Annotated in this window: 179 protein-coding genes, 4 pseudogenes and 4 other annotated features; of the genes and pseudogenes, 109 read left to right on the forward strand and 74 right to left on the reverse strand. The window is 70.6% G+C overall.

Annotated elements, in window-relative coordinates:
* On the reverse strand, window positions 1–765 hold a 765-nt coding region (locus tag ATL51_RS00525; RefSeq protein WP_167409931.1), incomplete at its 3' end, for a P-type ATPase.
* Window positions 758–1,127, reverse strand: a pseudogene (locus tag ATL51_RS00530) (ArsR/SmtB family transcription factor). The pseudogene ATL51_RS00530 and the gene ATL51_RS00525, both read right to left, overlap by 8 nt.
* A 154-nt stretch (window positions 1,128–1,281) precedes the next feature.
* Here ATL51_RS00530 and ATL51_RS00535 point away from each other — a divergent pair.
* The 4 genes from ATL51_RS00535 to ATL51_RS00545 all read left to right on the forward strand — a co-directional run bounded on the left by ATL51_RS00535 (window position 1,282) and on the right by ATL51_RS00545 (window position 4,124).
* On the forward strand, window positions 1,282–1,911 hold the full coding sequence (locus tag ATL51_RS00535) for a class I SAM-dependent methyltransferase (protein ID WP_100877372.1): 630 nt from the start codon (window positions 1,282–1,284) through the stop codon (window positions 1,909–1,911).
* A gap of 269 nt (window positions 1,912–2,180) precedes the next feature.
* On the forward strand, window positions 2,181–2,552 hold the full coding sequence (locus ATL51_RS28785) for a hypothetical protein (protein ID WP_208622868.1): 372 nt from the start codon (window positions 2,181–2,183) through the stop codon (window positions 2,550–2,552).
* 586 nt (window positions 2,553–3,138) lie between these two features.
* Window positions 3,139–3,327: a hypothetical protein gene (locus ATL51_RS28790; RefSeq protein WP_208622869.1), complete on the forward strand. Its 189-nt coding sequence runs from the start codon at window positions 3,139–3,141 to the stop codon at window positions 3,325–3,327.
* Window positions 3,328–3,575: 248 nt separating this feature from the next.
* Entirely contained in the window at window positions 3,576–4,124 is a 549-nt protein-coding gene (locus tag ATL51_RS00545; RefSeq protein ID WP_100877232.1) for a recombinase family protein, read from the forward strand.
* A gap of 170 nt (window positions 4,125–4,294) precedes the next feature.
* Here ATL51_RS00545 and ATL51_RS00550 read toward each other — a convergent pair whose 3' ends face one another.
* A complete protein-coding gene (locus ATL51_RS00550) occupies window positions 4,295–5,551 on the reverse strand; it encodes an IS256 family transposase (protein ID WP_073574061.1) in 1,257 nt (418 codons plus the stop codon).
* A 171-nt stretch (window positions 5,552–5,722) separates the two neighbouring features.
* On the opposite strand from ATL51_RS00550, the gene ATL51_RS00555 reads away from it, so the two are divergent.
* A complete protein-coding gene (locus tag ATL51_RS00555) occupies window positions 5,723–6,541 on the forward strand; it encodes a phosphotransferase (RefSeq protein WP_392567350.1) in 819 nt (272 codons plus the stop codon).
* 10 nt (window positions 6,542–6,551) lie between these two features.
* Here the strand turns inward: ATL51_RS00555 and istB (ATL51_RS00560) are convergent, their stop codons facing one another.
* The 3 genes and pseudogenes from istB (ATL51_RS00560) to ATL51_RS00570 all read right to left on the reverse strand — a co-directional run bounded on the left by istB (ATL51_RS00560) (window position 6,552) and on the right by ATL51_RS00570 (window position 9,713).
* Complete coding sequence (gene istB / locus ATL51_RS00560) at window positions 6,552–7,394, reverse strand: IS21-like element helper ATPase IstB (protein WP_100877233.1); 843 nt, start codon at window positions 7,392–7,394, stop codon at window positions 6,552–6,554.
* A pseudogene (locus tag ATL51_RS00565) lies at window positions 7,391–8,416 on the reverse strand (Mu transposase domain-containing protein); the annotation flags it as partial. The gene istB (ATL51_RS00560) and the pseudogene ATL51_RS00565, both read right to left, overlap by 4 nt.
* A 32-nt stretch (window positions 8,417–8,448) precedes the next feature.
* Window positions 8,449–9,713 (reverse strand): IS3 family transposase gene (locus tag ATL51_RS00570; protein ID WP_100877234.1). Its coding sequence is split into 2 segments (ribosomal slippage): window positions 8,449–9,410 and window positions 9,410–9,713, totalling 1,266 coding nucleotides; the frame shifts between segments, so codons are not numbered across the junction.
* Window positions 9,280–9,414 (reverse strand) — a sequence feature (AL1L pseudoknot). It overlaps the preceding gene by 135 nt.
* 1,072 nt (window positions 9,714–10,785) lie before the next feature.
* On the opposite strand from ATL51_RS00570, the gene ATL51_RS00575 reads away from it, so the two are divergent.
* Window positions 10,786–11,835: a PLP-dependent cysteine synthase family protein gene (locus ATL51_RS00575; RefSeq protein ID WP_226369776.1), complete on the forward strand. Its 1,050-nt coding sequence runs from the start codon at window positions 10,786–10,788 to the stop codon at window positions 11,833–11,835.
* Window positions 11,835–13,241, forward strand: a complete 1,407-nt coding sequence (locus tag ATL51_RS00580; RefSeq protein WP_100877236.1) for an MFS transporter — start codon at window positions 11,835–11,837, stop codon at window positions 13,239–13,241. Before ATL51_RS00575 ends, ATL51_RS00580 begins: the two co-directional genes overlap by 1 nt.
* Window positions 13,242–13,291: 50 nt before the next feature.
* Here ATL51_RS00580 and ATL51_RS00585 read toward each other — a convergent pair whose 3' ends face one another.
* The gene (locus tag ATL51_RS00585; protein WP_100877375.1) at window positions 13,292–13,861 is read right to left on the reverse strand and encodes a L,D-transpeptidase; all 570 of its coding nucleotides are present in this window, start codon (window positions 13,859–13,861) and stop codon (window positions 13,292–13,294) included.
* A 615-nt stretch (window positions 13,862–14,476) separates the two neighbouring features.
* Between ATL51_RS00585 and ATL51_RS00590 the strand changes: the two genes are divergently transcribed.
* A complete protein-coding gene (locus tag ATL51_RS00590) occupies window positions 14,477–15,256 on the forward strand; it encodes a M23 family metallopeptidase (RefSeq protein WP_100877237.1) in 780 nt (259 codons plus the stop codon).
* Window positions 15,257–15,276: 20 nt separating this feature from the next.
* Here the strand turns inward: ATL51_RS00590 and ATL51_RS00595 are convergent, their stop codons facing one another.
* Window positions 15,277–15,987, reverse strand: coding sequence for a cytochrome c biogenesis CcdA family protein (locus tag ATL51_RS00595; RefSeq protein WP_100877238.1), 711 nt, complete (start codon window positions 15,985–15,987; stop codon window positions 15,277–15,279).
* A gap of 129 nt (window positions 15,988–16,116) precedes the next feature.
* Between ATL51_RS00595 and ATL51_RS00600 the strand changes: the two genes are divergently transcribed.
* The 14 genes from ATL51_RS00600 to ATL51_RS00665 all read left to right on the forward strand — a co-directional run bounded on the left by ATL51_RS00600 (window position 16,117) and on the right by ATL51_RS00665 (window position 31,543).
* Complete coding sequence (locus ATL51_RS00600) at window positions 16,117–16,734, forward strand: ATP-binding cassette domain-containing protein (protein ID WP_100877239.1); 618 nt, start codon at window positions 16,117–16,119, stop codon at window positions 16,732–16,734.
* Window positions 16,735–16,766: 32 nt separating this feature from the next.
* Window positions 16,767–17,408 carry a heme exporter protein CcmB gene (locus tag ATL51_RS00605; protein ID WP_301548832.1) on the forward strand — a complete coding sequence of 214 codons (642 nt, stop codon included), beginning with the start codon at window positions 16,767–16,769 and terminating at the stop codon, window positions 17,406–17,408.
* The gene (gene ccsA / locus ATL51_RS00610) at window positions 17,405–18,169 is read left to right on the forward strand and encodes a cytochrome c biogenesis protein CcsA (RefSeq protein WP_100877241.1); all 765 of its coding nucleotides are present in this window, start codon (window positions 17,405–17,407) and stop codon (window positions 18,167–18,169) included. The genes ATL51_RS00605 and ccsA overlap by 4 nt, the downstream gene beginning before the upstream one ends.
* Complete coding sequence (locus ATL51_RS29190; protein WP_264183724.1) at window positions 18,166–18,288, forward strand: hypothetical protein; 123 nt, start codon at window positions 18,166–18,168, stop codon at window positions 18,286–18,288. Before ccsA ends, ATL51_RS29190 begins: the two co-directional genes overlap by 4 nt.
* A complete protein-coding gene (locus tag ATL51_RS00615) occupies window positions 18,285–18,731 on the forward strand; it encodes a cytochrome c maturation protein CcmE (protein WP_178376921.1) in 447 nt (148 codons plus the stop codon). The genes ATL51_RS29190 and ATL51_RS00615 overlap by 4 nt, the downstream gene beginning before the upstream one ends.
* Entirely contained in the window at window positions 18,728–20,716 is a 1,989-nt protein-coding gene (locus ATL51_RS00620) for a heme lyase CcmF/NrfE family subunit (protein WP_100877243.1), read from the forward strand. Before ATL51_RS00615 ends, ATL51_RS00620 begins: the two co-directional genes overlap by 4 nt.
* The gene (locus ATL51_RS00625) at window positions 20,709–21,206 is read left to right on the forward strand and encodes a cytochrome c-type biogenesis protein (RefSeq protein ID WP_281010851.1); all 498 of its coding nucleotides are present in this window, start codon (window positions 20,709–20,711) and stop codon (window positions 21,204–21,206) included. Before ATL51_RS00620 ends, ATL51_RS00625 begins: the two co-directional genes overlap by 8 nt.
* Window positions 21,203–21,991 (forward strand): tetratricopeptide repeat protein, encoded by a 789-nt coding sequence (locus tag ATL51_RS00630; protein ID WP_100877245.1) that lies wholly within the window; start codon window positions 21,203–21,205, stop codon window positions 21,989–21,991. Before ATL51_RS00625 ends, ATL51_RS00630 begins: the two co-directional genes overlap by 4 nt.
* Entirely contained in the window at window positions 21,988–22,617 is a 630-nt protein-coding gene (locus tag ATL51_RS00635; RefSeq protein WP_100877246.1) for a TlpA family protein disulfide reductase, read from the forward strand. Before ATL51_RS00630 ends, ATL51_RS00635 begins: the two co-directional genes overlap by 4 nt.
* Window positions 22,618–23,156: 539 nt before the next feature.
* Window positions 23,157–23,852: a DsbA family protein gene (locus ATL51_RS00645; RefSeq protein WP_226369778.1), complete on the forward strand. Its 696-nt coding sequence runs from the start codon at window positions 23,157–23,159 to the stop codon at window positions 23,850–23,852.
* A 788-nt stretch (window positions 23,853–24,640) separates the two neighbouring features.
* Window positions 24,641–26,395, forward strand: coding sequence for an aa3-type cytochrome oxidase subunit I (ctaD, locus tag ATL51_RS00650; protein ID WP_100877248.1), 1,755 nt, complete (start codon window positions 24,641–24,643; stop codon window positions 26,393–26,395).
* Window positions 26,396–26,475: 80 nt separating this feature from the next.
* Window positions 26,476–28,704: a heavy metal translocating P-type ATPase gene (locus tag ATL51_RS00655; RefSeq protein WP_301548833.1), complete on the forward strand. Its 2,229-nt coding sequence runs from the start codon at window positions 26,476–26,478 to the stop codon at window positions 28,702–28,704.
* 98 nt (window positions 28,705–28,802) lie between these two features.
* Window positions 28,803–30,575 carry a cytochrome c oxidase assembly protein gene (locus tag ATL51_RS00660; protein ID WP_157818148.1) on the forward strand — a complete coding sequence of 591 codons (1,773 nt, stop codon included), beginning with the start codon at window positions 28,803–28,805 and terminating at the stop codon, window positions 30,573–30,575.
* A gap of 59 nt (window positions 30,576–30,634) precedes the next feature.
* Window positions 30,635–31,543, forward strand: coding sequence for a cytochrome c oxidase assembly protein (locus ATL51_RS00665; protein WP_157818149.1), 909 nt, complete (start codon window positions 30,635–30,637; stop codon window positions 31,541–31,543).
* A 5-nt stretch (window positions 31,544–31,548) separates the two neighbouring features.
* Here ATL51_RS00665 and ATL51_RS00670 read toward each other — a convergent pair whose 3' ends face one another.
* Entirely contained in the window at window positions 31,549–32,046 is a 498-nt protein-coding gene (locus ATL51_RS00670; RefSeq protein WP_157818150.1) for a hypothetical protein, read from the reverse strand.
* A gap of 588 nt (window positions 32,047–32,634) precedes the next feature.
* Here ATL51_RS00670 and ATL51_RS00675 point away from each other — a divergent pair.
* Both ATL51_RS00675 and lnt read left to right on the forward strand, forming a co-directional pair.
* The gene (locus ATL51_RS00675) at window positions 32,635–33,558 is read left to right on the forward strand and encodes a cation diffusion facilitator family transporter (RefSeq protein ID WP_100877252.1); all 924 of its coding nucleotides are present in this window, start codon (window positions 32,635–32,637) and stop codon (window positions 33,556–33,558) included.
* A complete protein-coding gene (gene lnt / locus ATL51_RS00680) occupies window positions 33,555–35,123 on the forward strand; it encodes an apolipoprotein N-acyltransferase (protein ID WP_100877253.1) in 1,569 nt (522 codons plus the stop codon). Before ATL51_RS00675 ends, lnt begins: the two co-directional genes overlap by 4 nt.
* A 6-nt stretch (window positions 35,124–35,129) precedes the next feature.
* On the opposite strand, the pseudogene ATL51_RS29780 reads toward lnt, so the two are convergent.
* A pseudogene (locus ATL51_RS29780) lies at window positions 35,130–35,489 on the reverse strand (integrase core domain-containing protein).
* 156 nt (window positions 35,490–35,645) lie between these two features.
* Between ATL51_RS29780 and ATL51_RS00690 the strand changes: the two are divergent.
* Window positions 35,646–36,910, forward strand: a protein-coding gene (locus tag ATL51_RS00690) for an IS3 family transposase (RefSeq protein ID WP_100877234.1) whose coding sequence is annotated in 2 segments (ribosomal slippage) — window positions 35,646–35,949 and window positions 35,949–36,910 — 1,266 coding nt in all. Because the reading frame shifts where the segments join, the coding sequence is not laid out codon by codon here.
* Window positions 35,945–36,079, forward strand: a sequence feature (AL1L pseudoknot). It overlaps the preceding gene by 135 nt.
* A gap of 124 nt (window positions 36,911–37,034) precedes the next feature.
* On the opposite strand, the gene ATL51_RS00695 is transcribed toward ATL51_RS00690, so the two are convergent.
* The 7 genes from ATL51_RS00695 to ATL51_RS00725 form a co-directional block, all read right to left on the reverse strand.
* A complete protein-coding gene (locus tag ATL51_RS00695; protein WP_157818153.1) occupies window positions 37,035–37,778 on the reverse strand; it encodes a hypothetical protein in 744 nt (247 codons plus the stop codon).
* Between the two features lie 441 nt (window positions 37,779–38,219).
* A complete protein-coding gene (mobF, locus tag ATL51_RS00700; protein WP_100877256.1) occupies window positions 38,220–42,683 on the reverse strand; it encodes a MobF family relaxase in 4,464 nt (1,487 codons plus the stop codon).
* Window positions 42,684–42,917: 234 nt separating this feature from the next.
* Complete coding sequence (locus ATL51_RS00705; protein WP_100877257.1) at window positions 42,918–44,195, reverse strand: hypothetical protein; 1,278 nt, start codon at window positions 44,193–44,195, stop codon at window positions 42,918–42,920.
* Window positions 44,192–44,965, reverse strand: coding sequence for an ATP-binding protein (locus tag ATL51_RS00710; RefSeq protein WP_100877258.1), 774 nt, complete (start codon window positions 44,963–44,965; stop codon window positions 44,192–44,194). Before ATL51_RS00710 ends, ATL51_RS00705 begins: the two co-directional genes overlap by 4 nt.
* 2 nt (window positions 44,966–44,967) lie before the next feature.
* On the reverse strand, window positions 44,968–46,608 hold the full coding sequence (locus tag ATL51_RS00715; RefSeq protein ID WP_100877259.1) for a Mu transposase C-terminal domain-containing protein: 1,641 nt from the start codon (window positions 46,606–46,608) through the stop codon (window positions 44,968–44,970).
* The gene (locus ATL51_RS00720; protein ID WP_100877260.1) at window positions 46,605–46,880 is read right to left on the reverse strand and encodes a hypothetical protein; all 276 of its coding nucleotides are present in this window, start codon (window positions 46,878–46,880) and stop codon (window positions 46,605–46,607) included. Before ATL51_RS00720 ends, ATL51_RS00715 begins: the two co-directional genes overlap by 4 nt.
* A gap of 96 nt (window positions 46,881–46,976) precedes the next feature.
* Entirely contained in the window at window positions 46,977–47,600 is a 624-nt protein-coding gene (locus ATL51_RS00725) for a recombinase family protein (RefSeq protein ID WP_100877261.1), read from the reverse strand.
* 206 nt (window positions 47,601–47,806) lie between these two features.
* Here ATL51_RS00725 and ATL51_RS00730 point away from each other — a divergent pair, with 206 nt between their 5' ends.
* Window positions 47,807–48,937, forward strand: coding sequence for a Nickel transporter NicT (locus ATL51_RS00730; RefSeq protein WP_208622871.1), 1,131 nt, complete (start codon window positions 47,807–47,809; stop codon window positions 48,935–48,937).
* Window positions 48,938–48,986: 49 nt separating this feature from the next.
* Here the strand turns inward: ATL51_RS00730 and ATL51_RS00735 are convergent, their stop codons facing one another.
* Window positions 48,987–49,565: a histidine phosphatase family protein gene (locus ATL51_RS00735; protein ID WP_100877378.1), complete on the reverse strand. Its 579-nt coding sequence runs from the start codon at window positions 49,563–49,565 to the stop codon at window positions 48,987–48,989.
* Between the two features lie 142 nt (window positions 49,566–49,707).
* Between ATL51_RS00735 and ATL51_RS00740 the strand changes: the two genes are divergently transcribed.
* From ATL51_RS00740 to ATL51_RS00750, 3 genes are all read left to right on the forward strand, one after another.
* Window positions 49,708–49,917: a CbtB domain-containing protein gene (locus ATL51_RS00740; protein ID WP_100877263.1), complete on the forward strand. Its 210-nt coding sequence runs from the start codon at window positions 49,708–49,710 to the stop codon at window positions 49,915–49,917.
* 17 nt (window positions 49,918–49,934) lie between these two features.
* Window positions 49,935–50,678 (forward strand): CbtA family protein, encoded by a 744-nt coding sequence (locus ATL51_RS00745; protein WP_100877264.1) that lies wholly within the window; start codon window positions 49,935–49,937, stop codon window positions 50,676–50,678.
* A gap of 97 nt (window positions 50,679–50,775) precedes the next feature.
* Window positions 50,776–51,087 carry an ArsR/SmtB family transcription factor gene (locus tag ATL51_RS00750; protein WP_208622872.1) on the forward strand — a complete coding sequence of 104 codons (312 nt, stop codon included), beginning with the start codon at window positions 50,776–50,778 and terminating at the stop codon, window positions 51,085–51,087.
* A 296-nt stretch (window positions 51,088–51,383) separates the two neighbouring features.
* Here ATL51_RS00750 and ATL51_RS00755 read toward each other — a convergent pair whose 3' ends face one another.
* From ATL51_RS00755 to ATL51_RS00780, 6 genes are read right to left on the reverse strand one after another with little or no spacing between them, the layout of a single operon-like run.
* Window positions 51,384–52,199 (reverse strand): helix-turn-helix domain-containing protein, encoded by an 816-nt coding sequence (locus ATL51_RS00755; RefSeq protein WP_157818154.1) that lies wholly within the window; start codon window positions 52,197–52,199, stop codon window positions 51,384–51,386.
* On the reverse strand, window positions 52,196–53,500 hold the full coding sequence (locus tag ATL51_RS00760) for a hypothetical protein (protein WP_157818155.1): 1,305 nt from the start codon (window positions 53,498–53,500) through the stop codon (window positions 52,196–52,198). The genes ATL51_RS00755 and ATL51_RS00760 overlap by 4 nt, the downstream gene beginning before the upstream one ends.
* Window positions 53,500–54,285 (reverse strand): ATP-binding protein, encoded by a 786-nt coding sequence (locus ATL51_RS00765; protein ID WP_100877268.1) that lies wholly within the window; start codon window positions 54,283–54,285, stop codon window positions 53,500–53,502. The genes ATL51_RS00760 and ATL51_RS00765 overlap by 1 nt, the downstream gene beginning before the upstream one ends.
* The gene (locus tag ATL51_RS00770; protein WP_157818156.1) at window positions 54,285–54,545 is read right to left on the reverse strand and encodes a hypothetical protein; all 261 of its coding nucleotides are present in this window, start codon (window positions 54,543–54,545) and stop codon (window positions 54,285–54,287) included. The genes ATL51_RS00765 and ATL51_RS00770 overlap by 1 nt, the downstream gene beginning before the upstream one ends.
* Before the next feature lie 48 nt (window positions 54,546–54,593).
* Window positions 54,594–54,908: a permease prefix domain 1-containing protein gene (locus ATL51_RS00775; protein WP_100877270.1), complete on the reverse strand. Its 315-nt coding sequence runs from the start codon at window positions 54,906–54,908 to the stop codon at window positions 54,594–54,596.
* A complete protein-coding gene (locus ATL51_RS00780; protein WP_100877271.1) occupies window positions 54,890–55,228 on the reverse strand; it encodes a PadR family transcriptional regulator in 339 nt (112 codons plus the stop codon). Before ATL51_RS00780 ends, ATL51_RS00775 begins: the two co-directional genes overlap by 19 nt.
* A gap of 111 nt (window positions 55,229–55,339) precedes the next feature.
* Here ATL51_RS00780 and ATL51_RS00785 point away from each other — a divergent pair, with 111 nt between their 5' ends.
* The 16 genes from ATL51_RS00785 (at window position 55,340) to ATL51_RS27875 (ending at window position 66,834) form a co-directional block, all read left to right on the forward strand.
* Entirely contained in the window at window positions 55,340–55,822 is a 483-nt protein-coding gene (locus ATL51_RS00785) for a DUF2306 domain-containing protein (protein WP_208622873.1), read from the forward strand.
* 90 nt (window positions 55,823–55,912) lie between these two features.
* A complete protein-coding gene (locus ATL51_RS00790; RefSeq protein WP_100877272.1) occupies window positions 55,913–56,341 on the forward strand; it encodes a MerR family DNA-binding protein in 429 nt (142 codons plus the stop codon).
* Complete coding sequence (locus ATL51_RS00795; protein WP_100877273.1) at window positions 56,338–57,447, forward strand: alkylmercury lyase family protein; 1,110 nt, start codon at window positions 56,338–56,340, stop codon at window positions 57,445–57,447. Before ATL51_RS00790 ends, ATL51_RS00795 begins: the two co-directional genes overlap by 4 nt.
* On the forward strand, window positions 57,444–57,644 hold the full coding sequence (locus ATL51_RS00800) for a rhodanese-like domain-containing protein (protein ID WP_100877274.1): 201 nt from the start codon (window positions 57,444–57,446) through the stop codon (window positions 57,642–57,644). The genes ATL51_RS00795 and ATL51_RS00800 overlap by 4 nt, the downstream gene beginning before the upstream one ends.
* A gap of 3 nt (window positions 57,645–57,647) precedes the next feature.
* Window positions 57,648–58,112, forward strand: a complete 465-nt coding sequence (locus ATL51_RS00805; protein WP_100877275.1) for a CBS domain-containing protein — start codon at window positions 57,648–57,650, stop codon at window positions 58,110–58,112.
* Between the two features lie 53 nt (window positions 58,113–58,165).
* Window positions 58,166–58,351, forward strand: coding sequence for a hypothetical protein (locus ATL51_RS27870; protein WP_157818157.1), 186 nt, complete (start codon window positions 58,166–58,168; stop codon window positions 58,349–58,351).
* Window positions 58,352–58,397: 46 nt separating this feature from the next.
* Window positions 58,398–59,648: an MFS transporter gene (locus ATL51_RS00810; protein ID WP_100877276.1), complete on the forward strand. Its 1,251-nt coding sequence runs from the start codon at window positions 58,398–58,400 to the stop codon at window positions 59,646–59,648.
* Between the two features lie 266 nt (window positions 59,649–59,914).
* On the forward strand, window positions 59,915–60,184 hold the full coding sequence (locus tag ATL51_RS00815; protein WP_098960089.1) for a metal-sensitive transcriptional regulator: 270 nt from the start codon (window positions 59,915–59,917) through the stop codon (window positions 60,182–60,184).
* Window positions 60,185–60,295: 111 nt separating this feature from the next.
* Window positions 60,296–60,604, forward strand: a complete 309-nt coding sequence (locus tag ATL51_RS00820; protein WP_253067048.1) for a rhodanese-like domain-containing protein — start codon at window positions 60,296–60,298, stop codon at window positions 60,602–60,604.
* Window positions 60,605–60,650: 46 nt separating this feature from the next.
* Window positions 60,651–62,033, forward strand: a complete 1,383-nt coding sequence (locus ATL51_RS00825; protein ID WP_100877278.1) for an MBL fold metallo-hydrolase — start codon at window positions 60,651–60,653, stop codon at window positions 62,031–62,033.
* A 34-nt stretch (window positions 62,034–62,067) separates the two neighbouring features.
* A complete protein-coding gene (locus tag ATL51_RS00830; RefSeq protein WP_100877279.1) occupies window positions 62,068–62,862 on the forward strand; it encodes a sulfite exporter TauE/SafE family protein in 795 nt (264 codons plus the stop codon).
* Between the two features lie 40 nt (window positions 62,863–62,902).
* Complete coding sequence (locus tag ATL51_RS00835) at window positions 62,903–63,298, forward strand: DUF302 domain-containing protein (RefSeq protein ID WP_100877280.1); 396 nt, start codon at window positions 62,903–62,905, stop codon at window positions 63,296–63,298.
* A 50-nt stretch (window positions 63,299–63,348) separates the two neighbouring features.
* Window positions 63,349–63,576, forward strand: a complete 228-nt coding sequence (locus ATL51_RS00840) for an SHOCT domain-containing protein (protein ID WP_322789638.1) — start codon at window positions 63,349–63,351, stop codon at window positions 63,574–63,576.
* Window positions 63,573–65,030: a multicopper oxidase family protein gene (locus ATL51_RS00845; RefSeq protein ID WP_100877282.1), complete on the forward strand. Its 1,458-nt coding sequence runs from the start codon at window positions 63,573–63,575 to the stop codon at window positions 65,028–65,030. Before ATL51_RS00840 ends, ATL51_RS00845 begins: the two co-directional genes overlap by 4 nt.
* Before the next feature lie 98 nt (window positions 65,031–65,128).
* Window positions 65,129–65,719 (forward strand): rhodanese-like domain-containing protein, encoded by a 591-nt coding sequence (locus ATL51_RS00850; RefSeq protein ID WP_100877283.1) that lies wholly within the window; start codon window positions 65,129–65,131, stop codon window positions 65,717–65,719.
* 545 nt (window positions 65,720–66,264) lie between these two features.
* Window positions 66,265–66,834, forward strand: coding sequence for a hypothetical protein (locus ATL51_RS27875; protein ID WP_157818158.1), 570 nt, complete (start codon window positions 66,265–66,267; stop codon window positions 66,832–66,834).
* 89 nt (window positions 66,835–66,923) lie between these two features.
* On the opposite strand, the gene ATL51_RS00860 is transcribed toward ATL51_RS27875, so the two are convergent.
* The 9 genes from ATL51_RS00860 to ATL51_RS00895 all read right to left on the reverse strand — a co-directional run bounded on the left by ATL51_RS00860 (window position 66,924) and on the right by ATL51_RS00895 (window position 75,028).
* Window positions 66,924–68,027, reverse strand: coding sequence for a hypothetical protein (locus tag ATL51_RS00860; RefSeq protein WP_157818159.1), 1,104 nt, complete (start codon window positions 68,025–68,027; stop codon window positions 66,924–66,926).
* Between the two features lie 183 nt (window positions 68,028–68,210).
* On the reverse strand, window positions 68,211–70,034 hold the full coding sequence (locus ATL51_RS00865; protein WP_100877286.1) for a DNA cytosine methyltransferase: 1,824 nt from the start codon (window positions 70,032–70,034) through the stop codon (window positions 68,211–68,213).
* A gap of 148 nt (window positions 70,035–70,182) precedes the next feature.
* Window positions 70,183–70,854 carry a hypothetical protein gene (locus ATL51_RS00870; RefSeq protein ID WP_100877287.1) on the reverse strand — a complete coding sequence of 224 codons (672 nt, stop codon included), beginning with the start codon at window positions 70,852–70,854 and terminating at the stop codon, window positions 70,183–70,185.
* A 249-nt stretch (window positions 70,855–71,103) separates the two neighbouring features.
* Complete coding sequence (locus ATL51_RS00875) at window positions 71,104–72,312, reverse strand: bifunctional DNA primase/polymerase (RefSeq protein WP_100877288.1); 1,209 nt, start codon at window positions 72,310–72,312, stop codon at window positions 71,104–71,106.
* A gap of 118 nt (window positions 72,313–72,430) precedes the next feature.
* Window positions 72,431–72,847 carry a hypothetical protein gene (locus tag ATL51_RS00880; protein ID WP_157818160.1) on the reverse strand — a complete coding sequence of 139 codons (417 nt, stop codon included), beginning with the start codon at window positions 72,845–72,847 and terminating at the stop codon, window positions 72,431–72,433.
* A gap of 80 nt (window positions 72,848–72,927) precedes the next feature.
* Complete coding sequence (locus ATL51_RS27880) at window positions 72,928–73,077, reverse strand: hypothetical protein (RefSeq protein WP_157818161.1); 150 nt, start codon at window positions 73,075–73,077, stop codon at window positions 72,928–72,930.
* A 212-nt stretch (window positions 73,078–73,289) separates the two neighbouring features.
* Window positions 73,290–73,538 (reverse strand): WhiB family transcriptional regulator, encoded by a 249-nt coding sequence (locus ATL51_RS00885; RefSeq protein WP_100877290.1) that lies wholly within the window; start codon window positions 73,536–73,538, stop codon window positions 73,290–73,292.
* A 130-nt stretch (window positions 73,539–73,668) separates the two neighbouring features.
* Window positions 73,669–74,388 carry a hypothetical protein gene (locus ATL51_RS00890; RefSeq protein WP_100877291.1) on the reverse strand — a complete coding sequence of 240 codons (720 nt, stop codon included), beginning with the start codon at window positions 74,386–74,388 and terminating at the stop codon, window positions 73,669–73,671.
* Window positions 74,389–74,455: 67 nt separating this feature from the next.
* Window positions 74,456–75,028, reverse strand: a complete 573-nt coding sequence (locus tag ATL51_RS00895; RefSeq protein ID WP_100877292.1) for an Rv3235 family protein — start codon at window positions 75,026–75,028, stop codon at window positions 74,456–74,458.
* Between the two features lie 504 nt (window positions 75,029–75,532).
* Here ATL51_RS00895 and ATL51_RS00900 point away from each other — a divergent pair.
* Window positions 75,533–76,261, forward strand: a complete 729-nt coding sequence (locus tag ATL51_RS00900; protein ID WP_100877293.1) for a hypothetical protein — start codon at window positions 75,533–75,535, stop codon at window positions 76,259–76,261.
* 36 nt (window positions 76,262–76,297) lie between these two features.
* Here the strand turns inward: ATL51_RS00900 and ATL51_RS00905 are convergent, their stop codons facing one another.
* Both ATL51_RS00905 and ATL51_RS00910 read right to left on the reverse strand, forming a co-directional pair.
* Window positions 76,298–81,211: an SNF2-related protein gene (locus tag ATL51_RS00905; protein ID WP_100877294.1), complete on the reverse strand. Its 4,914-nt coding sequence runs from the start codon at window positions 81,209–81,211 to the stop codon at window positions 76,298–76,300.
* Window positions 81,212–81,369: 158 nt separating this feature from the next.
* Window positions 81,370–81,786, reverse strand: a complete 417-nt coding sequence (locus ATL51_RS00910; RefSeq protein WP_100877295.1) for a hypothetical protein — start codon at window positions 81,784–81,786, stop codon at window positions 81,370–81,372.
* 1,275 nt (window positions 81,787–83,061) lie between these two features.
* On the opposite strand from ATL51_RS00910, the gene ATL51_RS00915 reads away from it, so the two are divergent.
* Complete coding sequence (locus ATL51_RS00915) at window positions 83,062–83,586, forward strand: hypothetical protein (RefSeq protein ID WP_100877296.1); 525 nt, start codon at window positions 83,062–83,064, stop codon at window positions 83,584–83,586.
* Between the two features lie 251 nt (window positions 83,587–83,837).
* On the opposite strand, the gene ATL51_RS00920 is transcribed toward ATL51_RS00915, so the two are convergent.
* From ATL51_RS00920 to ATL51_RS00940, 5 genes are all read right to left on the reverse strand, one after another.
* Complete coding sequence (locus ATL51_RS00920; RefSeq protein WP_301548834.1) at window positions 83,838–85,139, reverse strand: hypothetical protein; 1,302 nt, start codon at window positions 85,137–85,139, stop codon at window positions 83,838–83,840.
* A 241-nt stretch (window positions 85,140–85,380) separates the two neighbouring features.
* Window positions 85,381–85,740 carry a hypothetical protein gene (locus ATL51_RS00925; RefSeq protein WP_100877297.1) on the reverse strand — a complete coding sequence of 120 codons (360 nt, stop codon included), beginning with the start codon at window positions 85,738–85,740 and terminating at the stop codon, window positions 85,381–85,383.
* A gap of 185 nt (window positions 85,741–85,925) precedes the next feature.
* Window positions 85,926–86,966: a zeta toxin family protein gene (locus ATL51_RS00930; protein WP_100877298.1), complete on the reverse strand. Its 1,041-nt coding sequence runs from the start codon at window positions 86,964–86,966 to the stop codon at window positions 85,926–85,928.
* Window positions 86,963–87,280, reverse strand: a complete 318-nt coding sequence (locus tag ATL51_RS00935; protein ID WP_157818162.1) for a hypothetical protein — start codon at window positions 87,278–87,280, stop codon at window positions 86,963–86,965. Before ATL51_RS00935 ends, ATL51_RS00930 begins: the two co-directional genes overlap by 4 nt.
* Before the next feature lie 319 nt (window positions 87,281–87,599).
* On the reverse strand, window positions 87,600–88,286 hold the full coding sequence (locus ATL51_RS00940) for a DUF4352 domain-containing protein (protein WP_100877300.1): 687 nt from the start codon (window positions 88,284–88,286) through the stop codon (window positions 87,600–87,602).
* 217 nt (window positions 88,287–88,503) lie between these two features.
* Between ATL51_RS00940 and ATL51_RS00945 the strand changes: the two genes are divergently transcribed.
* The 5 genes from ATL51_RS00945 to ATL51_RS29785 all read left to right on the forward strand — a co-directional run bounded on the left by ATL51_RS00945 (window position 88,504) and on the right by ATL51_RS29785 (window position 92,494).
* Entirely contained in the window at window positions 88,504–89,304 is an 801-nt protein-coding gene (locus ATL51_RS00945; protein ID WP_100877301.1) for an inositol monophosphatase family protein, read from the forward strand.
* Window positions 89,305–89,564: 260 nt separating this feature from the next.
* Window positions 89,565–90,557 carry a hypothetical protein gene (locus tag ATL51_RS00950; RefSeq protein WP_208622874.1) on the forward strand — a complete coding sequence of 331 codons (993 nt, stop codon included), beginning with the start codon at window positions 89,565–89,567 and terminating at the stop codon, window positions 90,555–90,557.
* Window positions 90,558–90,687: 130 nt separating this feature from the next.
* A complete protein-coding gene (locus ATL51_RS28795) occupies window positions 90,688–91,005 on the forward strand; it encodes an antitoxin VbhA family protein (RefSeq protein ID WP_208622875.1) in 318 nt (105 codons plus the stop codon).
* Entirely contained in the window at window positions 91,002–91,619 is a 618-nt protein-coding gene (locus tag ATL51_RS00960) for a Fic/DOC family protein (protein ID WP_100877303.1), read from the forward strand. Before ATL51_RS28795 ends, ATL51_RS00960 begins: the two co-directional genes overlap by 4 nt.
* 173 nt (window positions 91,620–91,792) lie before the next feature.
* Entirely contained in the window at window positions 91,793–92,494 is a 702-nt protein-coding gene (locus ATL51_RS29785) for a histone-like nucleoid-structuring protein Lsr2 (RefSeq protein ID WP_392567351.1), read from the forward strand.
* Between the two features lie 440 nt (window positions 92,495–92,934).
* On the opposite strand, the gene ATL51_RS00970 is transcribed toward ATL51_RS29785, so the two are convergent.
* A complete protein-coding gene (locus tag ATL51_RS00970; protein WP_157818163.1) occupies window positions 92,935–95,523 on the reverse strand; it encodes an AAA family ATPase in 2,589 nt (862 codons plus the stop codon).
* A 304-nt stretch (window positions 95,524–95,827) separates the two neighbouring features.
* On the reverse strand, window positions 95,828–96,853 hold the full coding sequence (locus ATL51_RS00975; RefSeq protein WP_100877305.1) for a site-specific integrase: 1,026 nt from the start codon (window positions 96,851–96,853) through the stop codon (window positions 95,828–95,830).
* Window positions 96,854–96,990: 137 nt separating this feature from the next.
* Between ATL51_RS00975 and ATL51_RS27885 the strand changes: the two genes are divergently transcribed.
* The 3 genes from ATL51_RS27885 to ATL51_RS27890 all read left to right on the forward strand — a co-directional run bounded on the left by ATL51_RS27885 (window position 96,991) and on the right by ATL51_RS27890 (window position 99,123).
* The gene (locus tag ATL51_RS27885) at window positions 96,991–98,382 is read left to right on the forward strand and encodes a coiled-coil domain-containing protein (RefSeq protein WP_157818164.1); all 1,392 of its coding nucleotides are present in this window, start codon (window positions 96,991–96,993) and stop codon (window positions 98,380–98,382) included.
* A 105-nt stretch (window positions 98,383–98,487) separates the two neighbouring features.
* Window positions 98,488–98,841: a hypothetical protein gene (locus tag ATL51_RS00985; protein WP_157818165.1), complete on the forward strand. Its 354-nt coding sequence runs from the start codon at window positions 98,488–98,490 to the stop codon at window positions 98,839–98,841.
* A 72-nt stretch (window positions 98,842–98,913) separates the two neighbouring features.
* Entirely contained in the window at window positions 98,914–99,123 is a 210-nt protein-coding gene (locus tag ATL51_RS27890; protein WP_157818166.1) for a hypothetical protein, read from the forward strand.
* 1,205 nt (window positions 99,124–100,328) lie between these two features.
* On the opposite strand, the gene ATL51_RS01000 is transcribed toward ATL51_RS27890, so the two are convergent.
* Both ATL51_RS01000 and ATL51_RS01005 read right to left on the reverse strand, forming a co-directional pair.
* Complete coding sequence (locus ATL51_RS01000; protein WP_100877309.1) at window positions 100,329–101,120, reverse strand: Stk1 family PASTA domain-containing Ser/Thr kinase; 792 nt, start codon at window positions 101,118–101,120, stop codon at window positions 100,329–100,331.
* Between the two features lie 915 nt (window positions 101,121–102,035).
* Window positions 102,036–102,521 carry an HIT family protein gene (locus tag ATL51_RS01005; RefSeq protein ID WP_100877310.1) on the reverse strand — a complete coding sequence of 162 codons (486 nt, stop codon included), beginning with the start codon at window positions 102,519–102,521 and terminating at the stop codon, window positions 102,036–102,038.
* A 76-nt stretch (window positions 102,522–102,597) separates the two neighbouring features.
* Between ATL51_RS01005 and ATL51_RS01010 the strand changes: the two genes are divergently transcribed.
* Window positions 102,598–103,347 (forward strand): hypothetical protein, encoded by a 750-nt coding sequence (locus ATL51_RS01010; protein ID WP_157818167.1) that lies wholly within the window; start codon window positions 102,598–102,600, stop codon window positions 103,345–103,347.
* Between the two features lie 162 nt (window positions 103,348–103,509).
* A complete protein-coding gene (locus tag ATL51_RS01015; RefSeq protein WP_157818168.1) occupies window positions 103,510–104,646 on the forward strand; it encodes a hypothetical protein in 1,137 nt (378 codons plus the stop codon).
* A 204-nt stretch (window positions 104,647–104,850) separates the two neighbouring features.
* On the opposite strand, the gene ATL51_RS01020 is transcribed toward ATL51_RS01015, so the two are convergent.
* Window positions 104,851–106,115, reverse strand: a protein-coding gene (locus ATL51_RS01020; RefSeq protein WP_100877234.1) for an IS3 family transposase whose coding sequence is annotated in 2 segments (ribosomal slippage) — window positions 104,851–105,812 and window positions 105,812–106,115 — 1,266 coding nt in all. Because the reading frame shifts where the segments join, the coding sequence is not laid out codon by codon here.
* Window positions 105,682–105,816, reverse strand: a sequence feature (AL1L pseudoknot). It overlaps the preceding gene by 135 nt.
* Window positions 106,116–106,392: 277 nt before the next feature.
* Between ATL51_RS01020 and ATL51_RS01025 the strand changes: the two genes are divergently transcribed.
* The 8 genes from ATL51_RS01025 (at window position 106,393) to ATL51_RS01060 (ending at window position 110,181) form a co-directional block, all read left to right on the forward strand.
* Window positions 106,393–107,058, forward strand: coding sequence for a helix-turn-helix transcriptional regulator (locus tag ATL51_RS01025; protein ID WP_157818169.1), 666 nt, complete (start codon window positions 106,393–106,395; stop codon window positions 107,056–107,058).
* 214 nt (window positions 107,059–107,272) lie between these two features.
* Entirely contained in the window at window positions 107,273–107,587 is a 315-nt protein-coding gene (locus ATL51_RS01030; protein WP_226369786.1) for a hypothetical protein, read from the forward strand.
* 465 nt (window positions 107,588–108,052) lie between these two features.
* Entirely contained in the window at window positions 108,053–108,580 is a 528-nt protein-coding gene (locus tag ATL51_RS01035) for a hypothetical protein (RefSeq protein WP_100877314.1), read from the forward strand.
* A 129-nt stretch (window positions 108,581–108,709) separates the two neighbouring features.
* Entirely contained in the window at window positions 108,710–109,000 is a 291-nt protein-coding gene (locus ATL51_RS01040; protein WP_100877315.1) for a hypothetical protein, read from the forward strand.
* Window positions 108,990–109,343, forward strand: coding sequence for a hypothetical protein (locus tag ATL51_RS01045; RefSeq protein ID WP_100877316.1), 354 nt, complete (start codon window positions 108,990–108,992; stop codon window positions 109,341–109,343). The genes ATL51_RS01040 and ATL51_RS01045 overlap by 11 nt, the downstream gene beginning before the upstream one ends.
* A gap of 62 nt (window positions 109,344–109,405) precedes the next feature.
* Window positions 109,406–109,600, forward strand: coding sequence for a type II toxin-antitoxin system HicA family toxin (locus ATL51_RS01050; protein ID WP_100877384.1), 195 nt, complete (start codon window positions 109,406–109,408; stop codon window positions 109,598–109,600).
* Window positions 109,597–109,986, forward strand: a complete 390-nt coding sequence (locus tag ATL51_RS01055) for a hypothetical protein (RefSeq protein WP_100877317.1) — start codon at window positions 109,597–109,599, stop codon at window positions 109,984–109,986. Before ATL51_RS01050 ends, ATL51_RS01055 begins: the two co-directional genes overlap by 4 nt.
* A 21-nt stretch (window positions 109,987–110,007) precedes the next feature.
* A complete protein-coding gene (locus ATL51_RS01060) occupies window positions 110,008–110,181 on the forward strand; it encodes a hypothetical protein (RefSeq protein WP_157818170.1) in 174 nt (57 codons plus the stop codon).
* Between the two features lie 102 nt (window positions 110,182–110,283).
* Here the strand turns inward: ATL51_RS01060 and ATL51_RS01065 are convergent, their stop codons facing one another.
* Entirely contained in the window at window positions 110,284–110,565 is a 282-nt protein-coding gene (locus tag ATL51_RS01065; protein WP_100877319.1) for a hypothetical protein, read from the reverse strand.
* Between the two features lie 901 nt (window positions 110,566–111,466).
* Between ATL51_RS01065 and ATL51_RS01070 the strand changes: the two genes are divergently transcribed.
* Both ATL51_RS01070 and ATL51_RS01075 read left to right on the forward strand, forming a co-directional pair.
* A complete protein-coding gene (locus ATL51_RS01070) occupies window positions 111,467–112,711 on the forward strand; it encodes a hypothetical protein (RefSeq protein WP_157818171.1) in 1,245 nt (414 codons plus the stop codon).
* Window positions 112,712–112,794: 83 nt separating this feature from the next.
* Complete coding sequence (locus ATL51_RS01075) at window positions 112,795–113,532, forward strand: hypothetical protein (protein ID WP_100877321.1); 738 nt, start codon at window positions 112,795–112,797, stop codon at window positions 113,530–113,532.
* 31 nt (window positions 113,533–113,563) lie between these two features.
* On the opposite strand, the gene ATL51_RS01080 is transcribed toward ATL51_RS01075, so the two are convergent.
* Both ATL51_RS01080 and ATL51_RS27895 read right to left on the reverse strand, forming a co-directional pair.
* On the reverse strand, window positions 113,564–114,091 hold the full coding sequence (locus ATL51_RS01080) for a hypothetical protein (protein WP_157818172.1): 528 nt from the start codon (window positions 114,089–114,091) through the stop codon (window positions 113,564–113,566).
* A gap of 851 nt (window positions 114,092–114,942) precedes the next feature.
* The gene (locus tag ATL51_RS27895) at window positions 114,943–115,164 is read right to left on the reverse strand and encodes a PASTA domain-containing protein (RefSeq protein ID WP_157818173.1); all 222 of its coding nucleotides are present in this window, start codon (window positions 115,162–115,164) and stop codon (window positions 114,943–114,945) included.
* Between the two features lie 436 nt (window positions 115,165–115,600).
* On the opposite strand from ATL51_RS27895, the gene ATL51_RS01090 reads away from it, so the two are divergent.
* The 3 genes from ATL51_RS01090 (at window position 115,601) to ATL51_RS01100 (ending at window position 119,388) form a co-directional block, all read left to right on the forward strand.
* A complete protein-coding gene (locus ATL51_RS01090; RefSeq protein ID WP_157818174.1) occupies window positions 115,601–116,569 on the forward strand; it encodes a hypothetical protein in 969 nt (322 codons plus the stop codon).
* 310 nt (window positions 116,570–116,879) lie between these two features.
* The gene (locus ATL51_RS01095; protein WP_226369787.1) at window positions 116,880–118,103 is read left to right on the forward strand and encodes a dienelactone hydrolase family protein; all 1,224 of its coding nucleotides are present in this window, start codon (window positions 116,880–116,882) and stop codon (window positions 118,101–118,103) included.
* Window positions 118,104–118,257: 154 nt separating this feature from the next.
* Window positions 118,258–119,388: a hypothetical protein gene (locus tag ATL51_RS01100; RefSeq protein WP_100877325.1), complete on the forward strand. Its 1,131-nt coding sequence runs from the start codon at window positions 118,258–118,260 to the stop codon at window positions 119,386–119,388.
* Between the two features lie 9 nt (window positions 119,389–119,397).
* Here the strand turns inward: ATL51_RS01100 and ATL51_RS01105 are convergent, their stop codons facing one another.
* From ATL51_RS01105 to ATL51_RS01115, 3 genes are all read right to left on the reverse strand, one after another.
* Window positions 119,398–119,826, reverse strand: coding sequence for a helix-turn-helix domain-containing protein (locus tag ATL51_RS01105; protein ID WP_157818176.1), 429 nt, complete (start codon window positions 119,824–119,826; stop codon window positions 119,398–119,400).
* 320 nt (window positions 119,827–120,146) lie between these two features.
* Window positions 120,147–120,536 carry a hypothetical protein gene (locus tag ATL51_RS01110; RefSeq protein WP_100877327.1) on the reverse strand — a complete coding sequence of 130 codons (390 nt, stop codon included), beginning with the start codon at window positions 120,534–120,536 and terminating at the stop codon, window positions 120,147–120,149.
* A gap of 19 nt (window positions 120,537–120,555) precedes the next feature.
* Entirely contained in the window at window positions 120,556–121,215 is a 660-nt protein-coding gene (locus ATL51_RS01115) for an RNA polymerase sigma factor (protein ID WP_157818177.1), read from the reverse strand.
* A 231-nt stretch (window positions 121,216–121,446) separates the two neighbouring features.
* Between ATL51_RS01115 and ATL51_RS01120 the strand changes: the two genes are divergently transcribed.
* On the forward strand, window positions 121,447–125,460 hold the full coding sequence (locus ATL51_RS01120; protein ID WP_100877329.1) for an nSTAND1 domain-containing NTPase: 4,014 nt from the start codon (window positions 121,447–121,449) through the stop codon (window positions 125,458–125,460).
* On the opposite strand, the gene ATL51_RS01125 is transcribed toward ATL51_RS01120, so the two are convergent.
* The 3 genes from ATL51_RS01125 to ATL51_RS27900 all read right to left on the reverse strand — a co-directional run bounded on the left by ATL51_RS01125 (window position 125,394) and on the right by ATL51_RS27900 (window position 128,439).
* Complete coding sequence (locus ATL51_RS01125) at window positions 125,394–126,803, reverse strand: hypothetical protein (RefSeq protein ID WP_100877330.1); 1,410 nt, start codon at window positions 126,801–126,803, stop codon at window positions 125,394–125,396. The genes ATL51_RS01120 and ATL51_RS01125 overlap by 67 nt on opposite strands.
* 815 nt (window positions 126,804–127,618) lie before the next feature.
* Window positions 127,619–128,053 (reverse strand): hypothetical protein, encoded by a 435-nt coding sequence (locus ATL51_RS01135; RefSeq protein ID WP_100877332.1) that lies wholly within the window; start codon window positions 128,051–128,053, stop codon window positions 127,619–127,621.
* Window positions 128,054–128,280: 227 nt separating this feature from the next.
* Complete coding sequence (locus tag ATL51_RS27900; RefSeq protein ID WP_157818178.1) at window positions 128,281–128,439, reverse strand: hypothetical protein; 159 nt, start codon at window positions 128,437–128,439, stop codon at window positions 128,281–128,283.
* Window positions 128,440–128,773: 334 nt separating this feature from the next.
* Between ATL51_RS27900 and ATL51_RS01140 the strand changes: the two genes are divergently transcribed.
* The 16 genes from ATL51_RS01140 to ATL51_RS01215 all read left to right on the forward strand — a co-directional run bounded on the left by ATL51_RS01140 (window position 128,774) and on the right by ATL51_RS01215 (window position 149,566).
* Window positions 128,774–129,295, forward strand: coding sequence for a hypothetical protein (locus ATL51_RS01140; RefSeq protein WP_100877333.1), 522 nt, complete (start codon window positions 128,774–128,776; stop codon window positions 129,293–129,295).
* A 437-nt stretch (window positions 129,296–129,732) separates the two neighbouring features.
* Window positions 129,733–130,701: a MinD/ParA family ATP-binding protein gene (locus tag ATL51_RS01145; protein ID WP_301548835.1), complete on the forward strand. Its 969-nt coding sequence runs from the start codon at window positions 129,733–129,735 to the stop codon at window positions 130,699–130,701.
* Window positions 130,698–131,975, forward strand: coding sequence for a glycoside hydrolase family 16 protein (locus tag ATL51_RS28800; RefSeq protein WP_208622876.1), 1,278 nt, complete (start codon window positions 130,698–130,700; stop codon window positions 131,973–131,975). The genes ATL51_RS01145 and ATL51_RS28800 overlap by 4 nt, the downstream gene beginning before the upstream one ends.
* Before the next feature lie 55 nt (window positions 131,976–132,030).
* On the forward strand, window positions 132,031–134,529 hold the full coding sequence (locus ATL51_RS29195) for a transglycosylase family protein (protein ID WP_100877335.1): 2,499 nt from the start codon (window positions 132,031–132,033) through the stop codon (window positions 134,527–134,529).
* Between the two features lie 3 nt (window positions 134,530–134,532).
* Window positions 134,533–135,498, forward strand: coding sequence for a trypsin-like serine peptidase (locus ATL51_RS01160; protein ID WP_100877336.1), 966 nt, complete (start codon window positions 134,533–134,535; stop codon window positions 135,496–135,498).
* Complete coding sequence (locus ATL51_RS01165; RefSeq protein ID WP_100877337.1) at window positions 135,498–136,562, forward strand: hypothetical protein; 1,065 nt, start codon at window positions 135,498–135,500, stop codon at window positions 136,560–136,562. The genes ATL51_RS01160 and ATL51_RS01165 overlap by 1 nt, the downstream gene beginning before the upstream one ends.
* Window positions 136,563–136,685: 123 nt before the next feature.
* Window positions 136,686–137,006: a hypothetical protein gene (locus ATL51_RS01170; protein WP_100877338.1), complete on the forward strand. Its 321-nt coding sequence runs from the start codon at window positions 136,686–136,688 to the stop codon at window positions 137,004–137,006.
* The gene (locus tag ATL51_RS01175) at window positions 137,006–137,872 is read left to right on the forward strand and encodes a hypothetical protein (protein ID WP_100877339.1); all 867 of its coding nucleotides are present in this window, start codon (window positions 137,006–137,008) and stop codon (window positions 137,870–137,872) included. The genes ATL51_RS01170 and ATL51_RS01175 overlap by 1 nt, the downstream gene beginning before the upstream one ends.
* Window positions 137,869–139,572, forward strand: a complete 1,704-nt coding sequence (locus tag ATL51_RS28545) for a hypothetical protein (protein ID WP_167409933.1) — start codon at window positions 137,869–137,871, stop codon at window positions 139,570–139,572. The genes ATL51_RS01175 and ATL51_RS28545 overlap by 4 nt, the downstream gene beginning before the upstream one ends.
* The gene (locus tag ATL51_RS01185) at window positions 139,569–141,101 is read left to right on the forward strand and encodes an SCO6880 family protein (RefSeq protein ID WP_100877341.1); all 1,533 of its coding nucleotides are present in this window, start codon (window positions 139,569–139,571) and stop codon (window positions 141,099–141,101) included. The genes ATL51_RS28545 and ATL51_RS01185 overlap by 4 nt, the downstream gene beginning before the upstream one ends.
* Window positions 141,098–142,876: an ATP-binding protein gene (locus ATL51_RS01190; protein WP_226369789.1), complete on the forward strand. Its 1,779-nt coding sequence runs from the start codon at window positions 141,098–141,100 to the stop codon at window positions 142,874–142,876. The genes ATL51_RS01185 and ATL51_RS01190 overlap by 4 nt, the downstream gene beginning before the upstream one ends.
* A 7-nt stretch (window positions 142,877–142,883) precedes the next feature.
* Window positions 142,884–144,050: a C40 family peptidase gene (locus ATL51_RS01195; RefSeq protein WP_100877387.1), complete on the forward strand. Its 1,167-nt coding sequence runs from the start codon at window positions 142,884–142,886 to the stop codon at window positions 144,048–144,050.
* A gap of 109 nt (window positions 144,051–144,159) precedes the next feature.
* Window positions 144,160–145,536: an alkaline phosphatase PhoX gene (locus ATL51_RS01200; RefSeq protein WP_301548836.1), complete on the forward strand. Its 1,377-nt coding sequence runs from the start codon at window positions 144,160–144,162 to the stop codon at window positions 145,534–145,536.
* Window positions 145,533–147,416, forward strand: a complete 1,884-nt coding sequence (locus ATL51_RS01205) for a type IV secretory system conjugative DNA transfer family protein (protein ID WP_100877343.1) — start codon at window positions 145,533–145,535, stop codon at window positions 147,414–147,416. The genes ATL51_RS01200 and ATL51_RS01205 overlap by 4 nt, the downstream gene beginning before the upstream one ends.
* A 543-nt stretch (window positions 147,417–147,959) precedes the next feature.
* Window positions 147,960–148,910 (forward strand): ParA family protein, encoded by a 951-nt coding sequence (locus tag ATL51_RS01210; RefSeq protein ID WP_100877388.1) that lies wholly within the window; start codon window positions 147,960–147,962, stop codon window positions 148,908–148,910.
* Window positions 148,910–149,566: a hypothetical protein gene (locus ATL51_RS01215; protein WP_157818179.1), complete on the forward strand. Its 657-nt coding sequence runs from the start codon at window positions 148,910–148,912 to the stop codon at window positions 149,564–149,566. Before ATL51_RS01210 ends, ATL51_RS01215 begins: the two co-directional genes overlap by 1 nt.
* 29 nt (window positions 149,567–149,595) lie before the next feature.
* Here the strand turns inward: ATL51_RS01215 and ATL51_RS01220 are convergent, their stop codons facing one another.
* Genes ATL51_RS01220 through ATL51_RS01230 form a run of 3 tightly spaced genes read right to left on the reverse strand, consistent with a single transcriptional unit; the run spans window position 149,596 to window position 151,404 of the window.
* Window positions 149,596–150,462, reverse strand: a complete 867-nt coding sequence (locus ATL51_RS01220) for a Scr1 family TA system antitoxin-like transcriptional regulator (RefSeq protein ID WP_100877345.1) — start codon at window positions 150,460–150,462, stop codon at window positions 149,596–149,598.
* A 7-nt stretch (window positions 150,463–150,469) separates the two neighbouring features.
* On the reverse strand, window positions 150,470–151,027 hold the full coding sequence (locus tag ATL51_RS01225) for a DUF6879 family protein (protein ID WP_100877346.1): 558 nt from the start codon (window positions 151,025–151,027) through the stop codon (window positions 150,470–150,472).
* Window positions 151,024–151,404: a hypothetical protein gene (locus ATL51_RS01230; RefSeq protein WP_100877347.1), complete on the reverse strand. Its 381-nt coding sequence runs from the start codon at window positions 151,402–151,404 to the stop codon at window positions 151,024–151,026. Before ATL51_RS01230 ends, ATL51_RS01225 begins: the two co-directional genes overlap by 4 nt.
* Before the next feature lie 314 nt (window positions 151,405–151,718).
* Between ATL51_RS01230 and ATL51_RS01235 the strand changes: the two genes are divergently transcribed.
* The 6 genes from ATL51_RS01235 (at window position 151,719) to ATL51_RS01260 (ending at window position 156,849) form a co-directional block, all read left to right on the forward strand.
* The gene (locus tag ATL51_RS01235; protein WP_075329623.1) at window positions 151,719–151,949 is read left to right on the forward strand and encodes a hypothetical protein; all 231 of its coding nucleotides are present in this window, start codon (window positions 151,719–151,721) and stop codon (window positions 151,947–151,949) included.
* Between the two features lie 20 nt (window positions 151,950–151,969).
* The gene (locus ATL51_RS01240) at window positions 151,970–152,269 is read left to right on the forward strand and encodes a hypothetical protein (RefSeq protein WP_157818180.1); all 300 of its coding nucleotides are present in this window, start codon (window positions 151,970–151,972) and stop codon (window positions 152,267–152,269) included.
* A 46-nt stretch (window positions 152,270–152,315) separates the two neighbouring features.
* Window positions 152,316–153,455, forward strand: coding sequence for a hypothetical protein (locus ATL51_RS01245; RefSeq protein ID WP_100877349.1), 1,140 nt, complete (start codon window positions 152,316–152,318; stop codon window positions 153,453–153,455).
* The gene (locus tag ATL51_RS01250; protein WP_100877350.1) at window positions 153,452–155,245 is read left to right on the forward strand and encodes a type IV secretory system conjugative DNA transfer family protein; all 1,794 of its coding nucleotides are present in this window, start codon (window positions 153,452–153,454) and stop codon (window positions 155,243–155,245) included. The genes ATL51_RS01245 and ATL51_RS01250 overlap by 4 nt, the downstream gene beginning before the upstream one ends.
* Window positions 155,245–156,042, forward strand: coding sequence for a hypothetical protein (locus ATL51_RS01255; protein ID WP_100877351.1), 798 nt, complete (start codon window positions 155,245–155,247; stop codon window positions 156,040–156,042). The genes ATL51_RS01250 and ATL51_RS01255 overlap by 1 nt, the downstream gene beginning before the upstream one ends.
* 138 nt (window positions 156,043–156,180) lie before the next feature.
* Window positions 156,181–156,849, forward strand: a complete 669-nt coding sequence (locus ATL51_RS01260; RefSeq protein ID WP_100877352.1) for a hypothetical protein — start codon at window positions 156,181–156,183, stop codon at window positions 156,847–156,849.
* A gap of 232 nt (window positions 156,850–157,081) precedes the next feature.
* On the opposite strand, the gene ATL51_RS01265 is transcribed toward ATL51_RS01260, so the two are convergent.
* Window positions 157,082–157,588, reverse strand: a complete 507-nt coding sequence (locus ATL51_RS01265) for a TetR/AcrR family transcriptional regulator (protein WP_301548837.1) — start codon at window positions 157,586–157,588, stop codon at window positions 157,082–157,084.
* 253 nt (window positions 157,589–157,841) lie between these two features.
* On the opposite strand from ATL51_RS01265, the gene ATL51_RS01270 reads away from it, so the two are divergent.
* The 5 genes from ATL51_RS01270 (at window position 157,842) to ATL51_RS01285 (ending at window position 164,008) form a co-directional block, all read left to right on the forward strand.
* Window positions 157,842–159,149, forward strand: coding sequence for an MFS transporter (locus ATL51_RS01270; protein WP_226369791.1), 1,308 nt, complete (start codon window positions 157,842–157,844; stop codon window positions 159,147–159,149).
* Window positions 159,150–159,673: 524 nt separating this feature from the next.
* Window positions 159,674–160,165: a hypothetical protein gene (locus ATL51_RS27920; protein ID WP_157818181.1), complete on the forward strand. Its 492-nt coding sequence runs from the start codon at window positions 159,674–159,676 to the stop codon at window positions 160,163–160,165.
* Between the two features lie 99 nt (window positions 160,166–160,264).
* Window positions 160,265–161,368 (forward strand): PLP-dependent cysteine synthase family protein, encoded by a 1,104-nt coding sequence (locus ATL51_RS01275; protein ID WP_392567352.1) that lies wholly within the window; start codon window positions 160,265–160,267, stop codon window positions 161,366–161,368.
* A complete protein-coding gene (locus ATL51_RS01280) occupies window positions 161,368–162,831 on the forward strand; it encodes an MDR family MFS transporter (protein WP_100877356.1) in 1,464 nt (487 codons plus the stop codon). Before ATL51_RS01275 ends, ATL51_RS01280 begins: the two co-directional genes overlap by 1 nt.
* A gap of 67 nt (window positions 162,832–162,898) precedes the next feature.
* Window positions 162,899–164,008: a hypothetical protein gene (locus tag ATL51_RS01285; RefSeq protein WP_100877357.1), complete on the forward strand. Its 1,110-nt coding sequence runs from the start codon at window positions 162,899–162,901 to the stop codon at window positions 164,006–164,008.
* Window positions 164,009–166,451: 2,443 nt separating this feature from the next.
* Here the strand turns inward: ATL51_RS01285 and ATL51_RS01290 are convergent.
* The 4 genes from ATL51_RS01290 to ATL51_RS01305 form a co-directional block, all read right to left on the reverse strand.
* On the reverse strand, window positions 166,452–167,303 hold the full coding sequence (locus ATL51_RS01290) for a F510_1955 family glycosylhydrolase (protein ID WP_100877358.1): 852 nt from the start codon (window positions 167,301–167,303) through the stop codon (window positions 166,452–166,454).
* A 475-nt stretch (window positions 167,304–167,778) separates the two neighbouring features.
* Window positions 167,779–168,459 (reverse strand): DUF305 domain-containing protein, encoded by a 681-nt coding sequence (locus tag ATL51_RS01295; RefSeq protein ID WP_100877359.1) that lies wholly within the window; start codon window positions 168,457–168,459, stop codon window positions 167,779–167,781.
* Window positions 168,460–168,533: 74 nt separating this feature from the next.
* A complete protein-coding gene (locus ATL51_RS01300; RefSeq protein ID WP_157818182.1) occupies window positions 168,534–168,965 on the reverse strand; it encodes a DUF6153 family protein in 432 nt (143 codons plus the stop codon).
* A gap of 217 nt (window positions 168,966–169,182) precedes the next feature.
* Window positions 169,183–171,138: a heavy metal translocating P-type ATPase gene (locus ATL51_RS01305; protein WP_301548838.1), complete on the reverse strand. Its 1,956-nt coding sequence runs from the start codon at window positions 171,136–171,138 to the stop codon at window positions 169,183–169,185.
* 486 nt (window positions 171,139–171,624) lie between these two features.
* Here ATL51_RS01305 and ATL51_RS01310 point away from each other — a divergent pair, with 486 nt between their 5' ends.
* From ATL51_RS01310 to ATL51_RS01325, 4 genes are all read left to right on the forward strand, one after another.
* Entirely contained in the window at window positions 171,625–171,909 is a 285-nt protein-coding gene (locus ATL51_RS01310; RefSeq protein WP_100877362.1) for a metal-sensitive transcriptional regulator, read from the forward strand.
* A gap of 27 nt (window positions 171,910–171,936) precedes the next feature.
* Window positions 171,937–172,146 (forward strand): heavy-metal-associated domain-containing protein, encoded by a 210-nt coding sequence (locus ATL51_RS01315; protein ID WP_100877363.1) that lies wholly within the window; start codon window positions 171,937–171,939, stop codon window positions 172,144–172,146.
* Between the two features lie 102 nt (window positions 172,147–172,248).
* Window positions 172,249–173,205 carry a hypothetical protein gene (locus ATL51_RS01320; RefSeq protein ID WP_100877364.1) on the forward strand — a complete coding sequence of 319 codons (957 nt, stop codon included), beginning with the start codon at window positions 172,249–172,251 and terminating at the stop codon, window positions 173,203–173,205.
* The gene (locus ATL51_RS01325; protein WP_100877365.1) at window positions 173,205–175,484 is read left to right on the forward strand and encodes a heavy metal translocating P-type ATPase; all 2,280 of its coding nucleotides are present in this window, start codon (window positions 173,205–173,207) and stop codon (window positions 175,482–175,484) included. Before ATL51_RS01320 ends, ATL51_RS01325 begins: the two co-directional genes overlap by 1 nt.
* Before the next feature lie 184 nt (window positions 175,485–175,668).
* Here the strand turns inward: ATL51_RS01325 and ATL51_RS01330 are convergent, their stop codons facing one another.
* From ATL51_RS01330 to ATL51_RS29790, 3 genes are all read right to left on the reverse strand, one after another.
* A complete protein-coding gene (locus tag ATL51_RS01330) occupies window positions 175,669–178,098 on the reverse strand; it encodes a tyrosine-type recombinase/integrase (RefSeq protein ID WP_100877389.1) in 2,430 nt (809 codons plus the stop codon).
* Window positions 178,095–179,288, reverse strand: coding sequence for a tyrosine-type recombinase/integrase (locus ATL51_RS01335; RefSeq protein WP_208622878.1), 1,194 nt, complete (start codon window positions 179,286–179,288; stop codon window positions 178,095–178,097). Before ATL51_RS01335 ends, ATL51_RS01330 begins: the two co-directional genes overlap by 4 nt.
* Window positions 179,289–179,422: 134 nt before the next feature.
* Window positions 179,423–179,698 (reverse strand): ATP dependent DNA ligase, encoded by a 276-nt coding sequence (locus ATL51_RS29790; RefSeq protein ID WP_100877367.1) that lies wholly within the window; start codon window positions 179,696–179,698, stop codon window positions 179,423–179,425.
* 78 nt (window positions 179,699–179,776) lie between these two features.
* Between ATL51_RS29790 and ATL51_RS01345 the strand changes: the two genes are divergently transcribed.
* The 3 genes from ATL51_RS01345 to ATL51_RS01355 all read left to right on the forward strand — a co-directional run bounded on the left by ATL51_RS01345 (window position 179,777) and on the right by ATL51_RS01355 (window position 184,855).
* Window positions 179,777–182,857, forward strand: coding sequence for a Tn3 family transposase (locus tag ATL51_RS01345; RefSeq protein WP_208622879.1), 3,081 nt, complete (start codon window positions 179,777–179,779; stop codon window positions 182,855–182,857).
* Window positions 182,858–183,514: 657 nt separating this feature from the next.
* Window positions 183,515–184,126, forward strand: a complete 612-nt coding sequence (locus tag ATL51_RS01350) for a cadmium resistance transporter (protein WP_100877368.1) — start codon at window positions 183,515–183,517, stop codon at window positions 184,124–184,126.
* A gap of 189 nt (window positions 184,127–184,315) precedes the next feature.
* On the forward strand, window positions 184,316–184,855 hold the full coding sequence (locus tag ATL51_RS01355) for a signal peptidase II (protein ID WP_100877369.1): 540 nt from the start codon (window positions 184,316–184,318) through the stop codon (window positions 184,853–184,855).
* Window positions 184,856–184,937: 82 nt separating this feature from the next.
* On the opposite strand, the gene ATL51_RS01360 is transcribed toward ATL51_RS01355, so the two are convergent.
* Genes ATL51_RS01360 through ATL51_RS01370 form a run of 3 tightly spaced genes read right to left on the reverse strand, consistent with a single transcriptional unit; the run spans window position 184,938 to window position 188,576 of the window.
* Entirely contained in the window at window positions 184,938–186,167 is a 1,230-nt protein-coding gene (locus ATL51_RS01360) for a cytochrome P450 (protein ID WP_100877391.1), read from the reverse strand.
* Window positions 186,168–186,217: 50 nt separating this feature from the next.
* Window positions 186,218–188,212, reverse strand: a complete 1,995-nt coding sequence (locus ATL51_RS01365) for a heavy metal translocating P-type ATPase (protein ID WP_100877370.1) — start codon at window positions 188,210–188,212, stop codon at window positions 186,218–186,220.
* Window positions 188,205–188,576 (reverse strand): ArsR/SmtB family transcription factor, encoded by a 372-nt coding sequence (locus ATL51_RS01370; protein WP_208622880.1) that lies wholly within the window; start codon window positions 188,574–188,576, stop codon window positions 188,205–188,207. The genes ATL51_RS01365 and ATL51_RS01370 overlap by 8 nt, the downstream gene beginning before the upstream one ends.
* Before the next feature lie 154 nt (window positions 188,577–188,730).
* Between ATL51_RS01370 and ATL51_RS01375 the strand changes: the two genes are divergently transcribed.
* The 3 genes from ATL51_RS01375 to ATL51_RS01385 all read left to right on the forward strand — a co-directional run bounded on the left by ATL51_RS01375 (window position 188,731) and on the right by ATL51_RS01385 (window position 191,578).
* Window positions 188,731–189,360 (forward strand): class I SAM-dependent methyltransferase, encoded by a 630-nt coding sequence (locus ATL51_RS01375; RefSeq protein ID WP_100877393.1) that lies wholly within the window; start codon window positions 188,731–188,733, stop codon window positions 189,358–189,360.
* Window positions 189,357–190,781: a phenylacetate--CoA ligase family protein gene (locus ATL51_RS01380; protein WP_281010845.1), complete on the forward strand. Its 1,425-nt coding sequence runs from the start codon at window positions 189,357–189,359 to the stop codon at window positions 190,779–190,781. The genes ATL51_RS01375 and ATL51_RS01380 overlap by 4 nt, the downstream gene beginning before the upstream one ends.
* A 248-nt stretch (window positions 190,782–191,029) precedes the next feature.
* Window positions 191,030–191,578 (forward strand): recombinase family protein, encoded by a 549-nt coding sequence (locus ATL51_RS01385; protein ID WP_100877232.1) that lies wholly within the window; start codon window positions 191,030–191,032, stop codon window positions 191,576–191,578.
* 170 nt (window positions 191,579–191,748) lie between these two features.
* Here the strand turns inward: ATL51_RS01385 and ATL51_RS01390 are convergent, their stop codons facing one another.
* Window positions 191,749–193,005: an IS256 family transposase gene (locus ATL51_RS01390; RefSeq protein WP_073574061.1), complete on the reverse strand. Its 1,257-nt coding sequence runs from the start codon at window positions 193,003–193,005 to the stop codon at window positions 191,749–191,751.
* A 171-nt stretch (window positions 193,006–193,176) separates the two neighbouring features.
* Here ATL51_RS01390 and ATL51_RS01395 point away from each other — a divergent pair, with 171 nt between their 5' ends.
* Window positions 193,177–193,995: a phosphotransferase gene (locus ATL51_RS01395; protein ID WP_392567350.1), complete on the forward strand. Its 819-nt coding sequence runs from the start codon at window positions 193,177–193,179 to the stop codon at window positions 193,993–193,995.
* 10 nt (window positions 193,996–194,005) lie between these two features.
* Here the strand turns inward: ATL51_RS01395 and istB (ATL51_RS01400) are convergent, their stop codons facing one another.
* From istB (ATL51_RS01400) to ATL51_RS01420, 5 genes and pseudogenes are all read right to left on the reverse strand, one after another.
* On the reverse strand, window positions 194,006–194,848 hold the full coding sequence (istB, locus tag ATL51_RS01400; RefSeq protein WP_100877233.1) for an IS21-like element helper ATPase IstB: 843 nt from the start codon (window positions 194,846–194,848) through the stop codon (window positions 194,006–194,008).
* Window positions 194,845–195,870 (reverse strand): annotated as a pseudogene (locus ATL51_RS01405) (Mu transposase domain-containing protein); the annotation flags it as partial. The gene istB (ATL51_RS01400) and the pseudogene ATL51_RS01405, both read right to left, overlap by 4 nt.
* Before the next feature lie 32 nt (window positions 195,871–195,902).
* A protein-coding gene (locus ATL51_RS01410; RefSeq protein WP_100877234.1) for an IS3 family transposase occupies window positions 195,903–197,167 on the reverse strand; the annotation gives its coding sequence in 2 pieces (ribosomal slippage) (window positions 195,903–196,864 and window positions 196,864–197,167; 1,266 coding nt in all).
* Window positions 196,734–196,868 (reverse strand) — a sequence feature (AL1L pseudoknot). It overlaps the preceding gene by 135 nt.
* A gap of 147 nt (window positions 197,168–197,314) precedes the next feature.
* On the reverse strand, window positions 197,315–198,058 hold the full coding sequence (locus ATL51_RS01415; protein WP_157818153.1) for a hypothetical protein: 744 nt from the start codon (window positions 198,056–198,058) through the stop codon (window positions 197,315–197,317).
* A gap of 441 nt (window positions 198,059–198,499) precedes the next feature.
* A partial coding sequence (locus ATL51_RS01420) for a hypothetical protein (protein ID WP_208622881.1) occupies window positions 198,500–200,012 on the reverse strand: 1,513 nt, incomplete at its 5' end.

Here is a 200,012-nt window from a genome sequence, read left to right on the forward strand (position 1 = left end):
GAGGCGCTGCGCGGCGCCCTTGCGGGACTGCTCGGCCTCCACGATCGCCACGATCCGGGCCAGCGAGTTGTCCGCGGCGGTGCTGGTGACCTGCACCTCCAGCACGCCGGTGCCGTTGATCGACCCGGCGTACACCTCGTCGCCGGGGCCGGCCTCGACCGGCACCGACTCCCCGGTGATCGCCGAGACGTCCAGCGCGGTCCGCCCGGTCCCGACGGTCCCGTCGGTGGCCAGGCGCTCCCCGGGGCGCACCAGCATGGTGTCCCCGACCCGCAGCTCGCCCGGAGCGACCACGATCTCCAGGCCGCCGCGCAGCACGGTGGCCTGCTCGGGGACCAGCGAGAGCAGCGCGCGCAGGCCGCGGCGGGTCCGGGCGATCGAGTACTCCTCCAGGCCCTCGCTGATGGAGAACAGGAACGCCAGCATCGCGGCCTCGCCGACCTCGCCGAGCGCGACGGCGCCGACCGCGGCGATGGTCATCAGGGTGCCTACCCCGATCTTGCCCTTGGCCAGGCGGCGCAGTGTGGACGGCACGAACGTCCACGCCCCCACCGCTAGCGCGAGGACCTGCAGGGCGAGCTCCACCGGCGCCGGCCCACCGGACCAGCCCACGACCAGCGACGCGCCGAGCAGCACCCCGGCCACCGCGGCGGCGCGCAGCTCGGAGACCTCCCACAACCGCTCCGGCTCCCGCTCCGCCACGACCTCACCGGTCTCGGCGTCGACGCGGGGCTCATCGGGGCCGCACCCGCACGCGTCACTCACCGCGCACCCCCACGGTGCCGGTACCGAAGTTCGGGCACAGCGCCACGGCCGACCCGGTCGCCCCAACAACCTCTCCGCGGCGGCGAGCAGGTCCAGCAGCTCCGGCGGGTCAGCGAGTAGAACATCTGCCGGCCCTCCGGACGGCCCATCACCAGGCCGCAGTCGCGCAGGCACGCCAGGTGCGCCGACACCGTCGACTGCGCCGACCCGAGCCGCTCGGTCAGATCCACCACCCGCGCCTCGCCCCGGGCGAGGTGCTGCACGATCGCGAGCCGGGTCGGGTCGGACAGGCTGTGGAACAACGCCGCAGCCGGCATCAACTCCTGGCGCGGGGACACCGCCACCGCATCTGGCATCGTCATGCGGCGATGATAACGCATGTGGCCCATGTTCGGCGCCAGCTTTTCGACGCCCTCGATCGTCGCAGCCCTGGACACCGCCGCGACACCTCTGGTATCCATCGCTAGCCAACGATGTAACCGCATATCGTCGATAACTGGGAGGTCTGTCGTGTTGATGAACCGGGTGGAAACGGCCCTGGTGAACAGCCCGCCGCGGCGCGCGTTTGCAGCGGTTCTACGAGACCCCGACGCTGCTGCGGCTGGGCGGGCACTATCCCCGGACGCGCGGGTGCTCGAGGTGGGGTGCGGGGCGGGGTACGGCACCGAGCTGATCCTGCGCCGGTTCGCCGCGGCTCGTGTGGACGCGATCGACCTGGACCCGGCCATGGTCACTCGGGCGAAGCGCCGGCTGGCTGGTTACGGGGAGCGGGTGCGGCTGGCCACCGGCGACATGACCGACCTGCGCACCGCCCTGGACGCCGAGGACAACAGCTACGACGCGGTGTTCGACTTCGCGATCGTGCACCACGTCCCGGACTGGCGAGCGGCGCTGGCGGAGATCGTTCGGGTGCTCAAGCCGGGCGGGCGGTTCTACTTCGACGAGGTCACCGCCGCCGCGCTGGCCACCCGCGGCTACCGGTGGCTGTTCGACCACCCCACCGAGGACCGGTTCACCGCGAGCGAGTTCGTCGCCGAACTGGAGCGCCAGGGACTGCAGGTCGGGTCCCGGTGGCGCACCCGGGTTCGCGGGCACTACCTGCTCGGGGTGGCCCAGCGCCCGTACAGCGACGCCGCACCGCGGTGAGCCCCGCCGGCGAGGACGGGGCGTTGCGGCTGCTGCTCGACGCCCGCCCGGACCTACCGACACGGCCCGGAGGCGATCGACGCCCGCCAACGCGCCCGCCTGGCCGAGCTCGTGGACTTCGCCCGCGGCCACGGCAGCGTGTACCGCGAGCTCTACCAGGACCTGCCCGGCCGGGTGGAGGACCCGCGCCTGCTGCCGGTCACCAGCAAGGCGGCACTGATGGCACGGTTCGACGACTGGGTCACCGACCCCGCGCGAGCAGGGAGCGGGTGCAGGCGTTCGTGGCCGACCCCGCCCAGATCGGCCAGCCGTTCCTCGCCATCCCACCCGGCTACCGCGGCGGTTCCCGAGCCGGCTACACGGTGGCGACCACGTCGGGTACCACCGGCACGCGGGGGATGTTCCTGCTCGACGAGCGGGCACTCGCGGTGACCACCGCGCTGAGCTCGCGCATGCTCAGCACCTGGCTGAACGCGAGCGCGCTGCCCCGGCTGATCGCCGGGCGGGGACGACTGGCGATGGTCACCGCCACCGCGGGCACTTCGCCTCCACCGCCGCGGCCGCCCGCCTGCGCCGCACCAGACGCGGCCGCCGCCGGGTCCAGGCGCTGTCGGTACACACCCCGCTGCCGGAACTGGTGACCCAGCTCAACGCGTTCCCACCCGCCGTGCTCGCCCCCTACGCCACCACCGCGGCGCTGCTGGCCACCGAACAACAGGCCGGGCGGCTGCGGATCCGCCCCGCCCTGGTCGCGCTCGCCGCCGAAGGCCTGCCCGACCCAGAGATCGCGCGGATCGCCACCGCGTTCGGCTCCGCGGTGGGCAACTCCTACGCCGCGACCGAGTGCCCGTTCCTGTCCTACAGCTGCCACCACGGCTGGCTGCACGTCAACGCCGACTGGGCCATCCTCGAACCCGTCGACGGCCGACCACCGGCCCACCCCGCCCGGCCAGCAGTCCCACACCGTGCTGCTGACCAACCTGGCCAACCGGGCCCAGTCGATCCTGCGCTACGACCTCGCGACAGCGTCCTGGCCCGCCCGACCCCTGCGACTGCGGCAGCCCACTGCCCGCGATCGGGTGCAGGGCCGCACGCGGACCTACTCACCCTCCCCACCACCCACGGCACCACCGTGACACTCACCCCGCTGACCCTCTCGACCCGCCTGGACCGGCTGCCCTCCGTGGCGCTGTTCCAGATCCTGCAGATCTCCCGACCGAGCTCTCGGTGCGAATCCAGCCCGCACCCGGCGCCACCCCGCAGCAGGCCTGGGCCCACGTGCACCGCGAACTCACCGACCTGCTCGCCGCCCACGGCCTCGCCCAGATCACCGTTCGACGCGCCGAGCAGCTCCCCCAACCCGCCACCGGCGGCAAGTACCGACTGGTTCAACCGCTGGCCGACACACCGGGCTGACCACGCCACACGTGGCGTCGACCGACCATGCGCTGTCGGCTGCTCGGCCGTACCCTCTCACGATCTTCTCTCCGGTCGACGACGCAGGCGTCGCGGCGCACGGATCGCGACCTCGTCTCGTAGACCGAACCCCACCGGGACACCCCGGCCCCGCCCGCGAAACCGAAGATCGCTGCTGCTCGGCGATTCCCGTAAGACCCGCCCGATGAAATGCCCGATGAAGGGGCGCTTACTGGGACACTCGCACGGTGAGCGGACTACTGATCGGCTACGCCCGGGTCTCCACCGACGAACAAGACCTCACCGCCCAACGCGACGCCCTCACCACCCTCGGCGTTGCGCCCGAGCGGATCTACGTCGATCACGGCCTGACCGGAACCAACCGGGCCCGGCCCGGGCTGCGCGAGGCGATGGCCGCGTGCCGCGGCGGCGACGTGCTGGTCGTGACCAAACTCGACCGGCTCGCCCGGTCGCTGCCCGACGCCCGCGACATCGTCGCCGAGCTCACCGCCCGCGAGGTCAAGCTCAGCCTCGGCGGGTCGGTCCACGACCCGACCGACCCGGTCGGCAGATTGTTGTTCAACGTGCTGGCCATGGTCGCCGAGTTCGAGTCAGACCTGATCAAGATGAGGACCCGGGAGGGCATGAAGGTCGCCCGCGCCAAGGGCCGGCTGCGTGGCAAGAAGCCCAAGCTCAGCCCGCGCCAGGAGTCCCACCTCGTCGAGCTGCACCACGCCGGCGCGCATACCTGTCAACGGTTCGTCAAAGTTGACCCCCTCCGGGACTCCGAAAAATGACTCTGGGGTGGCCTGGCAGCTCAGTGAGACAGTGCATGGATGCTTGCCGACGAGGTGCCGGCCTGGATCGTGGCGTGGTGTCGAGATCACCTCGGCGGCGAACCTGTAGAGGGGTCACGTCCGGCGGAGTGGTGTATGAGATCGACTCCGCGTGATCTTGGTTCGGGATTCTAGGCGGTTATTGCCTCGGTTGTCATGAGTGCCTCGCTGCCGGTCGGTGCGGCTTCGGTGGTGACGATGCGGATGCGTGAGCGGGCCAGTAGATCGAGGCCCATGTAGCGGCGGTTCTCGGTCCACTCATCACTCTGTTCGGCCAGGACGGCGCCGACGAGGCGGATCAGGGAGTCGCGGCCGGGGAAGATCCCGACCACGTCGGTGCGACGGCGGATCTCCTTGTTCAGTCGCTCTTGAGGGTTGTTCGACCAGATCTGGCGCCAGACCTCGCGCGGATATGCGGTGAACGCCAGCAGCTCATCGCGGGCGTTGTCGAGGTGCTCGGCTGCGTCGGGCCAGCGCGCGGTGAGAGTGTCGACCACGCGTCCGTACTGGGCTGTGACGGCGTCGGCGTCGGGCTGGTCGAAGATCGTGCGCACCTGCGTAGCGACATGCGGCTGCGCCGACTTCGGAACACGGGAGAGCAGGTTACGCAGGTAGTGGGTGCGACACCGCTGCCACGCCGCACCCGGCAACGCCGAGGCGATCGCCGCCACCAAGCCGGGATGGGCGTCGGAGATGACGAGCTGGACCCCGGACAGGCCGCGGGCGACCAGACCGCGCAGGAACGCCAACCAGCCCGCTCCGTCCTCGCTGGAGGCCACATCCAGGCCGAGGATCTCGCGGTGCCCGTCGGCGTTCACCCCGGTCGCGAGCAGCGCGTGCACGTTGACCACCCGGCCGTCTTCGCGGACCTTCACCGTGAGCGCGTCGACCCACACGAACGTGTACGGGCCCTGGTCGAGCGGGCGCTCGCGGAACGCGGCGACCTGCCCGTCGAGGTGGGTGGCCATCTCGCTGACCTGCGAACGCGACAGCGACTTCACCCCGAGTTGTTCGGCCAGCTTCTCCACCCGCCGGGTGGAGACACCGAGTAGGTAGGCCGTGGCCACGACGGTGACCAGGGCCTGCTCGGCGCGGCGGCGGTGGGTCAGCAGCCAGTCCGGGAAATAGGAGCCCTGGCGCAGCTTCGGCACCGCCAACTCGATCGTGCCCGCTCGGGTGTCCCACTCCCGGGCCCGGTAGCCGTTGCGCTGGTTCGTCCGCTCGCTGCTGCGCTCGCCATAGCCGGCCCCGCACTGCTGATCGGCCTGCGACGACATCAACGCGTTCGCCATCGTCGCGATCATCGTCTGCAACAGATCCGGCGACACACCCGCCGAGGCGAACTCCTCGACAAGCTGGGCAGGGTCCACACTGTGTGGTGCGGCCATCGTGGTGGTCCTTCCTGGAGTTCCTTGGTCGGTACTCGAGAAAGATCACGCGGTGGCCGTCTCACGTCACGACGCCACGCCGCTCACCAGCGACGAACCCGTACACCACCTCCGCGGACGTAACCTGTAGAGGTTCTGTTCGACCTCGTGCAGATGTCGTCAGTGCTGGGGATGCGTCTGACGGACGGATCCGAGGCAGTCGTGAAGGTCCGTGAGGACGACGGCCGCGGGGCTGGCTGTGTGCGCGTGCAGGCGCAGCTCGCTGAGCGCGGGTTTCCGTGCCCGAGACCGTTGACGAGGGCAGTCACCTCGGACGGGATGGTCGTTCATGCCGAGGAGTTCCGGCCTGGCGGGGAGGTGTGGGGCGGCGATTCCCCCGAGGTCGCAGGGCGCTATGGACAGGTGTTCGGCTGGTTGCTTGAGGAGCTGCAGAACGTGCAGGCCGGCCCGCTGCTGCCGAATCCGCGCTGGGTCCGGTGGGACCACCCCGGGCCCGGCGTCTGGCCGAGCATCGCTTTCCTCGATGAGAAGGACCAGAGCCTCGTGCCGCAGTTCGTCAGCGAGGTCGCCCAGCGAGCGCGGTCGCGGCTGCGAGCGGCGGACGCGCCCTGTGTCCTGGGCCATGCCGACTTCGAGGCGCAGAACCTGCGCTGGAAGGGCCCGACGTTGTGGGCGATTCACGACTGGGACAGCGTGGCCTGGCAACCCGAGGCTGCGCTGGTCGGTGCTGCGAGCGGAGCGTTCCCCAGACTGCCTGGTGAACCGCCGTCGCTGGCGACGATCGCCAGCTCAGAGGCGTTCGTGGAGGCATATCAGCAGGTGCGCGGCCGATCGTTCACCGCCGAGGAGCAGGAGCTCGTCTGGGCAGCGAGCCTGTGGCCGGTCGCCCATAACGCCCGCTGGGACGCACTGCATCGAACAACGACGTCGCCCTCGACAGCGGCGCTGGTCGGGCAGGCGACCGATCGCCTCGCTTGGGCTGGTGCATGACGGGCCGAGGTCAGTCGCTGGTGGCTCGATCCTTCGCGAGGAGCTCGCGGCGCGCCCGGGTCCGGTAAGACTCCCCGGACAGGGTCAGGACTTCGGCGTGGTGGACGAGACGGTCGATCATGGCTGCGGCGACGACGTCGTCGGAGAACGTCTCGCCCCACCGCCCGAACGGCAGGTTCGAGGTGACCATGACGCTGCCTTGTTCGTAACGCGAGGCGATGAGCTGGAAGAACAGGTTCGCCGCGTCCTGGTCGAACGGGATGTAACCGACCTCGTCGACGATGATCAGCCGGTAACGACGGATCTTCTTCAGTTCCGCCTCCAGAGTGCCGGTGTGGTGGGCGGCGCCGAGCCGGGCGATCCAGTTGGAAGCGGTGTCGAACAGGACAGAGCGCCCAGCCTGCGCGGCTTTGACCCCGATCCCGATCGCCAGATGCGTCTTCCCGATCCCGGGCGGACCCAGCAGGATCACGTTCTCCGCCTTCGACACGAACGTCCCCGTCGCCAGGTGAGCGAGCAAGTCCCGGCGTAACGAGGGCAGATGGTCGAGGTTGAAGTCCTCCAACGTCTTGACCTGCGGGAAGTGCGCGGTCCGGATCCGCATCGTGGTCCCGGCGGCCTCGCGGTCGGCGACCTGGCGGGCCAGCAACGCGGCCAAGAACTCCTCGTGCGACCAGTTCTGGTCCCGCGCCTGCTCGGCCATCTTCTCCCAGCAGGCCGCGATCGTGGGGACCTTCAACGCCCGGGTCAGATAAGCCAGCTGCGCGCCCAGCCCGTCCGAGCCAGCCGTCTTCGTCGCGGTGGTGCGGGTCCCGTTCGTAGCCGGGCTGGTGCTGGTGCTGGTGGGACTCATAACGGTGTGGCCTCCGCAGACTGGGGAGTGGAATGGAGATCAGGGGTGGGGTCGAAGTCGACGCCGAACAAGGCGTCGTAGTCCGGCAGCGCCCGCAGGACCACGGTGTGGCCGTCGGCGTGCTGACGTGCCGTGCGGGCGCCGGCCTCACGTCGGGCGGCGAACTCGCGGCGCAAGACCTGCGCCGCCGCCAGGTGGGCCGGGTCGTTGACCACCGCCCGCTGTGCCCAGGACCGGCGGTGGCGGGCCACGACCTGCTCGTCGCAGACCACGATCACCGTCGAGAGCGAGGCATAGACCTCGACGAACCGGCCGATCACCCGCGGGTCCACCGAGTAGTCACAGGTGTCGACCCGGACGTAGTGATCACGGGCCAGCCGGGTCCGATGGCGCAGCCCGACCGCCGGGGCGACCGGTGACAGCCCGAGCATCGCAGCATGGTCGGCCTCGAACAGATCCACCGGGCGCCCGCCGACCGAGCGGACCGCCCGCTGGTTCGCCCGGGACAGCCAGCCCTCGAGCTGAGCGGTGAAGTCCGCCGGTGAGGTGAACGAGCGCCCCGGCAGGAACGAGGTCTCCAGATAGCCGTTGGCGCGTTCGACGATGCCCTTGAACTCCGGGTCCCGCGGCGGAGCGAGCTGGATGCGCGTGGCCAGCGTTCCGGCGAACGCGGCGACCGGGGCATTGACCCGGCCCTTGATCGCGATACCGGCCTCGCGGTCCCAGACCAGCGTCCTCGGCACCCGCCCCAGCGCGGTGATCAGCTGCCACATGCCTGAGAGCAGGTCACCGGTCTGACGCGACGGCAGCAACGTCGCTGACAGGAACCGCGAGTAGCCCTGGGCCATCACCAGCACCGGCAGAATCCGCGCCTGACCGGCGCCGACAGGGATCTTCGTCGGCGGGAACCACAGGTCGCACTGGGCGAGCTCCCCGGGCCGGTAGGACATCCGGGTGACCGGATCGACTCCGACGTACTCGGGGCGGATCTTGGCCAGGCGCTTCTTCAACGGCCCCTCGGAGTGAGTCGCTCTGGGGCTGATGGAGACTCGCGCTATGGGATTCCGACCGGGTGTTGGTCGTCCCGGTGGGCAGCGTAGAACGCCTGCTCGTACTCGTGCGGAGGCCGGTCTCCGAGGTAGCCGTGCAGGCGCTGGTGGTTGTGCCAGTGCACCCAGCCCAGCGTCGCGAGCTCGACGTCCTCCACTGTCTTCCATGGACCGTCTCGGGCGGGTCCGCGGATCAGCTCGGCCTTGTAGTAGCCGTTCACGGTCTCGGCCAGCGCATTGTCGAACGAGTCCCCGACGCTGCCGATCGACGGAACCGCGCCGATCTCAGCGAGCCGCTCGCCGTAGCGCACCGACGTGAATTGCGACCCGGCATCGCTGTGACAGCGCAGGTCCGGCAGCCGGGTGCCGCGCGACCAGCGCGCCATCTCTAGCGCATCGAGCACCATGCTGGTGCGCATGTGCCCGGCGACCCGCCAGCCCACGATCATCCGCGAGAAGGCGTCGACGATGAAACACACGTAGGCGACCCCGGCCCAGGTCGGCACGTAGGTCAGGTCGGTAACCCACAGCTGATTCGGCGCGTCGGCCCGGAACTGGCGCTGCACCAGGTCCGGATGGCGCGCCGCGACTGGATCCGCCCGAGTGGTGCGCAGGCGCTTGGTCCGTCGGGCGCCCTCGATACCCGCCGCGCGCATCAAGCGGGCGACCTGGTCACGGCCGACGTCCAAGCCGTCGCGGCGGGCGGCCTTCCACAACTTGCGTGCCCCGTAGACGCGGTAGTTGTTCTCCCACAACCCGACCAGCCGCGGGGTCAGCTCGGCGTCCCGCCTGGCCCGCGCCGAGGCCGGGCGGGTCTTGGCGGCGTAGTAGCTGCTCGGGGCCACCTGCAGCACACGGCAGATGAGCTCGACCCCGAGCCGGCGCCCCTCCACGACGTCGTCGCGGTGGGCGTCGACGAATGCCACTACCTGCGGTACTGGCGGTCGAGCTCCGCCCCGAAGAAACTCGCAGCCCGCTTGAGCACCTCATTGGCCCGGCGCAGTTCGCGGACCTCTTGCTCGAGCTCGCGTACCCGGGCTGCCTCGTCGGTGGTGACACCGGGCTGGTGGCCGTCGTCGACGTCGGCTTGGCGCACCCACAACCGCACCGACTCCGCGCCGTAACCGAGCTGATCGGCCACCCGCTTCACCACACCGTGATCGTGTCCCAGCTCGGTGCGCAGGGTGCGGACCATCCGCACCGCCGCGGCCTTCTCCTCCTGCGAGTACCGCCGCGTCGTCGGCTTGCCCGCAGTGCGTTCTGACGGCATGACTCCATCCTCGTTTCCAAGGTCAAGAGTCTCTACAGCACCCAGGGCGGCTCACTACTTATGGAGCACGGGGATCGGCGGTCTGCATGAGCCGCGGTGGAAAACCCGCATCAAACTGGCCGACAGATCTTCGAGTACCTCGAGATCTGCACAACCGGCGCCGCCGACACAGCGCTCTGGGCTGGCGCTCGCCGGAAGAGTTCGAGGCTCAGACCAAGATCGTCGTGGCTTAGAGACTCCAGCCACGCAACTCCGCGGGACCCGGTGCACCCCACAGCCTCCACCGCGCCCGAGGCGCTTCACCGCGACCGCACGAGTGCGAACAGGCGTTCCACATTGCCCACCAGGACAACCAACAGCTGGTCGGAATCCCGTCGCGGGGTCTCAATCCGACCCGGAGCGACTCAACCGGGCACTGCAACACGGCTGTGGGCCTCGATCGTGTAGCGCCCGCGATCGGCGCCGTCAGCGGCCGTTCTGGCCGCCGCCCGTCGAGTCCGTGGACCATCGCAGGCGCTCGTTCTCGATGTGTAACAGGCTGATACCGTTCGATCGCTGTGAGCGACCGTCTAGAGCATCCCGGCCTGGTGTGGCCCCGCCGTATTGCTGTGTGCTCCGGTCTGTTACTGGGTTTGATCATCGTCGTCCTTGCCGCCGCTGGTGCTTCGCATGTCGATGGCGGGCCTGTGGCCTCCTCGGTTGCGGTGGTGGCTCCGCCCCACAGTCACGGACCGTCGTGCCACGAAGCCGGCGACCACGACGCCGCGAGCACCGCGACGCGCCCGGACCGCTGGGGCGACTTGGGCGATGGCCTTCCAACTATTCTATTTACTTTCGAAGCCGCCGCTGTGCGGCAGGTACCGAAAGTTGTGCCAGTCGATACTCGACCAGCACGCCCCCGCAGTGGTCGATCGCATCTCGCTCTCGCACAGATATGTCGCACGTAGATGCTGGCGGGACACAGCTCCCGTTGTCGTTCACGCCCGTCTGTACGTTCCCGCACGGCATAGTGCCGCGCTGCCTGAACGAGGTCTGAATTCGTATGTCCACGCTTGCCTATGCTGGCCTGCCCATGTCTGAGGAGACCCGGCTCATCCACGTCGTCGGGAACACTCCTGTCGTCTGGATCGACTCACCATTCGCCGAGGGCGGGCGGGGTTTCTGGGCCAAGCTCGAAGGAGCCAACCCCGGTGGGATCAAAGACCGTCCAGCGGTACATATGGTTCGCCGCGCCCGCGAACGCGGCGACCTGCTCCCGGGCGGACGCATCGTCGAATCGACCAGCGGAACCCTCGGGCTCGGTCTCGCGCTGGCTGGGATCGCCTTCGGGCACCCAGTCACCCTGGTCTCAGATCCCGGTATGGAACCTTTGATGTATCGGTTGCTGCGCGCCTACGGCGCAGAAATCGAGACTGTCGACGCCCCCGCGTTGATTGGTGGGTGGCAGCAGGCCCGCCGGGACCGGGTCGCCCAGGTGCTCGCCGAGCACCCCGGCTCGTGGTGCCCTGATCAGTACAACAACCCGGACAATGTCGCCGCCTACGCGCCACTCGCCGCTGAGCTGTGGCATCAGCTCGGCCGCATCGACGTATTGGTCTGTTCCGTAGGCACCGGCGGCCACTCGGCCGGGATCTCGCGCGCGCTGCGACGTCACCAGCCCGACCTAGAGGTAGTCGGCGTCGACACGATCGGGTCGACCATCTTCGGACAGCCGGCTCGGCCTCGTCTGATGCGTGGGCTCGGCTCGAGTATCCACCCGCGCAACGTCGATCACAGCACCTTCTCCGAAGTGCACTGGGTAGCACCGGACGAAGCGGTATCTGCGTGCAGAGCGATGGCGAGCGCGAGCTACGCCAGTGGCGGCTGGAGTGTCGGTGCCGTCGGCGTCGTCGCTGGCTGGTTGGCCCGTACCCGCCCACCTGGTACGCGGATCACTGCGGTCTTCCCCGACGGCCCGCAGCGGTACTTCGACACGGTGTACAACGACGACTTCTGTCGGAACCACAACATCGAGGTCGGACCGCCGCCACTAGGCGATCCGGACCAGATCGACCGCACTGACCGCTCGGAGGTCCGGCGCTGGACGCGTTGTGTCGACGTCATCGCACCTGAGGCGAGCTGATGCGGGTATGGGCCCGATACCGTTCGTTCGAGCGTCCGACGCGGCTGCTACTTCTCAACCAACTCACCATCAACCTCGGCTTCTACATGCTCATCCCGTACCTGGCCGACCACCTGTCGGCCGGGCTCGGGCTGTCAGTACTGATGGTCGGCGTCGTCCTCGGAGTCCGGAACTTCTCTCAACAAGGGATGTTCCTGGTAGGAGGTAGCCTGGCCGACCGGTTCGGATACAAGCCGATGATCGTCGCCGGGTGCGCCTTGAGGACCGTCGGATTCGTACTGATCGGGCTCGTCGACGCCGTGCCCGCGTTGGTGATCGCCTCGGCGATGACCGGGTTCGCCGGTGCTCTGTTCAACCCGGCAGTCCGCGCCTACATCGCCCACGACGCCGGAGAGCGACGGGTCGAGGCGTTCGCCTTATTCAGCGTCTTTTACCAGGCGGGGATCCTTATCGGGCCGGTGGCTGGAATGCTGTTGACCGGGATCAACTTCACAGCGACCTGCCTGGTCGCCGCAGCTGTCTTCGCCGTGCTGACAGTGCTGCAGATTCGGGCATTGCCTGGTCGTCAGGGTAGCGGCGGGAACTCCCGTGAGGATGGGCGTTCGGTACTGGCCCAGTGGCGTGACGTGGCTACCACCAGGGGTTTCGTGCCGTTCGCCGTCGCGATGATCGGTACCTACGTGCTGTCGTACCAGATCTACCTCGCTCTCCCGCTCTATACGCGGTCGTTGCTTGGCGGCGGTGACTCCGCGACGATGCTGGTAACTGCCGTCTACGTCGTATCAGGCGGGGTCACGATCGCGGCACAGATGCGGGTCACCGCGTGGTGCCGGGACCGCTGGGGGGCAGCCGCGTCGCTGAGCAGAGGCCTGTTCGTGCTCGGAGCAGCGTTCGTGCCGATGCTCGTCGCCGACTGCCTACCAGCACTTGACGACGGTACGACAGTCGTCGTGGGGATCATCGCGCTGCTATCCACAGCTGCGATGCTCGCGGTCGGCACAGCCATCGTTCTGCCCTTTGAGATGGATACGATCGTCGGGCTGTCGGGCAACCGTCTCGTTGCCACTCACTACGGGTTCTACAACACCGTGTGCGGGATCGGGATCCTGCTGGGCAATGCCGGGACCGGGTGGGCTATGGACTTGGCCCGTTCGGCTGGAGCAGCTGCAGTCCCGTGGGCGGTGCTCGTCGCGACCGGAGTCGTCTGTGCGGTAGCACTTATGGCTCTTCACCGGCGCGGTCTTCTGACCGTGACACCAGAGAAGACGCCACGCCCGACGGAGACAGACGCGCCCACGGTGAGCTTTGAGGCGATCAATCGGTTCGCCGCAGCCGACACCGCTCCGACGCAACCGTTGCCCATGGCATCGGCATCGGCATCGGCATCGAGAAGCCGAACCCGCTGACCTCCGCTGGTGTGGCGCCCGCTGCAGCGCCACACCAGCGGACGCGGTCCTCAGCTCGCTGCTGCACCGCCTCCGCGCGCTGTCTGCTCGTCCGAAGCGCGTACGACCTGAACCTTGTCGCCCTCGACGAGATCGTTGAAGAACGCCTCGGCCTGCCCGGTGTCGAGCTTGACGCATCCCGCCGACGCACTCGCCCGGTCACCGCCGTGGAAGGCGACGCCGCCGTCGGCGAAGAAGACCGACCACGGCATCGGCGCAGGGTTGCCGTCAGGGCCGGTGAACTCACCGCTGACGTGGTCCTTATTCTTGCGGTAGACCCGAAACGAGTGTCCCAGAGGTGTCTCCTGGCCGGCTCCGCCGGACGCGATCGGAACCGGACCACGGGTCACCTTGCCGTCGCGCAGGAGCCAGGCGCGTTGCGTGTCGAGATCGACACACGCCCGTGCCGAGACCGAGCAAGGGGTGCCCGGGGCGACGGCCTCCGCGTGGGCCTGGGTTGCGATGTCGCCCTGCTCGACGTCGGCGAGCGCGGTTCCACCGAGGCCGATCCCGGTTGCGGCGACGATCGCGGCGACGACGATCCGCTTGCGGCGTGGTCGTCGGGTCGTCGGATTCCCCATCTGGTGCTCCTGTTCGTGGGTCGCCGTCACCGCGCTCGGGGTAACGAGACTCGGCATCATCCGTAACGAGAGACGTTCAAGAGTGACCGAGGTTGTCACGCTTCGGAGTCGGATCTGCCGGTGGGTGACCCCGGGGAGTCTCGGAGGCCCGTGGCTGGGTGGTGGAGAGTGGCCGACCCTGCACCGCTAGCCTCGTCGATGACGGAGGGAGTGCACGTGCGGCGGATTGCTCGATGGACAAGCGCCATCGCGGTCGCCGTACTCACCGTGCTCACGGTCGGTGTCCTATGTGCGGGAGGCGCGACGGCGGGGGAGCCCCCGGCCCCTGTCGGTCAGGAACGCTCGCACGGATGCCACGGTGCTCCGCTGCAGGACATCGAGCACGCCGCCGCGAGCCCGGTCCGCCTCGCCGACGACGGGACGAGTGCGTCGACCGTCGACCTCACTGTTCTCTGCGTCCGAACCGTTCCCGCAGCAGTGGTCCGCCCGGCGGTGCCGGACGACACCCCGCCGGCTCCCGCACGCGTCTCGACAGCTGATCTCCAGGTCTTCCGGATCTAGACACCGTTGCGCGCTCCCACGCCCGCAGCCCCTTGTCAGATTTGGGATACCCGTATGTCGACGTCCAGTACGTCCCTGTCCTCCTGCCTCCCTGCTCCGCCGCCCGCCGGTGCCGGGGCCGTCGCCGCACTCGCAGCCGGAGCCCTAGTCACCGGTGCTCAGGCCACCTACGACGAACTCGATCTCCAACTGGTCGACGACGAGGTCCGTCCGGTCGCGGCGCTGTCGCTCGAACCGGCCTCGATCCCAGCTCCCGACCGTCCCGCGGTCGTCGCGCCTGTCGCGGCGTCCGAGCTCCCGGACGCCGCCGACCCGGACGACCTCGCCGCCCTGGCGAAGGGCACCCGGATCGGAGAGGAGTCCGCCCGTCGAGCCGACCAGCTCTCGGCCGCCCGGGCCGAGGGCGCCCCGGCCGCCGTGACCGCGGCCAGCGGTGAGGTCACCGTGCAACCCGTCCGGGGCCGGATCACCTCGACGGCCGGTCCGCGCTGGGGCTCCACCCACTACGGCCTGGACATCGCCAACCGCATCGGGACCCCGATCTTCGCCGTCGCCGACGGTGTCGTGGAGAAGTCCGGTCCGGCGAACGGATTCGGACTGTGGGTGGTCGTCCGCCACCCCGACGGCAGCCGATCGGTGTATGGCCACATCAACCAGGCGTTCGTCGCGGCAGGGGAGCGCGTGGCGGCCGGGGACCGGATCGCCGAGGTGGGCAATCGCGGTCAGTCGACGGGGCCGCACCTGCACCTGGAAATCCGGCAGGGCTCGGTGTCGGGCGAGAAGGTCGACCCTGTCGGATGGCTGAGAGCTCGCGGTCTGGAGCTGACCGGATGACGACGCAAGCCGGGAATGCCTCAGATCGGAGGCCAGCCCCACCGCGCATAGCTGGAGACAGCATCGGCCATCACGGCCGACCACACCCCGCTGAGCATCAGCACGCCGGTGACCACCAGCATCACGCCGCCGGCGACCTCCAGACGGTGGGCGTTGCGGCGCAGCCAGGCGAATCGGTCGCGGCCGCGCAGGAGAGCCCGTGCCAGCAGCAGGAAGGGAAGCCCGAGTCCGAGCGCGTACGCGGCGAGAAGCACGACACCGGTCATGAGCCGGCCCGAGGTCGCGGCAACGGTGAGGATCGTCGCGAGCACCGGACCGACGCACGGGGTCCAGCCGAGCGCGAACGCCGCACCCAGACCGAACGAACCGATCGCGCCAGAGGTCGCCCGGCGCAGGCCGGGCCGGAACTCGCGGGCGATCAGCGGAATTCGGAGGACCCCGGTCATTCCGAGCCCGAGGACGACGACGACCACTCCGGCGCCCCGGGTGAGGATGTCGAGGTTCTGCCGCAGCAGGAGCCCGACCGCCGAGGCCGTGAGACCCATGGCGACGAAGACCGCGCCGAACCCGGCCACGAACAGCGCAGGTCCCCAGTGCGATCGTCCCCTGTCCTGACTGCCGGAGCGGCTGACGAAGGAGACGTAGCCGGGCAGCAGCGGCAGGACGCACGGGGAGCTGAACGACACGGCCCCGGCGACGAGCGCGAGCGCCGTCATGGCCAGGAGTTCCACGACACCTCCGAGATCGACCAGGGCCGTTGTGGACCCGTTACGCGAAGTATGTCATCTTCTACAGACAGTAGAAGTTTGGGAGTCGCCGTGAACGATGCGCCGCCGGTGGCCCGTCTCGCAGGAGTACGGGTGGACCTGCACCAGGCCCCGGTCCTGCGCGATCTGGACCTGTGTCTCGAGTCTGGCGAGGTCATCGGCCTGATGGGCGCCAACGGTTCGGGGAAGTCGACGCTGCTTTCCGTGCTCGCCACCCTCATCCGCCCTACCGCCGGGACGGTCGAGCTGTTCGGCCGGCAGATCGACGCCACCAGCGCTCGCACGGCGAGGTTGCGCGTCGCGCTCGTCGGACACTCGGCGGCGCTCTACGACCGGCTCACCCTCGAGGAGAACCTGCGGCTGGTCGCTCGCCTCACCGGCCGCCCGCGTCGCCGGGTGCCCGAGGTGCTCGCCGACGTTGGTCTCGCCCGGGCGGCCGGGCGGCCGGCGATCGCCTGCTCGCAGGGAATGCGCAGGCGCGCGGAGCTCGCCCGGGTGATGCTCACCGAGCCCGACCTGCTGCTCCTGGACGAGGTGCACACCGGGCTCGATTACGACGCCGCACCGTTGGTGGGCCGGGTTCTCGCAGAGGTGCGTTCCCGGTGGGGAGCTGGGGTCCTCGTCTCGCACGAGGCCGGAAGGGTCTCCGACCTCTGTGACCGGACGGTCGGTCTGCGCTCCGGCCGGGTCGAGACGGTGGTAGCCCGATGACTCCGTCGGTGTCTCCGCTGGCGCAGGCGGTCGTGCTCGCCCGCAAGGATCTGTCCGTCGACCGTCGTACCGGTGAGGTCTTCGGGGTCGTGGCACCGTTCGGTGCGGTCGCGCTCTTCCTGGTGCCGTTAGGTGTGGGTGCCGAGACCGCCCTGCTGACCGCTGTCGGACCGGCCCTGTTCTGGCTGATCGTGCTGCTCTTCGGAGTTCTCGTGACCATGCGGGGCGGCGCTGTCGACAGCCCCGCCCACAGAGCGCTCCTGCTTCTGTCCGGGGTGACCCCCCGGGTCCGTCTGGCCGGTCGCGCCCTCGGGAACACGGCGCTTCTGCTGGCGTTCCAGCTGGTCATCGCTCCGGTGGCGATAGTGCTCTACGCGCCGGATCTGGGCGGGTGGCCGTGGTTGCTGCCGATGGTCGTCCTCGTCGCTGCGGGCCTGGGCACGCTCGGTGCGTTCGCCGATCTCGTCTCCGAAGGGCTCGCAGGGCGCACCACGCTCGGTCCCCTGCTCGTCACTCCGATCACGGTTCCGTTGCTGCTCGGCGCCGTCGGAGTCATCGACGCCACCCGCTACGAGCGCCCGGCGTGGCCGTGGCTCGTCCTCGTGCTGGCCGTCGATCTCGCCATCGCGTTGTCGGCCGCGTGGTGCGTCCGGCACCTGGAGGATCAGACATGATCGAACCCGACCTGACCCGAACGACTGCGGTAACACCGTGGACCGTCTTCGGCCGTCGGTTACCGCTCGCGGTCGCGACCGCCGTCGTCATCGCGGCGGCCGCAGCGTTGTTCTCGCCGGCCGACCGGTTGCAGGGTGAGCTCGTACGGCTGATGTACGTGCATGTCCCTGCGGCGTGGACGGCGTTTCTCGCCTACGGCGTGACCCTCGTCGCCGGCCTGGTCTGGTTGCGGCGGCGCACCGCCGTCTGGGATCGGCTGGCGGCATCGAGCGCCGAGGCCGGGGTGTTCTTCACCGGTCTCGCCATCGCTCTGGGCTCGATCTGGGGTCGACCTACCTGGGGCGTGTGGTGGACGTGGGACGCCCGGCTCGTGACGACGGCGTTGCTGTTCTTCGTCTACCTCGGGTACCTCGCCCTGCGGCGCGCGATCGACGACCCGGTCGCTCGGGCCTGCCGGTCGGCGGTGTTCGGCGTCGTCGCCTTCGCCATGGTCCCGCTCGTGCACTTCTCGGTGCTGTGGTGGAGGACGCTGCACCAGCCGCCCTCGTTGCTGCGTCCCGCCGCACCGGCGATCGGCGGCGGCATGCTGGCAGCGCTGCTGTTATCCGTCCTGGCCTTTACCGCCCTCTACGTGCTGGTCGTCCGGACCCGGATGCGGATCATCGCCGCCGAGGACGCCGCAGACGCTGCTGAGAGCGCGGGGGACCGGCCGGTCGCCGGCGATGCCGTGACCGCACCCGGAGGGGAGACCGAGCGATGACGCAGTGGGCCTGGGTGGTGCTCGGCTACGGCGTGACCGTGACGGCGACCGTCACCTATCTCGGGGTGCTCCTACGGGCCGCTGCCCGGATCGGCGAGAGAACGGAGGAGAGGCGATGACGACCTCACACATCCGTGAGCGCCGTGTCGTGCGGCGCTATCGCCTGCTCGGCGCTTCTGCGACCGGTATCCTGGCCGTTCTCGTCGGCCTGCTGCTGTTCGGCAATCTCAACGGCAACCTCGTCTACTACCTCGAGCCCGCCGAGGCGGTGGCCCAGCGCGCGAGCCAGGCTGAGGGCACCCGGTTCCAGCTCGGCGGCCTCGTCGTGGATGGCACTGTCGTCGGCGAACCAGGCCGGGTGCAGTTCGAGGTGACGTCCTCGGCCGGGCCAGACGGTGTCCGGGTGCCCGTGGAGTTCAGTGGCGCCCCGGCCCAGCTGTTCGGCGCCGGCGTCGGGGTCGTGCTCGAAGGGCAGTGGCGGGGGGACACCTTCGTCTCGGACTCGATGAAGGTGAAGCACGACGAGAACTACCAGCCGCCCGACGACGAGGGTTCGGCATGACGACGGCGGTGCCCTCCGCCGGGTGGACCGGCCTCATGCTCGGCCTCGCAGGGTCGGTAGTGCTGGCGGTCCTCGGCTTCCTCGCCCAGCACCGGCCCGGTGCTGTGCGTCGCAGGCAGCTGCTGGTCGGGGCGGGTTTCATGCTCGGTGGCTCGGTGCTAGCGATGGCGGCGCTCCAGGTCGCCCTGCTGACCGACAACTTCGCCGTCGCCTACGTCGCCGAGAACCACTCCCGTGCCACCTCGACGTTCTTCAGCATCACCGGGGCCTGGGCAGCGCTCGAGGGCAGCCTCGTCCTGTGGGTGCTCGTCCTGTCCGGATTCACCGCAGCGGTGATGCACGGAGTACGCGACACCGATGACCGGCTCGGCACCGGGGCGCTCGGCGTGCTGGGTTCAGTCGGCGCCTTCTTCTTCGGCCTGGTCGTGCTGGCGGGCAATCCATTCGAGATTCTTGCCGAGGTACCCGCAGACGGGCCCGGGCCGAACCCGATCCTCGCCGACCACGTGCTCATGGCCGTCCACCCGCCCTTGCTGTACGTGGGCTACGTCGGCCTCACAGTGCCGTTCGCGTTCGCAATGTCGGCGCTGCTCGGCAGCGTTGCGGGAGTGGAGTGGCTGCGCCGCACCCGCCGCGCGAACCTGACGGCCTGGAGCTTCCTCACGGCGGGTCTCGTGGTGGGCGCCTGGTGGTCCTACGAGGTCCTGGGGTGGGGCGGCTACTGGGCCTGGGACCCCGTGGAGAACGCCGCACTGGTTCCGTGGCTGGTCGCCACCGCCTTCCTGCACTCGGCCGTGGTACAGGTCCGGCGGGGGATGTTGCAGTCCTGGAACTTCGTCCTGGTGCTGGCGGCATTCGCCCTCACCGTCCTGGGCACGTTCCTCACCCGCAGCGCGGTCGTCCAGTCGGTACACAGCTTCAGCCAGTCCGACGTGGGCCCACCGCTGCTGGTGTTCTTCGTCGTCGTGGTGGTGACCGGGTTCGTGCTCATCGCACTGCGTGCCGAGCGCATCGCATCCCGGGGCGGTCCCGAGTCGCTGGCCAGCCGGGAGGGCATGTTCCTGCTGAACAACTTGCTTCTGAGTCTGTTCGCGTTCGTCGTGCTGCTCGGAACCCTCTACCCGGTCGTCCTCGAGGCGATCACCGACGAGCAGGTGTCGGTCGGACGGCCGTTCTTCGACCGGATGGCGGTCCCGCTCGGTTTCGCCCTGCTCCTCGCGATGTGGGCCGGACCGGTCACCCCGTACCGCCATGCGTCGCCGGCGGTGATCTGGAGACGCCTGCGCGTGCCGTTGCTGCTCGCGGCCTGTGCCTCGACGACGACGGCCCTTGCCGGGGTGAGCTCACCGGGGGTCGTGGCCGTCGTGGCCCTGGCTACCGGGATCGCGTCGAGCACCGTGCGCCAAGCCCTGGTGACCGCCCCCGCACGGACTCCCGCCGGTCTGTGGCGCCTCATCTGCGGGCAGCGCGGGTACTGGGGCGGGCAGCTGGCCCACCTCGGTGTCGCTCTCTTCGTCGTGGTGGTCGCCACCTCGTCCGGTCTGGCCGAGCGGAGCACCGTCACCGTCGACCGCGGGGACTTCGTCGAGTTCGCCGGGTACACGCTGACCTTCGACTACGTCGACGAGCACGAGCTGCCCGACCGGCTGGTCACCGACGCACACCTCACCGTCACCGACGGGGAGCGCGTCAACCGGGAGATGACACCGTTGTTGAACTCCTTCCCCGGCAGGCCACAGGCGGTCGGTAACCCCGATGTATGGACGACCCCGGCTCAGGACGTCTACGTCGCCCTCGGGGACCTGGAGCCCGAGCGCGTCACGCTCAACCTGTTCCGCTACCCGCTGATGGTCTGGATGTGGGTCGGCGGGGGCATGGTCGCGGCCGGCGGGTTCTGGGCGTTGGGTCGGCCGCGCCGGACCGCGCGGGCCGCGGTCGATCCCGGCCAGTCGCGGTCTGGGGAACCGGTGAGCACCGATGCCTAGCCCGGGCCAGAGGGCGGTCTCCGTCGTGATCGGCGGGGCGACTCTTCTGCTGACCGTCGCCGTCGCACTGGTGCTCGCCATGGCCCCCGCGGCGGGGCAGGACCGGGTGCAGGAACTGGCCGAGCGGCTGCGCTGCCCGGTCTGCACGAGCGTGTCGGTCGCCGAGTCGCCGTCGGACACCGCTGTCGCGATGCGGCAGGTGATCGAGGACCAGGTGGCGGCGGGGCGGTCGGACGACGAGATCGAGGCCTACTTCCGTGCCCGGTACGGTGACTGGGCGGTGATCGACCCGCCGGCGTCGGGCAGCACGCTGCTCCTGTGGCTGCTGCCCGCCGCGGCGACGGTCGCAGGTGCGGCGCTGCTGCTGACCCGCCGGTCCCGGTGCGCCGGCCGCGACGAGCCGGAACCGTCCGAGGCGGAACAGGCACGGGTCGACCAGGCGCTCGACCGGAGCCGCGAGTCGCAGGCCCGGCGGGAGCTCGAGCCGTGAGCCGGGGTGACGAGATCGCCGACCAGGCGCTGGCGGACATCCTGGAACTCGAGGCGCAGGTCGCCCAAGGCGAGATCGACGAGGAACGAGCCCGGCGGATGCGCCGGCATTATGTCTCCGTCGCCGCCGAGGCGATGGCCTCGCCGGACGACACCGGATCGCCCGGCCCCCGGAGCCCGGCAGGTCGAGCACCCCGCCCGTGGACGCTCGCCTACGTGCTGGCAGCCACGGTGGCGCTGGTCGCCGGGATCATTGTGCTCCCGGCGTCGATCGTGGAGCGCCCCGAGGGTGGAGCGGTCACCGGGATCGAACCGATGGCCGAGGCACCCGGTGATGCCCCGGCGGTCGACCCTGCCGCCGTCGACGACGAACAGCTGGAGCAGGTGGTCGCCGAGAACCCCGGGGTGATCGGGATGCGGTTGGCCCTGGCGGACCGCTACGTAGCGGCAGGCGACCACGGTGCCGCGATGCGCCATTACGTCGAGGCGGTCCGCCTCCGGCCCGACGACCCGCAGGTCCGCACGCGGCTGGCCTGGCTGCTGCTGACGATCGGGCAGACCGGACCGGCCCTCGAGAACGCCGACCGGGCACTCGCACTAAGCCCCGGCTCCCCTGACGCGGCCTGGGTCCGGGCGAACGTGCTTATCGACGGTCTCGGCGACGTGGCCGGTGGCGTCGGCGTCCTCGAGGGTCTGCTGGCCCGGCCGGACCTCACCCCGGACATCCGGGGCCAGGTGGAGGACCTGCGCCGCCGCGCACTGACCGACGGAGGAGGTGGGCGATGACGACGCGCAGTCGTCGATGGAGTGGGGTCCGCGCAGCGGCGGTCGCCGTGGTCGTCGTGGCGATCGGGGTCGGTGCCGTGTTCGGTTGGCGCCTTGTCGGAGGATCGACGGTCGTCGACAGCCCGCTGATCGGCCGCCCGGCCCCGGCAGCGGCCCTGCCGCAACTGGACGCCGGCGGCACGGTCTCGCTGGCCGACCTCCGCGGTGACGTGGTCGTCGTCAACTTCTGGGCCTCGTGGTGCGTGGCGTGCCGTGGCGAGCATCCGGTCCTCGTGGAAGCGGCCCGTGACTACCGGGACCGTGGGGTGACCTTCCTCGGCGTCGACTACCAGGACTCGCCGGACTCGGCCCGGGCGTTCCTCGACGAACTCGGCCGCGGCGGCCCGAACTATCTCTACGTCAGCGACCCGGGATCGCGCGCCGCTTTGGACTTCGGGCTCTTCGGAGTCCCGGAGACCTTCGTCCTCGATCCCGACGGCGTGATCGCAGCGAAGATCACCGGACCGGTGACGACAGGGCAGCTGGACGGGGTTCTCGAGGCCGTGCTCGCCGGTCGACGCCCCGAACCCGGGACACCCGGGTCCGTCCAGCCCGCACCGGGCGCGCCGTACAGGTCCCCCGGATGACGGCGCCACCCATTACCGGACGAGTACCGGACGGTCCCGGTCGCAGGCGGTTGCCGTGGAGCGTCCTGCTGCTCGCCCTCCTCCTACCCCTGGCGATGGGATGTCTGCCGGGCTCCGAGGTCACCGCAGGTCCGGCGGCGTCAGCCATCGGAGCCTCGGCGACCGCGGTGGAGTCCACCGCCGCAGAGCAGGATCACGACGTCTGCCCGTTGCAGCCTCTCTGTCCGCACGATGCCGGGCAGGACCACGCCACCGACGACGCCCCACCCCGCCTGACCGGTCCGGCCCCGCACGATCCGCTGTGTCCGTCGGCCCAGGGCGTCGAGGGGATCCGCGGGGAGTCCGGGACGGCCGCAGCCCCACGCGGCGAGCCAATCGTCCTCCCCGCCGTCCGGACGCCGGTCTCGGTCCTCTGCGTCGACCGGAACTGATCGACCGCACGAGCCGGCGCCTGTTCGTCCCGCGACCGGCCCGCCCGTCACGTCAGTCCCGACACCCGCGGCCCCACAGCCGCAGAGCCGCAGAGCCCGAGGTCTCCCATGTCCCGCAAGACCCGCACGCGTTCGACACCCTCGCTCCCCGTCAAGGGCGGGATGTCCAACCTGAAGTTCTCCCTGATCATCGTCGTGGTGTTCGTCGTCGGAGTCGGCACCCTGTTCGGCATCAGCCGCTTCAACGCCGACGACACGTCGGACGCTGCGGCAGTCGTCGTCCGCGAGAACAGCCTGAGGCTGTCGACTGCACCGGGCGCCACGGTCGACTTCGTCGAGTTCCTCGACTTCGAATGCGAGGCGTGTGGCGCCGCCTACCCCGCGATCGAGCAGCTGCGCCAGGAGTACGGCGACCGTGTCAACTTCGTCATCCGGTACTTCCCGGTGCAGAGCCACGCCAACGCCGAGCGGGCCGCTCGTGCCGTCGAGGCCGCTGCACAGCAGGGCGCGCTCGAGCCGATGTACAAGCGGATGTTCGAGACACAGGCCCAGTGGGGGGAACAGCAGGTGCCGATGGACGATCGGTTCCGCGGCTATGCTCGTGACCTGGGCCTGGACCTGGTCCGCTTCGACGTGGCCTACAACGACCCGGCCACCATGGATCGTATCGACGCCGACCGGAACGACGGTCTGAGCCTCGGAGTGCAGGGCACACCGACGTTCTTCGTGAACGGCGAGCGAGTCACGGTCCAGACCTTCGACGACCTTCGCCGGGCCCTCGACGATGCACTCGCCGCGAGCTGAGGCCAGTCGTCGGGCGACCGCGTCGGTGCCTGCCGTGCTGACGGGACTGACCGTGCTCGGCTCTGCGGTACTCGCTGCCTGGGCCTGCCTGCGGTTCACCGCCACGGACGACCGGGGCACCTCGGTCCCCGGCCGACGCCGGTGATGCACGGGAGCGACAAGCTGATGTGCGTAGGGACCGCATGTTCTACGCTGTGTCGGAGTTCGAGGGAGCCGACGGTGGAGCTGGTCACGTGATGTCGAGTCGAGGTGCGGTCGTGCTGGCCGTCCTCGGCGCGCTCCTTGGCCTGCTGGCACTGCACCCGTTGTCGGCGGCGTATGCGGGAGTGGCCCCGCCCCCGGTTGCGGTGACCGCGGTGCCCGCCTCCGCCCCGGCTGCGTCGTCGACGCCCGACGCCGGCGCCGGACATGTCGTGGGATGTCCGGAGTCGCCGGCCGACGGGCATCCCGCGCCGCTGTCGCCGAGCCGTGACGACGATCGGCCGATGCCCACGCTCGTGGGCAGGGTGGCGGCGACTGCCCCTGCCGAGTGGGCATCGGCTCTACGGTCGCCGATCACGGCAGAACCGCCTGCGCTCGCGGGGTCACGTCTCCTGATCGGGATCTGCGTCTCCCGAACGTAGATGCGCCCGCAACCCTGGTCGCCAGCCACCGTCCCGCGCGGCCCTCCGCGCGGATGCCCCTCGGCGTCGATCGCCCCGACGACCGCCGCCCCTGCTCTGTTCCGCGCCCGGATCCGGCACGACGTCGACGACCCGGATCGCCGCACGGAGCCGAAAGGACACTCCATGACCCAGGTCGGTCCACAGCCGGTGACGGTTCGCCCGAACCCGACGCGCTCCACCGCGAAAGGGTCCACGTTCCTCAAGATGCTGAGAACGACGGATCCAAAGGACATCGCGATCCTGTACCTCTGCACGTCGTTCGCGTTCTTCGCGGTCGGCGGCGTCATGGCGCTGCTGATCCGCGCCGAGCTCGCGCGACCGGAGCTGCAGTTCCTGTCGACCGAGCAGTACAACCAGCTGTTCACCATGCACGGCACAATCATGCTGCTGCTGTTCGCGACGCCGATCGTGTTCGGTTTCGCCAACTACATCGTGCCGCTGCAGATCGGTGCGCCCGACGTCGCGTTCCCGCGACTCAACTCGTTCTCCTACTGGCTCTACCTGTTCGGCGGGATCATCGTCGTCTCCGGGTTCCTGACCCCGGGCGGCGCCGCGGACTTCGGCTGGTTCGCCTACACCCCGCTGTCCAACGCGATCCGCTCACCAGGTCCCGGTGCGGACTTGTGGATCATGGGCCTCGTCGTTTCCGGCCTCGGCACCATTCTCGGTGGCGTCAACTTCGTGACGACCATCGTCTGCATGCGCGCGCCCGGTATGACGATGTTCCGGATGCCCATCTTCACCTGGAACATCTTCATCACCGCGCTGCTGATCCTGATCGCGTTCCCGATCCTGACCGCCGCGCTGCTCGCGCTGGCCGCGGACCGCCACCTCGGCGCCCAGATCTTCAACCCGGCCAACGGTGGTGTGGTGCTCTGGCAGCACCTGTTCTGGTTCTTCGGCCATCCGGAGGTCTACATCGTCGCGTTGCCGTTCTTCGGCATCGTCTCGGAGATCTTCCCGGTGTTCGCCCGCAAGCCGATCTTCGGCTACAAGGGCCTGGTCTTCGCGACCATCGCCATCGCGGCGCTGTCGGTCGCGGTCTGGGCGCACCACATGTACGCCACCGGCGCGATCATGCTGTCGTTCTTCGCCTTCACCACGTTCCTCATCGCCATCCCGACGGGCGTCAAGTTCGTCAACTGGATCGGCACCCTGTGGAAGGGCAAGATCACCTACGAGACGCCGATGCTGTTCTCGGTCGGCTTCCTGGTCACGTTCCTCTTCGGTGGTCTGACCGGCATCCTGCTCGCGATGCCGCCGGTGGACTTCAACGTGTCGGACACCTACTTCGTCGTCGCGCACTTCCACTACGTGCTCTACGGCACGATCGTGTTCGCGACCTTCGGCGGGATCTACTTCTGGTTCCCGAAGATGACCGGCCGGTTCCTCGACGAGAAGCTCGGCAAGATCCACTTCTGGCTGACCTTCGTCGGGTTCCACCTGACGTTCCTGGTGCAGCACTGGCTGGGCAACGAGGGGATGCCCCGGCGCTATGCCGACTACCTGCCCTCCGACGGTTTCACCGTACTGAACACGATCTCGTCGATCGGCGCGTTCGTGCTCGGTGCCTCGACGCTGCCGTTCTTCTACAACGTGTTCAAAAGCTACCGATACGGCCGGATCTGCGAGGTTGACGACCCGTGGGGCTTCGGGAACTCGTTGGAGTGGGCGACGTCGTCGCCGCCGCCGCGGCACAACTTCACCGAGCTGCCCCGGATCCGGTCCGAGCGTCCAGCGTTCGACCTGCACTACCCCCACATCGTGCAGCGAGCACGGGCTGAGGCGCACGTCGGCGGGAGGGCGCACCCGACGGAAGTGCTCGCCCACGAGGTCGCCAAGGAGTCCATGCCGAGCGACGACCCTAGGGAGAACTGACTCGCGTGACAGATCGTCACTCCACTGGAACGGGGCGCGAGCTCGGAACGATCGACGGGGACGACGCCACGGTCCGGCCGGTGGAGATCCACGTGTTCGCGATCGGAGGGATGACGTGTGCGGCGTGTGCTGGACGTGTCGAACGGAAGCTGAACAAAGTCCACGGCGTGGTGGCGACGGTCAATCTCGCCACCGAGCGTGCCCGGGTCGCCGTTCCGTCCGGCACCGATCCCCGCTCGCTCGCCAAGATCGTCGAACGTGCCGGCTACACCGCACGGCCATTGCCTTCCGCCCAGGACCTCACTGGTGGCAGCGCAGCGACCCGAACGCATGATCTCCGCCGCCGGCTCGCCGTCGCGGCGGTGCTCGCCATGCCACTGGCCGACCTGTCGCTCGCGCTCTCCCTGTTCCCCGAGCTCCGCTTCGCCGGTTGGGAGTGGGTCTTCCTCGGACTGGCGTTGCCGATGGTGCTCTGGTGCGGGTGGCCGTTTCACCGGGCTGCGTGGATCGCGGCCCGCCGCGGCGGGGCAACGATGGACACGCTGGTATCGGTCGGCACGCTCGCGGCAACCTGCTGGTCGCTGTGGATCATGCTTCGAGAGGGCGAGGCGGAGCCGGGCTTCGGCACCGGGTGGGCGGCCTTCACCCGGACCGACGACGCGCTCTACCTCGACGTCGCGGCAGTTGTGATCACGTTCCTGCTCGCGGGACGCTACTTCGAAGCACGTGCGAAGCGTTCGGCAGGGTCGGCGTTGAGCGCACTGCTCAGCTGGGGGGCGAAGGACGTCGAGGTCGTGCGCGACGGTGAGCCCGTCCGGGTTCCGGTGGGCGAGCTGCGGGTCGGCGAGCTGTTCACCGCGCGGCCCGGCGAGAAGATCGCAACAGACGGCCTCGTCGAGGAGGGCCGGTCCGCTGTGGACACCGGTGTGGTGACCGGCGAGTCGGTCCCGCGCGAGGTCGGGCCGGGTGACCGTGTCGTCGGTGGCACGATCAACACGGTCGGGCACCTGCTGATCGTGGCGACCCGGGTCGGCGCCGCGACGCGGCTGGCACGGATGACCCGACTCGTCGAGGAGGCGCAGGAGGGCAAGTCCGCCACCCAGCGCCTCGCCGACCGGGTGTCAGCTGTGTTCGTGCCGTCGGTCCTAGTCCTCGCGATGGCGACGTTCGCAGGATGGTCGCTGCTCGGCCCGTCGACCGCGAGTGCGATGACGGCCACGCTCGCCGTGCTGGTCGTCGCCTGCCCCTGCGCGCTCGGACTGGCCACCCCGACCGCTCTACTCGTGGGCACCGGCCGGGGAGCGCAGCTCGGGGTGTTCCTGAAGGGGCCCGAGGCGCTGGAATCGACCAGGCGCATCGACACCGTCGTCATCGACAAGACCGGCACCCTCACCGAGGGAAAGGTCCACCTCGAGGCCGTACGACCGGCAGCCGGTGAGGATCCGAAGGACGTGCTGGCTCGAGCCGCAGCCGTCGAACGCGGTTCGGAACACCCGATCGCCGCTGCCGTGGTCGCGGCAGACACCTCGCTCGGCCGGCCGGCCCACGGCGTCGTCGCGATCGCCGGGCTTGGCGCCCGGGGGACTGTTGACGGAGTCGAGGTGCTGGTCGGCAGTCCGCGGATGCTGGCCGAGCACGGTCACGAGCTGACGGACGCACTGGCATCGGAGTGCCTCCGAGCGGAGGGGGCCGGTGGCACCGTAGTCGCCGTCGGGTGGGCCGGTCGGGTACGCGGGCTCTGCGTCGTCACCGACCGGATCCGGCCGAGCGCCGCGGGGGCCGTCGCCGCGCTACGCTCGCTCGGGATCGAACCGGTCATGGTGACCGGCGACAATCCGCGGACGGCCGCTGCCGTGGCAGAGAGCGTCGGGATCGACCAGGTGATCGCCGAGGCGATGCCGGAGGACAAGGTCCGCCACGTCCACCGTCTCCGAGCCGGCGACCGGTCGGTCGCGGTCGTCGGGGACGGAATCAACGACGCCGCGGCGCTTGCCGCGGCCGATCTGGGGATCGCGATCGGAAGCGGCACCGACGTCGCCATCGAGGCGGCCGACGTCGTCCTCGGCCGCGACGACCTGTCGGCAGTGGCGGATGCGATCGAACTCGCCCGCCGCACCCACCGCACCATCGTGCGCAACCTGCGATGGGCGTTCGGATACAACGTCGCCGCACTGCCCCTCGCCGTCGCCGGCCTGCTCAGCCCGCTGATCGCGGGACTGGCCATGGTCCTGTCCTCGGTCTTCGTCGTGTCGCAGAGCCTCAGCCTCCGCCGGTTCACGCCCAGGACATCACCTGGGACCAGGCCGTGACTCGGACCGGAACGATCGCCCTCGCGATGCGGCCCGGCTGGTCCTGGCTCGCCTGGTGGGTGCCCGTCGCCGTGCTCACAGGTCTTACGGTGGCCACAGTGGCACCCGACATCGCGGTCCTATTCGGCTATCGCTCGCTGGGCGTGACGGCCTCAGTTGGTCAACCGTTGGCCCGCACACTGGCGATCGGCGCGGCGTCGGTGGCGGTGGCCGGCCTGCTCGCCGCCGTCGTCCACGCACCGGGCACTGCCCGAGGTGCCTTGAGCCCGACGGGATACGCCGCGCTGCAGGTGGTCCGTCCCGCGGGTCTGATCTTCGCTGCCTCCGCGATCGCCGTCGCCCTGCTCACGATCGCGGAGTCCATCGGGATCGGGCCCGGACGACTGCTGCAGAACCCACCGGCGCTCGTCCAGGCGCTGCTCACCATCGATGCAGCGGCAGGGTGGGTGATCGCAGCACTGATGGTCGGAACGGCCGGCCTGGCCGCCGGGACGGTGCTCACCTGGCGTGGTGCGACGGGAGTGTTCGTAGTCCTTCTCGCCGGTTTGATCGTGCCCCCGGCCACCGCGACGTCGAACTCTGAGCGTTCGCACGACTGGTACGGAGACGCCGTCACCGTGCACACGGTCGCCGCCACACTCTGGATCGGGAGCACGCTGGCGATCTGGTGGCTCGGTCGTGGGGGCGAGGTCGGTGAGCACGCAATGCGACGTCACGATCGCCTTGCCATTGCCGGCGGAGTCGTCCTGGTGATGACGGGCGCCGTACCGTTCGCACTCGACGTCGGGGTCGACGGGCTGACCAGCGAATACGGCTTGCTTGTCGCGGCCAGTGCCGTGGCCCTGATCGCGGGGCTGGCCGTCGCCCGCGGCAGCAGGCGACGCGGCTCCGGGCGGCTTGGGCTCGTAATAGAGCTGATCACCCTCACCGCTGCGACAGCTGCGGGCGCAGCGATGACGCGACTGATCCCCCCAGGTGCAGAGATCCCCGAGCCACTGGACGCAGACCGGCTCGTCTTCCTGCTCGGCTACGAATTGCCCGACCGGATGGGGTGGGCCGAGATCGCCGGTCTCTGGCGGGTAGACCTTCTCTTCGCCCCGGCCGCGGTCATCGGGGCCGTCGTCTACATGGCCGCGGTCAGCCGTCTGCGACGCCGCGGCGGCAGCTGGCCACGTCACCGAAGTCTTGCCTGGTCCGCCGGCTGCTTGACGGTCCTCGTCGCGACGTCGTCGGGAATCGGCGCCTTCTCCACCGCGGTGTTCGGAGTCCATCTCGTCGGCCACGCGCTGCTCGCCACAGTCGCCCCGGTGCTCCTGGTCTGGGGGCATCCGCTGACGCTGCTCCGGTGCGGCTCGTACCCAGGAGCGAGCGACCGCATCGACGCGCTGCTCGAGAGCGGGCCGATGCGGGCGCTCCACAATCCTGCGGTCGCGTGGACGGCAGCAGCCGTGTCGCTATTCGGTGTGTACGCCACCGGACTGTTCGACGCGATAGTGCTAGAGCACTGGTCACATCCAGCCATGAATACCCTCGCTCTCGCGACCGGCACCCTGCTCTTTCGCGCAGTGCTCGGCGCCAGGGACCCCGAGCCGCCGGTGTTCGTCCGGCTGGGTCTTCTGTTCGCGGTGATGATGCTGCACTCGGCCTTCGCGATCTGGCTCCTCCTGCGCGCCGAGCCAGTGGCGGGTTCGTTCTATGCCGCGGTGGCGATGCCGTTCATCCCGGACCTGCTCGCAGGACAACGCCACGGCGCCGTCCTGGCATGGCTCGTATCCGACCTCGCGGTCGTAGCCGCGGCATTGGTCGTCGTCCGTTCGTGGGGCCGGGAACCGGGTCCCGGCATCGACCCGACGGGAGTGACCACCCCATGATCCACACCGTTCCCGCAGGATTACCACCTCAGGATCCGCCACCATTGACAGTCGAGACGATGCTGTTCAGCTGGACGTTCGACAGCGTCGTCCTCGTGCCTCTGGCACTGACCGGGGTACTCTACCTCTGGGGAGTGCGGCATCTTCTCCGCCGCGGTGATGCATGGGCGCCTCGACGTACCGCGTTCTTCCTGCTCGGCGTCGGGCTTACGGTGGTCGGCACGGCGTCGTTCCTCGGTGTCTACGACCGCGCGCTGTTCTCCGTACCCGCGATCCAGCACATGGTGCTGCAGATGATCGCACCGGTGGGGCTGGTGCTCGGCGCTCCGATCAGCCTAGCGCTGCGGGCGTTGCCTGCTACGGGGCGCCGAGTCGTCCTGGCAACCCTGCACAGCCACTGGAGCCGGCTGGTCTCCCACCCCGCAGCGGCTTTCGGGATCTTCGCCGTCACACAGTTTGCCTTCTACTACACGCCGCTCTACGAGCTCTCTTTGACGAACATGTGGGTGCACGACGTGATGCACCTGCACTTCGTAGCTGTCGGTTTCCTCTTCTACTGGGCCCTGCTCGGGATCGATCCGACACCGCATCGCGTCCGCTTCAGCCTGAAAATGATCCTGGTCGTCGGGATGGGGCCCCTGCACATCCTTCTCGGCGTCCCGATCATGATGACCAGCACGTTGTTCGCCGCGGACTACTACGAAGCACTGGGCCGAGACTGGGGACTGTCGTTGCTCGACGACCAGCACCTGGGCGGCGCGATCCTCTGGGGCTTCGGGGACATCGCGGCGATCGGGCTCATCGGAGCATTCGTCCGCCAGTGGTTCGCCTCGGACGAACGCGCAGCGCGTCGGACGGATCGTCAGCTCGACCGCCTTTACGGCGACGGTCCGACCATCCAGCCGTGGTGGCTGTCCAGGGAGGAGGACACCCCAGACGTTCTCGGCCCGCAGCGAGACGGCACGTGAGGCGGTCAGTCGAACGAGATGTGAACGTGGTCCATGTGGTTCGCGGTGACGCCGCCCCGGTCCTCCTGCATCTCCCAGCCGCTGCCTGTGTCGATGCGCTGGCGGTAGATCACGTAACTGATGCCAAGTTCGTCCATGTTCTGACGGGCGTACTCGGCGAGCTTCTCACCGGTCGCACGATCGGCCATGAAGTCGAGTGCCTTGCCCTTGGGGTGGTCGGAGGCATTAGCGCGGCCCGCGACCCCGTAGACGGTGTCGACGCCGAACATGCAGCGGAGCCTCTCGCCCGCCGTGGCCGTGCCAGTCGCCACGGCGCCGAACCCCTCGGTGCCCGCAGCACAGATGCCCGGTCCGCCACCCGCGTCGCCGGAGCCGCTATCCGGTGGGCTCTCCCGCTCCGCATCCCGGCGGATCTGCTCCGCCTCGTCGACCGCGGTGGTCGCCGCGCGAGTGATCGCGTCGATGTCCAGAGGGGTGGGCAGGTCGGCGAGCGCCCGCGTCACCCCGTCCGACGGAGCCGGTGCGACGGGCAGCGTCGGCACTGGTGGAGACGCCGTCTCGGTGACCGGGGCGGTGAAGGCCTGCAGGGCGAGGTCCTCGATGTGGACCGTGCCGTCCCCCAGCGATACGTGACCCGCCACGAGTCCACCGCCAGCCACCGCCGAGGTCAGGATCCCGACCGCGCTGCTGCCACGGTGTCGGACCGGGCCCAGTCCTTGCGATGCAGGAGCGTCTCGTGTTACACGCGAGCGGGCCGGAACGGGTCGGCTCGGGGAATGCCGACCGGGTCCCACGCTGGCGCGATGGTGCCTCGGCACAGTGGATCGCCCTTCGTCGAGCGGAATCGGCGGCATCCGAAAGCAGGGGAGCAGGACACCACGACCTCGGGTAGGTCGTTACCGTTCCGAGATCGACGGTACCGGTCGGACTGCACTCTTCCGACGTATCGGGCGCTCGGCCGCGACGATCGGTCGCGTCGAAGCTGTGAGCGGATCATGCTGGGGGAGCGGCGGCGGGCCGGTGTCGTGGCGTGCACTATGCGTGCGTGATCCGCTAGCATGCAAACATTCGCATACATTGATGGGAGATCGATGGGACACGGCCATGGGCACGGGGTTGGCGGATCGGCGACTGCTGGCAGTGCCTACACCAGGCGCCTGACCGCGGCGCTCCTGCTGACAGGCGGCTACATGGTCGTCCAGATCGTCGTCGGCCTGGGCTCGGGGTCACTTGCGCTCCTCTCCGATGCCGCGCACATGGGTACGGATGTGCTCGGTCTGGGTCTCGCGCTGGTAGCCGTCGTCCTGGCGAACCGCCCCGGTGCCACGCAGCGCACCTTCGGCAACTATCGACTGGAAGTGCTCGCAGCCGTCATCAACGGGTTGCTGCTCTTCGCGGCGGCCGCCTACGTGTTCGTGGAGGCAGTGCGCCGGCTCGCCAATCCTGCTGAGGTCGCGGGCCTACCGGTGCTCGTGACCGCGGTGTTCGGGCTCGTGGTCAACGTGATCAGCCTGCGCCTGCTCGCCGCGGGTGCACGGGAGAGCCTCAACGTGAAGGGGGCCTACCTCGAGGTCATGGCGGACATGATCGGGTCGATCGGGGTCATCGTGGCGGCGGCGATCGTCTGGTCGACAGGGTGGATGTACGCGGACACCATCGTTGCGGCGGCGATCGGACTGTTCATCCTGCCCCGCACCTACGTCCTGATGCGCCACGCCCTCAGGATCCTGATGGAGGTCGCACCTCCCGAGATCGACGTCGCCGAGGTCGAGCGGCGGCTACGTGCGATCTGCGGCGTAACCGAGGTGCACGACCTCCACATCTGGACGATCACCTCGGGCGTGGAGGCTGCAAGCGTGCACGTCCTCGTCCGCTCGGACGACCGGATCCATCCAGTGCTGGACCAGGCGCGCGAGGTACTGACCGAAGCGGGAGTCACCCGGTCCGCCGTGCAGGTGGAACCGGTCGATCACGTCGATCAGCAGAACATGACCGCAAAGGCCAGGGAGCCATGACGGCCGCCACGCCCGACCGGTCCGTGGCACGCCGTCGTCGGCAGGCGTCGGCGGGTTCGTTGGGCTCGGCCCTCGCTGCGGTCGGCGGTGGGCTGGTCCTGTACTCGACGTTCGCTCCCCGCGACTGGTGGTGGCTGGCGCCCGTCGCGTTCCTGGCGATCGGCTTCGCCTGGCGTGGCGGGGGAGCGCGATGCGGCGCTGTATCGGGGATGCTGGCCGGGCTCGCGTTCTTCGTGCCGCTATTGTCCTGGATCGGCGAGTTCGTCGGTCCGATGCCGTGGCTCGTTCTGGCTACATTCCAAGCGTTGTTCCTTGCAGCGACCGGCGGTGCGGTCGGAGCGTTGCCGGATCGCTGGTGGTGGCCGCTCGCCGGAGCTGCGGTCTGGACAGCAGGTGAGGCTGCTCGCAGCAGGATCCCGTTCGGCGGATTTCCGTGGGGTCGCGTCGGATTCGGTCAGGCCGAGGGGATCTTCACCCCGGTAGCCACGCTCGCCGGTGTACCGGGGCTGGGATTCGTCGTCGTCCTGTCCGGATTCGCGCTGCTCGAGCTGATTCGGTCGACGGTTCACTACGCCGGCCCGATGCCCGTCGCCCTCTGCGTGGTGTTCGTGCCGATCATCGTCGTGATCGCATCTCCACTCGCCACCGCGCACGCCCGTCCCGACAGCCAGATAGTGGTCGCTGCGGTGCAGGGCAACGTGCCCCGATCAGGGCTCGACTTCAACTCCCAGCGCCGAGCCGTGCTCGACAACTACGTCCGTCGCACAGAGCAGCTTGCTGCAGATGTCACCGTCGGCAGGGAGGAACGGCCGGAGGTCGTCCTGTGGCCAGAGAACTCGGCGGACATCGATCCGCTGCGCAATCCCGATGCCCGGGCCGCAGTCGATCGCGCAGCCCGGGCGATCCAGGCTCCGATACTCGTCGGTGCCGTCCTCACCCCGCCGGAGGCTGAGCCGACGAACACGATGATCGTGTGGGAACCGGACAGCGGTCCGGGGGCTGTGCACGACAAGCGAAGGCTGCAACCGTTCGGTGAGTACGTGCCTTTCAAGGAGTTCTTCCGCACCTTCAGCCCTCTGTTCGGCCGGTCGAGCGACTTCGCCGCGGGTGACGGCAGCGGCGTGGTCGCCACCGCGGGCACGGTGATCGGCGCGGCCACCTGTTATGGGGTGATCTTCGACGATCTCGTCCGGGACAGCGTTCTGGCCGGAGCCCAGATGCTGGCGGTTCCCAGCAACAACGCCACCTTCGGGCGGACGGAGATGACCTATCAGCAGCTCGCCGTCGACCGCGTACGTGCGGTCGAGTTCGGGCGAGCAACCGTCGTGCCGACGACGAGCGGGGTCGGTGCGGTCATCCTCCCGGACGGCACGGTCCTCGCCCAGTCGGGGCTGTTCGATCCGGCTGCTTTGGTGGAATCGATCCCGCTGCGCAGCGACATCACTCCGGCGGCCCGTGTTGGGCCGGCGGTCGAGGGAGCCATCACCGGGGCCGCCGCCCTCGTCGTCCTCGGGTGTGTCCGCGCCCGCGTCGCCCCTAGGTGTGGTGACCCACCACGTTGTTGACCGGGTTTAGCCGGCTAGTCGGGCGATGGGTGGATAACCGCCGATGGCGGAGTGGGCTCGTCGAGTGTTGTAGGCATGGACCCAGTCGTCGAGTGCGGCGAGCCGATCGGTGTCGGACAACCAGGGGCGGGCTTAGGCGAACTCATCGAGCAGGGTCCGGTTGAACCGTTCTACTTTCCCGTTCGTCCAGGGGTAGTGCGGGCGGGTGAACCGACGGCTGATCCCGAGCTCGGCGCAGGCCTGGGTCCAGCCGCGGCCGGCCCGGTAGACACGGGCGTTGTTGGTCAGGACCCCGCGCGCGGGGCACGCCGTGATCGGCGAACCAGGCGGTGGCGCGGCGCAGGAACCCGGCACTGGTCGGGTCACGCTCGTCGGGCAGGGCCTCGACGTAGGCCAGTCGGGAGTGGTCGTCGACGGCGACGTGGAGGAAATCGTAGCCCAGCGCCTGGCCGTGGACCATGCGGCCGCTGAGCCGCCCTGGGTGCTGTAGAGACTCTTGACCTTGGAAACGAGGATGGAGTCATGCCGTCAGAACGCACTGCGGGCAAGCCGACGACGCGGCGGTACTCGCAGGAGGAGAAGGCCGCGGCGGTGCGGATGGTCCGCACCCTGCGCACCGAGCTGGGACACGATCACGGTGTGGTGAAGCGGGTGGCCGATCAGCTCGGTTACGGCGCGGAGTCGGTGCGGTTGTGGGTGCGCCAAGCCGACGTCGACGACGGCCACCAGCCCGGTGTCACCACCGACGAGGCAGCCCGGGTACGCGAGCTCGAGCAAGAGGTCCGCGAACTGCGCCGGGCCAATGAGGTGCTCAAGCGGGCTGCGAGTTTCTTCGGGGCGGAGCTCGACCGCCAGTACCGCAGGTAGTGGCATTCGTCGACGCCCACCGCGACGACGTCGTGGAGGGGCGCCGGCTCGGGGTCGAGCTCATCTGCCGTGTGCTGCAGGTGGCCCCGAGCAGCTACTACGCCGCCAAGACCCGCCCGGCCTCGGCGCGGGCCAGGCGGGACGCCGAGCTGACCCCGCGGCTGGTCGGGTTGTGGGAGAACAACTACCGCGTCTACGGGGCACGCAAGTTGTGGAAGGCCGCCCGCCGCGACGGCTTGGACGTCGGCCGTGACCAGGTCGCCCGCTTGATGCGCGCGGCGGGTATCGAGGGCGCCCGACGGACCAAGCGCCTGCGCACCACTCGGGCGGATCCAGTCGCGGCGCGCCATCCGGACCTGGTGCAGCGCCAGTTCCGGGCCGACGCGCCGAATCAGCTGTGGGTTACCGACCTGACCTACGTGCCGACCTGGGCCGGGGTCGCCTACGTGTGTTTCATCGTCGACGCCTTCTCGCGGATGATCGTGGGCTGGCGGGTCGCCGGGCACATGCGCACCAGCATGGTGCTCGATGCGCTAGAGATGGCGCGCTGGTCGCGCGGCACCCGGCTGCCGGACCTGCGCTGTCACAGCGATGCCGGGTCGCAATTCACGTCGGTGCGCTACGGCGAGCGGCTCGCTGAGATCGGCGCGGTTCCGTCGATCGGCAGCGTCGGGGACTCGTTCGACAATGCGCTGGCCGAGACCGTGAACGGCTACTACAAGGCCGAGCTGATCCGCGGACCCGCCCGAGACGGTCCATGGAAGACAGTGGAGGACGTCGAGCTCGCGACGCTGGGCTGGGTGCACTGGCACAACCACCAGCGCCTGCACGGCTACCTCGGAGACCGGCCTCCGCACGAGTACGAGCAGGCGTTCTACGCTGCCCACCGGGACGACCAACACCCGGTCGGAATCCCATAGCGCGAGTCTCCATCAGCCCCAGAGCGACTCACAGAGCGTCGAGCGGCGCGTTCCTGGTGCCAATGCGGTTCGCCCGCCATGCCAGGTCGCCCTGGTGGTGCTGTCGCGGGCGGAGTGAACGTTGTCAGCCGGGAGGTTGCTGGGCGGAGCCTTGCTGAGTCGCTACCCGAAGGTTCACGTTCTCGAGTAGATCGAAAGCCCGATTGATGTAGGTCATCGCGGAGGCGGTCGAGACGACCACCTCATATTCCCCCGAGTTCACAACGCTCGAATTCAGGGTTTGAAGGATTTGAAACTCGTTCGCATCCTCTTTCTTGAACAGTCCGTGATCCACTAGGCGGCGGGACAGCAGCACCGGCGCAGACCGCTCATAGTATCCGTCCGTCGCGAGGGCTAGGCTGACCAGCGAGTCGTAAAGAAAGTTCCACGCCTCGGACACGGCGACATCGGGCCGCTTGAGCGCCAGACCAATGAGCTGGTCCCTACGCGTTTGCCGACTTACGAACTCCACCATGTTGGCGGCGAGTCGCTTCGCATGGTTCGGCGGGAGGTGCGCCAGGTCGTCGTCGTGGGTGCCCCCGGGCAGAGCCGGCGGTTGCGGCTCCGGCTTAGTCACTCCGGGAGCGGGGACCGACGGAACGGGCACATCGCTTGATGCAGCCCCGTCGTCGGCCGCTCGATCATTCGGCTTCGCCTCTGCCAATAGCTGCGCGAAGTTTGCTTTTATGCCCCCCGGCCCCTCCGCAGACAGTAGACGACCAAGCAGCTTCCCCAAGGGCTCTTTCAGGATCAGGACAGAGAAGACAACAGCGGCCGGCCAAGAGAAAAGGTGACCGGTCATCGTCGCCCAGAATTCGAACTGGTTCACCCGTCGCCCATCGCTTCGCCCGGTCAGAACGACGGAACCTTACCGGCACGGAACGTTCAACGGAACGGGCTCTCGCATTCGTCCTCGGGCAGCGTCGAGGGCCGAGCAGCCGGGCGGGTTCACGGGGTCGGGCGAGGCGCTGGGCGGCGCCGTCCTCGACGTTCGTCGTGTGCGGCAGTCGGCGACCTGGGCGTCGGTGAGGAACGGGTCGAGGTCGGTCGCGTCGGCAGGGTCGACGAGGGCCGACGGGATCGCGGCGTCGGCGCCAGCGACTCGGACGGCCCGCGGAGTGTCGAGCCTGCCGCGCCTCGACCCGACACGAAGGTGAAGGGCGCCATCGTGTGAACAGCGCGAACGAACCGCTTACCGTCGTGCGGTCACGGACCCGGCGAGTGCGACGACGTGGCTCCAGCGTGCCCTCAACCTGAGTCGAGTCCACATTCAGCGCGCGATGCCACTACTACGGCGCCGCTGCCGCTGATTCTCCGTACTCGCCGCCACTTCCGGGGGGCGGGGGACGGGGGCGCCGATACCGACATCTGTGTGCTCGTCGGCACGGCTCTTGTCCGCGTTGGCAGCGCGAATCTCCTCGCGAAGGGCCTTGCTGACGAGGGCAATGCGCAGCGCATTCCCTACGGTGAGCGGCGCTGCCCCATCCGCTTCCGCCGCCACATCGCGGGTCCGATCGCCCTCACGCACTGGCTGGGCGGCAGCCACATCTCGAACCTCCGGGACGGTGGTGAACAGCTCGGGCTGCCCTGCGCGTTCCCGAGCGACCTGCGCCTCGTCGCGCCGGACGTCGGCGTAGCCCTGCGCGACCGCGACCTCGTCCCGGTCCCTCCTCATCTCGTCCGCCTCGACCGCCTGTCCCTGCGGCCCACGCTGCGTCTCCTCGTCCCGCGCGGGGCTGTCGGGGCGCGCACTCGGCACTCCGGGGAGGTCCAGCTCTTCCTGAGCCGGGTCGACGACTCGGCGGCGCTCGCTGCTCCGCTCGTTGCTGGACTCGTCGATGGTGAACAGCTCGGTCTGCTCACCCCGGCTCGGAGCGACCTTCCGCTCCTGCCCACGCCGCTCCAGCTCATCGCCGGCGAGCGCAGCCTGCACCCGGGTCGCGGCGGTCTGCTCGAACCACTCCTCGCGCACCCGGGCCACAGTGATGAGGGCCTCGACGCGCTGCTCCTGCAGAGCGGTCAGGCGACGCGCGGCTGCCACGTCGCGCTCGGCGTCGCGCCGCTCGTCCGATCCCTCGGGGAGCTGGTCCAGCCCGGCGGCCCAGATGATGCTGTCGCGGCGGTACTCCTCGGCCAGTTCACGCGCGGCACGCAGCTCCTGCTCGACGTAGGGCGGAGCCCACGTCTGCTCGCGCTGCCACTCCACCCGCATCTCACGGAGCTGCTCCACGGTCGCCGCCGCGTAGTCGAGGCTGTCCGCCGGGTAGCCCAGCGCCGCATGGGCCTGCTTCCAGAGCAGGTGGTGGAACGCGCGGCGCTTGTCCGGCGCCGCACCGAGGGACAGCTGCTCGTCGGGGACGGAGTGCATGTCGCGGTAGGCCGCGACGATGCCGGCTCGACGGATCCACTCGGCCCGTTCCGGCCCGTCCGCGGGCGGGGTTCCCAGAGCAGGCGCCTCCCGGGCCCACTCCGGGATCTCGTCGGCGACCCTCTGGCCCAGCTCGTTCTGCCGCTCGGTGGCCGCGCGGCTCAGAGCCGCCTCGAACTCACCGACCGGACCGCCCAGGTCATCGATGTAGCTCGACCAGTCACCGGCGCTGACGCGGCGCTCGGGCGAGCGGGACGCTGCAGCCATGTTGACGCGGTAGCGCAGGACGTCGGCCACCGACTCCGCCCCACCGAGGCCGCGCGCCCGCACCGCCTCGCGCAGGACGGCCGCGGGATCGTGGCCGTCCAGCTCGGCCGAGCGAACTGCAGCCATCAGCTGGTCGTATCGCGGCTCGGCGACGAGCTCGTCCATCTCCTCGTGGCCCAACAAAGAGGCCAGCTGGTCGGTGTATCGGTCCCGGCCGAACTCGGTCGTCAGCAGGTCCCACTGCGCTCCGACCCAGGCGAGCGAACGTGCTTCCTCGAGGCCGATGCGGCGCTCCACTTCGGCCGCCGACGCGCCGTCGGGTGCCCGGTCCAGGATCTCGGCCAGGACATCCAGCGGACCCCGGTCGACGGCCTCGTGGTCGTGCTGGTCCGCCTCACGACGGCAGGGCACGTACGCGGTGTTGTTCTCCCGGCCGCGGCTGAGCATGACGTAGAGCGCGTTGCGGGACAGGCTCGGCGACACCAGGTCGTGCGTCGTGTCGACGGTTGCACCCTGCGCAGCGTGGACCGTCACCGCGTAGGCCAGGGTGGTGTGCGTGGCGACGTAGTCCGCCGGCAGGTGCGCGACCAGTCCGTCGCCCTTCTGCACGCGCAAGGCACCGCTCATCGGGTCCTTGTCGAGCACCGTCCACACGTCGCGGTTGTAGACGCCACCGCGGCCGTCCACTCGCAGGCTGTAGTCGTTCTGACGGGTCTGGATCCGGTCACCGGCGCTCACCAGGTTCCCGTCGCGGGTCTGTCCGAGGACCTCGTGTGCCACCCGACCAGCGGTGATGAGCTCGGCTCGGATGGCAGCCGACATGTCCCTCGCGGTGTCGTTGTCCTGGACGATCAGCAGCGACTCCTTGCCGGCCAGGACGTCGGCGAGGTAGCCGCGGCCGGCCGCCTCGGCCATCTCGTCGGCGGTCCCTCCGCGGACCCTGCCGTGCTGGTCGTAGGTCGCGAGCACGTCACCGTCGCCGACGCGCAGCCGCATCGAGGCCTCGCGCTCCCACCCGTTGTGGAACCGGCGCACCTCGGTCAGCTCGGCCGCGCCGTTGTCCCGCACGAGCAGGTCCAGCATGCCGCCCGCACCCACCGCGACCAGCTGTTCGTGGTCGCCGGTGTAGAGGAGCTTGGCGCCGGCCGCGGCCACGATCCTGGAGATCCGGTCCAGCTCCGTCGTCGACGACATCCCTGCCTCGTCGACGACGACGAGGTCCCCACGCCCGAGCTGCGCCCGCACCACACCGTTCTCGTCGGGCGCGTAGCGCTGCAGGAACACGGTCGTGTTCAGGGCATCGAGACCGTCCTCGGCGAGCACCTGGGTCGCCATCTGCGACGTCGCCAGACCCAGGACACGTCCGCCGACGTGCTGCGGCCAGATTCGGGCGAGCGCACCGATCGTGCGCGACTTCCCGGTTCCGGCCGGGCCGATCAGGACATCGCCGCGACGTCCCGACGACAGTGTCTCCATCACTGCGTCGACCTGGTCGACGCCGAGACCAGCAGCGATGAGCTCGACGCGCGCCAGCTCCAGCTCCGGCCCGGCGAGCGCCGGGGCCCCGGTCTCGCGGGCCCTCGCGACGATTCCGGACTCGACGGTCAGCTGCCGGGCGGTCGTCCAACGCTCGAAGTTGTGCTGCCGGTAGCGGCTGTGGCCGTCGTCGCGACGCAGCGCCTCCGGGACCGGGGCCGGGTCCGGCGGGGAGGTCAGCACGACGCCGTACTCCGAGGGGTTGTCGAGGACCTCGCGCGCGAGATCCTCGGCCCCCTCCTCGAGGTGCGGGGTCCGCAGAAGCTCGTCGTTCACCGCGCGCACGAGGTTCCCGACCTGCCAGGTGGAGTGGCGCAGCTCGACTGCGGCGACCGCGGCGTGGAGCACTTCCTGCTTGGTTCGGTTGGCGTATCCGTGCTGGTCGGGGTGCCCGTGCCGCTGCACGAGCGCGGCTTGCTGGCCGACCGCGCGCAGACTCTGACGCAGCTCGCCGCGCACTCCGTTGACCCAGTTGTCGATCTGCTGACGAGGGGCCACCTCGTAGTTCTTCGCGGCCCGGGTCTGCCGCCATGCCACCCGGTCCATCTCCTTGCGCTCGGCCGGGCTGGGCTCCCGCCCGTAGCGCTCGACGAAGGTCTCCGCCGCGCTCCGGACCGCCCCGGCGATCTGCTCTCGCCGGCTCGACGCCTTCGCGCAAAGCCGCTGGTCTACCCCCATGATCTCGGTCGCCTTGCCGTCGGGCCGCAGGGCGAACACCACACCGTTGCTCTCCGCCAACGCCGTCTGGCTGACCTGCTGGTAGATCGCGTCAGCCCCCTCCTTGATCGGGCGGAAGGCGCGCCCGTTGAGCGAGCGGATCTCGCCGTCGGAGGTCGTGACCAGCCGGTTCAGCACGGTGACGTGCGAGTGCATCTGCGGCTGCTGAGCCCTGCTCGTCGAGTGGTCCCAGCGCACCCAGCTGAGTCCTTCGCCGCGCTCGTGCACGCCCACGGAGAGACCTGACGAGGTGCGGCCGTGGTACCCGGACCGGACGTAGGCCGCCTCGCGCTCGACGTACTCCATCGCGGCGCGGATACCGGCGTGGTGGGCATCGACAACAGCCTGCGCCTCGGCGTGCTGACCGGCCTCCATGAGGGCCGCCCAGTACACGCTCACCGACTTCACGGGGGAGAAGGTGAGGTCGTAGTAGGCGACGGCCTTACGGGTCTCGGCACGGACCTCGTTGGCGATCTCGGCGCGGCGCTCCTCGGTCGCGTCGGGCTCCTTCGCGAGGGCCAGCGCGATGCGCTGCTCTCGCGTCTTGAACTTCCGAGGGCGGTTCCCGAGGGCCGCCGGGGACCCGTCAGCAGCGACCGCGGTCGGGTGCTCCAGGCGACCGAAGACGGCTCGAACCTGCTCCTCGGTGGCAGCGGTCCCAGCGGTCATGCCGATCATCCCAAGGCCCTGGCCGCCCCAGACTCCAGCCGGCTCCCGCTCGGCGCCCGCCAGCATGTAGCCGACCCCGTCAGCCTCCTTCGCGGGGGCGTGCTCGTGCTCGGCGCAGCCCGAGCCGCGCAGCAGGTAGTCCACCGACCCGGCGGACACCGCAACGATCCTGAGCACCCCGCCAGCGTACCATTATCATTTTAATGCATAGGTGCATAGCGGTTGAGGAGGGCACGCAGGTGAAGCATGACGAGCGGGAGACCGGCGGGCGCGACGGGAGGCTGTGGAGCGCGGCGAAAAGTGCAGTGGGATGCGCGGGCAAAGTTGCAGTAGGCGCGGCGAAAAGTTCAGTGACTCACGTCGGGAGCGGGGGCGCCGGTGAGCAGTCGGCGACGAGAGTCCCCGGGCAGCTCAGGGTCTCCAGCGGCGGCGACGAGGTAGCGAGTCGTGGTCGGGCTGGAGACGCGGTCGGGGCGGGGCTCCTTCGAGCCGGACCCGTCCGGTGTTGACCAGTTCGGCGACGAAGGGCCGTTCGGGACCGAAGTCGCTGCGCTCGAACGAGGGAGGCAGAGCCACCTCGGCGCGCCCGGCAACGCGAGTGATGAGGTTGGCCATGGCCTGCGCGCAGTACGACGTGTCGTCCGTACGCGTCAGGAACGTGTAGGGCGGGAGCCCGCGCATGCGGTGCTCGATCAGGGCGGCCCGCAGGATGACCTGGACCGATCCGGGGATGCGGTAGCGGCCCGGCAACAGGTCGACGTGCCCGCCGTCGGGGCTGACGCTGCGCTGCATGCACCCTGCGATGCGGCCGGGTCGGGCGTCGGTGGCCCACGTAAGCAGCAGCGCGACGGCGCTGGTCGGGCACACGATCCGGCGCAGCCGGGTCACGACCGGTGCCGGTAGGCGTGGACCGATCAGCTCCCGGAGATGTTGCGCGTCGGGCAGCACGAGGGTGAGCCCCTCGATGGCGAACCCGGCGCGCGCGGCGTCTAGGAGCAGGTCCAGCTCGGCCCAGGTGGCGGCGTCGATGCTCAGCCGCTGCAGCAGCGCCCCGAGCTCGCACCCGGGCTGGGTGTAGCGGCGCTGCCGGGGCGGGGCGACCCGCCACAGCCGGGCCTCGCGCCGGGCCTCGGTGACCGCCTCGCGGTGGATCGCGTCCACCGACCGCAGCCGGACCTGCTCCGATGACACCGGTCGGGCGCGGCCACGCCGGAGCGTGTCGACCGCCGCGGGCCAGGACCAGATTTCACCGATCCGGCCCGGCCCGGGTGGGTCGCTGTGGTGCCAGACCAGCCAGATCGTGGTGCCGGTCGCGGCGGCCAGCTCGGCGAACCGGTCGAGCAGCGGCGGCCGCAGCAGGTGCGCACGCAGCACCACCAGGTGCTCGACGCGCTCGGCGCACATCCAGACCTGCACCAGGCGCGCGCCATCGCGCAGGCGCCGTTCCCGGGCGAGCGCGTCGCGCGGCTTGCCCAGGGCCTCGAGCAGGTCCCGGATCAGCACCGGCCAGGTCGCGCCCGGCGTGGGATGATACACCGCCCGACCGCCGGCCAGATCGTGCATCGCGGTCAGCTGCCGCAGGCAGGCGTGGTCGTCATCGGGATCGTGCACCCACCGCAGCCCCGCCCCGGCCGACGACGCCGGCGCCGCGCCCACGCGGCCGCTGGGCGCCGGGGCGGAGCCGGTCACGCGCTCACGCCGCCGCCGTGCAGGGTGAACGCGTTGCGGGCCACGGTCTCATCGACCCGGTCGGCGCCGGTGGTCGCGCACAGCGCGGCCGCGGTCCGGGTGAACGCTGCCCAGTGCCGCAGGTTGCCGTGCGCGAAGTGGTCATCGACCAGCAGGAGCAGCTCGGCGTCGACACCGTCGTAGAGCGCGTGATAGGTCGGGATGAACCGAACCACCTCGGCCGGGGTGAGCGGTTCCACGCTGACCCGGCGGTAGATCCGCGAGCGCAGCATCGGTTCCCGCGACAGCACCTTCCAGGTGCCGTCCCCGCCGACCAGCAGCAACGCGAACCGCGTCGCGCGGTGGTCGTGCAGGTAGCGCAGGTACTCGATGCACTCGGTGTTCAGGCTCTGCGCCTCGTCGACCACCACCACGTGCCCGCCGCCGCCCGGCGGTGGGGCCAGTTCCTCGACCAGCTGCTCGGTGAGCACGAACCGGTTCCCGCGCCCGGTCGGCACCCTGGTGAGTTCGGCGAGCAGGTCGGCCGCGACCAGGCGCATCGTGGGGCGGCTGGGGAACTTCACCCAGCACGGCGCCCGCCCGGCCCGCCCGTCGACCACCGCGCGGGTCAGGGCCTGCTCGACCGCGTAGGTCTTGCCCAGCCCGGCCGGGCCGTGCACCGTGCCCATCGCCTGCACGGCGAGCAGGTCGGTCACCGCCCGCTCGACCATCAGCAACGAGTCGGTGGGCAGCGTGGCCGCGCCCTCGACATCCAGGAAATGCCGCACCATCCCTACCCCTTCCCGTCCTCCACCGTGCCCCCGAGGTCGGCCCCGGCCTTGTCCTCGCCGGGCTTGTCGGCTGCGCCGCGCGCCGGCCCGGCCTCCGGTGCTGCCGCCGGCCCTGCCTCGGGTGCTGCCGCCGGCGTCGGGTCACGCGGCGGGTTCCAGTACTCGAAGTCACGGTGCAGGCCCAGCAGGTCGGTACGGCCCAGCCGGCGCATCTCCCGCCCGTCGTCGTCGCGGCGATGGTGGCGCTCGCGCTGTTCCTGGCGGTCCTGCTCGGCGGTGACCACCGTGGTGTCCTCGCCCGGTCCGGGTGCGGTCAGCGGGGCCAGCCGGGCCCGAGCGCGCCGGCTCGCGCGGCGTTGCCGGCGGCCCAGCTCGGCGGCGTCGGCGTGGCGCCGGGCCAGCACCGCGGCCCGCTGCTCGGCGGTCAGCTCGTCCTGCGGGTAGGCGGTGCACAACCAGGTGTCGCCGCGGAAGATCTCGATCTGCCGCAGGTCGTGCGGGGTGTAGCGGACCCCGACCCGTTCGCCGACCAGCCCGTTGAGCTCCGGGGCGATGAACCGCACCCGCTCGAAGTGCACCCCGTCCTTGTTGATCGTCCGCTCGACGTCGGCCATCAACATCCACCGCAGCTGCTCGCCGGGCACCTCACGCAGCGGGGTCGCGTCCTCCTGCCAGCGCCCGAGCGGGGTCTGCCCGGCCAGCTCGCTGTGCACCCGCCGCAGGTTGTACTCGGTGATCCAGTCGGCGAAGTGATGGCTGAACAGCTCCAGGCTCATCGGGTCGGCGTCCGGCCCGAACAACCGCCCGTCCGCGCCCCGCGGGCCGTGGGTGTAGAACGGCAACCCGGACAGGAACTCCTGGTCCAGGGTCCGGTTGACCCGCTCGACCTTGCCCTTGCGGTGCGGCGTGTAGGGCGGAGTGGGCAACAGGTCGATCCCCAGCGCGGCGCACGAGCGCGCCATCGCGGTCGCCATGAACTCCAGCCCGCGGTCCGGGCGCAGCGCCTCCGGCAGCCCACCGAACGGGCCCCGCGCCGCGTCGAGGACCATGCCTTGCCGCAGCGCCGCGAGTACCACCGCCGAGGTCGGGTACAGCGACAACGCCCACCCCATGATCAGCCGTGAGAAGCCGTCGATGAACAGCGTCGCCCACGGCTTCCGCGGCCGCTGCGCCCGCGGGGCGAGCACCTGCACCGGCAGCTCGGTGTGGTCGCCCTCCCACAACGCGTTGCGCCGATTCGGCGCCCACCGCAGGTACACCTCATGCCGCCGCCGGCCCTCGACCCCGTCCACCACCGCAGCCCGCTCGGCCGGGGTCAGGTCCCGGGTGAAGGCCTCCTGCAGGCGACGCAGCGACGGCGCCCCCGCCCGGCCGGCATGCAGATCCCGATGCACCGCGGCCACGTTGCCGTGCCACTGGGCGTAGGCGTCCCGGTCGGCCTCGGTGACCACGTAACGAGCCCGCGGCCGCCGCTCCAGCCCGGCCGGATCTGTGGCCAGCCACCCCCACACGGTGCGCTCGGCCACCCCCACCCCGGCCGCGGCCCGCCGAACCTCGGCGCTGGTCAACGCACCCGCCGCGCGCTGTTCCCGCAGCCGCGCCACCAACAGCGCCTTCACCTGCGCGTCGACGTGCGTCGTCACGACGACCTCGCCCGACCGAACACCTGCCGGCACGGCGGGCACGTCATCACCGGGTCCAACGCCCAGCCCTGCGCGACCAACCACCCCCCTACCGCGGAGTCGGCCGTGGGGTCGGCGTCGGCGAGCGCCCCGGCCAGCAGCGGCCCGTCCCCGCAGTACGCACACACCACCTCGCTGACCGGTCCGGACGGGACGCAGCCGCGGCAGAACCCGCGGACCACCAGCTCGCCGGCCTCGCGTACCAGCCAGCGCACCGCCAGCTCGGCGCGCAACCGCGCCGCGGACTCGACGCTGCTCGACCGCGCTCCGCACCCGGGACACCCTCCACCCGTGGGAGAGCCTCGGCGCGCGACCGCGGACATAGGCGGCTACTCCTCCCGCTCCGGCGCGCCGGGAGTGCCCGCCGCGGTCAGCGACGTCGCCGGCCGCGGTGGCAGGTGCCGATACAGCGTGGTGCGCGCGATCCCGGTCTTGGCCACGATCTCCGCGATCGTGTCCCCGGCCTCGCGCAGGTGCACCGCGTAGTTCAGCTTGTGCGGGTCCACCACCGACGGCCGCCCGGTCCGGCGCCCCTTCGCCGTGGCGACCGCGCGGGCGTGCGCAGCCCGCTCCAGCATGTAGGTGCGTTCCATCTGCCCGAACAACGCCAACAACACCACCGCCAGCTGCGCCATCGGGTCCTCCGGGCGGGAGGAGTCCACCAAGATCGGGTCGGCCAGGTTGCGCACCCCGACCCCGCGCTCGGTCAGCTCGTGGATCATGTTCAGGGTGTCGCGGACGGTGCGGCCGAGCCGGTCGAGGGTGTGCACCACGATCACGTCGCCGTCGCGGGCGTACCCGAGCAGCGCGCGCAGCCCGGGCCGGTCGGTGGTCGAGCCGGACTTCTTGTCCACGAACGTCCGCTCGGGCGCGATCCCGACCTCGGCGAGCGCGTGCAGCTGCCGGTCGAGGTCCTGCTTCGCGGTCGAGACCCGCGCATAGCCCAGATCCACACCCGGACCGTACCGATGATCAGCCTCGTAGCTGCGCCGCGACACGCGGCGGCGGACCTGACATTCGGGACGGCGCGACCAGCGCCGTTGCTGGCGGGGGAGCGGGGCGGGCGGTGGTGTCCCACAACCAAGGTTGCGGAACACCGCGTCACGCGGCTTATCGCCGCATCTATGCAACGACCAGTTTGTGTCGGATAGTTACCCGCATGAGTGACGTGCTCTCGCCCCCCGTGGCCACTACACGCGCCGCCGCCCGGTGGGACCGGGCCGACAAATTGTCCATCCTTGGCATGGTCGGGTTCGTCCTGCTGCTCAACGTCGTGGGCTGGGGGGTGCTGGTCCTGGTGATCGCCCCGCAGAACCTGGCACTGGGCAGCACCGGGGTGTTCGGAGTCGGACTGGGGTTCACTGCGTTCCTGCTCGGGGTGCGCCACGCCTTCGACGCCGACCACATCGCCGCGATCGACAACACCACCCGCAAGCTGGTCGGCGAGGGCAAGCCCGGCCTTGGGGTGGGCTTCTGGTTCTCCCTGGGCCACTCCAGCGTGGTGTTCGGGCTCTCGCTGCTACTGGCGCTGGGGGTCAGCGTGCTCGTCGGCCCGGTCCAGGACGAGAACTCCCAGCTCCAGCAGACCCTCGGGCTGATCGGCACCATCGTGGCCGGGGTGTTCCTGATCCTGATCGGGCTGATGAACCTGTTCGCCGTGATCGGCATCGCCCGGGTGTTCCGCCAGATGCGCACCGGCGAGCTCGACGAGGCCGAGCTGGAGCGCCAGCTGCACAACCGCGGCTTCCTGGCCCGGCTGCTCGGCCGGGTGATGCGCCGGGTGAGCAAGCCCTGGCACATGTACCCGGTCGGACTGCTCATGGGACTGGGCTTCGACACCGCCACCCAGGTCGCCCTGCTCGTGCTCGCCGCCGGCTCCGCCGCGCTCACCCTGCCCTGGTACGCCATCCTCGTCCTGCCGGTGCTCTTCGCCGCCGGGATGAGCCTGTTCGACACCGCCGACGGCATCTTCATGGCCCGCGCCTACGGCTGGGCATTCCTCAAACCCGTCCGGAAGGTCTTCTACAACCTGACCGTCACCGTGCTCTCCGTCGTCGTCGCACTGGTCGTCGGGGTCATCGTGCTGATCGGGCTGCTCACGGAGAAGCTCGGCATCGACACCGGCCCACTGGCCGCCATCGGCACCCTCGACCTGAACTACGTCGGCTACACCGTCGTCGCCCTGTTCGTGATCACCTGGCTCGTCGCGTTGGCGATCTGGAAGTTCGGCCGGATCGAGGAGCGCTACAGCACCACCCCCAGCCCGGGCAGCCCGCGCCCGGGCCACTGACCACCACGAGCGGTTCGAGCAACAGGCCGGCCCGGCCCCGCAAATCGGTCTAGTCCTGTCGCGAGACGAGTGGCGCGGCGGTGGATCGCAGTGTCCACCGACCAGGCGATCCCCGAAGCTGGGTGGCGGTCAGGGGGGCGATGTCGATGCGCCAGAACGCCGAGAGCGGGGCGCCGATCGCGACGAGCACCGCAGACCGCACGACAGCCGAATGGGTGACCGCCACCGTGTGACCATCGTCGGGCACCGTGTCGAGCCAGTCGGCCACGCGGGCCAGCAGCTGCACGCGCGACTCGCCGCCGTGCGGCGCCGCGTCGGGCTCAGACAACCACGCCGTCACGGCGTGCGGCTCCGCAGCAGCGACCTCGTCAAGCGTCCGGCCCCGCCACCGTCCGAGGTCCCAGTCGGCCAGCGCCGGTTCGATCACGGCCGAGAACCCCAGCCCATCGGCGGTCTGGCAGCACGCCGGCGCCGGCGAGGTCAGGACCCGGACCGCCCGGGGCAGCCGCCCGCGGGCCTGCTCGACCCAGCCCGCCCCCCGGGCGTCGAGCGGCTCGTCCGAGGCGAACGCGGCGGAGTTGGTGGCCGAAGTCGACGAATGGGACACCAGTGTGATCCTGCTGCTCATCAACCCCTCCGAAGCGTCCTGACGGCCCTTGACACCGATCCGGCCCGCACCCACACTTCTCATCTGAATATCTGTTCAGATGAGAGAAGGCGCCGTCCCGGAAGTGCGTGGACGGCAGCCTCCCCGACAAGGAGATCCGATCATGGCTCAGGCGGCGGCACTGCCCGCGTCCACCCCGGTGACCATCCCCCTGAACCAGCTCCTCCCGTGGGCGGTGTTCGCCGGGGTCATCCTGCTCTCGCTGCTGTATCTGGTGGGCCTGGACCAGGGCGCCACGTCGCTGATCTCGGGCAGCATGCTGCACGAGTTCGTGCACGACGGGCGCCACCTCCTCGGCTTCCCCTGCCACTGACGGCCAGGACACCCATCATGGTGAGGACCCTGCTGATCCGGGGCATGATCGCCGGGCTGGTCGCCGGTCTGGCCTACTTCCTGTTCGCCTATCTGTTCGGGGAACCTCCCGTCGAGGCGGCCATCGGCTACGAGGACCAGGTCGCCACCGCGGCGGGCGAGGCCTCCACCGAGGAGCCGCTGGTCAGCCGCGGGATCCAAGCCACCCTCGGGCTGGCCACCGCCGCACTGATCTACGGCGTGGTGGTCGGTGGCATCCTGTCGCTGGTGTACGCCTCGGTGGTCGGGCGAGTCGGACGGCTCAGCGCGCGGGCGACCGCGGCGGTGATCGCGGGGATCGGGTTCGTCGCCGTGGCTCTCGTCCCGTTCATCAAGTACCCGGCCAACCCGCCCGCCTCGACGCTCGACACCACGGTCGGGCAGCGCGCCGGACCCTTCCTGGTGCTGATCATCGCGTCGGTGCTGCTCGCCGTCGGTGCGGTGATGCTGGGCCGCAGCCTCGCCGTGCGGATGGGTTCATGGAACGCCACCCTGGTCGCGGCCGCTGCCTATCTTGGCGCGGTGGGGATCGTCGGGTTCCTCCTGCCGACGGTCGCCGAGACCCCGACCGACTTCCCGGCCACCGTGTTCTACGACTTCCGGGTGGCGGCGATCGGCGGTCAGCTCGTGCTGTGGACCGTAGTCGGGCTCGTGTTCGGTGCGTTGATCGATGGCCGGTCGCGGCGGCGCTCCAGCAGCACAGTCGATGCCGCCGCTGGATAGTCCAGGGCTCGTTCCCCCGTCGTGTCGGCCTGGCCGCCGCGACGGGGAACGCCGCTTCCGCGAACGAGGAATGCGCCGCGAACGAGGAGTGCGCCGGGTGAGCCATCCCCGACAGGTCGTCGGCTGGGCGGCCTGGTTCGCCGTGCTCGGCGATCCCAGCCGTCTCATGCTGCTCGTCCTGATCGCCCGCGACGGTCCGATCTCGGTCTCGGATCTCGCCGCGGCGAGCGGGCTCAAGGCCACCACGGTGTCCCACTCGCTCCGCCTGCTGCGCGTGCACGACATGGTGCGCACCGCGCGTGACGGGCACACCGTCCTGTACCGGTCGGCCCCCCACCCGGTCACCGACCTGCTCGACCGCGTGCTAACCCCCGCCGGACCTGCCCACGAGGATGCCGCCCCCCGATAAGCTTGCTCCTGCTTTGCACCCTCGGCCCTGCTGCCCACCGCCGTGCTGTTGCCCCGACGTCCGGCGCCACCGCTCACGAGGGCGGGCTCGAAACATCTCCGATGGAGGTGCGCAACGTCCCCAGCACGGATCGCCCCCACCACCTTCTGCAGATCGAACGCACCCCGCGGTTCCCATGCAGGAGCGGGTAGCTGGCCGACCGAACACCTACAAGCAGTGTCATTTTGCGTGGCGCCGGCCGGACTGCCGTTCAGCCGTCGTTCCACAGATGCGTCAGCGGAATGAGAGTGCTGGCGTCACGTAGACGAGAGTGGGTGCTGGCGGTCCAGCAGGAGGGCGTATCGGGCGTCGTCGGTGAGTTCGAGGTCGCGGGCTCGGTGTCGACGGCGGACGAGTCCGAGCTGCTGGAGCCGGACGGCTGCGTCCGCGCTGATGGTGCGGTGGCGCTCGGAGCAGCGGATGTCGGGGTCGGCGGCTGCGTAGAGCACGCGGACAATGTCGACGTCGAGGGCCTCATCGGCATAGGTGAGCCGGTGCAGCGCCTCACGCTGGGCCGTGGTGAGCAGCCCGGGCCGCGGCGCCACGCCGTGCACCGCGCGGCCGTCGGCGACGACGTCCACGTCGAGGCGGACACCGCGGTCGGCCAACGTGTCGTCGAGGTCGGCGATGGCCGCGGCCAGCCGGGGCAGCGGCCACCCGAGCACGTCGGCCAGCCCGGCCCGGCTGACCGCCGCCGTCTGCTGTCCGGCCGCCGCTGGCCGTGGGAGGGTGGCCAGCGCGGCTTCCAGCACCTGAGCGTCGGCCGCCACCTCGGGCTCGGCCAGGGCGTTGCGTTGGGCGGCGCGCTGGGGGGCGCGGAACAGCTCCACCGGGTGCAGGTCCAGGACCTGGCACAGCCGCTCCAGCAGCCCCAGCGGCACGGCGTCGTGGCCGCCGTCCTGCCAGAGCCGGACCGGGCCGGTCACCGCGGCCACCCCGACCCGCTCGGCGAGCTGGGCATGGGTCAGCCCGGCCGCGATCCGCCGCTGCTCCACCACCTCCCAGTTGATGACCAGCCGCCGCACCGGGCGGCGGCCCGCCGTGGCTCGGGGTCGGCGCGGCGCCCGGGTCACGCCCACCTACCGCGCAGGTCGTGGACCTCGACGCCGCGGAACACCGGCCCCAGCGCCGGGACGCCGGTGTAGGCCGCGCCGCGGTCGAGGACGTTCTGCAACGCCTGTTCCCCGATCACCGTCCCCGGCTCGGTCCCGACGAACAGCCCGGCCCCACCTGCGCCGGTCTCCGACGAAGTGGCGGGGTCGTCGTGGGCGACGCGCTGGGCGTGGTGTTCGAGGATCGCCGCCCGGACCATCCCGGCGACGGGGGCGGGGATCCGGTAGAGCGTCCGCTCAGCGATCAGGAGCTGGTCGGGCCCGGTGTCGTGCACGTCGCGCACGCGCAGCGACCGCAGCGCGGCGGAGCGCAGCCCGGTCACCCTCGCGATGGCGAGCGCGGCGGCCGCGGTGGGGGAGCACAACCCGCGCAACCGCTCCACGGTGACCGGGTCCAGCCGGGGCGCGTAGCTGACCCCCGCGGCGGGCAACCCGGGTCGCCGGCGCGGGAGCTTCAGGAACACCCCTGCGGTGCAGAACCCGGCCTGCACCGCCCGGACCCGGGTGAGGACCTCGTCGAGGCTGGTGGCGTCGATGGTGTGGCGTTGCAGCGCCGCGGCTGCGTGGTGCGGGTCGATCGATGCCAGCCCGGTGCCGGGTCGGGTCCAGCGGCGCGCGAGGTCCCGCGCGGCCAGCAGGGTGGGCCGGTAGACCGCGTCGACGCGGGCGAACCCGGCCGGGTCGAGCAGCCGCCGCGCCGCGGTGCGGAACAGCGGGAACTCCACATCGGGCACCTCAGGGAACGGGCCGAGCACCGGCTCCGCTGGGGTCGGTAGCAGCGCCAGCGCCACCCGCCACGGACGGACCGGCGCCAGGCCCGCGCCGGTGCCGTCGAGAGCGGCGCGGTGCCCGGTGCCGAGCCCGCCCTGGTGCACGACCAGCCACAACTTGGTGCCCGCGGCCGCGGTGAGCGCGGCCAGCTCCCGCCACCGCGACGGCGGCAGCAGGTGCGCCCGCAGCACGACCAGATGCTCGATCCGTTCCGCGCGCAGCCACATCCCGGCCAGCGCCCACCCCCGCCGGCTCACCCCCTCCGCCACGAGGCCGCCGGGACGCTTCCCGAGCGCGACCAGCACGTCCTCACCCAGCACCGGCAACGGCGCCGCACCGGAGCGCGGATGACACACCACCACGCCGTGGTCCGGGTCGTGACGGGCGCCCAGCTCGGCCACGCACTCGCCGGTGTCGTCCGGATCGACCAGCACCCCCACGGCCGCCGACAGGCCGCTGCTGGTGGCCGCAGCGCTGGTCGGTGAGGTCATCAGCGGGTGGCGGCGCCGGCGCGGGTGCCGCCGTGCAGGGCGAACGCGTTGCGCGCGATCGCCTCGTCGATCCGGTCCCGCCCGCCGGCCCGGCACAGCTCGACCGCGGTGGCGGTGAACGCCGCCCAGTCACGCAGGTTGCCGTGCGCGAAGTGGTCATCGACGAACAGCAACGTCTCGGCCGCGACCTCGGCGTAGACCGGGTGGAACCGGGGCATCAGCGCGCACACCTGCTCACCGGTCAGCTCCCGGAACACCACGCGGCGGTAGATCCGCGAGCGCAGCATCGGCTCCCGGGCCAACACCTTCCACGCCCCGTCCCCACCGACCAGCAGCAACGCGAACCGGGTCAGCCGGTGATCGTGCAGATAGCGCAGGAACTCGATGCACTCCCGGTTGAGCTGCTGCGCCTCATCGACCACCAGCAACCGTTCCCGCGGGTCCCGGCCGCGGTGATCAGCCAACTCCTCGAGCAGCTCGGCGGTCAGCGCAAACCGGTCGCGCCGGCCCGTGACCGGCACCCGGGTCAGCTCCTCCAGCAGGGTGGCCGCGACCAGCCGCATCGTGGGCCGCGACGGGAACGACACCCAGCACGCCGCCACCTCACCGACCCGCCGCGCCAGCGCCCGCTCCACGGCGAAGGTCTTGCCCAGCCCAGCCGGGCCGTGCACCGCGCCCATCGCCTGGGTCCGCACCAGATCGGCCACCGACTGATCGACCAGGCTCAGTTCCTCGGTGGGCAGCGTGGCCGCCCCGTCGATGTCCAGGAAGTGCCGCACACTCATCACCGCCCACCCTCCGTTCGAGACGACTGCGCGGGATCGCCCGCTGGCTGGGCGGCGCGGGACGACTCCTCGTCGACGTCGACGTCGACGGACGGCGGCGGCGTGGTTGCCGGGTCGGGCGGGTTCCAGTACTCGAAGTCGCGGTGCAGGTTGAGCAGGTCGGTGCGGCCCAGCCGCTGCAGGTCCCGATCCCGCGCCTCCCAATCCCGCTCCCCACGGTCGCGTTCGCTGCGGCGCCGCTCGGCGCGGGCGGTGTTCATGCCGGGAGCTTCGCCGGCGGCGATCCGGGCCGCGCTGCTGTCCACCGATCAGGCCGGCCACAGCAGCCCGACCAGTGGCCCGGTGCCCAGGTAGGCGGCGACGGTGCGACGGGCCCGGGAGCCGGCGAGTTCCCCTGCGAACCCGCGCGCGATCACCTCGGGTGCACCGAACTCGGCCACCGCCGCGCCAACCGCCACCCCCCGGTGCGCGCCGCATCGGACCCGGGTCTCGATCGCGTCCTGCAGGCCGTCGCGCAACTCGTCGAGGATCGCGGCGCGCGTCGCCCGCGGCCCGACCAGGCGGCTCGCCACCGCGTCGAGGTAGTCCTCGACCGTGCGCTCGGCTACGTCGCCGCCGGCCATGACTGCCTCGCCAGCAGCGCTGACACCGCGGAGGAGAACTCCGCCCAGCCCGCGCGGGTCGTGTCCAGTGCCGCGATCCCGGCTGCGGTGAGCTCGTAGCTGCGCCGGCGACGCCCTGAGGTGTGTGACCACTGGCTGCGCACCAGCCCGGCCCGCTCCAACCGGTGCAGGGCCGGGTACACGGTGCCGGTCGGCAGATCGATCTGACCGTCGCTGCCGGTCCGCAGCTGCTCGATCACGCCGTATCCGTGCAGCGGCCCCGGCTCCAGGGCGGCGAGCAGCAGCCCGTCCAAGTGCCCTTTCAACGCCTCCGCCCGCATACCTAGCAACGCTACTCCTTTGCGGTATCCCGCCAGCAGATCGAAGCGTCGCCCTGCCCAACAGGGGTAGCGTCACTACCTATAGCAACACTACTGCGTGGGAGGTCGACCGTGGACCTTGCGGCCGCCCTGGCCGGGACGGTGGCCGTGCATGTCGGATGCGGCGTCGTCGCGGTGGCCTGCGGGGCAGGGGCGATGCTGACCCGCAAGGGCAGCCGTCGGCACCGGCGTTTCGGCCGGTTCTATCTCACCGCTCTGGCCGGGCTGGGTCTGACCGCGCCCGTCCTGGCTGCGGTGGATTGGGCCCATCGGTGGCATCTGGCCGTGCTCGGCGTGTTCGCCCTCGGCGCGGCCGCTACGGGTCTCGCCGCGGTGCGGCTTCTGCGCCCGGCCCGGCTCGCGGTTCACATCACCGGCATGAGCACCGCCTACATGATCATGCTCACCGCGTTCTACGTCGACAACGGGCCGCGGCTGCCGCTGTGGAACCAGCTCCCGGTCCTGGCGCTGTGGTTCCTCCCGGCCGCCGTCGGAGCCCCGGTGCTCATCCGGGCGCTGCGCCGCTACCGCCGGCCGCGACCTGCGCCGCGATGACCCGACCGGTCCAGCCGTTCGGCGGCGTCATTGGTCGGGTCCGCGACATGGCTTGACCTTGTACGTGGGTACAGGGTTCATCCTGGTGGCGTGAGGACGAGCGAGATGGCCGCGCGGGCGCGGGTGAACCCACAGACCCTGCGGTATTACGAGCGGCGCGGGTTGCTACCCGAGCCGGCGCGGTCACCGGCGGGATACCGGGCCTACGGCCCGCAGGCCGTGCAGATCGTGCAGTTCATCAAGCGGGCCCAAGACCTCGGGTTCGCCCTCGACGACGTCGAGTCCCTGCTCGAGCTCGCCGATGGCGGCCCCGAAGGGTGCGAGGCGACCCGGGCGCTGGCGACCGACAAGATCGCCGATCTGGACGCGCGGATCGCGGACCTGCAAGGGATGCGAGCGGCGCTGGCCCGTCTGGTGCAGACGTGCGCGCAGCCGCGGGACCGGCGGGAGTGCCCGATCCTCGCCGAGATCAGCGCCGACCCCGATCCGAAGGACGGCGATCCGGGGGCCCGGTCATGACACTTCCGAACCCGGGGCAACCGCTGCGCGTCGAGTCGCTGTGCGACACCGGGCAGGCAGGCCTCGGCGCCCGGCTCACCGGCTTGCCTACACCGGTGCGGCTGCTACACCGCGAGGTGCTGCGGGCGTTCCTGTCCACGGGGCAGCCGCCCTACCGCGACGACCTCGCGGTGAGCGGTGGGGTGGACCGGGACGACGCGTTCGGACAGCTCGCCGACCTCGACGTGGTGCACCTGGGCGCCGATGGACGCGTGCTGGTGGCCTATCCGTTCTCCGGGCGCCCGACCGGGCACACCGTGCAACTCGACAGCGCCGACAGCGCCGGCGGTGCGGGCGGGCCGGTGCTGCACGCGATGTGCGCGATCGACGCGTTGGGTATCCCGCTGATGACCGGCCGGAACGGGGTGATCACCTCGGCCGACCCCGGCGGCGGGCACCCGGTCCGGGTCGAGCGTCGCGGCCAGGACTGGCGGTGGGCACCCGAGGACACCGCGGTTCTGCTCGCGCAGCAGAGCAGTGGCTGCGGCGCGGCCGCCGACTGTCTGTGCCCGACGATCACCTTCCACACCAGCCGCCGGCGCGCCGAGGACCACCTACGGACCCGGCCCGGGCTGACCGGTGTCGTGCTCGACCAGGCCCAGGCCGTCGAGACCGCCCGGCGGTCCTTCGCCCACCTTCTCGACCCGACCCCCCAGGCGGTGCACCCGAGGGCGGAGACCGGGCACCCCAGGGCGGAGGCCCCGGCCGCGACAACGCAGCGCGTGTCGGTGGAGATGCTGCACACCGAGGGCTGCCCGAACGCCACCGACTACCTGCCCCGACTGCGCCAGCTGGCGGCCGCCGCCGGCGTGACCGAACCGGTCCTGGTGCGCCTGGTCGCCGATCCCGAGCAGGCCCAGCGCGAGCGGTTCCTCGGCTCACCGACCATCCGCATCGACGGCCACGACGTCGACCCCGGCGCCGCCGCCCGCCGCGACTACGGGCTCAGCTGCCGCCTCTACACCGGCCCCGACGGGCTGCGCGGCACCCCGCCGGACGAGTGGGTCCTGGCCCTGCTGCGTCCCGACACGACCGACGGCCCGACCACCGAGGGGCACAGCAGATGAGTTCGATCGACTTCCCGGAGCTGCGCCGGCTACTCGACGGCGGTGCGCAGCTGGTCGAGGTGCTACCCGCTCAGGAGTACGCCGAGATGCACCTGCCCGGCGCGCTCAACATCCCGCTCAAGACCCTCGACGCCGCCACCACCGCGGACCTCGACCCGCAGCGCCCCGTGATCGTCTACTGCTGGGACGGGCTTTGAGACATGAGCCCGCGAGCCGCGTGCCGGCTCTCCGCGCTCGGTTTCACCCAGGTCCACGACTACCTGCCCGGCAAGGTCGACTGGCTCGCCCGCAACCTGCCCGTCGAGGGGACCGGGGTCGACACCGCGACCATCGGCCGGCACCTGCGCCACGACGTCGCTACCGCGGGGCCCGAGGACACCGTGGGCGAGGTCCGCGCCCGGATCGCCCACACCGCGCCCGGCGTCGCGCTCGTGACCAGCACGGAGGGAATCCTGCTCGGCCGGCTCCACCGCACCACCCTCGCCTCCCTCGACCCCGCCACGGCGGCGGTCGAGGTGATGGAGCCCGGGCCGTCCACGCTGCGTCCGCACGAACCCGCGGCCGAGGTGCGCTCTCGGCTGGAGAACAAGGACCTGAGCTATGCGATCGTCACCGACCCCGACGGACGACTCCTCGGCACCGTCCACCCCGCTGACCTGCCGTGAGCACCCGGTGTTGAGCAGGTGGACAAGGTACGGCCCAGCGCTACCCTGCACCGATGAGGCGAGTCCTGCTAGGCGCGGCGGCGGTGTACCTGCTGTTCGCGGTGATCGGACGATTCGTCGAGGCCATGGGCGCGGTCACCTGCGACTGCGCCCCGGACTGCTGGTGCAACAAACCCGGCCTGAGCACCCTGCGCTGGGTCTTCCCGGCCGGCCACCGCACACGCGCCGGCTCCGCGTAGCCCCTGCCCGGGCATCGCCTCACGGCCCGCACGGCGCCCGCACCGCATGACCGGCCCTGCCCGAGTCGGGCTGGGCACGGTGTTCGCCGCGCCCGCCTACCGACGGCTGTGGTCGGCGCGCACCGCATCACAGTGCGGGGACGTGTTCGCCACCGTGGCGCTCGCGCTGCTGGTCTACGACCTGACCGGCTCGGCGCTCGGGGTCAGCGCGGTCGTGTTCGCCGAGATCCTGCCGGTGCTGCTGCTCGCCCCGCTGGCCGGGACGCTGATTGACCGGCTACCGCGGGTCGCGGTGATGATCGCCGCGGACCTGTGGCGTGCCGGGTTGGCCGCCGCGCTGATCCTGCTCGGGAACAACATCGCCGCCGTCTACGTGATCGCGTTCGGGCTCTCGCTCGGCGCGGTGCTGTTCAACCCCGCCGCCAACAGCGCGCTGCCCACGCTCGTCAAGGACGCGGAGCTGGTGGCCGCAAACAGCGGCATCTGGACCGCGGCGGTGCTGGCCCAGATCGCGCTCGCCCCACTCGCCGGAATCCTCTACACCGCGTTCGGTGCCGGTCCCGCGTTCGGCATCAACGCCGCCAGCTTCGCCCTAAGCGCCGCCCTGCTCACCGGTCTGCGGCTACCCACCCAGCCGCGCCCGACCCAGCGGCGCGGGTTCTTCGCCGACGTCCTCACCGGGTTTCGCCTGCTCGCCGGGGATCGGCTCCTGCGAGCACTCGGCGCCGGACAACTGCTCGCGGCATTGTCTGCCGGCGCGACCAGCGCCCTGCTGGTGGTGCTGGCCCGCGACCACCTACACCTCGCACCCAGCGGCTACGGGCTACTGCTCGGCGCGATCGGACTCGGCGCCGTGCTCGGGCCGTTCCTGCTGACCCGGCTGGTCGATGATCCACGGCGGCCGCTATTCGTATTCAGCCCCTACGTCCTGCGCGGCCTGGTCGACCTTGTGCTGGCGACGTTCACCGCGCTCCCTATCGCGCTGGTCGCGCTCGCCGTGTACGGAATGGGCACCTCCAGCGGCGCGGTCACCTTCAACTCCCTACTCCAAGCCCACACACCCGAACACACCCGCGGCCGGATCTTCGCCACCTTCGACGCGTTCTGGCAGCTCGGCCGGCTCATCTCCCTGCTCGTCGGCGGGCTACTCGCCGCCGCGATCGGCATCCAGGCCGTCTACTACCTCGGCGGCGCCCTGTTGCTGCTCGCCGCCGGCATCGGCTGGACCACGACCCGCTCGCAGAACGCCACAGCCCTGGCGAACGGCCCGGGAGCCGCGCCCGGCTCACACCCATGACGTCATGAAACGACCGCCTTCGGACGCTGTGCCGTCGCGAACCTCTCGCCAGAGCGCCGGCACCACGAACGCGGCTAAGTGCGCCAACTAGCTCCAACAGCACCCCGCCATCTACTACTGAAGATCACAACCTGCGGATCCTCGGAGCGGTTCATGATCGTCGACAGACGGTCATTTCCCGACACACACCCCCAACCGCGCACGCACGAGGTGCGACCCGGAACAGATACACCCGGGGGTATGTTGGTGAGAGTGGAGGTGGCGACATGGAGATGACTCCCGCCCTGGTGGGCGACGCTCTGGTCCGGTTGCGACGCGCGCAGGGCCAACTGGCCGGCGTGATCCGGGCGATCGAGGGGGGTGGGGACTGCGCGGAGGTGCTGACCCAGCTGGCCGCGGTCTCCCGTGCTCTGGACCGGGCGGGTTTCAAGATCGTCGCGAGTGGGATGCGGCACTGCCAGGCGGCCCGGGACCGGGGTGAGCAGCCGCCGATGACCGAGGACGAGCTGGAGAAGCTGTTCCTGTCGCTGGCCTGATCCGCGAGCCCCGACCTCCCGTGGCGTAGCCGTGGGTAGCAGCCAAGGCAGAAGTGTGTTTCCTGGATACCCCACCGGGTATCCGTGACCAGGAGGTGTTGCATCGTGTCGATGCGCGAGATGGACGTGGAGCAGTTCGCGGCGGGACGTCGTGAGGACATGGCCGTGGTGGATGTGCGCTCCCATGAGGAGTTCGTGTCGGGCCACGTACCTGGGGCGGTGAACATGCCGCTGGAGCGGGTGATCACCGATCCGGGCCGCTATGCCGGGCAGGAGTTGTACGTGATCTGTCAGTCCGGGGGTCGCAGCGCCCAGGCGGCGCAGGCGCTGGCCGCTGCCGGCGCGCAGCCGGTGTCGGTGGCCGGCGGGACCGCCGGCTGGATCAGCTCCGGGCGCCCGGTGGACACCGGGGCCCGATGAGCGCCCCGCCAGTCCGATCGAACCGACGAAACGAAGGAGATCTGTCGTGATCGACGTCAACGTGATCGAAACGTCCTCGCTGGGTGACCGCAGCTACCTGGCCACCGACGGGGAGGTGGCGGTGGTGGTCGACCCGCAGCGAGACGTGGACCGGGTCCTGGCCCTGGCCGGGCGGCTCGGGGTGCGGATCTCGCACGTCGTGGAGACCCACGTGCACAACGACTACGTCTCCGGCGGGCTGGAGCTCGCCCGCCTCACCGGCGCGGCCTATGTGATGTCGGCGCGCGACGATCTGGCGTTCGCCCGCACCGGCGTGGTCGACGGTGACGTGCTGGAGGCCTCGCCGCGGCTGCGGCTGCGGGTGCTGGCCACCCCGGGGCACACCTTCCATCACCTGTCCTACGTGCTGGAGGGCCCGGACGGGCCGCAGGGGGTGTTCACCGGCGGGTCGCTGCTCTACGGCACCACCGGGCGTACCGACCTGCTGGGTGACGAGCACGCGGAGGCGCTGGCTCGGGCCCAGCATGCTTCGGCCGCGTCGATGGCCGACGTGTTGCCCGACGGGGCGCAGGTGTGGCCGACCCACGGGTTCGGCAGCTTCTGCACCGCCAGCCCCGCCTCGGGCAACGACTCCACGGTCGGGCACGAGAAGGAGGTCAATCCCGTGTTGCGGTTGGCCCGCGACGAGTTCGTCCGCCACACGCTGGCCGGGTTGGGTGCCTACCCCGCCTACTACGCGCACATGGGCGCGCTCAACACCGCCGGACCGGCGCCGGTCGACCTGCGCCCGCCGACCATCGCCGACCCGGCCGAGCTGGCGCGCCGCCTGGCCGACGGGGAGTGGGTGGTCGACCTGCGCCACCGCAAGGCCTACCTCGACTCGCACCTCACCGGAACGGTGAGCCTCGGCCTGGACGGGCCGATGGCGACCTGGCTGGGCTGGATGGCCCCCCACGACGCACCGATCACCCTGCTCGGTGAGGACCGCGCGCAGGTCGCGCAGGCCCAGCGTGAGCTGGTCCGTATCGGCGTCGACCACGTCGTGGCCGCCGCCACCGGTGAGCCCGGGGACCTGGCCGACGCGGCCCAGCTGGCTGGGTTGCCGAGCGCGAGTTTCGCCGACCTGGCCGCGGAGCTGTCCGGTCGGCGGGTCGCGGACCTGCCGCCCGCTCAGGTGGTCCTCGACGTCCGGCTGGGCACCGAGTGGGCCGCCTCGCACGTCCGCGGCGCGGTGCACGTCCCGCTGCCCGAGCTGGACGCCCGGCTCGCCGAGGTGCCCGACGGCGCGGTGTGGGTGCACTGCGGCAGCGGCTACCGCGCCACCGCGGCCGCGTCGCTGCTGGCCCGCGCCGGGCGGACGGTGGTGGTCATCGACGACATGTTCGACGACGCCGCGGATGCCGGTGTCCCGCTGACACCCACCTCGTGAGCAGGTCCCGGACCCGTGGCCCAAGGCGGGCACGGTGATCCTCGCCGGCGTGTTCGGCCTGGTCATCGGCGCCGCGCTGGGGCTGCTCGGTGCGGGTGGCTCGATCCTGGCCGTCCCGGCCCTGGTCTACGGGGTCGGCCAACCGGTGGCGGCCGCGGTGTTCGGGTCGCTGCTGGTGGTGTCCGTGTCGGCGGCCGGCGGCGTGGCAGCGAGGTTGCGGTCCGGCATGATCCGGTGGCCGGTAGCGCTGGTGTTCGGCGCGGCGGGCATTCCCACCGCGTTCGCGGGGGCCGCGCTCGGCCGCCTGATCGCCGACCGGTGGCTGCTGGTGGCGTTCTCGGTGCTGATGGTCGTCGTCGCGGCCCGGATGCTGCGCGGCAACCCCGAGGAGGCGACCGGCGGCGCGTGTCGGATCCGCGACGGGCGGGTCGACTGGCGCAGCTGCCTGCCCAAGGCGCTCGCCGCCGGCGCCGGGGTCGGGGTGCTGACCGGGCTGTTCGGGGTGGGGGGCGGTTTCCTCATCGTTCCCGCCCTGACCCTGCTGCTCGGGCTGAGCGCCGCAGAGGCCATCGCCACCTCGCTGGTGATCGTCACGATCACCTCGCTGGCCGGGCTGTCCGCGCACGCCGCCGACGCCGCGAGCGTGGACTACGGCGTGATCGCCGTGTTCGCCGGCGCCGCCCTGCTCGCGTCGCTGGCCGCCGGGCGCGTGGCGAACCAGCTCCCGGCCGCGGCGCTGCGGCGCGGGTTCGCCTACCTGATCCTGGCCGTCGCGGTCGGCGTCGCCGCCGCCGCGCTGCTCGCCCCGGCCGCACTGAGCAGCGGCTGACACACACACGACCGACAACTTGACGAATGGAGCATTCGCAATGGACTACAGCATGACGATCACCCTGGATCTGCCCTACGACCAGGCGGTCCCCGCGGTCAAGGCGGCCCTGGCCGAGCAGGGGTTCGGGGTGCTCACCGAGATCGACGCCCGCGCCACCCTCAAGGAGAAGCTCGACCACGACATGGAGCCCTACGTCATCCTGGGCGCCTGCAACCCCCAGCTCGCCCACCGCGCCCTCGACGTCGACCGGCAGATCGGGCTGCTGCTGCCCTGCAACGTCGTGGTCCGCGCCGACGGCGACGACCGCAGCATCGTCTCCGCCCTGGACCCGCAGGTCATGGTCACCATCCCCGAACGCGAAGACCTGCGCCCCGTCGCGGACGAGGCCGGGGTACGCATCCGGGCCGCACTCGACGCACTCACCAGCGACTGACCCGCAGACCAAAACAGGCACGACGAGACGACGGGAGTGGAACGACCATGATGGACGGCTCGATGATGGGATGGTTCTGGATCTGGCCGGTACTGGTGCTGATCGGCCTGGTGCTGCTGGGCTACCTCGCCTACCGGCTCACCCAGAACCGCCGACCCGGCGCGGACACCGCCGCGGCGGCGGGGCCGACCTCGGCACGGCAGATCCTCGACGAGCGCTACGCCCGCGGCGAGATCGACGACGACGAGTACCGCAAGCGCCGCGACGAGCTGGCGTGACCCCGGCACCGATCAGCCGGCGCCGCGCGATCGTCCTGGGCGGGCTCGGCGCCGCCGCCGTCGCCACCGGTGCGACGGGCTGGATCGGCTCCGGTACGGGCAGCCGGCTGCGGCCCGCCGACACCGGCGCAGAGCTGCGCCAACCGCAGGTCCTGGACAGTGCGGGCGGGCGGCTGCAGGTCGAGCTCACCGCCGCGGCGGGGGTGCGGCTGGCCGGTCGGGACACCCAGGGCCTGGGTTTCAACGGCACCGCACCCGGGCCGACGCTGCGGGTGCACCCCGGTGACGAGCTCGCGGTGCGCCTGACCAACCGGCTCGACGAGCCCACCAACCTGCACACCCACGGGCTGCGGGTGTCCCCAGAGGGCAACAGCGACAACCCGTTCCTGCGGGTCGACCCCGGCACCTCGTTCGACTACCTCTACCGGATCCCGGAGGATCACCCGGCCGGCACCTTCTGGTACCACCCGCACCACCACGGCATGGTGGCCGATCAGATCTTCGGCGGGCTCGCCGGTGCGCTGCTGGTCGCCCCGGCGGGCGCCGACCCCGACCTGGCGGTGGTCGAGGACCGGGTGCTGCTGGTCACCGACACCACCCTCGACGGTGACGGCGGGCTGGTCGAGGTGAGCGCGATGGACCGGGCGATGGGCCGCCAAGGCGAGCTGGTCCTGGTCAACGGCCAGCACCAGCCCGTCATCCCCGCCGTTCCCGGCGGGACGCAGCGCTGGCGGGTCGTCAACGGCTGTGTGTCGCGGGTACTGAGCATCCGCCTCGACGGGCACCAGCTCGTCCGGGTCGCCCAGGACGGCACGTTCCTGCCCGCCCCGGTCGACGCGGACCGGGTGATGCTCGCCCCGGGCAACCGGGCCGACGTGATCGTCCGCCCCACCGGCACCGGCCGCTACCCGCTGATCGCCGACGCCGTCGACCGTGGTGGCATGGGCGCGATGATGGGCGGCGCCGCCGCGAGCAGCGGGCCCGTCACCCTCGCCACCATGGTCACCGCCGGGGCGCCGGTCACCGCACCGCCGCTGCCCACCGCACTGCTCGCCGAGGCGCCCGCCCCAGGGCCGGTGACCGGGCGGCGGCAGATCACCTTCCAGATGGGCATGGGCGCAGGCGGGATGGCCTTCACCATCGACGGCCGCGCCTTCGATCCCAAGCGCGACGACCAGACCATCGCCCTGGGCTCCACCGAGGAATGGACGATCACCAATCCCGGCCCGCTCGCGCACCCGTTCCACCTGCACGTCTGGCCGTTCACCGTGCTCGAGTCCAGCGACGCCACCCCACCGACCGGGGTGCCGCAGGACGTCGTGCTCGTCCCGGCCCGCGGCTGGGTCCGGCTCCGCATCCCGTTCACCACGTATTCCGGGCGCAGCGTCTACCACTGCCACATCCTCGACCACGAGGACGCCGGAATGATGGCCACCGTCAACGTCCGCCCGTGAGTGCGCCTCGACTCGGCCATCTCGCCGACCCGGGCCCGACCGCGGCGGCCGGCTCAGCGACCATCCATCCCACGACCCCTACCGACGAGGACGCCCCTGTGGCCCACGCCAGCCCCCGCCACGTCGACGCACGCACCGTTCGCGACTGGCTCGGCGATCCCGACACCGTGACCGTCATCGACGTGCGAAGCCCCACGGAGTTCGAGACCGTGCACATCCGCGGTTCCTACAACGTGCCGCTGGACATGGTCAATGAGCACACCGAGCAGCTCGCCGCTCACTTCGACCGGCAAGTCGTCCTCGTCTGCCAGTCCGGGACGCGGGCCGCGCAGGCTCACCAGCGTCTCGCCGGGGTCGGATCCGAGCGCGTGCATATCCTCACCGGCGGCATCTCCGCGTACTCCGGTGTCGGCGGGGACGTTGTGCGTGGCCGCGCCCGGTGGGCGCTGGAGCGCCAGGTCCGTCTCGTCGCCGGAACGCTCGTGCTCGCAGGGCTGACCGCGGGACTGCGTGCGCCGAGGGCACGTCTGCTCGCCGGCGGAATCGGGGCCGGACTCACCGTCTCCGCGCTCACAGACAGCTGCACAATGGCGTCGTTCCTGTCCGCGCTCCCATACAACCGCGGGCCTCGCGACCGCACGCCGGCCGAGGTACTCGCGGAGCTTCCCGCCACCCGGAAGGCAGCGTGAACCGCAGGCACCAACGCAGCACCGAGTTCCTGTAGCTGGCCCGCGATGATCGACGTGACGAACGGTTACCCGAGACGGAATTGATCTCGATCCGCGAACTGCGGTCAGCGTGCACCAGGGCGTCGCGGGACTGCCATCTCGTGGCGCCGACCCGCTGTCGTTCTACTGTCGTTCCACAGGAGGCGGCCATGTCTGCGATGGCCGCAGATGGGCCTGAGGTGGCGAGTGAGCGGTCGACGCACGCAGGGGCAGCAAGGATGGAGGACAGGGAACTGAAACGCCGGCTGCGGCGCACTGAGGGTGTCGTGGGTTGTGCAGCGAGTCGGACGGCGACGCTCGCCGTGGCGGACGTCGCCCGAGGATCCTGGGCGAGCCCTGAGCTCGCGCGCGTCCGCCAGGAGGGCGGCGGCGACGATGAGCCAGGCCATCGCCTGCGATCAGGCGCCGACCCCTGTTCGCCGACCTCGCGTCGGCTCGTCATCGTCGCCTGTCTCACTGAATGGAGATAGCCTCCTGGCCTGTCTCATCAACGAGAGGAGATCGGTATGGGAGCCCGAACCCGGCGACGCCCGGAGGGCCGAGCTGCGCGCCACGCCCTGGCCCAGCTGACCGAAGCCCGGGACGCAGTCGACGCCCGCCTGGAGGATCGCCGTCGTCGCGAGAACACCCTGCTGGAGCGCTACGCCGCGACCCTCGTCGAGCAGCAGCGGGTCGAGGAGGAGCTGACGTCCGGACTCGCGCGCCTCCAGGAGGAGGAGGCCCGGCTGCGCGCCCACACCGATCAGCAGCTCGCCGCGATCGAGGCAGAACGCGGCGACGTCCTCTGGGGCCTGAATGCCGAGGGACGAAGCGCTGAGGACCTCGCCCAGATCGCCGGCCTCCCACTGAAACGGGTCCGAACGATCCTGCGCAGCAGGAAGAACGGCGATGACAGCGCCGCGACCAGCGACAACGGCGAACACGTCGCGCCGACCGGTGGCGCGGCGGCAGGCGGGGGTGATGGCAACGGAGCCGCCGAGGGCGCCGGTTCCCCGGTCCAGACTGCCCCGGCTGAGCCGGGCGACGGTCTCTCCACGGCGCCCGCTCCGCAGCATGCGGGGGACACTCACGACTGACCCTCGTGCCGCACTCAGGGGCACCCGGGAGCAGCCCCATCTGCGCTGGTCGGGGCGATCGAGAGCATGCTCCCGGTGGCCCGGAGCAGCTACGAGGTGAGGTCGTCGTCGGGGAAGGGCGGCTTCCGCTCAGCGCGGGCCGCGGTGTGGCACAGGCGGCGGAACTGCTCGACTCCGGCCAGCGGATCGGCGGCGCCGAACGCGGCCGCGGTGAGGCTCTTCAGGTCCCAGCGGACGAGCAGGCCCTGCCGGGCCAGGACGAGTCCGACATGCCGGATGCCCCATCGGTCGGAGATGTCGAGCCAGGCGTAGCCGAGCACTTGCTGGAGCCAGGCTCGTACACGTCGTGGCTGGTCTGCGCGGGCGCTCACCTTGACGTCGAGCAATGTCGATCCGACCAGGAGGTCGGCGTCGGCGAAGTGGGGGATGAGGGCCGGCGAGGCGTACCCGATGCCTGGGCCCTGTGGCAGTCGCTCCGCTCCCCACGCCCTGAGCGTCGGGAGGTTCTCGCTGGTCGCGAGCGCGCGGACGAGGGCTGCCGCCTCGTGGACGCTGCCGTCCGGGACGGCCGCGCGAAGGACGTCGGTCGTGATGGGTGCGTGTTGCGCGACAGCGCTCAGAGCGCGGGGGCTGCGCCCGCTCCTGTACGCCGCTTCGGCCAGGGCCCACACGCCGTAGGTCCGCGCCAGGGCGCGTTCGGCTCCGGCGGTCGCTACGTGGCCGCAGGGCGCGTGCTCGCGGTGGAACAGGTGGCCTCGGGCGGCGAGGTCAGGGAAGACGCTGTCGCCCCAGGGGGGATCGGTGCTGGTCGCGCCCGGTGCGGGGACCTGGAGCCACTCGCGCGGCGACGGACGGAGCGTGTGAGCCATCGTGGCGACCTCGTCGGGCAGGCCGCGGTGGCTCGGAAAGGACAGGGCGATGCCGGCTGCGGCGTCGGGGGAGAGGAGTTGGCCGGCGAGCAGTCCCTGCAGCGCTGCGTAGGGCGGCGCGGGCTGGACGAGGGCCGCCAGCCGGGCGTCGACGATGCCGCCGACGAGCTGGCTGTCCGCACCTGGCGTCGGTCCCGAGTGGGTCGGCTGCGGCGCCCTCGCGGCTGTCCGTGCCACGTCTCGGGCGACCTGGTCGAGGCCCGTGAGTCGTTGCTGGCACCAGGCGGCGAGGGCCCCGGCGCGGAGTGCTGTGGTGAGCGGCACGGCGGACTCCCCCTCTCCCTGGTCGGCCTCTCTGCTCTGCACTCTCCACGGTCTGGCATCGAAGGATGCATCGGCCGTGGCGGCGCCCCAGACCGGAGCCCGGTGGCTCCTGGCAATCGTGCCGTCAGGAGCCACCGGGCTGCGGGGGCCTGGTGGCGGTCGGACGCCGCCAGGCGCCGCGGATCAGGCGGCGGTGGGCACGGGGGACTCGACCGGTGTGCCGCGGATCGCCTCGACGACGGCGGCCACCAGGTCGCGGGCGACGGGCGGGGTCACTGCGTTGCCTGCCATCCGCACCTGGTGCCGCTTCGTTCCGAGCAGGACGTAGTGGGGGGCGAACGCCATGCCCTCCTTGATCTCCCCCGGGCTCAGCATCCGGAACAGGCAGTCCTCGACGTCGAGCCCGGCCGCGCCGGCCATGAGCGCATCGCCCTCGACCGTCGTCTGGGTGGCGAGCGGGCTGGTCGCGGTTGCCCGGATGCGGCCGGTGTCGTACGCGTAGAGCATTCCCGGGCTCCAGACCAGGGACTGGTGGCCGGCGCTGGTGATGGTGCGCGCAGGCTCGCTGGTCGGGGTGCTCATCTCGGCTCCGCCGCTGTTGTTCCGCATCAGCAGTCCGTGGTGGGTTCCGCTGGCGGCGAAGGTGTCGAGGGGCTCGGTGACGCGCTTCGTGCGGTTCGTGCCCCGCAGCGGCACGACCACGACACCCTCGGTGTCGCGGGTGGTGCGGGCACGCAGCGGGCGTTCGGTCGGCTGGGCGACGTCGTTCCAGGTGCCTCCGGCAGGGACGAGCAGTCCGGTCTCGTTGCGGGCCGTCTGGACCCTGAGCGGGCGGTCGGCGGGCAGTGCCACCTTGCCGTCGCGGCCCTCTGCCGGGACCAGGAGCGCTGACGGCGGCGCGGTGGGACGGGGCGCGCCCAGGCTGTCGAGGGCCATCGGCGGGGCGGCGATGGCGCGGTGCTCGGTGGTGGTCAACGTGCGCAGGGGCTCCTCGACCGGCCAGGCCCGCACTCCGGGTCGGCGCTCGAAGGTGTTGCCCGCGGCCTCCAGCGCGATCGGGCCGTAGTAGCGGCGCAGCCCTGCGGCGATGCGGGCCATCGTCTTCGGCGCGAGGGGCCGCTTGCGATCACCGATCCGCTGTCCCGGCGAGGTCCAGTCGATGATGGCCGCGGCCGGGAGCACGTAGGGCTGGACGACGTCGTTGCGGCAGCTCACGTGCGGGCACCGGAACACGTACTGGGCGCCGTAGGAGCCGTGAGGCCGGTCGTGGTTCTTGGGTGCCCGCAGGGCGGTGACGACCTCGCCGCAGGTCGGGCACCAGGCCTGCGGCCGGGTCCAGCGGTCGAAGTCCGGTCGGTTGTAGCGCCGCTGCCAGAACACCACGTAGACGCGGTCCCGTAGCTGGGGGGCCGGGGCACCGAGCTGGTGTGCGAAGGCCGAGTTGAGGGTCAGGACCTGGTAGTCGTAGTCGAGGTTCCGCATGCGGGCGATCCACTTCGGGAAGTGGACCCATTTCAGCAGTGCGGGGACGTTCTCGACGATCACAGCTCGGTAGCGGTGGTGCTCGGCGAAGCGGGGCACGTCGTGCATCAGAGCGCGGGAGCGTTCGCCGGCGTCGAGCGGCAGGGGCGGTTCGTCGGTGGCGTCGTCGTCGACGAGCAGGTCGAACAGGCTGGGCTCGGTCTCGGGCTGGGCGAAGGTCTGCTTCTCGCCGCGGGCCGGGCTGAAGAAGGTGCAGCTGGGTGACGCCCACAGCAGGTCGGTGCCGGGGAACCGGCTCGGGTCGGCCTTCGCGATGTCGATGACGTCGTGCCCTGCGTCGGGCATGTTCTGGTTGTGGGTCTCGACGGCGAGGTCCCAGTGGTTGACCGCCATGACGCTTCGGACCCCGGGGACCTGTTCCGCGCCGAAGGAGGATCCGCCTCCGCCGCAGAAGAGGTCGGTCAGGCTGAACTCGCAGTCGTCGTAGGCACTTGGAACTGGTGTCCGGTGCAGCGTTCGCGGCATGAGGCGCTCCGTTCGGTTATGGGTGAACGGTTCGAGCTGTCAATCTCTCCCCGTAGTTATCACTATACCATATCTAGCCGATATCCGCTGGTGGTGGCGCCTTCGCGTGCGTCTCTACGTGCCTACTCCCGAGCGGCTCCGCCGCTTTTCATCGGGCTTCTTCTGAGCCCTTCCCTTTCCGCGACCAGGAACGGTTCTCTGCGTATTCCCAGATCCGTCGGCGCCGCCAGAATCGTCGCTTTCGGCCGGCGGGCGTCTCCTCGACCTGGTCCGGCTCGATGAACTGGCCGCGGCCGACGTAGCTGTTCACGGTCGCCGAGCCGGCCAGGCCGAGCACGTGAGCGACCTGTGCGCTGCTGAGCAGCTCATCGGGGTCGCCGGTTCGATCGACGGGAGTCAGCCCGCCCTTGAGCTGCTTCTTGTGCTCTCGATACCAGGCCTGCCACCGCTCGAGGTCGACGTAGCGGCGGCCGTCGCGCCGGATCCCGGGCGGGTGGCCGTTCACCTGGCGCCCGGCATACCAGCGGTTCAGGGTCGCCTCGGGCTCTCCGCTCAGGCGAGCGAGCTCGGTGACGGTCGCCAGGGTTCGCCCATCGACCTCCCGGCGGTCGGCCCCGTAGGCAGCGCGCCACCGGCGCCATTCGATCTCGTCGACGTGCCACTGGCCGTCGATCTCGAGCCCCTCGGGATGACCGTTGCGCTGACGGTCGCGCCACCACTTGTAGAGGGTGTGCTCGCGCTCGCCGGTGCGCGCGGCCAGCTCGGAGCGGGAGGTCAGGTGTCGCGGCGCGTCCGGAGTGCCGTGCTCGTCGCTCCTCACCGGGGTGAGCGTAGGTAGGGCTGCCCGCTGCGTCCGGCGGCGGGTCGTGGCGGGCGCCCGTCGACGTCCACGGGGGACGGGTTCGACTACTCTGCGCATCACTGCTCCCGTTTGATGGGTCCTTCGGTTCCCGGGTGGACGGGAGCACAGGCGACCGGGGGTCGCTGTCAACCCCGCTCCGGCGGGGACCCGCAAGGGTCGGTCCCCGGTCGCCGACCATCCATCTCGCTTCTGCGTGGATCGTCCCGGCTAGTGCGCGATTCCGTGGCGCTGCCGCTGCTCGTGGTGTCGCTCGCGTCCGGGAGGCTCGTCCGGACGGTGCCCGGACGCCGGCTCATGGCGGTCCGTCCGCGCGGTGCGCAGTCGTTCGAGGTCCCCGGCCAGCCCTCGCCCGGCGCGGTTCACCGCGGTCGCGGCGCGGTGGGCGAGTTGGTCGCCCTCCTGGTCGGCGGCCGCGGTACGCCCTGCTCGATCCCTGTTCGCGTAGCGCGGGCGCCTGGCTCCGTAGGTGAGTCCGTCGCTGATGGTCTGCTCCGCCTCGGACTCGCTGAAGTCGTCGACCCCGATGTGCATCTGGACGGCGGAGCGAAGGGTCGCGTGTGCCTCCTCGGCGGAGATGACGTTGCCGCCGACGTAGTTGCCCAGCTTGAGTGCGGCGGTCAGCACTGCGTGGTGGCGGCCACCCGGCTGCGCCTCCTCGATCCGCTGGGCCTCGCCTTCGAGGATGCTGCGGACGTAGCGCTCCTGGCGGTTGCCGCTGAGCTCGAGTCGCGGCCGCGGGACATGGGCGATCTCCGGCTCGGGCGGCGGGGCGAGCATGTCGCCGATCCATGCGGGCAGCTCGGCAGGCGGGCCGGAGCGCTCGAACTGGTAGCGCCCCTCGGGGCGGACCGAGCCGGGAGCGACGATGTACCCGCCCTCACCTCTCGTGTCGATCTTCCAGCCGAGTCCGGTCTGAGAGCTGTTGCGCAGCGCGCTGTCGTTGCGGAAGTACAGGTGCCCACCTCCGCTGGGGGTGGACACCGTCAGGGTCTGGTCGGGCAGGGGCTCACCGGCGCGACGCGCGAGCATCTGCAGGACGTCGCGGCCGTTGCGGGCCCCCTCGAACTCCTCGGGTGCGGTCGCCCCGTGGCCCTCGTCGAGGTCGATCACCAGGAGCTTCGACGGGCCGCAGGCGATACCGACGTTGTAGGGCTTGGTGCTCCACCAGCGCCGGATCTGGTCGGGGTCGATGGTGGCGCGCTGTTCCCAGCCCAGGTGCCCCTCCGGGCCGCTGCAGGGACCGCTGCGCTTGCAGGTGCGCTTGGCGTGGAAGATCGGCTTCTTCCCGTCGACCTGCAGCGGGAAGACGTGGTAGCCGGCCCGCGCGGCTCCCAGGGCGACCTCCAGCATCTGGTGTCGAGTGGCTGGCGAGGTGCGTCGTTCCGTGGGATCGCCGGTGGTGTGCTGATCGCTCATGACGCTCTCCGGTTCTGTGGTGCGGGAGCGCTGTCATCGCTCCCGCCGCTGTTCACTATACCACTATTCGATGCAGAAATGCGCTTTGACCTGGGATTATCCAGACAGAGGTGGGCAGTCAGGCGCGATCGACGGCGCTGAGCACGCGGGCCCGCAGGTCGGGTGCGTCGATGACCTCGGCCCAGGCGACCCAATCTGGGAAGGCCCTGGCCAGCATCGGCCGATGCACCGGGGGAATGGCGACGATCAGCTCACAGAGCGCGCGCTCCCAGGAGGTGGGGGCGACCCCACCGGGTATGCCGTGGACGCTCAGCGTCGCCTGCAGTGCGCGCTGGGCGTCTTCTTCGAGGTCGTGGCATTCCGCGTCGCGGACGAGCATCTCGACGACGCGCGCGAGCGGCGGCTCTCCGCCCGGCTCCGGGCAGTGCAGGACCGCCGCGAGGTGCCGGGCCTGCCCCCGGCGCGCCTGGCGTCGCCAGTGGTCGGTGTCGATCTCGACGAGTAGGGCGGCGAGATCGTCAACGGACACGTTCATGGTCTGCTCCTCGATGACCGGGTGCGCATGAGTGAGGGGCGGCGGCGGTGGGGCGCCTGGACCGCGCCCCACCGCTGTGATCACGTATCTGTGAGGACGCTGCGCAGGATTGCGGCGACGGTGGCTGCGTCGTGGTCGACCCCGCGGTCCTCGGCATCGCGGATCGCGCTCAGCGCGGCGAACTTCGTGTCCTCGCCCAGGTCGCCATTGACCGCGCAGGCGACGAACACGGCGTCCTGCTCGCCCCACCAGGCGCCACAGCTCCCTCGACGGCAGTGCACCGCACCAGGTGCGTCACCGGGCTCGTGCGGACCTGCCTCACCACAGCTCGGACACGGGTCGAGCAGGTCGGCCCGGATCTGATCGTCGACGAGCGCCGGACTGGGCCGCACTGCCTCAGTAGCGACGACCGGAGCGGGCACGTGACGCTCTCCGTCCCGGTTCATGCGGTGGTGGCCATTCGTCGGCCGGCGTGTCGCAGGGCGCGCCGCTCGGTCTCGTCCGTGCCGCCCCACACGCCGGCGCCCTCCCCCTCGGCGAGGGCGTGGGTCAGACAGTGCTCTCGGACCGGGCAGCGGTGACACACGGCCTTGGCGGCGGCTGTCTGTCGCTCGGCCGGTCCGTCGCTTCCGACGGGGAAGAAGAGCTCGGGGTTCTCGCGGCGGCATGCCGCATCGAATCGCCAGTCCATCGTGGGACTCCTTCGATCGGTCTGCGGGTGTCGGTCGGCGCTGTCATCGCCTCCCGATACGAATCACTATACCATATGTAGGGGTGGTCGCGGGCTATTCGCGCGACCGTTTCTGCTGGTCGGCGCCTGTTTACCCAGGGGCTCCCGGGCGAGGGCGGCCGGCCCGGCCGGGCCTGGTGCGACTGTCGGCGAATGCCCAGACGGTGCGGCGGAGGTAGTGCCGTCGGCCGTGGGGGTCGGTCCAGTCGGGGCGGGGGAAGTAGCCCGGGCTTCGGGCGAGGTAGCCGCGGATGACCGACGCGTCGGTGTAGCCGAGCACAGCGGCGGCCTGGTCGAGGGTCAGGAGGTCGTCGCCGTTCCCGCTGTGGTCGACCGACGTGAGGCTGTCGCGCTTGGTGGCCTCGCGGTGCTGCCACCAGCTGTCCATCTCGCCGAGGGACCAGTAGAGGTGGCGTCCGATTCGGCGGGCCGGACGGGGGTGGCCGGTGTCGTCGCGGGCGCTGTAGAGGTTGGCGAGGTGCTGGACGGAGACGTGGAACCGCCGCGCGAGGGCCGCACGGGTCAGCACGGTCTCCTCGTCGTCGTCGAGCCGATCCGGGGGAGATGCGGCGAGGTCGTTGACGAAGGTCCGCATCGCCTGTTCGCCCCACCACTGTCGGCGGCCCTGCTGCCAGGCCACGGCCGGGTGGCCGTTCGTCGCCCGGTGGCGCCACCAGCGCTCTGCGGTCGCGCGCCCGACACCGAAGGTCGTGCAGATGCCATGGCGGGACAGCAGGACGCGGCCCTCGACGGTGGCCCGCGTCGGGGGAGCGCTCGCGGTCGCGGTGACGTCTACCCCCGCCTCCTTCATCCGGCTTCTCCTTCTCGACAGGGACGCTCCCCGGCTGTGGCTGCCGGGGAGCGTCGTGGGCCTGGGGTCAGAGCACGGCGAGGTGGACCAGCCGCCATCCGCCGATGATCTCGGGGGCGTGCACCGCTCCGTCGAGCTGGATTCGGGCGGTGAGGGCCCGCGGGCGGCGGTCGTGCCCGATGAGGACGAGCGCGGTGAGTTCTCCGACGCCTTCGACGGGCTGGCTCACGTGGCTACTCAGGACGCGGCCGATGCCCCGGCGGGCGCCGCCGCGCAGTGCGAATCCCCGTCCCTGCAGGTACCTCAGGACCAGCGAGTCCGCGAGTGGGGCGAGCTGAGTGGCGGGGCGCCGCCCGGCCAGTACCTCGGTGGCGAGCCGCAGGATGTCGCCTGCGACGCGTGCAAGGTCGGGGTCGCGGGCGATGTCGGCGACCGGGATGCCCCAGTCGATGTCTCGGTCGACGTCCTCGATCTCCCCGTAGCCGAGCTGATCGAGCCAGGCGACGATGTCGCGCAGTACGGCGATGCGGGCCACCCGCCGCTCCTCGCGAATGATGGCCTCGCTGTCCGGCGGGATGCTCTGGTTCTCGCTGGCCAGTACGTAACTGAACTTCTCTGCCTGTCGAACCTTCTTGCTCACGGGCGCTCCTTCGGTTCCGGGGTGGTGTTGCGTGGGCTGTCACTCCCTCGCAACACTTACTAATTTACAGCGTTCAGCCTGCTGCGTCAAGATCAAAAAGCCTCTGACCTGCGGTTTTGCTTCGGGGACTCTCCGAGTGAGGCCGGGTCCAGGGCAGCGCCCTGGCCCCCCGGGAGGGGGCGGCCCGAAGGGTCGATCGGACTTGGGTGAGGACCAGACCTGGCCTGTGGAGGGTGGGGGTCTCTCCTCGCGTCGGCAGGACGGCGCTCTGCCCGGGGTTCTGTGGAGCTGCCAGGCTCGCCGCAGGCGACCGCGGAGCGGCCGGAGCGCAGCGGAGGGCCTGGCGGCGGAGCAGGTTCTCGGGCACCGTCCTGATGCCGACGCGAGGAGAGACCCCCACCCGGCTCGCCGGCGGGACTCGCCACCGACCACCGCAGCCGACCTGTCCCCACACGAACGGCCTAGTGCGTTGAGGGTCGTCTCTGCGTGGCACAGGCTGGGCGCATGACCGAGAACCTCTGGGCCGCGCCGGCACCCGGCGCCCCTCTCACCTCTCGTTCGCTGGCGCATCTGCAGCTGGCCGAGACCGCGCGGGAGCTGTCGGACTGGGCTCGTCACCTGGTTCCGGCCGGGCGCCGCCCGGATCAGGCCTACGACGGGACCCTGGTCGCCGATGCGGCCGCGCTCGTCGAGCTCGCCGGGCGTGTGCTCACCGCCGCGGTGCTGGTGGAGCGTGAGGACGGCTGTGCGTGGAGTGCGATCGCCGAGGTGCTCGATGTCGAGGAGGAGGACGTCCGGCAGCGCTGGGAGCCCATCACCAACGTCTGGCCCCAGGAGCAGCCGGGATGCTCACCCGACGCCGCCGCGCAGGAGGCGTCCACGGCAGAGCAGCTGCGCGACCTGGATGCCTGGATGGTGGGTCACCGCGACCCCGCGGACCCCGATCTCGGTCCCACACCGGTATCCAGCGTCATGGAACGTCAGCACCCCCTGTTGGAGCTCGTTCACCTGCGGGAGTTGGAGGGGCGCCGGGCCGAGGAGTTCGGCGCGGCTTCGGCCGAGCGGCGTGCCGTGGTGGAGCGCCAGATCCACGTGCACCAGACCCTCATCGGCCGAGCGAGTACCGGTGAGCAGGACAGGAGCGAGCACCGCGCACAGGTCACCCGGCTGCAGCGCCTTGTCGGTGAGCTCTGGGCTGCGCCGGGGGATGGGCGGAGGTGCTCCGGTGCGTGAGCGGTGGGCGCCGGCCGGGCCGCTCGGGCGCACCGATCACTGACGTAGCCCACGGGCGGTCCGGCTCTGACCTGCGGCTTGCTGCTGCTCTGGGGGCGAGGTACTGGTGGCTGCTTCTGGGGACGGTGCCGAACTGCGGTGCCTCCAGTCCTGGCGGGCCGCTTCCAGCTCCTCGGTCGTCGCGGTACGGGGAGCCGCGGAGCGGTCGTCGTCGTTCCGACCAGCGGCGGCCTGCTGCGCAGGCGCGCTCTCCTGGCCTGAGGGCTGCTGGCTGGCTTCTTCGAGCATCTGGGTGGCGATCATCTGCGCAGTCGCCCGGGCGCCGGCGAGCTGATCGGCGTGAGGAAAGGGTTGGTCGAGCCCGGCACGGGCCTGCTCCGCCTCGCGGGCGGCCAGGCGCCGCTGCTCGTGGAGGGTCTCGGCGAGCTTGTCGAGCCCGCCGAGCTTGTTCTCCAGCCGCTGCATCAGTCCGGTGGGGTCTCCGTCGAGGAACTGGGACCGTTCGATGGTGAAGGTCCCGCGGGGCACGTCGACGAGGGTCAGCTCGGCGACGATGTCGTCCCCGGCGGGGCGGACCGCGGCGGTGACGGTGTGCCCCCCGATCTCGACGACGGGCCGGGCGTCGGTGGGGGCGCTGTAGCGGTTGGCCCGGGTCAGCGCGGGACGGAGCAGGTCCTGCAGCGCGCGGCCGGCGTCACTGCGTGAGGTGTACGGGTGGCCCCAGACCTCGGCGCGGAAGGCCTCGCCGCGGGTGGTGGTGCGGCGCGCGACGGCGGCGTCGACCTGGCGGAGCTCGTCGGTGATCTCCTCTCCGGCGCGCTCGGCCGAACGGACGGTGCGTTGGAGGTGGTCGTTGTTGCGGTAGTGGGCCCGTTCGAGGCGTTCGAGTCGGTTGACGTCGGAGTCGGCCTTGGCCTTCTCCATCACGCGGGGGTCGCCGGTGGCGAGCGCCTTGACCTCGTCGTAGGACAGGGCGGCGTCCCCGATGTCCTCGATCTCGCGGACGTCGAGCCGGCCGCGCATCATCTGCGCGATGAACATCGCCTTCCTGGTGACGGTCTGCCAGGAGTAGGCGTCGAAGCTGCCCTCGGTGACGTAGCGGAGGATCTCGACCTCGGGGTTCTGGTTGCGCTGGCGGATGATGCGGCCCTCGCGCTGGGCGATGTCGGCGGGCCGCCAGGGGCAGTCGAGGTGGTGCAGCGCGCGGGCGCGGGTCTGGACGTTGGTCCCGACGCCCATCCGCTGGGTGGACCCGATGAGCACGGCGATCTGCCCGGAGCGGGCGGCGCGGAACATCGCTGCCTTGGCCGCGTCGTTGTTGGCCTCGTGCATGAAGCGCACGCTGCCCTCGGGCAGTCCGCGCTCGTGGAGCTTGGTGCGCAGGTCGTCGTAGACGCTGAACCGGCCCTCGTCGTTGGGGACCCCCAGGTCGCAGAACACCAGCTGGAGCGCACCGGGGGTCGGGTGGGCCTGTTGGGTGTCGGGGTTGAGGTAGGTGGTGTCGCGGTGGTCGCGCCAGATCCCGGCGATGCGGTCGGCGGCGACGTCGAGCTTGACGGTCTCGTCGGTGTCCGCGCCGACGAGCCGGAGGTCCAGCGCTGCGGCCCGTCCTTCCCCGGTGATCGTCAGCATGTTCTCCTTGCCCTTGCTGGCGCCGCCGCCGCGGAGCTGCTCGGCGCGGCGGACGAGGTCCGCGACCACGTTCTCGAGCGCCGCGGATCCCGGGACGACCACTGCTTCGGCCGCGCGGCGGCCGTCGTCGTCGGCCTTGAGCGCCGGCACGGGGAGGTCGAGGTCCTCGGCGGTCTTGACGTCGGCCGAGACGTGCCACATGCGGAGGAGCTCGGGGACGTTCTTGAACTTGGCGAAGCGGGACTTCATCCGGGGCTTGCCGCCGTCGGGGGCGAGCTCGATCCCGGTCACGACCTCGCCGAACGTGGCGGCCCAGGAGTCGAAGTCCTCGACGCCGGCCTCCTCGAGGAGGTCGGGACGCAGGTAGCGCTGCATGACGTGGGCTTCGCTGACGCTGTTCGCGATCGGTGTCGCGGTGGCGAGCACCCCGACCCGGCCCCCGTGGCGCTCGCGCAGGTACTCCAGCTTCATGTGCAGGTCGGTCGCCCGGTCGGCGCCGGGCACCGCGGCGTCGGGGATGTTCGACAGGGTCCGCAGGTTCTTGAAGTCGTGGGCCTCGTCGATGGCCAGCCAGTCGATGCCGGTCTGCTCGAATGTCAGGCCGGGGTCCTTGATCTTGTCGAGCTTCTCCTTCAGCCGCTCCTCGGCGCGGGCGAGGATGCCTTCCATCCGCTTGACGTTCAGCGACCGCTCGCCACTGGCCTTCAGGTCCTCCAGCCAGGCACGGACTCGGGCCGATTCGCGCTCCTCGTAGCGGGTCTGGGTCTCCACGCTCATGGGGAGCTTGGTGAACGCGGAACGGGTGAGGATGATCGCGTCCCAGTCTCCGGTGGCGGCACGGGCGACGAAGTCGCGGCGGCGCTGGGCGGAGAGGTCGTCCCTGCCGGCGGGCAGGATGTTGGCCCGGGGATAGAGCGCCAGGAACTCGGCCGCGAACTGGTCGAGCATGTGGTTCGGCACGACGATGGCGGGCTTGCGGACCATGCCGAGTCGCTTGAGCTCCATTGCTCCGGCGATCATCTCGACCGTCTTGCCGGCGCCGACCTCGTGGAACAGCCCGACGGCGGGCTCGGAGATCATTCGGGCGATCGCGGCCCGCTGGTGCGGGCGTAGCGGGGGGAAGGTCTCGGCGATGCCGGGCAGGGTGAGCTCGCTGCCGTCGTAGGAGCGCAGCACGATGGCGTTGAAGCGCTCGTTGTAGACGCGGGCCAGGTGCTCGGCGCGCTGCGGGTCCTCCCACACCCACTCCCCGAACCGGGCGTCGAGGGCGGCCATCTTCTCCTGGGCGGCCAGGGTCTCGGTGGTGTTGAGCCAGCGCCGGCCGTCCTCGTCCTCGTCGTAGACGCGCACGGAGCGCTGTTCCAGGGCTGCTTCGGCGAGGTCGGGTGCTGCGCGGCGGGTCGTGCCCCAGGTCGAGGTCGCCGCGACGCTGGTGCCGGCGCCCTGGACCTTCCAGATGTTCCCGCCGGCGTGCTCGACCCGCAGGCGTGGGTCCTCGAGGGTCTCGCGCAGGAACTGTTGGACGTGGTCGGCGGAGATCCAGGGGGCGCCGAGCCGGGCGTGGATCTCGGCCGGGCCGAGGTCGCTGGGGATGATCGGGCGGAGGGCGTCGACGTTGCGCTGGAAGCGGGGGTCGGCGTCGGCCGCGGCCTCGGCTGCGGCGAGATTCGACCGGACGTTGCCGGACAGGTACTCCGCGGCGACGACCAGCCGCCCGGGTTCGGCGACGGTCCCGGACTGGTCTGCCCGGGGCGGCTCCTCGAAGACCAGGTCGCCTAGCTGGTCTCGGACGTCTGCGGGATCGGTCTGCAGCAGCGCCGCGATGTGGTCGGTGTTCACCACGCCGTAGGTGTCCAGGCAGATGGCCAGGGCCTCGGCAGGGGTCTCTGCGCTGGTCCGCGGCCGCCGCGGCGCGACGACGCGCTCGGTGAAGATCGCCGCGCGGCTCGCTTGCCCGGTCGACTCGTCGTAGTCCTCCAGCGCGCGGACCACGGGGGAGTAGGGGTCGGTCCTGAAGCCGCCCTGGGGCGGGTACTGCTTGGCGAGGATGTCCTCGCCGGTCTCGGCGTTCTGTCGCCCGGTGCGGCGCCACGTGAACCGGCGGATGGGGCCGAACGTCTCGACGTAGGCGTCGTAGCGCTGGCCGAGTTCCTCGCGCAGCTCTGCGATCTCGGCGGTGTCGTCGGCGGTGGCCGCTTCGGCGTCGAGCAGCGCCCGGGTGGTGTCCCTCAGCCCGATGAGGGCGCGAAGCTCGGTCTGCTGCGTGCGGGGAACGGCGTACCCCACGATCGCGCCGCTCTGGATCCGGGTGAAGGTCCCGTCCGGTGCGGTCTGGAGGAGCCCTTCCTGCTGTTCCTCGGCGCCCGTGGCGAGGGTGACGACCGGGTCGAGGGTGTCGGAGTCGGTGGGGCTCGTGTAGTCGAGCCCTGCCGCGGTGGCGTGCTGGACGAGCTGCTCGAGTGCCCCGGACAGGACGGTGGAGTCGCCCAGGTCGCCGACGACCTGCAGTTCGTCCTGCCGGTAGGCGCCGTGCCCGAGCAGTGGGGTCCCGAGGACCATCTCGGGGTGCTGCTGGAAGTAGCGGTTGACCGGGATCTCGCGTTCGTCGTCCCCGATCCTCATCGGGCTGGTGCCGAGCCAGTCGAGGTCGGCCGGCGCCGCCTCGGGTTCGCGGCGCCGCAGGACGAGAAGGTCGGTGACCACCGCGGTTCCCGCGGCGCGCTGGTGCGCCTTGCTCGGTAGCCGGACGGCGCCAACGAGGTCGGCGTGTTCGCTGAGTTCGCGCCGGGCGCTGGGGTTCTCCGAGTCGAGTGTGTAGCGGCTGGTCAGTGCGACCACCAGGCCGCCCGGACGGGTCAGTCGGACGGACTTGAGCAGGAAATAGTTGTGAATGCTGTGTCCGCCGCCGTTGTGCACGGGATCCGCCGGGGCGACCTTCGCGAAAGGTACGTTCCCGATGACCAGGTCGAACGTGCCCTCGGGGGCACGGGTCTGCACGAAGGACTCGCTGCGCACTGCAGCGTGGGGGTGGAGGGCCTGCGCGATCGCCGCGGTGACGGGCTCCACCTCGACTCCGACCATCCGGGCGTGCTCCGGAGCGAGGGCGAGGAACGTCCCGGCGCCACAGCCGGGCTCGAGCACCGTCCCGCCCTCGAAGCCGAGGCGCCGCACGGCCTGCCACATCGCCTCGGCGATGGCGACGTCGGTGTAGTGCGCGTTCAGGGTGCTTCGGCGCGCAGCGCTGAACTCGGTCTCGCTCAGCAGACCGCGCAGCTCGCGGCGCGCCTGCGCGAACTCCTCGCGTTGCGGGTCGAACACCCGGGGGACTGCACCCCACCCGGACCAGCGCGCCAGGGTCGCCTGTTCCTCGGCGGTGGCCGGCCGCTGCTCGTGCTGCAGGCGTCGCAGAGCACGGAGCGCGGCGAGGTTGGCCTCGACGCGAGCTCGTTCACCCGAGGGCGCCAGATCGTCCTGCGTCAGTGGTCGGAACCGCGGCGCAACGTCTCCTGCGCCCGCTGTTCCTCCTCCAGGATCTGTTGGTACTCGGGGTCCTCGGGACCCACCACCAGCGGTAGCGCCAGCCCCGGCTCGGTCGCCGGCGGCGCGGTCGGCTCCTCGTCCGGATCCGCTCCGGGCTCCGGGTCCAGCCTCACCCGTTCCTGCAGCACGATCTGCTCGGCTCGCTGCCGAGCCCCCCTCATGCGGCCGACCCTGTCCAGGTAACTCTCCTGGTGCGGATCGGCGCCCTCCAGCTCCAGGGCCAGCGAGTCGATCTCCTTCTCGACCTCCTCGCCCAGCTCCCGGAAGAACAGCTCGGGGTTCGGGATGCTGCTGTACCTGGTCGGTAACCAGCGAGCCCAGTGCTCCTGGGCCATCGCTCCGTAATCTGCCATCTGGCGCCTCCCGGCTCTGGGTGGTCGACGCTGCACCGGACTCGCTCGGCAACGGTACGGCGTCCTGGGACTCCGACGGCACGGCCGCGTCGACGGCTCCGGCCTCGTTTTCACCGGGGGCAGCAGCGAAGAACAGGTCGTCGAAGGAAAGCTGACCTTCGGGGGATGGGCGGTGATTCCGACGCGCCATCAGATCTGCCCTCGGTAACAGCAGGAGCCTGTCGCGCACCCTTGCCCGAACTGCAGGCGGCAGAAATAACGCCCGTAGAACACGCTCAACGCCCCTTTCCGATGCACGATCCGAAACCGCTCTTCGTCACGGCGAGACCCGCCCCAGAATTTGCGTCCCACACCCGAAGAATAGTCGTCCACCGGAGTAGACTCAACGGTTATGGCGTCTATTCTGGTAGATATAGGACAGCCCTCCCGACCCTCACTCCGCCGTACGCCGGTAATGACTCTCACTCCCCCGGCTGGAAGCCGAACGGCGCCCTTTGGCAGTAGTCGCTTCTGTCGGAACTGTCGATCCGAAGCCACTCACCGAGCATCGCGACAAGAGCTGCACGCCGACCGACAGCACCCGCCAGAGCAGACACAGAGAGGCGTCCGCGAGCTCGCCCGCGGAGGGCTGCGGGTCCGAACGCGACCTCAGGACCGGGCACGACACGAGAGAGTCGAGGGTCCCGCCGACCAGGTCCAGCCGGCGGCGCACCGGCACCAAGCTCTGCACCCGAGGACTGACTCCTGCCACGCCGCAGGGCGCGCTCTGCCCCCGGAAACTCGGAACCTCATGGAGAGTATAAAGAAAGAAGCCAATAATCCTTACTTCAGAAATACTCCGATAGCCTCTGACGGTAGCGTTTATGACGCCACTTTCGAAGAGTGCAAGATTATCACCCAGATACCCGTACTGAATAATTCGTGACGGCGATGTGGATCATGATGGAAGGGTTTGCGGGCGCGCCATTAACGCTGCTACGGTCGCCTGACCATCACCCCTGAGGGGCGCTGCCCGAACCGTGGGCACGCTCGCCCTGGTCGCTGCCCCGAAAGTGCAGCGACTAAGCGTAGAGAACGGATCGTGAAATGACTACTGTCTCGTCAAAGATGTGGAAGAAAACGGCGAAGGCTGTGTGTCCGGAGTGCTCGGCAATCGTAAGGCTGTCGGTGAGCGGGTTGACCTATAGGCACGGCCGCGGCGGAGCGGGTCCTGCTCGGTGTGCGGGTGGCGGGCGGCCGGTGCACGGTCCGGGGATCGACGGTCGGGCGACCGCGGTGTTCTCGCTGCAGCGGTGTCGCGTCTCGGGGGTGGTGCTCACCGCGCAGATGGGTCCGCGGGTCGAGCGGCCGGAGCTGATGGTCGCGACCATCGATCCGGATCAGGACGGCGGTCAGGTGACGGCGCTGCGGCCAGAGGAGGTGCGCCGGTTGGCTGAGTGGATCGACGCTGCCACGCAGTGGATGCGGGGTCCGCTCGTGCCGGTGCTCGCAGAGGCGCTCACCGGCGGGTTCCGATCGGCGGAGCTCAGCATCGTGTGGTCTCAGGTGGTGTCGGCCCCGCAGGTGGAGATCGGCTCGCTGGAGCGAGGCCAGGTCGTCGGCCGGGTCACCGACTGGGACGAGCCGGGGATCGCGTTCGTGACGGCGGTGACACGAGCTGGTCAGCCTCTCGGCACTCCGGCATTCCTAGGCCTGGACCAGGCTCGTGATCTGCGTGATGACCTGCGGCGTTGGCTGGACTGGGTCGAGCTCGTCGAGGGCACCGGCGCGGGATTCACCGAGACGGGAGAGCTCCGATGAGCAACTACCGGTCGCTGCTGACCTGCAAGGCTCCACTGTGCAGCTCGGGCAAGCGAGGGTTCGCCGACGGGGCGGCGGCGGACCGGGAGTTGATGCGGGTGCGCCGGCTGCGCCGTGCCGATCCGACCGCCGGACGCAAGCCCGGACGGGTCGAGCGCGCGATCTACCGGTGTGCAGCGTGCGGCTGGTGGCATCTCACCGCGAGCGGCCCCAGGAGCCGGGGCCCGCGCGGGCGGACGGACCGGGCGCGGTCACCTCGCGGCCGGCGGCGCTGAGGAGCGCGGGTCATCACATCCGGCGCGGGCTTCACGCAGTTCGCGCAGGTGCTCGCTGAGCGCCTCGCGTGCCGCCATCCGCGCTCCACGTCCCGCGGGCTGGTCGCGCAGTCCGGCTACTGCTCCTGAACCGGGCGGGGAGAGCTCGACGCCGCTGGGGACGGCGCGCATACGACCGATCTGGACGGCGCGGATCTCGCCGAGGCGTCCCTGCCACGGCCGCAGCCGCGCGCCGATGACTCCCAACGGATCCCGGGCGCCGGTAGTGACCGGGCCACGCGGACGGTCGGGCCGTTCGGGGTGATGCTCGAGGGCGTGGCGCAGCCCGGCGACGTTGGCACCGGATTCCCACCACGGCTTGAGCAGCGCCCGAGCCCGCCAGATATCGATCTTGCCCCGTTGTCGGCCTCCTAGGCCGAGAAGCGTGAGGAAGGCGAGGGTCGCTCGGTTCCTGGTGGCCGGGGTGTCGGGCACGTCGTATGGGTGCCACTTCGCAGGTCGACGTTCGCCCGCCCGTACGCCGCCCGTCAAGGGCTTACTACTCACTCGAGAAGTGGGGAGGTCGCCACTTTCATCCACAGTGGTCTGACCTGGTGTGTCATCGACGTGGTCGCCGCCGAAGAACTGCGGTGCCGGCTGATGGGTGACCAGGGCGTAGGTGGGGGCTCGACCCGCATCGGTGCCGAGGAACTCCGCGCTCGCACCCGGCTCCACGACGACGAGCAGCCCCTGGTCTCGGGCCCACGCCAGCACCCTGGACACCGTGCGGGGGGCCCGGTTGCCAGCGGCGGCGAGGTGCTGGCTCGTCAGCCCGGAGATCAGACCGGTGTCCCAGTCCATGTGGCAGACGAGCCGGCGGAGAACTGCCGACCAGCTTCGGCGCTTGTCGGAGCGCCACTCCTCGTCATCCACGAGCCGGGCGATGTGTGCCAGGGCCTCGCTCTGTGACGTCAGCACACGCCATTCGTCGTCGATGAAGTTGCGCCAGCCCGGGTGCGGGTCGAAGCCGCGGGCGTGTCGGACGCGGGCACGAGCGCGGCCTCGGGCACGAGCGCGAGCGGTCGGCGGCAGCGCGCGACCCGGCCGGCCGGGGCCGGGCGTCGCGCCGACGCCGGAGCGTGCCGCGCGGCCGCGAGGGGTCCGCCGCGGCTTGGTCTCGGTGCGGATGCCGAACGTCGCGGTGCTGGGCTGTTCGGTGAGGGGGAGCTGGTGGAACAGGCAGAGATCGGGGGAGGGGCCGGAGGCCAGGGTGAACGCGCCGTGCTCGTAGCAGCGCACGCAGAATCCGGTCGTCGTCGCAGGTGAACGGCCTGATTCTGGGCACGGCGAATTCGCCCCGTGTCTGTGGTGGTTGGCTCCCGGCCCAGGATGTATCCTGGACACGCGAAAGCGCCCCTTCTTCGCAGGTGGGGTAACGGCCCCGGTTCGCCGGGGCTACGGCGTCAGACGGATGCAGGTCCGGTCTGATGCGAGAACGAACCGAGGCGGCCCCCGGCCAGGGGGGCCGTCTCGTTCTCGTTTACGAGGCCTTGGTCAGAGGCCGCTCCGGAGTCGTGTACTGGGCGGGGATCTGCCCGGGGATCTCGTTGCGGTACCGCAGCCCGAGGTGGAGGAGTGCCCCCGCCACGACGGAGATGCTGCGGTCGCGCTCGCTCGCGATCGCCCGGACGACTTCGTTGTCGGTGAGCGGGATGCGCGCGGTGAAGTCCGTGGACTCCGTCTGCGAGACCCGGCGGGGCAGGTCGTCGGGCAGCTCGTCAGCGTGCTGCAGACCGACGTTGATCAGCTTGGCTGCGGCCTCGGAGACGTACCAGCCGCGGGCGGTGGCAAGGCTCTTCAGCGCGTGGTCGTCAGCCAGCAGGACCCGCGGAAGAACCACTGCACGCGGGCCCTTCGACGGACGCCCTGTTGGTCTTCTAGCCATGCCAGGGATCCTGCCCTACTTTCTGAAACCAGAACACAGCGACACGCCGGAGCTTTCAGAAACCGGTGGCCGACCCCGGAGGCGCGTGGCGTTCCACGTCTGGGGCTGGTGGGGCAGCTCGTCGAGCGACAGCAGCCGGGTTAGCGGGGGCGCATGCCTCGCCGGCTGGACCTGCGGGCGTGCTCGTCGTGGGTCAGCGGACGTTGCTGCAGCTGCGCCACGGCCGAGGCCGGGTGCTCGACCGTGGGTGTGTGTCTGTGCCGGCGGGCCGCGTCCCAGGCCCGATACCTCGACCGGACGTCCTCGGTCGTGGTGAGCACCGTCTGAGCGAGACGGTCGACGTCGCGAAGCCACGGTTGCAGGTCGTCGGGCAGCGTTGCCCGCAGGCGTTCCTGGACGGTCTGGAAGTTGCGGACCTCGTCAGCGTCGAGCGGTCGGTTGCGCTCAGCTGCAAGAGCTTCCGCGAACTGTGGTCGCTCGACCCAGTCACCCGTGGTGGCGAGACGGTTGATGTACGCGGGGCCGGTCATGTCGGTGGTGCGCCGGTAGACCGCGACCAGGTCGGCCGCCCCGGACTCGTCGATCTGTGCGGCGACCTCGGCGATCCCGCGGTAGCTGCGCTCGGCGTTCGCGGGGACGGTCAGACGTCCGGAGCCTCGGTCGTTGACCTGCTCCTGGTAGCGGTGCAGGACTCCTTGCTGGCTCTGGCTCTCGTGGACACCCAGCGCGATGACGGCAACCTGGTAGCCGGCGGCGCGGTAGTCGCGCAGGGTCTGCATGGATTCGGAGGGGTCCTGCGCGGTCTCGTGGAAGATCGCGTGCAGCCGGTTCTCGCGCACGTAGTCCTGAGCTTTGCCCATCCACACCCGACCGTCGGCCCGGGTCGCGGCCGCCATCAGCTGATCGTCGGTCTTCATCAGGTGGGCGTACTGCGGGTGGAACGGCTTGTAGAGGTCGCTGTCGATCTCGACAGCACCACCGTCCGTGCGCAGGGCGTCGCGGATCTCGCCGGCGAACTTCGACTTCCCGGCACCCGGCTGAGCCATCAGCACGACCACGACCGGCCGGTCCTGACGCTGGTAGCCCGACAGGCGGGTCGGGATGATCAGGTCGCGGAAGATGCGTTCGTTGTCCGCCTCGCTGAGCCGATAGCGAGCGACGTCATCGCTATCGGAGCTCACCCCAGTTCGTCTCGCAGTTCGGCGAGGCGACGGCTGTAGCTGCCACGGACTGCTGCGAGCTCCCCGGGGTACTTCGGCGACAGAACGCGCTGCTGGTGCGCGCAGTCAGCGATGCGCGCTCGCAGGTCTTCGATCCGCTCGCGGTCAGGCGCCGGCTTCCCGCTTTCTCGCTCGAGCAGGGCGACGTAGCAGGCGAGAACCTCGTTGATCGCTTCCTGCGCGGCTTCGTAGCTGACCGCGGTGTCGCTGCTCCACTGCTGCGGTGGGAGGTCGGCAACCACGTCTTCCGGGGTGGTCGCCGTTCTCGAACTCACCATGAGCGGTCCTTCCCTCGCGGACCTCCAGCATATCTGCCGCACCTGTCATTGAAGGGCCGCGAATGGTCGTCGCCATCGCCTCGCTCGCCCCGCCGGTTCCGGCGCCGTCGGCCTGGCGTCGCGCCAGCTCGAAGACCACGACGAGCCGGACCAGCACACCGACCATGAGCGCGGCGATGATCGATGGCGGCGGGGTCCTGCCGCGGAGATGACGAGGCCCCCGCCGCAGGGCTGCTGCAGCGGGGGCCTCGGTTGCGCGCCGTGTCGTTGTGCGTGACTACCCCGGCTTTCGGCGCGCAGCTCGGGGGGAGGGTGGTCAGTTCGTCCAGGTGATCGGGTCGGAGAAGCTGAACGAGGGTGCGTACTTCACCGCGTTGACGTCGGTGGTCTGCTGGTCGCCGCAGATCATCCCCGAGGTGGTGCCGCCCGGGGCGAGCTGACCGGAGTTCAGGGCCTTCGCGCCGGCGTTGAACGGGATCGACGCGGACGCCTCGACCCCGGCCGGGGTGGTGAACTTCCAGTCGAACGGGTTGAACGATGCCGGGCTGGACCCGTTGTTCTTGTAGGTGACCGTCGAGCACGCCTGCGTCATGCCGAACTCGGTGACCTGCTCGGGAGCAGACGCCGAGATGGCCAGGTCCCCGGAGGTGGCCTCCTGCCCGAACTTCACCGACTGGTCCCCGCTCGCGGGGGCACCGGCGGCGGCAGGGGCGGCGTTCGCGTCTCCTGAGGCGGTGGCCGGGGCCTGCTCGTCGCCGCCACCGCCGGTGGCGATCGCGATGACGACGATCGCGACCAGGATCCCGAGGGTCACCTTGAGCCCGGTGCGCTTCTTCTTCGGCGCGGGCGGCGGGATCTGCGGGGCCTGGTTGTACTGCGGGTACTGGCCCTGCGGGGGCGGGTAGCCCTGCGGCGGGTACTGGCCGCCCTGCTGGGGCGGGTACTGGCCGTAGTAGGGCTGCTGCTGGGGGTGGCCCTGGTAGGGGCTCTGCGGCGTAGTCACGTACCTCTTATCGGCCGCGTCACCCCCTCATTAGCACTCGGACCTGCGGATCATCAAGGTTGTTGAACTACTCTTTACCCAGGCAACCCGCGAGGTTCACCCCGAAACTCCTGAATCCGTTGCTCCACCTGAGTCACCCGACTCCGCAACCCTGCGCTCGACACCACGAACGTTTCCGGTGGGACTAGATCTGCGCTGTGCTGCACTGTGGACGACTATGGGTAACTACGACCTGCACGCGGTGCTCGACTGCGCCGTGTCAGCTGCGCTGACCGCCGGGCGGGAGATCGCCCGCGCGGCGCAGGCGGACGGCGGGCCGGTTCTGCGGATGAAGGACGGCGTCGAGCCGGTCACGGACTCCGACCTGCGCTCGGACCGGATCATCCGGGGCGTTCTCGGCAGCTGCATCCCAAGCGTCCCGGTGCTGAGCGAGGAGTCCGGTGACCTGCCCGTCGTCGGCGAGGGACCGTTGTGGATCGTCGATCCGATCGATGGGACGGCGAACTTCGCACGCGGGCACCGCTACGTCGCCGTCTCGATCGCCTTTGCCATCGACGGCGTCGTCCAGGCTGGCGTGGTACACGCTCCCCTGCTGGACGAGACGTTCACCGCGATCCTCGGGCGGGGAGCCGCTCTGGACGGAGCCCCGATCGGGGTGACCGACCGGGGCTCGCTCGCCGACGCGATCGTCAGCACCGGGTTCCCGCACGTCCGCCCCGACATCGACGCGCTCGTCGAACGCATCCGCCGGCTGATCACGCACTGCCAGGACATCCGCCGGGCGTCCTCGCCCGCTCTCGACCTCGCCTGGCTTGCCGCCGGACGCCTGGATGCGCACACCGAGACCCTGCACCCATGGGACGTCGCGGCCGGCGGCCTGATCGCGACCGAGGCCGGCGCTGTGCGCACACTCCTGCCGGGACCTGCCCGGACGCTGCCGCCGGACCTGGACGGCGCCGAGGTGCTCTTTGCGGTGCCGGGCATCAGTGACCTGCTCGAGCACCTGCTGAGCGAGTAGCTGGACCAGCCGCGGAGGGGCATCGTGAGTGATCGGGACGTAAGGGCCGCAGGAACGTAGGCATCGTGTGAGCCGGTTGCTGCCGAACCGGACACCGCGGTAGTTTCTGGGAACCGACCTACCTGATCCGCAGGGGAGTCAGCGCGCTGCCGCGCGTCTCCAGCCAGGAGGTCGCTCCTATGAACGTCGACCAGCCCGATCTGTGGCGATCGCAGGGCAGCCCCGCGCCGATTGTGCTGTGGGACATGCTTGACGGTCCGATGCCGCGAGGGCTTCTCGGTGTCGGTGACCCGAACGTTCACCTCGTCGACGACCGGTGGACCCTGTTCGTCGGCGGCTTCACCACCATGTTCCGCAACCGCCTGTTCCGCGCGCACCTGGTCGACGAGGCGACCGGCCCCGGCGGTCCATGGCGGGTCGCCTGCGACCCTCGGGGCCGGGCCCGACCGCTGGCCGCCGACCCGCCGAAGGGCAGTTGGGACGCTGCCGGCATGCACACCCCGAGCTACGTCCCGCCGGCTGCGGGCAACGGCGCTCGGATCTATTACTCGGGCCGGGCGAACGCCAAGCTTTACGGGCCCGGGAGCAGGTACGCGATCGGCGTGCTGGAGCACGTCGACGGCCAGTGGTGGCGGCGCGGAGCGCCGGTGCTGGAGGGCAGCGGCCCGCGGTGGAGCGTGCTCGAACCGCGCGTCGTTCATTCCGGGGGTCGCTACCGGATGTGGTATCAGGCCAACCCGCACGAGATCGGTCCCGGCGAGCACCCCGACTACGAGCTGCACTGCGTCGAGAGCGAGGACGGCCTGACCGGTTGGACACCGCCGCGTGTGTTCGCCGGGCCGGACGAGGGCTTCTTCGACATCGCGATCGCGCCGCGCGGCGACAGGTGGGTGATGCTGCTTGCACGCGGGTCCGACCTGCACAACACGGGCGGCTTCCCGCCGCAGGGCCTCTGGTGGAGCACAGCGGCGTGTCCCAGCGCCGACCGCGCGGACTGGTCGCGACCGCGGCGGTTCCTCGACACCGACGCGCCGGGTACTCCAATCTGGATGGCCCGCGGAACCTACGGACCGGGGCTCGCGTTCGATCCTGCCAACCCCGCTCGCGTCACGGTGCTGCTGACGGGCGTCCGGGACGCCCCGCGATGGCCCCGCCTGATGCTCGGGCGGGTCTCCCGGCTGCGTGGCCCGCCGGTGCCCGCACCGTTCTACCTGTCGGTGGCTTCTCTGATGCTTGATCTGCCGACCTGCTGATCGATGCGCTTACACGGCCGGAGTCCAGATCGGCGTAGGGCTCAGTGCGCTGTGCTTTGCACTAGCCCTCAACGAGTCCGCGGTGCGTACTCGAATGTGTACGCGTTCGGGTACGCTGGGCGGTGTGTGGGTGCCTGAGGTGTTGTCGTTTCGTGAGTTCCGTACGGCGTTGGCGGCGACGTTGAAGCGGGTGCAGGAGCCCGAGGCCGAGCCGGTGTTCGTCGGTGCTCATCGCAAGCCCGAGGCGGTGGTGATGTCGGTGGCCCGCTACGAACAGCTCATCGGGGCCGCGCAGCGCCGCGCCGATGTCGACGAGGCACTCGCCTCGGTCCGCGCCGAGGGCCTGGAGCCGAGCGCGGAGGGTCTGGCGTTGCTCGACGGTGTCGCTGCCGGCTCGTTGACCACCGGCGAGGCTCGTGAGCGTGTCCTGGCCCGCTACCGCCGTTGACCGGCCCGGACCCCTACCTCGACCTCGCCACCGGCGTTCTGCGGAACCGGCTGGGGATCACCGATCCGGGAGAGCTCGCCCAGGCCGAGGCCGAGCTCACCGCGCTACGCCTGATCGAGCTGCGCCAGGCGCCGCTACCCGGACGCTACGACCTGGACCACCTGCAGGACTTCCACCACCACATCTTCAGCGACCTCTACGACTGGGCCGGTCAGCTGCGCACCGTGTCCATCGGCAAGGGACAGCTGTTCTGCCTCCCTCAGCACCTCGAGACCTTCGCCGCCGACATCTTCGACCGCCTCCACTCCGAGCAGGTGCTGCGCGGGCGTGACCTCGACGGCTTCGTCACCGGCCTGACCGAACTGCTCGCCGACATCAACGCCCTGCACCCGTTCCGGGAGGGCAACGGGCGCACCCAGCGGGCGTTCCTGGCCCAGCTCGCCCACGACGCCGGCTACGAGCTGCGCTGGACCGCGATGGACCCCGCCGAGAACAACCGCGCGTCTGCGCTCTCGCTGGCCGGTGACAGCTCCGCCTTGCACACCATGCTCGTCCGCCTCATCAGGCCACTCCGTCAGCTACCCCGGTCGCGGCCAGCCTCCAGCGACAGCTGAGCAGCGCCTCCGCCTGGACGTCGGCCCGATTCTCGAGGGGCGTGCCGCTTGTGCCGGGTCGGCAACGCGTGCCTGTCGGTTTGTCCGCCGAGCCTGGCTTGGCGGGCCTAAAGAATTGTCGGCTCCCTGTCGCACACTGAGCCCTATCCCCGGTGCTGTGCGAGAGGACCGTGATGTCAGACCCCGTCATCGTGGCAGGAACCGCCCTGTCCCGTGAGCTTCAATCAGCGTTCCGCAACGCATGCGACGCCCGCCGGAGCGAGTGGGTCGAGCGGGAGAACGAGGCACTGACCGCCCTGCGGATCCTGGCCACCTACCTCGCCTATCACCCGGGAAGCGCCACCGCCCGGGCCATCACGACAACACTGGCCCGCACTATCGCTAATCCGGGGGAAGGCATGTCTCCCGCAGAGCATCCACTACCCTCGGCGCCGAGCATCAATACAGCAGAGGGTGACACAGTGGCGCGAATTGAAACGGTACAGCTGATCGACGACCTCGACGGCGCGGCAGCTGATGAGACCGTCGCTTTCGCCCTCGACGGGAAGCAGTTCGAGATCGACCTCAATGCGGCCAACGCCGCGACGCTCCGGGACAAGCTCGCCCCGTTCGTGTCCGCCGCGCGAACCGCAGGAGGCAGCCGTCGCCCACGCCGTCGCGAGACTGCCACGGCGGCGGGCTCGACCGAGGCTCGGCGCCACAACCAGGCGGTGCGTATGTGGGCGCGGGAGAACGGATACTCCGTCTCCGAGCGGGGTCGTATTCCTGCCGAGGTCGTCGAGGCCTACCGCGACCACAACTCGAGCACCTCGCCGTCCGCGCCGGAGAAGGCCGCGCCGACGACGCGGCCACAGCCCGCCCAGTTCAGCGGATAGGCCCGCGCGCCGGCCTACATCGACGGCGCGTCATCAAGCAGGTCATAGGTGGCTGAGCCTCCGGTCCGGCGGGCGTTCGCCGCCGGCCAGCCCGGGGTGGGCACCTCGAGAGCGGTCATACGCCAATTGACGGCCGGGGCCCGCTAACAGCTCAAGACACGGTCTGGAGGCCGGTCCAGAAGCGGCGGCTCGTCGAGGTCCTCACCGGCGCATTTCCGATACCTGCGGGCAGGTTCACAGGCTCTACGCCCGTGGGCAGGGGCCGGTAGCAGCGCGGTTCTGTCATAATCTTCATTATCGGCTTCCTGCTGGCTCTGCACGGGTATCCCACCGGTCGGCCAGGAGCGAGCGCCCCGCTACCAAGGCTGACCCTCACCTCGACGAGGCAGACAACCACGTCGGCCACGAGCTGACGCATCGCTGGTGATGCCTTTCATCGTTCAGGCTGCGATGTAGGCAGCCCGCGCTGCCTTAGCTTTCTCCCAGTCTTCCTGGACATCTCCGACGGTCGGTTTGGTGCTCATGTACTCGGCCGCGTGAGAGTGCCCGGTCATTCGCTCGCACGCGCGGTCGAAGAGAGGCGCAATTACCGCGATCGCGTCATCGAGGCGAGAACTGTCGATCTTGGACAAGCGCGTCATCATGACGTTCTTGCGGTAGCGCTGCGTGACGTTCTGCAGCAGCTCCTGCTCTACGAAAGCTTCGCACCAGGCGCGGATCAAGTCGTATGCCTCCTTGATGAGCGCATCTTGAACTATAGGTTCGGCACTAGGCATCTCCTGCAGTTTCACGTTGATCCGTTTCGAAAGGTCAGCGGGCGTGTCGAACCTCGGCTCGACGTCCGGCGCCAGGATTCCCTTGGTCTCACCGCCATCGCGGACCTCGTAGATGCATGTTCGTAGTTTCTTGTTCTGCCGAGCCGCGATAAGTGCCGACGCGAACATGATGTTGTGAGTCAAAACAACGACCTGGTGAGTCTCGGCGAGGTTCTGGATACGAGCCGCAACCTCGTCGAGCCGACGATAGTCGAGGCTCGTCACCGGGTCGTCGAAGATCAGCGGCGCTTTCGCCCCCCGCATCCGGCTTTCGGCGAGGAAGTCCGCCAAAGCCAAGACCTTCTGCTCACCTTCTGAAAGCACAGCGGACGGCTTGTAGGACGCGACCGCCTTCTTACGTTGAGCCTGCCCGCTCCTGCCTTGGAATCGCAGCACGACTTGTGGAGCGCGCAAGCGGGCGCACTCTTCGGTGAAGAGCGTCTCGAAGTTCTTGTTCACGAGATCCTCGCTCGCGAGTTTCGACTGCACCGTGAGCTGCTTCGATGCACCGCTCGATATGACACGAGAGAGCTTCTCGAGTTGCTGAGCTCGTCGCGCGCGTCGCACATACTCGCGGGCCGCGGCAAGGTTTCGGTTCAGCTCGATGCGCGCGACGAGCTCCGAGACGGCCTTCTGCTTCTCTGCGAGCGCAATAGCAGCGTTGGCCTTATCGTCCGCCATCTGCCGCACGGCGACACTGATGCACTCCAGTTCTGTTGACACGGCAGTAGCAACCCCACGAGCATCCTCGCGGAGCGTGCCCTGAGTGATGGGCTGTCCGTCAGCGGTCTCCTGCGCGATGACCCGCATCGCCCCGAGAATCCCACACGCTTGGCTAGCCCATGCAGGAGGTATCTCGCGGTCCTGCTGCTCCGAGGCGAACTCGATCGCGCGAGCCAGTTCAGCTTCGTTGACGGTAAACTTTGAAGCCGCCAGATTGGCGTTCGCATCTTGCACCTGACGGATGAGCGTCTCGTCCAGGAACGTGCGGTAGCGAGCGAGCAGGTTCAGAGCCGTCGGACTGAGTTCCTGCATGCAGTACAAGCAGGAGTCGCCGGTGGCCGGATAGTGATCGCGGCCAAGGTGCTGTCGGTACGAGTCGCCAGCAACGATGAACTCTTGCCACTCTTCATCCGCCGGCCCTGGCAGTTCGTCCTGGCTGAAGAGCTGTTCCCGTGCCTCCGCTCTCCGCTGCTCCGCCTGTTCGAGCTTGGATCGAGCCATTTTATAGGCGGCCGCGTCGAAGTTCTGCGCGGCGTTGAGGATCCCGAGCAAACGTGTGAGTTGCCGCTCCGTCTCCTGCGAACTAGAGAGGATCGCGTCGAGAGAGTTCGAACGCAGCGCGGCGACCTCGCCTTCCAGCCGTTCGCGATCGGACTCCGCGTCTTCGGGCAGCGTTGCGAGGGCGTCGAGTTCCGCGAGGTCGGTGGTGGCACCGAGCGTCTCGATCACGGGGTACACCTTCGTGCCGCGTGTGAACCGTGAGAGCAACGGGTTACTCCCTGGCGCCAGAGAGCTCACCTCCGCTGCAATCCGCTGCTGCACTCCTTGGATGCCCGTGGCGACGTGAGCAAACAGCGCGAGTTCCGCGGGCGTGTAGACATAGCCCAGATCGCTGTCGACATGCAGGGACACCGCACTCGCGTCGAACACACTAATGCGAGTGAAAGGTGCCAGGCCGGCTTCATCGCGCCATCGCACCGACGACTCGGTGGTGGACAGGCGATAGGTGATGTCTGCGCTGGGAGATGGCGGGGTATCGAGATGCACGGCGTGTGCGTTCGGCAGGATGTCCTCAGCCGTGCGCACAGCCGATATCCGCTTCAGGATTCGCGCATACCCGGTCTTCCCTGATCCGTTCTGTCCGAACAGCACAGTCAGCTCCGAATCGAAACCGAGTTCCTGGTCCGCAGCGAGTGCGTTGACACCTTCGATACCCGCCAAACTGACCAGTTCGAGCGTGTCCTCCTCCGCTGCATCTGCCGCAGCCAGCTCGAGCTTCGGGATGTCGGGGGCGTCACCGCCACCGAGACCCTTCTCCGCGAGGAAAGTGGCGTACGCGGCGTTCAGCAGGGGGTCACTCGGGGCCTGCCGAGAGAGGATTGTTTCAGCGGTGAGCTCCCGCACCCACGCGTCCTGCCCGTTCGCCCAATCCACCAGCAGACGTCGGGGCGTCGCCTCTCCCAAGTTGACCGAGACCTCATCGGTGGTCACGTCTGCCTCCGTCCTGGCGAACGGTGTCAGAAGATACGTGTCGCCGATCAAACTAGAACAGTCCGCTATTCATGATGCCCGACCTTCGGGGTCGGAGCTAAGACGACACGACGACCAACTCCGGCGCAGCCATCGTCGCTTACAACGACGGCCTGATTCACTGCGCGCCCGTGCGGCGCGATGGCCCCGGTCAGGCTGCTCCGCCTGGGCGAGGTTCTGCGACAGGTCGAGCGCGGCGCGGCGCCAGGTTCCGCCATGAGGCAGCGTGACGGTCTGCGTGAGCGGGGTCGTCGGCCTCGCGGGCCTACCTGCCGATTTGCAGGACGGCGTTCTCGGTGAAGACGTCATCAACGCGGATGTAGGTGGTGATGGTGTCCATCGAGCGGTGCCGGGTCTGGTGAGCGATCGCGCGGTCGGTGGCACCGCGCAGGTGGGCGTAGGTGACGAAGCCAGCGCGCAGGCTGTGGGCGCTGTAGGGGCCGCCGGGCAGCCCGGCCCGATTGGTGGCGGCCTGGACGAGGTTGTTGATCGACTCGGGGTGCAGGGGTTGGTCGAGGACGCGGTTGCCGGTGGAGACCTTGCGCAGGATCGGGCCGGTGGTGATGGCGGCCAGATCGAGCCACGTCTCCAGGGCGGTCAGCGGGCAGTGGTCGGGGTGCTCAGCACGGGGCAGACCGATGAGTTCGGCCTGGTCACCGGTCTGATTGGTCTTGGAGCGGTGCAGGGTCAGGACGCGGCCGCGGCGCCCACTGCGCAGTTCCCTCTCGGGGCCGAGCTGCTCGACGGTGAGCGCGGCGAGCTCGGCGCGGCGCAGGGCGCCCCAGAACCCGACCAGCAGAAGGGCCCGGTCGCGAGCGCCGGCCAGCGACGGCTCTTCGGGCCGGTTCTTCCAGGTACGGGTAACCGAGCAGGCGGCCACTGCCTGGTCGAGCAGGGGCGGCATGAGTGGGGCGGCCTGGTCGGGTGGGGCGCCGTGGCTGCGGCGGATGCCGTCCCAGACGGCGGTGACCCGGGCGGTGACGGCGGGGTCGGGCAGGTCCGCGGCGCGGTGGGCGGCGCGGATCCCGGACAGGTGCTTGGCGATGGTGCGGACCTTCGCCCCGGCCTGAGCGAGCGCGACCAGGTAGGCCGACACCGTCGCCGGCGCAGCCGGTAGCGGCGTGAGGTCGTGGTCGGTGCAGAACGCGGTGAAGCTCGTCCAGACCGAGCGGTAGCCGCGGCGGGTGTTGTGCGCGCGCGCCGCGGCGACGTAGGCGGCCTCGTCCGGCGACAGCGGAGTGTCGACCGCGGCCGAGGTGTCGGGGACGGCGTCGAGCTCGGCGTGCGGCACCGGCGGAGCCTATCCGCTGCTTGGCGGGATCTTGTCGATGATCCCGTCAAGCGCTGCGGCGTTTCGTATCGTTTTGTCGCAACGTAACGTATTGCAGAACGATTGACGTAACGATACGTTTCCTATAGCTTGGTGTCGTGAGCGAGCAGCCCTCTCCGGGCATCCCGGCCGATGACGGCGCGGCGGCGGACGTCCGAGCTGACGCTGAGGCCCCGAACGCGGCCGGCGCTCCCGCGGCCGAGGGGCCGTCGGGCGGGACGGCGTGGCGGGCGCAGCTGCGCCCGCCGGATCTGGAGCCGTGCCAGTTCCCGGGCGGATGCGCGAACACCATGGAGTACGCGGGGTCCGGGCGGCGGCCGAAGTACTGCTATCAGGTCGTGGGCGGGGTCATGCACGACCGCGTCAACGCCAAGCGAATCCTCGACGGCGGCACGCCCGCCCGGCGCCGTGGTGAGGTCGACGACGCGCTGGCCCGCCCGATCGCCCGCGCCGGGCAGAGTGTGACCGACCAGGTCGCGGCGCTCATCGCGCGCCTGGACCACAGCAGCAGCGAGCTGCGCGACGCACTGGACACGCTGGCCGATCCCGAGGCGGTCGCGGCGGAGATCGCCGCGATCCAGCGGGCCGCGCGCGCCGAGGTCGACGCCGCGCAGGCCGTAGCCGACGAGGCCCGCGCCCAGGCCCGCGCCGCCCGCGCCGACGCCGAGGCCGCGCGACGCTCCGCGGCCGCGTCCGATGCCGAAGCCATCGAGGCCGCCGAGGCCCGCGCCGACGCCGAGCTCGCCCGGGATACCGCGATCGCCGCGCGGGAGGTCCTCGAGGGCGAGGTCGCGCAGGTCCGCGCCGAGCTCGAGCAGCGCGACACCGAGCTGGCCGCAGCCCTCGCCGAGCGGGACACGCTCACCGCCGCGCGTGACTCCGCGATCGCCGCCCGCGACACCGTGACCGCGGAGTCCGCCCGGATCACCAGCGAGCTGGAGGCCCTGACCCGCGAGCACGCCCGCGTCGAGACCGAGCTCGTCGACGCCCGTCGGCAGGTGGAGCTACTGGTCGGCGAACGCGACACCACGGCCGCAGATCTGGGCGCGGCCCGCCGTGACCTCGACCGGGCGGAGACCGACCGCGCCCGGTTGGCCGACGAGCTGCACGAGGTCCGCGAACAGGCCGTCGAGCACCGGGCCGCACGCGCCGCGGCGGAGAGCAGCCTGGCCGCGCTGCGCGAGCAGCTCGCCCACGATGTCGACCGCGAGCGGGCCTACGGCGAACAGCGTCTCGCCGACGCCGAGGCCCGCCACGGCGCCCAGCTTGCCGAGCTGCGCACCGACCTCGCGCGGCTGCGCGGACAGATGGGCGGTCGGACTCCGGAAGCCGACGCCGGCCTCGTGAACGACTCCGGGTCCGGTCGAGGCACGAGCGGACGTAAGGCCCGACCCCGGGCGGCGCAGCGCCGACCCGGCCCCACCGCCACCACGACCGACACCGCACCTGCCGACGAAACCCGACCCGTCGCCCCCGATGCTCAGGAGTGAGGCCCCGTGAACTCCGCCTTCCCCACCGGACCCGCATCCCCCACCCCCGCTCATCAGGCGGGACCTCCCCCACGCCTGGGGCCCACCGCCGCCCCGCGGCCAGTGATGGCCAGCACGACCGTGCCGCTCGCCCCGGGGGCCGGGCCGTCGCTGTGCTGCGACCGGTGCGGGCAGGCCGCGGCCGACCCGCTGCAGCAGATCCTGATGAGCGCGGTGTGGCTGATCCCCGGCCCCGACGGCCCGACCACCGCCCGCTACTGCCGAGCGTGCCCGCCGGTCGGGCCGATCACCGACCTCGCTTGTCTGCGCTGCGGTGATGGACCTCTGCTTGTCGGCGAGCTCGCTGCCGATCCTTCCGGGCCCGATGACGTGCTGCCCGCGGCCGCGCGGGACTGGCTCGCTGCGGCGGGCTGGCGCCTGGACGGGCCGGTGTGCCCCGATTGCCGACCGCGCCGCTGACCGATCTCGTCGGATGGTCGCTGTCGGGGGCGTCCGGTATGACGTGGCTTGGAACGAGCTGAGGAGGACGTCATGCCTGCGCCTGACCCTGCTTCTGCGCACGCCGCACCCCTGGTGGAGCGCCTCGCGCAGATCCTTGATCCGGTCGCGTTCGACGACCGCGCCGAGCCCCGCACGCTTGGAGCGTTGTGGGATCAGACCTGCCGGCGCATGACCGCCCAGCAACACGCCGCCCGCGCGATCGCCGCCGGATGGGTGCCCACCTCGGAAACGGCGCCATGACGCGCCAGGACCGCAACGCCCGCACCGTGCTCGTCAACTTCCAGCCCGTCCGGATGCTGGCGGGGTCCACGTTGATCGATGAACTCGGCTCCGGGGACTGGTTCGTCGGGCCCTCCGGCGAGCTATCCGAGGTGACCTGCTCAGTATCGAGCATCCGAAACTCTGGACCGAGGTCATGAACCTGTCGATGTCGAAGCAGGAGCGCCTGTGAAGCGCCACGCCAGCCGCTGGCGCGGCATCGGCCCCGCCCGCCCGGACCGGGTCGCGTTTGTCCCCCAGAACGACCGCGGCCGTCCCGCCGGCGCCACCCCACCGGTGCCCCGCGCTGTGGCACCGCTCCCTGCCCGCCAGGGCCAGTGCTCGACGTGCGGGCAGATCGCACAGGTGAAGGGCGGGAACCTCCTGCCCCACCACAGCCCAGACCGCATCGCGTGCCGCGGCCGTCGACCGGCCTGGGCTGAGCTCGTCCGGCACCGCTGCCAGGACTGCGGCACCTCCGCCGGGCTGGGCGCCCGCGTCCCTGCCGACCACCACACTCCCACCGGGGAGCCGTGCAACGGCACTGCGCAGCTGGTGCCCACCGGGCGCCGGACCACCTATCGCCAGCCCCCACCCACCCCACGGGTCCCGATGCGGCGCGGGAAGCCCCACCCCGACGCCGCCGAGCGGGCCCGCCGAGACGAGAAGCGCGCCACTCTCCAGGCCGAGAAGCGACTCGCGCGCGATGCAGCCCGCGCCGCCAGGCAGGGGAACACCTCCCGGAAGCGCGTCCAGCAGCTGACCGAGGAACAGCAGGGGCCACGCATCCGGGCGGCCGCGGAGCTGGACGGTCGCTACCAGCACCCGGAGGACCTGCCCGGCGGCCCGCCGCACGCGTACCGACTCCCACAGCAACCAACCATCCCGCCTTCGCCGTTCACGGCCTCGGCAGCGCCGGTGCAGGAGGTCCGAGCCTCCACTCCCGAACCGTCCCCGCTTACCAAGCTCGTGCCCGTGCAGGAGGTGCCCATCAAGGCCTGGAAGGCAGCGGCCGCGCCACCGCACTACCTGTCTGACCCCTTCCGCCCGTGACCGAGCCAGTACGGTCGCTTTCGGCAGTACGTCGTCGGAGGGCCTTGCGGGATCGGCAGCTAGGTCCCCCGAGCAAGTGTGCTCCGGCTGCCGTCCGGCGCGTTCGCTGAGGGCACCAATGCTGGCGGTCTGCGCTAGTCCTGACAGGTGACGATCGCGTAGGCGCCCTCGGAGGAGTTCTCCGAGATCACGTTGCCGGACGGCCCGATAATCTGGCAGGAGATCGTGCCGCCGCCGGAGTTCTGCGCGGAGACGTAGGCGAAGCTCATTCCGCTGTAACCGGGGGACTCCACCGATTTCGACCAGGGCAGCTCGGCCGAGGAGACCTGCGAGGTATTCCCGCCGGTGCTGCTGTAGGTGATCATCGCGCTGTTCTTGCCGGTGATCTTGTAGGTGTAGGTCGAGCTCGGCTCGACATACGCCGTGGTCGGGGCGGTGGGGGCCGGGGTGGAGGCCATGGTCGCCGAGGACGCGGTCGATCGTGCCGACGTGGGATCGAGGGTCACCCGAACCGAAGAGGTCTTGCTCCACCACGTGCCCGCGGCCGGCGACTGCCATTCGACGAACGAGTCCATCGACGCGTAGTTCGTCGTGAAGGAGATGTCGCGGAAATCCGCGGTGTCTAACGCCGCGCTGGCCTCGTCGCCGGTCATGCCAGTCAGGTCAGGGACGGTCGCGTAGCCGAACGAGGCCGGGTCGTTCGGCTCCTGCGAAGTGGTGGTCGAGGTGGCCGCAACGGCCGTCTGATCGGAGCCCGCAGCAGACGAGCCCGACTCACCGGCTCCGAGTACGAGCCCGGCGATGAGCCCGACCACACACATGACCGCTCCGACGCCGAGCAGGCCCAGCCGCGGGCCGCGAGAGCCGGCCGGGGACGGTGCGTCTTCGATAGGTCCGGGAGGGGTGCTGTCCGGCGGCTGGATCATGGCGGGCCTTTCGACAGTTGCGCGCTGCTGACGCCCATTCAGCGCACTTTTCCGATCCACCGTTAGCACCAGTCCTCAGGATTGATGAGACGCTCGGAAGCCGCCAGCTCGGTGAGCTCACCGCCACGGCCACTCCGGCCGGGCTGGGTCCCCGTCACCGACCTCGACGACAGCCCGCTCTCGGCCGCGCCAGCGAGCACCACGGCCCGGCACCGGCCCAACCGGCCGCGGTGAGCGGCTACCTGATGAGGCGTCCGCGCCGCGGATGCAGGGGAGCGCGCATCACCGGTGTGCGTGAAACGCTGGAACCGGATTCCTCATACATTCGACGACCGTCATCGGTGGCCGCGAGCAGCTCCGCGCGGCCCGCATCGACGGTGTGACTCCAGGCGAGCACTGCGTCGAAGGCTGCGCGGCCGTGACCCCGAGCCCGAGCCCGAGCCCGAGCCCGAGCCCGAGCCCGAGGATCGGTGCATACGTTGCTGATCAGCACGTCGCCCTTCGGTCGAGTGCGGTGACGGGGGCGCGTCTCGGAGTGTGCCCAAGGCGGTCGCGAGGACCGCGCCACCCACCTCGACGACCACGATGCAGGAGCGTGGGTCCTCCAGCCGCGGCGTGAATCACTCCGTCGCCTCGGCCTGGCTGCTGTTCCCTGCGCTGGCGCTCTCGATCCCGGCGCCCCTCTCCTGCCGTCGCTGCTCGGCCAGGGGGTCGCGACGACGCCCCGCGACAGCACGGACCCAGCCGCCGGCACCGGGCTGACCGGGCTTGCGGAGCGGGTCACCTCGACGGTGGACGGCTGCGGCTGCCGAGCCCGCCCGGCGGCACCACCCTCCTGCACACCGAGCTGCCTCTCACCTGAGGCTGGCTCCCAACAAGGCGGATCGGGACCGGCTCAGCTGGACATCCGCTCTCTCATGCCGGGGAGTCCGACGGATTCCCCACCGAGGTGAGGTGCAGAAGTTGATGGAGCTCGGCAGTGATCGCCTCGCGCAGGGGATCGTGACGAGTTGACAGTGCGTAGCGGGGCGACTTGCGGTCGGGGTATGTCCAGACCGGGCTGTGGCGATGCTCGGCAGGTTCCCATTCGTAACGTGGATGTACGTGTGCGTGAAGATGCTCGAATGAATTTCCGAGGATCTCGTAGTTGATTCTTCGGAATCCACTGTCAAGCTGCTGGCACGCGTTCGCTACGGCCTCACCGAGGATGGACATGTCCATCAGGAAATCGGCGCGTTCGGCCCTGTTGAGATCACTGAGATGATTGGCCGTGCCTGCATAGAGAAGGAGGCTGTAGCCGGGAAGGTGTTGTGTGTCTCCGATGACCGCCCAGCTCGTCGACATGCGCATCATGACCGTCGGGTTCTCGCCACGCTCGGCGGCCGCGATTCTCTCGTACATCCGTCCCCCTTTGCGAGGGTTCACCGTTCCGCGGTTCAGCTTCCACTCCGCACTCGACTCTACTACGATTCTGATTGTGAACGACCCTGAGGCGCGTCTGTCGGACTTGTTCTCGCTCGCTGAGGGACAGCACGGGTACGCCGGTCTGGCGCAGCTCGGTCTGCACCTGGGCTCCCCCTCGGTGCAGCGCTGGCTGCAGCTCGGCCTTGTCGAGCTCGCCCGGCCCGATGTGCGCGACGTTGGTCCTGCGGGAGGAGTGCTCCGGGTCAGGGCGGGCGCCCGGCACGATTTTCCCGGTCTGTATGCGACCTGGGTCGGGCTCGAATCGACGCCGGCGTGGCGGCGTTCGCCCACGGCCACCGCGGTGGTGTCGCATCGTTCCGCTGGCCTGGTCTACCGAGTCCTGACCGCCCCGGTGGCGGCCTACGAGTTCACCGCCCCGACTGCGCAGGCCGCTACTCGTTCCTCGTCATGGCCGGGCGCAGCCGCGCCTGCATCGACCGAACATCCTCAGCCAGCGCAGGGTGGCGACGCGGTGGGTTCGCCGTCGGGAGAGGTGGTCGTGCGGAACGCGCTGTTGCTCGAGTGTGAGGTCGTCCTCGTTGAGGGGATGTGGGTCACCAGCCCAGCTCGGACGGTGGCCGATCTGTACGTCGACTGCGGCGTCGGGGTCGAGGTGCTCGGCCGGATATGCCAGAACCTGCTGTCCGCCGGGTGGGTCGCCGGCCGGGATCTGCCGGGCGAGTTGAGCGCTGCCTTCGCTCGACGCGGCCTTCACGATGATGGGAGCGGGTGGCTGGCCGAAGCGCTCGAGGCGGCGGCCTGAGCCGGAACGGCAACAGCGGTGACTCACCCCGACCCGTGGCGGCCCCACCTTCTTCCCGAGTTTCGTGACCGGTTTCCCACCTGGTCTGATCTGACATCCGCGGTCGCACAGCGGGCCAGCGGCCCTGAGCTCGACTCCAGCCGGGCGATGCAGCAGCTGATCATGACCGACCTGCTCGCCGGGCTCAACCAGCGATCCCACGAGTGGCATCTCCTCGGATCGCTGGCCCTTCCCGTGCGCCCACATCCCGATGACCCGTGGCCCGAGACGATGCGGCCGTCCCAGACCGGGCCCCATCCGGCTTACTGCATGCCGCGGACCGCCTTCGATCTGGACCTTTTCGCGCACTCCCTGCGTCACCGCGACGCCCATGACTACGGGCGGGAGGTCCTGGCCGCGATCCACGACATCGCTCCACCCATCTCCCAGCCGGGCAGGACCTCGACGGTCGGGCTGGGCGGGCTGCTGCGCTACAGCGCGAACGCCCTGACCGTCCACGACAGCGGACAGGTCATGGGCACCCTCAACGCGCAACCGGTCGACGATCGCTACGGCCCCCGTAGAACTGTCGCCGTCGCCGACCCCATTGTCGTGGAAATCGATATCAAGCCGCCGAGCAAGATGGTCTATGTCGGCCCGCCCGACGTTTCACATCGCTCGGTAACTGCCCTCGACCTTCCCGGTCTCATGCCGGTCCGGCCGACCCTGTTTCCCATCTCGAACCAGATCGCGGACAAGCTCGTCCTGCTTACCGGTCCGCCGACCAGCCTTCGCGGCAACAACACCACGGCCTGGCACCGCTATAAGGATCTCATCGATCTGCACTATCTGATCTCGACATGCCGTGTCGACGGTGATCTGCTCCGCCAGGCCGTGGCCACAAACTGGAACTGGAACAGGATGGACGCAGAGCGGCTCCCCGTCCCCTACCGGGTTTACGGGCAGTCGCCGCTGGCCACACCTGATGAACGTCAGATCCCATGGGAAGCCGAGATCGACGCGCTCCGTCACCAGTGGCCGCAGCTACGTGCCTACCCGCACTTCTCCGCGATGGTTGACACCATCAGTCACTTCACCGCCGAACTGAGCGCCAGCGAGAGCAGCCGCTGGCGCCCGGGGCAGGGCTGGGAATCAGATCCCACCGCCGCTGCCCGGGGCGCGCAGCGGGCGCTCTACGCCCGCGAGGACCGAGAACGGGCCGCTCGAACCCAGCACACATCGACGACCCCACCACCTGCAGCGGGACCCCAGCAGCTCGGCGGCCCGGACCGGACCAGGGGGCGAGGGCTCCGTCCGTAGGGAGCGGTGGCTCAACCCGTGACCGGCACCGCGAGCGCGGCCACGGTCGACTGTGCAGCTTCCGAGGGGCTACCCGACGCCGTCGCTATCGGCCGACGGAGCCGTCAATCTGTTCGCGCAGGATGTCGGCGTGGCCCGGCCTATCCGCCACGGCGATTGCCCGTGCGCTGGGCTGAGTCGCTCTGGGGCTGATGGAGACTCGCGCTATGGGATTCCGACCGGGTGTTGGTCGTCCCGGTGGGCAGCGTAGAACGCCTGCTCGTACTCGTGCGGAGGCCGGTCTCCGAGGTAGCCGTGCAGGCGCTGGTGGTTGTGCCAGTGCACCCAGCCCAGCGTCGCGAGCTCGACGTCCTCCACTGTCTTCCATGGACCGTCTCGGGCGGGTCCGCGGATCAGCTCGGCCTTGTAGTAGCCGTTCACGGTCTCGGCCAGCGCATTGTCGAACGAGTCCCCGACGCTGCCGATCGACGGAACCGCGCCGATCTCAGCGAGCCGCTCGCCGTAGCGCACCGACGTGAATTGCGACCCGGCATCGCTGTGACAGCGCAGGTCCGGCAGCCGGGTGCCGCGCGACCAGCGCGCCATCTCTAGCGCATCGAGCACCATGCTGGTGCGCATGTGCCCGGCGACCCGCCAGCCCACGATCATCCGCGAGAAGGCGTCGACGATGAAACACACGTAGGCGACCCCGGCCCAGGTCGGCACGTAGGTCAGGTCGGTAACCCACAGCTGATTCGGCGCGTCGGCCCGGAACTGGCGCTGCACCAGGTCCGGATGGCGCGCCGCGACTGGATCCGCCCGAGTGGTGCGCAGGCGCTTGGTCCGTCGGGCGCCCTCGATACCCGCCGCGCGCATCAAGCGGGCGACCTGGTCACGGCCGACGTCCAAGCCGTCGCGGCGGGCGGCCTTCCACAACTTGCGTGCCCCGTAGACGCGGTAGTTGTTCTCCCACAACCCGACCAGCCGCGGGGTCAGCTCGGCGTCCCGCCTGGCCCGCGCCGAGGCCGGGCGGGTCTTGGCGGCGTAGTAGCTGCTCGGGGCCACCTGCAGCACACGGCAGATGAGCTCGACCCCGAGCCGGCGCCCCTCCACGACGTCGTCGCGGTGGGCGTCGACGAATGCCACTACCTGCGGTACTGGCGGTCGAGCTCCGCCCCGAAGAAACTCGCAGCCCGCTTGAGCACCTCATTGGCCCGGCGCAGTTCGCGGACCTCTTGCTCGAGCTCGCGTACCCGGGCTGCCTCGTCGGTGGTGACACCGGGCTGGTGGCCGTCGTCGACGTCGGCTTGGCGCACCCACAACCGCACCGACTCCGCGCCGTAACCGAGCTGATCGGCCACCCGCTTCACCACACCGTGATCGTGTCCCAGCTCGGTGCGCAGGGTGCGGACCATCCGCACCGCCGCGGCCTTCTCCTCCTGCGAGTACCGCCGCGTCGTCGGCTTGCCCGCAGTGCGTTCTGACGGCATGACTCCATCCTCGTTTCCAAGGTCAAGAGTCTCTACAGCACCCAGGGCGGCTCAGGCATGCCCACTGAGGCGGTGCGCCAACGGCACAACGCCGCCGACGGCAGCCGCTCGACAGGTTCGTGTCTCGGGTGCGGTGCGCTCGCCATGGCTTCGACCAAAGCCGCCGAATCAAGCATGTCCCGAGACCCGACACACTCAGAGGGAGCTGTGCTGGCAAGCCCGCTCACCGCACACACAGCAGTAGATAATTTTCTAGCATGATCGTATGTTCAGGAGCGTGGACTCCTCCCCCGCCGACCGGCTCCTCTCCCTGTCGATCACTCTGGCCATCGACCCGCCGATCCCGGCCGATACCGATGTCCACGAGATCGGCCAGGCCGTGGCCGCAAGGATCGGCAGCGACGGGGTCGCGATGACGACGGCCCCCGTTCGCGGTGAGCCGATCGGCCGCCTCGGCTGGGTCATCCCCACCACCACGAATCGCGCCATGGGCAGCGGCCTCGCCGACTTCGCACGCGTTTTGGAGGCCGCCGCTCGTGAGGGTCTCGAAGGCGTCGCCCCCCTGACGACCCCGGAAAATCGCGGCCGCGTCCGCACCGTCGCCTTGGAAGTCCTCACTCTCGACGAGGTCGATCGTCGCCTGGCCATCGACCGCTTCCCCGACGTTGTCGGCATCGACGAGGTCTGCCACATCCTTGGCGTGAAACGAGCCATGGCCTACCGCCACACCTCCCGCGACAGCTTTCCCCCGCGTGTCCGTGAGGGGGTCGCGATCTGGTTCCGCGCTGGCGTCGAGCGCTACGCCGCCGAGCTACGGGGGGAACCAGACCCCATGATCGAGAAGATGCGCAGCCTCGGATACTCCACAGCGCCCGTCGAGGTCGGAACCTCACCGACGGCCGCAGCCGGTAGGGAGGACATCAAGACCACCGGCCCCAGCTGATCCGCAGCCGAGGACGCCCGACACGGCCTCGACGGCCACGCGCGCGTCAGAGATTCTGCGCTGGCAGGCGGCACCGCCCCGGCCTGACCCACCCCGCTCACACCGGTCTCCCCGGAGACGCTGGCTACCGTGCGCGGTCGGCGCGGCAGTGATTGTCGGCCCCCTGTGCCACTCTGCGAGGCGAGCTCGGTCTGCGGGTGGAAGGAGATGAGCGGTGACCCTCGCCCTGGAGCTGTTCCCTCGCCGCGTGGATCCGGAGGACTTCGCCCGCGCCCAAGTCGGACGGTTCGCTGGTCACCAGCTCCGCATCGGCCGCTCCCGAGTCGTGCACGCTGTCGCCTTCCGTTCCTGGCTCGGCGACCTCACGCTGCCGGTCCCGGCCTGTCACCAGGGCTGGTCCGGATTCGCCGCAGCCGGCGACCTGCTCGCCACCAGCGATCCCGTGACGTGCCGGAAGTGCGCGTTGCGCGCCGGGCCGGTAGCCGTGGTGGCGGAGCAAACCGCGTTGTTCCCGGTCGAGCTGCCCTAAAGCAGCCCGGCCGGCGCTGGCCACGGCCCCAGCCGACGAGGCGGCCGGGCGGCGCCCCGAGGATGCGGACCCGCCGCATCGCCGACTTCGAGCCCAGCCTCGACGGACGGCCCTACCTGCGGCCCGTCCCTCGGATCTCGAGGGCAGGCCGTCGTCGTCTCACCCGTTCGCGCGGGGTTTGAAACGCAACAGGGGTTGCGTCCGATACGTCCGGTGTATCCCGGTTCCCACTCCAGGACCAACCCCCGGCCCCCGAACGGAGCGCTTCACCCATGAGCGTGTCCCAGCGCCTCGCCGAGTACAACGCGCGGAACTACGAGCGGCAGGCGGCCCTGACGAACAACCCCCGTAAGCAGGCGAAGCTTCGGGGTAAGGCCGCGGCGGAGCGTCAGAAGGCCGGCCTCCCGCAGCCAGGGCAGACGCCCCCGCCGCCGGTGGGTGCTAGCTAGGCGGCCGGGGGCCGGGATGGACGCGCCGACGGTGCGCCTCGGCGCGGTGCCGACCGCGGGGCGGCCGGTCGAGGTCCGGGAGGGCGGCGTCGGGCTCCAGCAGAAGATCAAGGCCGGTGCGATCGGGCTGATGTGCGTGGGCGCGCTGATCGGGTGCGTGAACTACATGACCAGCGACGGGGAGACCACGGCGACGGCGGCCGGGACGACCGGAGGCGGGTCGAGCTACTCCACGGCCGACGTGGAGGCGTGCGACATCGCCGGGGAGCAGATGCGGGCGGTCGGGGAGATCGACCTCAGCCAGCCACCCGAGAACGCCGCGATGCACACCTTCGCCGCCGCGGAGCAGGTGCAGGGCGCGGCGGTCTCGGCGGACGACCGGGTCCTGACCAGGCAGCTCGGGGACGGCGCGGCGCTGCTGCGGGACATGGGCGCGACCCTGGCGCCGAACCTGACGCCGCGCGAGGAGGTCGACCCCTCCGCCGGTGACGACGTGTTCGGGCCGATCGTGGAGACGTGCCGCGGGGTGTACGCCGCGGGGTGACCCGGGGCGCCGGGAGCGCCGCGGTGGGCGCCCCCGGCTGTGCGGTTCGGCGCGGGGCTCGACCGTGCACCGCACCTCGGCGGGATGCCCGGTGGCGGCGCGGCTACTCGCTGAGCCACGATCGAAGGCGTGGACCTGACACCCCTCCAGCGCGTGACGCTGCACCGCCTCGTCGTGGGCGAGGTGACGGCGACGACGGCGCACCGGCGGTCGCTGCGGTGGCTGCGCCGGTACGGGCTCGTCGACGCGGACGGCATCCCCACCGACGAGGGGCGGGCGTACCTGGTCGAGCTGCGAGCGGAGGTGCAGCGCCGGAGGGACGCCCGCGACGAGGCGGAGAACCGGCGGCGCCGCGAGGACCCGGCGTGGGGGATGCGGGACGCGATCCGACGGTGGAAGGCCGGCGAGCGTGACCGGTGACGGGCCGTCCGCGGAGGAGCTGACCGACGCTGCGGTGGCGCGGATCCAGGTGGTGTGCGACGCGGAGCGGATGCGGTACGAGGAGGTCGTCGCCCGGGACCCGTCGGTGAAGGCCGCGATGGAGGGCCGGTACGCCGATGAGTTGTCGGCGTGTGTGCACGCGGTGCGGGACGCCTACCTGGCGGAGGGGGTCTCTCGGGAGCGGGCGGTGCAGGCGTCGGAGGCGTGGTTGATGATCAAGTCCGGGGTGCGGGGTGATCTCGCGTTCGGCGACGAGATCCTGGCGGACTTCGCGTCGGGGAGGCTCCGGCGCGGCGGGTCAGGGTTCGGCGCACAGCCGTAGTTGTCCACCTGGGGTGGACACGGCAGTCCGGCCGGGGCGTACCATCGTCGGTGGTCCCGTCCATGGAGCTCCGCGACGTCGAGCGAGCGCTCCGCGCTCACGGCTGCCGTGTGCTCTCCGAGTCCGGGCCGCACACCAAGTGGGGCTGCCCCTGCGGCGCCCGCACCACGCCGGTCCCCGGCACCGCCATCTCCCCCGGAGTGGTGCGCAGCATCGGCAAGCGCATGGAGTGCCTGCCGAAAGGGTGGTTGCAGTGACGTCGACGTACTTCGTGACCGCGCACCGGTGGGAGCGCGGCTGGGAACTCCACATCGCCGACGCCGCCGACCAGGAGGTCGGCGTGACCCAGTGCCGCACCCTCGGTGGGGCGGAGGCGATGGTGCGGGACTACCTCGCCCTGGACGACCGGGACGGAAACGCGCCGCTGGAGATCCGGCCGGTGTTCGACCCTGCCGTGCAGGAGCAGGTCACCGCGTCCCGGGCGCGGATCCGGGCGGCGCAGCTGGAGCAGGAGGCCGCGGCGAAGGAGTCCCGCGCCGCGGTCGCGCGGCTCGACGAGCTCGGGCTGTCCGGGACGGAGATCGCGCAGGTCCTCCAGCTGTCCAAGCAGCGGGTGTCGGACCTGCGGAAGGCGTCCCGGTGAGCCGGGGAGAGGATGGCCGGCGTGAGTGATGAGACCGCGCCGCAGGACGTCCCGACCGTGAGGAGCCGTCTCGCGTGGCTCGGTGAGGACGCCATCGCGGAGCACTTCGCCGTCGGGCGGATCCACCTCGACGGCGTCCGTGTGACGGACCTGGACGCTCCGGCTCCGGAGGGCACGCGGCCCGTGCTCCGCTGAGTCGTCCGTCCCGGGTGTCAGCCGGGACGGCCGCACGGCCCGCCCCCGCTGGTTCCGGGGGCGGGCCGTCGTGCTGCGGCGGCGCTCAGGGGCGCCGCTCGGTCACGGCTTCTTCGGTAAGCCGTTGGGGTGGAAGTGTCGCGACCGCTCGACCCTCATCGCGTTGAGGATCGCCGCGTCGCGCACAGCGGAACGTTGTTGTGCCTGCTCCGCCTCAGATTGCGACCTGTAGACCGGGCGCTTGATGAACACCCGGTAGATCCCCAGAGCGACCAGCGAGAGCACGGCCGTGTTGATCAGGGACGCGATGAGGTCCCCCACGCTCATGATCATGTAGAACGCGAACACTCCGGAGGCGAACACCGAGAAGAGGACCGGGCGCACGACGGATCCGGCTCTGGGCGTGTCCGGGAGCTGGCGCCCGTAGCCCGGGAAGTCCTTCGGCCGTTCGGGGCTCAGCGCAGCCGGAGGGCTTGCCCAGCTCGGCGTCAAGGGCGGGCCCTGCGGCCAGGGATTCGAGATGGGAATCGGGGCCGTGACCCACTCGGTCGGCGGGACCGCCTGGGGGTGAGGGTGCTGCTCCCACCGTGGCTGCATGATCACTCCCCCTTGGGTGTTCACTCGACACGGTGACACCAATTAGGGAGATTAGCGACGAACTGCAAGATCATGTGGTCGCGCGCGGGTCGCGGTTCCTCGGGGACCGGCCCGACCGCGCGAGGCCAGCTCGCGCTGCTAGGTGAGGACGCGATCGCGGAGCACTTCGCCGCGGGCCGTATCCACCTCGACGGGGTCCGGGTGACCGACCTGGACACCCCGCCCCAGAGGGCACCCGCATCGTCATCGCCGGGAGCTGACGACGTCCGCCCCAGCTGATCCCGGGAGGGCTACACACCCGGTCCGCCTCCATCGGCAGTGACTGCTGGCGAACCGTAGGTCACCACTGCGTGGAGGCCAGGTTCTAGTGGCTCGGTTGCAACAGTGTCTGGGGCCCCGATCACGGCGCTGGGTCCCCACGTCGACGCGCAGAGAACCTACCCCGGGGGAGGTCGAGGACCATTTGCGATCAGGGCTCCGGTGCGATGTTGTAGGCAACATGGCTGATCGTGACGGGCATCGTCGCTGGGTGGCTCCGCCGACTTGGCCGGCGCCGCCGCACGGCTGGGTTCCACCGTCCGGTTGGCAGCCCGACCCCCGGTGGGGACCTGCGCCACCGGGATGGCAGTTCTGGGACGACACCCCGGAAGAACCCCCCGCGGGCAATCCGGTGGGTGATCCCACAGAGATGAGGGAGACCGCAACCGAGCCGCACGAGCGGTCGGGGCCCAGTGTTCGGGCGGAGGACGACGACACCGGTGACAGCCCGGTTCTGGGACACAAGGCAGAGAAGATCTCAGCCGAGGTGCTGTTCCACATTCGCGACGCGGCCCCGGAGGGCGAGCTCGTACGGGCGGTGTTCCGCGCGAACAGCATGCGGCCACTGGCGAACTTCGTCGCAATCACCAACGTCCGCATCGTGGTCGGAGACACCACCGATCAAGGCCGCAAGTACCTCAAGCGCCACGTACTGGTCGACGACATCGCCGAGTACAACCTGCGCAAGTACCCCGGTAGCACCCCCCGCCTGCGCGTGCTCACCAAGACCGGTGAGGACGTCTTCCTCACCCAGATGTTGCACCGCCAGGACGACGAAGCGGTCAACGCAGCGCTGTCCCGTCTGATGGCCAGACCTGGTCCTGCAGAGGTCATCGCCGCCGCACGCCGGCGGGGTCTGACCCCTGGGACGGGGAGCGCTGCGACGCCACCTCGAGTTGCGCTCGTCCACGATGACGCACGACGCCTGCTGTCCTCGGCAGCAGCCGCCGCAGAAGCCGGCGACATCACCCACGAGGAAGGCTTCCTGCGCGACGTGATGAACCTGGCTGGCCGGGCACCCTTGCTCTCACGGACCGAAGTCCGCCAATGGCTCCGGCAGCAGATCGACCGTGACCACGGCAAAGGTCTCATCCGCCGCGGAGCGACCCTGCTCGGAACCATCGAGGCGACCCGCGGCGAGGGGGTCACCGTCTTCAGCGACCGGATCCTGCACGGCATCCGGGTACATCGGATGGACCCCTTCGTCTCTGCCGCGGTCCAACTCGACGGAAACGTCATGGTCTCCCACCGGCCGACCCTGACCCGCATGATGGTCGGCTCGGTTCTCCCCGGCACCGCGCTGATCCCGGGGCTGGCGTTCCAGAAGAAGCAGGAACACGACAACCGCACCGCTACCGTCACCATCAGCCACCCCGAATGGTCGGTCGACATCGCCATCAACCCCGACCAGCTCGCGTCGCCGCGCTCCATCGCCGGCCGGATCAACGCCACCGCGGATCAACTCCAGAGGCAGGAGGCCATTCCCACTACAGATATCGGCGCCAACACCGAATCCGACCGCATCAGCAAACTTGAACGGATCGCCGCGCTACTGGCCCAGGGCCTCATCACGCAAGAGCAGGCCAGCACCCTGCGCGATGACGTGATGCGTTAGCGCCGTAAGGACCAGGGCCGGGCCTACCGTTGGGGTGCACGTTTGTTGAACGAATTTCCTGCTCGCAGTTTGACGCTCAGCCGGTGAACCGCGATGCCCAGACCGTGGCCGCAGCCGCCAGCGGCCTTGAGATCGTGCCGCGCACCCAGCGTTGGGCGCACGTCAGTCTCTGCGTCCTCGATGCTGTCTTCTCCATCAGCGCACGCTATTCGACCACGGCGGCGACCTGTCGACGATACGCAACGGCAGCACAGATCCCAGCGCTGGTTGATGCCAACTCCAGCGCTTACTGGGAGCAGCCTCTCAGCGAGTTCGTACAGTCAGTGCGGCATGCAGGCGTTGAGGCCTTCGCACACGACACTCTTGAGAACCTCCAGCGCACGAGCACGCGAAGCGGCATCCTGAAAGCGGAGGCCGCCCTGCAGTACGCCGAGGCGCTGGTCGACTCCTCCGTCGAGCGGTACGCCGACATACCCGCGCTCTTCGACGACGAGCCGCGCCTGGCCGAGCTCACCAGCCGGCTGCGCCAGGTCCCCGGGAACGGCGACTCCGACGTACGCCTCGGCTACCTCTGGATGCTTCTCGGCGACGACGACACGATCAAACCCGACCGCATGGTCCTCCGGTGGCTCAGCAGCGTCGGCGTCCTTGCCCGTCGAGTCTCGCCGGCCCAGGCTCGCTCAGTGCTGACTGAGGCCGCGCAGATCATGGGTTGCACGGCGTGGTCGCTCGACCACGCCATCTGGCAGGCACAACGAGCGTTCGACAACGAGCGCGCGAGGCCACGGCCGTCTGCGTCCCCTGGGGAGCCGGAACAGTAACTAGGTGACGAGCCTCAAGTCAGAAGAACGCTTAGAGCGCGAACTCGATGTTGGCGATGTCACCTGTACTTCCACCGACGGTGAGCTGGTCCCGAGAAAACGGCAGCTTGCGGCCACTTGTGCCGATCTCGAAGGTGTAGAACTCGGAGTCCGGCACGTTAGTAAAGGCCCACCCGAAGCGGCAGCTGGCACTCCCAGGGGTAAATCCCATGCCGAGGTTACTGACTCCCAAGAGGCGGCCTTCTGCGTCACGCAGCGTCACCGGTGTCTTGAATTTGACGTCGTCGTACTCGCCGGTCGCGACACATTCTTCTTGTCCGCCCTCGGCGTAGGAGTGCACCACTCCGGTGTTGGTGTTCGAGCCGTCGAGGACCAAGCTTCCGGTGATGGTGCGAGCCGGGCCCTGGTTACCTCCGTCGCTGCATCCTGCCATAACAGCGACCGCGAGCATCGCGATGCTCAACACCGAAGTAGCGCTTGTTCCGGACCACTGAATTCGAGCGCGACGAAGCCGGGACCTCAACAGGTTGGAGCAGTTGGGGCTGTTCTGCAAGGTCACGCTAGTCCTTTAGTCAGATGGATACGCATGCTACAGCGAATGACATAGTCGCTTCAGCTATCGACGGAATCTGTCTTCACCGGCCAGAACGGTCGACGTGATTACGGCTCATACGCTTTGGTCAGATAGGACCGAGCAAAGCTCCACCGGTGGTCGCTGTCGCCGTCGATCGTCGCGGCGGCCCAGCTCGACTCCACGCCAGGTCCTGCCGGTCGCCTCTTGAACTGTGGGGCGGTTGGGCGCGGGCCCCGATGGTGCATCGTCGATGGCCCGGAGCCGCACTGTCGGATCCGGAAGACTGACGTGCTCGGGGAGGGCGCACTCCGCCCGGCTGGCTCAGCGGAGGCTGGCCGGGATGTTCTCCGGCGGACCGGGGCTGGTCAAGGCCCTCATATCGGTGGGGCTGAGCTGCACAGCGCGGCTCCCGCAAACAACTTGAGCTGCCCCAGAGACCGCGCTGTACTGGAAGTTGACTGACGCACCGGGCCCGCCGTTGTAGCCGCTGATGAACGTCGTCGTGCCACCGACGGCCGGCCGCCACGGGGTCAGCCCGGTGATGTCGACTCCGCACCAACTCATTGCCGCAATCTCCCGCTCGGTGCAGTTCTGCCATGCGGTCCCGTTCTCGCCTCGTGGGAGGGGGCACTCCAGCGGGGTGGTCGACGCCGCATCATTCGTGGTTCTGCGAGGTGACGACGAGGACTCCCCTCGATACGCCATCACGCCGACGACGACCACGAACAGCGCTAGTAGTGCGGTAGCGCCGAAAAGCACCTTCGGTAGCAAGCCAATGGGCTGTTTCCGTGGCGTGGGTTCCTGGGCCCAGGGCGGGGTCATGCCTGTGTCTCCGGCTACTGCTTGGTCATCGTGAGGACGACGGTGGAGTCCGACGGGATCGTCTCGCCGGCGCTGGGCTCGATGGAGACGACCTTCCAGTTCGCAGCGTTGAGCACCACGGTGTCCTGCTCGTCGGCCGACCCGGCCTGCACGTTGGTGAACCCCGCCCGCTCAAGCTCGTCGAGTGCGATGGCGCCGTTCTTGCCGTCGACGTCGGGGATCTCGAGGTCCCGCACCGGTGCAGTTGTCGCCGACGGGGACGCAGCGGCCGGGGGCGGTGCCGTCACAGTCACGGTGGTGGGGGTGGCGGTCTCGTTTCCCCCGCATCCGGTCACGGTCCCGACGACGATGAGCAGGGCGGGGAGGAGTAGAGCGCGCATGGTGTCCTTCCGGTCGATTCATGGTGTACCGGATGAAACGGATGATCTTGCTCTGCGATACGGGTCCGCAGCTGACTCTTGCGACGATGTATCGCAAGAGTGAGGTGCGACCTGTCATGCCGCTCGCGGCGTGCGTGACCTACGAGCGCTTCGTGGCAGCCTGGCCGGCTCCTCAATCCTGATGAGTGGTGCTAACGGCCTAGCAGCCTGGTGCGCTGAATAAGCGTTCGCGCGCACGCACGGCGCGGGACGGTCCGCGTGTTTCGGCTACCGAGATCGAGGTGGGCTAGGGATGAACAAGCAGTGTGCGAACTGCGGTGTCGATCTCGGTGTGCCCACGGGTGTCTCAGGTCGGGTCCCGGCCGTGGCCTGGATGAACTCGTGCCACCCATGCGCCGAGATCGCCAGGCAGATGATGGAGCTTGAGCAGGACCGACCCGACGGTAAGCCGATCCAGATCTGGCGATGCCGCCTCTGCGCAGGGCGCCGTGCGTGCCGGCCGGGATGGCGGACCCGTTGTCACATCTGCCTGGACGAGCGGACCACCCTGACCGACGCAGTCCTCGACGGCCTCGCCGACGAGCTGCGCGCACAACTCGACCCCGAGCAGATCGCAGACCTGCGCGAGGTTTTCCAACTTAGTCCGAGCGACTGGATCGATGACGTCCAGGCGTTTGAGCTGTTCTCCGTCCTAGACCTCGACGAAGAGCTCCTTCTCTTCGAACGACCCGGCTGGACGATCGTGGCCGGAGACCTCATCGGTATGCCGTGGGGACCGACCGGGGACGCAGAAAGCCACGGCATATGGAGCCGTCATGACGCCTGCGGCGTTCTGCAGAATGTCCGCCGGCTCCCCGAGTGCGCCACGTGCGAGCCCGAACCCGGCTCGCGAACCCACCGTGCACGCGCGAATCGCCCCCAGCTGCTCTATCTGGTCAGTTTCAACCATCCCGAGCTAGGCCCGCTCCTCAAGTACGGACATGGGGACCGAGCCCGCGTCATGAGCCATCTCGCCGGTGGCGCCGAGATCGTCTGCGCGATCCAGGCGCCGCACCAGCACGTCGTGGCCGCCGAACGAAACCTGCGCCGCACGCACAACGCCGTGCAGGTGGGACCGGCCGCCGGGCTGCCGCTGTCATTCGGCCGCGGTAGCGAGGTTGTACCGGGCCACGTCGGCATAGCGCTCATGAACGAGCTGGCTCGAAAGGACGCAGTCGTGGTCACATCCACGTTCCGGCGGCGCCACCCCCGCCGGCGATGAGACCACGACGCCCGGACCATGGCCCGCGCTGCTGGTCAACCGGGCGCGCTCGGGGACGACGGCTGGCGGTCCCGATTGCCTCCTGGGACGCCAGTCGTCACCTGCCGTGCCGGTCGGTCGGTCGGTCGTAGTCAGCACCGCAGGTTGTAGAGCGAGACGGCGGCTGATGCGGGGGCGCTGCCGCAAGTGATACGCGACAACGAACACTCGCGTCCTAGATCCATCCGATTGGATCGTCTACGCTTCTTCGTATCAACGAATGGACGGTCGGATGAGGGCTGGGTCTCGCCGCCGGCGTGTGCCGATAGGCGTGGTCGCCGGGGCTGTCGCGTTGCTCGTGGCCGTGCTCCCCGCCGAGGAGTCCGAGATCGCGGTGACGCGATCGGCGACAGTCGGCGTCGAGCGGACCCCGGCCGTGGCCACCGCGGCTGTGCGGGCGGCGATCCCGCTGGGCGGCCTGGAGGTCCCGGATCCGCTCGCTCTGGACTCGGGTGGTCGTGTCACCAGCGTGCGCCAGTGGGAGCAGCAGCGCCGCCCGCAGCTGCTCGAGGCCTTCCAGGACAACGTCTACGGCTCCTCGCTGCCCGCACCAACGAAGACGACGTTCTCCGAGGACAGCAGCGGGGGCGGCGGGTCGGCCAAGAAGGTCACGATCACGGTGACCGGGCCCGAGGGCACGGCGAGCTTCACCCTGCGGCTGTTCACCCCGTCGTCGGGCAAGCCGAAGGGCACGTTCCTGCTGATCGACCACCGGGGCTCGGTGGGAGACGACCCGGGTTCGGGGGGCTACGCCCCGGTCTCGACGATCACCGGTGACGGCTATGCCCTGGCCGCGCTCAACGCCGAGGAAGTCGCCCCCGACGACGCGGGCTCCTACCGCAACGGTGTGATCAACGCGTTCTACCCCGCCGGACAGGATCTCCCGGCCGACGCGGGTCGCACGATCAGTGCGTGGGCGTGGGGCGCCAGCCGAGCGATGGACTACCTGCAGACCGACCCGGACATCGACCCGAGCAAGGTCGCGGTGATCGGACACTCCCGCGGTGGGAAGGCCGCGCTGTGGGCCGGCGCCCAGGACCCGCGGTTCCCGGTGGTCATCTCGAACAACTCTGGCTCCACCGGGGCGAAGCTCGCCCGCCGCGACTCCTCGGGCGAGTCGATCTCGGCGATCAACTCCCAGTTCCCGCACTGGTTCCCTGAGACCTACAAGCGTTTCGACGGCAACGCCGATGCCCTGCCGGTGGACCAGAACGAGCTGCTCGCGCTGATCGCGCCGGGCCGGGTCGTGGTCGCCTCGGCCGCCGACGACGGCAACGCCGACCCGCAGGGCGAGTTCCTGTCCTACCTCGGTGCTGCCCCGGTCTATGAGCTCTACGGGCTCGGGGAGACCGGCTTGTCCTCCGCCAGCTGGCCGCCGGCCACGGGGAAGGGCTTCCGCGGCCCGGGGATGAGCTATCACCTGCGATCCGGGGGGCACGGGCTTGAAGACGCCGACTGGCAGATCTACCTGGGCAGCAACCTGTTCACGCGCTGATCAGCGGCGTCGTGTCGCAGCCGCGGTCGCCGGCGCGGCCGCGGCGCTGCTCCTCGTCGGGTGCACGGCCCCATCCCCCGTCGACGCCCCCGGGGCGCCGCCCCCGCCTGCCAGGCAGGCGTTCGATCCCCCGACGGCGTTCGGGCCCGCCGCGTTGTCCCTCGGCGGGGACACCGGGCTCCCGGCCCCGCAGGTCCTCGACGGCGTCTACGGCTGGTCGTTGTCCGATGCCGGCCTGACCCGGGTCGACCTGACCTCGGGTGAGGCGATCGTGGGCGGCTTCCCCCGGGCCCCGCTGTTCAGCGGACTGGATGTGTCCCGGCCGACCGCGATCGGTGCCCCGCCGGTGCTCGGCGCCCCGGTGTTGGCAGACCTGCCCGAGGGCCGTCGGGTCCTGGCGGCCTGGCCGGTCGAGCAGCCCGGCCAGGGCACCACCCCGGCCCGCCGTGGCATCGAGCTGGTCGCCGCGGATCCGGGCACCGCCCGCACTCTGTCCTCCATCACCGTCCCTCTGCCTCCCGAGTGGCTCGAGGAGTCGCTGACGGGCTTCACGGTCTCGGTCGCCGGCGTGGTCGGGACCACGGCCATCGTGAGCGCATCGACCTCCGCCACCGCCCACACCGCCGCGGTCGACCTGGCAGGGGGAACCCTGCGATGGTCCGCGCCCGGCGTCGCTGCTGTGCTCGTCGGCGAGAGCACCGTCGCCGTCGAGGTCCGCGACCTCGTCGAGCGTGAACTGCGCGGCCTGAGCATCGGCGACGGCAGCACCCGCTGGGCCGGGCTCACGGGCAGCGCGGTGTGGCCGGTCGGCCGAGCTCGGATGCTGGTCGACCTGAGCAGCCTGTCACGCCCGGCCGGAGGCAGTCAGGTCGTGGAGATCGCGACCGGGCGACCGGTCGACAGTCCGCTCAACGGCCAGCCGGGCTGGTCCTGCCGCTCCGACGACCAGGCCCTCACGATCTGCTCGCTCGCCCCCTACATCGGGACCGACGCCGTCCTCGGGTTCGACGCCGCCGGCGTCGAGCTGTGGCGGATCACCCGCGACTCGGGACGGGTCCCACCGACGGTCACCACCGCCTGGCACGGCATGGTCTACGGCTACACCGACGCCGGACCGCTGGTCCTCGACGGCCGGACCGGCCAGGACAGGGTCGCCTCCGCGGCGACGGCTCCGCTGCTGGTCAACGAGTACTTCGCGGTGGGTCCCGACGCCGCAGCGACGCCGGAACAGCGCCCGAACTACCGTCATCCGTCGCGGCTGGTCGCGAGTCCCACTGCCGGATGAGGAGCCGGGTCAGGGGCGGTCCGTGGGTCCGGGAGTCGGCATGGCCCGCAGATCAGCGACGACCTGCTCCAGCGCTCGGCGGGTCGCCGGCCGGAGGTGACCGATGGCCCGGACGAGGTCGGCGATGTCTGCCTGCCGCACGACCTGCAGCACCTCGAGTTCCTCGGCGCTGACCTGGGCGTAGGGGTCGTCGAGCAGGTAGCTGACCGGCACCTGGAAGAACCGGGCGATGTCCTCCAGGGTTGCCTTCGACGGGTTGGTGGTGCGCCCGAGGCGCAGGTGGTTGAGCGTCGCGCGCGACACCGATCCGCCGGAGGCCTGGATACCCGCGACCACCTCGTCGAGAGTGGTGGGCCGACCTTGCGACTCCAGCGTGCTGAACAGGTAGTTCAGCTTGTCCGCCAGAGATCGCGAGCCCGCGGAGTCCCCTTGCGCCACCACCCTGCCCCCCTCATCTGGTCCACTCCCGAGTCTCGGAGAGGCCGACGGTAGTTCTACCGCCCGATGGCGCCACCTGGCCGCAGGCTGTCGCGCGTCAGCCGCCTCCGCCGCCTGCCTCTGCTCCGCCCGCACCGTCGATGCCCGGTCAACGAGTACTTCGCTGCGGGAGTCGCGAGTCCACCAAGCCGTAACGGCGACCGGACTACCGCGCCCCGGGGCGGCAGGCCGCGAGCCCCACCGGATGGGGGCGTCGACGCTTCTGAAACCTTGAAAGGCCACACGCGGCCCCCTGCCGAGCGAAGTGGTTGGGGGAGTGCTCAGCCCTGGTCGTCCCCGGGCTCCTCGCGGTAGTGGACCTCCGGTGCCGGTTCGGGCATACCCACCCGGTCCGCCATGTCGTGCGAGTCCTCGAGGTCGGCGCGGTACCCGTTGGCTCGGCGTTCGGCCTCTCGCGCGATCGCCGATTGCCATCGGGCGGCCACCTGGGGCGGCACGTGGAGTGGGTCGTTCGCATTGGGCGGGTCTGGAAACTCGGTCTCTACTGCGGCGAGTTCGGCCAGCATGCGGTGAGCGAGGTCAGGGTTGCGGTCCATCACGATGCGTAGCCGTTCCTCTTGTCCAGCGGTGAGTGTCCCGGCGCGCAGATCCGCCAGGTCCTCCCAGCTGAGCGGTGCCGGGGAGTTGCGGTCTTCGGGCGGTGTGGTCACAGCCGCTCCGATGCGCTGGTCAGTAGAGGAGACTTGCGGAGGAGTCTAAAAGGTTCCCGCGAGCTTCGCGTTCTTTCGCACGGAGTTGTGCTCGCGCGGCGTTGGCCCGGTTGATGCGGCTGCGGACGGTCCCGATGGGCACGCCGAGGACCTCGGCAGTTTCCGCGTAAGAGAGCCCATTGACCTTGATCAGCTCGAAGGTCCGGCGCCACGGGGTGGGGATCTGGGCCAACGCCATGGCGATAAGGGCCCGGTCTGTGACCACGTCTGCGGGGTCGGCACCGACCTGTTCGGTGTCGGCAAGGCGGCTGGTGGAGATGTCGGTGACGCGGCGTTGGTCGCGTTGCCGGGTGCGAGCGGCGGTGCGGGCGGTGTTCTCGATGATCGTGCGAAGCCAGGCTCCGACCGAGCTGCGCCCGGCGTAGGTGTCGGCGCTGCGGAAGGCGCGTAGTAGACCGTCCTGCACAGCGTCATCGGCGTCGTGATGATTCTCCAGGACCCGGAGGGCGACGATACGGAGCAGGGTGCGGTGGCGCCGGATCAGCTCGTTGAACGACTGCGGGTCGCCGTCCAGGTGGGCGCGCAGCAGTCCGGCATCGGAGAGCGGGTCGAGTGCGTCGTCCCGTGCGCCGGGGGTACGGCTCGGTCCGGCAGCCTCGGCGGTGGACGTGTCCGTCATGGGCCGGGGCGCTGCCCGTGCGAGTCCGTGTCGAGCGAGCGGGATCGATCCTTCGGGGAGATCAATGCTCTGAGCCGACGCGGTCGGGCTCGTGCAGTCGAACATCAGCTGGCACCTCGGTCTATACGATGATCCCCCCGGACGTGGTCCGAGCGTCGCAACCCGGTGACGTAGATGGCCCCCTCATCCGGTCCAGCCGGGCGAACGACCAGGTCAGCACGGGCGATCTGGATGTTCACTGAGACGATCACGGCGCTCACTGAGAGGGAGCTGATGGCGGCACCGGAATGGTTCGTTGCGCACCTCGACGAGCTGAGACGAGTGCCAGGATCCCGGCCTGCGTCGGCGCGTACCTTGGCGGACTGGGCGGCCCAGATCGGTGATGCCGAGGCGCCCTCGAGGCCTACTATCAGCCGCTGGCTGAGCGGCACCACGCTGCCGACCGGGTTCCGTCAGTTGGAACTGATGGTTGTGGGCGTGCGGGAGCACAGTAGGAATCCGCCGCGCCAGGTGCGGGAGACGTTGCTGCGGGCGGGGTGGTGGCGAGGCGCCTACGAGCGCGCCCTCGCCGAGTCCGGCCGAGTAGATGCCGGCAACGGTCAGCAACCGCAGATCGTGTATCAGGGCCTGGCGCCATACGGCCGCCACGATGCTAAGCGCTTCTTCGGGCGTGGGCCGGCCATCGAGTCGCTGCGCACCCGCATCGATGCCATGTTCCGCTCGCGCGCGCCCGGGGTGCTCGTCGTGCTCGGCCCGTCCGGGATCGGGAAGAGCAGCCTGCTCGCCGCCGGGTTGCTCCCCGCTCTGGAGCGGCAGGGGTTGGACTCCGTTCCCGAGGCCGCAGACTGGCCTGCTGCGGTGATCACCCCTGGGCCGGATCCGCTCGCCGCCCTCGCCGAGGCGTTTGGCCCGCCCGGCCACTCCTCCTCGCCGGTCGTGGACACCGAGGCCTCGGCCGCTGGTCGTCCGATGTTCCTGGTGGTCGACCAGTTCGAGGAGGTCTTCACCGTCGACGAGGATCGTCGGCAGCGGTTCGTGACCGCCCTCGTCGACGCGGCCACACCGCGCGCCGACTCGACCACCCCAGCGGTGCCGGCCGGACCGGCCGCCGTGGTCCTCATCGCCTGCCGGAACGATTTCTATCCGGACCTGCGGCGCCTCGCGCCGCTGAAATCTGCGCTCGACGCCCCCTTCAACCTCGACCCGCTCACCAGTGACGAGCTGAGCGAGGCGATCAAGGAGCCCGCCCGACGTGCCGGGATCACGATCGGGAACGACCTGGTCACTCGGCTCCTTGCCGACTCGGGTGTGATCAGCGGCGGAACCGTCGACGGGCAGCTGCCGCTGATCTCCCACGTACTTGCCTTGATGAACCAGTCCGGCCCGATGACCGTCCGCGCCTACGAGCGGGTCGGCGGCCTCGACGGCGCGGTCGCGCACACCGCCACCCAGGCGTGGGAACGCCTGCAGGCCGCTGGGGTCGGCGACACCGCCCTGGCGCTACTCGTGCGAATGGTGCGGGTCGGAGACCACCACAGCCAGGACACCCACCAGAGGCTGGATCGGCACGACGTCGTCCCACTCGAGGGCCCCACCGCCCAGGCGCTGGATGTCCTGGCGGCAGCGCGGCTGATCACCGTCGGTGAGGACACCGTGCAGATCACGCACGAAGCATTGTGGCGGGCGTGGCCGCTGCTACGGGACGCGATCGATTCCGAGCGCACCGACCACGTGCGTCGACAAGCGATCGATCGGTCGGCGCGGATCTGGGATGGGGCAGGCAGGCCCGACGAACAGTTGTATCGGGGCACCCTGCTCAGCGACGCCCACCGGGTCACCACCCGCTCAGCCTCCGGCGCGGTGAGCGTCACCGGTATCACGCGTGAGTTCCTCGCCGCCGCCGATGAGCAGGAGCGCCGATTCGCACGGCGCCGCCATCGGGTCCGCGGGGCGGTGACCGCTGTCGTCGCAGTCATCGCCGCGTTGGCCGTCATCGCCGGCCATCAGGCCGTGACTAGGTACCAGTCTCAGCAGCGCGCCATCCTCGCCGAGGTCAAAGCCCACGCGAAGGCCTTGCAACCGACCGACCCCTCGATGGCCGCACAGCTCTACCTCGCGGCCTACCAGCGGCAACCCGACCCAGCGCTCTACACCACGCTGCTCGACACCCAGAACCAGCCGCTGGCACACCCGCTGCGCGGCCACAGCGGTGTGGCGCGCGCGGTGATCGCGGGCTCTACGGTGGTCAGCGGCAGCGATGACGGCACCATCCGGATGTGGGTCGCCGATCAGGCGGGGACACACCAGCCCACGAGCACACTCCCGGTGTCCGGACCGGTGACCGGGCTCGCGGTAGTTCCCGGCCGCCCGGTCGTTATCAGCAGCGTGGACAACGCGAGGTCAGATCAGAGCGTGCTGCAGGCATGGAGCGTCGCCGACCCGCGCCGCCCAACAGCGCTGACCCCGGAGTTGCCGAGCGGCCCAGCGGGGATCAACGCTCTGGCGGTCAGCCCGGACGGCAAGCTGCTGATCGCATTGGATGAGGATGGTGTCCTGGGTCTCTGGAACATCACCAACCCCGCCCGTCCGGTCGACCTCGGTGTACGGCTCCCCGGAGCGAGCACGAAGGTCTACGGAAGCGGTCTGGTGGTCAGCCCGGACGGAACTACTCTGACGGCCGCGGGGGACGGAGGCACGGTCGCCCGGTGGAACATCACCGACCCCGCCCGCCCGGTCCCACTGCCGGCACTGGACGGCGGCACGCCCCGGACCCAGGCCGTCGCGATCAGCCCCGACGGGGACGTCCTGGCCGCCGGTGGCGTGGCCGGCGCCCTGCGGCTGTGGGACACCTCGGATCCGGCCCGGCCCCGACTGATCGCACAGCCGTCCGTCGACCGCGCTTCATCCATTCTCGCGGCCGCTATCAGCCCGGACGGCACCACTCTGGCGGCGGCCTCGTCGGACAGCAGCGTGACGTTGTGGAACATCGCTGACCCCACTGGTCCGATCCCGCTCGGGCAGCCCCTGCGCACCGACAGCGGCCGCGGCATCGGTTCGGTCCAGTTCAGCCCGGACGGGAACAAGCTGATCGCCGGGAGTGGTGACGGGATCATCCGGGTGTGGTCGCTGCCGCAGACCCGGCTGACCGCCAGCTCGGGCACCGCGGTGGATCTGGCGTTCCGCGACGACGGCGGGATGTTGGCGGTTGGGAACCTGGACAACAACTCGATCTATCTGTGGGACACCACCGATCCAAGCTCGCCTGCCCCGGTGGGTCCTCCCTTGTCGCAGGGCGGTGCTCTTCGCGCCCGCGGGTTCAACGTCGATTTCGCCGGACGCGACGACGACGTGCTTGTCAGCAGCGGCGGGCGCACCATCCGAGCGTGGAGCATGCAAGACCCACGTCAGCCCACCCAGCTGGGGCCGGACCTTGTTCTACCCGTGGAGGTCGGCGGCCAGGCGATCAGCCCCGATGGGCGCACCCTCGCCGTAGGCGGGGCGGATGGTGCCACCCGGCTGTTCGATCTCACCGATCCGACGCGGCCCATGCCGCTGAATGTCTCGTTGGCCGGCACCCGCGGCGAGATCGTCGCCGCCCTCGATTTCAGCCCGGACGGGCGCACCCTGGCCACGGCGGGACACGACGGTCAGGTCCGGCTCTGGAATACCAGCGACCCCACCCGGGCCCGTGCTGTCGGTGCCCCATTGGTTGGGCATACCGACAACATCTATGGGCTGGCCTTCAGTCCCGACGGCACGCGGCTGGCCAGCGCCGGTTTCGACCACACCGTCCGGCTCTGGGACACCACCGACCCGGCATCAGCACGAGCGCAGGGCCCGCCACTGACCGCGCAGCGCAACGTTCTCGGGGAGGTGTCGTGGAGCCGTGATGGCACCACCCTGGCCGCGGCCAGCCATGACAGCACCGTGGCCCTGTGGAACGTCGCCGACCCGGTCCGGCCCACCGCGATCGGAAACCCATTGGGTGGGCACACCGACAACGTCTATTCCGCCGCCTTCTCGCCGGCCACTCCGTCGATTCTTGCCAGCGGCGCACGCGACCAGACCGTGCTGTTGTTCAACCTCGACGTTCATGAAGCGATCCGCCGGGTCTGCGCCGCCACCCCCGATACTTTGACCCCGCAGGCCTGGGACGCCTACGTCTCTCCGGACGAGTCCTACGAACCCCCGTGCGCGGACGCCGACATGGTCGGCGACGACCAGCGGTCGAGCGCGGCCTGGTAGGCCTCCGGCACCGTCCCGACCCGGTCGACCCGCCACGCTCTTTCCCTCTGGTCGGAAGGCACTGGTGGGATCTGAGCCGCGAGCTCGTTCAGCACGGCCGTGTCCCGCCACTGCTGGTCCTCGGCAAGCTGGCGTAGCGCGATGCGGGCCTCCGCGATCTCGCCTACACACTCGAGCGGTTTGTGTCCGTCCAACCCGAGCAGTTCTCGATATCCGGCGATCTGCGCTCGGTCGTCCAGGAGATCTCGCTGGAAGATCTGGACGAGCCGCGATCGGGGCATGACCGCCGCCAACGCCAAGAAGACCCACCGGCATTTCGCACAATCCAGACACCAACGCTCGGTCCTGTGCGGATCCGTGGACCGGACCACGACGTTGCAGCTGCTGAACAGCTCGTCGTAACCGTCGAGCGCCGCGAACATCCGGCAAATTTCTAGCTCGCCCATTCCACGCAGGAGCGAGAAGCAGCCCGAGGCGACTCCCGTGTGCTCGCGAAGAGCACGGTCGAGTGCCTGTTCTGCTACGGCGGATTTCGCCCACTGGTGGTTCACCTCGCGGCCGCGCCAGACCAGGTTCGGCTCGTCGGCCGAACGTTCGTTGGCCAGCACCGCGGGCCCGAGTCCATGCAGTGCTGCAACTGCGGTTCCGACCAGCGACGTCATCGCAGTCAGCGGCGCATGTCCCCGAAGGAGCGCCGTGTGCCGCATCAGCTGTTTCAGCTGTGGGTCCGGGCGCGGCCGGACCCGCAACAGCCTGACCTGCGCTCTTCTCATCAAGGGTTCGAGCTGTGGTTTGACTCGACGGTCGGTCGTAAATGCTGCCGGGTTGAGACCGCCGGACTTGAGGACCTCGAGCGCCACGACCGAGTCCTTTCCACCGCTGAACCCGACCAGGGGTGTGCGACCGCTGCCCCCCAGATTGTGCAACCGGTCGACCGGGTCCCGGTACTGGGAGCGCACAGGCAGATCCAGCACGTGCTCCAACTGATGACGGTGTGCGTATTCCGCGAGGCCTTCGCGGTAAAGCTGCTGAGCCCAGGCTGCGGCCGCCGGGGCAAGCGGCATTGCAGTGATCGACACCTGCGGCGGTGCCGATACTTTGTAGTAGAAAGTGCCGACAGCTATATAGAGTAGTTCCAATACCCGACGAAACGCCGTCAACTCAGTGTCGCCGACACCGCCCTCGGGCAGCGGGAACTTGACACCCTCAGTGAAGCACAACCGCTGGGAACTACCCTCGTGGACGAAATCGAACTCCGCGATGCCAGTCTCCGGATCGAAGCGGATCCCGGAGTAGACAAATGTGTGTATCGCGGGGAGGCGGTCATCGTCCGGCCAGTCCACAGGGCGCCTTCTCGTCGTCGCGGGGGTATGTCTTCTCGCTCGGGCGCGCAGCGCCTGGATGTGCTCGCCCCAGGGTGACAGCAGCGGACTGGACGCACGCTACCGCTGGCGCTGCGTGCTCACGGGCACCCCAGCGAGGCCTTCGCGGGTTCGTGCCCCTCCCTCCGCGGACACCTCCGGAGCGAGTCTGCTCTGCCAGGAACTTTGACACCGCCGCGCGGGTCTCCTCTCGATCCGCCCCTCCCAGGCGCGCTCCCAAGAGCTGAGGCAGACCTCGTCAGGCCGGCGAGGTCGGGACAGCGTCATTGACGGCTGGCCCGCAGGTCAGCACTGGATGGGCAGAGCGCCTCGCAGCGTCGCCTCGCCTCGGCTCGGCTCGGCTCGGCTCGGCTCGAAAAGTCTTGCAACGCGGGAACTTTCACCTCCACGACGCGAGTCTCCTCTCGGACCGACGCCCCGGTTGCGACCCAACCGGCACAGAAGCAGGCCCAGGACGGAGAGGCTATGTACCAGCCAAGTGCTGTAGTCCGTCACTACCCGGATTGCTCTGGTCCCCCCGCCCCTCGGGGAGAGACGACGTCCCAGCATGACGCCCGGCCGGCAGCCCTGATCAGCAGGCTGGAGCGGGAACTGACATCGCTGTCCAGCGCAGCCATCCACGCGCTGACCTCGATTCAACAGACGTTCGACGCGAAAGGTACCGGCGGCGCTGAGCCAGGGGGCGAGAGCACCGAACGGTTGCTGAGTCTCGCCGCGGAGGCACTCGAGTCGGCGCTCACGGCCCATCAGGCACTCCAAGCACGCATCGCGGCCGTTCAGGAGGAGCGGTGAGCCTGTTCGCTGTTCTGCATCTGCCGCAGGTCGTCGACGATCCGGGCGAGAGACTTACGAGTCTCGGGGCGCAGCTCACTGATGCCGCCGACCAGTGCGGCGAGGTCGGGATCCCGCAGCTTCGCGAGCATCTCGTGTTCGCCGTCGGTGAGGACGGGATGCGGGTCGTCGAGCAGGTAGGAGACCGAAACCTTGAAGTAGGTGGCCAAGGCTTCGATGGTGCTTCGGCGTGGGTTGGTGTTGCGTCCTCGCATCATCGTGTTCAGCGTGGCGCGCGAGACCTGTCCGCCCGCAGCTTCGATCCCCTCGACGATTTCGTCGAGGTAGAGAGCGCGGGCGCTACCGGGCGGGCGAGCGAGGTGGTTCAGCTTCTCGGCCAGCGTCCGCGGCGCGCCGCTGAGGCGAGGCTCGTCTGGCACCAGTCACCTCCGCACGAACACGCCGCCTCCGTGGGCGTGGCACGGGGCGCTGTGACGCTAGCTGCGCCCAGCGCCAGATCCCAGCCGGGGCGCCCACCCGCGGCTTAGGAACCGGATCTCGCACACGATCGGTTGACCAGCCGTCGCGCTGAGCGGATAGTGACGTGGTGTCGTCTTGTATTCTAGATTCTGCTGGCGATCTGATCTATTTTTATGGAGGAAGTCCGTCATGGCACCACCGTCTCGGCGGCACCGCGCAGGGCGGTGGGTGTGATGCCGATCCGGTCCCGTCCCGCACCGTCCTCCAGCGCACCGTGGCGCACCGCCCCCGGGTTGGGCTCCGACGGAGCCGCTGCCCCCATCAGCCGGACCTCGAGTACTGCCATCGACGAGCAGGAGAGCCATCCCAACGAGGGCACCGTGCGCGAACCTGCTCCCGTCTTGTTCCGCCCCCCTCTCCACCGCGCCCACGAGAACGAGCCCGCGACGAGCGCTCCCGCTCCGGCTGCTGTCGGCGACATCGACAAGGACCCGCCGGCCCGCGAGCAGAAGGTGGAACAGCCGACGCCGCCGGAACAGCCACGCGACGGCGAGGGCGACGCCACCGGTTCAGAACCCGCCGGTGCGCTCGCGCGACCCCAGGTGCGACTCGACACCGACCTCCCCCGCGAGGAGGTGGCCCCACCTCACCGTGGTCGGGCCACAGCAGCCGATACAGCCGTGACGCGCTACACCGCTGGCCAGGACTCCTTCTCCCGCTCGGTGCGATCCCTGGAGCCGATCTCGGACCTGGAGGCGGCGAGCTTCGCCGGCCGCTTCGCCGCCGACTTCCAGTCCTTCGACGAGGACGTCCCGAGCCGTCGGGCAGAGGTACTGCGGCCTCTGCTCGCTGACCCCCAGGCCAGCACCTGGGGGTGGTCGGGCGCGGGCAGGCAGCGCGCCGACTCACCGCTACCGGGCCGGATCTACCGGCCCAGCGACACGGTGGTGTTCGTCGAGGTGATCGTCCGTGTCACCACGTACGCGCGCGCCTGCCCGCAGCCCGACGAACCGGCGGCGCGCCCCACGGCGGTCGAGTCCGAGCTGACCGGAGTCGTGGGCCCCTCCTGTGCGCCTCCCGACGCCGACCCCACGTGGGTGGCGGCCGAGGCGAACTGGGTCCGGATGACGGTCCCGATCACCCGTGACGACGACGGCCACCTGGTCGTCGACCCGCACCTGCGTCCCACCGATTCCTCCTGACCCCCACCAAGAGGTAGCTGCTGATGTCCTCGTCCAACGGCACCAACAACACCCCCGCTGCCCCGTCCTGGCTCGACGCGGGCGCCGGATGGGCCGCTCCGACCACCGGGCACGACGGGGCCCAGGTCCCCGCGACCGAACCCGAGCCCCCGGCCGCGCCGGCGAGCGCGTCGGCGAACTGGCCGAGCAGCTCGCCATCTCGCCCGGCGGCGCCCGCGCCGGAGCGCTTCCTCGCCGAGCCACCGCTGACGAGGGCCGAACCGGTCGGTCGGCCGGCGTCGTCATCGGCAGCGTCGTCATCGGCAGCGTCGTCATCGGTAGCGTCGTCCGTGTCAGCGCCCGCCCCGGCGGACCCGCCCCCCGCCCCAGCTCATCGGGACCCGGTTGCCTCGGAGGATCCGCAGGCGTTCCGCCCGGCGTGGGACGAGCAGACCGGGGTGCTGTCGGGAGTGGTCCGCGAGCGGCGGGCCCGTCCTCAGCAGGGATGGCGCCACTTCGCCTACCAGCTGACCGGCGGCCGCTGGAACCCCGGACTGTCCGAGGCCGAGGCCCGGCTGCGCGACCAGCTGCAGAAGATCCGGACCCCGCTGCCCGGCCCGCACAGCGTCGTCGTCGGCTCGATCAAGGGCGGGATCGGCAAGACCACCGTGTCCGCGCTGCTCGGGCTCGCGCTCGCGGAGTACCGCGGGGACCGGGTCATCGCGATGGACGCCAACCCCGACGCCGGCACCCTCGGCGACCGCCTCGTCGGCGAGACCCTGGCCGCGAAGACCACCGTGCGCGACCTGCTCTACGCCCTGGACGAGATCCGCGCCCACACCGACCTGGCCGGCTACACCCATCTCGCCGGGCGCCTGCAGGTCCTCACCAGCGAGCAGGAACCGGAGCTGTCGGAGACGTTCTCCGCGGCCGACTACGAGGCCGCGCTGCGGCTGCTGGCCCGCTACTACAACGCGATCATCACCGACTCCGGAACCGGGATCGTGCACTCGGCGATGCAGGGCAGCCTGCGCCACGCCGACTCCCTGGTCATCGTCGGTGCGCCGACCAATGACGGCGCCTCCCGCGCCGCTCGCACCTTCCGCTGGCTGGCCGCCAACGGATACCGCCACCTCACCGAGGACGCGGTGGTGGTGCTGTCCTATGACCGCCACAGCCCTGACATCGACGACCGCGTGATTCGCGACTTCTTCGCCGAACGCTGCCGCGCGGTGATCGTCCTTCCCCCCGACCCGCACCTGCAGGCCGGCGGGATCATCGACTTCGACGCCCTCACCCCCGCCGCGCGCGACGCCGCGCTCGAGCTCGCCGCGACCGTCGCCGAGGGCTTCCAGGGCCGGCGCACCCACGGGCTGGCCAGCCACGGGTTCCGCACCCCGCCGACCGACCCCGGTGGTCCCCGGTGATCAGTCCCCAGCTGGTGGTGGGCGCCGCGCTGGCGCTCACCACCACCCTGACCGCGTCCGGGCTCGTCCCGGCCGCCGCCCCCGAGGGCGGGGTCGAGTGCGGGTGGCGGATCACCGCGGTGCACGTGCTCGCCGAGCTCACCGGCGACACCTCCGCGCGGGCGGAGAAGCTGCGCCGGGCCCTGCTCGACGTCGGCGCGAACAAGCCCGGCTTCATCCCGGCCCAGTGCTACGAGCCCGGCTCCGGCAACTCCAGCGGGTCCGGGTCCGGTGGGTCCGGTGGGTCCGGCAACGATTCCAGCGACACCGGTACGGCCCCGAGCACAGGCAACGGCTCGGGCAGCAACGACTCCGGTGGCAACGGCTCCGGTGGCAACGGCGCCGACGCGGGGAACAGCTCCGGCGGCGGGACGGCCTCGGGCGGCGGAGCTGCCAGCAAGTGCAAGACCACCGCGGCGGAGACGCTCGGCTGGGGCGAGCCGAAGGTGGCTGATGAGTTCGAGGGCACCTCGATCTCCGGGGACTGGAACGCCTACGACGGGCCCGGCCACGGCGGCAACGGCCGCCGGACCCCGGACGCGATCAGCGTCGCCGACGGGCAGCTGACCATCACCGGCTCGGAGAACGGCGACGCAGGCGGGATGGCCTGGTCGCCCCACAGCCAGCAGTACGGGCGCTGGGAGGGCTGCGCCCAGTCCCCGCCCGGGGCCGGGTCCCTGCACACCCTGTTCCTGCTCTGGCCGACCGCGGAGAACTGGCCCGAGGGCGGCGAGGTCGACTTCATGGAGATCTCCGACGGGACCCGGCAGAAGGTCGAGGGGTTCCTGCACTACGGCTCGGACAACTCCCAGACCCAGGGCTCGGTCGAGATCGACGCCACCGAGTGGCACGCCTTCGCCGTGGAGTGGACCCCGGACAAGATCACCTACCTCGTCGACGGCAAGCCGTGGTTCACCGACGACGACAAGTCCCACAACCCGCCCGGGCCGATGCACCTGACCATCCAGCTCGACTACTTCGGCGGTGACGCCTCAGGCGGGGCGGCGATGCACGTCGACTGGGTCCGCCAGTACGAGCTCACCGGCGGCGGAGCCTCGGCCGGGGTCGACGTCTCGGCCGGGCAGGACGGCGTCGACGCCGGCGCCGACGTGTCCCTCGGCGGCGACTCCGCCGGTCAGAGCAGCGGCGGCGGCTCCGGCGGCGACAGCGACCGCGGTGGCGATGGCGGTGGTGAACGCGGTGACTCCGGTGGCGGGTCCCGCGGAGGCGACTGACCGACCGACCTGCTCGTGAGACAGCCCCCGGATCACCTGACAGAGGACCTGTGACATGCCCTGGAACCGCACGCCGCGCCCCTCGTGGGCCGAGCACCTTCCCCCGTCCTCGCGCGGTCCTGCCGCGCGCCGCGCCGCGGTCGCGGTGCTGACCGCCGGAGCGCTGGTCGGGGTGACCGCGTTCTCGCTGAGCCCGCTGCCCGCCCAGCTCGGCCTGACCGCGGTCGGCTGCAACGAGGGCAAGGCCGTGCGCCAGCTCGAGGCCGCCCGCGAGACCCGCACCCAGACCCGGGCGTTGCTGGCCGATCTCGCCGTCAGCGACGACACCAGGGCTCAGGGGCTGGCCAGCGAGATCGCTGGGCTCGGTTTCACCCCCGCGACCCAGCCGCCCGGATGGCGGCAGAAGGCCGTGGACGTCTCCGACCAGCTCAACACCCTCGACGCCGCCGATCCGCACCTGCAGCAGGTCGCGGCCAAGCTGGCCCGCGCCGGGTTCGGCCCGACCCCTGCCGACCTGCTGCCCAAGGACCCGCCGCCGCCCTCACCGGGCCCGGTCGCCGAGCTGGGCGAGTCCCTCGGCAACGCCGCGGACAGCGCCGTCGGCGCGGTCACCTCCGCCGGTGAGGCGGTCACCGAGATCGGGAAACCCAAGCCCACGCCCAGCAGCGCCGGGTCCGCCGGACGACCTGCCGCCTCGAACCCCAAGCGCCAGGCCGAGCCCGCGCTGCCCCAGACCTGCATAGATCACGCCGGTGCCACCGCAGCCCCCGCCGCCCCAGCCCCGGCACCGAAGCCCGCTGCGCCGGCGCCGAAGCCCGCTGCGGCCGCACCCGCCCCAGCCCCAGCTGCGGCACCGGCGGCGCCCGCAGCGACACCGGACCCCGAACCGGACGAGGACTCGACCTCGGATACGACGCCGGACAGCGACGACACCAGCAGCCCGAGCACCAGCGAGACCAGCCCGGACAGCCCCGCCGACGACGGCGACGCCGCCGAGCAGCCCGACACCGGCGCGCCGAACACCGCCGACGAGACCGACACCGACTCCTCGGAACCCAGCTCCCCCGGCTCGGACACCTCCGACTCCGCCGACTCCGGCAGCTCGGACTCCAGTAGCTCGGACTCCGGTAGCTCGGACTCCGGGCCGTCGGACAACGACCCCACCACCGACGCCCCGGACGACACCGCGACCGACAGCAGCACAGACCTCGGTGCCGATTCCGGGTCCGGCTCGGACAGCTCGACGACCACGGACACCTCGCCGGGCAGCTCGGACAGTTCGTCGGGTCCGGGCGAGTCCTCCGGCTCGTCCGGGGGCGGTTCGGGCCAGGACCTGGAGAAGGCGCGGATCGCGTTGCAGCTGGTCGGTGAGCTGATGCAGGCTCTGGGTGCCAGCTCGGACGCCGATGCCGGTCAGGTCCGCGACTCCGTGCTCGGGGTTCTGGACCGTGAGCAGCTGGAGAAGCTCGGGGCCGACCCCGCGGACCTGGCCAAGCTCGACCAGCTCGACGACCTCGGTTCCGGGGACTCCCCCGCCTCATCGGGCTCCGGGGCGAGCGACACCGGCACGGACAGCACCGGCTCCGACAGCACCGGCCCGGCCGATTCCGACGGCGCCGGTTCGGGCTCCTCGGATACCGACTCTTCGACGACCTCGGGCTCGGGTGACACGCCGACGACGTCGTCGTCGGGCGGTGGTGAGTCGTCGTCGACGACCGAGCAGGCCAGTGACGGTGGCGCAGGTGATGCGTGGGAGGCCGGGGCGGAGAAGCTGGCCGAGCAGGTGCGCGACGCCGCCGACGCCGACCCGTTGGCCGAGCAGCTCGCCGAGAAGCTCGACGCCGCAGGCATCGGCTCCAGCACCGACTCCGGCTCCGACTCCGGCACCGGCTCGGGCTCGACCCAGCCCGATGAGCAGGCGACGGACGGCACGGGGCAGGGCGAGACCGGCAGCGCCGAGCAGCCCTCCACCGGGAACGGCGACGCCGACACCGGTGCAGCGGCCGGGTCGGGCACCGGCTCCGGCAGCGACGCGGCGGGCGGCGACGTGCAGAGCCCGCAGGCCGGGGACCCGATCTCGCGGCCCGGCGCGGACCAGAACGGGCAGGGCCAGACCGGGGCGGGGCAGGCCGACCAGCCCATCGACCAGCAGGGCGACAGTGCCGGAGAGGCCGGGCAGACCGGCTCCGACGAGCAGGGAAGCTCCGACGGGCAGAGCGACCCGGATGCGCAGGGCGGCTCCTCCGAGGACGGGGAGCAGCCCCGGGACCCGGAGGGATCCGAACCCGCACCGGCGGCCGGTGACAGCGCGCAGGCCGCGACCTGGGACCGGCTCGCCCAGTGCGAGTCCGGCGGGGACTGGGCGATCGACACCGGCAACGGCTACTCCGGCGGCCTCCAGTTCGACCAGGCCACCTGGGCGGCCTACGGCGGCACCGGCTCGGCCCACGAGGCCAGCCGCGAGGAGCAGATCGCGGTCGCGGAGAAGGTCCGCGCCGACCGCGACGGCTACTCGGCATGGCCGGCGTGCTCGAAGAAGCTGGGTCTGGCCTGAACGATGACCAACCGCAACTGGCGCACGACGTCGACGACCACGGTCCTCACCACGGTGATGACCGCGGCGTTGGCGCTGGCGCTGTGGACCTCCGAGGCCCCGCAGGGCACTCGGGTGGTGGGACTCGGGTCGGCCGCACCGTGGGGGTCGGCCGACCCGAGGACCCCAACCGCACCCCTGGCGCCTACGCCGCCGGTGCAGGGCCAGGCCGGCCCGGTCGTCGGCGGCCTGTCGGCGACCTCGGTCGGCGTGCTGGTCGTCGACGGCGGACGCCACCAGTGCTCGGCGGCGGTGGTCGCCTCGCGGTCGCGGCGGGTGCTGGCCACCGCGGCGCACTGCGTGTGGCTCGACGGCGGCTGGCGGGTCGACGGGGCGTTCTTCATCCCCGGCTACGCCGCGGGTGAGGAACCGCTGGGCCGGTGGACCGTCGACACCGCCTACGTGCCACCGGCCTGGCAGCAGATCGACTCCCCCATCAACGACGTCGCCGCCGACACCGACTTCGCGTTCGTGACGCTGCTGCCCCGCGACGGGGTCCTGCCCGAGCAGGTCCTCGGCGCGCAGGGCATCCGCTTCTCCACCCCCGACCGGCTCCCGGTCGCCGCGCTGGGCTACCCGGCCACCGGCGTCTACGACGGGCAGTCCTTGCGGGGCTGCGACGGCCCCGCCGCAGTCGAGACCTTCACCCGGCCGGACCGCGACGGCGGGCAGGTGCTGGCGATGACCTGCGACATGACCGAGGGCGCCTCGGGCGGGCCGTGGCTGGCCGGCCCGGACGCCGCAGCCGGGCGCGGGCAGGTCGTCGGGGTCGTGTCCGGCGGCGATGCCACCCAGCTGGTCTCACCCCGATTCGGCGCCGCAGCCCGCGAGATCTACGAGGCCGCCGACTCCGCCGCCCTGATCCCCGACCAGCCCACCACCCCCGACCCCGCGCTCGCCCGGACCGCCCCTCGAGGAGGGACCAGCTGATGACCTCACCCCGGAACGCGGCCGACCCGCACCACCGCTGGGCAGGGCCGGGGGCATCGCCGCCGCGCAGCCCGTACGAGCTCAACCACCGCCTCGGCGCCGCCGCGCGCACCCGCGCCCCGGGCGGGCTGGGGGTAGTCGACACCGAGACCATCGTCGACACCACCTCCGCCGCAGCCGCCGCCGACCAGGGCCACGGTCCGGACCCGATCGAGGTCGCCGAGCAGCTCGGCGCGGCCACCGACGCCGCCCAGGACCGCACCCGCACGGTGTTCCCCGAGTCCCGCCCGGTGTCCTGGGCGGCGTTCGGGCCGCTGATCCCGGTGCTCGCCGGGTCCGCGGGCGCCGGCGCCTCGTGTGTCGCGGCCGCAATCGTGGACGCGCTGCAGCAGGACCAGCGGTGCGCGCTGCTGATCGACGCCGACGACCCAGCCCGCTCCGGACTCGCCGGTGCCTCCTCGGTGGACGGCCCCTGGACCCGGCAGGTCAACGACCACCTCACCGTGCGCTACAGCTGGCGCGCCGACGCGCTGCTGGCCCGGCTGGAGACCCGCGACCCCGCAGCACTACCGACCATCACCCCCGGGATGGTGCCCCCACCCCCGGACTGGCTGCCCGACCCCGCACCCGACCCGCTACACGCCACCGTCGTCGACCTCGGTCACGGCGGCTGGCGGGCCGCCGCGACCCCGATCTACGGCGCCGGGGGCTGGCTACGCCGCGGCCTTCCCTCCCAGCGCCCGATTCTGGTGGTGCGCGCGACCCGCCCGTCGCTGCGCCAGGCCGAGCAGCTGCTCGCCCGCCTGGACCCCTGGGTGCAGCGCGGCCTGGCCACCCCGATCTACCAGCTCGTGGTCAACGGCGCCCGCAAGTGGCCGACGGGGGTGGCCGGCGCCGCCGGGCCGCGGGTCGCGGCCCTGCTGGACGAGGCCCTGTTCGTGCCGCACATCCCGGCCTGGGAGCTCGGCGGGGTCACCGACGAGCCCAGCCCCCCGAAGGCGGTGGAGGCGCTGCGCCCGCTGCTCGCCTCCTGGCGGCTCATCCCCTCGCCGAGGCGCCGCTGACCAGCCGCCCGGTCCGCCCCGCTGCGTCCGGCCCCCCCACACCGGCACCAGCCCACACCTTCACCCCGGCACCACTACGTCCAGCACCACACCGTCCATCCCACCCCTCCTGCGGAGCGCGCCATGTCTGTCATCAACGTGATCAACGAATCGCTGACCCAGATCCATCTGTTGCCGACACAGGACCTCCCCAAGCCGAGCCCGATCGAGCCCCCCGGCGCCGGGGCCATCCGCGACATCGTCGGCTACATCCAGTGGATCGCCGGGGTCTGCATCGTCGGGCTGTTCTTCGGCGGGATCGTCGCCTCGACCGCGGGCCGGCTCTGGGACCACCACGGGTCCGGACGTCTCGGGGCCCGCCTGATCGTCGGTGCTCTCGCCCTGGCCGTGCTGTACGGGATCGGCTACGGCGTGGTCAACCAGTTCGCGAAGACGAGCGCCTGATGGCCCGCCTGATGAACCCTGACGGCCGGCAGATGTACTCGCGTCCCGGGCGCCCGGGGCCGGGCGAGCGAGGGCGCGCGATGCTCATCCTCGGTGGGGTCGGTGTACTCCTGCTGGGACTGATCATCGCGGTGATCATGTTCGTGACCGGCATGTTCACCGGATCCGAGACCACCGGCCCCCGGCCGTCTGCGGACCCGATGCTGTCCTCCCCGGGGCTCGGCCCGTCCGCGGGGAGCGGCCCGCAGGCCGAGGCGGCGCTGGCACAGGCGCCGATGCTGCAGCTACCGGTCAGCGCCGTGTCACCGCGGACGCTGAGCACCCGCACCGCGGGACCACCGATCGCGCTTCCGCAGCCCGAGCAGGTCACCGGTTCCCTCGTGCCGACCGGGTTCCCTGCCACCGAGGCGGGCGCGCTGGCCCAGCTCGTGGAGCTGATGAAGGTCGGGATGGCCGATGCCGATCCCCAGACCTGGGCGCGCGCCTACGACTCGCTGGCCGAGCCCGGCGCGCTACCGGCCGCGCAGACCCGGACCAGCCAGGACCTCGTCGATCTGCGCCGCGGCTCCAACATGAACCCGACCGGCCCGCTGCGGTCCGGGATGCGCATCTCGTGGGCGCCGACCAGCGTGATGGTCAAGGGCACCACCGACGACGGCACCTACACCGTGGCCTGCGCGCTCGGCGAGCTCGTCGCCGACAACGACGGCCGGGTCGTGAGCTTCGGGTGGGGCAACTGCCTGCCGATGCGCCGGGTCGGTGACCAGTGGCGCATCGCCTCGGGCCCGACCGCGGCCACCGCGCCCTCGGCCTGGCCGGGCAGCGACGAGGCGGTCTCGGCCGGCTGGCGGGACATCACACGATGACCGCGCTCCTGCTGCCGCTCCAACCGGCACCACCGCCCGATGGCGGGGGTGGGCCGTCCGGCCCGAGCCTGGGCGACTACATCTCCAACCCCATCGGGTCGGCGGCGCAGTCCGCGTTCGACACCGCCATGCAGAACGTGTGGAACGCCGGGATCTGGCTGCTCAAGGCCGGGTTCACCCTGGCCGACCAGGTGTCCACGGTCGAGCTGGACAGCGTCACCGGCCAGAGCCAGGGGGCGTCGTCGCTGTGGTCGTCACTGATGGGCGTGGCCGGGATGATCGCGCTGGGCCTGTTCTTCTTCCAGCTGATCTCGGTCGCGCTGCGCGGCGGGCGGGGCATGTTCCGCGCGTTCACCGGGCCGCTGCAGTTCGGTCTGGCGATCGCGCTGACCACCGGCGTCGTCGTGGCCCTGCTGCAGACCTCCGACGGGCTGACCGAGTTCTTCCTGTCCCGCCTCGACGGCGCCACCTCCTTCGACCAGGCACTGGCCAACGACACCGTCGCCGCCCGGATCGGGGAGAACCCCGACCTGGGCGAGGTCGAGGACAGCGCCCGCTCGATGATCCTCGGGCTCGCCGCACTGTTCGGGATCATCCCGGCCGGCATCGGCTTCGCCCTGCAGATGATCTTCCGGCAGGCCGCGATCCTGGTGCTCGTCGCCACCATCCCGATGCTGGCGGCGATGCTCGTCGCCGACTCCACCGCGCCGTCGTTCTGGCGCGGCGTGCGCTGGTTGCTCGCCGCGATCCTCATGAAGCCCGCGCTCGCGCTGGTGCTGCTGATCGGTGTGTCGGTGATGGCCCGGGCCGAGGGCGTCGCCGGGCTCCTGGCCGGGACCGCGGTGCTGCTGGTCAGCCTGTTCTGCCCGATGGTGCTCTTCCGGTTGCTGGCCTTCGTCGACCCCGGCACCGGCGCGGGGATGGCGCTGCGCTCCGGCGGGTCCCGCGGCTCGTCCGCACCGGGTGCGGACGGCGGCACGAGTGAGTCGATCAACGTTGCCCGCATGGCGCGCTCGGGCAGTGGTGGGGGCGGTCCGTCGGCCGGGGGCGGTGGCGAGTTGGGCGGCTCCACCGCGGCCTCCCCGACCGCCGGGTCCACCGCGGCCGCCGGACGCGCCGGCGGCGCCGGTGCGGGCGCTGCCGGTGGCGGCGCGGGTGGCGGCGCGGCGGCGGGCGGTGCTGCCGCCGGGCTGGGCGCGGTCGGTGGTGTCGCGGCCGCGGCGGTCGTCGGCGGCTACATGGCCACCAAGGCCGCCGGGCAGGCCGCCGGGGGCTACGCCTCCTCCCAGATGGCGCAGACCGGCGTCGGGCACCCCGGCCCCGCACCCGCCGCCGGTGGTGGAGACGTCAGCTCGGCGGCCGGCGACGCCTACGCGGGGGCGACAGCCACCTCGGGCTGGTCAGGCCAGCCCGCGGGCGGCGACAACGGGCCGATCGAGCCCGGTGGCGCCCCGGCAGGTGGCTCGGAGCCGGAGCCGGCCCCGCCCAGCGTCGACGCCGGGCCCCCCGAAGCGGGACGCCCCGACTCGGGCCCCTCGACCCCGCCCCGCCCTCATGAGGCCCCTCCGGTGAACACCGGCTCGGACGGGCCCTCCACGACGCCGGAACCGACTGACACCAGCACGACCGCATGGGCTCCCGCGCCACCCCGCCCCGCCCCTGACCGTGCTGCCCCCGATCGAGAGGACCGCGACCGATGAGCACCGCCACCGGGCCTGTCGGCCCGCGCGTGTACCGCGGGCTGAACCTCAAGGAAGGGATGGGCTGGATCGCCGGGATGACCCCGGTCCAAGCATTCCTGGTCGCCGCCGCGTGCACCCCGGCCCTGATCGCGATGTCGCGCAACCAGTGGTCCACCGCGTTCAGCTGGGGCGTGTTCGCCGCCGTGCTGGTCGTGCTGATCGTCGTCCCCGTCCACGGCCGCCCCGCGTTCCGCTGGCTGGCCGACCTGATCATGTTCCAGACAGGAGTGCTGATGCGCTGGTCACCCTGGCAATCACGCGCCGCGGCCGGGCTGGCCGGTGACCGCAGCGAGCCCGACCTGCCCGGCGTGCTGTCGCGCCTGGAGTTCCCCGACGGCCCGGAGTTCCACGGCTCGCGGATCTGCCTGATCCACGACACCGACCAGGGACGCTGGGGTGCCACCGCTCGCCTGACCCACTCCGGTGTCGGGATGCTGTCCGACGACGAGTGCACCGAGCTCGCCCGCCGCCTCGGCTCGATGCTCGTCGGACTCGGGCACCGCGAGGTCGTCGACCGCATCTCGCTGCTCGTGCGCACCGTTCCCGACGACGGCACCGAGTACGCGGTCTGGCGCGAGCGCCACCAGCGCGCCGACGCCCCCACCCTGGCCCGGCAGGTGACCACCGAGATCGACCGCGACGTCGCCTCGGTCAGCGTGCGGACCGAGCTGTTCGTGACCGTGTCGGGCACCGAGGACGCGCTGCGCCGCCCGGCCAAGGCCGCCGGCGGCGGTGTCGCGGGCCGCGCGTACGCCCTCTACCGCGTCCTGGAAGCCGTCGCCGACGGTCTGCGCGGATTGGGCGTGCAGTCGGTGACCTGGCTGACCTCCACCGGGGTCGCCGAGGCCATCAAGACCGGCTTCAACCCCGCCACCGCCGCCTCCCTGCAGTACCAGCACCTCATGCGGCCCGACCCGGACGGCTCGGTGGGGCTACCGATCTCTCAGGCCGGCCCCGCCCTCGCTCCCGCGCCGGCCGCCCGGGCCTATCACCACGACGGGTTCTCCTCGGTCTCCTACGCGGTGCAGCCCCCGGAATCCGGGACGATCTTCGGCTCCCTCGGCCCGCTCCTCGCGGTCCGCACCGCAGGAGAGCGCCGCACCCTGCAGATCCACTACGAGATCCTGTCCCAGGCCGCCGCCGCCCGGGAGGTGCGCTCCCAGCGGTTCCGCAACAACGTCCTGGTCGACGCCAAGGCCCAGCGCGGGTTCAACACCACCGCCGTCGACACCCGCCGCCAAACCGGCGCCCGCGAACAAGAAGCAGCGGTCGCGGCCGGGCACGCCCTGGTCCGCTTCACCGTGGCCTCCTCGCTCACGGTGCCCGCCGAGTGGAACCTCGAGGACCACGCCGCCCGTCTGGAGAACGACTCCTCGGGCCGGTTCCGGCTGCTGCGCCTGGAACTGGCCCAGGACTCCGCCTTCGTCGCCGCGGCCCTCCCGGTCGGGATCGGGCTGCCCCGTCTGACCAGGGCGTTCGACTCATGAGCATCTTCGGTAAGCGCCGCCACGTACAGCCGCGCACCACCAGCGACCTGCTGAGCCAGTTCACCGACCTCGACGGCATCCCCGTCTCCGCACCCGCCGACCCCATCGGCCCGGACGAGGAGCGCGCCAACGGCCGGCGAGGCGGCCGGAGTCGGGTCAACCAGGCCACCGCCCCCCGCCAGGGCCACCGTGAACCGGGCCGCGGATGGGCCGCGGTCGACGCAGCCCGCCGGGCCCCGGTCTACCGGGCCACCACCGCCGAGGTCGGCGGACTGTTCCCGCTGCTGGCCTCCAACGGCGTCCCGGCCATCGGCGCCCGGCTGGGCTACGACACCCAGTCCGGGGGCGCCTTCTACGTCCACCCCACCGAGTGGGTGCTGCGCCAGATGGTCACCAACCCGAACCTGGTGGTGTTCGGCGAACCGGGCCGCGGCAAGTCCTCCACCGTCGTCGCTTTGATGCTGCGGATGATGCTCTTCGGCGTCCGCTCGCTGATCTCCGGTGACGTGAAGGGCGAGTACACCCCGCTGCTGCGCTCGCTCGGGATCACCCCGATCGCGCTCGGCCGCGGTAGCCACCACCGCCTCAACGCCCTGGACCTCGGACCCATCCGATCGAGGTGGGGCACCTGGAGCACCGAGCGGCAGCGCGAGGAACTCACCGGCATCCTGGCGCGCTGGACAAGGCTGCTGACCGCGCTGGCCGAGGCCCAGGGCTACGACCCGACCGTCACCGACGAGCACGTCCTCTCCACCGTGCTCAACCGGCTCGTCGGCGCCGAGCACGGCGCGGACGAGCTGCGCCCGATCACCATCCCCGACGTCGTCGACCAGCTCGCCCACCCCGACGACGACCTGTGGCAGGCCACCCGCTTCGCCTCCCACCGCCAGTTCCTCGACCACACCCGCCAGATCACCGACGCCCTGTCCAACCTCGTCGTCGGCCCGCTGTCGGGGTTGTTCGACGAGCCGACGAACTTCGACCTCGACTGGGACGCCCCCGTGCAGTCGATGGACCTCTCGCTGCTGCGCAGCAGGGGCGATCAGGCAATCGCGGTCGCTCTGACCTGCCTCGGCTCCTGGTCCTCGATGATCACCGACCTGCAGGACGACGGCGACGTGCGCATCGTCGTGCGCGACGAGGTCTGGCGGCAGATGCGACTCGGGCTGCGCGCGGTCCAGGCCGTCGACTCCGACCTGCGCCTGTCCCGCGCCGAACGCAAGATCCAGCTCCTGGTGATGCACAAGCCCTCCGACCTGCTCTCCGTCGGGGCCGCCGGCTCCCAGGAGGTCTCCATCGCCAAGGACCTGCTCGCGCTGTGCTCGACCCGGATCCTGCTCGGCCAGTCCACCCGGGTCGGCGACGAGCTCGCCGACGAGCTCGGACTGTCCGAGCGTGAACAGGCCGTGCTCACCGGCTGGGCGATGGAAGGCCAGGGCCGTGCGCTGTGGAAGCTGGAGAACCGCCCCGGCATGAAGATCCAGACGGTCCTCTCCCCCACCGAGCGGGCCATCTTCGACACCAATGCTGGGCTGCGCTCCCGAGACGACCAGCCCCACGCGACACCGCAGCACCCCGCGCTCCAGGAACCCTCACCGCCGACCGGGCGCCCAGGCCGCCCACGGCTGGTGCCGGTGAGCGCCTCCACTCCCGACCCCAGCCTCGACGCCGCCGCGCCCGCCGCCGTCGAGCACCTGGCCGCGGCCGTCAGGATCTCGACCAACGGCACCGGCCACAACGGCCGTGGCTCCGGCGGCGCACCGCCGCGACGGTGACCTGACGGTGGACCAGAAGAAGAGCACCATCGCCCTGGCGGTCGGCGCGGTCATCCTCGTCTTCGCCGGCGCCGTGCTGACGATGGGCGTGGGCATGCTGACCATCGTCGCCGGGGGCGCGCTCCCCGGCGGGGGCTGCGGCGGCGATGGCGGCCTCGGCGGCGGGTCGCAGACGATCGGCGGCACCGACTGGAACGCTGAGCAGACCGACAACGCCGCCACGATCGTCAACATCGTCGTCCAGCGCGGCCTCCCGCGCCGGGCCGCGGTCATCGCGATCTCCACCGTGATCGTCGAATCGAGACTGGTCAACGTCAGCCACGGCGACCGCGACTCCCTGGGCCTCTACCAGCAGCGGCCCTCGCAGGGCTGGGGCTCACCGGAGCAGGTCCTCAACCCCGACTACGCGACCCGGATCTTCCTGGACCGCCTCATCGCCCTGCCCGGCTGGGCGACCATGCCGCCGGGCACCGCCGCGCAGGCGGTGCAGCGCTCGGCGTTCCCCGACCGCTACGCCCCCCAGGAAGCACCGGCCGCAGCCCTGGTCGACCGGTTCTGGGTCGGCCCGGACAACCCCGCCCCCGCCGCACCCGGTGCCGCACCGGACGTGCAGCTGGCCTCGACCGCGTTCGCCTGCCCCGACCAGGGCGGCGCCGGGGTCCCGCTGGCCCCGTCGAACATCGACCCGACCAAGCTCCCGCCCGGGTTCGTCCCGCCCACCGACCCCGCACAGCGCGCCGCGGTCACCTACGCCCTGGCCCAGCTCGGCAAGCCCTACATCTGGGGCGCCAAGGGACCCAACGGCTTCGACTGCTCCGGGCTGATGCTCGCCGCCTGGGCCGCCGCAGGCGTCCCGATCCCCGCAGGGACGGTCAACCAGAAGAACGCCGGCACCCCCGCCAGCCCCGCGACCATCGCCCCCGGCGACCTGGTGTTCATCCCCGGCTCGCTCGGCTCCCCCACCAACCCCCGCCACGTCGGCATGTACGTCGGCAACGGCCTGGTCGTCAACGCCTACGACTCCAGCACCGGAGTCATCCTGCAGCCGCTCTCGGACTGGGCCGACAAGATCACCCACGTCCGCCACATCGCCGGCCCCGCCGGTGCACCGGCCCCGGCGCCCGTCCCCGCTGCCCGCGCTGAAACAGCCCTCGCCGAGGCCGCGGGCTCATGACCGCCGCCCCTCGCCTGACATCACCAGCAGCCGCTCCCCGGGAGGACCCGTGCTGATCAACCGACGGAAGTTCCTACGTAGCTCAGGGCAGGTCGGTCTCGGTGTCGCCGTGTCCGGCCCGGTCCACGGTCTGCTGAGTCGCGCCACGACCGCGGCCCAGCCGGGTGCTGCAGCCGGGTACGGGCCGCTGGTCGACGACCCGAAGGGCATGCTCGCGCTGCCCGAGGGGTTCTCCTACCGGGTGGTCACCCAGGCCGGGAAGACCCGCCTCTACTCCGACCACGCCTCCCCCGGGATCCACGACGGTGCCGCCGCGTTCCCCGCCCCGGACGGAAACGTGCTCGTGGTGCTCAACCACGAGGTCCGCGGCGGCCCCGACGACGACGGCGCCGTCCCGCACCTGCGCGGCTACACCTGGCGCGAGGACGCCGGCGGCGGCTGCACCGTCGTCAAGACCACCCCCGACGGAAAGCTCATCTGGGAGACCGTCGCACTCGCCGGGACCTCCACCAACTGCGCCGGTGGCGTCACCCCCTGGGGCACCTGGCTGACCTGCGAAGAGACCGACAACGACGGGCACGGCTACGTCTTCGAGGTCGACCCGGTCGACCTGCAGGCCAACCGAGACCCGCAGCCGATCAAAGCCCTCGGCCGATTCGTCCACGAGGCCTGCTGCGTCGACCCCGACACCCTCACCATCTACCTCACCGAGGACACCTCCAACCCCTACGGCACCGTCTACCGCTGGACCCCACCCACCGGGTTCCGCGGCCGCAGCGGCGCGCTCAAGGCCCTCGACGCGGGCGCCGGGGAGCTCGCCGCGATGGCGGCTGCCGACCGGTCCGGCAAGGTCGTCGCCGACCTCGACCAGGCCGACACCGTCGGCACCTCCTACACCGTCACGTGGGTGCCGGTCACCGACCGCGACGCAGCCCAGGGCCCGGTGCGCTCGCTCGACGGGATCACCCGGGCGAAGAAGCTAGAGGGCGCCTGGTGGGCCGACCACGACGGCGCGCCCGGCGCCTACCTGGTCTCCAGCTTCTCCGACTCCCACCGCGGCCAGATCTGGCACTACGACCCCAAGGCCTCCAGCCTGACCCTGACCACGGTGTTCGCCGTGGAAGCCGACGGCGAGACCGTCGAGGCACCGGACAACATCGTCGCCGCCCCGTTCGGCGGGCTGATCGTGTCGACCGACGGCGACGGCGACAACCACCTCGCCGGCGCCACCGACGACGGGACCGCCTACCCCATCGCCCGCAGCCAGATGGGCTCGGAGTTCACCGGCCCCACCTTCTCCCCCGACGGGACAGTGCTGTTCGCCGGGATCCAGCAGCCCGGCACCCTGTTCGCCATCACCGGCCCGTGGACCGGCCCGTCTACGTCGGGAGGGGACCGGGCACCTGCGCGATCCGAGGGGCCAGAGCGCGGAGCTCAGCCGGACGCCGACGAGGACAAGGCGCAGACGGCGGAGGGAGCGCGATGATCGGCGGCCGCGGCAGCGGCGAGTCCGACACCGACCTGGTCATTGCTGCCGCCGCGATCGCCGCTGCCGCCACCGCGACCGCCGCGTTCTGGCTACTGCAGCTCGCCTTCTGGATCGCCAGCGGGATCTCAGCCACGGCTACGTGGCCGACGCTGGCCGATCTCGCGGCGGTCCTCGGACTCCACCTGCTGTCCGACGCCGAGCACGCCACCGCCGTCGACGGTGCGCGCGGCCTGTTCTGGGCCGTCGCGGCCGTCCTGGAGACGAGCCTGATCCTGATCCTGGTCGTGGGAGGGCTGGCGTCCTGGCGCCGGTGGGGGCCGACACCAGCAGGGCACGCGACGCGGGCAGAGATCAGGCGCGAGTTGTCCGTTCAAGCCTGCCGGCGAGCTGCGGAGCGCACCCGGCCGGGACTCACCGCGGTCGAGCGGAGGTCCGCGGTCGCGGAGGACATCGGCATCCCGCTTCCGAAAGGCCCTGCTGGACACCTCTACGCCCCGTTCGAGAACCCGTCGGGGACGCTCGCCCCGACACAGACTGGGAAGTCACGCCGGTTCTTGGCCCCGATCTGTCTCGCGGCGCCCGGCGCCCTGCTGTGCAGCACGACAAAGCCGGACCTCCTGATGCTGACCGCGATGGCCCGCTCCCGGCGACAGATGCCCGGGCCGATCCTGGTGTTCGACGCGACGGGCACGGTTCAGTGGCCGGCCAAGCTGCGCTGGTCGCCCGTGGCGGGGTGCGAACGGTTCGAGGTCGCAGAGCGACGAGCGCGCACGATGGTCGAGGCCTCCGCGGTGTTCGTCGAGTCGAGCGGGGGGACGGGCGCCGGCAACGACCGGGTCTTCCGTGAGCGCGCAGTGGGGGTGCTGGCTGCCTATCTGGTGGCAGCTGCGAAGGGCGGGCACGGGATCGCACGAGTCGTGGGGTGGGGGCTCTCGCGCAGCGATGAGCCGATCGAGCTGCTCGAGTACGAGTTCCCCGACCGCGCGCGGAATCTCCGAGCGGAGATGTCGATGGTCGCGGAGACCTCCGACGCCGTGTGGATGAGCGTGCGTCGAGTCCTGGCGCCGTTCCAGGACTCGACGCTCAGCGAGCTGTGCTCGCCTGGGCCTGGGGAGGAGTTCGACGCTCAGCGCTTCATCGGGCTGGGGGGAACGCTGTACCTCATCGCGGGCCAGCGCGAGGACGGCGCGATCGCACCGGTGCTGACGGCGCTCGCTGAGGAGTGGATCGACGCAGCTCGGTCGATGGCACTGCGTTACCCCAGCGAACGACTGGATCCACCAGCCACCGTGGTGCTCGACGAGCTGCCTTCGGCGACCCCGGTTCCCGACCTGCCGGCGACGCTGGCTGACTCCGCCGGTCGTGGAGTTCTGATCCACTGGGCTGCTCAGTCCAAGGCCCAGCTCGACAACACCTTCGGTCGGGACAGAGCAACGATGTTGCTCGACAACTCGGCCCTCATGGCGGTGTGGGGCGGCTTGAAGGACGGGTCGACGCTGCAGTGGTTGTCGTCCATCCTGGGCGACCACGAACGCGACCGCGTTCAGTCCCCGACCGGACTCTTCGGGTCGGGCCGAGGCGCGACTCGCAGCAGGGAGACCGTCCCTACTTTCCGGCCGTCGGCGGTGCGAACAGTCGAGCGGGGAGCGACGATCATCGTTTTCCGACACTTGCGAGCAATTGTAGGACGTACAATTGACATCTACGATCGAAAGGATGGTGGCCAGTTGCGCGACGATGTCGAGACCGTCCGGTCGGGGCGCCCTCCGATCGACTCGCGGGGTTACCCATCTCAGAGCGACCAGCTCGTCCGACCCGGGCACAGTAGCGTCGCTCGCTCGGGCATCACTGCAGCTCAGAACACTTTCAAGCGATAGCACTAGTGATAGCTAGGACAACAGCACTGACACATGACCTAGCACCTGCGGTCAGCACTGATCACAGGTACACGGTAGTCACTGATGCAGCAGAGGCACTGGCAGCAGCATTGACATTAGCCGTACCAACCGTGTCATACATTCCATGACCTACGACGCTTTCCACTGCATCTAGCAACGCAGTTTTGTTAGCCTGTTAGTGCAGCTCTAAGCGTACCTGTCTGGCTCTGCACAAGTATCCGGGCAAACAACACCGCATCTTTTGCCGCTGCACGGCGCACATGCCTGCCTGCTTGTTGCCACACCTCCGCACAACGCTCTACGTGCAGCCGCGCACGCCGTCGTCAGCACACGTGCCTGACAGACCGTCAACGCACCTCAGCGCGACGCAGCAGGCGCAGGCGTGTCGGTCCTTGCTGGACCGCTGATGACCCCGTACACCTATTCCGCTCGCTGCGCGCAGGCCTCCATGAGCAGATGCGTGCCCGCGGCAGCCTCTAACCGAGCGTGACTTAGGGTGTGGCGATGTCGACAGGAGAGACGATGGCCAGGCACGCCGAGCAGCTGGCACGAGAAGATGCACTCTCGCGGACCATCGCACTCGTCAACGACAAGGGCGGGGTCGGTAAGACGACGTTGGCGGTCAACCTAGCGGGGCAGCTGGCCGCCGCAGACTTCACCTGCCTGCTCGTCGACCTCAACCGCCAGGCCAACGTCGCACGGGATCTCGGCTATCGGGACACCCCGAGCGACGACCACGGTCGCAACCTCTTCGACGCGATCACGGGCCGGTCCGCGTTGATGCCGATCCCCGGTGTCCGGCAGGGCCTCGACGTCGCGCCCGGCGGAACCGAGCTCGACGACCTGGTGGCCTGGATGGTGACCCGGATGGGCCGCGAGGGTCCATCGGCGAATCTGGCGTTGGCGAACGCCCTCGCTCCGGTCGCGCCCAACTACGACTTCGTGGTCATCGACTCACCACCGGAGGCGACGTTCCTGGTCGATCTCTGTCTGTATGCCGCTCACTGGATCCTGATTCCGACGCGCAGCGACGGCGCAGGCCTCGACGGCATGGAGAACGTGGCGAAGCGGTTCAACGTCGCCAAGCAGTACAACTCCGGGCTGAGTCTCCTGGGCGCTGTTCTGTTCGGCACCGGTGTGCGGTCGACCAGCATCCACGACGAGGTGCGTGCTCAGCTGGAGTCCGCCTTCGGCGGAGACTCCCCGCTGTTCTCCGCGTTCATCCGGTTCAGTGAGAAGACGGCGCAGGACGGTCGACGGCTCGGGCGTCTCGCGCACGAGCTGGAGGAGGACCTCGCTGCCCAGCCGGCCTGGTGGCAGGAGCTACGGGACGGCAAGCGTGGGTCCCGGATCTCGTCGACCGCCGCCTCGGTGGCGGGCGACTACCGCGACCTCGCCCTGGAGGTCCTGACCGTTCTCCGCGAGGCCGAGGAAGCCGCGGAGACCATGCCCTCTGCAGAAGGAGCGCAGTGATGAGCTTGAACGACACCTTCGGCAAGTCCGCTCGCAGTCTCGTCTCCCCGGGCCGCCGCCCCGCCGCCCCCTCCACGACGCCGCAGGCGACGCCCCGAGAGCCCCAGGCGCCTGCGCCGGAGGCAGCGCCGGCACCCGCGCGCGAGCCCGAGCCGGCCGCTCCGCAGCGCGCCGCCACGGAGCCCGAGCAGCCCAGCGCGTCCGGGGGCGCCGCGCCGGTTCCCGAGCCTGGAGCCACGGCCGGGGGCACTGACGCCTACTCCGCGGGCGCGGAGGCCACCTCCGGATCGATCATCTATGTCTCACCGACCCTGCGCGACACCCTCGACGGTCTCCGCAAGCGTCAGCGCTGCACCAACGCCGATCTGGTCTTCGACGCGGTCGACCGGACCCAACAGCAGCTTGCCGACATGGTCGCCCGCCAGCATCGCCAGGACCGTCCGGCGAACAGCTTGTTCGCCGGACGTGCCAGCCGGACCCGCCAGCGTGCGGCGACTCCGGGCGACCGGACTGTCCCGTTCACCTTCCGAGCGACGGCGGCTGAGCTCGCGGTCATCGACGAGCAGGTCGAGCGCACGGGAGCCAGCTCCCGCAGCGTGCTGCTCGCTGTCGCGCTGGAGGCCGCGTACGGCCGTGGGCAGCGCCGGAGGCGCTGAGCCGTTCAGGGCCACCGGTCCGCGGCGGGTCAGTGGGGGAGCAGGAGGGCTCGATAACCCTCCGCGAGCTCCCCGATGAGGTCGGCGGCCGCGCGGCCCCCGACCGACGCCTGGTGATACTGCTCGAACAGCCGCCGGAAGTAGTCGACGTCGGCGGGATCGTTGATGTCGGCCGATGCGACCTCCAGCCCCAGCACGACGACGTCGTCGTAGATGTGGAACCCGCCGCCGGTGAGCGGTTCAGCGACCGGCCGCTGCATCGGCAGGATCCGCAGGTCGACGTGCGGCACCTCGCAAACGGCTCGGAGCGCGTCGAGCTGCTCGGCCATCAGCTCCGGTGAGCCGAGCTGCACCCGCAGCGAGCCCTCGGTCTGCACGAGCCGGTACCGACGGTTGGGATCGGTCAGCATCGCCTCGAACCTCTTGCGCCGGTCCGCGACGGCCGGGTGGTCCTGGTCCACCTGCATCGCGAGCGCCGCGTAGGCGGGGGTCTGGAGGAGTCCCAGGACCATCCCGGTCTGGACCGCGTCGACGCTCTGCGCTTCGCCCTCGATGCGACGCCACCGCTGCTGGGCGTGCAGCGTGTTCCCACGCTGCACGACCAGACGGCGATCGCTGCGGCGCTCCCGCGCTTCCCGCACCGCGGCCTCGATCTCCGCGGCCTGAGCCGGGGCACCGTAGGCGCGGCACAGGGCCGTCACCACCGCGTCGTCCGGGAACTGTCCGCCCTGCTCGATCCGGGAGACGTCCTGCTGCGTGATGGGCTTGTCCGACGGCGACAGGAAGGGGTTCGCTGCGCGTGCTGCCTCCGGCTGCGTCAGGCGCACACCGAGCCGAAGGGTGCGCAGTGCGCTGGCCCAGCTCGGCCGGGTGGCGTCGTCGCGGGAGGCGGGCATCGGGCTCCTATCGTGTCAGCTGCCGGTGCAGCTCCGGATGGCGGTGCCACCACGTCGTCACCGGCTCGGCGACGTCCCAGCACGCCGAGATCTCCCGCCGCGCCTCGCGCACGAGCCGTGGCGCGGACTCCGCGCCCAGGAACTGGCCGTCGGCGTCGTAGTGCATGCGGGCGAGGTCCCGGTCGTTGATCAGCCAGTAGTCGAAGTCGAGCAGCTGGGGGATGGGGTGCTCGCCGTGGCGCAGGACGCGCACGTCCTCCCCGGCCTCGACGTTCTGCAGGTATCCGAACTCGATCGAGTACCGCTCGTAGTCGGTCAACGCCGCGGAGAGGATCCGGACGCGGCGCCGGACCTGACCGTTCTCGCGCTCCTGGCGCAGATCCTCGATGGTCTCTGCGCGCGCCGCCGACACCGGTGCGGAGGCGCCGGTCTTCCACGCTTCGAAGTCCCCGCCGTCCGAGCTCACCGCGTAGGCCGGCAGACGTTCCATCCTGGTCAGGGTGTCGCCCGGCTCTGCGTAGCGGGACAGGATGAAGCGACCGAGGCTGTCCAGGTACTCGGTCACGCGATCACCGCCAGATCCCGTGCCGGGACGGTCCCGAGCTGCTCGTTGCGGGAGACCAGGTCTCCGAAGTGCGCCAGGACCAGTGGGTCCCGCACGGCGGAGGTGATGACGTAGCGACGGGCGGGGTCGAGCACCTCACCGGCCACGTGCCGGGTCCGGTCGAACAGTGCGTTGCGCTCGTCGAGGAACCCGGCTGGTAGCCAGCCGACGATGTCGCCGGCCTCGAGGAGGTCGCGGAACACCGCGTGCTCGGCGGCGGTGGCCTGCTTGGACACGACGTACCTCCTCTCCGGGTCGACGTCGAGGTCGTGGACCGACGGGCAGTCCCACTTGTTGGGGCAGTCGTCGGCGGTCGTGATCAAGGTCGTGACCTTCATACGGGGTCCCCTCCCGATGCGGCGTGACGGCATCAGTGTGCGGGGCGACGTACCGCAGGTCAACTTGCGTACGCAGACTATCATTGCGTATGCTGGTGGAGACGACGACGGCGGGTCCCCTCCGCCTCGTCTCCCGCCCGGCGCAGCCCCAGCGGGCTGTCCCTCCGAGCGGACGGTCCCGGCAGGTGCAGGCACACCTGCCGGGACCTGGATCGACCAATCCCGGGTGCATAGAGACCAGGAGGCACGACCCGATGAACAGTTTTCCACGGCACCTTCGAGGCCCCAGCACGACCGAACCCACCCTCATCGCAGTGAGCCTCGGCGGGGGAGCGTTCCTCATGTCCCTGCTCCCGCTCAGCGCTCAGATCACCTCGGTCGCGGCCGTCGCCGGGGGCGCCGCCGCCATCGGCGCGGTCCGCCGCGAGCTACGGATCCGCCGCCGCCTCCGGGCGCTGGACACGACAGAACCCGCCGCGGCCGCGCCGTCCTCGTCCGGGTCGCAGCCCGTCGAGGCCCGCACTGTGACGGGGGCGGCGCAGTGAGCCGGATCGACGGTACGGCGATGCCCGACACCGTCGCACTGATCAGCGTGACCGGCATCGAGCACCAGGTCTCCGACGCCGAGCTCGGCCTCGGGCAGCCCGATGGTCGCTATCGGGCGCTGTGCGACGAGGTGTTCACCGTCGCAGCGCTCTCAGCGCCTGCAGAGCGCCGCTGCCGCGGCTGCCTCGTCGAACTGGTGCCTCGGCCGGACGAGCACGCAGCGGACAGCCGGAGGCAGCGCCGTTCGGTGGCCACCTGGGCCCACGCGCTGCTCGGCCGGCTGGCCCGACTCGAGGGGATGGCGCCCTCGTGCTCATGACCGCGAACGCAGTCCCGGCCCGCCGCTGCACCTCGATGGAGGAGCGATGACCATCACCAACCCCTCCCGCAACGAGACCGGTGCCTTGGAGCGCTGGATCGCCGCTAGTGACACCACGGACGAGCTCTCGGCCGTCGTCGACGGACCGGCTGCGCGTCTCGGCCAGGACGGCGAGGAGGCTCCGGCACCGGACGACCGCCTGGTCCGCATGGCCGCGGAGCTGGAGACCGCACGCGGCGAGGCCGAGCTGCAGCGTGATCCGGCGTGGCTGGCCCGCCAGTCCCCTGGGGAGATGCGGCGCGAGCGCCGCCTCGCTCGTCAGATCCGTGGCGGCCGTCGCCGCCAGATCTACACCACCGTCCGCAGCGAGCAGGCTCGCCAGCTCGCACAGGTGCGGGCGGAGAACCGTATCGCCGCGCGCGACGTCAACGATCAGATCTGGCACCGCCGCGCGCTCTCGCGCCGACAGCGGATGCTCGATCCGACCTCGCGGCTGGCGAGCCTGCAGCGCGTCACCTCCGCAGCCTCAGCGGGCCTGATCGCGGTCGCGGTCGCGGGGGTGGCCTGGACCTCGGCCGGGGTGAAGAACGCGCTGGTCGGGCCGGACGGCTCCGCGCTGGCCTACCTGGCCGAGCCCATCTTCTCCGTCCCCCTGATCGTGCTCATGGCCGTCACCGCGGTGGCCGCCCGGTTCGGCCGGAAGTTCCCCTCGAAGGAGCACCGCACGAAGGTCTACGCCGTCGAAGCGGGCCTACTGCTGGCGTCGATCGCACTGAACACCTTCCCGGTGCTGTCCATCACCGGAACCTGGCAGGGCGCCACCGTGCTGCTCGCACACCTGGCGCCCCCGGTGCTCATCCTGATCGCCGTCGTCCTACAGCCTCTCGTGACGGGCTTCCTGGCCGAGATCCTGGTGGAGGTCGGCGAGGACGTCACCGGCAACAGCCGCCTCGACGAGGAGACTGTGTCCTTGGTGCGTCTGGCCACCCGTGTCCGGATCGCAGTCGCCTACGGCCGACTCGAGGTGCAGCCCGCCACCGGGCTGCCGAGCATCACCGCGATCGGCAAGTACCTCGTCCGGGAGAAGGCCGTCGCGCAGCAGGTCCACGCGCTGCTGCAGGAGTGGGGCGAGGGAGAACGGGCGGTCTCCGCGGCCTCGACCGTCGAGCAGGAGCCGGCCCGATGAACGGGGCGGTGCCCGACGGGCTGCTCACCCTGGGAGTCGTCTGCCTCGGCCTTCTCGTTACCGCGGGAGCGGTGGCTGCGACGTGGCTGGCCAGCCCCGAGGAACGTCGCCGTCACCAGCGCGCGCTCGCCGGACCGCTGCTCACTGCCGTCGCGGCCGTGGGTTCCGTCGTGGTGGCCGGGGCCCCGTCAGCCCTGGTCGCCGCAGCGATGGTCACCGCGTGCGCCGGGGTCCTGCTCTGGTGGCAGCGCCCTGCGGCGCGGGTGCGGCGGCTCTACGGACACGGCGGGTGGATGGGTGTCCGGTCCTACGTCGAGGCGGCGACCAGGCGCGCCACCCGGGCCGTGAACCCGCCGGCCCCCCGCGTGGACGGGACCGCCGCACGGCCGGTCAACCGCCATGGCGCCATGCTCGGACGGCTGGTCACCGGCCCCCTCCTCATCAGGGGTCTTCGTGTCCTCTCGGCGTGGACCCGCGGGATCCTCATGCTGGGTCCTCCTGGCTCGGGCAAGACGTCGATGCTGGTCGGCCTCGTGCTCGATGCTCCCGGGGCGGCCTACGTCTCCTCGACCAAGACCGAGCTGTTCGACCTCACCGCCGACTTCCGCGCCCAGCACGGCGCGGTGCGGGTCTTCAATCCCACCGGTCTCGGTGGTCGTCGGTCGACCTTCGCGTGGAACCCCCTCAGCGGCTGTACGGACGGCGCGGTCGCCGACAAGCGGGCCCGGGCGCTGGTCCGCGGCGGCGGCGGCGCCGCGGGCTCCGGATCCAAGGAGTTCTGGGCGGACAAGGCGTCGGAGATCGTCCGCTGCTACCTGCTCGCCGCGGCGTTGTCCGGGCGGACGATGACGAACGTTCAGGCCTGGGCGCAGAACGCCGACGACTCGACCCCGGTCGAGCTGCTGGAGCAGTACGAAGCCGACGTCCCGATGGGGTGGCTCGACAGCCTGCGCCGCCACCTCAACGCCGCGCCGAACGAGCGCTCCGGCTACTTCGCCGCAGTCCTTCCCGCTGTCAGCTTCATGGACAACGCGACGGTCGCCGAGGCGTGCACCCCGCGCGACGAGAGCGAGACCGACCTGGCGGAGTTCGTCGCGGGAACCGACACCCTCTACGTCATCGCGGGTGAGGGCGATCGCCGCATCGCGCCCCTGATCACCGCCCTGACCGAAGCCGTGTTCGAGACGGCCAAGATCGTGGCCGCGACCCGCGGCGGTCGGCTCTCCCCGCCACTGGCGATGTTCCTCGACGAGGTCGCGAACACCACCCCGGTGCCCCTGGACCACTGGGCCGCGGACTCCCGCGGATGGGGCATCTCGATCGTCGCCGTTCTGCAGGACCTCGCCCAGCTCAACAGCCGCTGGGGCGACGACGCCGCATCGACGATCTTCAACAACCTGCCGACCAAGGTGGTGCTGCCCGGCGTTGCGAGCAAGGAGGACCTGGAGCGCCTCGCCTACCTCGCCGGGCCTCGGTGGGATCGGCGCAACGCCGAGGGCGGCGACAAGACCTGGGAGACATCCGAGGTGGTCTCCGGTGGCAACCTCTACAAGCTGCCCCGCTGGCACGCCTTCGTGGTCGGCATCGGCCCTCAGGCCGCCATCGTTCGCTTCGTGCCCGGCTTCCAGCAGATTCGTCGTGCCCGGCGGAAGCTCCGCCCGGCTGCCACCGGGTCGATGAGCAGAGGGCCCGGGATGACGGTCCCGCCGGTCCATGATCCGATCCCTGCTCATGAGGAGTGGGCGCCGGGAGACGAGCCGATCCGCACTCGAGCCGGGGCGATGAGCTGATGAGCAACGACGGGAACCAGGACACCGGCGACGGCTGGGGCCACGAGACCGAGCAGGAGCTGCAGGACGAGGCCGATGCCGCAGCCGTGCGCCGACACCGCCTGCTGCGTGAGCGGGTCGACGCCGTCGACCGCGACCTCACCGAGCTGCGTGCCGCGCACGCCGACCTCGCCTCGACGGTGTCGGAGCGGCTCGCGCCGGAGTTGGAGGCGCTCGGGACCGCCGTGACCGCGGAGCTCGAGCAGCTCCGCGGCGCGGTCACCGAGATGCTGGCCGAGCACGCGAAGGCCGAGAACCCTCCGGTCGACTGGGCGAAGCTCTCCGTCGAGGACGCTAAGGAGCAGTGGGCGACGCTCGCGCGCTGGGTGGGGGAGGTACTCGTCCCGATCTACGGGATCACGCGCAACGAGCTCCCGGACTGCTGGCCATTGCACTTCACCGCCGTCGTCGAGCTGTCCTGGCTGCGCAGCGCCCACGTGCAGTCCTATCTGCCCGGCACCCACCCGCACATCACCGCCGAATGGCACACCAGGTGGCGGCCGGCGGTGCTGGCCCGGCTCGCGGAGATCATCGCGAGCGGCGGAGCGGAGGAACGCTGCGAGCCCGGGAAGCACCAGGGACGGGCCCTGCCCGCCGGGCCGGCGCCTGCCCAGCCGGGGAGCACACCGCGCAAGATGCTCGCTCTGCCGCAGCACTGGTGGTCGGCCTACCAGATCGGCTTCCATGACGATCTGGCTCGGCGCGCCCGCCGGCAGGAAACGCCTACCGAGGCGTGGCTCCCGGCTCCGCTGTCGTAGTAGCTCGGTCGACACACTCTCTTGGCTGATGGGCGGTCCTTCACGGGCCGCCCATCAGCCGTTCTGCGCCCATTTCCCGGCCGAAAGCTGCGCTACCCTTGCTCACCGATGCTGTGACGTGGGAAAGGGAGGTGCGCCGTGGTCGACACCTCTGCCGCGCTCTCCCGATCACAGTTCACCACTCCGGATCGCGAGCCTGCAGACAGCGTCGAGCTGTATCTGGCAGCACCACTGACGGTGGGCATCCTTCACACGGAGGCGCTCCGGGGTGGTCACCGCGATCTCGCCGACGCGGTGGAGCACGCCCACGACACCGGCCTGGCGGCAGCGCTCGACTACCTCTCGGGCGCTGCCCTGCTCAAGGTCGGGCACCACACGAGGCTCCGGGCCTCGCGCACGTCCGTCGGTGCGTTCGAGGCTGGCGCCATCCCTCTCGCCACGGTGACGCACCTCCTGGTCGCGGCCCGCGACGGGCGCGTGCTGGGTGACGTTGCGCGGCCGCATCATCACCTGCTCCTGGCCCGCACCGGGGTCGATCACGTGGGCCATGAGTGGCCGGTCGATCTGGCCGCGGTCTGGGCCGCCGCCCCTGCGATCGTGAGCTGCTACCAGGTCGCGCTGCAGCGCAGCCTGGCCGACAGCATCGGTGTGCGGTGGTCTCAGCGCGGCGAGTTCGGTTCCGATTTCCCGGAGCTGATCGAGCCCGATCTGACGGGCTACCTGACCGACTACGAGCGCGTCGTGTGCCGGCCTCAGGGGGCCGGACACGACTTCTGGGATCTGGACGTCGCCGCGTCCCGGGGGTGACCCCGAGACCGGACGATCACACCGGATCGAGGTCGTCCGGTCCGAGGTCCGGACGCATACCGCGCCAGCTGGGGTGGCGGAAGCGGCCCTCCGCGGTCCTTAACTGGACTTCGCTGCAAGGCGTCACACTGCGGCCGGAGAGGCCTGTGAGCTCGGCCGCAGTAGGCCCGGGCCGCGCGGCGCTGAGCGGGTTTTCGCCCAGCTGGTGAGCGCTGGGTTGCTACGTGTGCTGTCAACGACGGTCGAGCAGATCGAACACAGTCGCCGTGATGAGGTCGGGAGCGTCCGCGGGGGCCACACGGCCAGCAGCGACCTCGGCACCTGCGCCGTGCAGAACCTGATGCAGTACGGCGATCTGCCACGTCACGGGCGTGTCGTCGCGGAAGGATCCATCGTCGCGGCCGCGTTCGATCAGGGCCTGCACTCGTGCGGCAGGGCTGTCGTGGAGACTCCTTATCCGCTCGGGAGGCAGCTCGGCCTCGGCGACGGCGACGACAGTCCGCGCCTCGTCGACGAGCCGCCAACTGTTCCTGATCAGTCGCTCGAGCGCGGCCCGCGGGTCGCCGTCGAGGTCGACCTGCGCCAGCGCCTCGTCGCCCCGCTCGACGACCCTGGCCACGACCGCGTCGACGAGTTCCGTGCGGGACGCGAAGTGCCCGTAGAGGGTGACCCGACCGATCCCGGCCTGCTTCGCGATCTCGGCCATCGTCGCGCTCGGGCGCGCCGACAGGCAGGTCACCGCCGCGTCCAGAGCGCGCTCGATGTTGCGGACGGCGTCGGCCCGCTTGGCCCCGACGGCCGCTGTGGTCCTCACCATAACCCCCCACTACCTGAACATCAGTGTATGAGTTACGGTACCAGCGCCGAAATCAAACACTGATGTTCAGGTTAGGAGCGCGTCGATGTACACGTCCGAAGCTCGCCCTCCAACTACTACGGGGGGCCACCCCCGACGGTGGACGGCCCTGGCACTACTGGGCACGGCCCAGTTCATGCTCATCCTCGACGTCACGGTCGTCGCGGTCGCGCTACCGCAGATGGGCCTTGACCTCGCGCTGTCGCGTGAAGCGGTGACGTGGGTCGTCGCCGCCTACACGCTCACGTTCGGCGGGCTAATGCTTCTCGGCGGTCGCGGCGCGGACCTGTTCGGCGCTCGTCCCGTCGTCTACGCCGGACTGTTCGTGTTCAGCGCGGGCTCGCTCATGGCCGGCCTGGCCGACAACGGCGGGGTACTGCTGACCGGACGCGTCGCCCAGGGGCTGGGGGCGGCGATGCTGTCCCCAGCGGCGCTGTCGGTGGTGGTGCGGCTGTTCAGCGGCGACGAGCGGAACCGGGCGCTGGGGATCTGGTCCGCGCTCGGGGGCGGAGGCGCCGCTGTGGGAGTCCTGCTCGGCGGGCTGATCACCGCCGGGCCGGGATGGCCGTGGGTGTTCTTCCTCAACATTCCGGTCGGTTTCATCGTGCTCTTCGGGCTGCTGCGCATCCTGCCGCCGCTGCCGCCGCCGTCCGGGCACCGCCCCGCGCTCGACGTCCTGGGAGCCCTCCTGGTCACCGCAGCCACTGGCTCGGCGATCTACGCCCTCACTGTCGCGGGCGAACAGGGGTGGACCAGCGCAGCGACACTGACCACAGCGGTTGCCGCGGTCGTGCTCTACCTAATGTTCGGGTGGCGCCAGCGGACTACGGAGTCGCCGCTGATGGACCTGGGACTGCTGGCCCGCCGGTCTGTCAGCGCAGGGGTGTTCGTCATCCTCATCGCCACAGCGCTGATGGTCGCGGTGTTCTTCCTCGGCACCTTCTACTTCCAGCAGTCCGCCGGGCACGGACCTCTGACGACCGGCCTGCTGTTTCTGCCGATCGCGGTCGCGACCATGACCGGCGCGAACCTCGGCGGACGCCTGATCGCACGACTCGGCGCCCGCGCCCTCGGCGCCGCCGGCATGGTCGTCGCCGCCGTTGGCCTGCTCGTGCCCGCCCTCTGGCCCACCACCCTCGCGACCACTATTGGGGTTTCATTCGGCGCCTTTGGCATCGGCACGCTGTTCGTGGTCGCCTCCGCGACTGCGCTGGGCCAGATCGAGGCACACGAGGCGGGCATCGCATCCGGCCTCCTCAGCACGTTCCATGAGTTCGGCGCCTCGGTCGGCGTCGCGACGGTGTCGAGCATCGCCGCTCTCAGCCTTGCCGCGGGCGCCGGGACCATCGGCTACCAGCAGGCATTCGGCTTCGCGGCGGCAGCAGCGCTGGTTGCGGCAGGCGTGTCCGCCCTCGCGATCCCCCGGCAGCCCAGTACTCCCTGATGAAGCTCAAGACCAAGTGCTCTGATCCGGATCACGCCACTGTCGCGAACCACGCCCTGCCCACCCGCCCGGAATCCCTCTGCGCCCACAGCCAGCACAGACGCCACGCCGCCGTCGACGAACCCCAGATGGGAACCCGGCGTGACACGGCACAGGTCAGGCTGGCCGGTGCGATCTCGCTCCGTGTCGCTCGACCTCGACGTTTCGAGGGTCGGTCCCGATTGCAGCAGCGCATCGTGTCTCGGCCGCGCGGGCTCCCCAGCCACCAGGCGTGGGGGCGACCCGCTGAGGCTGGCAGCGGACATGGGCGGGTCGGTCACGAGCTTGGCGCCAGAGGACACCAGCGGGTTGGCCCGCCCCAACTCGAGCGGGCGTGCTCAGGCTTTCGGTCAGCTCTTGGCCGTCGACGCCGGCGGTCAGGGGGCAGGGGCGAGGTGGTGGCTTCGATCAGGAGAGCGAGCCTCGTGCCTGGGTCTGAACTCCGCGCGCTACCGTGACTGTGGCGTTGGTACGGTTCGGTCACTGTGAGCGAGACCGTCGGTGTGTTGAAGGCGCGGCATCAGGGCCTCACGACCCGACGGTTTGTCCTTTTTGTCGCTCTGGTCGCGATGGTGCTGGTGTGTGGGCTGCACCCGGCGTCGTCCCACGAGCCTGAACTCGTTGCCGACGGACCACCGGCGCAGTCCGCGGGACCGCAGCCGTACGCGACAGCTGCGGTCGATCAGCCGTCGGGGCAGCACCATCACGCTGAGACCGAGGCCGATAGCGGCACCGCGCCGCATTCGGATCACGACGCTCCGGTATGCCACGACGCCGGTGGCCATGACGAGTCGACTCTGACGGCTCGCGGGGAGCGTCCCGCCGTGCCCGACGTCGTATCAGCAATTGGTATCGCCGTTGGCATGGTGGCTGCACCTCGTGCACCCCCGTGGACGGTAAGCGCGGTCCAGACCACACCCGCCCGGCCGGCCGCCGGGCGTGACCACCTGACCTTGGCGCAGATCTCACGGACCTAGATGCGGCCGCCCTGGGGTTATCGCCCCGAGGCGCCTTCTTCTCGCGTCCCATCACTGCTCCCCGGCGCGGCGTAGCGCTGCGCCTGAATGAGGTCTGGCATGTCTCTGCCCTTCACCACTGCTCCCCTTGATCGCCCAGGCGTCGCGCCCCGGCGTTGCCTGACGTTGACCGACGTCGTCGGGTCCACCCCGACGGTGTGGATCGACGCACCGTTCGCCCCCAGCGGGCGGGGCTTCTGGGCCAAGCTCGAGGGCGCCAACCCCGGCGGCATCAAGGACCGCCCCGCCCTGCACATGGTCGAACAGGCACGCGAGCGCGGTGACCTGCAGCCAGGTGCCCGGATCGTCGAATCGACCAGCGGCACGCTCGGCCTGGGACTGGCACTGGCCGGTATCGCCTTCGGCCACCCTGTGACGCTGGTATCCGATCCGGGTATGGAACCGCTGATGTACCGGTTGCTGCGTGCCTACGGCGCCGAGGTGGTGACCGTGCAGGCCGCTGCAGCGTGCGGTGGGTGGCAGCAGGCGCGTCGCGAGCGCGTCGCCGAGATCCTCGACCAGCATCCCGGCGCGTGGTGCCCCGACCAGTACAACAACCCCGACAACGTCAGCGCCTACGCCACCCTGGCCGACGAGCTGCGCAGCCAACTCGGCCACATCGACGTCCTGGTGTGCTCGGTCGGCACCGGCGGCCACTCGGCGGGAATCTCGCGCGCTCTGCGCCGGCACCTACCTGACCTCGAGGTCGTCGGGGTCGACACCGTCGGATCGACGATCTTCGGGCAGCCGGCACGGCCGCGGCTGATGCGCGGGCTGGGTTCGAGCATCCATCCGCGCAACGTCGACCACAGCATCTTCTCCGAAGTGCATTGGGTCGGGGCGGACGAAGCAGTGTCGGCATGCCGGGCGATGGCGTGTGCCAGCTATGCCAGCGGCGGCTGGAGCGTGGGCGCGGTCGGCATGGTGGCCGGTTGGCTCGCCCGGACCCGGCCGCAGGACACCCGGATTGCCGCGATCTTCCCCGACGGGCCGCAGCGTTACTTCGACACCGTCTACAACGACGAGTTCTGCGCGGCGAAGGGGATCACCGTCGGTGCCCCTCCGCTGCACGACCCGGACGAGATCGACCGGCCCGACGCGGTCGAGGTCCACCGCTGGACCCGCTGTGCCACCGTGCTCCAGCCTGCAGGACGCGAGAGCTGATGCGGGTACTCGACAGATACCGGTCCTTCGACCGGCCGGTCCAGCTGCTACTGCTCAACCAGCTGACCATCAACCTCGGCTTCTACATGCTCATCCCGTACCTGGCCGACCACCTGTCCCAGGGGCTCGGGCTCTCGGTGCTGATGGTCGGGGTGATCCTCGGGGTACGGAACTTCTCCCAGCAGGGCATGTTCCTGGTCGGGGGCAGCCTGGCCGACCGATTCGGCTACAAGCCGATGATCGTGGCCGGCTGCGCCTTGCGCACCGGCGGATTCACGCTGATCGGCCTGGTCGACAACGTCCCGGCCCTGGTCGTGGCCTCGGCAGCGACCGGATTCGCCGGGGCGCTGTTCAACCCGGCCGTGCGCGCCTACATCGCCCATGACACCGGTGAGCGACGCGTCGAGGCGTTCGCCCTGTTCAGCATCTTCTACCAAGCGGGCATCCTGATCGGCCCGATCGTCGGACTGGCACTGACCGGCATCGACTTCGCCGTCACCTGCCTGGTCGCCGCCGCCGTGTTCGCCGTGCTCACGGTGCTCCAGATCCGGGCCCTGCCGGCCCGCCGCGGTGACGGCGGCGGCGACGCCGATCGGCGCCCGATCCTCGCGCAGTGGCGCGACGTCGCCACGACCCGGGGCTTCCTGCCCTTCTCGGTCGCGATGATCGGCACCTACGTCTTGTCGTATCAGGTGTATCTGGCGCTGCCGTTGCACGCCCGAACCCTGGCCGGCGACGGGAACCTGGGCACGGCGTTGGTGACAGCGTTGTATGTCGTGTCCGGCGGGGTCACCATCGCGGCCCAGATGAAAGTCACCACCTGGTGTCGTGCCCGGTGGGGGCCGGCGGGCTCGCTGAGCCGGGGCCTGGTCATGCTCGGCGTGGCCTTCGTGCCGCTGCTCGCCGCCGACGGGTTGCTGGTCGCGCTGCCCGACGTCAACGCGATGATCGCGACGGTGCTGGGTGTGACGGCGTTGCTGTCGACCGCGGCGCTGCTCGCGATCGGGACCGCCGTGGTCCTGCCGTTCGAGATGGACACCATCGTCGGGCTCGCCCGCAACCGGCTCGTCGCCACCCACTACGGCTTCTACAACACCGTGTGCGGGGTCGGGATCCTGCTCGGCAACGCGGGGACGGGCTGGGCGATCGACCTGGCCCGCTCGCTCGGCGCCCCCTACGCTCCGTGGTTGGTGTTACTGGTGATCGGGCTTCTGTCCGGGTTTGCCCTCGCGGTGCTGTATCGGCGCGGACTGCTCACCGCACCCGCCGAGGACACCCGAGCAGCGCAGAGCGAACCGGATGGCGACCCCCCGACCACCCAACTGTGGGCGGTCGGCCAGCACGACGACAGCCCTACCCGCCCGCTACCGGCCATCGGTGCTGTCCGGCAGCCGCCGACTCCCACGCCGGTGGAGACGACGCGGCCGCTGGCCGACCTGCCCGGGGCCGCCCGACGATGGTGACCCCCGCACGAGCGGACAAGCCCAGCCGTCCGCGACGACCACCGAGCGGCGCGTCCGTCATGGGGCGGTGAACGGCCTCGGACACGCCGCCGTGGCGTTGCGGCGGCTGGGTGTTCGGCTGCTCGCGGTCGGTGTCGTCGTGGGGGTCCTCGCCGCGGGGCTGGTGTTGGTCCGGATCACGATGGGGCACTTCCTCACCCCGGTAGCGATCAGGCCGGGGTGCCTGCCCCCGGCAGCGGCCGTGCCCATCTCCGCGACCGGCCCCAGCGGACTCGGCGCCGAGCAACTGGCCAACGCCGCAACCATCGTCGCGGTGGGCCGTGACCGCGCGGTCCCGGAGCGGGCTGTGTGGATCGCCGTGGCCACCGCGCTGCAGGAGTCCGGCCTGCGCAACCTCGACTACGGCGACCGTGACTCGCTCGGGCTGTTCCAGCAACGCCCGTCGATGGGCTGGGGCTCGGCCGAGCAGGTCACCGATCCCCGGTACTCGGCCGCGATCTTCTACGACCGCCTGCTGCAGATCACCGGATGGGCCGACATGGAGCTGTGGGAGGCCGCCCAGGCGGTCCAACGCTCGGCGTTCCCGACCGCCTACGCCAAATGGGAGGACACCGCCGCGAACGTGCTCACCGAGGTCGGTGACGGGGCGGCGCGAACCACCGGGGCACGCACGACCGCGGACGGCGGCAGCTGCGCCGACCCCTTGAGTGCGGTGATCGGCGACGACCCGCGGCCGCGCCCAGCCGGCTGCACCGAGGACGACCCCACCTCCCGGGGCTGTGTGACCCCCACGACGCGGTTCGCACTGGAGCAGGTGCAGACCGCGTTTGGCGCGCTCAGCGAGACCACGTATCTGACCTCGACACGGTGCTTCGCCGACCGCCCGGCGAACCCGACCAGCGATCACCCCCTGGGGAAGGGGTGCGACCTGTTCCCCGGACCCGCCGGCAGCTTCGCCTCCGGCCGCGACGTCGATGACGGCTGGGTGATCGCCGAGTGGTTCCGGCGCAACGCCGTCGCGCTCGACGTCTCCTACATCATCTGGCAGGGTCAGATCTGGCTCCGGCCCCAGGAGGGTCCCGGTCGGTGGAGTGACTACACCGGCGGCGGGGTGTACGACGCCGCCGATCCGGTGGGCGGGCACTACGACCACATCCACGTGTCCTTTCGCCGCTGATCGACCAACTGGACAGCGGCGAAGAGCCGCATCCGGGGGCAGCCGGACGGCTGATGGGACGCCGTCGCGTTAGGCGGCCGGCGAATGCGGTTGCCGATCACTACCGTCAATCTAGCTGCGGCTCGGCCCTGACGGCCTGCGACGACAGGCTCGCTCTGGCAACGCCGCTGCCGCTCTGTACTCCCGTGCACGTATCCACCCAGTCCGATCGCAGTACACGGTGCGACGCCACTCAGCTGAGCTACCGGCACGGTGGCGATGCACGTGAGGCGGTTAGGAGAAGTAATCTGACAGCAGCACGACCGGGCTCACCTCGGGATTGATGGCGACGATGTTCCGGCCCGGTCTCTCAGCGTTGTCACAGCACGGTGCAGGGAGACTGGGGACATGGCAGCGGTCGCGCAGTCTCGGACGAGGATTGCGCACGTCGGCGGGATGTCCCAGGTACGCGGCGCTAGGGCCAGTGGGCTGATCGCCACATTTGTGGCGGCGCTGATGCTTGATGTTCTCGGTCGGGAACAACCGACCCACGCTCTCTACCTCGTTGTCCTGGTCGGAACAGTCACTGGGCTGCATTGGTGGATCGCGCCGCGATTCCGCAGCCTGCTAAACCTTCTCAGCGCGACCATCGTGATCCAGCCCGCCCTGCACCTAGCGGGCAAGTGGCTGAGGCACTCGACTGAAGCATCTGGGCTGAAGTGGTTGACGCCGCCGGACGATGTCTGGCCTCACCCCTTTTCGGACGGGGTAACCGGACCTCAGCTCGCTGTCACTGTGCTGACCGTCGCGATGGTCCTGATCTGTGGCGCTGCCACCGAGCTCGTCGTGGGCTATTTGCGGGCGCGATTCGCTCGCTCGGCTCCGCGCAGTCGATCGGTGCGACGACCCGTCACTCGCCTGTCTCGTGCGCGTCGGCATGGCTCGATGCTGCGGTGGTGCGGCTGGAGGTTGCAGTCAGCTCGTCGTGGTCCTCCGGGCACTGAGGCTCCCGGCTGCTGAAGGCTGACGAGCCGCCGGAACTGACTGGGGGGAGCTGTGCGCCGCCTGCGCCTTCGGCACGCCTGCAGATGCGGCTATGCGAACCGGAAACGCCGCTGAGAACGTTTCTGATCACCGGCACGCGCTACTTTGCCAGGAAGCTCAACGGGGTGCACCTACAATCTCAGCCAGGGGGCTGACCATCGATGCGCCTACCCTGACGTCTTCAGTTATCTTCTAGCCTTACCCCTCGGTACCATATTTCGCTGCCGTCATATCGGCAGGCAATGATGTTGCGTTGTTCCGGTCGCAACTTTACCTGCCGCCCTGGGTCGCTCCACAGTTTTCTCTGCATCAGGGTCTATGCGGCCGTGGTCAGATACTCGGGCATGCCCTCATCCTGCCAGATGCTAGCCCGCGCCTTTCTGAGTCCGTTTCCGCTTGTGGATACGACAAATCAAGGAGTTTCTTCATGCACGACGATCCTAACCCTTTCCGCTGGGTGCGAGACACTGTGCTTTCTGCTCTGCGAAACGACACGCTGTTGAACGGACGAGGTCGCCGACAGGTTCTCGGTCGGACAGGTCACAGATCGGCGCCCCAGAAGGCGTCACTCATTGTGACCTGGACTGGTGTTCCCCGCTTTAGTCCCGATATGCTTATTGACCGTTTCGTCCTCAGTCTCCATGACGCTGGCCTGCCGGGCGGTTCCGTCGGGTCTGGACACCTCCTCGACCACGCCACGGCTGTCCTCCGCGACGGACTCATCGCGGACAACGGCAACATAGTCTTTCTGGTGCGTACGGGCCGCTGGGTGGAGCGATCGGCTGTTATCGAGCATCGCCTTGAGCTACTCGCGTTCGAGGCCCGCGTGCCCTGTGCTGAGCTCGACGACCAGCTACCGTCCGAGAGAGACGTTCCCGGCAGGCAAGGGTCGACTATCGGTGGCAGGAACGAGTACGTCGACCACGCCTCGGCCGCTCAGCTCTGCACCGGTGGAGACAAGGCCCCCCGCAAGCCTCGTGACGCGTCGGTGCAGAACAGCACAACCCGACGGCCAGGATCTCATCGTCGCACAGCCCGGCCGCTGGTCGACTGCACCGGCCTTACCAATGAAGCCGATTCGCGGGCGTCTTCGTGAGCGAGAAACAGCGGCTCCCGGCCCTCTGTGGCGACGCCCTTGGCCGATGGCGGCGAGCCACGGCAAGTACCCGGCAACAGCCGTTGCGAGTGCGGGTCTACAGGCGGTCCGACGGACGCATCGTGCGTCCCGTCCGGTTCCGCGGCGAAATATACTTCCGGGTAGTGCGTGGTGCCGCCGATACGGCCAGGTCCGACCAGCCTCGGCAGTACCCGTGATTGAACGACCACACCGCGCGCTGTCAGCGGAAACAGCCCGCTAGCCGACCGGACTCCTGCAGGGGACGATCACTTCCCGTAGCGTTCGATGCTGGTGGGTTTCCGGTTAGGCGAGACGCTGCAGAGTGACGCCGCCGTCGGTAGAACGCTCGACCCCGACTTCAGTCACTACCGTCAGCCGGCCTCCGTTGTCGGCACTGATCGCTTGCGGTGGGGTCGCGGTGGCGCCTCGACGCTGCCAGGTCGCGCCCCGGTCGGTGCTGGCGTACAGCGTTCCTTCCGGTGCGATTCCGTACACGCTGCCGTCGTCGGCCCATGCCAGGTAGGCCAGGAGGGGGGTCCCGGCGACGCTGGTGAAGGTGGTGCCGCCGTCATGGCTGGCCATCACTCCGGCCTCGGTGGTGGCCAGGATCCGGGTGTTCTCCCCGGGCGCCAAGGCGATGTCGAGAGCGGACAGCGAGGCCCCTCGTTGCCAGTTCTGGCCGCTGTCGGTGCTGGTCAGGAGCAGTCCGCGGGTGGCGTCGAGGCCGGCGACAACTGTGCCGTCGACGTCGAGGGCGTGGAAGTCGACCTCGCCGTGCAGGCTGATCGGATCCCACGTCGCACCGCGGTCGGTGCTGCGGACCAGGCCGAGGGGGTTCGGTGTGCTGGTGTCCTGCGGGGCGGGGTGGCCGCTGGCCAGGTAGGTGTTCGGGCCGGCGACGGTGAAGCCCATCAGGTCGGGGCCGCCGGCCTGCGGATTCTGGCGCGGCGTCACTGTTCCCTCGGCGGTGAGGCTGAACAGGCCGTGGTGGCCTGCGATGACCGTGCTGCCGTCGGCAGGATCGACTCCGACGCCGTGGACGTGGCCGACCTGCTCGAACACGTCGGCGGTGGTGCCGGCGGCGGTGGGCCCGGCGGCCGGTTGAGTCGGTCCGCCACAGCCCACCAGCAGCACGGCGATGCCCGCGGCCAGCACGGCGTAGGTCAGGGGTGCTCGGGGTCTACCGAGCTGGAGGTTCCTGCGGTCTACCGGAGGTGAGTCGATCATGAGCGGTGGTCGTCTCTCTTTAGCCGGGGCGTGCTCCGGCATCGCGGTCGGTTCGGCGGGCCGAACCGTGGGCAGGATGTGAAGGCCGTCGTGGCTGCGTGGTCATCGACCCGCACAACGTGCGGCGCGGCGGTCGCCGTGGGGTGTGTGGGCAGACAGCGCTTGCACCGCGCACCCGAGCAGGCAGCGCAGGACCGCCCGGCCAGACTCGGATCTGGCGGCCGCGACCATCGCGGACAGTGGACCTCGGGCAGCGGACCGACTCGCACTCTTCGCCATCGGACAGCCTCCGTCGTCGATACGGGTGGGGGGTATACCGGTCCACGGTACATACCCCCCACCCGTATCAGCCCAGGGTGAGTGCGGCTCTTTGTCGCCGTCGTCGCCCGTGGACGGCGGACGGTCAGCCGAGCAGCCCGCGCATCTGGCCGATCTCGGCCTGCTGGGCGTCGACGATCTGCTGGGCCAGTGCCTTCGCCTCGGAATTGATTCCGCTGGCGAGTTCGGTCTGGGCCATCTGCACCGCACCCTCGTGGTGGGCGATCATCATCTCGAGGAACATGCGGTCGAAGGCGGCGCCGTCGGCCTGCTCGAGCTGGCGCATCTGGTCAGGCGTCATCATCCCGGCCATCCCGCCGTGATCCATCCCGCCCTGACCCATTCCGCCCTGACCCATCTCGCCATGGTCCATCCCGGGCATGCCGCCCTGGTCCATCCCGGGCATACCACCGGATGCGGGTGCGCCCCAGGTGGTGAGGAAGGTCTGCATCTGCGCGATCTCCGGGCCTTGGGCCTGCTCGATCTCGGTGGCGAGGCCGCGGACGTCGTCACTTTCGGCGCGGTCGGTGGCCAGCTTCGCCATCTCCACGGCCTGCTGGTGGTGCGGGATCATGCCCTGGGCGAAGGCGATGTCGGCCTGGTTGTGCTCGGTCGAGACCGCCGCGCCCGGGGCAGCGACGCTGGTCGGGGCGGGGGCCGTGGCCGCGGGTGGGGCGCTGTCGGCGGGCTGCGCGCCGCCGCAGGCGGACAGGACGAGGGCAGCGGTCAGTATCGTGGCCGCGGTGGCCACGTGGGTGATCTTCATGCGTGGTTCTGGCTCTCCGTGTCGAGTACGGGTGATCGGGCGGTGATCCGGCGCTCTTCCGCGCCGGGGGCCGATCAGGTCCGCAACACGCAGAGCTGAGCGAGTCGTCGGGGGACGGGCGGTGGCCGCTGGGCGGGTCGGCCGCGAGGGCGCTGGCGGGCCGCGATGATCGAGATCGGGAGCGGCAGGAGTCCGAGGAACAGCCACGCCGAGAGCAGGGCGAGCCCGGCGGCGGCCAACACGGCCAAGCACAGATGCAGCGCGTGGGTGGCGCCGTGCTCGCCGTGGTCGGCCGGCATCGGCTTTTCGGCTGCCACCGTTGCCGGTGGCGCGGATGCCGCGGCGGCACGGTGGTCGCTGTGCCCGGTCGCTGTCGCTGCGGCCGCCACCCCGTGCCCGGTGTCTGCCGTGGGGGCCGGCGCGACGAGTGCGTGCATCCCGATCAGGCCGAGCAGGACAGGCAGGACCAGCAGCACCCGCTGCAGCCCTCCTCGCCTGTTGCCCATGTCGGTCACGGTACCGGAACGGCTGCCCGGCCCGCGCCGTGCTGTGCCATCGCTCTGGCGGGACGGCCGGCCCAGGCCGCCGACACGACAGGCACGGTCCGCATCCATCCGACCAGGCTCGTGACGCAGCTGGGCCTGCTCGCAGCCACACCGAGCTCGTCCTGCGTTGTCACGTCGGTCGATGGTGCCTTCGAGGCCGGACCGCCGTCCGAGCACGTCACCGGGTGGCGTCGGCGCCGGCGAGTCGTGCTGTGCTGCGCGCCGGCGTCAGGTCGAGACGGCGAAGAAGCTGAGCGTTGAGGGCGACGACGACGGTCGAGACCGACATCAGGATCGCGCCTACGCTCATCGGCAGGACGAACCCGACGGGAGCGAGCACCCCGGCCGCCAGCGGGACGGAGGCCAGGTTGTAGCCGGCCGCCCACCACAGGTTCTGCTTCATCTTCCGGTAGGACGCACGCGACAGGTCGATCACCGACAGCACCGACCTCGGGTCGGACGAGGCGAGGATGACACCGGCGGAACCGATCGCGACGTCGGTCCCGGCCCCGATCGCGATACCCACGTCGGCCTGGGCCAGGGCAGGAGCGTCGTTGACGCCGTCGCCGACCATCGCTACCCGACGACCCTCGCTCTGCAGTTCGGCCACCTTGGCGGCTTTGTCCTCCGGGCGGACTCCGGCGAAGACCCGGTCGATGCCGAGGTCGGCAGCGACGGTGTCGGCCACGGCCCGGGCGTCCCCGGTGATCATGACCACCTGCGTGCCGACGGCGTGCAGAGCCTCGACCGCCTCCCGGGACTCTGGTCTGATCTCGTCTGCCAGTCGCAGCGCCGCGATGACCTCCCGGTCGGCGAGGACGTGCAGGATGATCGCCCCTTGGCGGCGCCACTGGTCCGCGACCGCGAACTCGGCGGCGCCGTGCTGGTCGAGCAGATGGGGTCCGCCGACCTGGATCAGCGTGCCGTCCACGGTGGCCTCGACCCCGACCGCGGGAGACGAGGAGAACTCACGCGCCGCGGGCACGGTCAAGCCCCGGTTGCGGGCGGCGCCGACGATGGCTCTGGCCAGGGGATGTTCGCTGCCGGACTCGGCCGCGGCCGCAAGAGCGAGCACCTCGTCCGCGGCGCGGCCCTCTCCCGGCTCGATGCCGGTGACGGTCGGCTCGCCCCGGGTGAGGGTCCCGGTCTTGTCGAACAGCACGGCATCGACGGTGCGCATCGACTCCAGCGCCAGACGATCCTTGACCAGCACGCCGCCCCGGGCGGCACGCTCGGTGGCGATGGACACCACCAGCGGGATGGCCAGCCCGAGAGCATGTGGGCAGGCGATGACGAGCACGGTGATGGTGCGCACCACTGCGGTGTCGGGTAGCCCGACCAGAGACCAGACCACCGCGGTGAGCACGGCAGCGCCGAGGGCGAACCAGAACAACCACCCGGCCGCGGTGTCGGCGAGACGCTGAGCCCGCGACGACGATGCCTGGGCGTCGGCCACGAGCCGGCGGATCCCGGCCAGCGCAGTGTCGTCCCCGGTCGCCGTGACCTCGACCCGCAGGCCCGAGTCGGTTGCAACGGTGCCGGCCACGACCTGATCACCGGTCTGACGCCGCACCGTGCGGGACTCCCCGGTCACCATGGACTCGTCCATGCTCGCCGACCCGTCCACGATCGTTCCGTCGGCGGGCACCGACGAGCCGGGCCGGACGATGACCACGTCTCCGACCACCAGGTCGGCCGGTGAGACGGTGACGACGACATCGCCGTGGTCGACCCGCTCGGCCTCGTCGGGCAGCAGTGCCGCCAGGGAGTCCAGCGCCGAGGTGGTCTGGGCGAGTGAGCGCATCTCGATCCAGTGACCCAGCAGCATGATCACGACCAGCAGCGCGAGCTCCCACCAGAAGTTCAGCTCGCCGTCGAGCAGGCCCAGGCTGGCACCCCAGGACGCGATGAACGCGACTGTGATCGCCAGGCCGATCAGCAGCATCATGCCCGGCTTACGCGACCGGACCTCTGCGACGGCGCCGGTGAGGAACGGGCGCCCTCCCCACAGGTAGATCACGGTGCCCAGCACCGGCGAGACCCACCGCACCCACTCGCCGACAGGCAGGTGATAGCCGACCAGGTGGGCGAACATGTCGTTGAACCCGACCACGGGGACGGCCAGGACGAGCATGATCCAGAACAGCCGCCGGAACTGCCCGACGTGATCGCCATGATTGCCGTGCCCGTCGTGTCCCTGATGCCCTTCGTGCCCCTCGTGCCCCTCGTGCGCACCGGGTTTGTGATGGTGCGGCTGCTCACCCGGGCCGGTCCTGACCGGTGCGGCCGCCGGGCGGATCTCCTCGGCCGGTCCGGCAGCGCTGCCCGTCGTGTCGGTCGCTTGGTGTGGGTGGCGAGCAGACCCGTCTGCGTCCTTGCTCGATCGCTCTCCGGGGTTCATGCCACATGGATACGCCATACCCCATAGGGGTATCAAGCGCAGGCATGCTCAGCTGGCTGGTTTGTTCGTCATAGAGCTCGGCACGGCGCTCCGATCTCGGGTGATCGGCTGGTACTGCGCCATACCTACCCCCGGCGATCCGGTGGGGATCACGGATCGACACGATTGAATGCGGGTACCCCGTAGGGGTATGCTGGAGGTGTCACGAGGAGGTAGGCGATGCAGCACGGATACGCCGACAGCAAGGACTCCCACATCAAGCGGATGCGTCGGATCGAGGGCCAGGTCCGCGGGATCACGAAGATGATCGAGTCGGACAAGTACTGCATCGACATCCTGACTCAGGTGTCGGCGGTCAATAAAGCCCTCGAGGCCGTGGCCCTGGGCCTACTCGACGAGCACCTCAAGCACTGCGTCGCCGACGCCGCCGCCGAAGGTGGCCCCGTCGCCGACCAGAAGATCCAAGAGGCCAGCGCCGCGATCGCGCGACTGGTCCGTTCCTGAGTACGACGACCGAGAGGAATGAGCGCTATGAGCACAGCCACCTACACCGTCACCGGCATGACCTGCGGGCATTGCGTCTCGTCGGTCACCGAGGAGGTCAGCGAGATCTCCGGTGTGACCGACGTGGCGGTCGACCTACCGACCGGCGCCGTCACTGTCACCAGTGACCGCGAGGTGTCCCCCGACGCGGTCCGCGCAGCCGTCAAGGAAGCCGGGTACGAGGTCACCACGACCTGAGCATCACCAGCACCAGTCCGCCACCCGGTACGGGTCACGGCCCCGCAGCTCGCTGCGCGCGGCCGTCCACCCGTACCGGGTCTCACCGAAGGACTTCCGACGATGAAGACCGCAGCACGACTGTCCGCCTACGGTGCGGCTGTCGTCCTCTTCGGAGCTGGCGCATTCGCGACCGGCGCGACCATCGATGCCCCCACCGCACACCTACGCCCCACCGCACAGACCGCCGACCACGGGGCTGACCCGGCGGCGGGTCACGGCGCTCCCACCGCCTCCCGGTCGACAGGGCCCGCCGGCCTGGCCTCGACCGAGGGCGGCCTGACGCTGACGCCCGCCTCGAACACGCTCCCGGCCCGGCAGGCGAGCGAGCTCGCGTTCCGGATCACCGGCCCCGACGGGGCTGCGATCACCGGATTCGACATCGAGCACGAGAAGCGGATGCACCTGATTGTCGTGCGCAGCGACACGGCCTACTTCCAGCACCTGCACCCGACGATGGACCCCGACGGCACCTGGCGGGCCCCGATCACCCTGCCCGGCGGAGGCACCTATCGTACCTTCGCCGACTTCGCCCCCACCGGTGGCGAGGCCACGACGCTCGGGGTCGACCTGTTCGCCCCGGGCAGCTTCGCGCCCGTCGCGCCGCAGGCCAACCGCACCGCCACCGCCCCCGGGGGATACGAGGTGACCCTCGACGGGGTGCTCGAGCCCGGCCGGTCGAGCCCGGTCACCCTCACCGTGACCCGTCACGGCCAGCCGGTGCGCGACCTGCAGCCCTACCTGGGCGCCTACGGCCACCTGGTCGCGCTGCGCAGCGGCGATCTCGGCTACCTCCACGTCCACCCCGACGGAGCACCCGGGGACGGCACCACCGAGTCCGGGCCCGGAATTACCTTCCACACCGAGGTGCCCTCGACCGGCACCTACCGGCTGTTCCTCGATTTCCAGCACGACGGTCAGGTCCGCACCGCGCAGTTCACGGTCCCGACCACCGGGTCCGCGCCGGCCGCGCCCGGCTCGGTCGAGACCGGCCACCCGCACACCGACGGAGGCCACTGATGACCGCGACCCTGCCCCCGTCCGGTGACCAGGTCCGCGAGATCGAGCTGGCCATCGGCGGCATGACGTGTGCGTCCTGCGCGAACCGCGTCGAGCGCAAGCTGAACAAGCTCGACGGCGTCAGCGCCACGGTCAACTACGCGACCGAGAAGGCGAAGGTCTCCGCGCCGGGCAGTGTCGGCACCGACGCCCTCGTGGCCGCCGTGGAATCGGCGGGCTACTCGGCCGTCCTTCCGACCCCGCCGCACCGCGGCTACGACACCGCCGACGACACCGCCGAACAGGACGACGAGCTGCGTCCCCTGCGCGACCGCCTCCTCGGCGCGGCCCTGCTGTCGGTCCCGGTCGTGGTCCTGTCGATGACCCCGCCCCTGCAGTTCGTGAACTGGCAGTGGCTCTGCCTGGTCCTCACCGCGCCGGTCTGGGCCTGGGCCGGCGCCCCGTTCCACCGCGCAGCCTGGACGAACCTGCGTCACGGCGCGGCCACCATGGACACCCTCATCTCGATGGGCACCACGGCGGCGATGGCGTGGTCGGTCTATGCGCTGTTCTTCGGTACCGCAGGAATTCCCGGCATGGTCCACCCCTTCGAGCTGTCGGTCTCACCCACCGACGGCGCCGGGAACATGTACCTCGAGGTCGTGGCCGGGGTCATCACGTTCGTCCTCGCCGGGCGCTACTTCGAGCAGCGCTCCAAGCGCCGCGCCGGCGCCGCCCTGCGCGCCCTGCTCGAACTCGGGGCCAAGGACGTCGCCGTCCTACGCGACGGCTCGGAGGTCCGCATCCCGATCGCCGATCTCGCTGTCGGGGACCGGTTCGTCGTCCGGCCCGGAGAGAAGATCGCCACCGACGGCACGGTCGTCGACGGCCGTTCGGCTGTCGACGCCTCGATGCTCACCGGCGAGTCCGTCCCGGTCGAGGTCGCCGTCGGCGACACCGTCGTCGGCGCCACCGTCAACGCCGGCGGGCGCCTGGTCGTCCAAGCGACGCGGGTGGGCTCGGACACCCAGCTCGCCCAGATGGCGTCGCTGGTCGAGGACGCCCAGAACGGTAAGGCCGCCGTCCAGCGCCTCGCCGACCGGATCTCAGGGGTCTTCGTACCGATCGTCATCGCGGTCGCTGTGGTGACGCTCGGATTCTGGCTAGGCGCCGGGGCCGGCGCGACCGCGGCGTTCACCGCGGCCGTCGCCGTGCTGATCATCGCCTGCCCCTGCGCGCTCGGCTTGGCCACACCGACCGCGCTGCTGGTCGGAACCGGCAGGGGCGCCCAGATGGGCGTGCTGATCAAGGGCCCCGAAGTCCTGGAATCCACCCGCAGGATCGACACCATCGTCCTCGACAAGACCGGCACCGTCACCACCGGCAAGATGTCCCTGGCCGCCGTCCACACCGCCGGCGGATCCGACGAGGCCACCGCCCTTCGGCTGGCAGGCGCCCTGGAGAAGGCCTCCGAGCATCCGATCGCCACCGCGATCGCCACCGCCGCCGAGACGCGCACCGGCAATCTCCCCGGCGTCGAGGACTTCACCAACCACGAAGGACTCGGTGTCCAGGGGGTCGTCGACGGTCACGCCGTGATCGTGGGCCGGCCACGTCTGCTCGAGCAGTGGTCGACTCCGCTGACCGGCGAGCTCGCCGACGCAGCTGCGGCTGAGGCGGCCCGCGGCTCCACCGCCGTCGCCGTCGCCTGGGACGGGCAGGCCCGCGCCGTGCTCGTCGTCGCCGACACCATCAAGGACACCTCCGCCGAGGCCATCACCGAGTTTCGTCGTCTCGGGCTGCGACCGGTACTGCTGACCGGGGACAACCGCGCCGTCGCTGACTCCGTCGCCGGCGAGGTCGGCATCGACGTCGGCGACGACACCGTCATCGCCGACGTCATGCCCGCCGACAAACTCGCCGTCATCGAGCGCCTGCAGCGCGAGGGCCGAGTCGTCGCCATGGTCGGCGACGGGGTCAACGATGCCGCGGCGCTCGCCCAGGCCGACCTCGGCCTGGCCATGGGCACCGGCACTGATGTCGCCATCGAGGCCTCCGACATCACCCTCGTCCGTGGCGACCTGCGCGCCGCAGCCGACGCCGTACGGCTCGCACGCACAACCCTGAGCACGATCAAGACCAACCTGTTCTGGGCCTTCGCCTACAACACTGCGGCGATCCCGCTCGCAGCGTTGGGCCTGCTCAACCCCATGATCGCCGGTGCAGCGATGGCGTTCAGCTCGGTCTTCGTGGTCGGCAACAGCCTGCGGCTACGTCGCTTCCGAGGACACGCGGTCTGATCCGCTTCCCGGTCGAGGAGGTGGTGCAGCCACGATGGCTGCACCACCTCCTCCCGGGCCGCCACAGTCGCGCACAGGCTGTGAGGCGCGTCAGTACGGGTACAGCGGATGCGGGCAGGACAGCACGTCATCGATCATCCCGGTGATCCATCTGCGACCGCGTGAGGTCTGATCACGGGTGGGTTCAATCAGGGTTGGTAAGGAGAGGCATACCGAGCGATACCCGCTCTGCGGAGCCCGCGCTCGCCCGGTCGAGGCGGGTGAGCTTTTCGGCTGCAGCGGTGAGGCTGGTCGTAAGGCCTTCGATCTCTCCGAGCCAGTGGTTCAGACGGGCCTCCTGAATCCGGTCTCGGAGGTTGTCGACAATCGCGGCGAGCCGCGGCCGGGCGCGCGGGTCGACGCGCAGGCTGGGGCAGCGGATGCAGGCGTGTTCGTGTCGACACGGAGTGCCGTAGGGACGGCCGCAGGTGCCGAGCTCGAGCTTGCGGGTCTGGAAATGCTGCTGGAACTCCCGCCACTCGGCGTCGGTAGCCACACGGTGCTCCGCAGCCGGACGCTCAGCGCGCCGGTTGGCCAGGAAGGCCTGGTAGCTGCGGACGAGCTCGTCGTCGAACACAGCGGTGTAAGCCTGAGTGGTGTTCACGCTGGCGTGGCCGAGAAGCCGAGCCACGATGTGCAGTGGGAGGCCTCCGTTCGCGGCTTCGGTGGCGAAGATCCTTCGGAAGTCGTGTGGGGTGAACCGCAGGGGTTCCCCGGTGAGGGTGCGGACGCCGGCGCGTTCGAGGGTGTCGCGGATCAGCTTCCGGATGCTCCGGGAGCTCAGCGGTTCCCAGCGCCAGGCCATGCGGCGCTGGAACAAGTGCGGCAGGACGGGTCCCAGGACGCGTTCGTGCTCGTCGTAACGGCTGGTCAGTGGGATGGCGCCCTGATTGAGGGCGCGTAGTCGCGTGATGATGGAGGCCAGCACGCTGGCCAGTTCGGGGCTCACGAGCAGGAGTCGTTCGCGATCGCTCTTGGAGGGGACGACCTGCAGCATCGGGACGACCTCGCCGCTGTCGGGCAGGCGGTATGAGATCAGCGCGAGGTGGGTCAGCTCGCTGAGCTCCTCGACGCGCAGGCCAGTCTGACGGAGAGTCTCGATGACCGCCCAAGCCCAGAACGCCTCCTGCTCGGTGCGGCTGAGGTCGATCCTCTGGCCGTCCGGGTCGATCACCAGGACCGCGGGTGGAGATTCGCCGCGGGAGCGGCCGGTGAGATAGCTCTGGTGGGCGGTGCGCAGGTAGGTGCGCCCGTCGTAAGTGAAATGCTCGCCGAGCGCCGTCTGTTCGGCAGCGGCGAGCAGGGCCGCGCTGGTGGTGCGGTGCTGCTCGGCGGTGTCGACGATGGCGTCCAGGTGCGGGAGGCGGTCCCGGACCCGCTGGTGCATCTCAGAGGTGGTGCGGACGCGGGCCTTCCCCATGCCACGCAGGTCGCTGCGTCGCACCGGGTTCGGTGCTGCCCACCCCGCCCAGTAGGGGTCATGGTGGGCCCACTCCTGGATGTCGAGGTAGATCGCTCGGACATAGAGCAAGTTCGAGTAGTACGACTTTCGATCGCGGGTGCCGCCATCCGGCGTGACGATCACTCGTAGACGTCTCCGCCAGGCCTCGGCGACGTCGTGTGGCAGGTGCAGGGAGTCGATCTCGGGGTGGTAGGTCTCGATGTCGCTCCAGAAGTTGCGGATCACCTCGAGGACCAGCGTGCGAAAAGAGCCGTAGTCCATCCCGGTGCGTCGTTCGTCGAAGTAACGCACCAGCATGTCGCGGACCGGGCGGCAGCGCAGCTGGTAGGTGTCGATCAGCTCGGCTGTCGTTCGCTGCCCCAGTCGCAGCGCCTCGTGCAGGCTCGGAGGCTCGAGATCGGCAATCGGACGCAGAACCCGCCAGGCCAGCGGGACCGCGCCCTTCCCGACGCCGTAGTACTCGACCTCCCAGGCTCGGTAGGTCAGCAGGTCCTGAGCGGTGAGCTGGTCGAGATCGCGGCCAGTGCGCAGCACGATCTTCGACAAGACGTTCAGCGTGTCGTCGGCAGCGCGGGTGTTCGTAGCCAGCTCGGATGCCGCCGTCGCGCACTGCTCGAACAGATCTGGCCGGAACTGACTGCGGACCCGCCGCAGCACGGCCTTGGCGCGCAGAGCCCGCAGGAACCCGTAGGACGGGACCACAACCCGGCCCAACAGCAGGAACCCGACCGCTCCTACGAGATCGTTGCGGGCCTTGTTCGGAGTGCACCGGTGCGCGGCGATCAGGGCATCCAGCCAACCCAAGCTGTCATCGGCGCCCGAGGCCAGCCAGCGGGCCTGCCATCCGTCGCCGGGATGGGCCTGCAACCAGGCCAAGATCTGCTCGGCGGCACGCAGGTACGCGTTGCCGCGCCCGTAACCGGTGTGTGGGTGCTTCGGCGGCCAACCGGCGAGCGTAGGCAAGGTCATCAAGATCTCGGCCGACGATGCAGAGTCCAGCGGCCCCAGCATCGGCTCGATGTCGAGAAGCTCCGGATGGCGGCGGAGCTTGTGCGACGTCCGCATCGGCGGGCGGGCAGTCTCCAGGCTGGACGCGACGCGCTGGCCGGTCATCCGGCGTTCCATCCGAACAACACCGACAGGTCGCCCCGGTCGTACCCCTCACCCGCCGCCGGTGGCAGCGAGGGCCGCGACAGTGATGGGGATGCCTGCTCGACCAGGTGCTGGTGCACTCGGCGGGCGACCTCGATGTCTTGTTCGGCGAGATAGATGTCTGCGGTGGTGCTCAGGTGTGCGTGCCCGAGCACGACCTGGACGTCGCGCAGGGTCAGCGCCGGGTCGCGAGCCATCCGCAACGCTGCGGTATGGCGCAGGTCGTGCATCGACCAGTTCGTACCCAGCTCGGCGTTCACCCGTCGAAACACCGCCCGCAGGGCGTCATAGCTCAGTGGATGACGCCGCAGGCCAGCACCGCGGTCGCGGCGGCGCATCGTCTGCCACAGCGCCTGGTCCGGCGCGAGCGGTTCGCCGAGTTCAGATAGGTAGAGGCGGATCCAGACGAACGACTCCGGGCTCGACGGCACCCACTGAACCGCCCGGCTCCCCTTGCGGACCAGGCGGATCCGTTGCTCGCCCCAGTCCAGGTCGTGCCCACGTAGCCCTAGCAGCTCACTGGCCCGGGCCCCGTTGCTCACCGCCAACGCCAGGAGCGCCCGGTCCCGATTCGAGGTCAGCCGGCCAAACAGCTCCGCCCACCGCTGGTCTGGCATCGCCCGAGGTGAGGCCTTCGGGATCTTCGGGTTGTAGCGCAGCCGGCCCTCCGGCCGGAACGGCTCCAACGGATTGTGGTGCCGGTTCGGCCGCGGAGCGGCCCCCGAATGAGCCCGCTGCACCGGATTGACCAGCGGGCCCTCGCCCCGATCGATCCAGTACTCGTAGAACGTATGCAGCACCGCGTTGGAGTGCCGCACCGTGCGTGGGCCGTACCCAGACCCTGGATACGGCTTTCCCGTCACGACATTGACCGCGCCATTCAACGGTGCCGCCGACATGGCGGGCTTACGGGCCTGCGCCAGCCACAGAACCAGGTCTCTGACCTCGGCCGAGGTGGCGCGGTCCCAGCCCACTCGAACTGCTTCCAGCCAACGCCACCAGCGCAGCAGCGCGTATGCGTAGCTGCGCACCGATGTCGGCTGATTGCCCCGTGCTACGAAGTCCGCCAGGAAGCGGGCCACGGGCTCGACCGGTTGCTCGTCGGGGCCCAGCACCTGGAACGGAACGACATCGTCGTCGTCCGCGACCACGCGCCCCCAGCGCGGTAGATAGATCGAGCACACGTCACGCTCGGCGCCGCCAACTCTCACATCGCACCTCCGTCGAGAGAACGACGGAGGTCTACCGACACCCCAGCGCCTAGCGGCAATAGGGGACCGGCGTGTCACTCGGTAGTCCGGTCAACAGCTCGCTGCCGGTAGTCGATCTCGCCGATCAGCCCCGGACGCACCCAACGGCGAAGGTGTATCGGGGTAGGGCTGGCCCACGCGCTGCGCCCGGACGGGACGTCGATCGCAGGAGCCGGCAGCTCGCGCTTCGTCAGGAGCGCGAGTAGGTCCCGTCGTATCCCGGCGGTGAAGCCGGTCCCCACGTCGCCGGCGAACCGCAGTCGTCCCTGGTCGTCGGGCAGGCCCGTGAGGAACAACGGAACGGGATCCATCGGTAGAGCGGCGCCAGCCCGGGGCTCGCGGTAGCGTCGCCGCGTTCGGGGAACGGTCTGGGCTCGACGTTCGAGTCCGTGGCGTGCTGGGGGTTCTCCGTGCCCGTCGAGTTCCTCACCGACGCGCAGGCCGCGACGTACGGCTGCTACGCGAGACCGCCGTCGACGGCGGAGCTGGACCGCTGCTTCCTGCTCGATGACAAGGCCCGCGCTCTGGTCGAGGCGAAGCGGCTGCCGCACACCCGGCTGGGGTTCGCGGTGCAGCTCACGACGTTGTTGTTCATCGGCCGGTTCCTGGCCGATCCGACCGATGTTCCGACCGAGGTCGTGGACTACCTGGCCGAGCAGCTCGACATCGTTGATCCGTCGTGTGTGAAGGACTACCGGGTCCGGGAGATGACCCGGCTCGAGCACGCAGCGCAGATCCGCGAGGCGTACGGGTTCGTCGAGTTCACCGCGGCGGCCGAGGAGCTTGCGCGGTGGGTGGATGACCGGGCGTGGACCACCGGGGATGGCCCGAAGGCGCTGTTCGACGGCGCGGTGGTCTGGCTTCGGGAGCACCGGGTGCTGCTGCCCGGGGTGTCCACCCTGGCTCGGTTGGTGGCCCGGGTCCGGGACGCGGCGATGGCGCGGCTGTGGGACACCCTGGCCGCCCCGCTGACTGCGTCGCAGGCCGCTGCGTTGGATCTGTTGTTGGAGATCCCTGACGGGGCACGAACCTCGGAGCTGGAACGGCTGCGCCGGGGCCCGACCCGGGCGTCGGGCCGCGCGATGGCAGCGGCGTTGGATCGGGTCAGCGAGCTGTCCGCGATCGGCGTCGGTCAGATCGAGCTGGGGGCGGTCCCACGGCGGCGGGTGATCGAGCTGGCCCGCTACGGCATGGCGGGGAAGGCGCCGGCGTTGCGCCGCCACCCTTACGCCCGCCGGCTGGCGACGCTGCTGGCCACGGTGGTGGGGCTGCAGGCTAGGGCCACCGACGATGCGGTGGAGCTGTTCGACGTGCTGATGACCACGGAGCTGTTGGCCCGTGCGCAACGCCAGACCCGTGACGAGCAGGCCCGGCGGTATCCGCGGGTCAGCCGCGACGCCGGGAAGTTGGCCGCCGCGGTCGGGGTACTACTCGAGGCCACGACATGGGGCCCGGAGATCACGCTGGAGCTGGTCTGGGACGCGATCGAGAACGTGGTCTCCCGGGCCGAGCTGCGCACCGCGGTCGCGAACATCACCGACGTCGTGCCGGCCCCGGGCACAGATCCCGACACGGAGTGGCGGGCGACCCTGGCCGACCGCTATGCGGTGGTGCGCCCGTTCCTGCCGATGCTGTGCACGGCCATTCGGTTCGACGCCACCGCCGAGGCCACCCCCGTCCTCGACGCGCTGCGCGCCCTGCCGGACCTGCTCGATGCCCGCCCGACGGCGCGGGTACCGGCGGGGTACCTCGACGCCCGCAAGGTCGCGGTGGACCTGGTCCCGCCAGGCTGGGCGCGGGTGGTGTTCACCCCCGGGCGACCGGAGACCACGGTGAACCGGGCCGGCTACGTATTCTGCGTACTAGAGCTATTTCACCATCGGCTGCGCCGCCGCGACATCTTCGCGCTTGCCTCCGGTCGCTGGGCCGACCCGCGCGCGCAGCTGCTGGACGGCCCGGCGTGGGAGGCCGCCCGCGGCCCGGTGCTCAACGCCCTGCAGCTCCCGCACGATTCCGACCCGCTGCTGGCCGAGCACGCGAGCGACCTCGACGCCGCGCTGCGCCACGTCGCGGGGCGCCTGATCGCCAACACCGAGGTCTCCATCGACGAGCAAGGCCGGTTGCACGCCGGGAAGATCGACGCCGTCTCCGATCCGCCGAGCCTGACCGACCTGCGGCGCCGGTGCGAGGCGATGCTCCCGCGGGTCGACATCGGCGAGGTGGTGCTGGAGGTGATGTCCTGGCACCCGGAGTTCGCGGCGGCGTTCACTCCGGCCTCGGGCGGCCAGGCCCGCCTGGACGACCTGTCGGTGAGCGTGGCGGCCGCGCTGACCGCGCACGCGCTCAACGTCGGGTTCACGCCGGTCCTCAGCCCCGGAGTGGCGGCGCTGACCCGGCACCGGATCAGCCACGTCGACCAGAACTACCTGCGCGCGGAGACCTACGCCGCAGCGAACGCCCCGCTCATCACCGCTCAGGCCGACATTCCGCTGGCCCAGGCGTGGGGTGGTGGGCTGCTCGCGGCGGTGGACGGTGTCCGGTTCGTGGTGCCGGTGCGCAGCATCGACGCCCGTCCCAACCCGCGCTACTTCGGGCGCAGGCGCGGGGTGACGCTGCTCAATCTGGTCAACGACCAGGCCGTCGGGCTGGCCGGGCTGGTCGTGTCGGGCACCCCGCGTGACTCGCTGCACGTGATCGACCTGATCTACCGCCAGGACGGCGGCCGCCGCCCGGAGGTCATCATCAGCGACACCGGCTCGTACAGCGACATGGTGTGCGGGCTGATGCGGCTGCTCGGGTTCGACTACCGCCCCCAGCTGGCCGACCTGCCCGACGCGAAGCTGTGGCGGATCAACCCGGGCGCGGACTATGGCCCGCTCGCCACCGCCGCCCGCGGGAAGATCGACCTCGGTCGGGTCAGGGCGCACTGGCCCGACCTGTTGCGCTTGGCCGGGTCCATCCACACCGGCGCGGTCAGCGCGCACGACGTGCTGCGGATGCTCGCCCACGGCGGCAACCCGACCCAGCTCGGTGAGGCCCTGGCCCACTACGGGCGGATCTTCAAGACCCTGCACGTGCTGTCGTATGTCGATCAAGCCCCGTACCGGGCGGAGATCAAGGGCATGCGCAACCTGCAAGAAGGCCGCCACGACCTGGCCCGGCACGTCTTCCACGGCCGCCGCGGCGATCTGCGCCGCGCCTACCACGAGGGCATGGAGGACCAGCTCGGCGCGCTCGGGCTGGTCCTGAACTGCATCACGCTGTGGAACACCGTCTACCTCGATGCCGCCCTCGCCCAACTGCGCCAGGAGGGCTGCCCAGTGCGCGGCGAGGACGTTGTACGGCTCTCGCCCTACATGCGCCGTCACCTCAACGTGCACGGGCACTACTCGTTCCAGCTCCCCGACCTCGCCGGGACCCGCCGTACGCTGCGCGATCCCGACACCGGCGACGAGGACGAGGACCGTTGACCGCCGCTCTACCGGGCGTCGAGCCGCCGACATCGCGCCGCGCAGTGCTGACGTGATGGCGGCTCCGGCAGGTCGACCCCAGGTCCACATCGTCGCCGCCGCTCATGCTGCTGATCGTGCTGTGCACCGGAGGACACTAAACCGCTGTGACCGACCGTCACCGGTTCTCGGTGACGGTGGTCCGCAGGCGCCGACCTACGATCGCGCCTTGACCTGTCACGCCGCTGTCCACGCTGCAGCGCGAGGTACCCGGCGGCCGGTCGACGCCGGCAAAGCGCGGCGAGAATTTGCATCGGCTATTGACTATGACAGCGGCGGACGATGATAGCATCGTCGTATGACGATGCTGCGTGCCCGACCAAGCGTCTTCAGCGTATTCACGGCTCGTCTGCCGTTTCTGGGTCACACGAGCACGCCCGCGCTGCGTCACGTGCCCGGAACGCTGACAGCGTGTCGGACCGCGCGCGAGCGCCGGCGCCGCCGTAGCGGTCCTCACCCCGCTCGCGGTGCCCCACCGCTCGGTCGGCATGTCATGTCGTAGCTCACCGGGACCACGCTCCGCTGGAGCGGCGTGCCCGAACCGCCGTACCGCCCGCTCCCCGGCGGCCGACTCTCGCCGACCGAACGATGTCGGCGACCACCAAGAAGGCAGCAGCCATGGAACCCCTCACGTGGACCCTGCAGGCCATCGGCCTGTTCATGGTCACCAACATCGACGACGTCATCGTGCTGTCGCTGTTCTATGCCCGGGGTGCCGGCGTCCCGGGGACCACGGCCAGGATCCTCGGTGGTCAGTACCTCGGTTTCGGCGCCATCCTGGCCGCGGCGGTGCTCGTCGCCCTGGGCGCGCGCAGTTTCCTGCCCGAGGAGGTCATCCCGTACTTCGGCCTGATCCCGCTGGTCCTGGGCCTGCTCGCGGCCTGGCGGTCCTGGCGGTCCTGGTGTGACGGTGACGACGATGACGACGAGGGCAAGCTCAGCGGCAAGGCGCTCAGCGTGCCCGCCATCGCCGCGATCACCTTCGCCAACGGCGGGGACAACATCGGCGTCTACGTACCGGTCTTCGCCACCGTCGGCACCGGCGGCATCATCGCCTACTCGATCGTGTTCCTCGCCCTGGTCGCCGTGCTGGTCGCCGCGGCGCGCTTCGTCGCCACCCGCAAACCGATCGCCGAGGTGCTGGAGCGCTGGGAGCAGGTGCTGTTCCCGATCGTGCTGATCGGTCTGGGCATCGTCATCCTGGTCGAGGGCGGCGCCTTCGGCCTGTAGGTGCCGGCGTGCCGCGGCTGCGGTCTGTTGAGGCGGCGCATCCGCGTACTGCTGGCGGCACCGCCTCTCCGCGGCGAGACGGAGCCGGTGCGCTGTCATCGGCTCCGCCGTTTATCATCGCCTTATGCCGATTGCTGTCGCTGGTGCGAGGTCGGACGGGGACCCGAGCGATCGGGCGGAGTCGCGCCGATGAGTGCCTGGCCGAGATCACGCTCGGTCGCCACGGCCGGTGTCACGGCGGCGGTCGCTGTCCTGGTCGATGTGGTGACCAAGTGGCTGGCCGATACCCGACTGCCCGGCGCGCCGGTAGACCTCGGGATCGGGCGCCTACAGCTCAGCTACAACACCGGGGTGGCGTTCAGTCTGGGCGACGGGCTGCCGACCTGGGCCGTGCTCGCGCTGGCCGGGGTGATCACCAGTGGCGTGCTGGTCGCGATCGTCGCCGGCTGGCTGCGCCCGCCGGTGCCGGCGGGCCTCGTGCTGGGCGGTGCGATGGCCAACATCGTGGACCGGGCCGGGGACGGCGCGGTCACCGACTTCCTGTGGCTGGGCTGGTTCCCGACGTTCAACCTGGCCGACACCGCGATCACCCTCGGGGTGCTCGCCCTGCTGTGGGCGTCGTGGCGCACCGAGAACCGCAGCGTCGCAGGACACGCCACGGAGCAGGAATCGGCAGACCAGGGCCGCCCCCCTCGGACGGCACCTCGTGAACCCCACGGCACCTCGTGAGCGGCGGCCCTGGCGACCGCGCACCCGAACCAGCCGCCGACACTGCGGCGACCAGGGTGATGCGCGGGCCGGGTGCGATGCGTCAGCGGGCGGTGGGGGTGAGGAGCACGCCGCTGCGGGGGCGGGTCGGGACCCGGGACAGGTCGACCTCGAGGTCCTGGGGTGGCAGCGTGTAGTCCAGCCGGGCGAGCGTGCGGGTGGCGACGGCGATCATGGTGAGCACGACGTCCTCGCCGGGGCAGCGGTGCCCGGTGGCCACGTCGCCACCGCCCTGCGGTACCAGGGTGTCCGGGTCGACCGGGCCGGCGAGAAAGCGGTCGGGGTCGAAGCGGTCGGGGTCGGGCCAGTGCGTCGGGTCGTGGTCGGTGCCGTGCACGTCGAGCACCACCAGCCCGCCGCGCGGGACCGGGACGCCGAGGACGTCCTGGTCCTCGCGGGCCACGGCGGCGAGCACCGGCACGAACGGGTAGCGCCGGCGCACCTCCTGGGCGAACGCGGCGACAGCGCCCTGGTCGGGCTCGGTGTCGGCGAGGCGGTGGCGCCATTCGGGGTGCTCGTGCAGGGCCATGCCGGCGAAGGCCACGTACCAGGCCGCGGCCACGGTTGGGCGCACGAAGTTGAGCAGTGCGACGCCGGCGACGCGGGCGGGCAACGGCCGCCCGCGCAGGTCCCGGGCCGTCGCGACCGCGTGCAGCGCGGTACCGGGCGCCGGGTGGATCTGTCCGAGGCGGGCCCGGCGGACGAGCCCGGCCGCCCACCGGCCCAGCCGCGCGCGGGCGAGGGCGGCCCGGGCGAAGGGCCGCCCCGGCGTGCCGAACCCGTCGACGATGTCGGCGAGCTGCCGCGCCCGCCGGGGCAGCTCCGCGGACGCCATCGGGATCCCGGCCCACGGCAGCACGGCCGCGCCCAGGACCTGCACGGCCTCGTCGAACAGCCGCACCGGCGCCCCGCCCGCCCAGCGCCGGGTGACCGCCTGCCACTCCTGCTCGGCACACCGACCGAGGTCGGCCACCGCGTCGGCGGTGAGCACCCGCAGGTACAGCGCCTTGCGGTGGTGGTGCTCGGCATTGTCGAGGCCGTGCACCGTGTCCCGGCCGAACAGCACCAGCTTCAATGGGGCCGGCAGCGACCCGCGGCGGCGTAGCCGCGGATCGTAGAAGCGACGCACCCCGGCCGGGCCGCCGATCAGCACCGCGCGGCGGCCCAGCAGCCGGGTCGGTACCGCCCACGGGGCCGTCGGGGGGTCTGGCCGCAGCCCGCCGGCCCAGCGGTACCCCTGACGGAGCAGCTGCAGCGTCTGGTCCCTCACCACGTCCTGCACCTACCCCTCAACCTCGGGAATCCGTCCGGTGTTCACCGGCATCAGCCGCGATGTGCGGCGTCGAGCGGTTGCGGGCGCGTCGGCGCCGACGGCGGGAGCACCGTGGCGGCGGTGGGAGACAGCGCGCGGGTGCGGCCGGCGCGCACCCCGTTGGCGATGACCAGGATCTCGGCGAGCTCGTGCACGGCGACGACCGCGGCCAGGCCGAGCACGCCGAGCAGGGCCAGCGGCATCAGTCCGACGATGATGGCCAGCGACAGCCCGACGTTCTGCAGCATGATCCGCCGGGCTCGTCGGGCGTGGTCGAGGGCCTGGGGCAGGTGGCGCAGGTCCTCACCCATCAGGGCGACGTCGGCGGTTTCGATGGCCACGTCGGTGCCCATCGCGCCCATGGCGATGCCCAGATCCGCGGTGGCCAGCGCGGGGGCGTCGTTGACGCCGTCGCCGACCATCGCGGTGGGCCGTTCGGCGCGCATCGTCGCGATGAGTGCAGCCTTGTCCTCAGGTCGCAGCTCGGCGTGCACGTCACGGATGCCGGCCTGCGCGGCGAGCGCGGCGGCGGTGGCGTGGTTGTCCCCGGTGAGCATCGCGACCCGGTAGCCGTCGCGCTGCAGGTGGGCGACGACCTCGGCGGCCTCGGGCCGCAGCTCGTCGCGCACGGCGACCGCGCCGAGGACCGTCCCGTCGGCTTCGACGAGCACCGCGGTCGCCCCGGCCTCCTGCATGCCGCGCACCGGCCCGGCCAGGTCACCGGGGTCGATCCAGCCCGGCCGGCCCAGCCGCAGCGCACGCCCGTCCAGGCGGCCGGTGAGCCCGGCGCCGGGCACGGCCTCGACGTCGGCGGCCGGGGTGGGCTGGTCGACCGCGGCCAGGATCGCGCGGGCCAGGGGGTGCTCGCTGCGCGCCTCCAGCGCGGCGGCCAGCGCGAGGACCTGCTCGCGGGTGGCGCCACCGGTGGTGGCGACCTCGATCACGACGGGCCGGTTGCGGGTCAGGGTGCCGGTCTTGTCCAGGGCGACCTGGCGCACGGCGCCCAGGGCCTCGAGCGCGGCGCCGCCCTTGACCAGCACCCCCATCTTGCTCGCCGCGCCGACCGCGGCGACCACGGTCACCGGGATCGAGATCGCCAGCGCGCACGGTGACGCGGCGACCAGCACGACCAGCGCGCGTTCGATCCACACCAGCGGGTCACCGAACACGCTGCCCACCACGGCGATCAGTGCGGCGGCGACCAGCACGCCCGGGACCAGTGGACGCGCGATCCGGTCGGCGAGGCGCTGCGCGGCGCCCTTGCGGGACTGCTCGGCCTCCACGATCGCCACGATCCGGGCCAGCGAGTTGTCCGCGGCGGTGCTGGTGACCTGCACCTCCAGCACGCCGGTGCCGTTGATCGACCCGGCGTACACCTCGTCGCCGGGGCCGGCCTCGACCGGCACCGACTCCCCGGTGATCGCCGAGACGTCCAGCGCGGTCCGCCCGGTCCCGACGGTCCCGTCGGTGGCCAGGCGCTCCCCGGGGCGCACCAGCATGGTGTCCCCGACCCGCAGCTCGCCCGGAGCGACCACGATCTCCAGGCCGCCGCGCAGCACGGTGGCCTGCTCGGGGACCAGCGAGAGCAGCGCGCGCAGGCCGCGGCGGGTCCGGGCGATCGAGTACTCCTCCAGGCCCTCGCTGATGGAGAACAGGAACGCCAGCATCGCGGCCTCGCCGACCTCGCCGAGCGCGACGGCGCCGACCGCGGCGATGGTCATCAGGGTGCCTACCCCGATCTTGCCCTTGGCCAGGCGGCGCAGTGTGGACGGCACGAACGTCCACGCCCCCACCGCTAGCGCGAGGACCTGCAGGGCGAGCTCCACCGGCGCCGGCCCACCGGACCAGCCCACGACCAGCGACGCGCCGAGCAGCACCCCGGCCACCGCGGCGGCGCGCAGCTCGGAGACCTCCCACAACCGCTCCGGCTCCCGCTCCGCCACGACCTCACCGGTCTCGGCGTCGACGCGGGGCTCATCGGGGCCGCACCCGCACGCGTCACTCACCGCGCACCCCCACGGTGCCGGTACCGAAGTTCGGGCACAGCGCCACGGCCGACCCGGTCGCCCCCAACAACCTCTCCGCGGCGGCGAGCAGGTCCAGCAGCTCCGGGCGGGTCAGCGAGTAGAACATCTGCCGGCCCTCCGGACGGCCCATCACCAGGCCGCAGTCGCGCAGGCACGCCAGGTGCGCCGACACCGTCGACTGCGCCGACCCGAGCCGCTCGGTCAGATCCACCACCCGCGCCTCGCCCCGGGCGAGGTGCTGCACGATCGCGAGCCGGGTCGGGTCGGACAGGCTGTGGAACAACGCCGCAGCCGGCATCAACTCCTGGCGCGGGGACACCGCCACCGCATCTGGCATCGTCATGCGGCGATGATAACGCATGTGGCCCATGTTCGGCGCCAGCTTTTCGACGCCCTCGATCGTCGCAGCCCTGGACACCGCCGCGACACCTCTGGTATCCATCGCTAGCCAACGATGTAACCGCATATCGTCGATAACTGGGAGGTCTGTCGTGTTGATGAACCGGGTGGAAACGGCCCTGGTGAACAGCCCGCCGCGGCGCGCGTTGCAGCGGTTCTACGAGACCCCGACGCTGCTGCGGCTGGGCGGGGCACTATCCCCGGACGCGCGGGTGCTCGAGGTGGGGTGCGGGGCGGGGTACGGCACCGAGCTGATCCTGCGCCGGTTCGCCGCGGCTCGTGTGGACGCGATCGACCTGGACCCGGCCATGGTCACTCGGGCGAAGCGCCGGCTGGCTGGTTACGGGGAGCGGGTGCGGCTGGCCACCGGCGACATGACCGACCTGCGCACCGCCCTGGACGCCGAGGACAACAGCTACGACGCGGTGTTCGACTTCGCGATCGTGCACCACGTCCCGGACTGGCGAGCGGCGCTGGCGGAGATCGTTCGGGTGCTCAAGCCGGGCGGGCGGTTCTACTTCGACGAGGTCACCGCCGCCGCGCTGGCCACCCGCGGCTACCGGTGGCTGTTCGACCACCCCACCGAGGACCGGTTCACCGCGAGCGAGTTCGTCGCCGAACTGGAGCGCCAGGGACTGCAGGTCGGGTCCCGGTGGCGCACCCGGGTTCGCGGGCACTACCTGCTCGGGGTGGCCCAGCGCCCGTACAGCGACGCCGCACCGCGGTGAGCCCCGCCGGCGAGGACGGGGCGTTGCGGCTGCTGCTCGACGCCCGCCGGACCTACCGACACGGCCCGGAGGCGATCGACGCCCGCCAACGCGCCCGCCTGGCCGAGCTCGTGGACTTCGCCCGCGGCCACGGCAGCGTGTACCGCGAGCTCTACCAGGACCTGCCCGGCCGGGTGGAGGACCCGCGCCTGCTGCCGGTCACCAGCAAGGCGGCACTGATGGCACGGTTCGACGACTGGGTCACCGACCCGCGCGCGAGCAGGGAGCGGGTGCAGGCGTTCGTGGCCGACCCCGCCCAGATCGGCCAGCCGTTCCTCGCCATCCCACCCGGCTACCGCGGCGGTTCCCGAGCCGGCTACACGGTGGCGACCACGTCGGGTACCACCGGCACGCGGGGGATGTTCCTGCTCGACGAGCGGGCACTCGCGGTGACCACCGCGCTGAGCTCGCGCATGCTCAGCACCTGGCTGAACGCGAGCGCGCTGCCCCGGCTGATCGCCGGGCGGGGACGACTGGCGATGGTCACCGCCACCGGCGGGCACTTCGCCTCCACCGCCGCGGCCGCCCGCCTGCGCCGCACCAGACGCGGCCGCCGCCGGGTCCAGGCGCTGTCGGTACACACCCCGCTGCCGGAACTGGTGACCCAGCTCAACGCGTTCCCACCCGCCGTGCTCGCCCCCTACGCCACCACCGCGGCGCTGCTGGCCACCGAACAACAGGCCGGGCGGCTGCGGATCCGCCCCGCCCTGGTCGCGCTCGCCGCCGAAGGCCTGCCCGACCCAGAGATCGCGCGGATCGCCACCGCGTTCGGCTCCGCGGTGGGCAACTCCTACGCCGCGACCGAGTGCCCGTTCCTGTCCTACAGCTGCCACCACGGCTGGCTGCACGTCAACGCCGACTGGGCCATCCTCGAACCCGTCGACGCCGACCACCGGCCCACCCCGCCCGGCCAGCAGTCCCACACCGTGCTGCTGACCAACCTGGCCAACCGGGCCCAGTCGATCCTGCGCTACGACCTCGGCGACAGCGTCCTGGCCCGCCCCGACCCCTGCGACTGCGGCAGCCCACTGCCCGCGATCCGGGTGCAGGGCCGCACCGCGGACCTACTCACCCTCCCCACCACCCACGGCACCACCGTGACACTCACCCCGCTGACCCTCTCGACCCGCCTGGACCGGCTGCCCTCCGTGGCGCTGTTCCAGATCCTGCAGATCTCCCCGACCGAGCTCTCGGTGCGAATCCAGCCCGCACCCGGCGCCACCCCGCAGCAGGCCTGGGCCCACGTGCACCGCGAACTCACCGACCTGCTCGCCGCCCACGGCCTCGCCCAGATCACCGTTCGACGCGCCGAGCAGCTCCCCCAACCCGCCACCGGCGGCAAGTACCGACTGGTTCAACCGCTGGCCGACACACCGGGCTGACCACGCCACACGTGGCGTCGACCGACCATGCGCTGTCGGCTGCTCGGCCGTACCCTCTCACGATCTTCTCTCCGGTCGACGACGCAGGCGTCGCGGCGCACGGATCGCGACCTCGTCTCGTAGACCGAACCCCCACCGGGACACCCCGGCCCCGCCCGCGAACCGAAGATCGCTGCTGCTCGGCGATTCCCGTAAGACCCGCCCGATGAAATGCCCGATGAAGGGGCGCTTACTGGGACACTCGCACGGTGAGCGGACTACTGATCGGCTACGCCCGGGTCTCCACCGACGAACAAGACCTCACCGCCCAACGCGACGCCCTCACCACCCTCGGCGTTGCGCCCGAGCGGATCTACGTCGATCACGGCCTGACCGGAACCAACCGGGCCCGGCCCGGGCTGCGCGAGGCGATGGCCGCGTGCCGCGGCGGCGACGTGCTGGTCGTGACCAAACTCGACCGGCTCGCCCGGTCGCTGCCCGACGCCCGCGACATCGTCGCCGAGCTCACCGCCCGCGAGGTCAAGCTCAGCCTCGGCGGGTCGGTCCACGACCCGACCGACCCGGTCGGCAGATTGTTGTTCAACGTGCTGGCCATGGTCGCCGAGTTCGAGTCAGACCTGATCAAGATGAGGACCCGGGAGGGCATGAAGGTCGCCCGCGCCAAGGGCCGGCTGCGTGGCAAGAAGCCCAAGCTCAGCCCGCGCCAGGAGTCCCACCTCGTCGAGCTGCACCACGCCGGCGCGCATACCTGTCAACGGTTCGTCAAAGTTGACCCCCTCCGGGACTCCGAAAAATGACTCTGGGGTGGCCTGGCAGCTCAGTGAGACAGTGCATGGATGCTTGCCGACGAGGTGCCGGCCTGGATCGTGGCGTGGTGTCGAGATCACCTCGGCGGCGAACCTGTAGAGGGGTCACGTCCGGCGGAGTGGTGTATGAGATCGACTCCGCGTGATCTTGGTTCGGGATTCTAGGCGGTTATTGCCTCGGTTGTCATGAGTGCCTCGCTGCCGGTCGGTGCGGCTTCGGTGGTGACGATGCGGATGCGTGAGCGGGCCAGTAGATCGAGGCCCATGTAGCGGCGGTTCTCGGTCCACTCATCACTCTGTTCGGCCAGGACGGCGCCGACGAGGCGGATCAGGGAGTCGCGGCCGGGGAAGATCCCGACCACGTCGGTGCGACGGCGGATCTCCTTGTTCAGTCGCTCTTGAGGGTTGTTCGACCAGATCTGGCGCCAGACCTCGCGCGGATATGCGGTGAACGCCAGCAGCTCATCGCGGGCGTTGTCGAGGTGCTCGGCTGCGTCGGGCCAGCGCGCGGTGAGAGTGTCGACCACGCGTCCGTACTGGGCTGTGACGGCGTCGGCGTCGGGCTGGTCGAAGATCGTGCGCACCTGCGTAGCGACATGCGGCTGCGCCGACTTCGGAACACGGGAGAGCAGGTTACGCAGGTAGTGGGTGCGACACCGCTGCCACGCCGCACCCGGCAACGCCGAGGCGATCGCCGCCACCAAGCCGGGATGGGCGTCGGAGATGACGAGCTGGACCCCGGACAGGCCGCGGGCGACCAGACCGCGCAGGAACGCCAACCAGCCCGCTCCGTCCTCGCTGGAGGCCACATCCAGGCCGAGGATCTCGCGGTGCCCGTCGGCGTTCACCCCGGTCGCGAGCAGCGCGTGCACGTTGACCACCCGGCCGTCTTCGCGGACCTTCACCGTGAGCGCGTCGACCCACACGAACGTGTACGGGCCCTGGTCGAGCGGGCGCTCGCGGAACGCGGCGACCTGCCCGTCGAGGTGGGTGGCCATCTCGCTGACCTGCGAACGCGACAGCGACTTCACCCCGAGTTGTTCGGCCAGCTTCTCCACCCGCCGGGTGGAGACACCGAGTAGGTAGGCCGTGGCCACGACGGTGACCAGGGCCTGCTCGGCGCGGCGGCGGTGGGTCAGCAGCCAGTCCGGGAAATAGGAGCCCTGGCGCAGCTTCGGCACCGCCAACTCGATCGTGCCCGCTCGGGTGTCCCACTCCCGGGCCCGGTAGCCGTTGCGCTGGTTCGTCCGCTCGCTGCTGCGCTCGCCATAGCCGGCCCCGCACTGCTGATCGGCCTGCGACGACATCAACGCGTTCGCCATCGTCGCGATCATCGTCTGCAACAGATCCGGCGACACACCCGCCGAGGCGAACTCCTCGACAAGCTGGGCAGGGTCCACACTGTGTGGTGCGGCCATCGTGGTGGTCCTTCCTGGAGTTCCTTGGTCGGTACTCGAGAAAGATCACGCGGTGGCCGTCTCACGTCACGACGCCACGCCGCTCACCAGCGACGAACCCGTACACCACCTCCGCGGACGTAACCTGTAGAGGTTCTGTTCGACCTCGTGCAGATGTCGTCAGTGCTGGGGATGCGTCTGACGGACGGATCCGAGGCAGTCGTGAAGGTCCGTGAGGACGACGGCCGCGGGGCTGGCTGTGTGCGCGTGCAGGCGCAGCTCGCTGAGCGCGGGTTTCCGTGCCCGAGACCGTTGACGAGGGCAGTCACCTCGGACGGGATGGTCGTTCATGCCGAGGAGTTCCGGCCTGGCGGGGAGGTGTGGGGCGGCGATTCCCCCGAGGTCGCAGGGCGCTATGGACAGGTGTTCGGCTGGTTGCTTGAGGAGCTGCAGAACGTGCAGGCCGGCCCGCTGCTGCCGAATCCGCGCTGGGTCCGGTGGGACCACCCCGGGCCCGGCGTCTGGCCGAGCATCGCTTTCCTCGATGAGAAGGACCAGAGCCTCGTGCCGCAGTTCGTCAGCGAGGTCGCCCAGCGAGCGCGGTCGCGGCTGCGAGCGGCGGACGCGCCCTGTGTCCTGGGCCATGCCGACTTCGAGGCGCAGAACCTGCGCTGGAAGGGCCCGACGTTGTGGGCGATTCACGACTGGGACAGCGTGGCCTGGCAACCCGAGGCTGCGCTGGTCGGTGCTGCGAGCGGAGCGTTCCCCAGACTGCCTGGTGAACCGCCGTCGCTGGCGACGATCGCCAGCTCAGAGGCGTTCGTGGAGGCATATCAGCAGGTGCGCGGCCGATCGTTCACCGCCGAGGAGCAGGAGCTCGTCTGGGCAGCGAGCCTGTGGCCGGTCGCCCATAACGCCCGCTGGGACGCACTGCATCGAACAACGACGTCGCCCTCGACAGCGGCGCTGGTCGGGCAGGCGACCGATCGCCTCGCTTGGGCTGGTGCATGACGGGCCGAGGTCAGTCGCTGGTGGCTCGATCCTTCGCGAGGAGCTCGCGGCGCGCCCGGGTCCGGTAAGACTCCCCGGACAGGGTCAGGACTTCGGCGTGGTGGACGAGACGGTCGATCATGGCTGCGGCGACGACGTCGTCGGAGAACGTCTCGCCCCACCGCCCGAACGGCAGGTTCGAGGTGACCATGACGCTGCCTTGTTCGTAACGCGAGGCGATGAGCTGGAAGAACAGGTTCGCCGCGTCCTGGTCGAACGGGATGTAACCGACCTCGTCGACGATGATCAGCCGGTAACGACGGATCTTCTTCAGTTCCGCCTCCAGAGTGCCGGTGTGGTGGGCGGCGCCGAGCCGGGCGATCCAGTTGGAAGCGGTGTCGAACAGGACAGAGCGCCCAGCCTGCGCGGCTTTGACCCCGATCCCGATCGCCAGATGCGTCTTCCCGATCCCGGGCGGACCCAGCAGGATCACGTTCTCCGCCTTCGACACGAACGTCCCCGTCGCCAGGTGAGCGAGCAAGTCCCGGCGTAACGAGGGCAGATGGTCGAGGTTGAAGTCCTCCAACGTCTTGACCTGCGGGAAGTGCGCGGTCCGGATCCGCATCGTGGTCCCGGCGGCCTCGCGGTCGGCGACCTGGCGGGCCAGCAACGCGGCCAAGAACTCCTCGTGCGACCAGTTCTGGTCCCGCGCCTGCTCGGCCATCTTCTCCCAGCAGGCCGCGATCGTGGGGACCTTCAACGCCCGGGTCAGATAAGCCAGCTGCGCGCCCAGCCCGTCCGAGCCAGCCGTCTTCGTCGCGGTGGTGCGGGTCCCGTTCGTAGCCGGGCTGGTGCTGGTGCTGGTGGGACTCATAACGGTGTGGCCTCCGCAGACTGGGGAGTGGAATGGAGATCAGGGGTGGGGTCGAAGTCGACGCCGAACAAGGCGTCGTAGTCCGGCAGCGCCCGCAGGACCACGGTGTGGCCGTCGGCGTGCTGACGTGCCGTGCGGGCGCCGGCCTCACGTCGGGCGGCGAACTCGCGGCGCAAGACCTGCGCCGCCGCCAGGTGGGCCGGGTCGTTGACCACCGCCCGCTGTGCCCAGGACCGGCGGTGGCGGGCCACGACCTGCTCGTCGCAGACCACGATCACCGTCGAGAGCGAGGCATAGACCTCGACGAACCGGCCGATCACCCGCGGGTCCACCGAGTAGTCACAGGTGTCGACCCGGACGTAGTGATCACGGGCCAGCCGGGTCCGATGGCGCAGCCCGACCGCCGGGGCGACCGGTGACAGCCCGAGCATCGCAGCATGGTCGGCCTCGAACAGATCCACCGGGCGCCCGCCGACCGAGCGGACCGCCCGCTGGTTCGCCCGGGACAGCCAGCCCTCGAGCTGAGCGGTGAAGTCCGCCGGTGAGGTGAACGAGCGCCCCGGCAGGAACGAGGTCTCCAGATAGCCGTTGGCGCGTTCGACGATGCCCTTGAACTCCGGGTCCCGCGGCGGAGCGAGCTGGATGCGCGTGGCCAGCGTTCCGGCGAACGCGGCGACCGGGGCATTGACCCGGCCCTTGATCGCGATACCGGCCTCGCGGTCCCAGACCAGCGTCCTCGGCACCCGCCCCAGCGCGGTGATCAGCTGCCACATGCCTGAGAGCAGGTCACCGGTCTGACGCGACGGCAGCAACGTCGCTGACAGGAACCGCGAGTAGCCCTGGGCCATCACCAGCACCGGCAGAATCCGCGCCTGACCGGCGCCGACAGGGATCTTCGTCGGCGGGAACCACAGGTCGCACTGGGCGAGCTCCCCGGGCCGGTAGGACATCCGGGTGACCGGATCGACTCCGACGTACTCGGGGCGGATCTTGGCCAGGCGCTTCTTCAACGGCCCCTCGGAGTGAGTCGCTCTGGGGCTGATGGAGACTCGCGCTATGGGATTCCGACCGGGTGTTGGTCGTCCCGGTGGGCAGCGTAGAACGCCTGCTCGTACTCGTGCGGAGGCCGGTCTCCGAGGTAGCCGTGCAGGCGCTGGTGGTTGTGCCAGTGCACCCAGCCCAGCGTCGCGAGCTCGACGTCCTCCACTGTCTTCCATGGACCGTCTCGGGCGGGTCCGCGGATCAGCTCGGCCTTGTAGTAGCCGTTCACGGTCTCGGCCAGCGCATTGTCGAACGAGTCCCCGACGCTGCCGATCGACGGAACCGCGCCGATCTCAGCGAGCCGCTCGCCGTAGCGCACCGACGTGAATTGCGACCCGGCATCGCTGTGACAGCGCAGGTCCGGCAGCCGGGTGCCGCGCGACCAGCGCGCCATCTCTAGCGCATCGAGCACCATGCTGGTGCGCATGTGCCCGGCGACCCGCCAGCCCACGATCATCCGCGAGAAGGCGTCGACGATGAAACACACGTAGGCGACCCCGGCCCAGGTCGGCACGTAGGTCAGGTCGGTAACCCACAGCTGATTCGGCGCGTCGGCCCGGAACTGGCGCTGCACCAGGTCCGGATGGCGCGCCGCGACTGGATCCGCCCGAGTGGTGCGCAGGCGCTTGGTCCGTCGGGCGCCCTCGATACCCGCCGCGCGCATCAAGCGGGCGACCTGGTCACGGCCGACGTCCAAGCCGTCGCGGCGGGCGGCCTTCCACAACTTGCGTGCCCCGTAGACGCGGTAGTTGTTCTCCCACAACCCGACCAGCCGCGGGGTCAGCTCGGCGTCCCGCCTGGCCCGCGCCGAGGCCGGGCGGGTCTTGGCGGCGTAGTAGCTGCTCGGGGCCACCTGCAGCACACGGCAGATGAGCTCGACCCCGAGCCGGCGCCCCTCCACGACGTCGTCGCGGTGGGCGTCGACGAATGCCACTACCTGCGGTACTGGCGGTCGAGCTCCGCCCCGAAGAAACTCGCAGCCCGCTTGAGCACCTCATTGGCCCGGCGCAGTTCGCGGACCTCTTGCTCGAGCTCGCGTACCCGGGCTGCCTCGTCGGTGGTGACACCGGGCTGGTGGCCGTCGTCGACGTCGGCTTGGCGCACCCACAACCGCACCGACTCCGCGCCGTAACCGAGCTGATCGGCCACCCGCTTCACCACACCGTGATCGTGTCCCAGCTCGGTGCGCAGGGTGCGGACCATCCGCACCGCCGCGGCCTTCTCCTCCTGCGAGTACCGCCGCGTCGTCGGCTTGCCCGCAGTGCGTTCTGACGGCATGACTCCATCCTCGTTTCCAAGGTCAAGAGTCTCTACAGCACCCAGGGCGGCTCACAGAGCGTCGAGCGGCGCGTTCCTGGTGCCAATGCGGTTCGCCCGCCATGCCAGGTCGCCCTGGTGGTGCTGTCGCGGGCGGAGTGAACGTTGTCAGCCGGGAGGTTGCTGGGCGGAGCCTTGCTGAGTCGCTACCCGAAGGTTCACGTTCTCGAGTAGATCGAAAGCCCGATTGATGTAGGTCATCGCGGAGGCGGTCGAGACGACCACCTCATATTCCCCCGAGTTCACAACGCTCGAATTCAGGGTTTGAAGGATTTGAAACTCGTTCGCATCCTCTTTCTTGAACAGTCCGTGATCCACTAGGCGGCGGGACAGCAGCACCGGCGCAGACCGCTCATAGTATCCGTCCGTCGCGAGGGCTAGGCTGACCAGCGAGTCGTAAAGAAAGTTCCACGCCTCGGACACGGCGACATCGGGCCGCTTGAGCGCCAGACCAATGAGCTGGTCCCTACGCGTTTGCCGACTTACGAACTCCACCATGTTGGCGGCGAGTCGCTTCGCATGGTTCGGCGGGAGGTGCGCCAGGTCGTCGTCGTGGGTGCCCCCGGGCAGAGCCGGCGGTTGCGGCTCCGGCTTAGTCACTCCGGGAGCGGGGACCGACGGAACGGGCACATCGCTTGATGCAGCCCCGTCGTCGGCCGCTCGATCATTCGGCTTCGCCTCTGCCAATAGCTGCGCGAAGTTTGCTTTTATGCCCCCCGGCCCCTCCGCAGACAGTAGACGACCAAGCAGCTTCCCCAAGGGCTCTTTCAGGATCAGGACAGAGAAGACAACAGCGGCCGGCCAAGAGAAAAGGTGACCGGTCATCGTCGCCCAGAATTCGAACTGGTTCACCCGTCGCCCATCGCTTCGCCCGGTCAGAACGACGGAACCTTACCGGCACGGAACGTTCAACGGAACGGGCTCTCGCATTCGTCCTCGGGCAGCGTCGAGGGCCGAGCAGCCGGGCGGGTTCACGGGGTCGGGCGAGGCGCTGGGCGGCGCCGTCCTCGACGTTCGTCGTGTGCGGCAGTCGGCGACCTGGGCGTCGGTGAGGAACGGGTCGAGGTCGGTCGCGTCGGCAGGGTCGACGAGGGCCGACGGGATCGCGGCGTCGGCGCCAGCGACTCGGACGGCCCGCGGAGTGTCGAGCCTGCCGCGCCTCGACCCGACACGAAGGTGAAGGGCGCCATCGTGTGAACAGCGCGAACGAACCGCTTACCGTCGTGCGGTCACGGACCCGGCGAGTGCGACGACGTGGCTCCAGCGTGCCCTCAACCTGAGTCGAGTCCACATTCAGCGCGCGATGCCACTACTACGGCGCCGCTGCCGCTGATTCTCCGTACTCGCCGCCACTTCCGGGGGGCGGGGGACGGGGGCGCCGATACCGACATCTGTGTGCTCGTCGGCACGGCTCTTGTCCGCGTTGGCAGCGCGAATCTCCTCGCGAAGGGCCTTGCTGACGAGGGCAATGCGCAGCGCATTCCCTACGGTGAGCGGCGCTGCCCCATCCGCTTCCGCCGCCACATCGCGGGTCCGATCGCCCTCACGCACTGGCTGGGCGGCAGCCACATCTCGAACCTCCGGGACGGTGGTGAACAGCTCGGGCTGCCCTGCGCGTTCCCGAGCGACCTGCGCCTCGTCGCGCCGGACGTCGGCGTAGCCCTGCGCGACCGCGACCTCGTCCCGGTCCCTCCTCATCTCGTCCGCCTCGACCGCCTGTCCCTGCGGCCCACGCTGCGTCTCCTCGTCCCGCGCGGGGCTGTCGGGGCGCGCACTCGGCACTCCGGGGAGGTCCAGCTCTTCCTGAGCCGGGTCGACGACTCGGCGGCGCTCGCTGCTCCGCTCGTTGCTGGACTCGTCGATGGTGAACAGCTCGGTCTGCTCACCCCGGCTCGGAGCGACCTTCCGCTCCTGCCCACGCCGCTCCAGCTCATCGCCGGCGAGCGCAGCCTGCACCCGGGTCGCGGCGGTCTGCTCGAACCACTCCTCGCGCACCCGGGCCACAGTGATGAGGGCCTCGACGCGCTGCTCCTGCAGAGCGGTCAGGCGACGCGCGGCTGCCACGTCGCGCTCGGCGTCGCGCCGCTCGTCCGATCCCTCGGGGAGCTGGTCCAGCCCGGCGGCCCAGATGATGCTGTCGCGGCGGTACTCCTCGGCCAGTTCACGCGCGGCACGCAGCTCCTGCTCGACGTAGGGCGGAGCCCACGTCTGCTCGCGCTGCCACTCCACCCGCATCTCACGGAGCTGCTCCACGGTCGCCGCCGCGTAGTCGAGGCTGTCCGCCGGGTAGCCCAGCGCCGCATGGGCCTGCTTCCAGAGCAGGTGGTGGAACGCGCGGCGCTTGTCCGGCGCCGCACCGAGGGACAGCTGCTCGTCGGGGACGGAGTGCATGTCGCGGTAGGCCGCGACGATGCCGGCTCGACGGATCCACTCGGCCCGTTCCGGCCCGTCCGCGGGCGGGGTTCCCAGAGCAGGCGCCTCCCGGGCCCACTCCGGGATCTCGTCGGCGACCCTCTGGCCCAGCTCGTTCTGCCGCTCGGTGGCCGCGCGGCTCAGAGCCGCCTCGAACTCACCGACCGGACCGCCCAGGTCATCGATGTAGCTCGACCAGTCACCGGCGCTGACGCGGCGCTCGGGCGAGCGGGACGCTGCAGCCATGTTGACGCGGTAGCGCAGGACGTCGGCCACCGACTCCGCCCCACCGAGGCCGCGCGCCCGCACCGCCTCGCGCAGGACGGCCGCGGGATCGTGGCCGTCCAGCTCGGCCGAGCGAACTGCAGCCATCAGCTGGTCGTATCGCGGCTCG

It is taken from the genome of Pseudonocardia alni (assembly GCF_002813375.1).
GTDB lineage: Bacteria > Actinomycetota > Actinomycetes > Mycobacteriales > Pseudonocardiaceae > Pseudonocardia > Pseudonocardia alni.

Coding starts and splice junctions, on each gene's coding strand:
- ATL51_RS00535 (WP_100877372.1), top strand. CDS start 1,282: ATGAACCGGGTGGAAACGGCCCTGGTGAACAGCCCGCCGCGGCGCGCG.
- ATL51_RS00550 (WP_073574061.1), bottom strand. CDS start 5,551: ATGGCCGCACCACACAGTGTGGACCCTGCCCAGCTTGTCGAGGAGTTC.
- ATL51_RS00555 (WP_392567350.1), top strand. CDS start 5,723: ATGCGTCTGACGGACGGATCCGAGGCAGTCGTGAAGGTCCGTGAGGAC.
- istB (WP_100877233.1), bottom strand. CDS start 7,394: ATGAGTCCCACCAGCACCAGCACCAGCCCGGCTACGAACGGGACCCGC.
- ATL51_RS00575 (WP_226369776.1), top strand. CDS start 10,786: ATGTCTGAGGAGACCCGGCTCATCCACGTCGTCGGGAACACTCCTGTC.
- ATL51_RS00580 (WP_100877236.1), top strand. CDS start 11,835: ATGCGGGTATGGGCCCGATACCGTTCGTTCGAGCGTCCGACGCGGCTG.
- ATL51_RS00585 (WP_100877375.1), bottom strand. CDS start 13,861: ATGGGGAATCCGACGACCCGACGACCACGCCGCAAGCGGATCGTCGTC.
- ATL51_RS00590 (WP_100877237.1), top strand. CDS start 14,477: ATGTCGACGTCCAGTACGTCCCTGTCCTCCTGCCTCCCTGCTCCGCCG.
- ccsA (WP_100877241.1), top strand. CDS start 17,405: ATGATCGAACCCGACCTGACCCGAACGACTGCGGTAACACCGTGGACC.
- ATL51_RS29190 (WP_264183724.1), top strand. CDS start 18,166: ATGACGCAGTGGGCCTGGGTGGTGCTCGGCTACGGCGTGACCGTGACG.
- ATL51_RS00615 (WP_178376921.1), top strand. CDS start 18,285: ATGACGACCTCACACATCCGTGAGCGCCGTGTCGTGCGGCGCTATCGC.
- ATL51_RS00620 (WP_100877243.1), top strand. CDS start 18,728: ATGACGACGGCGGTGCCCTCCGCCGGGTGGACCGGCCTCATGCTCGGC.
- ATL51_RS00625 (WP_281010851.1), top strand. CDS start 20,709: ATGCCTAGCCCGGGCCAGAGGGCGGTCTCCGTCGTGATCGGCGGGGCG.
- ATL51_RS00635 (WP_100877246.1), top strand. CDS start 21,988: ATGACGACGCGCAGTCGTCGATGGAGTGGGGTCCGCGCAGCGGCGGTC.
- ATL51_RS00645 (WP_226369778.1), top strand. CDS start 23,157: ATGTCCCGCAAGACCCGCACGCGTTCGACACCCTCGCTCCCCGTCAAG.
- ctaD (WP_100877248.1), top strand. CDS start 24,641: ATGACCCAGGTCGGTCCACAGCCGGTGACGGTTCGCCCGAACCCGACG.
- ATL51_RS00665 (WP_157818149.1), top strand. CDS start 30,635: ATGCTGTTCAGCTGGACGTTCGACAGCGTCGTCCTCGTGCCTCTGGCA.
- ATL51_RS00675 (WP_100877252.1), top strand. CDS start 32,635: ATGGGACACGGCCATGGGCACGGGGTTGGCGGATCGGCGACTGCTGGC.
- lnt (WP_100877253.1), top strand. CDS start 33,555: ATGACGGCCGCCACGCCCGACCGGTCCGTGGCACGCCGTCGTCGGCAG.
- ATL51_RS00710 (WP_100877258.1), bottom strand. CDS start 44,965: ATGGTGCGGCATTTCCTGGATGTCGAGGGCGCGGCCACGCTGCCCACC.
- ATL51_RS00730 (WP_208622871.1), top strand. CDS start 47,807: ATGAGTGACGTGCTCTCGCCCCCCGTGGCCACTACACGCGCCGCCGCC.
- ATL51_RS00735 (WP_100877378.1), bottom strand. CDS start 49,565: ATGAGCAGCAGGATCACACTGGTGTCCCATTCGTCGACTTCGGCCACC.
- ATL51_RS00740 (WP_100877263.1), top strand. CDS start 49,708: ATGGCTCAGGCGGCGGCACTGCCCGCGTCCACCCCGGTGACCATCCCC.
- ATL51_RS00745 (WP_100877264.1), top strand. CDS start 49,935: ATGGTGAGGACCCTGCTGATCCGGGGCATGATCGCCGGGCTGGTCGCC.
- ATL51_RS00760 (WP_157818155.1), bottom strand. CDS start 53,500: ATGACCTCACCGACCAGCGCTGCGGCCACCAGCAGCGGCCTGTCGGCG.
- ATL51_RS00765 (WP_100877268.1), bottom strand. CDS start 54,285: ATGAGTGTGCGGCACTTCCTGGACATCGACGGGGCGGCCACGCTGCCC.
- ATL51_RS00770 (WP_157818156.1), bottom strand. CDS start 54,545: ATGAACACCGCCCGCGCCGAGCGGCGCCGCAGCGAACGCGACCGTGGG.
- ATL51_RS00775 (WP_100877270.1), bottom strand. CDS start 54,908: ATGGCCGGCGGCGACGTAGCCGAGCGCACGGTCGAGGACTACCTCGAC.
- ATL51_RS00780 (WP_100877271.1), bottom strand. CDS start 55,228: ATGCGGGCGGAGGCGTTGAAAGGGCACTTGGACGGGCTGCTGCTCGCC.
- ATL51_RS00795 (WP_100877273.1), top strand. CDS start 56,338: ATGACACTTCCGAACCCGGGGCAACCGCTGCGCGTCGAGTCGCTGTGC.
- ATL51_RS00800 (WP_100877274.1), top strand. CDS start 57,444: ATGAGTTCGATCGACTTCCCGGAGCTGCGCCGGCTACTCGACGGCGGT.
- ATL51_RS00805 (WP_100877275.1), top strand. CDS start 57,648: ATGAGCCCGCGAGCCGCGTGCCGGCTCTCCGCGCTCGGTTTCACCCAG.
- ATL51_RS27870 (WP_157818157.1), top strand. CDS start 58,166: ATGAGGCGAGTCCTGCTAGGCGCGGCGGCGGTGTACCTGCTGTTCGCG.
- ATL51_RS00810 (WP_100877276.1), top strand. CDS start 58,398: ATGACCGGCCCTGCCCGAGTCGGGCTGGGCACGGTGTTCGCCGCGCCC.
- ATL51_RS00815 (WP_098960089.1), top strand. CDS start 59,915: ATGGAGATGACTCCCGCCCTGGTGGGCGACGCTCTGGTCCGGTTGCGA.
- ATL51_RS00820 (WP_253067048.1), top strand. CDS start 60,296: ATGCGCGAGATGGACGTGGAGCAGTTCGCGGCGGGACGTCGTGAGGAC.
- ATL51_RS00835 (WP_100877280.1), top strand. CDS start 62,903: ATGGACTACAGCATGACGATCACCCTGGATCTGCCCTACGACCAGGCG.
- ATL51_RS00840 (WP_322789638.1), top strand. CDS start 63,349: ATGGACGGCTCGATGATGGGATGGTTCTGGATCTGGCCGGTACTGGTG.
- ATL51_RS27875 (WP_157818158.1), top strand. CDS start 66,265: ATGGGAGCCCGAACCCGGCGACGCCCGGAGGGCCGAGCTGCGCGCCAC.
- ATL51_RS00865 (WP_100877286.1), bottom strand. CDS start 70,034: ATGCCGCGAACGCTGCACCGGACACCAGTTCCAAGTGCCTACGACGAC.
- ATL51_RS00875 (WP_100877288.1), bottom strand. CDS start 72,312: ATGAGCGATCAGCACACCACCGGCGATCCCACGGAACGACGCACCTCG.
- ATL51_RS00880 (WP_157818160.1), bottom strand. CDS start 72,847: ATGAACGTGTCCGTTGACGATCTCGCCGCCCTACTCGTCGAGATCGAC.
- ATL51_RS00885 (WP_100877290.1), bottom strand. CDS start 73,538: ATGGACTGGCGATTCGATGCGGCATGCCGCCGCGAGAACCCCGAGCTC.
- ATL51_RS00890 (WP_100877291.1), bottom strand. CDS start 74,388: ATGAAGGAGGCGGGGGTAGACGTCACCGCGACCGCGAGCGCTCCCCCG.
- ATL51_RS00900 (WP_100877293.1), top strand. CDS start 75,533: ATGACCGAGAACCTCTGGGCCGCGCCGGCACCCGGCGCCCCTCTCACC.
- ATL51_RS00910 (WP_100877295.1), bottom strand. CDS start 81,786: ATGGCAGATTACGGAGCGATGGCCCAGGAGCACTGGGCTCGCTGGTTA.
- ATL51_RS00945 (WP_100877301.1), top strand. CDS start 88,504: ATGGGTAACTACGACCTGCACGCGGTGCTCGACTGCGCCGTGTCAGCT.
- ATL51_RS00950 (WP_208622874.1), top strand. CDS start 89,565: ATGCCGCGAGGGCTTCTCGGTGTCGGTGACCCGAACGTTCACCTCGTC.
- ATL51_RS29785 (WP_392567351.1), top strand. CDS start 91,793: ATGTCAGACCCCGTCATCGTGGCAGGAACCGCCCTGTCCCGTGAGCTT.
- ATL51_RS00985 (WP_157818165.1), top strand. CDS start 98,488: ATGGCCAGCACGACCGTGCCGCTCGCCCCGGGGGCCGGGCCGTCGCTG.
- ATL51_RS27890 (WP_157818166.1), top strand. CDS start 98,914: ATGCCTGCGCCTGACCCTGCTTCTGCGCACGCCGCACCCCTGGTGGAG.
- ATL51_RS01000 (WP_100877309.1), bottom strand. CDS start 101,120: ATGATCCAGCCGCCGGACAGCACCCCTCCCGGACCTATCGAAGACGCA.
- ATL51_RS01005 (WP_100877310.1), bottom strand. CDS start 102,521: ATGTACGAGAGAATCGCGGCCGCCGAGCGTGGCGAGAACCCGACGGTC.
- ATL51_RS01015 (WP_157818168.1), top strand. CDS start 103,510: ATGACCGACCTGCTCGCCGGGCTCAACCAGCGATCCCACGAGTGGCAT.
- ATL51_RS01035 (WP_100877314.1), top strand. CDS start 108,053: ATGGACGCGCCGACGGTGCGCCTCGGCGCGGTGCCGACCGCGGGGCGG.
- ATL51_RS01050 (WP_100877384.1), top strand. CDS start 109,406: ATGGAGCTCCGCGACGTCGAGCGAGCGCTCCGCGCTCACGGCTGCCGT.
- ATL51_RS01070 (WP_157818171.1), top strand. CDS start 111,467: ATGAGGGAGACCGCAACCGAGCCGCACGAGCGGTCGGGGCCCAGTGTT.
- ATL51_RS01090 (WP_157818174.1), top strand. CDS start 115,601: ATGAACAAGCAGTGTGCGAACTGCGGTGTCGATCTCGGTGTGCCCACG.
- ATL51_RS01115 (WP_157818177.1), bottom strand. CDS start 121,215: ATGACGGACACGTCCACCGCCGAGGCTGCCGGACCGAGCCGTACCCCC.
- ATL51_RS01120 (WP_100877329.1), top strand. CDS start 121,447: ATGTTCACTGAGACGATCACGGCGCTCACTGAGAGGGAGCTGATGGCG.
- ATL51_RS27900 (WP_157818178.1), bottom strand. CDS start 128,439: ATGGCAGTACTCGAGGTCCGGCTGATGGGGGCAGCGGCTCCGTCGGAG.
- ATL51_RS29195 (WP_100877335.1), top strand. CDS start 132,031: ATGCCCTGGAACCGCACGCCGCGCCCCTCGTGGGCCGAGCACCTTCCC.
- ATL51_RS01160 (WP_100877336.1), top strand. CDS start 134,533: ATGACCAACCGCAACTGGCGCACGACGTCGACGACCACGGTCCTCACC.
- ATL51_RS01165 (WP_100877337.1), top strand. CDS start 135,498: ATGACCTCACCCCGGAACGCGGCCGACCCGCACCACCGCTGGGCAGGG.
- ATL51_RS01170 (WP_100877338.1), top strand. CDS start 136,686: ATGTCTGTCATCAACGTGATCAACGAATCGCTGACCCAGATCCATCTG.
- ATL51_RS01175 (WP_100877339.1), top strand. CDS start 137,006: ATGGCCCGCCTGATGAACCCTGACGGCCGGCAGATGTACTCGCGTCCC.
- ATL51_RS28545 (WP_167409933.1), top strand. CDS start 137,869: ATGACCGCGCTCCTGCTGCCGCTCCAACCGGCACCACCGCCCGATGGC.
- ATL51_RS01185 (WP_100877341.1), top strand. CDS start 139,569: ATGAGCACCGCCACCGGGCCTGTCGGCCCGCGCGTGTACCGCGGGCTG.
- ATL51_RS01190 (WP_226369789.1), top strand. CDS start 141,098: ATGAGCATCTTCGGTAAGCGCCGCCACGTACAGCCGCGCACCACCAGC.
- ATL51_RS01205 (WP_100877343.1), top strand. CDS start 145,533: ATGATCGGCGGCCGCGGCAGCGGCGAGTCCGACACCGACCTGGTCATT.
- ATL51_RS01210 (WP_100877388.1), top strand. CDS start 147,960: ATGGCCAGGCACGCCGAGCAGCTGGCACGAGAAGATGCACTCTCGCGG.
- ATL51_RS01215 (WP_157818179.1), top strand. CDS start 148,910: ATGAGCTTGAACGACACCTTCGGCAAGTCCGCTCGCAGTCTCGTCTCC.
- ATL51_RS01220 (WP_100877345.1), bottom strand. CDS start 150,462: ATGCCCGCCTCCCGCGACGACGCCACCCGGCCGAGCTGGGCCAGCGCA.
- ATL51_RS01230 (WP_100877347.1), bottom strand. CDS start 151,404: ATGAAGGTCACGACCTTGATCACGACCGCCGACGACTGCCCCAACAAG.
- ATL51_RS01240 (WP_157818180.1), top strand. CDS start 151,970: ATGCCCGACACCGTCGCACTGATCAGCGTGACCGGCATCGAGCACCAG.
- ATL51_RS01245 (WP_100877349.1), top strand. CDS start 152,316: ATGACCATCACCAACCCCTCCCGCAACGAGACCGGTGCCTTGGAGCGC.
- ATL51_RS01250 (WP_100877350.1), top strand. CDS start 153,452: ATGAACGGGGCGGTGCCCGACGGGCTGCTCACCCTGGGAGTCGTCTGC.
- ATL51_RS01255 (WP_100877351.1), top strand. CDS start 155,245: ATGAGCAACGACGGGAACCAGGACACCGGCGACGGCTGGGGCCACGAG.
- ATL51_RS01270 (WP_226369791.1), top strand. CDS start 157,842: ATGCTCATCCTCGACGTCACGGTCGTCGCGGTCGCGCTACCGCAGATG.
- ATL51_RS01275 (WP_392567352.1), top strand. CDS start 160,265: ATGTCTCTGCCCTTCACCACTGCTCCCCTTGATCGCCCAGGCGTCGCG.
- ATL51_RS01280 (WP_100877356.1), top strand. CDS start 161,368: ATGCGGGTACTCGACAGATACCGGTCCTTCGACCGGCCGGTCCAGCTG.
- ATL51_RS01295 (WP_100877359.1), bottom strand. CDS start 168,459: ATGAAGATCACCCACGTGGCCACCGCGGCCACGATACTGACCGCTGCC.
- ATL51_RS01300 (WP_157818182.1), bottom strand. CDS start 168,965: ATGGGCAACAGGCGAGGAGGGCTGCAGCGGGTGCTGCTGGTCCTGCCT.
- ATL51_RS01305 (WP_301548838.1), bottom strand. CDS start 171,138: ATGCTCGTCCTGGCCGTCCCCGTGGTCGGGTTCAACGACATGTTCGCC.
- ATL51_RS01310 (WP_100877362.1), top strand. CDS start 171,625: ATGCAGCACGGATACGCCGACAGCAAGGACTCCCACATCAAGCGGATG.
- ATL51_RS01315 (WP_100877363.1), top strand. CDS start 171,937: ATGAGCACAGCCACCTACACCGTCACCGGCATGACCTGCGGGCATTGC.
- ATL51_RS01320 (WP_100877364.1), top strand. CDS start 172,249: ATGAAGACCGCAGCACGACTGTCCGCCTACGGTGCGGCTGTCGTCCTC.
- ATL51_RS01325 (WP_100877365.1), top strand. CDS start 173,205: ATGACCGCGACCCTGCCCCCGTCCGGTGACCAGGTCCGCGAGATCGAG.
- ATL51_RS01330 (WP_100877389.1), bottom strand. CDS start 178,098: ATGACCGGCCAGCGCGTCGCGTCCAGCCTGGAGACTGCCCGCCCGCCG.
- ATL51_RS29790 (WP_100877367.1), bottom strand. CDS start 179,698: ATGGATCCCGTTCCGTTGTTCCTCACGGGCCTGCCCGACGACCAGGGA.
- ATL51_RS01350 (WP_100877368.1), top strand. CDS start 183,515: ATGGAACCCCTCACGTGGACCCTGCAGGCCATCGGCCTGTTCATGGTC.
- ATL51_RS01355 (WP_100877369.1), top strand. CDS start 184,316: ATGAGTGCCTGGCCGAGATCACGCTCGGTCGCCACGGCCGGTGTCACG.
- ATL51_RS01370 (WP_208622880.1), bottom strand. CDS start 188,576: ATGACGATGCCAGATGCGGTGGCGGTGTCCCCGCGCCAGGAGTTGATG.
- ATL51_RS01375 (WP_100877393.1), top strand. CDS start 188,731: ATGAACCGGGTGGAAACGGCCCTGGTGAACAGCCCGCCGCGGCGCGCG.
- ATL51_RS01390 (WP_073574061.1), bottom strand. CDS start 193,005: ATGGCCGCACCACACAGTGTGGACCCTGCCCAGCTTGTCGAGGAGTTC.
- ATL51_RS01395 (WP_392567350.1), top strand. CDS start 193,177: ATGCGTCTGACGGACGGATCCGAGGCAGTCGTGAAGGTCCGTGAGGAC.
- istB (WP_100877233.1), bottom strand. CDS start 194,848: ATGAGTCCCACCAGCACCAGCACCAGCCCGGCTACGAACGGGACCCGC.